The sequence below is a fragment of the Pseudomonas sp. 11/12A genome (assembly GCF_000800055.1).
Taxonomy (GTDB): domain Bacteria; phylum Pseudomonadota; class Gammaproteobacteria; order Pseudomonadales; family Pseudomonadaceae; genus Aquipseudomonas; species Aquipseudomonas mohnii.
In genome coordinates this window covers 2049584-2280269 of sequence record NZ_JUGV01000001.1, presented here as the reverse complement: position 1 = coordinate 2280269, position 230686 = coordinate 2049584, and the positions used below count along the sequence as shown (strand labels likewise).

Annotated in this window: 202 protein-coding genes and 2 pseudogenes (2 of these 204 cut by a window edge); 92 read left to right on the top strand and 112 right to left on the bottom strand. The window is 60.2% G+C overall.

Annotated features, from left to right (window positions below):
• Positions 1-1220 carry the 3' portion of an NRAMP family divalent metal transporter gene (locus tag GQ39_RS10475; protein ID WP_047529534.1) on the top strand. 82 nt of this gene lie to the left of the window's left edge, so the window shows 1220 of its 1302 coding nt (coding positions 83-1302); its start codon lies beyond the left edge, outside the window; its stop codon occupies positions 1218-1220.
• Between the two features lie 381 nt (positions 1221-1601).
• Here GQ39_RS10475 and GQ39_RS10470 read toward each other — a convergent pair whose 3' ends face one another.
• The 5 genes from GQ39_RS10470 to GQ39_RS10450 all read right to left on the bottom strand — a co-directional run bounded on the left by GQ39_RS10470 (position 1602) and on the right by GQ39_RS10450 (position 6237).
• Positions 1602-2057 (bottom strand): glycine zipper 2TM domain-containing protein, encoded by a 456-nt coding sequence (locus GQ39_RS10470; RefSeq protein WP_047529532.1) that lies wholly within the window; start codon positions 2055-2057, stop codon positions 1602-1604.
• A gap of 15 nt (positions 2058-2072) precedes the next feature.
• Positions 2073-2489, bottom strand: coding sequence for a hypothetical protein (locus GQ39_RS10465; RefSeq protein WP_047529530.1), 417 nt, complete (start codon positions 2487-2489; stop codon positions 2073-2075).
• 63 nt (positions 2490-2552) lie between these two features.
• Complete coding sequence (locus tag GQ39_RS10460) at positions 2553-3230, bottom strand: DUF3313 domain-containing protein (RefSeq protein WP_047529528.1); 678 nt, start codon at positions 3228-3230, stop codon at positions 2553-2555.
• Positions 3231-3275: 45 nt separating this feature from the next.
• Positions 3276-4544: an OmpP1/FadL family transporter gene (locus tag GQ39_RS10455; protein ID WP_047529527.1), complete on the bottom strand. Its 1269-nt coding sequence runs from the start codon at positions 4542-4544 to the stop codon at positions 3276-3278.
• A 76-nt stretch (positions 4545-4620) separates the two neighbouring features.
• Complete coding sequence (locus tag GQ39_RS10450) at positions 4621-6237, bottom strand: arylsulfatase (protein ID WP_047529525.1); 1617 nt, start codon at positions 6235-6237, stop codon at positions 4621-4623.
• Positions 6238-6571: 334 nt separating this feature from the next.
• On the opposite strand from GQ39_RS10450, the gene GQ39_RS10445 reads away from it, so the two are divergent.
• Positions 6572-7390: a DUF2092 domain-containing protein gene (locus tag GQ39_RS10445; protein WP_047529523.1), complete on the top strand. Its 819-nt coding sequence runs from the start codon at positions 6572-6574 to the stop codon at positions 7388-7390.
• Positions 7391-7406: 16 nt separating this feature from the next.
• Positions 7407-8252 carry a hypothetical protein gene (locus tag GQ39_RS31385; protein ID WP_081997885.1) on the top strand — a complete coding sequence of 282 codons (846 nt, stop codon included), beginning with the start codon at positions 7407-7409 and terminating at the stop codon, positions 8250-8252.
• A 154-nt stretch (positions 8253-8406) separates the two neighbouring features.
• Here GQ39_RS31385 and GQ39_RS10440 read toward each other — a convergent pair whose 3' ends face one another.
• The 5 genes from GQ39_RS10440 to GQ39_RS10420 all read right to left on the bottom strand — a co-directional run bounded on the left by GQ39_RS10440 (position 8407) and on the right by GQ39_RS10420 (position 14118).
• Positions 8407-9993 carry a class I adenylate-forming enzyme family protein gene (locus GQ39_RS10440; protein WP_047529521.1) on the bottom strand — a complete coding sequence of 529 codons (1587 nt, stop codon included), beginning with the start codon at positions 9991-9993 and terminating at the stop codon, positions 8407-8409.
• Between the two features lie 39 nt (positions 9994-10032).
• A complete protein-coding gene (locus GQ39_RS10435) occupies positions 10033-10809 on the bottom strand; it encodes an SDR family NAD(P)-dependent oxidoreductase (RefSeq protein ID WP_047529518.1) in 777 nt (258 codons plus the stop codon).
• Positions 10810-10882: 73 nt separating this feature from the next.
• On the bottom strand, positions 10883-12040 hold the full coding sequence (locus GQ39_RS10430; RefSeq protein ID WP_047529517.1) for an acyl-CoA dehydrogenase family protein: 1158 nt from the start codon (positions 12038-12040) through the stop codon (positions 10883-10885).
• An 11-nt stretch (positions 12041-12051) separates the two neighbouring features.
• Positions 12052-13299, bottom strand: a complete 1248-nt coding sequence (locus GQ39_RS10425; protein WP_047529515.1) for a thiolase family protein — start codon at positions 13297-13299, stop codon at positions 12052-12054.
• 33 nt (positions 13300-13332) lie between these two features.
• On the bottom strand, positions 13333-14118 hold the full coding sequence (locus GQ39_RS10420; RefSeq protein ID WP_047529514.1) for an enoyl-CoA hydratase/isomerase family protein: 786 nt from the start codon (positions 14116-14118) through the stop codon (positions 13333-13335).
• A gap of 257 nt (positions 14119-14375) precedes the next feature.
• Here GQ39_RS10420 and GQ39_RS10415 point away from each other — a divergent pair, with 257 nt between their 5' ends.
• The 4 genes from GQ39_RS10415 to GQ39_RS10400 all read left to right on the top strand — a co-directional run bounded on the left by GQ39_RS10415 (position 14376) and on the right by GQ39_RS10400 (position 20295).
• Positions 14376-16427, top strand: a complete 2052-nt coding sequence (locus tag GQ39_RS10415) for an alkyl/aryl-sulfatase (RefSeq protein ID WP_047529513.1) — start codon at positions 14376-14378, stop codon at positions 16425-16427.
• 10 nt (positions 16428-16437) lie between these two features.
• Positions 16438-17901, top strand: coding sequence for a coniferyl aldehyde dehydrogenase (locus GQ39_RS10410; RefSeq protein ID WP_052193544.1), 1464 nt, complete (start codon positions 16438-16440; stop codon positions 17899-17901).
• Between the two features lie 67 nt (positions 17902-17968).
• Positions 17969-19747, top strand: coding sequence for an arylsulfatase (locus GQ39_RS10405; RefSeq protein WP_047529509.1), 1779 nt, complete (start codon positions 17969-17971; stop codon positions 19745-19747).
• Entirely contained in the window at positions 19744-20295 is a 552-nt protein-coding gene (locus GQ39_RS10400) for a DUF2889 domain-containing protein (RefSeq protein ID WP_047529507.1), read from the top strand. The genes GQ39_RS10405 and GQ39_RS10400 overlap by 4 nt, the downstream gene beginning before the upstream one ends.
• Before the next feature lie 294 nt (positions 20296-20589).
• On the opposite strand, the gene GQ39_RS10395 is transcribed toward GQ39_RS10400, so the two are convergent.
• The 6 genes from GQ39_RS10395 to GQ39_RS10370 form a co-directional block, all read right to left on the bottom strand.
• A complete protein-coding gene (locus GQ39_RS10395) occupies positions 20590-21420 on the bottom strand; it encodes an IS3 family transposase (protein ID WP_236693133.1) in 831 nt (276 codons plus the stop codon).
• Between the two features lie 8 nt (positions 21421-21428).
• A complete protein-coding gene (locus tag GQ39_RS33275; RefSeq protein WP_047527362.1) occupies positions 21429-21737 on the bottom strand; it encodes a transposase in 309 nt (102 codons plus the stop codon).
• 21 nt (positions 21738-21758) lie between these two features.
• The gene (locus tag GQ39_RS33005; protein ID WP_047529506.1) at positions 21759-22220 is read right to left on the bottom strand and encodes a hypothetical protein; all 462 of its coding nucleotides are present in this window, start codon (positions 22218-22220) and stop codon (positions 21759-21761) included.
• Between the two features lie 35 nt (positions 22221-22255).
• On the bottom strand, positions 22256-23380 hold the full coding sequence (locus tag GQ39_RS10380) for a CaiB/BaiF CoA transferase family protein (RefSeq protein WP_047529504.1): 1125 nt from the start codon (positions 23378-23380) through the stop codon (positions 22256-22258).
• Between the two features lie 91 nt (positions 23381-23471).
• A complete protein-coding gene (locus GQ39_RS10375; protein ID WP_052193542.1) occupies positions 23472-23831 on the bottom strand; it encodes a hypothetical protein in 360 nt (119 codons plus the stop codon).
• On the bottom strand, positions 23800-25461 hold the full coding sequence (locus GQ39_RS10370) for a GMC family oxidoreductase (protein WP_052193541.1): 1662 nt from the start codon (positions 25459-25461) through the stop codon (positions 23800-23802). The genes GQ39_RS10375 and GQ39_RS10370 overlap by 32 nt, the downstream gene beginning before the upstream one ends.
• A 211-nt stretch (positions 25462-25672) precedes the next feature.
• Between GQ39_RS10370 and GQ39_RS10365 the strand changes: the two genes are divergently transcribed.
• The 8 genes from GQ39_RS10365 to GQ39_RS10330 all read left to right on the top strand — a co-directional run bounded on the left by GQ39_RS10365 (position 25673) and on the right by GQ39_RS10330 (position 37955).
• Entirely contained in the window at positions 25673-26722 is a 1050-nt protein-coding gene (locus tag GQ39_RS10365) for an AraC family transcriptional regulator (RefSeq protein ID WP_052193539.1), read from the top strand.
• Between the two features lie 332 nt (positions 26723-27054).
• The gene (locus tag GQ39_RS10360; RefSeq protein WP_047529502.1) at positions 27055-28884 is read left to right on the top strand and encodes a DUF1302 domain-containing protein; all 1830 of its coding nucleotides are present in this window, start codon (positions 27055-27057) and stop codon (positions 28882-28884) included.
• Positions 28885-28917: 33 nt separating this feature from the next.
• Positions 28918-30282, top strand: coding sequence for a DUF1329 domain-containing protein (locus GQ39_RS10355; RefSeq protein ID WP_047529501.1), 1365 nt, complete (start codon positions 28918-28920; stop codon positions 30280-30282).
• 73 nt (positions 30283-30355) lie between these two features.
• Entirely contained in the window at positions 30356-31432 is a 1077-nt protein-coding gene (locus GQ39_RS10350) for a WD40/YVTN/BNR-like repeat-containing protein (protein ID WP_047529498.1), read from the top strand.
• Between the two features lie 27 nt (positions 31433-31459).
• Positions 31460-33892, top strand: a complete 2433-nt coding sequence (locus GQ39_RS10345) for an efflux RND transporter permease subunit (protein ID WP_047538710.1) — start codon at positions 31460-31462, stop codon at positions 33890-33892.
• 435 nt (positions 33893-34327) lie between these two features.
• On the top strand, positions 34328-35986 hold the full coding sequence (locus tag GQ39_RS10340) for an arylsulfatase (RefSeq protein ID WP_047529497.1): 1659 nt from the start codon (positions 34328-34330) through the stop codon (positions 35984-35986).
• A 164-nt stretch (positions 35987-36150) separates the two neighbouring features.
• Positions 36151-37170: an HAD family hydrolase gene (locus GQ39_RS10335; RefSeq protein ID WP_047529495.1), complete on the top strand. Its 1020-nt coding sequence runs from the start codon at positions 36151-36153 to the stop codon at positions 37168-37170.
• A gap of 50 nt (positions 37171-37220) precedes the next feature.
• Positions 37221-37955 (top strand): hypothetical protein, encoded by a 735-nt coding sequence (locus GQ39_RS10330; protein WP_090462088.1) that lies wholly within the window; start codon positions 37221-37223, stop codon positions 37953-37955.
• 316 nt (positions 37956-38271) lie between these two features.
• Here GQ39_RS10330 and GQ39_RS10325 read toward each other — a convergent pair.
• The 14 genes and pseudogenes from GQ39_RS10325 to GQ39_RS10260 form a co-directional block, all read right to left on the bottom strand.
• A pseudogene (locus GQ39_RS10325) lies at positions 38272-38532 on the bottom strand (tyrosine-type recombinase/integrase); the annotation flags it as partial.
• Positions 38533-38630: 98 nt separating this feature from the next.
• The gene (locus GQ39_RS10320) at positions 38631-39065 is read right to left on the bottom strand and encodes a DUF2721 domain-containing protein (protein ID WP_047538702.1); all 435 of its coding nucleotides are present in this window, start codon (positions 39063-39065) and stop codon (positions 38631-38633) included.
• An 808-nt stretch (positions 39066-39873) separates the two neighbouring features.
• On the bottom strand, positions 39874-40629 hold the full coding sequence (locus GQ39_RS10315) for an ABC transporter ATP-binding protein (protein WP_047529493.1): 756 nt from the start codon (positions 40627-40629) through the stop codon (positions 39874-39876).
• Complete coding sequence (locus GQ39_RS10310) at positions 40623-41684, bottom strand: FecCD family ABC transporter permease (protein ID WP_047529491.1); 1062 nt, start codon at positions 41682-41684, stop codon at positions 40623-40625. The genes GQ39_RS10315 and GQ39_RS10310 overlap by 7 nt, the downstream gene beginning before the upstream one ends.
• Positions 41681-42862: an ABC transporter substrate-binding protein gene (locus GQ39_RS10305; RefSeq protein WP_047529489.1), complete on the bottom strand. Its 1182-nt coding sequence runs from the start codon at positions 42860-42862 to the stop codon at positions 41681-41683. Before GQ39_RS10305 ends, GQ39_RS10310 begins: the two co-directional genes overlap by 4 nt.
• 61 nt (positions 42863-42923) lie before the next feature.
• A complete protein-coding gene (locus tag GQ39_RS10300) occupies positions 42924-45338 on the bottom strand; it encodes a TonB-dependent receptor (RefSeq protein ID WP_047529488.1) in 2415 nt (804 codons plus the stop codon).
• 99 nt (positions 45339-45437) lie between these two features.
• Positions 45438-46415, bottom strand: a complete 978-nt coding sequence (locus GQ39_RS10295) for a FecR domain-containing protein (protein ID WP_047529486.1) — start codon at positions 46413-46415, stop codon at positions 45438-45440.
• Complete coding sequence (locus GQ39_RS10290; RefSeq protein ID WP_047529484.1) at positions 46416-46931, bottom strand: sigma-70 family RNA polymerase sigma factor; 516 nt, start codon at positions 46929-46931, stop codon at positions 46416-46418.
• An 83-nt stretch (positions 46932-47014) separates the two neighbouring features.
• Complete coding sequence (locus GQ39_RS10285) at positions 47015-48199, bottom strand: aminotransferase class V-fold PLP-dependent enzyme (RefSeq protein ID WP_047529482.1); 1185 nt, start codon at positions 48197-48199, stop codon at positions 47015-47017.
• Between the two features lie 16 nt (positions 48200-48215).
• On the bottom strand, positions 48216-49460 hold the full coding sequence (locus tag GQ39_RS10280; protein ID WP_047529480.1) for an MFS transporter: 1245 nt from the start codon (positions 49458-49460) through the stop codon (positions 48216-48218).
• Positions 49461-49473: 13 nt separating this feature from the next.
• Positions 49474-51324 carry an IucA/IucC family protein gene (locus GQ39_RS10275; RefSeq protein WP_047529479.1) on the bottom strand — a complete coding sequence of 617 codons (1851 nt, stop codon included), beginning with the start codon at positions 51322-51324 and terminating at the stop codon, positions 49474-49476.
• Between the two features lie 37 nt (positions 51325-51361).
• Positions 51362-52522 (bottom strand): NAD/NADP-dependent octopine/nopaline dehydrogenase family protein, encoded by a 1161-nt coding sequence (locus GQ39_RS10270; protein WP_047529478.1) that lies wholly within the window; start codon positions 52520-52522, stop codon positions 51362-51364.
• A gap of 28 nt (positions 52523-52550) precedes the next feature.
• Positions 52551-53594, bottom strand: coding sequence for a PLP-dependent cysteine synthase family protein (locus tag GQ39_RS10265; RefSeq protein WP_047529477.1), 1044 nt, complete (start codon positions 53592-53594; stop codon positions 52551-52553).
• Positions 53595-53608: 14 nt separating this feature from the next.
• Positions 53609-55003: a Y4yA family PLP-dependent enzyme gene (locus GQ39_RS10260; RefSeq protein WP_047529475.1), complete on the bottom strand. Its 1395-nt coding sequence runs from the start codon at positions 55001-55003 to the stop codon at positions 53609-53611.
• Between the two features lie 602 nt (positions 55004-55605).
• Here GQ39_RS10260 and GQ39_RS10255 point away from each other — a divergent pair.
• The 4 genes from GQ39_RS10255 to GQ39_RS10240 all read left to right on the top strand — a co-directional run bounded on the left by GQ39_RS10255 (position 55606) and on the right by GQ39_RS10240 (position 59716).
• Positions 55606-56496, top strand: coding sequence for an HpcH/HpaI aldolase/citrate lyase family protein (locus tag GQ39_RS10255; protein ID WP_047529473.1), 891 nt, complete (start codon positions 55606-55608; stop codon positions 56494-56496).
• 25 nt (positions 56497-56521) lie between these two features.
• Positions 56522-56923 (top strand): ParB N-terminal domain-containing protein, encoded by a 402-nt coding sequence (locus tag GQ39_RS10250; protein ID WP_047529471.1) that lies wholly within the window; start codon positions 56522-56524, stop codon positions 56921-56923.
• Between the two features lie 109 nt (positions 56924-57032).
• Positions 57033-59273, top strand: coding sequence for a TonB-dependent receptor (locus GQ39_RS10245; RefSeq protein ID WP_047529468.1), 2241 nt, complete (start codon positions 57033-57035; stop codon positions 59271-59273).
• 68 nt (positions 59274-59341) lie between these two features.
• Positions 59342-59716 (top strand): fe2+ zn2+ uptake regulation protein, encoded by a 375-nt coding sequence (locus GQ39_RS10240; protein WP_047529467.1) that lies wholly within the window; start codon positions 59342-59344, stop codon positions 59714-59716.
• A 93-nt stretch (positions 59717-59809) separates the two neighbouring features.
• On the opposite strand, the gene GQ39_RS10235 is transcribed toward GQ39_RS10240, so the two are convergent.
• From GQ39_RS10235 to GQ39_RS10195, 9 genes are all read right to left on the bottom strand, one after another.
• Entirely contained in the window at positions 59810-60016 is a 207-nt protein-coding gene (locus tag GQ39_RS10235; RefSeq protein ID WP_047529465.1) for a hypothetical protein, read from the bottom strand.
• A 174-nt stretch (positions 60017-60190) separates the two neighbouring features.
• Positions 60191-60475, bottom strand: a complete 285-nt coding sequence (locus tag GQ39_RS10230) for a hypothetical protein (RefSeq protein WP_047529463.1) — start codon at positions 60473-60475, stop codon at positions 60191-60193.
• A 204-nt stretch (positions 60476-60679) separates the two neighbouring features.
• Positions 60680-60910 carry a hypothetical protein gene (locus tag GQ39_RS10225; protein ID WP_047529461.1) on the bottom strand — a complete coding sequence of 77 codons (231 nt, stop codon included), beginning with the start codon at positions 60908-60910 and terminating at the stop codon, positions 60680-60682.
• A 131-nt stretch (positions 60911-61041) separates the two neighbouring features.
• The gene (locus GQ39_RS10220) at positions 61042-61263 is read right to left on the bottom strand and encodes a hypothetical protein (protein WP_047538699.1); all 222 of its coding nucleotides are present in this window, start codon (positions 61261-61263) and stop codon (positions 61042-61044) included.
• 71 nt (positions 61264-61334) lie between these two features.
• Positions 61335-62354 carry a DNA topoisomerase IB gene (locus tag GQ39_RS10215; RefSeq protein WP_047529459.1) on the bottom strand — a complete coding sequence of 340 codons (1020 nt, stop codon included), beginning with the start codon at positions 62352-62354 and terminating at the stop codon, positions 61335-61337.
• A gap of 76 nt (positions 62355-62430) precedes the next feature.
• Entirely contained in the window at positions 62431-63510 is a 1080-nt protein-coding gene (modC, locus tag GQ39_RS10210) for a molybdenum ABC transporter ATP-binding protein (protein ID WP_047529457.1), read from the bottom strand.
• A gap of 3 nt (positions 63511-63513) precedes the next feature.
• Entirely contained in the window at positions 63514-64194 is a 681-nt protein-coding gene (modB, locus tag GQ39_RS10205; RefSeq protein ID WP_047529455.1) for a molybdate ABC transporter permease subunit, read from the bottom strand.
• Entirely contained in the window at positions 64195-64962 is a 768-nt protein-coding gene (gene modA, locus GQ39_RS10200) for a molybdate ABC transporter substrate-binding protein (protein WP_047529453.1), read from the bottom strand. It abuts the gene before it with no gap.
• Positions 64963-65104: 142 nt separating this feature from the next.
• Positions 65105-66169, bottom strand: coding sequence for an NAD(P)H-dependent flavin oxidoreductase (locus GQ39_RS10195; protein WP_047529451.1), 1065 nt, complete (start codon positions 66167-66169; stop codon positions 65105-65107).
• Between the two features lie 314 nt (positions 66170-66483).
• On the opposite strand from GQ39_RS10195, the gene acuI reads away from it, so the two are divergent.
• Positions 66484-67467 carry an acrylyl-CoA reductase (NADPH) gene (acuI, locus tag GQ39_RS10190; protein WP_047529449.1) on the top strand — a complete coding sequence of 328 codons (984 nt, stop codon included), beginning with the start codon at positions 66484-66486 and terminating at the stop codon, positions 67465-67467.
• A 76-nt stretch (positions 67468-67543) separates the two neighbouring features.
• Here acuI and ada read toward each other — a convergent pair whose 3' ends face one another.
• The 4 genes from ada to GQ39_RS10175 form a co-directional block, all read right to left on the bottom strand.
• A complete protein-coding gene (gene ada / locus GQ39_RS10185) occupies positions 67544-68608 on the bottom strand; it encodes a bifunctional DNA-binding transcriptional regulator/O6-methylguanine-DNA methyltransferase Ada (RefSeq protein ID WP_047529447.1) in 1065 nt (354 codons plus the stop codon).
• 87 nt (positions 68609-68695) lie between these two features.
• A complete protein-coding gene (gene alkB, locus GQ39_RS10180) occupies positions 68696-69361 on the bottom strand; it encodes a DNA oxidative demethylase AlkB (RefSeq protein WP_047529445.1) in 666 nt (221 codons plus the stop codon).
• Positions 69362-69491: 130 nt separating this feature from the next.
• Positions 69492-69662, bottom strand: a complete 171-nt coding sequence (locus tag GQ39_RS33000) for a hypothetical protein (protein ID WP_090469670.1) — start codon at positions 69660-69662, stop codon at positions 69492-69494.
• Between the two features lie 35 nt (positions 69663-69697).
• Complete coding sequence (locus tag GQ39_RS10175; protein ID WP_047529442.1) at positions 69698-70000, bottom strand: DUF1883 domain-containing protein; 303 nt, start codon at positions 69998-70000, stop codon at positions 69698-69700.
• 212 nt (positions 70001-70212) lie between these two features.
• On the opposite strand from GQ39_RS10175, the gene GQ39_RS10170 reads away from it, so the two are divergent.
• Entirely contained in the window at positions 70213-70569 is a 357-nt protein-coding gene (locus GQ39_RS10170; protein ID WP_047529440.1) for a hypothetical protein, read from the top strand.
• 72 nt (positions 70570-70641) lie between these two features.
• On the top strand, positions 70642-70872 hold the full coding sequence (locus GQ39_RS10165; protein ID WP_047529438.1) for a hypothetical protein: 231 nt from the start codon (positions 70642-70644) through the stop codon (positions 70870-70872).
• 12 nt (positions 70873-70884) lie between these two features.
• Here GQ39_RS10165 and GQ39_RS10160 read toward each other — a convergent pair whose 3' ends face one another.
• The gene (locus GQ39_RS10160) at positions 70885-71166 is read right to left on the bottom strand and encodes a hypothetical protein (RefSeq protein ID WP_047529436.1); all 282 of its coding nucleotides are present in this window, start codon (positions 71164-71166) and stop codon (positions 70885-70887) included.
• A 129-nt stretch (positions 71167-71295) separates the two neighbouring features.
• Positions 71296-71484, bottom strand: coding sequence for a hypothetical protein (locus GQ39_RS10155; protein ID WP_047529434.1), 189 nt, complete (start codon positions 71482-71484; stop codon positions 71296-71298).
• Between the two features lie 293 nt (positions 71485-71777).
• On the opposite strand from GQ39_RS10155, the gene galU reads away from it, so the two are divergent.
• Both galU and gorA read left to right on the top strand, forming a co-directional pair.
• Positions 71778-72617, top strand: coding sequence for a UTP--glucose-1-phosphate uridylyltransferase GalU (gene galU, locus GQ39_RS10150; RefSeq protein WP_047529432.1), 840 nt, complete (start codon positions 71778-71780; stop codon positions 72615-72617).
• A gap of 131 nt (positions 72618-72748) precedes the next feature.
• Entirely contained in the window at positions 72749-74107 is a 1359-nt protein-coding gene (gene gorA, locus GQ39_RS10145) for a glutathione-disulfide reductase (RefSeq protein WP_047529430.1), read from the top strand.
• Here gorA and GQ39_RS10140 read toward each other — a convergent pair.
• A complete protein-coding gene (locus GQ39_RS10140) occupies positions 74104-75117 on the bottom strand; it encodes a DNA-binding protein (RefSeq protein ID WP_047529428.1) in 1014 nt (337 codons plus the stop codon). The two genes, gorA and GQ39_RS10140, sit on opposite strands and share 4 nt — an antisense overlap.
• A 178-nt stretch (positions 75118-75295) precedes the next feature.
• Here GQ39_RS10140 and GQ39_RS10135 point away from each other — a divergent pair, with 178 nt between their 5' ends.
• The 3 genes from GQ39_RS10135 (at position 75296) to ahpF (ending at position 78627) form a co-directional block, all read left to right on the top strand.
• Positions 75296-76234, top strand: a complete 939-nt coding sequence (locus GQ39_RS10135) for a site-specific integrase (protein ID WP_047529427.1) — start codon at positions 75296-75298, stop codon at positions 76232-76234.
• Between the two features lie 137 nt (positions 76235-76371).
• Complete coding sequence (gene ahpC, locus GQ39_RS10130) at positions 76372-76935, top strand: alkyl hydroperoxide reductase subunit C (protein ID WP_047529425.1); 564 nt, start codon at positions 76372-76374, stop codon at positions 76933-76935.
• A 129-nt stretch (positions 76936-77064) separates the two neighbouring features.
• Positions 77065-78627: an alkyl hydroperoxide reductase subunit F gene (gene ahpF / locus GQ39_RS10125; protein ID WP_047529422.1), complete on the top strand. Its 1563-nt coding sequence runs from the start codon at positions 77065-77067 to the stop codon at positions 78625-78627.
• Between the two features lie 141 nt (positions 78628-78768).
• On the opposite strand, the gene gloA is transcribed toward ahpF, so the two are convergent.
• Positions 78769-79290 (bottom strand): lactoylglutathione lyase, encoded by a 522-nt coding sequence (gene gloA / locus GQ39_RS10120; RefSeq protein WP_047529420.1) that lies wholly within the window; start codon positions 79288-79290, stop codon positions 78769-78771.
• 145 nt (positions 79291-79435) lie between these two features.
• Here gloA and GQ39_RS10115 point away from each other — a divergent pair, with 145 nt between their 5' ends.
• On the top strand, positions 79436-79960 hold the full coding sequence (locus GQ39_RS10115) for a DUF4946 domain-containing protein (RefSeq protein WP_047529418.1): 525 nt from the start codon (positions 79436-79438) through the stop codon (positions 79958-79960).
• A gap of 175 nt (positions 79961-80135) precedes the next feature.
• Here the strand turns inward: GQ39_RS10115 and GQ39_RS10110 are convergent, their stop codons facing one another.
• The 3 genes from GQ39_RS10110 to GQ39_RS10100 form a co-directional block, all read right to left on the bottom strand.
• On the bottom strand, positions 80136-80501 hold the full coding sequence (locus GQ39_RS10110; RefSeq protein ID WP_047529417.1) for a histone-like nucleoid-structuring protein, MvaT/MvaU family: 366 nt from the start codon (positions 80499-80501) through the stop codon (positions 80136-80138).
• A gap of 233 nt (positions 80502-80734) precedes the next feature.
• Entirely contained in the window at positions 80735-82267 is a 1533-nt protein-coding gene (locus tag GQ39_RS10105) for an EAL domain-containing protein (RefSeq protein WP_047529415.1), read from the bottom strand.
• A gap of 110 nt (positions 82268-82377) precedes the next feature.
• The gene (locus GQ39_RS10100) at positions 82378-83250 is read right to left on the bottom strand and encodes a LysR family transcriptional regulator (protein WP_047529413.1); all 873 of its coding nucleotides are present in this window, start codon (positions 83248-83250) and stop codon (positions 82378-82380) included.
• Between the two features lie 78 nt (positions 83251-83328).
• On the opposite strand from GQ39_RS10100, the gene GQ39_RS10095 reads away from it, so the two are divergent.
• On the top strand, positions 83329-84273 hold the full coding sequence (locus tag GQ39_RS10095; RefSeq protein WP_047529410.1) for a DMT family transporter: 945 nt from the start codon (positions 83329-83331) through the stop codon (positions 84271-84273).
• A gap of 249 nt (positions 84274-84522) precedes the next feature.
• Positions 84523-85599, top strand: a complete 1077-nt coding sequence (hppD, locus tag GQ39_RS10090; protein WP_047529408.1) for a 4-hydroxyphenylpyruvate dioxygenase — start codon at positions 84523-84525, stop codon at positions 85597-85599.
• A 126-nt stretch (positions 85600-85725) separates the two neighbouring features.
• On the opposite strand, the gene rarD is transcribed toward hppD, so the two are convergent.
• Positions 85726-86607 (bottom strand): EamA family transporter RarD, encoded by an 882-nt coding sequence (gene rarD / locus GQ39_RS10085; RefSeq protein WP_047529407.1) that lies wholly within the window; start codon positions 86605-86607, stop codon positions 85726-85728.
• A 158-nt stretch (positions 86608-86765) separates the two neighbouring features.
• Entirely contained in the window at positions 86766-87779 is a 1014-nt protein-coding gene (locus GQ39_RS10080; protein ID WP_047529405.1) for an aldo/keto reductase, read from the bottom strand.
• Positions 87780-88061: 282 nt separating this feature from the next.
• On the opposite strand from GQ39_RS10080, the gene GQ39_RS10075 reads away from it, so the two are divergent.
• On the top strand, positions 88062-89204 hold the full coding sequence (locus GQ39_RS10075) for a glycerate kinase (protein WP_047529403.1): 1143 nt from the start codon (positions 88062-88064) through the stop codon (positions 89202-89204).
• A 60-nt stretch (positions 89205-89264) separates the two neighbouring features.
• Here GQ39_RS10075 and GQ39_RS10070 read toward each other — a convergent pair whose 3' ends face one another.
• Positions 89265-89612, bottom strand: coding sequence for a DUF6124 family protein (locus tag GQ39_RS10070; RefSeq protein ID WP_236693094.1), 348 nt, complete (start codon positions 89610-89612; stop codon positions 89265-89267).
• Positions 89613-89956: 344 nt separating this feature from the next.
• Here GQ39_RS10070 and GQ39_RS10065 point away from each other — a divergent pair, with 344 nt between their 5' ends.
• The 3 genes from GQ39_RS10065 to GQ39_RS10055 all read left to right on the top strand — a co-directional run bounded on the left by GQ39_RS10065 (position 89957) and on the right by GQ39_RS10055 (position 96183).
• Positions 89957-91921 carry a hypothetical protein gene (locus tag GQ39_RS10065; RefSeq protein WP_047529399.1) on the top strand — a complete coding sequence of 655 codons (1965 nt, stop codon included), beginning with the start codon at positions 89957-89959 and terminating at the stop codon, positions 91919-91921.
• Between the two features lie 308 nt (positions 91922-92229).
• Positions 92230-94593 carry an RHS repeat protein gene (locus tag GQ39_RS10060; protein ID WP_052193534.1) on the top strand — a complete coding sequence of 788 codons (2364 nt, stop codon included), beginning with the start codon at positions 92230-92232 and terminating at the stop codon, positions 94591-94593.
• A gap of 402 nt (positions 94594-94995) precedes the next feature.
• Complete coding sequence (locus tag GQ39_RS10055; protein WP_047529397.1) at positions 94996-96183, top strand: pyridoxal phosphate-dependent aminotransferase; 1188 nt, start codon at positions 94996-94998, stop codon at positions 96181-96183.
• Positions 96184-96261: 78 nt separating this feature from the next.
• On the opposite strand, the gene GQ39_RS10050 is transcribed toward GQ39_RS10055, so the two are convergent.
• The 7 genes from GQ39_RS10050 to GQ39_RS10020 all read right to left on the bottom strand — a co-directional run bounded on the left by GQ39_RS10050 (position 96262) and on the right by GQ39_RS10020 (position 103268).
• Positions 96262-97239, bottom strand: a complete 978-nt coding sequence (locus tag GQ39_RS10050) for a 2-hydroxyacid dehydrogenase (RefSeq protein WP_047529395.1) — start codon at positions 97237-97239, stop codon at positions 96262-96264.
• A gap of 21 nt (positions 97240-97260) precedes the next feature.
• Positions 97261-98559 (bottom strand): MFS transporter, encoded by a 1299-nt coding sequence (locus GQ39_RS10045; protein WP_047529393.1) that lies wholly within the window; start codon positions 98557-98559, stop codon positions 97261-97263.
• A 121-nt stretch (positions 98560-98680) separates the two neighbouring features.
• Positions 98681-99667 carry a sugar kinase gene (locus GQ39_RS10040; protein WP_047529391.1) on the bottom strand — a complete coding sequence of 329 codons (987 nt, stop codon included), beginning with the start codon at positions 99665-99667 and terminating at the stop codon, positions 98681-98683.
• Complete coding sequence (locus GQ39_RS10035) at positions 99660-100442, bottom strand: sugar phosphate isomerase/epimerase family protein (protein WP_047529389.1); 783 nt, start codon at positions 100440-100442, stop codon at positions 99660-99662. The genes GQ39_RS10040 and GQ39_RS10035 overlap by 8 nt, the downstream gene beginning before the upstream one ends.
• A gap of 167 nt (positions 100443-100609) precedes the next feature.
• Entirely contained in the window at positions 100610-101635 is a 1026-nt protein-coding gene (locus GQ39_RS10030) for a LacI family DNA-binding transcriptional regulator (protein WP_047529387.1), read from the bottom strand.
• 132 nt (positions 101636-101767) lie between these two features.
• Entirely contained in the window at positions 101768-102376 is a 609-nt protein-coding gene (locus GQ39_RS10025) for a LysE family translocator (protein ID WP_047529385.1), read from the bottom strand.
• Positions 102377-102428: 52 nt separating this feature from the next.
• Positions 102429-103268 carry an AraC family transcriptional regulator gene (locus GQ39_RS10020; protein ID WP_047529383.1) on the bottom strand — a complete coding sequence of 280 codons (840 nt, stop codon included), beginning with the start codon at positions 103266-103268 and terminating at the stop codon, positions 102429-102431.
• 212 nt (positions 103269-103480) lie between these two features.
• Between GQ39_RS10020 and GQ39_RS10015 the strand changes: the two genes are divergently transcribed.
• On the top strand, positions 103481-105163 hold the full coding sequence (locus GQ39_RS10015) for a fibronectin type III domain-containing protein (protein WP_161793926.1): 1683 nt from the start codon (positions 103481-103483) through the stop codon (positions 105161-105163).
• Positions 105164-105187: 24 nt separating this feature from the next.
• On the opposite strand, the gene GQ39_RS10010 is transcribed toward GQ39_RS10015, so the two are convergent.
• The 3 genes from GQ39_RS10010 to GQ39_RS10000 form a co-directional block, all read right to left on the bottom strand.
• Positions 105188-105829 carry a DUF1345 domain-containing protein gene (locus GQ39_RS10010; RefSeq protein ID WP_047529379.1) on the bottom strand — a complete coding sequence of 214 codons (642 nt, stop codon included), beginning with the start codon at positions 105827-105829 and terminating at the stop codon, positions 105188-105190.
• A gap of 186 nt (positions 105830-106015) precedes the next feature.
• Entirely contained in the window at positions 106016-109114 is a 3099-nt protein-coding gene (locus tag GQ39_RS10005) for an efflux RND transporter permease subunit (RefSeq protein WP_047529377.1), read from the bottom strand.
• A 15-nt stretch (positions 109115-109129) separates the two neighbouring features.
• On the bottom strand, positions 109130-110287 hold the full coding sequence (locus tag GQ39_RS10000; protein ID WP_047529375.1) for an efflux RND transporter periplasmic adaptor subunit: 1158 nt from the start codon (positions 110285-110287) through the stop codon (positions 109130-109132).
• A gap of 293 nt (positions 110288-110580) precedes the next feature.
• Here GQ39_RS10000 and GQ39_RS09995 point away from each other — a divergent pair, with 293 nt between their 5' ends.
• From GQ39_RS09995 to GQ39_RS09985, 3 genes are all read left to right on the top strand, one after another.
• A complete protein-coding gene (locus GQ39_RS09995; protein ID WP_047529373.1) occupies positions 110581-111282 on the top strand; it encodes a response regulator transcription factor in 702 nt (233 codons plus the stop codon).
• A 4-nt stretch (positions 111283-111286) separates the two neighbouring features.
• Positions 111287-112585: an ATP-binding protein gene (locus GQ39_RS09990; RefSeq protein WP_047529371.1), complete on the top strand. Its 1299-nt coding sequence runs from the start codon at positions 111287-111289 to the stop codon at positions 112583-112585.
• 111 nt (positions 112586-112696) lie between these two features.
• On the top strand, positions 112697-112969 hold the full coding sequence (locus tag GQ39_RS09985) for a hypothetical protein (protein WP_047529368.1): 273 nt from the start codon (positions 112697-112699) through the stop codon (positions 112967-112969).
• Positions 112970-113021: 52 nt separating this feature from the next.
• Here the strand turns inward: GQ39_RS09985 and GQ39_RS09980 are convergent, their stop codons facing one another.
• The 3 genes from GQ39_RS09980 to GQ39_RS09970 form a co-directional block, all read right to left on the bottom strand.
• Positions 113022-113783, bottom strand: coding sequence for an anti-sigma factor family protein (locus GQ39_RS09980; protein WP_047529367.1), 762 nt, complete (start codon positions 113781-113783; stop codon positions 113022-113024).
• A complete protein-coding gene (locus tag GQ39_RS09975) occupies positions 113780-114265 on the bottom strand; it encodes an RNA polymerase sigma factor (protein WP_047529365.1) in 486 nt (161 codons plus the stop codon). The genes GQ39_RS09980 and GQ39_RS09975 overlap by 4 nt, the downstream gene beginning before the upstream one ends.
• A 66-nt stretch (positions 114266-114331) precedes the next feature.
• Entirely contained in the window at positions 114332-114865 is a 534-nt protein-coding gene (locus GQ39_RS09970) for a tetratricopeptide repeat protein (protein WP_047529363.1), read from the bottom strand.
• Positions 114866-115125: 260 nt separating this feature from the next.
• Between GQ39_RS09970 and GQ39_RS09965 the strand changes: the two genes are divergently transcribed.
• Together GQ39_RS09965 and nudC are read left to right on the top strand one after the other, a co-directional pair.
• Positions 115126-115938, top strand: coding sequence for a crotonase/enoyl-CoA hydratase family protein (locus tag GQ39_RS09965; protein WP_047529361.1), 813 nt, complete (start codon positions 115126-115128; stop codon positions 115936-115938).
• A gap of 7 nt (positions 115939-115945) precedes the next feature.
• Complete coding sequence (nudC, locus tag GQ39_RS09960) at positions 115946-116776, top strand: NAD(+) diphosphatase (protein WP_047529359.1); 831 nt, start codon at positions 115946-115948, stop codon at positions 116774-116776.
• Here nudC and GQ39_RS09955 read toward each other — a convergent pair.
• Both GQ39_RS09955 and GQ39_RS09950 read right to left on the bottom strand, forming a co-directional pair.
• Positions 116744-117523 (bottom strand): TSUP family transporter, encoded by a 780-nt coding sequence (locus GQ39_RS09955; RefSeq protein ID WP_047529357.1) that lies wholly within the window; start codon positions 117521-117523, stop codon positions 116744-116746. The genes nudC and GQ39_RS09955 overlap by 33 nt on opposite strands.
• A gap of 145 nt (positions 117524-117668) precedes the next feature.
• A complete protein-coding gene (locus tag GQ39_RS09950) occupies positions 117669-118907 on the bottom strand; it encodes an acyl-CoA dehydrogenase family protein (RefSeq protein ID WP_047529355.1) in 1239 nt (412 codons plus the stop codon).
• Between the two features lie 336 nt (positions 118908-119243).
• Between GQ39_RS09950 and sfnG the strand changes: the two genes are divergently transcribed.
• On the top strand, positions 119244-120338 hold the full coding sequence (gene sfnG, locus GQ39_RS09945) for a dimethylsulfone monooxygenase SfnG (protein ID WP_047529353.1): 1095 nt from the start codon (positions 119244-119246) through the stop codon (positions 120336-120338).
• A 52-nt stretch (positions 120339-120390) separates the two neighbouring features.
• On the opposite strand, the gene GQ39_RS09940 is transcribed toward sfnG, so the two are convergent.
• Complete coding sequence (locus tag GQ39_RS09940) at positions 120391-120867, bottom strand: nuclear transport factor 2 family protein (RefSeq protein ID WP_047529351.1); 477 nt, start codon at positions 120865-120867, stop codon at positions 120391-120393.
• Between the two features lie 56 nt (positions 120868-120923).
• Positions 120924-121487, bottom strand: a complete 564-nt coding sequence (locus tag GQ39_RS09935) for a TetR/AcrR family transcriptional regulator (protein ID WP_047529349.1) — start codon at positions 121485-121487, stop codon at positions 120924-120926.
• Between the two features lie 170 nt (positions 121488-121657).
• On the opposite strand from GQ39_RS09935, the gene pssA reads away from it, so the two are divergent.
• Complete coding sequence (gene pssA / locus GQ39_RS09930; protein ID WP_047529347.1) at positions 121658-123001, top strand: CDP-diacylglycerol--serine O-phosphatidyltransferase; 1344 nt, start codon at positions 121658-121660, stop codon at positions 122999-123001.
• A gap of 141 nt (positions 123002-123142) precedes the next feature.
• Here pssA and efeO (GQ39_RS09925) read toward each other — a convergent pair whose 3' ends face one another.
• The 4 genes from efeO (GQ39_RS09925) to efeU all read right to left on the bottom strand — a co-directional run bounded on the left by efeO (GQ39_RS09925) (position 123143) and on the right by efeU (position 127485).
• Positions 123143-123967, bottom strand: coding sequence for an iron uptake system protein EfeO (gene efeO / locus GQ39_RS09925; RefSeq protein ID WP_047529345.1), 825 nt, complete (start codon positions 123965-123967; stop codon positions 123143-123145).
• 25 nt (positions 123968-123992) lie between these two features.
• Entirely contained in the window at positions 123993-125288 is a 1296-nt protein-coding gene (efeB, locus tag GQ39_RS09920) for an iron uptake transporter deferrochelatase/peroxidase subunit (protein WP_047529343.1), read from the bottom strand.
• An 18-nt stretch (positions 125289-125306) separates the two neighbouring features.
• Positions 125307-126506: an iron uptake system protein EfeO gene (efeO, locus tag GQ39_RS09915; RefSeq protein WP_047529341.1), complete on the bottom strand. Its 1200-nt coding sequence runs from the start codon at positions 126504-126506 to the stop codon at positions 125307-125309.
• A gap of 121 nt (positions 126507-126627) precedes the next feature.
• The gene (gene efeU / locus GQ39_RS09910; RefSeq protein ID WP_047529339.1) at positions 126628-127485 is read right to left on the bottom strand and encodes an iron uptake transporter permease EfeU; all 858 of its coding nucleotides are present in this window, start codon (positions 127483-127485) and stop codon (positions 126628-126630) included.
• Between the two features lie 204 nt (positions 127486-127689).
• Between efeU and GQ39_RS33265 the strand changes: the two genes are divergently transcribed.
• The 8 genes from GQ39_RS33265 to GQ39_RS09870 all read left to right on the top strand — a co-directional run bounded on the left by GQ39_RS33265 (position 127690) and on the right by GQ39_RS09870 (position 135901).
• Complete coding sequence (locus GQ39_RS33265) at positions 127690-127998, top strand: transposase (RefSeq protein ID WP_047527362.1); 309 nt, start codon at positions 127690-127692, stop codon at positions 127996-127998.
• Entirely contained in the window at positions 127995-128837 is an 843-nt protein-coding gene (locus GQ39_RS09900; RefSeq protein ID WP_047528087.1) for an IS3 family transposase, read from the top strand. Before GQ39_RS33265 ends, GQ39_RS09900 begins: the two co-directional genes overlap by 4 nt.
• A gap of 195 nt (positions 128838-129032) precedes the next feature.
• Positions 129033-130049: an AraC family transcriptional regulator gene (locus GQ39_RS09895; RefSeq protein WP_047529336.1), complete on the top strand. Its 1017-nt coding sequence runs from the start codon at positions 129033-129035 to the stop codon at positions 130047-130049.
• A 144-nt stretch (positions 130050-130193) separates the two neighbouring features.
• Entirely contained in the window at positions 130194-131858 is a 1665-nt protein-coding gene (locus GQ39_RS09890) for an AMP-binding protein (protein WP_047529334.1), read from the top strand.
• Between the two features lie 16 nt (positions 131859-131874).
• On the top strand, positions 131875-132636 hold the full coding sequence (locus GQ39_RS09885) for an SDR family NAD(P)-dependent oxidoreductase (RefSeq protein ID WP_047529332.1): 762 nt from the start codon (positions 131875-131877) through the stop codon (positions 132634-132636).
• An 11-nt stretch (positions 132637-132647) separates the two neighbouring features.
• Positions 132648-133841 carry an acetyl-CoA C-acyltransferase gene (locus GQ39_RS09880; protein WP_047529330.1) on the top strand — a complete coding sequence of 398 codons (1194 nt, stop codon included), beginning with the start codon at positions 132648-132650 and terminating at the stop codon, positions 133839-133841.
• A gap of 144 nt (positions 133842-133985) precedes the next feature.
• Positions 133986-135113, top strand: coding sequence for an acyl-CoA dehydrogenase (locus GQ39_RS09875; RefSeq protein ID WP_047529329.1), 1128 nt, complete (start codon positions 133986-133988; stop codon positions 135111-135113).
• Between the two features lie 14 nt (positions 135114-135127).
• Entirely contained in the window at positions 135128-135901 is a 774-nt protein-coding gene (locus tag GQ39_RS09870; protein ID WP_047529327.1) for an enoyl-CoA hydratase, read from the top strand.
• Positions 135902-136059: 158 nt separating this feature from the next.
• On the opposite strand, the gene GQ39_RS09865 is transcribed toward GQ39_RS09870, so the two are convergent.
• The 13 genes from GQ39_RS09865 to arnB form a co-directional block, all read right to left on the bottom strand.
• Positions 136060-137211, bottom strand: coding sequence for an acyl-CoA dehydrogenase family protein (locus GQ39_RS09865; RefSeq protein WP_047529325.1), 1152 nt, complete (start codon positions 137209-137211; stop codon positions 136060-136062).
• Positions 137212-137214: 3 nt separating this feature from the next.
• Positions 137215-138321 (bottom strand): enoyl-CoA hydratase/isomerase family protein, encoded by a 1107-nt coding sequence (locus tag GQ39_RS09860; protein ID WP_047529323.1) that lies wholly within the window; start codon positions 138319-138321, stop codon positions 137215-137217.
• 160 nt (positions 138322-138481) lie between these two features.
• Complete coding sequence (locus GQ39_RS09855) at positions 138482-139189, bottom strand: HPP family protein (RefSeq protein ID WP_047529321.1); 708 nt, start codon at positions 139187-139189, stop codon at positions 138482-138484.
• Between the two features lie 161 nt (positions 139190-139350).
• A complete protein-coding gene (locus GQ39_RS09850) occupies positions 139351-140529 on the bottom strand; it encodes an MFS transporter (protein WP_047529319.1) in 1179 nt (392 codons plus the stop codon).
• Positions 140530-140671: 142 nt separating this feature from the next.
• Positions 140672-142255 carry an ArnT family glycosyltransferase gene (locus GQ39_RS09845; RefSeq protein WP_236693093.1) on the bottom strand — a complete coding sequence of 528 codons (1584 nt, stop codon included), beginning with the start codon at positions 142253-142255 and terminating at the stop codon, positions 140672-140674.
• Positions 142255-143640, bottom strand: coding sequence for a UDP-glucose dehydrogenase family protein (locus GQ39_RS09840; RefSeq protein WP_047529316.1), 1386 nt, complete (start codon positions 143638-143640; stop codon positions 142255-142257). The genes GQ39_RS09845 and GQ39_RS09840 overlap by 1 nt, the downstream gene beginning before the upstream one ends.
• The gene (arnF, locus tag GQ39_RS09835) at positions 143637-144038 is read right to left on the bottom strand and encodes a 4-amino-4-deoxy-L-arabinose-phosphoundecaprenol flippase subunit ArnF (protein ID WP_047529314.1); all 402 of its coding nucleotides are present in this window, start codon (positions 144036-144038) and stop codon (positions 143637-143639) included. The genes GQ39_RS09840 and arnF overlap by 4 nt, the downstream gene beginning before the upstream one ends.
• Positions 144035-144379, bottom strand: a complete 345-nt coding sequence (gene arnE / locus GQ39_RS09830) for a 4-amino-4-deoxy-L-arabinose-phosphoundecaprenol flippase subunit ArnE (RefSeq protein WP_047529312.1) — start codon at positions 144377-144379, stop codon at positions 144035-144037. Before arnE ends, arnF begins: the two co-directional genes overlap by 4 nt.
• Positions 144376-146025, bottom strand: a complete 1650-nt coding sequence (gene arnT, locus GQ39_RS09825) for a lipid IV(A) 4-amino-4-deoxy-L-arabinosyltransferase (protein ID WP_047529310.1) — start codon at positions 146023-146025, stop codon at positions 144376-144378. Before arnT (GQ39_RS09825) ends, arnE begins: the two co-directional genes overlap by 4 nt.
• Complete coding sequence (gene arnD, locus GQ39_RS09820; protein ID WP_047529308.1) at positions 146022-146906, bottom strand: 4-deoxy-4-formamido-L-arabinose-phosphoundecaprenol deformylase; 885 nt, start codon at positions 146904-146906, stop codon at positions 146022-146024. Before arnD ends, arnT (GQ39_RS09825) begins: the two co-directional genes overlap by 4 nt.
• The gene (gene arnA, locus GQ39_RS09815) at positions 146906-148897 is read right to left on the bottom strand and encodes a bifunctional UDP-4-amino-4-deoxy-L-arabinose formyltransferase/UDP-glucuronic acid oxidase ArnA (protein ID WP_047529306.1); all 1992 of its coding nucleotides are present in this window, start codon (positions 148895-148897) and stop codon (positions 146906-146908) included. Before arnA ends, arnD begins: the two co-directional genes overlap by 1 nt.
• The gene (gene arnC, locus GQ39_RS09810; RefSeq protein ID WP_047529303.1) at positions 148894-149913 is read right to left on the bottom strand and encodes an undecaprenyl-phosphate 4-deoxy-4-formamido-L-arabinose transferase; all 1020 of its coding nucleotides are present in this window, start codon (positions 149911-149913) and stop codon (positions 148894-148896) included. The genes arnA and arnC overlap by 4 nt, the downstream gene beginning before the upstream one ends.
• Positions 149910-151058: a UDP-4-amino-4-deoxy-L-arabinose aminotransferase gene (gene arnB, locus GQ39_RS09805; protein WP_047529301.1), complete on the bottom strand. Its 1149-nt coding sequence runs from the start codon at positions 151056-151058 to the stop codon at positions 149910-149912. Before arnB ends, arnC begins: the two co-directional genes overlap by 4 nt.
• Positions 151059-151437: 379 nt before the next feature.
• Here arnB and GQ39_RS09800 point away from each other — a divergent pair, with 379 nt between their 5' ends.
• The gene (locus GQ39_RS09800) at positions 151438-152376 is read left to right on the top strand and encodes a site-specific integrase (protein ID WP_047529299.1); all 939 of its coding nucleotides are present in this window, start codon (positions 151438-151440) and stop codon (positions 152374-152376) included.
• 16 nt (positions 152377-152392) lie between these two features.
• Here the strand turns inward: GQ39_RS09800 and GQ39_RS09795 are convergent, their stop codons facing one another.
• From GQ39_RS09795 to GQ39_RS09740, 12 genes are all read right to left on the bottom strand, one after another.
• Positions 152393-153457, bottom strand: a complete 1065-nt coding sequence (locus tag GQ39_RS09795) for an ABC transporter ATP-binding protein (protein ID WP_047529297.1) — start codon at positions 153455-153457, stop codon at positions 152393-152395.
• Positions 153454-155052 (bottom strand): ABC transporter permease, encoded by a 1599-nt coding sequence (locus GQ39_RS09790; protein WP_047538693.1) that lies wholly within the window; start codon positions 155050-155052, stop codon positions 153454-153456. Before GQ39_RS09790 ends, GQ39_RS09795 begins: the two co-directional genes overlap by 4 nt.
• A gap of 3 nt (positions 155053-155055) precedes the next feature.
• Positions 155056-156069 carry an iron ABC transporter substrate-binding protein gene (locus tag GQ39_RS09785; RefSeq protein WP_047529296.1) on the bottom strand — a complete coding sequence of 338 codons (1014 nt, stop codon included), beginning with the start codon at positions 156067-156069 and terminating at the stop codon, positions 155056-155058.
• A gap of 313 nt (positions 156070-156382) precedes the next feature.
• Positions 156383-158041 (bottom strand): lipid IV(A) 4-amino-4-deoxy-L-arabinosyltransferase, encoded by a 1659-nt coding sequence (gene arnT / locus GQ39_RS09780; protein WP_236693092.1) that lies wholly within the window; start codon positions 158039-158041, stop codon positions 156383-156385.
• Positions 158042-158256: 215 nt separating this feature from the next.
• Complete coding sequence (locus GQ39_RS09775) at positions 158257-158931, bottom strand: histidine phosphatase family protein (RefSeq protein WP_047529292.1); 675 nt, start codon at positions 158929-158931, stop codon at positions 158257-158259.
• A gap of 299 nt (positions 158932-159230) precedes the next feature.
• Entirely contained in the window at positions 159231-159773 is a 543-nt protein-coding gene (locus tag GQ39_RS09770; protein WP_047529290.1) for a PqiC family protein, read from the bottom strand.
• A gap of 17 nt (positions 159774-159790) precedes the next feature.
• Positions 159791-161467, bottom strand: coding sequence for a PqiB family protein (locus GQ39_RS09765; protein ID WP_047529289.1), 1677 nt, complete (start codon positions 161465-161467; stop codon positions 159791-159793).
• Entirely contained in the window at positions 161448-162104 is a 657-nt protein-coding gene (locus tag GQ39_RS09760) for a paraquat-inducible protein A (protein ID WP_047529287.1), read from the bottom strand. The genes GQ39_RS09765 and GQ39_RS09760 overlap by 20 nt, the downstream gene beginning before the upstream one ends.
• The gene (locus GQ39_RS09755; RefSeq protein WP_047529285.1) at positions 162101-162697 is read right to left on the bottom strand and encodes a paraquat-inducible protein A; all 597 of its coding nucleotides are present in this window, start codon (positions 162695-162697) and stop codon (positions 162101-162103) included. The genes GQ39_RS09760 and GQ39_RS09755 overlap by 4 nt, the downstream gene beginning before the upstream one ends.
• A gap of 171 nt (positions 162698-162868) precedes the next feature.
• A complete protein-coding gene (locus GQ39_RS09750; RefSeq protein ID WP_047529282.1) occupies positions 162869-164170 on the bottom strand; it encodes an NAD(P)/FAD-dependent oxidoreductase in 1302 nt (433 codons plus the stop codon).
• Positions 164167-165255 (bottom strand): polyamine ABC transporter substrate-binding protein, encoded by a 1089-nt coding sequence (locus GQ39_RS09745; protein WP_047529279.1) that lies wholly within the window; start codon positions 165253-165255, stop codon positions 164167-164169. Before GQ39_RS09745 ends, GQ39_RS09750 begins: the two co-directional genes overlap by 4 nt.
• A 150-nt stretch (positions 165256-165405) precedes the next feature.
• Positions 165406-166764: a glutamine synthetase family protein gene (locus GQ39_RS09740; RefSeq protein ID WP_047529278.1), complete on the bottom strand. Its 1359-nt coding sequence runs from the start codon at positions 166762-166764 to the stop codon at positions 165406-165408.
• 161 nt (positions 166765-166925) lie between these two features.
• On the opposite strand from GQ39_RS09740, the gene GQ39_RS09735 reads away from it, so the two are divergent.
• Complete coding sequence (locus GQ39_RS09735; RefSeq protein WP_047529276.1) at positions 166926-167870, top strand: helix-turn-helix domain-containing protein; 945 nt, start codon at positions 166926-166928, stop codon at positions 167868-167870.
• On the opposite strand, the gene GQ39_RS09730 is transcribed toward GQ39_RS09735, so the two are convergent.
• Positions 167867-168463, bottom strand: a complete 597-nt coding sequence (locus GQ39_RS09730; protein WP_047529274.1) for a helix-turn-helix domain-containing protein — start codon at positions 168461-168463, stop codon at positions 167867-167869. The two genes, GQ39_RS09735 and GQ39_RS09730, sit on opposite strands and share 4 nt — an antisense overlap.
• Before the next feature lie 178 nt (positions 168464-168641).
• Positions 168642-170603: an oxidoreductase gene (locus tag GQ39_RS09725; protein WP_047529272.1), complete on the bottom strand. Its 1962-nt coding sequence runs from the start codon at positions 170601-170603 to the stop codon at positions 168642-168644.
• A gap of 313 nt (positions 170604-170916) precedes the next feature.
• On the opposite strand from GQ39_RS09725, the gene GQ39_RS09720 reads away from it, so the two are divergent.
• The 19 genes from GQ39_RS09720 to GQ39_RS09630 all read left to right on the top strand — a co-directional run bounded on the left by GQ39_RS09720 (position 170917) and on the right by GQ39_RS09630 (position 194577).
• Positions 170917-171966, top strand: coding sequence for an ABC transporter substrate-binding protein (locus tag GQ39_RS09720; protein WP_047529270.1), 1050 nt, complete (start codon positions 170917-170919; stop codon positions 171964-171966).
• A gap of 74 nt (positions 171967-172040) precedes the next feature.
• Entirely contained in the window at positions 172041-172835 is a 795-nt protein-coding gene (locus tag GQ39_RS09715; protein WP_047529268.1) for a class II aldolase/adducin family protein, read from the top strand.
• Between the two features lie 165 nt (positions 172836-173000).
• Positions 173001-173648 carry a TetR family transcriptional regulator C-terminal domain-containing protein gene (locus GQ39_RS09710; RefSeq protein WP_047529266.1) on the top strand — a complete coding sequence of 216 codons (648 nt, stop codon included), beginning with the start codon at positions 173001-173003 and terminating at the stop codon, positions 173646-173648.
• Positions 173649-173755: 107 nt separating this feature from the next.
• The gene (locus GQ39_RS09705; protein WP_047529264.1) at positions 173756-174472 is read left to right on the top strand and encodes a response regulator; all 717 of its coding nucleotides are present in this window, start codon (positions 173756-173758) and stop codon (positions 174470-174472) included.
• 5 nt (positions 174473-174477) lie between these two features.
• Positions 174478-175251, top strand: a complete 774-nt coding sequence (locus tag GQ39_RS09700; protein WP_047538690.1) for a substrate-binding periplasmic protein — start codon at positions 174478-174480, stop codon at positions 175249-175251.
• Positions 175248-177509 carry a hybrid sensor histidine kinase/response regulator gene (locus GQ39_RS09695; protein ID WP_047529262.1) on the top strand — a complete coding sequence of 754 codons (2262 nt, stop codon included), beginning with the start codon at positions 175248-175250 and terminating at the stop codon, positions 177507-177509. Before GQ39_RS09700 ends, GQ39_RS09695 begins: the two co-directional genes overlap by 4 nt.
• 208 nt (positions 177510-177717) lie before the next feature.
• Positions 177718-179130 carry an amino acid permease gene (locus GQ39_RS09690; protein WP_047529260.1) on the top strand — a complete coding sequence of 471 codons (1413 nt, stop codon included), beginning with the start codon at positions 177718-177720 and terminating at the stop codon, positions 179128-179130.
• A 247-nt stretch (positions 179131-179377) separates the two neighbouring features.
• Positions 179378-179863, top strand: coding sequence for a hypothetical protein (locus GQ39_RS09685; protein ID WP_047529258.1), 486 nt, complete (start codon positions 179378-179380; stop codon positions 179861-179863).
• 314 nt (positions 179864-180177) lie between these two features.
• A complete protein-coding gene (locus GQ39_RS09680) occupies positions 180178-180969 on the top strand; it encodes an enoyl-CoA hydratase/isomerase family protein (RefSeq protein WP_047529256.1) in 792 nt (263 codons plus the stop codon).
• 51 nt (positions 180970-181020) lie between these two features.
• Entirely contained in the window at positions 181021-182181 is a 1161-nt protein-coding gene (locus GQ39_RS09675; RefSeq protein WP_047529254.1) for an acyl-CoA dehydrogenase family protein, read from the top strand.
• Between the two features lie 17 nt (positions 182182-182198).
• Positions 182199-184298, top strand: coding sequence for an acetate--CoA ligase family protein (locus GQ39_RS09670; protein WP_047529252.1), 2100 nt, complete (start codon positions 182199-182201; stop codon positions 184296-184298).
• A gap of 10 nt (positions 184299-184308) precedes the next feature.
• Entirely contained in the window at positions 184309-185916 is a 1608-nt protein-coding gene (locus GQ39_RS09665; RefSeq protein WP_047529251.1) for a 5-guanidino-2-oxopentanoate decarboxylase, read from the top strand.
• A gap of 30 nt (positions 185917-185946) precedes the next feature.
• A complete protein-coding gene (locus tag GQ39_RS09660; RefSeq protein WP_047529249.1) occupies positions 185947-187137 on the top strand; it encodes a pyridoxal phosphate-dependent aminotransferase in 1191 nt (396 codons plus the stop codon).
• Positions 187130-188545: an aldehyde dehydrogenase family protein gene (locus tag GQ39_RS09655; protein WP_047529247.1), complete on the top strand. Its 1416-nt coding sequence runs from the start codon at positions 187130-187132 to the stop codon at positions 188543-188545. The genes GQ39_RS09660 and GQ39_RS09655 overlap by 8 nt, the downstream gene beginning before the upstream one ends.
• A gap of 98 nt (positions 188546-188643) precedes the next feature.
• The gene (locus tag GQ39_RS09650; RefSeq protein ID WP_047529245.1) at positions 188644-190245 is read left to right on the top strand and encodes an ABC transporter substrate-binding protein; all 1602 of its coding nucleotides are present in this window, start codon (positions 188644-188646) and stop codon (positions 190243-190245) included.
• A gap of 160 nt (positions 190246-190405) precedes the next feature.
• Positions 190406-191365, top strand: a complete 960-nt coding sequence (locus GQ39_RS09645; protein WP_047529243.1) for an ABC transporter permease — start codon at positions 190406-190408, stop codon at positions 191363-191365.
• 3 nt (positions 191366-191368) lie between these two features.
• Positions 191369-192196, top strand: a complete 828-nt coding sequence (locus GQ39_RS09640; protein WP_047529241.1) for an ABC transporter permease — start codon at positions 191369-191371, stop codon at positions 192194-192196.
• A 2-nt stretch (positions 192197-192198) separates the two neighbouring features.
• Complete coding sequence (locus GQ39_RS09635) at positions 192199-193845, top strand: ABC transporter ATP-binding protein (RefSeq protein WP_152613984.1); 1647 nt, start codon at positions 192199-192201, stop codon at positions 193843-193845.
• A gap of 9 nt (positions 193846-193854) precedes the next feature.
• The gene (locus GQ39_RS09630) at positions 193855-194577 is read left to right on the top strand and encodes an NAD(P)H-dependent oxidoreductase (RefSeq protein WP_047529237.1); all 723 of its coding nucleotides are present in this window, start codon (positions 193855-193857) and stop codon (positions 194575-194577) included.
• A 71-nt stretch (positions 194578-194648) separates the two neighbouring features.
• On the opposite strand, the gene GQ39_RS30965 is transcribed toward GQ39_RS09630, so the two are convergent.
• The gene (locus GQ39_RS30965; RefSeq protein ID WP_052193532.1) at positions 194649-195761 is read right to left on the bottom strand and encodes an RHS repeat-associated core domain-containing protein; all 1113 of its coding nucleotides are present in this window, start codon (positions 195759-195761) and stop codon (positions 194649-194651) included.
• A gap of 473 nt (positions 195762-196234) precedes the next feature.
• Here GQ39_RS30965 and GQ39_RS09620 point away from each other — a divergent pair, with 473 nt between their 5' ends.
• Positions 196235-196687 carry a YMGG-like glycine zipper-containing protein gene (locus tag GQ39_RS09620; protein WP_047529236.1) on the top strand — a complete coding sequence of 151 codons (453 nt, stop codon included), beginning with the start codon at positions 196235-196237 and terminating at the stop codon, positions 196685-196687.
• 67 nt (positions 196688-196754) lie between these two features.
• On the opposite strand, the gene GQ39_RS09615 is transcribed toward GQ39_RS09620, so the two are convergent.
• From GQ39_RS09615 to GQ39_RS09605, 3 genes are read right to left on the bottom strand one after another with little or no spacing between them, the layout of a single operon-like run.
• The gene (locus GQ39_RS09615) at positions 196755-197786 is read right to left on the bottom strand and encodes a DUF2955 domain-containing protein (RefSeq protein WP_047529234.1); all 1032 of its coding nucleotides are present in this window, start codon (positions 197784-197786) and stop codon (positions 196755-196757) included.
• The gene (locus tag GQ39_RS09610) at positions 197776-198897 is read right to left on the bottom strand and encodes an HlyD family secretion protein (protein WP_047529231.1); all 1122 of its coding nucleotides are present in this window, start codon (positions 198895-198897) and stop codon (positions 197776-197778) included. Before GQ39_RS09610 ends, GQ39_RS09615 begins: the two co-directional genes overlap by 11 nt.
• Positions 198894-200447: an efflux transporter outer membrane subunit gene (locus GQ39_RS09605; protein ID WP_236693091.1), complete on the bottom strand. Its 1554-nt coding sequence runs from the start codon at positions 200445-200447 to the stop codon at positions 198894-198896. Before GQ39_RS09605 ends, GQ39_RS09610 begins: the two co-directional genes overlap by 4 nt.
• 238 nt (positions 200448-200685) lie before the next feature.
• Between GQ39_RS09605 and GQ39_RS33600 the strand changes: the two genes are divergently transcribed.
• The 5 genes from GQ39_RS33600 (at position 200686) to GQ39_RS33250 (ending at position 206087) form a co-directional block, all read left to right on the top strand.
• Positions 200686-202689, top strand: a complete 2004-nt coding sequence (locus tag GQ39_RS33600; protein WP_047529229.1) for an aminotransferase class I/II-fold pyridoxal phosphate-dependent enzyme — start codon at positions 200686-200688, stop codon at positions 202687-202689.
• Between the two features lie 24 nt (positions 202690-202713).
• Entirely contained in the window at positions 202714-203496 is a 783-nt protein-coding gene (locus GQ39_RS09595; RefSeq protein ID WP_047529227.1) for a transporter substrate-binding domain-containing protein, read from the top strand.
• 169 nt (positions 203497-203665) lie between these two features.
• On the top strand, positions 203666-204379 hold the full coding sequence (locus GQ39_RS09590; protein ID WP_047529225.1) for an ABC transporter permease: 714 nt from the start codon (positions 203666-203668) through the stop codon (positions 204377-204379).
• Positions 204380-204384: 5 nt separating this feature from the next.
• Positions 204385-205083: an ABC transporter permease subunit gene (locus tag GQ39_RS09585; RefSeq protein ID WP_047538681.1), complete on the top strand. Its 699-nt coding sequence runs from the start codon at positions 204385-204387 to the stop codon at positions 205081-205083.
• Positions 205083-206087 (top strand): DMT family transporter, encoded by a 1005-nt coding sequence (locus GQ39_RS33250; RefSeq protein ID WP_052193531.1) that lies wholly within the window; start codon positions 205083-205085, stop codon positions 206085-206087. Before GQ39_RS09585 ends, GQ39_RS33250 begins: the two co-directional genes overlap by 1 nt.
• Here GQ39_RS33250 and GQ39_RS31375 read toward each other — a convergent pair.
• Positions 206043-206471 (bottom strand): annotated as a pseudogene (locus tag GQ39_RS31375) (TetR family transcriptional regulator C-terminal domain-containing protein); the annotation flags it as partial. The gene GQ39_RS33250 and the pseudogene GQ39_RS31375 overlap by 45 nt on opposite strands.
• Before the next feature lie 228 nt (positions 206472-206699).
• Between GQ39_RS31375 and GQ39_RS09570 the strand changes: the two are divergent.
• The 3 genes from GQ39_RS09570 to GQ39_RS09560 all read left to right on the top strand — a co-directional run bounded on the left by GQ39_RS09570 (position 206700) and on the right by GQ39_RS09560 (position 209022).
• The gene (locus tag GQ39_RS09570) at positions 206700-207716 is read left to right on the top strand and encodes a succinylglutamate desuccinylase/aspartoacylase domain-containing protein (RefSeq protein ID WP_047529221.1); all 1017 of its coding nucleotides are present in this window, start codon (positions 206700-206702) and stop codon (positions 207714-207716) included.
• A 184-nt stretch (positions 207717-207900) separates the two neighbouring features.
• Complete coding sequence (locus tag GQ39_RS09565) at positions 207901-208458, top strand: chalcone isomerase family protein (protein WP_052193529.1); 558 nt, start codon at positions 207901-207903, stop codon at positions 208456-208458.
• 39 nt (positions 208459-208497) lie between these two features.
• On the top strand, positions 208498-209022 hold the full coding sequence (locus GQ39_RS09560; protein WP_047529219.1) for a DUF3833 domain-containing protein: 525 nt from the start codon (positions 208498-208500) through the stop codon (positions 209020-209022).
• A gap of 17 nt (positions 209023-209039) precedes the next feature.
• On the opposite strand, the gene GQ39_RS09555 is transcribed toward GQ39_RS09560, so the two are convergent.
• On the bottom strand, positions 209040-209531 hold the full coding sequence (locus tag GQ39_RS09555) for a DUF2878 domain-containing protein (RefSeq protein WP_047529217.1): 492 nt from the start codon (positions 209529-209531) through the stop codon (positions 209040-209042).
• 165 nt (positions 209532-209696) lie between these two features.
• Positions 209697-210887 carry a cation:proton antiporter gene (locus tag GQ39_RS09550; RefSeq protein ID WP_047529214.1) on the bottom strand — a complete coding sequence of 397 codons (1191 nt, stop codon included), beginning with the start codon at positions 210885-210887 and terminating at the stop codon, positions 209697-209699.
• Between the two features lie 294 nt (positions 210888-211181).
• On the opposite strand from GQ39_RS09550, the gene GQ39_RS09545 reads away from it, so the two are divergent.
• The 3 genes from GQ39_RS09545 to GQ39_RS09535 all read left to right on the top strand — a co-directional run bounded on the left by GQ39_RS09545 (position 211182) and on the right by GQ39_RS09535 (position 216419).
• On the top strand, positions 211182-211853 hold the full coding sequence (locus GQ39_RS09545; RefSeq protein ID WP_047529212.1) for a MarC family NAAT transporter: 672 nt from the start codon (positions 211182-211184) through the stop codon (positions 211851-211853).
• A 158-nt stretch (positions 211854-212011) separates the two neighbouring features.
• Positions 212012-215569, top strand: a complete 3558-nt coding sequence (mgtA, locus tag GQ39_RS09540) for a magnesium-translocating P-type ATPase (RefSeq protein ID WP_052193527.1) — start codon at positions 212012-212014, stop codon at positions 215567-215569.
• 151 nt (positions 215570-215720) lie between these two features.
• Complete coding sequence (locus tag GQ39_RS09535; RefSeq protein WP_047529210.1) at positions 215721-216419, top strand: ion channel; 699 nt, start codon at positions 215721-215723, stop codon at positions 216417-216419.
• Positions 216420-216518: 99 nt separating this feature from the next.
• Here GQ39_RS09535 and GQ39_RS09530 read toward each other — a convergent pair whose 3' ends face one another.
• On the bottom strand, positions 216519-217445 hold the full coding sequence (locus GQ39_RS09530) for a transporter (protein WP_236693090.1): 927 nt from the start codon (positions 217443-217445) through the stop codon (positions 216519-216521).
• A gap of 264 nt (positions 217446-217709) precedes the next feature.
• Between GQ39_RS09530 and GQ39_RS09525 the strand changes: the two genes are divergently transcribed.
• The 7 genes from GQ39_RS09525 (at position 217710) to GQ39_RS09495 (ending at position 225242) form a co-directional block, all read left to right on the top strand.
• Entirely contained in the window at positions 217710-218921 is a 1212-nt protein-coding gene (locus tag GQ39_RS09525; RefSeq protein ID WP_081997880.1) for an MFS transporter, read from the top strand.
• A gap of 128 nt (positions 218922-219049) precedes the next feature.
• Positions 219050-219745 carry a TetR/AcrR family transcriptional regulator gene (locus GQ39_RS09520; protein ID WP_047529203.1) on the top strand — a complete coding sequence of 232 codons (696 nt, stop codon included), beginning with the start codon at positions 219050-219052 and terminating at the stop codon, positions 219743-219745.
• Between the two features lie 286 nt (positions 219746-220031).
• A complete protein-coding gene (locus tag GQ39_RS09515) occupies positions 220032-220514 on the top strand; it encodes a VOC family protein (protein WP_047529201.1) in 483 nt (160 codons plus the stop codon).
• Positions 220511-221731 (top strand): FAD binding domain-containing protein, encoded by a 1221-nt coding sequence (locus tag GQ39_RS09510; protein WP_047529199.1) that lies wholly within the window; start codon positions 220511-220513, stop codon positions 221729-221731. The genes GQ39_RS09515 and GQ39_RS09510 overlap by 4 nt, the downstream gene beginning before the upstream one ends.
• A gap of 31 nt (positions 221732-221762) precedes the next feature.
• Positions 221763-222125 carry a DUF485 domain-containing protein gene (locus GQ39_RS09505; protein ID WP_047529197.1) on the top strand — a complete coding sequence of 121 codons (363 nt, stop codon included), beginning with the start codon at positions 221763-221765 and terminating at the stop codon, positions 222123-222125.
• Positions 222122-223777, top strand: coding sequence for a cation acetate symporter (locus tag GQ39_RS09500; protein WP_047529196.1), 1656 nt, complete (start codon positions 222122-222124; stop codon positions 223775-223777). The genes GQ39_RS09505 and GQ39_RS09500 overlap by 4 nt, the downstream gene beginning before the upstream one ends.
• 127 nt (positions 223778-223904) lie before the next feature.
• Positions 223905-225242: an OprD family porin gene (locus GQ39_RS09495; protein ID WP_047529194.1), complete on the top strand. Its 1338-nt coding sequence runs from the start codon at positions 223905-223907 to the stop codon at positions 225240-225242.
• A 231-nt stretch (positions 225243-225473) separates the two neighbouring features.
• Here GQ39_RS09495 and GQ39_RS09490 read toward each other — a convergent pair whose 3' ends face one another.
• Genes GQ39_RS09490 through GQ39_RS09480 form a run of 3 tightly spaced genes read right to left on the bottom strand, consistent with a single transcriptional unit; the run spans position 225474 to position 229461 of the window.
• On the bottom strand, positions 225474-227729 hold the full coding sequence (locus GQ39_RS09490) for a xanthine dehydrogenase family protein molybdopterin-binding subunit (RefSeq protein ID WP_047529192.1): 2256 nt from the start codon (positions 227727-227729) through the stop codon (positions 225474-225476).
• Positions 227726-228190, bottom strand: coding sequence for a (2Fe-2S)-binding protein (locus tag GQ39_RS09485; protein WP_047529190.1), 465 nt, complete (start codon positions 228188-228190; stop codon positions 227726-227728). The genes GQ39_RS09490 and GQ39_RS09485 overlap by 4 nt, the downstream gene beginning before the upstream one ends.
• A 5-nt stretch (positions 228191-228195) precedes the next feature.
• A complete protein-coding gene (locus GQ39_RS09480; RefSeq protein ID WP_047529188.1) occupies positions 228196-229461 on the bottom strand; it encodes a cytochrome c in 1266 nt (421 codons plus the stop codon).
• 285 nt (positions 229462-229746) lie between these two features.
• Between GQ39_RS09480 and GQ39_RS09475 the strand changes: the two genes are divergently transcribed.
• Positions 229747-230391, top strand: coding sequence for a DsbA family oxidoreductase (locus GQ39_RS09475; RefSeq protein WP_047529186.1), 645 nt, complete (start codon positions 229747-229749; stop codon positions 230389-230391).
• Positions 230392-230428: 37 nt separating this feature from the next.
• Positions 230429-230686, top strand: partial view of an alkene reductase gene (locus tag GQ39_RS09470; protein ID WP_047529184.1) — the start only. Its footprint extends 855 nt past the window's final position; only the first 258 of its 1113 coding nucleotides appear in the window; its start codon is at positions 230429-230431; the stop codon falls past the right edge of the window.

The window sequence follows — 230686 nt, the reverse complement described above, 5'->3', positions numbered from 1 at the left end:
GGCCGGGGCTCATCACCGGCGTAGCAGACGATGACCCCAGTGGCATCGCCACCTATTCACAGGCGGGCGCTCAATTCGGCCTGAACATGCTGTGGACGATGCCACTGGCCTTTCCGATGATGGCCGCCGTTCAATCGATGTGCGCAAATCTCGGGAGAGTCACCGGCAAGGGGCTTGCCGCTAACATCAAAGTCGCGTTTTCGCCTATCGTGCTACAGATCGTCGTGCTGCTACTGCTCATAGCCAACACACTGAACATTGCCGCTGACCTGGCCGCCATGGGGGAAGTGGTGGAACTGGTCAGCGGCGTCAACCGACACCTGATGACCGCGATCTTCGTGTTCGGGACGCTGGCGCTACAGCTGTTCGTCCCGTACCACCGATACGTCTACTTTCTCAAGTGGCTGACGCTGTCGCTGCTCGCTTACGCAGCCGTACTGTTTACGGTGCATATCCCGTGGGAGCAGGTTGCCTTACGCACGGTCTGGCCAACATTCACGCCAAACGCTACTGCCGCCGCGGTGGTCGTGGCATTGTTTGGCACAACCATCAGCCCTTATCTGTTTTTCTGGCAGACCTCCGAAGAAGTCGAGGACATGCAGGTAAAACCCCGCGATGAATCGCTCAAACAAGACCCGCGGAAAGCAAAAAAGGAACTGAGGCGCATCCGCTGGGATACCTGGAGCGGTATGCTCTATTCCAACATCACCGCTTACTTCATCATTCTTGCGACAGCTGTCACCCTGAATGTGGCTGGCGTAACCGACATCAACACCGCGGCGCAGGCAGCCAGTGCTTTGCGACCACTGGCCGGCGAGTTCGCCTACCTGCTCTTTGCCTTCGGAATACTCGGCGTCGGACTGATCGGCGTGCCGGTACTGGCGGGTTCTGGCGCCTATGCCCTTTCCGAGGCGATGGGCTGGCATGAAGGACTCGAACGCAAGGTCCGCGACGCCCGGGGTTTTTACGGCATCATCGCCATCAGCGTACTCGTCGCGCTCGCCATCCAGTACTCGCCCATCAGCCCCATGAAGGCACTGTTCTGGAGCGCGGTGATCAACGGGGTCGTTGCGGTACCGCTGGTGGTGGTCATCATCATCCTGGTATCGAAAAAGTCAGTGATGGGCGATTTTACGGTAAGCCGACCACTGGCCTTCCTGGGCTGGATTACGGCCGCCGTGATGGGGGCCGCTGCAGTGGCGATGCTTATCCCTGGGTAGGTTTTGTGGGCTAATCAGAGTCGGTTGGTACTGACCGATGCTGGCAAGGAAGAGCTGGAGGCCACCGAAGCACTATTGGCCGAATCTGCCGACCCCAGCAAAGCCGCCGTCGCCAACTGACACGAACGGCTACGCCTTCAACGGGAAGCACAAACCGCCGCCGAAGAACCTGTGCCGTCATGGCCGACCCTTGGCAAATCGAAAAGCTCCTGACGGCGGCTATCCGTCGATCACTTGAGGACGCAGAGCGCTTGTCCTCGGCGGATCTGGAACACGACCTCACGACGAGTTACACCCATGAGGTGTTGCACATCTCTGGAGGGCGCTTGTGGCAACGCTGACAGCGGCTTGCGGGGGCCAGCCGATCTGTGCGGATGCGCCTCAACCTTGCGGTACTACTCGAGCCTCATTACCTGAGCCCTGAATATATACATTCATGCCCTTGCTCAGGGATGGATTGATCGGCTGAGTCACCGACACCAGCACACCGTTTCGTACCCGCACGATCACCTGCTGCGCTTCTACCGGCTGGTCGTACTTTTTCTTCTCTGCGTAGTTACCGCCGACGGCCCCCGCAAGCGCACCGGCGACCATGGCGACATCGCGCCCGGTACCGCGACCGATCAGGCTGCCGATACCCAAGCCGCCAAGGCCGCCAAGTACGGCTCCGACGCCGCTGTCGTGATTAGTCTGCATTTGCGTCAGTGATATTTGCTCGATCTTGCCCGCGCGAATCTCGCTTTCACCGGCTCCGCCATCGTTGGCTCCCACGGCGGAGCAGGCACTGATCACTACAGCCATCGACACAAGCGTCAGCCAGGACAGGATTGTTTTCATTTCGGTACACCTCTTTTACTGATAGCGGATGGCAATGCCTTTGAGCTTGCGGCCCTGAATCGTTTCGATATTGCGACTCCACAGCGGGCCTGTCACATAGGCGGCGACGGGCTGGATATGGTCATACACCACGACCACTGCGTCGGCGCCGAGCGTGGCGGCCTGTTCGCGCAGTTTCTGTTCGACCTGCGTGATGGGAGGCGCCGGGTCGACGCTGGCATCGATCAGGATTTCACCCAGCTGCACATTGGGCCGGGTGGGTTCTACCCGTAATACCTGGACCTGGCTGGCCAACGTTGGCGCCGGGTGTTCCACCCCGACGTAAGCGGTCGTCTGGGCGTCGACCGTTGCGCACGCACTCAATGCGAGCACGCTCGCCAGGAGCGCAGCGTCCAGCAAGGGCCGGAGTAATTTCGATGAATAAACCTGCATGTCGGATGTCCTGTGCTTGAGGATTATTCAATCGCCAGCGGGTGCCGGCGAATGAAGGGCGGCTCAGCTACGGATGAACGCCCAGATATCGGCGTTGAGTTTTTCAATCGCAGCCTTGAAGTCGTTAGTGGTGATCTTCTGGCTGGCGTTGGACAACTGGCTGCCGAACAGCTTGCGCACCACCTTAACCACCGGCTGATTGGTTTTTGCGTCGATGAGCTCGGCCTCGATGAACAGGTTGGTGTCCTGATCCCGGTGACCGGTCGCGGCCTGAGTTGCCCCAACGACTGCCGCCACGGGCACGACTTCATACCACTTCATGCCTTCGTTGGAGGCGTTCACACCGGTGATGGCCGAGCGCAGGATCAGGGTTCTCGAGGCGGCTGGTGCTGCGGACGGGCTGGATACAATCCGGTATTTCTGCCCCAGCACGCCTTTGGCCTTGGTGGTCATGTAGTTTTGAAGGTCATCGAGCGTCTGTTGGTTGACCCGCTCATTGGGCTGGGGCGCTGGATACAGTTGCAGCTTGTTGAAAGCCACCGTGTCATACGCATTGGCGTTCCACGAAGGACTCACCCAGCGCATCGCCTTGCCGCCGCTTGGCGTGCTCACTTCCTGCAGGTTGTTGTAATCGGACAGGAAGCCGGAGTACTGCGTTGTCTCGGTGACTTTCGAGGTACAGCCACCGAGCAGCAGGCCGGTCAGCGCGACGCCGACCAGCATTTTTCGGGACAGGTTCATAGTGTTGTGTGCTCCTTGGATCAAGTCGTGTTTGTTCAAAGGCAATCAGAAACGCCAGGTCATGTTTCCGGTCACCGCTTGAATCCAGGCACTGTCGAATTGACCGGAAATTCGATCGCCTGAGAGGGACTTGGTCTGGTCCACCGGCATGTCGCCCAGCCAGACCATCGCCCAGCTGACGTTGATGTCGGTGTCCTTGTTCAGCGCATAGGTGGCCCCGGTCGCAAGACGCCAGGATTCGGCCATCGGCACGGTTACCGTGCGATTGCTGTCCGAAACGGCACTGCTGTCGTACGCCACGCCGACGTTCCACAACAGCTGTTGCGTGGCCTGGTATTGCGCGCCGAGGGAGAGGTGCCAAGTGTCCTTGTAGTTGGCGTCAATCGTGGTTGATTGCGCGTTGTTCGCCGTAGTGTCGACCTGTACCCCGACCTGGCCGAACTCCGACCAGTCCTGCCAGTTGACCGAGGCGAGCAAGGCCCACTGCCGGTCCAGTTGCTGGAACAGGCTCAGGGTGACGGTTTGTGGCACCGTCATGTCGAGTTGGGTATTGGCGTTGTCCAGCCGTCGCAGTAACGGACCGTCGCCCTTGACGTCCAGCTTGTCTTCGAAATTCAGATCAACCTTGCTGGTGTAGGTCAGGCCGAGGCGGGTGCCGGGTTGCGGAGCGTAGATCACCCCGACGTTGGCGCCAAAGCCCCAATCGTTGTCTCTGTACTTGAACTGGCCGTCGCTGCGGTCGGTCAGGCCGAAGGGCGAGCGGTCGATGGCGGTGTCGGCTTTGAGCATGCCGTACATGGCTTTCACGCCGATGCCGACTGACCATTGGTCGTTGAAGCGGTAGGCCACGCTCGGCACCATCGACACACCGAGCACGCTGGCGTTTTGCGCGAAGTAGCGCCCGGACCAGTTGTTGTCGTAATTTTCCGCCAGCCCGAAGTCGCCGTACTGACCGAAGCCGACGCTCCAGTGATCATCGAGTTGATGGGTGACGAAAAAGCTGCCGCCGGGGATTGGGTCGAGGGCATTGCCGCTGCCGCTGCCCGGGACATTGGTGTTGGAATCGCGATCGAAGCTCAGGTCGCCATAGAGCACCTGCAGGCCGGCGGTGATTTGCGTGCCAGGCAGGTAGCTCATGCCCGCCGGGTTGCTGGCAATCGTCGAAGGGCCCTGGGCCCTGGCGGCGGCACCGGCATTGGCCAGGCCGGTGCTATCGGTGCCGATTTCGTAGAGCATGAGGCCGCCGGCTTCGGCTTGCTGGCAGCACAACGCAAGTAAGGCAAAGGCGGGCAGGGCGGAATTTTTTATCTGCATACGAATTCCTTATTGCGTCGATAAACATCCGTCAGAGACGCGGGTGGCCAGCCTCGGCCACCCGTGAATTCACTCGTTACTTGGCCATCTCCGCCCGAGCGGCTGCGATCTTGGCCTTGACCGAATCGAGGTTGAAGCTCGCGCCTTTTTGCATCGGCGGGAACTCGATCGCGGTTTCAGCCAGTTTGGCCACCTGTTGTTGCACGAACACGAAACGCCAGAACTGGAACTTGAACCAGTCGAAGTACTGTTGCGAGCCCTGTGCCGACTGGTTTTCCGGCCAACCCATGCGCTCGAACGGGTCGAGTCGCAGGTTGGTCAGGAACGGTACATCGACTGGAACTTTAGCGCCCATCCAGCCACCTGGCTGGTCGATGAAGCGATATTTGTAGTCATCAATGCGCACCGCGCCCAGCGCACTTTCGCCGAAATAGAAGATTTCGTGACGGTTCGACGGACCCTTGCCGGTGATCATCGAGGTCTGATCGTAGCCGTCCAGGTGCACTTTGTAGGTGGTATCGCCCAGTTGTTTGCCCTTGAGCAGTTCAGCCGTGATGTTCGGGTTGCCTGCCGCCGCGACCAGGGTCGGGAACCAGTCCAGGCCGGACATGATGCCGTTGGCTATCTGATTGGCCGGCACCTTGCCAGGCCAGCGAATGATGGCCGGCACCCGGAACCCGCCTTCCATGACGGTGCCCTTGCCCATGGCAAACGGGGTCGTGCCGCCGTCTGGCCAGGTAAAGTTTTCCGCGCCGTTGTCCGTGGTGAACACCACGATGGTGTTGTCATCCATGCCGTCTTTTTTCAGCTTGGCCATGACGTCGCCGACGATGTCGTCGAGCTGGGCCATGCCGGCCTCCTGTTCCGACCAGCCATTTTGCGAGTTGCGCATGGCTTCGTATTTGTCGGACAGGTGCGTGACGATGTGCATGCGGGTCGGGTTGAGCCAGACGAAGAACGGTTTGTTGTCCTGTTTTGCCTTGTCGATGAAGGAAAAGGCCTTGTCGCGAATCTCCTCGTCGATGGTTTTCATGCGTTCCGGATAGAGCGTGCCGGCGTCTTCGATTTTCTGTTTGCCGACCTTGCCCCAGCGCGGCATGACGGTCGTATCGTCGGTGGTGGTGGCCCAGCTGTGGACCATGTTGCGTGGGCCCACTGTGGCGAGCAGTTCCTGCGGATAGTTGGGGTGCGCCGGGTCTTCCATGGCGTCGAGGTGGTAGAGGTAGCCGAAGAACTCGTCAAAACCGTGCACGGTGGGCAGGAACTCGTTCAAGTCGCCCAGGTGGTTCTTGCCAAACTGGCCAGTGGAATAACCCATGGCCTTGAGCGTGGTGGCGATGGTCACGGCTTCAGCGGGAATGCCGATGGGCGATCCGGCCTGGCCCACGGTGGTCATGCCGGTGCGGATCGGTAGTTCGCCGGTGATGAAGTTGGCGCGCCCGGCCGTACAACTGGCCTCGGCGTAGTAGTCGGTAAAACGCATGCCCTCATTGGCGAGCTGGTCGAGGTTAGGCGTGCGCCCGGCCATCATGCCCTGGTTATAGACACCGATATTGGACCAGCCAATATCGTCACCCATGATGACCACAATGTTGGGCGCCGATTTATCGGCGGCTTGTGCCATGACGGGTAGAGCCATAGCAGTCAGCAGTATCGGCAGAGCAAACAACGAGGAAAATGGTGTCCGGTTCATGTCGAGATCCTGTGCAGTGGTGTGAGCGCTGTGAGAGAAGCCTCACGGCTGCTCCTGAAAATTGGATCCCCCGCGAGGAGATTAGGTAGCAATGCCGAAATTTCCAGAAAATTTTTACGCTGGCGGGCTGTTTTGTCTGGATGTGTACAAGTTTTTTATCGATTGAATGGCGATTGACAAAAAACTGAGCTTTGCTGGAAAGACTGCGTAAGCATCAGCAGCAAACCGGCGCATTTCGGATGTTACGAAACGGCCGATTGCAGGTTGGCTGGCGTATCGCAACTGTTCGTCAACTCGAATCGTCCCAGCTCTACGTCTGCGCGGAGAACAAACGATGCGAAGTCTTCATCAGCATGTCCGGTTGTTCTCGCTCGGTTTAGTCTTGGGCCTGTTCGCCATACCACTGCACGCTGCACAACCCCCTGTCGTCGATCCCCCACCGGCGCAGTTGGAGCCCAAGGCCCTGGAGATACTCAAGGCCATGAGCGCAAGGTTGGCGTCCACCCAGGGCATGAGTTTCAAAGCGGTGACAACCTATGAGAAGCCCAGCCGGCTAGGGCCTCCCTTGGCCTATGGCACGGTGGACCTGGTCAATCTGCAACGACCGGATCGCCTTCGCGTGTTGAGTTCGGGCGACGGCCCGGTTACCGAGTTCTACTACGACGGCAAAAAAGCCTATGCCTTCGAGCCCAAAGCCAACCTCTTGGCTCAAGCGGATGCGCCACCGACCATCGATGCAACCCTGGAGGCCGCGTACCAGCGTGCCGCGATCTATTTTCCCTTTACTGACGTGATCGTCGCTGATCCGTACAAGGATTTGTCGCGGGACATGCGTGTGGCGTTTTACATCGGCCAGAGCACAGTGGTCGGTGATACCACCACTGATGTGCTCGCTTACACCAGCGAGAGTGTGTTCGTTCAGGCGTGGATCGGCGTACAGGACAAGCTTCCACGTCGGTTGCGCGCCGTGTTTCTGGATGATCCGACACGATCCCGGCATCAGGTCGATTTCAGTGACTGGAAACTTGAATCAGCGATGTCTGCGGAATTTTTCAAACCTGACCATATCGAAACGGCGCATCGGATTCAGTTTTCCCCGCCGCCCGATCTTCGTGCACCGCAAGGGGTAAAAGAGCCGGTGTCGAAACCCTGAGCAAGGAGACTGAAGCATGAACAGATCTACCTTGAAATTCGCCGGCCTGATTGTCGCAGTACTCTCCTGTAACGAAGCGGGAGCCTGGTCTCACGCGTCCGGTTTTGGGCGCACCTCGGGAGGGGGAGGCTCATGGAGCCATTCGGGTGAATACGGCTCGGCGTCGGGCGGTGGAGGCAGTTGGAGTGGCGAAAGCAATCGTGGCGGCTCGGCGTCGGGCGGCAGCGGTAGCTGGAGCGGATCAGGCTATCGCGGTGGGTCGGCGTCGGGTGGCGAAGGCAGTTGGAACGCCAGGGATGAAAATGGCGGGACTGCCTCCGGTGGCGGAGGGAGCTGGCACGGTACGGGCGCCGAGGGTGGAACAGCTTCGGGTGGTGAAGGCGCATGGCATGCCCAGGGTGAATATGGTGCGACGGCCAGCGGCTATCACGCGGACGGTTATGGCACGACCGCTTACCGTCCGCCTGTCTCCGGTGCGAGTGGGTATCACCCCGTTCCTTATGGCACTGCCTACTATCATCCGCCCACCACTGTCATTGCCAGCAGTGGTTGCTATAACTGTGGTTATAACGAGGGAGTCAACCCGGCAGCTGCGGCTGCGGCAGGCGTGGTGGCGGGAGCGGCTGTCGCGACGGCGGCAAACCAGAATGCCAACAACAATGCCTACGGAGCGGGGTATAACGCGGGCATGGTCGCTTCCGCGCCGCCGACAATGCCCATAGGCGCAACCTTTGCCAGCCTTCCTTCCGGATGTGGGTTGAGAACCGTTGCGCAAGGCACATTTTACCAGTGCGGCAATTCATGGGTGCGTCCTGCTTACGGTGCCAATGGCGTGTTCTACACCGTGGTGCCGATGCCTTGATCGACCTCAGGGCGACCAAATGACCGCAGCCGAACACCCATGGGCGACCAATGAAAATCTGCGTTAGAGGCTGGCGAAGTCTGCGATCTTTTAATCTTGAACCTATCAAAAGATCGCAGCCTCCCTGCACTCGAAAGCGCCTATAGGCGGGGCGTCAGCTGATTTGGCGTGAGGCTCCTTTCCAGTACTTTTCCCGCACCTGTCGGCGCAACACCTTTCCGACAACCGACACCGGCAATTCATCGACGAAGACCAGCGACTTCGGCGCCTTGTAGCCGCCCAACCGGGTGCGAGTCTGGTCAATCAGTTCCTCGCAGGTCACCGATTGCCCCTGACGCAGGATCACTTCTGCATGCACCGACTCGCCCCATTGCGCATGCGGAATACCGACGACCGCCGCCATCAACACCGAAGGGTGTGCGGCCAGGGCGGCTTCGACTTCCACGGCATAAACATTGAAACCGCCGCTGATGATCATGTCCTTGAGCCGGTCGACGATGTACAGGTAGCCGTCGGCGTCGATGTAACCCAGGTCGCCGGACTTCCAGGCACCGTCGTCAAACTCGGCGGCCGTTGCTTCCGGGTTTTCGTAATAGCCCTTGATGATGGCCTTGCAACGGATGCGGATTTCACCGGTTTCACCCACTGGCAAAGGCAGGCCATCGGCATCGGCGATGAACACCTCGACGCCCGGAGTAGGACGTCCAGCCGACGACAGATGGCGCAGGCTGTCGGCATTGCCGGGTTGATGTGCCGCCTTGTCCAGTGCGGCGATCATCATGGGCGACTCGGTAGCGGCATAACCCTGGACAAAAATCTGCCCGAAGCACTCCACCAGCTCGCCCAGCTTGTCCGGGCTCATGGGCGCGGCGCCATAGATCAGGGTGGTCAGCGACGAGAAGTCTTTCGGCGCGGCCCGCTGCAGTTCCAGCAAGCGATACAGCACGGTCGGCACCAGGAACGAATGGGTGACGCGTTCGCTTTCGACGACCTGCCGCCAGTTTTCCATGTCCAGCTGATTCAGGGTGATGTTGGTGCCGCCGCCGTAAACCGTGGGGAAGAACAACATGATCGTGCCGTGGGACAACGGCGAAACATGCAGCAGCCGAGTCGCGCTGGACAAACCCAGGTCGGTGTTGATGAACGCCGCATCCCGGCAGGCCATCCAGTTGTCGATGGAATACATCGCGCACTTGCCTTTGCCGGTGGTGCCACCGGTGAAGCGCAGCATGCAGATGTGCTGGTCGGTATCGAGGGTCACGTCGTTATCGAGATCCGACGCTGCCTCAACCAACGGCCAGAAGCTGTGCACGCCGGGGAGGGCGGCTTGCTCGGCGGTGGGCGGGTCCATCACCACGATCTCGCAATGACGGCTGCGCAGCATGCCGTAGTAACTGTCCAGCAGGCGGGTTTCGAGAAACACTACCCGAGGTTTGACCAGGTCGATCTGCCGCGCATGTTCCTCGAGCGGATCGCGCAGGTTGGTCATGACCACCGTGCCTTCCTGCTTGAAGGTGCTGGGAAACATCATCAGGCTGAGGTTGTCGTTTTCCAGGATCAGCATGAAGCGCTCGCCCGCACGCACCTGCAGGATGGAACGCAGGACATCGGCGATGCGGTTGGTCAGCAGATGGTACTGCTCGTAGGTGAAACGCCGATTGCGCTCGACGTTGACGATCGCCTCCTGGTCGCGATGACGCAGCGCGAGCAAGCGCATGATTCGGCTGAAGTTCATTTTCATGGTGGATTGCTCCAGTGGCTCAAGAAGACCGCAACGTGTTTAGCGGGCGCGCATGCGCGACGCAGCATCGAGACGGATGGTCTCGCCGTTGACGTAGGCGTTCTCGATCAGGAAAGCGCAGCAATGAGCGAACTCGCGCATGTCACCCAGGCGCTTGGGGGCTTCCATCTGCTCTTTGAGCGAATTGAGCACTTTCTCGTCAAGGCCGGCGACCATGGTGGTCAGGAACAGGCCTGGAGCGATGGCGTTGACCCGCACACCGATGGCGCCCAATTCGCGAGCGGCCGGCATGTTCATGCCGATCACGCCGGCCTTGGTGGCGGCGTACGCGCACTGGCCGACCTGGCCTTCATAGGCGGCGCCGGACGAGACGTTGATCACCACGCCGCGCTCTTCGCCAGCCTCGGCTTCGTTGTTGGCCATGTGCTCGGCGCACTTGGACATCACGTTGAACACACCATTGAGGTTGATGGACGTGGCCAGGGCGAATTTCGACAGCGGCGCAGCCTTGCCTTCCTTGCCCAGCACTTTGAAGCCGTTCGGTACGGCGGCGCCGTTGATGCACACATGGATGGCGCCAAACCTGGCAATCACGGCATTGACTGCGTTCTGCACCGAGGCCTCATCGCTGACATCGGTCTGCACGAACATGGCCCGGTCAGCCCCCAACTCGGCAACAGCCTTTTCGCCGGCTTCGATGTTCAGGTCGAAAATCGCCACACGAGCGGCTTTTTCCCCGGCCATGTAATGCGCGGTCGCCAGGCCCAGGCCCGAAGCGCCGCCGGTGATGACGATGACTTTGTCTTGAATACGCATGTGTGTGTCCTTGTTCGCTGCCCGGCTCGAAGGAGCCGGGTTGTTATTGTTGGAAATGGAACGGGGCGGGTGATCAGAACGCGTTGACCCCGGTCAGGGCGCGGCCAATGATCAGTTGCTGGATCTGCGAAGTGCCTTCCGGAATCGGCACGATGATGGCTTCGCGGGCGAGTTTCTCGACCAGGAAGTCGGTGGTCACCCCGGCGCCGCCGTGGATCTGCACGGCTTGACGGGCGATGGTCACGGCGGCTTCACAGGCGAAATACTTGGCCATGGCCGCTTCCATTTCGGCCGGGATGCCAGCCCCGATCATCTCGGCGGCGCGGTAAGTCAGCAGGCGGGCGGCATCGACGTTGGTGGCCATTTCCGCAAGCATCGCGGAGATCAATTGGTGGCCGGCGATCAACTTGCCGTGTTGCTTGCGCTCCTTGGCGTAGCGCACGGCTTCTTCGAGGGAGCGACGACCGATGCCCAGGCCCTGGGCCGCGACGAATACCCGCGAACGCTCGAAGAACGACAGGGTGTTTTTCAGCGCTTCGCCTTCGTTGCCGATGATGTTGCTGGCTGGAACGCGTACGTCATTGAGGAAAATCTGGGCGGTGGACTGGCTGTTCCAGGCCATCTTGTGGATGTTCTGCACTTCGTACGGATGCTCTTTGCGATCCAGCAGGAAGTGGGTCAGGCCCTTGCGCGGGTCGTCGCCGGTACGGCAGGTGCAGATCAGGAAGTCGGAGTATGAGCCGTTGCTGATCCAGGTCTTTTCACCGTTGATGATGAAGTCATCACCGTCGCGGCGGGCACGGGTCTTGATCTCCAGCACGTTGGAGCCGACGTCCGGTTCCGAGATGCCGACGCTGACGAACGAATCGCCACTGATCAGGCCTGGCAGGTAACGTTCGCGCAGGTGAGCGGGGGCGAGTTTTTCCAGCATCTGCGCGCCGAAGGAGTTGATCACCACCGGTGTCGACAGGTCGACCGAACAGGCGGCCACTTCTTCGAACAACATGGTCATGGTCGGCCAGTCCAGGCCCAGACCGCCGTTGGCCTCACTGACCGCGCCGGAGACCATGCCGAACTCGGAGAGCTGGCGCATCATCTCGGCCATTTTCTCTTTGGGCATGAATTTGTCGCGGTATTCCTTGTTGAATACCGGGTCGATCTTGTCCGCCAGGAAACGGCGGAAACTCTCGACCGCTTCCAGTTGTTCCGGGGTGCGCATGACGTGTCCCATGGGGGTTCTCCTTAAATATTGTTATTGGCGAGAATGTTGACGGCGACCACGGCTTCTTCGATGCCGAACAGCCCGCCGCCGTTCTCCTGAATGGCGATGCGTGCGCCTTCGACCTGGCGCTTGCCGGCCTCACCGCGCAACTGGGTGACCAGTTCATGGATCTGCCCCAGACCGGTGGCGCCAATCGGGTGGCCCTTGGATTCAAGGCCACCGGACGGGTTGATCGGCATCCGGCCGCCGACGGTGAAGTCACCGCGCTCGGCCGCCGGGCCACCCTGGCCGAACGGCACCAGCATCAGCGATTCGGCATTGAGGATTTCGCCGATGGCCGAGGCGTCGTGCACTTCGGCGACGCTCACGTCCGATGGATCGACGCCGGCCTGGGCGTAGGCTTTTTTCGCCGCCAGGTGGGCGACGATTTTTTCCGGTTCATCAAGGCCGCGATTGCTGCCGGTCTGCACCACGCTGGCGAGTACGCGAACAGCGCGGTCGCCGGCGTTTTTCAAGCGTTTGAGGCCATCGGCGTTACACAGCAGCACGGCAGCGGCGCCGTCGCTGATCGGCGAGCACATGAGGGTGGTCAGCGGGTAGCAGATCGGTGGCGAGGCCAATACTTCGTCAATGCTGAAGGCTTGCTGGAATTGCGAGAGCGGGTTGTGCACCGAGTGCTGGTGGTTCTTCGCCGCGACGGCTGCGATCTGCCGTTGCGTGGTGCCATAACGCAGCATGTGATTGCGGCAGATCGCGGCATACACGTCCATGAACACGCTGTACGGGCGTTCGGAAACGCTGCCCAGCGGCGGTACGATGCCTTCGCCCATGGCCAGCAGGGTGTGCTTGTTCTGCTCGACGGTTGAGACGTCCCAGCCGCCATCGAACACGGCGAACATCTTGGCCTTGTCCGGCACATTCATTTTTTCGGCGCCGACCGCCAGGGCGATGTCGCACTGACCGGCCCGCAGTGCCAGGGTGGCCAGGTTGAACGCTGAAGAGCCCGAAGCGCAGGCGTTTTCCACCGAGAAGACCGGCACGCCTTCAATGCCGACGCGACGCATGGCAATCGGCCCCGGAATACCGGTCTGGCCCTGCAGCATGCCGTTGGTCATGGTGCTGTAGTACACCGAGCCGACGTCGGCGGTGCTCGCGCCGGCATCCTGCAACGCCAGGCCCACGGCTTCGTTGACCATGTCGTAGACGCTGCGCTCCAGCAACCGTCCAAACGGCGTCATGCCGACGCCCACTACGTAGATATCGTTCATTGTCTGTTCCTGAGAGTGCGGGGGCGATGCGGCCTAGCGGCCCTTGAAGTTGGGTGCGCGTTTTTCGCCAAAGGCCTGCAGGCCTTCCTGGAAATCGGCGGTGCGCAGGTGCTGGCGCAACATCACTTGCTCGTGTTGCAAGGCGTCGTCGCGGGACTTGTCGGAGGAGGCTCGCGCCACTTCTTTCATGCGGCGCAGGGCAATCGGGCTCTTTTTCGCGATCTGATTGGCCAGGGCCAGGGCGGCTTCGGTGAGTTCTTCGTCGGCGTGGACTTCGCACACCAGGCCGTAGACTTTCATTTCCGTGGCGGAGAGGGATTTGCCGGTCATCAGCAAGTACATCGCCATGTTCAGCGGAATCAGGCGCGGCAATACCGCGGCACCACCGGCACCGGGATAGACACCAAAGTTGGCGTGGGCGTCGGCGAGGGTGGCGGTTTGCGCGGCAATCACCAGGTCGGCGCACATTGCCAGTTCCAGGCCGCCGGCCATGGTCACGCCGTTGAGCGAGGCAATCACCGGTTTGGGGAAATTGCGCAATTGACCGAAGACCTGGTTGGCGCGGTCGAGGAAATCGGCTTCGCCGGCCGGCAGGCTGGAGCCGGCCAATACCTCTTTGAGGTCTGCACCGGCGCAGAAGGCCGGGCCATTGCCGGTGAGGATGACCACACGCAGTTCATCGTTGCCGGCGATGTCGTCGAGGCAGCGTTCAAGCTCGGCGAGGGTCGCCAGGTTCAGCGCATTCATGGCCCGTGGCCGGTTGAGCGTCAGGCGCGCCACCGGGCCGACGATTTCATACAGCAAGACATCTTCACTCATGACAACTCCCCTTTATTGTTAGTCGCGCGGTTGGCGTAGTTGATGGATCGATAGTAGGAACGCGTGCGGTGCGGTCGCAGGTCATTGCAACGAAAGCGGTTGTCCGCAGGGGAGGATGACAACGGACTCTGCGGGAGGGGCATGTGTGCTTTGTCGGTCTGCGAAGACAGATGAATTGACTGAGAAGACCGGCAAGTCAGGCCGCTTGCTTGCACCATCGAACGGTATTGAAATAACAATCAGAGAGAGACCGTGCGATGAAAAAAATGCGTGTAGTGCTGACGGTGTCAGTGTTGGCCGCCAGCATTGTCGGGGCGTTGCAATGGTCGCGAGGGCAAACTGGCGTTCACCTGCAAGCGGTTGAAAACAGCGCAGGGCAGGGCGGTCAGAAAGCGGCAACCGCGGCCACCATCGCCGCCAACGCCAACACGGCGCACAACATGCCCCCGGCCGATCCGGAGGTGGAGGCCGACATCCAGCGCGGCTTTATTGCCAGCCTGCCAGACGCCGAAACCACCGCAGCCGACGGGCACGTCGTTTACAGCCTCAAGGGCTACGAGTTCCTCGACAGTCCGGACGCTCCGGCGACGGTCAACCCGAGCCTGTGGCAGCAAGCCCGCAAGAGCATGTCCAACGGCCTGTTCAAGGTCACTGACGGTTTCTATCAGGTGCGCGGCCTCGACCTGACCAACATGACCATCATCGAAGGCAACACCGGCCTGATCATTGTTGACTGCAACCTGGCCACCGAGGTGGCACACGCCTCCCTTGAACTGTATTACCAGCATCGGCCGAGAAAACCGGTGGTGGCGGTGCTCTACAACCACAGTCACGTCGATCACTTCGCCGGTGTTCGCGGCATTGTCGACGAAGCGGACGTGAAATCGGGCAAGGTGCAGATCATTGCCCCGGCAGGGTTCATGGAGACGGCGGTCGCCGAGAACGTAATGGCTGGCAACGCCATGAGTCGCCGCGCCGAGTATCAGTTCGGCACGACCCTGCCACGCAGTGCCCAGGGGCAGATCGACCTGGGCGGTGCCAAGGCATTGTCCAACGGCACCATTACCATGATCCCGCCGACCCTGGAACTCAACCAGCCGGTGCAGACGCTGACCATCGATGGCGTCGAGATCGTCAACATGCTCGCCCCCGGCACCGAGGCGCCTGCCGAGTTCATTCACTACTTCCCGCAGTTCAAGGTGCTCGACACCGGCGAACTGGCGCTTCCGACCCAGCATCAGTTGCTGACACTGCGTGGCGCGACCATCCGCGATGGCCTGGCCTGGTCCAAATACCTCAACGAGGCGCTGCATCAGTTCGCGCCCGGCGCCGATATTCTGGTGGGGCAGCATGGATGGCCAGTGTTCGGGCATGAGCGCGTGGTCAACTACTTGTCCAAGCAACGGGACATGTACAAGTGGCTGCACGACCAGTCATTGCGCCTGGTCAACAAGGGCTACAAACCGGTCGAAATTGCCGAGTACATGCGCAGTCACGTCCCGGCGAGCCTGGCCAGCGAGACCTTCACCCATGGCTTTTACGGGTCGGTGCAGCGCAACGCCAAGGCGGTGTATCAGCAATACATGGGCTGGTATGACGCCAATCCGGCCAATCTCGATGCGCTGTCCGACAGCGATTACGGCAAGAAATTCGTCGAGTATGGCGGTGGTGCCGAGGCCGTGCTGGCCCGTGCGCGCAGCGATTTTGCCAATGGTCAGTACCGTTGGGTGGCACAGGCCATGAGCCATCTGGTTTACGCCGAACCGAAAAACAGCGCGGCGCGGGAATTGGCGGCCGATGCCCTGGAGCAACTGGGTTACCAGGCTGAATCGGCGGTCGAACGCAACAGCTATCTGGCAGCGGCCATGGAGCATCGCAGCGGCGGCAAGAAAATCGCCTCGCCGCTGCGCACCGCCAGTCCTGACATGCTTCGGGCACTGACCATCGACAATATTTTCGACTACCTGGGCGTGCGGCTGAAGGCCCCGGATGTCGAGGGCAAACACATTGTGCTCAACTGGAACTTCACCGACGTCGGCACCTCGGGCAAGCGCTACATGCTCAATCTGGAGAACTCGGCGCTGACCTATGTCGCCGATTACAACGCCGACAAGGCTGACGCCACGCTGACCCTGACTCGCGAAACGCTCAACGCCATTCTCGCGGAGAAGCTGTCGCCGATCGAGGCGGTGTTCAAAGGTGACCTGAAGATTGAGGGCAGCAAGCTGGCGGTCTATGACGTGCTCGGTTCGCTGGACAAGTTCAATCCGGACTTTGAGCTGGTCGGCCCTAACGAGCCGGCGCGATAGGAGCCTGACCATGCACTCTGCGATGCACGACATCGACACTCCTGCCGGCGCCCCTGGCAACGCTGCCATCGACGGCGTCCGTGCGGTGCTGGCCCGTCAGCAAGCGGCGTCCCGAATCGAGGGGCCGCCGTCGGCCGAGGTGCGGATTGAACGGATCGATCGGGTGATCAATCTGTTGGTCGAGCATCAACAGCCACTGTGTGCGGCGCTGGCCGAGGACTTTACCTGGCGCAGTCATGATCAATCGCTGATGGCCGATGTGCTGTTGCCGATCCGCGGCCTCAAATATGCCCGCGAGCATGTCCGCCGCTGGATGCGGCCCGAGCGCCGCAAAGCGGAACTGGGGGGCGACTGGCTGGGCGCCAAAGCTGAAATTCACTATCAGCCACTGGGGACCATCGGCATCATTTCGCCGTGGAATTTCCCGATTGCCATTGCTCTGGGGCCGCTGGCCGAGGCGCTGGCGGCGGGGAACCGCGCCATCATCCTGTTTTCCGACCAGTCACCGGCAACGGCGGCGTTACTGATCGAATTGCTGGCTGAACAGTTCGATGACAGCGAAGTGGCCGCCTTTATCGGCGGTGCCGAATTGGGCGCAGCATTTTCTGCCATGCCGCTCGATCACCTGGTGTTTACCGGCAGCCCGCGGGTCGGACGCCTGGTGATGCGCGCGGCGGCGCAGAACCTGACGCCACTGACCCTGGAGCTGGGCGGCAAGTCGCCAACCATCATTGGTCGCGGCGCCGACCTGGAAAACGTTGCCCGACGCATCTGGGGTGGCAAGGGGGTCAGCAGCGGGCAAGCCTGTATCGCCCCTGACTATGTGTTTGTGCATGAGGATGACTGTGAGCGCCTGTTAAGCAGCATGCAGGTCCAGTTGCGGCGGATGTACCCGACGCTGCTGGATAATCCCGACTACACGGCCATGGCGACGCCGGGGCAATACCAGCGGATGCAAGCCTGCCTGCAGGACGCCCGCGAACATTGCATTCGGGTGATCGAGGTCAATCCTGGCAACGAGGACTTGAGCGCATCGCGCAAGATCGCCCCGACCCTGCTGGTTGATCCGCCGGACACGACACTGGCGATGCAGGAAGAGGTGTTCGGCCCGTTGCTGCCGATTCGCAGTTATCGCCACATCAACGAGGTGCTCGACTACATCAACGGGCATCCACGGCCACTGGCGCTGTATTACTTCGGCGACGATCGCGCCGAAGCGCGGCATGTGCTGGAACGTACTCACTCGGGCGGAGCCTGTATCAACGAAGTGATGCAGCACCTGTTCCAGACTGATTTGCCGTTCGGTGGCTGTGGCCATTCGGGTTTCGGTCGCTATCGCGGCGGGTATGGCTTCAAGGCGTTCAGTCTCGAGCGGTCGGTATTCACGCCGCCGCGCTGGGACGTCATGGGCGTGTTGCGGCCACCCTACGGCAAGCTGTTTCGCCGGGTCATCGGCGCTCTGTTGAAACCTTAACCCGATCTGAACACCGATCAACTGTGGGAGCGAGCCTGCTCGCTCCTACAAAAAAAAGGACCCGTGAATGATCCCGTTGAAACCTCTTGTTCTGGCGATGGGTTGTCTCGCTTTCGGCACTCACGCTTTCGCCGCCCCCAAACGCCCGAACATCGTGGTGCTGGTGGCCGATGACTGGGGCTACAGCGACGTTGGCGCCTTCGGCAGTGAAATCGCCACGCCGAACATCGATACCCTGGCCCGTGAGGGCGTGCGGTTTTCCGACTTCCATGTCACGGCCTCCTGCTCGCCCACGCGCTCGATGCTGTTGACGGGCGTCGATAACCACCGCAACGGCGTCGGCAACATGCCGGAAACCATGCCCGACGAACACCTGGGCAAACCCGGCTACAGCGGCGTGCTCAATGACAACGCCATCACCGTCGCCAGCCTGCTCAGGGACGCCGGCTACCACACCTACATCACCGGCAAATGGCATTTGGGCAAGACCCCGGACACCTTGCCCGACAATCGTGGTTTCGACCGTTCGTTCATCCAGGCCGACAGCGGTTCGGACAACTGGGAAGAGCGGCCGTATGCGCCGCTGTATGACAAGGCCGCCTGGTTCGAGAACGGCCAGCCTGCGCATCTGCCGAAGGACTATTATTCCTCGACCTTTATTGTCGACAAGGCCCTGGAGTACATCGCCGCTGATCGGCAGGGCGGCAAACCGTTTTTCGCCTATCTGGGCTTTCAGGCCAACCACGTCCCGGTCCAGGCGCCCAAAGACATGATCGACAAGTACCGTGGCCGCTATGACCAGGGCTGGACCGCCTTGCGCGAGGCTCGGCGTGACCGCGCCGTGGCATTGGGGTTGATCCCCCCGGGCGCCGGCATGCAGACCATGGCCAGCACGGCAGACTGGAACGCCCTCGACGAGCATGAAAAGCGCTACGAAGCGCGACGCATGGAGGTCTACGCCGGGATGGCGGAAACCATGGACCAGCAGATCGGTCGCTTCATCGCGCATCTGAAAGCCACTGGCGAGTACGACAACACGGTGTTTGTGTTCCTCTCCGATAACGGCAGCGAGCCGACCGACCCCTACACGATTCCGGCGGTCCGCTTGTGGCTGGAAATGAACTACACCCGCCAGCTTGAGCGCCTGGGCAGCAAGGGCGCCTTTACCAGCATCGGCCCCAGTTGGGCGAGCGCGGCCGCCTCGCCGCTTGGCGGCTACAAGTTCTTTGCCGGTGAGGGCGGTTTGCGCACGCCATTGATCGTTGCCGGCGTGCCCGGAATCCAGGCCAATCAGATTTCCAGGGCCTTCACCCACGTCACCGACATTGTGCCGACCCTGCTGGAAGTGGCCGGCGTGCCCGCGCATAAAGGTGAGTACCAGGGGCGAGCCGTGGAGCCGCTGATCGGCAGCAGCCTGGTGCCGGTGCTGCAAGGTTCGGCCGAGCGCGTGCATCCAGAGGATCAGCCCATCGGTTATGAACTCTCCGGCAGCGCGGCGCTGTTCAAGGGTGATTACAAACTGGTGAAGAGCCTGAAACCGGTGGGCAACGAACAATGGCACCTTTACAACATCGTCACTGATCCCGGTGAAGTGATCGACTTGCAACAGCAGATGCCGGAGCGCTTCCAGCGCATGCAGGTCGACTACGCCGAGTACGCCCGCGACAACGGAGTGCTGCCGATGCCGGTCGGTTATGACTACATGCACCAGGGCCAGATGTATGCCTTGAAGCACGTGGTGATCCCCAAGCTCAAGGCAGCGGCGCCGCCAATCGTGGCAATGATCGGGTTGTTGGTGGGCGTGTGGGTTTGGCGCCGTCGTCGCCAAAAGGCGGCGACACCATGAACGATGAAGTGGATGAGTGGGGGCGGCGCCTGATTCACCGGCGCAAGGTCGAGTGCCAGGGCTTCTTGCGGGCTGACGGGCTGTGGGATATCGAAGGCCGTTTGAGCGACAGCAAGACGCATCCCGTGACCCTCGCCGAGGGGCGGGTGGTGCTGGCGGGGCAGACCTATCACGGCATGGTCATGCGGCTGACGCTGGACGATGACTTTGTCGTGCGGGAGGTGCATGTGACGATGCCTGATGTTCCCACCAGCGAATGTCGCGGCGCGATGCCTGGCTATGAAAAACTCTGCGGCGAGCGCATCGGTCCGGGGTTTTCGCGACGGATCAAGGAGCTGTTTGGCGGGACTGGCGGCTGTGTACACCTGACCGAACTGCTGTTGCCGATAGCCACGACGGCGTTTCAGACCATTCCCATGGCCCGGTCGCTGGTTGCGCCGCGCACGGCGGCGGATACGCAGGTCTACAGCAACGCCACGAGCAGGCTGATCAACACCTGCCACGCCTTGCGCGAGGACAGTCCCGTCGCCGTATTCCTGAAGCAATAAATACATTCCCGACGCATTACCCTGCTCGCAAAAAACGTGCGGACAATGCGGGCATTCAGACAGCCCGCGTTATCGTTGACGTCCATCGCGAGCAGGCTCGCTCCCACAAGGATTTGCGTGGAACCTGTAGGAGCGAGCCCGCTCGCGAAAAACGCGCGGGCAACGCAGGCATTCAGACAGCCCGCGTTATCGTTGACGTCCATCGCGAGCAGGCTCGCTCCCACAAAGATTTGCGTGGAACCTGTAGGAGCGAGCCTGAACTGGTCAAGTAACCCCGGACACCGATTACGGTGTTTATGCCGCTTTTTGCTCCATGGCTATTGGCGACAGGTAGTTGTTGTAGCTGTGGAGCCTGATTCGGTTGTATCGCATAAAGAAGCTGGTCATATCCTGCCTGGCTTCTTCAACTGTCGTGTAGCCCTTGGTGGGCACCCACTCTGATTTGAGCGTCCCGAAGAAACGCTCTGTTGGCGCATTGTCCCAGCACTGCCCCCTGCGGCTCATGCTTTGCGTTATCCCATGATCCAGCAGATCGGACTGAAAACGCTGGCTGGTGTATTGGCAGCCTTGATCCGAATGAAACATCAAGCCCGCATGTTTGCCTCGAACCTCCACTGCCATTTTCAGCGCCCTGCTAACCAGGTTGGCGTCATTGATCAGAGAAAACGCCCAGCCAACGATTCGGCGGGCGAACAGATCAATGACCACCGCCAAGTGATACCAGCGTTTCCCGACCATCAGGCTGGTAACGTCGCCACACCAGACCTGATTGATTGCTGTTGGCTCGAAGTTACGTTCGAGCAGGTTCTTGGCCACAAATGCTTCGACGCCCCTGGAGCGGTATTGATGGCGGCGGCGCTGTCTGCTAACCAGATTCGCCTCCGCCATCAGTCTTCCTGCTAGATACCTTCCAACCTTGAGCCGCTGAGCCTTCAAGCACTGGGAGATCATTCTCGCACCGGCACTTTCCCTACTTTCAGCATGCAGCTGTACGACCTTTGCCCTGAGCGCATCACGCTCGGTATTTGGTACTGAGCGGCGATGGCGCCAGTCATAGAACGCGCTGCGAGAAACGCCCAGAGCACTGCAAAGCTGGCTGGTCGGATACGAGCTTGACTCTCTCAGCTCCTCAATCAGGAAAAACGATCGGGATCCGACATCAAGAGAGCGGTAGCCTTTTTTAAGATTTCGGCCTCAGTCTCCAGGCGTTTGATCTTGGCGCGTAATTGTTGGAGTTCTCGCTGCTCGTCGCTGATCGCTTTAGTACCTGCTACGGGTTGCCCTTTCTGACGTTCTTTACGCACCTGATCAACCCAGCGGCGCAGAGCCGTAGGGCCGACATCCATCGATGCGCAGACGTCGGAAACTGAACAGTTGTCGTCAAGAACCATGCTTGCAGCACGTTGCTTGAACTCGCGGGTATAGGTCTTTCGCTCTTGCATGGAACCTCCTGATTGGGCGAATCATATCGCCCTTAAGAGGTGTCCGGGATCATTAGGCCAGTTCAGCCTGCTCGCGAAAAATGCGCGGACAATGTGGGCATCCAGACAGCCCGCGTTATCGTTGACGTCCATCGCGAGCAGGCTCGCTCCCACAAAGATTTGCGTGGAACCTGTAGGAGCGAGCCCGCTCGCGAAAAACGCGAGGACAATGCGGGCATTCAGACAGCCCGCGTTATCGTTGACGTTTATCGCGAGCAGGCTCGCTCCCACAAGGATCTGTGTGGCACCTGTAGGAGCGAGCCCGCTCGCGAAAAACGTGCGGACAATGCGGGCATTCAGACAGCCCGCGTTATCGTTGACGTCCATCGCGAGCAGGCTCGCTCCCACAAGGATCTGTGTGGCACCTGTAGGAGCGAGCCCGCTCGCGAAAAAAGCGCGGACAATGCGGGTATTCAGACAGCCCGCGTTATCGTTGACGTCCATCGCGAGCAGGCTCGCTCCTACAGGGTTTGTGGTGATCAGGTGATGATCAGGTGTGCAATCTGCGCGTCGTTCAAGCCTGCTTTGCGCAGGATCAGTGCCGTGTGTTCGCCGCGCTTGGGTACTGATCCGGCACAAGACGGCGTTGTCGAGAAGCGCGGCGCCGGTGCGGCCTGCAATAGGCCGTCCTGGCGAGAGTAGACACCGCGTTCGACCATGTGCGGATGGGTCAGTGCTTCGGCGGGCGTCAGTACCGGGGCGAAGCAGGCATCGCTGCCCTCGAGCAGATCGACCCAATGCTGGCGCGGCTGGCTGGCAAACACCGTGGCCAGTCGTTGGCGCAAGGTGCCCCACAAACGCGGATCGTAGGGGTTCTTGAAGTCCGCGTCATCGCCCAGGCCAAGTTTGTTGAACAGCAAGGCGTTGAACTGCGGTTCAAGCGCCTGCACGCTGACGAACAAACCATCGGCGCAGGCGTAAGTGCGTGCCCAGTGCGCACCATCAAGCAAGCCGCAACCGCGCTCCAGTGGTTGTTGGCCGGCCGAGTGTGCCGAAAGCAACAGGTTCATCAGGTTGGCGCTGCCATCGACAATTGCCGCATCCACTACCTGGCCGACGCCATTGGTGCTGGCATTGATAATCCCGGCGAGGATGCCCATCGCCAGGTACAACGCGCCGCCACCGAGGTCGCCCACCAGGGTTGGGGGAGCCATCGGTGGTTGTCCGGCTTCACCGCTGAACCACAAGGCACCGGACAGCGCGATGTAATTGAGATCGTGGCCGGCGGCCTGGGCCAATGGACCCTGCTGGCCCCAGCCGGTCATGCGCCCGTAGACCAGTCGCGGATTGCGTGCCAGACAGGCGTCGGGGCCCAGTCCCAGGCGTTCCATGACACCTGGGCGCATGCCTTCGATCAGCGCGTCGGCGCCTTCGATCAAACGCAATACAGCGTCGACGGCATCCGGGTCTTTGAGGTCCAGGGCTATCGACTGTTTGCCACGATTGACGATGGCGTGTTTGCCGAGGTCCAGCATGTCGGCACCTTTGCCGGCACGTTCGACCAGAATCACTTCGGCGCCCATGTCAGCCAGCAACATGCCGCAAAAGGGGCCCGGGCCGATGCCGGCAATTTCGACGATACGAACGCCGTCCAATACTCCCATGCGAGTACTCCTTTGGATTGACAGACCTTGGGGGGGGAAGATCAAAAAGATCGCACCTGCAGGCGCTGCCGAAGGCTGCGATCTTTTGACATTAACGACGCATCAACAACGCGGTCATCAGGGCGTGAAAAACCACCGCCGGCCACAGCAACAACCCGCTGCTGACGAATACGCCGACGTACGCCAGGTACAACGCAATGACCCCGTTGTAGAAGCGCATCGAGCGAATCGCGGCAATGCTTTGCGGCCGGGGCCAGCAGGCAATGCCGAGGGCGATCAGGGCCACGCCAAAGAACCGGGCGAACAGGTTGGTCACGTCGGTGGCGGCAATCCCCAGCAGCAGATGGCTGAACAGACCGGGGGTGGCCAGCAGGGCCAGTCCCGTGGCGAGTTCCACCACGGTGCAAACCGTCAGCAATTTATGCGGGGTGATGGCGCGTGCTGGATTCATGGTTGTCCTCCGATGAAGCGGCGGTGCTGGCTTCGCGATCCTGGCGGATAAAATCGGCGGCTTTTTCGCCGATCATTATGGTGGCGGCAGTGGTGCTACAACCAATGATAGTCGGCATGATCGAGGCATCGACGACTCGCAAGCCTTCCAGGCCATGCACTTTCAAGCGCGCGTCGACGACGGCCATGTCGTCGCTGCCCAATTTGCAGGTGCCCACCGGGTGATACAGGGTATCGGAGCGATTGCGCAGCACTTGTTCGATCTCGGCGTCGGTGCTCATCGGCGTTTCAATCACACTTCGCGGATTGAAGGCCTTGAAGGCTTTGGTCCCCATGACCTTTTCGATCACGCGATAGCCGTCGATCAGCGTCTTGATGTCGTCTGGGTGGGTCAGGAACGCCGGGTCGATCAGCGGTGGCTCCATCGGGTCGGCGCTCGTCAGTTTCAGTTGTCCGACGCTTTTGGGGTGCAGCAGGCAGGCATGCACACTGAGGCCGTGACCGCGATACAGCGTGCGGCCGTGGTCGGCGAACATGGCGACGGTCAGGGCCAGTTCGATATCGGCCTGTGGCAACGGCGAACGGGTTTTGACGAAAGCGCAGGCCTCGGCAAAATTGGTGGTCAGCGGGCCCGTGCGATGGCGCCAGTAGCCCATGACGGCTTTGGCCATGTCCCAGATGCCCGCCAGCGACAGGCCGATCAGTTTGCGCGACTTGACGCGGTAGGAGTGCACGTAATCGATGTGATCGACCAGGTTCTGGCCCACGCCTGGCAGTTCATGTACCACCGGGATATCAAGTTTGAGCAAGTCGCCGGCAGGGCCTACACCGGACAGCAACAACAGTTGCGGAGAGTTGAAGGCGCCGGAACTCAGGATCAGTTCGTGCCGCGCCCGCAGGGAGCGCTTGACGCCTTTTTGCACGAACTCAATGCCGACGGCGCGCTTGCCCTCGAAAATGATGCGCGTGGCGTGGGCATGGGTTTCTATGCGCAGATTGGCCCGGTGACGGTTAGGCGTGAGGTAGGCTTTGGCCGCGCTGCAACGCTGTCCGTCCTTTTGCATCACTTGGACTCGACCGAAGCCTTCCATGTTTGCGCCGTTCTGGTCCGGGCAAGCCGGGTAACCGGCCTGCAGGCCGGCCTCGACGAAGGTTTCGCCGAACGGGTTGGGCGAGGAGTGGAAGCGCACGTTGAGCGGGCCGTGCTGTCCGTGCAGCTCATCCTTGAAGTGTTCGTTGTGCTCGGCGCGCTTGAAGAACGGCAGCACCTCCTGGTAGCTCCAGCCCGGGTTGCCCAGTGCCGCCCAGCGGTTGAAATCTTCAGGATGACCACGGTGGTAGGCCATGGCGTTGATCGACGAACTACCGCCCAGGGTCTTGCCCCGTGGCTGATAGCCGACACGGCCGTTCAAGCCCGGTTGCGGCACTGTCTGGTACTGCCAGTTATTGATCGATGTGGGCACCATGGCGGCGACACCGGCGGGCATGTGCACCAGCGGATGGGTATCGGGGCCACCGGCTTCCAGCAAGCACACCGAAATAGACGGGTCCTGCGACAGTCGACTGGCGACTGCACAGCCGGCAGCGCCCGCGCCGATCACGATGTAATCGAATTCTGCGTTCAGGTTCATGCTTATTCTTCTCTTTATTCGAGGCATAACTTGAGCGCATTGTGAGCATCTGGCCGGTTTGTCACTGGTCAATAGAATGAATTCGCTGGTCAGCGGGGCAGGTGACTATCACGCCAAGCATCGGAACGACGTGGACATGTTCCGGCCTGATCATTGACCGATGCATGATCGGGAGCGAGTATCGACGTTCGCATCCACTAAAGGCAGGCACATGTCAGGTTCGAACACGGAGACGCCGGGCGACGATATTTCGTTGCGTGAAGAGGCGTTACAACCCACGACCATTGGCAGCTATACCGTGGCAATTGCCCGGGCGCTGGACGCCAGCGGTGTGGACAGCAAACGGATTTTTTTGGCCATGGGCATTCCACTGGATGTCTCTACCGACCCGATGACCCGCTTGCCGGCGGCGACGATGACGCGTCTGTATCGAGCCTGCGTCGATGTGACCAACAACCCGTATTTCGGGCTGACCGTGGCCAGGCATATTCACCTGACCCACCTGCATGCCCTGGGTTATTCGCTGGCGGCCAGCGGCACGCTGATGGACTTCTGCCGACGCCTGGAGCGCTACTTCCGCCTGGTGTCCCAGGTGGCCAAGGTCAGCCTCACTCAGACTGACGAACACGTGCTGATGCGCTTCGACCATCTGCTCGAGCTCAGCAGCGAAACCGAGGACGCATTTTTCGGCTTCCTGATTCGGACCATGCGCTTGATCTACAAGCAGGAATTCAAGCCGGTACGCGTGGAGTTGCGCCGGCCGATGCCCCATGAGGGCGCCACCCCGTACGAAACCTTGTTCAGGGCACCGGTCTTGTTCGGCCAGGCCAGCAGCCTGCTGGTTTTCGACAGGGCGGACTTGATGCAGGCGCTCAGTGGTTCCTGCCCGGAACTGGCGCAGGTCAACGACAACATCATCATCAGCTATCTGGCGCGCCTGGATAAAAGCGACGTGATTACCGGCGTGACCCAGAAGATCATCGAGTTTCTCCCGGACGGTGACTGCACCCGGGACAAGGTGGCGAGTGCCTTGTTCATGAGCCCGACCACGCTGCAGTTGAAGCTGTCCCAACGCGGTACCAGTTTCCAGCAATTGCTCGATGACACCCGAAAGGAACTGGCCTGCAGCTACCTGAGCCAGGCGTCCCGCCCGGTCACGGAAATCACCTTCCTGCTGGGTTTCAGCGACACCAGCAACTTCACCCGCGCCTTCAAGCGATGGACCGGGTTGTCACCGACGGATTTTCGTCAGCAGGGTTGAAACGCAAGATCAAAGATCGCCGCCTGCGGCAGCTTCTGCATTCGATCGGTGCAGCCGCTGCCGCAGGCTGTGACCTATTGATCTTGATTGATTAAGCACAAACGATCGTCCCAACACCGGCCACCCCTTCGGCAGTTCCTGCAGGGTCGCTTTGTCGCGTCCACATTGCGCTGACCGATGAATTAGCCCAATTGACCAGCGACCCACCCACCCCTCGCGATACAACAGCCTCGACCGATTTGGCGTGCGCTCCTTAGAGCAGGGCGCACTCGCCGTATCGGCATTTTCTTGAATGACTTTTCGTGAAACCACAGAGAAGGCGAGCACGCTAGATGAATAACAACAATAAGATCTGCCATCCAAATCTGCGGCGCGGGCTGCTGGCATCGGCGGTTTTCGCCGGGTTGGGAATGACGCCTGTGCAGGCGTTCGAGTTCGATACCGGAAATGAGGACGTTTCGGTTCGCTTCGACAACACCTTGAAATTCAACTACGCCCAGCGGGTCGAAGCGCCGAACAGCAAACTGGCCAACTCGTGGAATAACAACGACGGTAATCGCAATTTCTCTTCCGGCAGCCCTGTTGCCCAGCGCCTCGATGTGCTGTCGGAACTGGACGTGGTGTACAAGAAACAGATGGGCTTTCGGGTCAGTGCCAACAGCTGGTACGACCATGCCTATGAAGATGTGGGCAGCTTCAACCCATCGACCAACCAGCTGAATAATGGCAAGCCCGACGCCAACCATCAGAGCGGCTATGCCGACCGTTACTACAATGGTCCGTCCTCGGAAATTCTCGACGCCTTTGTCTTCGGCAGTACCGAGATCGGCGACGAATCCCTGTTGAGCGGTAAGGCCGGCAAACACACGCTGTATTGGGGTGAAAGCGTGCTGGCCTTTGCCCACGGCAACAGTTATGGCCAGTCAGGCCTGGATTTGTCCAAGGCACTGGCTGTACCGGGCACCGAAGCCAAAGAGTTGTTCATTCCGCGTAACCAGCTGTCCACAAGCTTTACCGTCAACCCGGAACTGACCCTCGCCGCGCAGTACTTCCTCGACTGGGACGCCGCGCGTCTGCCGGAGTCAGGCACGTACCTGGGATTCAACGACGGCCTGCAGAGTGGCGGGCATAACCTGTCGCTGATCGCTGCGCAGAATCCACGTTTCGGTACCCCGGGACCGTTGGGCGCCAATCAGTTCCTGCGCCTGACCAACGGCCACACCTACACCCCTCATAACAGTGGCGACTTCGGTCTGATGGCCAAGTGGAGCCCGGCGTGGCTCGACGGCACCATGGGCGTTTACTACCGCAAGACTTCGGACATCCTGCCCAACCTGGTGCTGCAACCGGTCGCCGTCGGCCCGGCTCAACTGGCTTCGGGCAATGCCGGCAGTTACAACCAGTTCTACGTGGATGACATCGACGTCTATGGGTTCAGCCTGTCGAAAAACGTCGCAGGTGTGAGTGTCGGTTTCGATCTGAACTATCGCCACAACATGCCACTGTCCAGCGTGCCGGCCACCGTCAACCCGACCTTGGGTGCGGCGAATGCCCCTGGCTTCATAGCCAGCTTTGATGGCGACAACGGTGTCGCGCGGGGTAATACCGTGCACGCCGTGCTCAACGGTTTGACCACCTTTGGCGAAACGCCTCTATGGGATACGTCGACGTTGCTGGTTGAGCTCGGCTATAGCCGCTGGCTCGACGTGACCGAGAACAAGCAACTGTTCAAGGGCGAGGACTGGTATCACGGCGTCGATAAGGTGTCCAAGGACAACTACATCATCGGCATGAACTTCAACCCGACCTGGTATCAGGTATTTCCCGGCATCGATATGTTCCTGCCGGTCAGCTACAACGTCGGTCTCGCCGGTCAGTCCGCCGTGCAATTGGGCGGTAACAAAGGCACCGGCAGTTACTCGGTCGGCGTCGGCATGGACGTGCACAGCCAATACCGCTTCGATCTCAAATACGTCGATAACTTCGGCGATTTCGACACCTGCGGATCTGCCGGCGGCGCTGCGGTGCATGGCGATGGTGCCGCCCCTGGTGCCAACGGCCAGTACAACTGCGTTCCGGGCCAGACCACGGCATTTGCGGGTACCCCGGCCCAGCTCAAGGATCGCGGCATGGTCACTTTCACTTTCAAAACCACCCTCTGATCTTCGAGCCGTGAGTTAACAGGAGACACCCCCATGCATTTGACTCAATCCCTATTGGCCACCGCCCTGGCGCTGGCCGTCGCCGGTTCCGCCCATGCGGCTGTCAGTGCCGATCAAGCGACCAAGCTTGGCACCAGCCTGACCGCCGTGGGCGCTGACAAAGCGGCCAATGCCGATGGCAGCATTCCGGCATACACCGGTGGCTTGACGGCGATTCCGGCCGGGTTCAAACCCGGCGACTCCTTCCGGCCCGACCCGTTCGAGTCCGAGAAGCCGCGCCTGGTGATTACCGGCAAAAACCTCGCCGAGCAGAAAGACAAGCTCACGGTGACGGCCCAGGCATTGCTCACCCGTTACCCGAGCTATCGCCTCGACGTGTACCCGACTCACCGCAGCGTCGCGCTGCCCAAGGCCGTACTGGACAACACCGCGAAAAACGCCGTCACCGCCAAGACCACCGATGGCGGCCTGTCGCTGGAAAATGTCCTGCCCGGCGTACCGTTTCCGATCCCGGCTGACGGCAACGAGGCGATGTGGAACCACTTGCTGCGCTATCAGGGCGTGGCCATGACCAACAAGTACGACTCGTGGAACGTCGACTCCTCCGGCGCCGCCTCCTTGAGCTCCACGGGCGTGTTCAACATTGAATACCCGCTCTACGCGCCGACCCGGGCTGCGGGGCCTGTGACCCCCGATGAAACCTTCTACAAGATCAAGCTGACTTACACCGGTCCGGCCCGTCGCGCCGGGGAAGCACTGTTGCTCATGGACTCGGTCAACCCGCTGCAACAGCCACGTCGCGCCTGGCAATACCTGCCGGGACAACGCCGGGTGAAACTGGCGCCGGACCTGGCTTACGACACACCCAACCCCGGCACTGTCGGTGCTGCCACCTATGACGATGCGTTCCTGTTCAACGGTGCGATGGACCGTTACGACTTCAAACTGGTCGGCAAGAAAGAACTCTATGTGCCGTACAACACCTACAAAATGAGTTATCACAAGGACGCAACCGACGTGATGAAGGCCAACCACGTCAACCCCGACCTGTTGCGTTGGGAGCTGCATCGGGTGTGGGTCGTTGAAGCCACGCTCAAGCCAGGCAAGCGCCACATCTACAGCAAGCGCACCTTCTACCTCGACGAGGACAGCTGGATTGCCCTGGCGTCCGACGAGTATGACGCCCGTGGCCAGCTCTATCGCGGCGGCTTCTCTCATCTGACCTACAGCTACGACGTGCAGGCTCCGGACACCATCAACCACATGCTCTACGACCTGGTTTCCGGTGCTTATAACGTGAATGGTTTCTACGGACCTTACGGTGGTCTCAAGTACATCGACCCACTGTCCAAGGCCCAGTGGTCTGCCGAGTCGCTGGCGGGTACCGGTATCCGCTAACCCCCCACGACCCTGCAGGCGCGAACAAGCTCGCGCCTGCAGGGGCCTGTGGTGTGCACCCGAGATAACAATAATGACAATAATCAAGTGGTTCCTTCTCGCCGCCTTGTCGGCTGCCCTGGCCGTACCCTTCACTCGCCCGGTGATTGCCGGCGAATTTGCCGATGTGCTCGACACCCCGGCGTTGCGCAGCGAGTTGGCTGTACACGCCATGGTGACCGGGCTGGCGCGTGCCGGCGAGCGACTGGTTGCCGTGGGGCAGCGTGGACACATTCTGTATTCCGATGATGCCGGCCAGCATTGGCAACAGGCTCAAGTACCGGTCAGCTCCGATCTGGTGGCCGTGCATTTTCCGACGGCGCAACAGGGTTGGGCGGTGGGCCACGACGGCGTGGTGCTGCACAGCAGCGATGCCGCTAAGACCTGGAGCCGGCAACTGGACGGACGCCAGGTCGGCCCGATCATGCTCGCTGAGTACCAGCGTCGGCTCACCCGCCAACCGGACGATGCGAACCTTCAGGCACGGGTCGGCGAAGCGCAGCGCATGGTCGAGGAGGGCGCCGACAAACCCTTTCTCGATGTCTGGTTCGAAAACGAGCGGGTCGGCTACATCGTCGGCGCGTTCAACCTGATTTTCCGTACCGATGATGGTGGCCAGCACTGGACGCCGTTGCTGGAACTCACTGACAACCCCGGTGCCCTGAACCTGTATGCGATGCGGCCGGTCGGTGATGAGTTGTTCATTGTTGGCGAGCAGGGCCTGGTGATGAAGCTGGATCGCGCAAGCGGTCGTTTCAACGCGTTGCCGATGCCGTACAACGGCAGTTTCTTCGGCGTCACCGGCAAGCCCGGTGTCGTGCTCGTTTTTGGCCTGCGAGGCAACGTCTTTCGCAGTACCGATGACGGGATCCGCTGGAACAAAGTCGACCTTGGCCTGCCGCTGAGCATCACGGCCAGTAGCGTCACCGCCGATGGCCGGATCGTCCTGGTCAGTCAGGCCGGCCACGTGCTGATCAGCACCGACGACGGTGCCAGTTTTCAACAGCAGCCCAATACAGCGCTGGCGCCGGTCGCCGCCGCACAAGTGGCCAGCGGCGGTTCACTGGTGCTGGCAGGCACCCGAGGCCTGCGGCAATTGCCCCTCGAATAAGCCCGGCATTACTAAGAGAACACCATGATGGGTCACTACGAACTCGAAACAATGCCGGTCGTGCGCGAGCTCAAGGGCTTCGATGCCCGGTCCGGTAACGTCCTGGAGCGGCTGATTTTCAATAACCGCCTGTGGGTGGTGCTGGCCTGTCTGCTGGTGACCGTGGCGCTGGGTTATTTCGCGGCCACGCGGCTGACGCTCAATGCCAGCTTCGAAAAAATGATTCCGCAGAGCCAGCCCTTCATCAAGAACTACCTGGAAAACCGGCAGGCCTTGCGCGGTCTGGGCAACGCGGTTCGGGTGGTGGTGGAAAGCAGCAACGGTGATATTTTCGACCCGCGCTATCTGGACGCCTTGAAGGAAATCAACGACGAACTGTTCGTGACACCGGGCGTCGACCGTGCCTGGATGAAGTCCCTATGGACCCCGGCGGTGCGCTGGACCGAAGTCACCGAGGAGGGCTTCCAGGGTGGCCCGGTGATGCCTGACTCCTATGACGGCTCCGCGCAGAGCGTGCAGCAGTTGCGGCAGAACATCGCCCGGTCAGGCATCGTCGGCAGCCTGATCGGCAACAACTTCAAGTCGAGCATGATCTTCGTGCCGCTGCTGGAGAAAGACCCCGTGACCGGGCAGGGCATCGACTACCACCGGTTCTCGAAAACCCTCGAGGAAAAACTGCGCGGCAAGTATGAATTCGCCGGCAGCGTACGCGTGGCGGGCGAGGAGGGCAAAGGCCCGCTGAAGATCCGCGTGATCGGGTTCGCCAAGCTGGTGGGTGACCTGATCGATGGCCTGATGCAGGTGATGTTGTACTTCGGCGCCGCCGCCGTGATTGCCACGGCCATCATCTTCTATTTCACCCGTTGCGTGCGCAGTACCGCCCTGGTGATTCTCTGTTCGGTCATCGCGGTGGTCTGGCAGTTAGGCCTGGTTGCGCTGTTCGGCTTTGCGCTGGACCCGTTCTCGATTCTGGTGCCATTTCTGGTGTTCGCCATCGGCGTGTCCCACGGTGCGCAGAAGATGAACGGCATCATGCAGGACGTCGGGCGCGGCACCCATCAGTTGGTCGCTGCACGCTACACCTTCCGTCGCCTGTTTCTGGCCGGGCTAACGGCGTTGCTCGCCGATGCGGTGGGCTTTGCGGTGTTGATGCTGATCGACATCCCGGTGATCCAGGACCTGGCGATCACCGCCAGCCTGGGCGTCGCCGTGCTGATCTTCACCAACCTGGTGTTGCTGCCGGTGTTGCTGTCGTATTGGGGCGTCAGTCGCAAGGCGGCCGAGCGCAGCCTGCGCGCCGAGAACAAGGCATTGCGTGGCAAAGGGATGGGCGCGGTCTGGAGTTTTCTCGACAAGTTCACTGAGCGCCGCTGGGCCACCATCGCAGTGAGCGTGGCGGGTGTCCTGGCGGTGGGAGGGATTGTCATCAGTCATCACCTGAAGATTGGCGACCTCGACCCCGGTGCACCGGAACTGCGCGCCGATTCGCGCTACAACCGCGACAATGCCTACATCACCAGCAATTACTCACTGTCCAGCGACCAGTTCGCGATCATGCTCAAGACGCCGAGCGAAGGTTGCCTGAAGTACGAAAGCCTGGTGGAAGCCGATCGCCTGGGCTGGTTGTTGCAGCAGCAACCGGGCGTGCAAACCACTGTGTCATTGGTCAATGCCGTGCGGCAGATCACGGCCGGTTCCTATGAAGGCAACCCCAAGTGGCTGACCATCGCCCGTAACCAGAACGTGCTGAACTACGGTGCGCAACAGGCTTCGGTCAGCAGCCCGGACCTGTTCAACAATGACTGCTCGATGATGCCGATCGTGGCCTACCTGTCGGACCACAAGGCCGAGACTCTCGACCGCGTGGTGCAGGTGGCCGAAACCTTCGCTCGTGAGCACAGCAAGGGCGAGCGCCAGTTCATGCTCGCCGCCGGCAGTGCCGGGATCGAGGCGGCGACCAATATCGTGGTGCGTGAGGCCAACCGCACCATGCTGTTGTACGTGTATGGCGCAGTGATCCTGCTCTGTTTCATCACCTTCCGCAGCTGGCGCGCGGTGGTGGTGGCGGTGGTGCCATTGATGCTGACCTCAATCCTCTGCGAGGCGTTGATGGTCGTGCTGGGCATGGGGGTGAAGGTTGCCACGTTGCCCGTCATCGCCCTCGGTGTCGGGATAGGCGTGGACTACGCGCTGTACCTGTTGAGCGTGCAGCTGGCGCAGCAACGTGCCGGGTTGTCGTTGACCGAGGCTTACCGCAACGCTGTGGCGTTCACCGGCAAAGTGGTGGCGCTGGTGGGCATCACCCTGGCCGCCGGTGTCATCACCTGGGCCTGGTCGCCGATCAAGTTCCAGGCAGACATGGGCATCCTGCTGACGTTCATGTTTGTCTGGAACATGGTCGGGGCGTTGGTTCTGATTCCCGCGCTTTCGCACTTTCTATTAAAAAACGTGAACAAATAATTGAATGCGACCTGTTGCTCACTTTCTGTCTAAGAGGGTCAGTCTAGATTATCAATATGGTCCAGGTCGCTTAGATCGAGACACTGATCAATGCTGCGTTGAAGGTGATTGGCCGGGAGGTGATCTTCAAGGTTGCATAAGTCGCGAGAGACAGAAAGCGACCCGTTGCACTGCACTGCACTGCCTGATCGAGCTACAAATGCCCTAGAGCCGACATATTCGACGAGCGGTATGAAGGCATCAAACGACACGAAACCTTTCGTACTAGGCTTCGACATTAACCCTGAATAGTGTGTGGGAATTTCTATTTCGAAGTTAGCGAGTCTCCAGATCTGTCCAGGCTGTTGATTGGGTGGTCCCTCGCAGGATCCTTGGCTTGCACTCATCGCGTTGTTGGGTGAGCAAAGGATCAGCTTTTGAGAAAGGAAACCAGGCATGAAAAGGCTCCCATGCTTCTCCAGGTTTTACTTTGCTTGTTCATTGCTGATAGCGATGAACGGTGTTGTCCAGGCAGCACAAACCGAAAAACCCAATATTCTGTTTATCGTCTCCGACGATACTGGCTATGGAGATTTGGGCCCCTACGGAGGGGGGGTAGGTCGAGGCATGCCGACGCCGAGCATTGATGAACTCGCCGCAGAAGGCACCACCTTTTACTCGTTTTATGCTCAACCCAGTTGCACACCGGGCCGGGCTGCCATGCAAACCGGGCGCATCCCCAACCGGAGCGGCATGACCACGGTAGCCTTTCAGGGTCAGGGTGGTGGCTTGCCAGCAGCGGAATGGACACTGGCATCAGTACTCAAAACCGGTGGTTACGACACCTATTTCACCGGCAAGTGGCACTTGGGCGAAGACGATTACGCGCTACCCAATGCTCAAGGTTACGACGTAATGAAGTACGTCGGCCTGTATCACCTGAACGCTTACACCTACGCGGACCCTACCTGGTTCCCGGACATGGATGATGAAACCCGAGCGATGTTTGCCAAAGTGACGAAGGGCGCGTTGTCGGCCAAAGCCGGGGAAAAGCCGGTTGAGGAGTTCAAGATCAACGGTCAGTACGTAGACACGCCGGTCATTGATGGCAAACCCGGTGTGGTCGGCATTCCGTTCTTTGACAACTATGTGGAAAAAGCCACGCTGGAATTTCTCGACACCGCGTCAAAATCCAATAAACCGTTCTTCATCAACGTCAACTTCATGAAAGTACACCAGCCGAACTTGCCGGCACCGGAGTTTGTGCACAAGTCGATCTCCAAGACTAAATATGCCGACTCAATCGTCGAACTCGATACCCGCATTGGCCGCATCATGGACAAGCTAAAAGCGCTGGGTCTGGATAAAAACACCCTGGTGGTTTACACCACCGATAACGGCGCTTGGCAGGATGTTTATCCGGACGCTGGCTACACGCCCTTCCGTGGTACCAAAGGCACGGTGCGTGAAGGTGGCAACCGGGTTCCGGCGATCATGGCTTGGCCGGGTAAAATCAAACCGAACACCAAAAATCACGACATTATGGGCGGCCTAGACCTGATGGCGACCTTCGCCTCCGTGGCTGGGGTCAAGCTGCCGGACAAGGATCGCGAAGGCAAACCGATCATCTTCGACAGCTATGACATGACCCCGGTGCTGCTCGGTACCGGCCCTGATCCTCGCAAAGAGTGGTTCTACTTCACCGAGAACGAACTGTCCCCAGGGGCTGCCCGTGTCGGCAACTACAAGGCGGTGTTCAACCTGCGTGGCGACAATGGCGCCGTGACGGGCGGTCTGGCCGTCGACACCAACCAGGGTTGGAAGGGGCCAACCAAATACGTAGCAACCGTGCCGCAAGTATTCGACTTGCTGCAAGATCCACAGGAACGCTATGACATTTTCATGAACAACTACACCGAGCATACCTGGACGATGGTGCCTATCAGCACAGCAATTGCGAAGCTGATGAAAACCTATGTTCAGTATCCTCCTCGCAAACTGCAAAGCATGAGCTACGACGGCCCGATCGAATTGTCCAAGTACCAGAAATTCCAGTCAGTGCGCGACGACCTTGAAAAAGAAGGCATCAAGATTCAGATCCCAGCTGACAACTGAAACCGCCGTGGTGACCTTGGCCGAGGTCGCGAATTGCATCTCGTCCACCGCGTAATCAGGGGGGATTCAACATCGGTTACCAACCCCTGATTGCGTGGCACCCATGTGTTGAGTTCAGGCCATATTGGCTGAAGGACTTCCCTAAAATCTGACAGGACGTGTCCATGAAAACTGTACGTTCACTTAGATTCCTCTTCATCACGCTTGTTGGCGCGTTGGTGCTCGCTACAAACATCGCCCATGCTGCTGATCCGTTGCCCTTGTGGCACGACGGGATTGCCAAGCAATCCATCGTAGACTTCGTGGAGAAGGTGACAAAACCGGGCTCACCAGACTTTGTGCCGGCCGCTGAACGCATCGCTACTTTCGACAACGACGGCACGCTCTGGTGCGAGCAGCCGATGCCCGTTCAGCTTTACTTCGCGCTTGACCGTGTAAAAGCACTTGCGCCACAGCATCCCGAGTGGAAGACACAGGAACCCTTTAGCTCATTGCTCAAGGGGGATCTGAAAACAGCGCTCGCCGGAGGAGACCACGCCTTACTGGAACTCATCATGGCCACGCATGCCGGCATGACTACTGTGGAGTTTGAGCAGGTGGTCAAGGATTGGCTTGCCACCGCAACGCATCCAAAAACTGGCAAGCACTACACAGAAATGGTTTATCAGCCGATGCTCGAAGTGCTCGCTTATCTGCGCGAGAACGGCTTTAAGACTTACATTGTCTCTGGCGGTGGCATTGAGTTCATGCGTGTGTGGACGGAGCAGGTTTACGGAGTGCCTCCAGAACAGGTCGTCGGCAGTAGCATCAAGACGCAGTTTGAACTGCGTGACGGAAAACCGGTGATAGTGCGATTGCCTGAGTTGAACTTCATTGACGACAAGGGCGGAAAGCCCGTCGGCATCAACCAGTTTATTGGCCGGCGCCCGATTGCCGCATTTGGCAATTCGAGTGGCGATCAAGAAATGCTGGAGTACACGCAGGGCGGCAAGGGCGCGCGGCTTATGCTACTGGTCCTGCATGATGATGCGACGCGCGAATATGCCTACGGCCCGGCTCGCGGACTGCCAGATGTGAAACTTGGTGCCTTCCCTGCCGCGCTAGATGAGCAGGCGAAAAATCAGGGGTGGATCGTGGTCAGCATGAAGGACGACTGGAAACGTATTTTTGCCTTCGACAAATAATTAATGTTAGCCCCCGCCAATAATCTGCAAACGAAGAGAGGAATACAGCCATGCAACTCATGACGAAGAACCTCAAACCTTTTGTGTTGAAAGGCTTGATGGCTTGCGCCTTGGTGATTTTGGGTGCGACTGCGCATGCTCAGCAAGCAACACCTGCGGTCACGGCCATCGACATCCTGCTTGAGCCGGACAATACGATGCTCCAGCACTCGCAAGCCGTGAATGACCGCCTGCTCAAAGTTTTCCCGAAGGGCTTTGCGCTGGACGCCACACACCGCCCCCACATCACCTTGGTACAGCGTTTCGTCCTCACCGAGAATCTTGAAAAAGTGTATGCCGCCGTCGGTAAAGTCTTCGCCAGCACCAATGTGACCGGCCTGAAGTTGGAAGCTATCAAGTATTACTACATACCAGACAAAGACCTTGGCCTCTCGGGCATTGTCATCAAGCCAACTCCCGAATTGATCAAACTGGAAATGCAGGTGATCGACGCGGTGGCCCCGTTCACGGTGAAAACTGGAACCTCAGCCGCGTTCGTCACCGGCGACGTTCCTGAGGTCCTCCCTGCCTTGATCACTTACGTTTCGGACTTCGTGCCTAAGTCTTCTGGCGAGAACTACCATCCGCACGTCACCACCGGCCTTGCACCCAGAGAGTACCTGGACAAGATGATCGCCGAACCGTTTGATACGTTCACGTTCTCGCCAGCAGGTGCGGCGGTGTACCAGCTTGGGCACTTCGGCACGGCAGCGAAGAAACTCCACCAGTTCGATCTGAAACCTTGAGCTGTTTAAGCCATGGAACCAAGCTTCTATTACTTGCGATCCCTATTGGTAAAGGCCGCAGCCATTTCCTGAAATTTCGGCAACAAACGCAACGTCTGCGTCAACAAACACATAGAGATTTAACTTGGACGCAGTGTGCAAAATCAGGATGGCTGGCAGCAGGACTGAAGCATTCAGACGGATTCCCCACGGCTGATGACTGACTTCACTGCCAATTTTGTTTATCGAGAGGCGCTCAAGTTGGGGCAGTACGGGCAATGGATGTCCGCTTTGGGCCGGAAAGCGACGGTCGGGCCCAGACCGTCGCCGTGGATGATTAGACTTCTGTTTGCTCTGCCATTTCTAGAGCATCGTCTACCTCGATGCCCAAGTACCTGACAGTGCTTTCGAGCTTCGTATGACCAAGCAACAGTTGAACTGCTCTCAAATTCTTGGTCCTGCGATAGATCAAAGATGCTTTGCTTCGCCGTAGCGTGTGGGTACCGTACATCGTCGGATCAAGTCCAATGGCTGTTACCCATGCTTTGACTATTCGAGCGTATTGCCTGGTGGAGAGATGATCTGAGCCATGCAATCGCCCATAGCGGACTATCAGAGATGTCCCGAAGTCAGGGGGAATTCGTCGTGTCAGGAGGTAGTGCCTCGGGGGCTCCGGACATCAAGAATTTGAATCGGTCAAAGGTGTTCATCCGCCGCACTGACACTGATTTTAGCTTCTTGGGCGAAGCGAAACAGACCTACACCTAGGAAGAATGTGGCGACTATAAAAAGAAGGCCGGCACCATAGGCGTACTTGAAGCCCATGAACTCAGTTAAAAAGATGATAGCGAGCAGCAGGGTGGCGCAAAGACCGCCGCGCAGAGAAGACAGGATTCCAGCGTTCAATAAGTTAGCCCGCCGCCTCAATCTCTCCAGATCAGCCCTGAGATGCGCACGCCTCGGGTCGTCTTCGGGGATCGCATTGAGTACCCGTGTACGGTCGATGACAGCTGATAATCTCGAAGTCATTAACGAAACGAACGCAGCTATTGCACCGAGGAAAAACGTCGGGGCTGTTGCTTGTGAAAAGATCTGCGACAACCGCACAGCGTCAGGAATGAATTCGTTCAATTTAGGGATCACCCAATAGTAATAGTTTGAGTATTTGCAATTCTCCATTTGACATATTCGCGGTCAAAAGGTGGGGTGCACCCTGTTATCAGGTAGGGGACTCAGTACAGTCTTGGGGGTCGAGTTTTGCTGACAACAGGGCACCAACGTCAGGCTAGGCCTGCAAGTTGGTCGGAGCGCCCTGTCGTACAGCGTAGAGCAGCTCAGGAGACTTTCCACAGTGAGTATGCGGACAGTCTGGAAGAACCGACTTTTTCAACACAATCGGCCGTTTTCTGCCTGTCGTGATCGGCTCAAAACGACCCATAAGAGACATTCACCGCATGGTGTAGGGGGCTGCGGTGCTGTGTATTGGGGACGGTTAATGGCGTAAGAGTAAAATCACGCGGGAGATTGTTCCTTTTTCCAGCGTTGACTCCACCTCGATTTCCCCGCCATGACCTCCCACAATCTGAGCCGCTATGAATAGTCCCAGCGCTATTCCCTCACGCCCTGGGGAGCCGTGCCGTATCGGGCAGTGCGTACGGAAGGCGTGGCGCGAGGGCGGGTCTGGCTGTGCTGGGGCGGCGTCCGAATGGACGGCGCCAGACGCTCAGCGGGATTGAAAAAGCAAAGCCCCGGCGGTTCGCAATCGCCGGGGCTTCTATTTTCCCCCACATCCCTTAATGCATGGAGAACGTGGGCGCAATGGTATCAACGCCAGCGCAATGAATCACTCCGACTAACGACTACACAACTCATCTATCCAACCCGACGCGGGCGATTTTTTTCGCCTGAAGAAAAGTCATGACTGGCCGCACATCCGACGTTAAACGATGTCGTCGATAAGAATGTGATGCAGTCCGCGACTACATTGTTCTATTCGCGCTTCGACCTTGTAAACGTTGCGCAACATTTGCTCGGTAATCACCTCGAAGCTAGGGCCGCTGCCTTGCGCGGTGCCCTCAGCGATGACCAGCACCTGATCAGCAAACCGCAGTGCCTGATTCAAATCGTGGATGGCGATGAACACGATCACCTCGCGTTGGCGGGCCAGTGTGCGCATGAAGTTAAGCACCTGCACCTGACGATGCATGTCCAGGGCGCTGGTCGGCTCGTCCATCAGCAGGATTTCTGGCTCGCGCACCAGGGTTTGCGCGATGGACACCAACTGCTGCTGCCCGCCACTGAGTTCACCGAGGTTGCGAAAGGACAATCCGGTGATGCCCAACGCCGCGAGAATCTCATCGACCAGTTTCAACTCATCATCGTGTACGACCCAGCCCGGCGTCAGTTGCTTGCGCGCCAGCAGCACCGACTCATACACCGTCAACCGCGCACTGGCGTTCAGGCCCTGCGGCATATAGCTGATGCCTGTCGGACCTTTTTTCGAGTCCTGCAAAATCACCTGTCCGGGTCCGTCGATCAGCCCGGCGATGCGTTTGAACAGCGTCGATTTGCCAGCGGCGTTGGGACCGACCACGGCGACCACCTGACCGCCGGAAAATACGGTAGACGACACACCGCTAATGATCTCGCGCTGCCCATAGCGGGCACCGAGATTGTCCAGCTGCAGCTTCACCATGCGTTTTTCTTCCCGCCGAGAATCAGAGATATGAAGAACGGTACGCCGATCAGCGACGTGACCACGCCGATGGGGAATATCGCGCCGGGGATCAGGGTTTTGCTGACCACCGAGCTGGCCGAGAGGATCAATGATCCGGTCAGCAACGAGGCGGGCAGGAAGAAGCGCTGGTCTTCACCGATCAACAGGCGGGCGATGTGCGGGCCGACCAGTCCGATAAAACCGATGGTGCCGACGAACGCCACGGGAAACGAGGCCAGCAGGCTGACCATGATCAGTGTCTGAAAACGCAGCCTGCGCACGTTGATGCCGAAACTGGCGGCCTTGTCGTCGCCCAGGCGCAGGGCGGTCAAAGCCCAGGCGCGTTTGGCGAAGATCGGCAAGGTGATGAGGATCACCAGACAGATCACCCCGAGTTTTGGCCAGGTGGCTTTGGTCAGGCTGCCCATCGTCCAGAACACCACGGCGGCAACCGCTTGCTCGGTGGCGAAGAACTGCACCAGTGCCAACAGCGCGTTAAAGGTGAACACCAGTGCAATGCCGAGCAGCACAATGGTTTCGGCGGTGACGCCACGACGCATGCTCAGGAAATGGATCAACAGCGCCGAGAGCATGGCCATGATGAACGCATTGAGCGGCACCATGAATTGCGCCGCCAGCGGGAACAGCGCGACACCGAACGCCAGTCCCAACGCGGCGCCGAAACCGGCGGCTGCGGAAATGCCCAGGGTGAACGGGCTGGCCAGCGGGTTGTTGAGGATGGTCTGCATCTGTGCGCCGGCCAGTGACAGCGCCGCCCCGACGGCAACGGCCATCAGCGCCACCGGTAGACGAATGTCCCACATCACCACGCGAACCTGCGTCGATGCGCTGTCCGGCGAAAACAACGCGCCGATGACTTCGCTGAAGCTGTAGCTCGCCGGCCCCAGCGCCAGGTCGAGCAGCACACTGCATGACAACAGGGCCACCAGCCCCGCAAGGATCAAGCGCTTGCGCAACACCAGGCGGCGATAGGTCTCGCGCTGTACGACCACGGCGTCAGTCAACGAACTCATGGTTTGACCTCCGGTTGCGGCAAGCTGACAAAGTAGCCGGACTCATAGGGCACGGGCAGGAAGCGTTCATGCAGTTCGCGAAATGACGCCTCCGGATCGAGATCGGCAAACAGTTCGGGATGGAACCATTTCGCCAATTGCTGGATGGCCACGAACTGATAGGGGCTGTTGTAGAACTGATGCCAGATGGCGTGAAACGCCTGGTTGTCCTGAGCCTTGATGCCGGCGTAGGCCGGACGCTGTGTGTACCAGGCGAGTTTTTTCCGTGCCAGGGTCATGTCGGCGCCAGGACCGACGCCGACCCAATGGCCGCCGGGGGCAAAGGCTTCCCAGTTGGCGGTGGTGATCACCACATGGGCCGGGTTGGCGACAATGACTTGCTCGGGATTCAACTGGCCGAACGTGGTGGGAATGATGCGCCGGGCGATGTTGTTGCCACCGGCCATCTCGACGAACAGACCGAAGTTCTCGTTGCCGAAACTCAGGCAGCAATCATCGGTGTAGCCACCGATTCGCTCGATGAACACGCTGGGACGCGGTGGGTGATTTTTCTCGATGACGTCGGTGACGCGATGAATCTGCCGGTTGCGGAAATCGATGAAGGCTTCGGCGCGCTGTTCCTTTGCGAACAGTTGACCGAACAGGCGCATGGTCGGCTCGGTGTTCTGCATCGGGTTGTTACGGAAGTCGACGTACACCACCGGAATGCCCAGCGCGTCGAGCTTTTCGATGTAGCGTGCATCTTCAGTGGCGTGCTGTGCCTCGATGTTGAGGATGATCACGTCCGGGCGCTGGGAAATGGCCTGCTCGATGTCGAAGGTGCCGTCTTCAAAACCGCCGAAGGTGGGGATTTTGGCGATGCCGGGAAATGTGCGCAGGTACGCGTTGTAGGTGTCCGGATCAGACTGGATCAGGTCCTTGCGCCAGCCGACGATGCGCGCGATCGGGTTTTGCACATCGAGGGCGGCGACCAGATACAACTGTCGACCTTCGCCAAGGATGACGCGCCTGACCGGCAGGTGAACCTTGACCTTGCGCCCCAGCAGATCGGTCACCTCGGTGCGCGCCGTGTCCGCCTCGGCGGCGTGCGCAGGGCGCGGTACCCAGGAAAACAGCCCCAGCAGTCCTGCCAGTAGCAGTGCAACCCATGCGTAGCTGCGTCTATCGAAAATCACCATGGTCAAAGCCTTTGCAAAGTCAGATCGGTCGACGGTTCACACCGTCAGCCGGCTGAACGTTTCAGAAATCGACAGTTGCCGACAGTAATAAAGTGCGCGGTGAACCTTGGGAAAACGCGCCGTAGGAGGCCACGCCCGACCAGTACGCCTGGTCGAACACGTTCTGCACGGTGGCGCGAAACGTGGTCGGTCGCTCATCGATGAGCGTGGTGTAGCGCGCGCCGACGTCGAAGCGGGTCCAGTCATCCAGTTTCTGGGTGTTGGCCTGGTTGACGTACTGGCTACCGGTATGGATCGCGCCAGCGGTCAGCGTCAGTCCCTCCAGCCACGAGGTATCCCGTTCGGCCCACAGGTTGGCTTGCACTTCGGGTACGCCAACCGGTTTATTGCCACGGTTGCCAGCCACCGAGGTTTTGCTCAGTTGTGCATCGAGCAGGGTCACGCCACCGAGCAATCGCGTGCCTGGAGCGACTTCGCCGAACACATTCAGTTCCAGGCCGCGATTGCGCTGTTGGCCCTGCACCGCAAACACCCCGGAGGCCAGTTCCCCGCTGGGTTTGGTGATCTGGAACAGGGAAAGGGTGGAGGTGAAGGTGCCGTAGTCGGCCTTGACGCCGAGTTCGTGCTGACGGGAAACATAAGGGGCAAAGATCTCGCCGGCGTTCGAGGCGGTGGACGGCGCAATGTCGCCCTTGCTCAGGCCTTCGATGTAGTTGTAGTAGAACGAAACGTGATCCCAGGGCTTGATGACCGCGCCGTACAGCGGCGTGGTCCGGCCATCATCGTAGGACGTGGTGACCACCCCGGTGGCGTTGAAGTTGTCGGATTTGATGTTCTGCCGGCGTACGCCGACGGTTAGCTGCACCCGGTCATCGAGTACCGACAGTGTGTCCGCCAGCGCCACGCCGGTCAGTTCGCTTTCGGATACTTTCGGCGTGTCCGGCTTGGGGATGTACGGCTTTGGCCGATCCACCGGGTGATAGATGTTCGACAGGATCGGCGCGCCGGAAATGATCCCGCGCGACAGCACATCGCGATAACGGCTGACTTGCAGGGCGGTGCGATGACTGACCGGCCCGGTGTCGAAACGCAGGCGTGCACCGGCGTCGAGGGTGTATCGCTCGACTTCGAACTTGTAATAGCCCGGAATCGATGACGTATCGCCGGCGGCATTAATGAGGGTCGGCGTCTGGTCGGACATCCGCGCGACATCCGACTGGCCGCCGCCGGCATGGGCGAAAACAGTCAGTGCGTCGCTCACGTCGTATTCGCCACTGAGCAGGGCGGATTTGTCCCGAGTTCGCGACCAGCCCCATGCCTGGCTCACATTGATACGGCCATTGGCCGCCGAGGGAATGTCCACGCCCGAGGCGATCAGGAAGGGGCGCGAAGCAGCGTCAAAACGTTCTTCCTGATTGAGCCAGTCGAAGCTGGTACGCAGGCGATCGCCTTGATAGTCAAGGGACAGGGCACCGATATCGACATGCCGCGATTGATCGTCGATCGCGGTGTTGCCCAGTTGGGTGCTGCCATTGAGGCGCAGGCCGAAGCGACGTTCTTCACCGAAGCGTCGACTCACGTCGAGGTGCCCGCCAAGCTGCGAGTCCATGGCGTAGCTGGCGGTGAAACGGGTCAGGTCTTCATCGAGAGAGCGCTTGGGCACCACGTTGATGACACCGCCGACTGCGCTGTTGGGCGACATGCCATAGAGCAGGGCACCGGGGCCTTTGACCAGTTCGATACGCTCGGCGTACTCGGTGAATACCCGGTAGTTGGGCGCGACACCGTAGACGCCGTCGAACGCCAATTCACCGAGGTTGCCTTCACCGACGGGAAAACCACGGATGAAAAACGAGTCGACGATGCCCCCGGTCTGCCCCGTGGAACGCACCGAGGAGTCGCGCTCCAGTACATCGCCGACGGTGACGGCCTGTTGATCCTTGATCAGCGCCGAGGTGTAGGTGCTGACGCTGAACGGAGCATCCATCACGTCGGTATTGCCGAGAATGCCCAGACGGCTGCCGCTGGCCACCTGGCCACCGACATACACCTGCGGCAGAGCATCGGCGCGTTGGTCGGTACCGATGACTGCCGTCTCATCCAGCGTCACCCGGCGCTGCACCAGCGTGTAGCTGCCATCGCTGTGCAACACCATGTCCAGGCCACTGCCGTCCAGCAAGCGAGTGACGGCGTCTTGCGCGGTGAAATGGCCGATCAGTGCAGGGCTGGTCAGGCCTTCGGTCAGGGAAGGCTGAAACGACAGCGCAATACCGGCCTCGACGGCAACGCTGGAAAGGGTGGCGCCCAGCGGCCCGGAGGGAATGTCGTAGGCACGGACCGCGACAGAGTCCAGTTGGACAGGCACGACGGCCAAGGCAAACGGGCAAACGACACCGATCAGGACAAGGCTGAGCAACGCACTGCGAATCACTGGTTTGAACTGACGATCCGGGCGCAGGAGGCGTGCAGCAGGCATGAATGGATGGACCTATAAACAGGACGGTAAAGTGCTTCTCCCCCATAGCCAGTCGAGATCAAAAAAAGTATCACCGGTGCGGCAATATTTTTCGGCGACTCAAGTGGGGGAAAGCATGACCCAGAAGCCATTCAAATGGCCGCTGACATGGATCGGGTAGGTGTGCGCCAGCATGTTCAAGGTGCGCTGGGTGTCGCTGATGGGGTAGGCACCGGAAATGCGCAGATCGGCAATGGCCGGGTCGAGGCGCACAACACCACGGTGATAGCGCGTCAACTCGTCGACGAAGTCAGCCAGGCGCATCTTGTCCGCCATCAACATGCCTTGCGTCCAGTCGCCGGCGGAGCGGTCGGCGACGCTGACCTGGCCGAAGGTGCTGGAAGAAAAATCGGTGCGTTGCCCGGCACCGATGATCAGCGGTGTTCCCTTGCGATCATCTGCCAGATCCACCTTCACAGCGCCTTCCAGGACGGCAAGGCGAGTGCGTGATTGCAGTTCGCGAACGGTGAAGCGCGTGCCCAACGCTTGCAGGCGGCCCTGGCGGGTGCTGACCAGGAACGGCCGGGGTGACGGTGAATTGTCCGGCGCGGTCTGCACCAGTATTTCGCCTTCGCGCAGGTGTATATGGCGTTGGTTGGCGTCGAACAGCACGTCGATGGCAGTGTCGGTGTTCAGGGTGATTTTCGAACCGTCGGCCAGGGTCAGTTCGCGTCGCTGGCCGACAGCGGTGCGATAGTCGGCCGACCATTGTCGGGACTCTGCGAGCTTCCAGCTGGCCCAGCCAACCGGCAGGATCGCCAGGATCATGGCCAGTTTGCCCAGCGCCGCACGGCGTTCCGGGCTGTTTGGGCGGTCAAGCGCCGACATCGCCAGCGACGGTGGCAGCCCGCCGAGTTTACTCTGCAACAACTGCGCTCGCGCCCAGGCCCGGCCGCGCTCGGGGGTGCTGGCTTTCCAGCAGTCCCATTCGGCGCGTTCACTGTCACTCAGTTCGCCCTCACTCAAGCGGATCAGCCAGTCGGCCGCTTCTTCCAGGGCCTGTTGATCGGGGGGCGGCGCGTTGCGACGTGTGAGCATTCATTCCACCAGCAACAGGCATTGCACGAAGGCTTGCTTCATGTAGCGTTTGACGGTGATCAGCGAGACGCCCAGTTGCGAGGCAATGTCGTCATACTTCAGGCCGCTGATCTGCGAGAGCAGAAACGCACGTTTGACCAGTGGCGGCAGCGCGTCGAGCATCGCGTCGATTTCGTGCAGGGTCTCCAGAACCATGAAGCGCGACTCCGGCGAAGGCACTTCTGGCGCAGGCAAGTGAGAGAGGGCATCCAGGTAGGCGCGTTCCAGGGCCTTGCGTTGATACCAGTTGACCAGAATGCCCTTGGCCACGCAGCTCAGGTAGGCGCGGGGCTGTTCGATGACGGTGACCTGGGAGGCGAGGATACGGGTGAAGGTGTCCTGCGCGAGATCCGCCGCGTCCATGGCGTTACCCAGTTTTTTTCTCAGCGTCGCGTACAGCCAGCCGTGATGGCCGCTGTACAGGGCTTCGATCGCGCGCAGGTGATGGTCGTTATTCGCGGGAAGGGTTTCGCTCATGGCTGCAGCTTTATGCAATTGAGAAGTATTCCCAATTCTAGTTTGCAACCCGGCTGCGACGCAAGCGCCGATTGGTATCCCCGTCAGGCGCTCGGCAGACAGCTCAGTGCGGCGATCATCGTGTCGATTTCCGCTTCGGTGTTGTAGGCATGAAGCGAAGCGCGATTGACCTCCAGCAAGTCCCTGTCCTGCATATCGATCAAGGTCGAACGGAAGGTCGAGGTCGTCACGTTGATGCGCTTGTCCTGTGCCGCCAGCCACTGTTGAACCTGCGCGGCGCTGCTGCCCTGATGAGTGAATGTCACGATGCCTGATGTGAGGCTGCCGACGTCGCGCGGTGTGACGCCCGGGATATCCGCCAGGCGCTGACGCAGGTAGGCGGCCAATTGTTGAATTCGCAACCACATGGGGTCCACGCCCTGGGCCAGTGCGTATTGCACCGCCGCACCCAGGCCCAGTTTGGCGGCGACATTGCACTCCCAGTTCTCGAATCGGCGGGCATCGGCGCGGATTTCGAAGGTATCGGATGTCTGCAGCGATGCGGCGTGCAGGTCGAGAAAGACCGGTTCGAGGTTCTGGCACAAGGACCTTTCGACATACAGGAATCCCATGCCCCGCGGTCCGCGCAGGTACTTGCGGCTGGTGGCCGCGAGCATGTGGCAACCGATTTTCTGCACATCGATCGGCATCTGTCCGACCCCCTGGCAGGCATCCAGCAGAAACAGCACGCCGGCAGCGCGGGCCAGGGCGCCAATCTGTTCGACCGGTTGCACGGGACCGCCGTTGGTGGTGATCACGGGCAAGGCGATCAACGCGACGCGCTCGTCCTCGAGCATTGTTTTCAGTGCCGGCAATGACACTTGGCCATGCTCATCGTTGGCAATGACGCGGATTTCAATGCCGCGCTGCTGCTTCAGTTGCAGGTAAGGAATGTAGTTGCCGGCATATTCGGTGGTCGAGGTCAGCACCACATCGCCCGCTTGCAGCGGCAATGAATAAAAGGCCATGTCCCAGGCGCGGGTCGCGTTCTCGATCACGGCGATTTCGTCCGGCTGAGCGTTGATCAGCCGGGCGATGGCGCCATACACGTTTTCCAGTTCGGCCGAACATTGCGCGGCCGCTTCATACCCGCCAAGGCGTGCTTCGAGCTGGAGGTGGCGGGTCACGGTGTCGATCACCGGCGTCGGCATCAGCGCCGCGCCGGCATTGTTGAAGTGGATCAGTTGCGCGACAGCGGGCGTATCGGCGCGCAGTTGTTCAATGTTCAAAGCACGAACTCCTTGATCAATCCCCCGGCGGGGCATGGCTCGGTTGCATGACCGCCGGCCAGTGGCGCAGCGCGACAATCGGGATCAGCGCCACCCCATAGGCCAGACAAACGAACAGGTAGGTGTATTGCAGACCGTAAACCTGACTGAGCAAGCCCCCGGCTGAAATCCCCGCGATGGAGGCAAATTGCGCCGTGCCCTGGGCAATCCCCAGCACGTGACCCTGTTGCGAGCTGTCGGCGGTTTTTGAGATCAGCGCCATCAGCACCGGCGTGGTCGCACCGAGCAGCACGCCCCAGATGAAGTAAGCGACAACAAATACCAGCGGATTACGCGTGATGCCCGCCACAGCGGTCAGGGCGATGCAGCCGAGCACCACGTAAGTCAGGCGATGCAGGGTTTCCTGCTGGCCACGGTGTTCGAAATAGCGCGACCAGGCCGTGGCCGAGAGAATGAAGCCCAGCGCCAGCAAGCCGTAGCACAGGCCGACCACCGAGTGGCTGACCTCGAACACCGAGCTGACATACAGCGAGAAGGCGGTCTGCGGCAGCATCCGCGCCAGCAGCAGAATGCCCATCACACCGAGCAACGACAGCAGTGGCGAGCCCTGCCACACACTGCCTGAACGGCCGGCGGGAGTTGCCTTGTCGGCGGCCGGGGCTTTCTTCACCGGCGGCACATCGGGCAAGGTCACGGCGGCGATCACGGTGCACACCGCACACAGTGCCGAGGCGATGATGTTGATCCAGAAGAACGTCGCGTAGTCGAGGATCAATCCGCCGACCACGGCGCCGAGCAACGAACCGACATTGGTCGAGATCTGCAGGATGGCGAACAACCGCGCCCGCCGCGAAGGGGCCTCGATGCTGACGCCATAAGCCTGTGCCGGGGCGATGTAGCCGGCGAACGCGCCTTGCAAAAAACGCAGGATCAGAATGACCCAAATGTCGCTGAACAGCGCCAGCCCCAGTTGGGTCAACGACAAACCGGCGAGGGCGCGGATCATCATCAACTTGTGGCCGTAGCGATCGCCGATGCGGCCCCAGAATGCGCTGGTCAGAATAATGCCCAGCATCGGCCCGACGTACACGGCGATGCTGGCGAAGCTGAAAACCGACTCCGAAGTGGTCAGCCCACGCAGGTGGACAGGCCAGAACGGCCCGCTCATTTCCATCGCACCCATCGATACCAATTGGATCGCAAATAGAAGATAAATCAGGATTCGTACTCTTGAACCCTGGATGACACCTGCATGGGACATGAGTCAGCCTCGGTTAAACGCTAGCGAGCGGGTTGGTCAGGGTGTGTTGCAAACGATAGTTGCTGTATTGCATCAAGTGCATGCGCAGCAACGACCGGGTTGGCCATGGGTCTTCGACGAACGCTTTGTGTTCGACCTCCCACAGTGCCGGCGACACACGGTGGCGCACAGCCTCGAAGGCCAGATCGGTTTCTTCGCGCAACACTTCCCACAGCCGTGTGTTGTTCAACCCGTATTCCTTGGTCAGCCACAGCGCCATCTCGTGCAGATGCGTGAGGAACGCCGCGTCGAGCACGAACATGCGCACCGGCTCGATATCCCCGGCGAACACCGTCGGCAGAATACCCGGCTGTACGTGGGGCTGCAGGTTGTAGCCACGCTCTTCCAATAACGGAGCGTACGTGCGGCCATCGCCGAAATCGCGGATCAGGAGACTACGTGCTTTGCCGTCGGGGGAGAACAGCACCATGGTGTTTTGCTGATGCGCTTCAAGGCCGATGCCATACATCAGATAGATCGCCACCACCGGGTGGGTCACCACGGTGGCGTACTCACGGAACCATTGTTCAACCTGGATGGGGCTCGCCCGCACGCCGTCGCGCTCGATCAGATCGGTGAACAGCGGCCGACCACTGCCGGGCAAGCGGGTGAACAGTGACGCCACGGTAATCGGCAGCCAATCGTCGGCGCGCTCGAACGCTGGCTGGCTGGCGCGATAGACCACGGACAGATGACGGCCGGGATGATCGTCCTGAGTGATCGCGTTCCTGTAACGCACGCCGATTTCTTCCGGGAAGATTTCCAGACGCTGATCGAAGCCGTTTTCCGCTTCAAGAATCCTGGTGATCACCGTGCTGATGCGCGGCCCCATGTGAATCGACTTGGCTTGCAGGCTGCGCAGCTCACTGGTCATCCACACGGCGATCGGCAGCTTGATCAGCGGCGCGCAGTCGTCCAGCACCGGCATCATCGTGCGATAGGACATGGTCGGCAGGGTGGCGATATCGGGGCCGTCGGTGATCAGAATCCCTGCTTCGATTTCCGCCGCGAACGTCTTCAGTACGTAGGTCTGCAGGTGCCAGGTGTGTATCGGCAACGGCAGCCACTGGCGTTCATCCAGCCCTTTGCTGTTGAGCGAGGCTTTCCATTGTTCCCATTGCGCCGGGAAATGGCTGGCGAACCAGTCGTGGTAACTGGTCACGTGCGGCATGCTCTCGCTTTTCGCGTTGTCGGCGCGCAAAGAGGCGATACGCAACGGCACCTGGGCATTGAACTCGGGGGACAGTTGCTCGACTTCGGCATCGGTCAGGCCCGGGCGCGATTTCCAGGTCGGGTAGTACGGATGACCTTCCAGCGAACCCCACTGGTCGAGCAGGATCGCGGCGTCCTTGGTGTTGGCCTGCTGGCGCAGGTAGTCGGTGAAACTGGCGAGGCCCTGATCCCTGGCGGCCTGCTGCAACCGGGCGTTCCATTGCTGGCGATGCTGACGGGCGTGCGCGTCGTTGGTCAGGCTGTTTTCCATGTCGGCCTTCAGTCCGGCCACGCCTTCGTCGGTGGGTTCGAAGTCGAAACTGTCGCGTAGCACGTCAAGCATGTCCTGATGGCTGGTGATGACCTGGCGTACGCCTTCGTCGGTGACCAGCACCACGTCACCGTCGTTGACCACGGTGTCGGCCGGACCGTTGGCGATGTCGGAAAAGGCCAGGTGAGCACGGCCGCCCTTGAGTGGGTAAGTGGCCTGGTGGCCCTCGTCGGAAAAGCTCAGGGCCGAACGGTCGAGGATATTTTCGGCAAAAAGGCAGCGAATCAAGCGTCGCATCGCGTTTTGGCGGGAGTAGGCGATCAGTGTCTTGAAGTCATCCATATCAGCGGTCTGCTCGTCGAAAAATTGAATGAATGGGTCAGGCGGCGGCGGTTGCCGGGCGTGGCCAATGGCTGGGGAAGTAGTCGAGTGCCGAGTCGCGCAGGCCCTGCATGTAGCCAACGCTCCACTGCAAGACTTCTTCGATGTAAGGCACCTTGAGGTCGAAGCGCCTGGCCATTTCCACCAACAGCACCAGGCCGTAGGCGATGTCTTCGTTGAAGGCCCGGCTCTCGCGTTCGATCACGTAGCCGGCGCGGTTGTCGGCGGCTGGCACCATCGGCGCGAGGATGTCGTTGTAGGCCTGATTGGTGCGCAGAATCGCCAGCATGCTGCTCTGGTCGCGGATTTGCTCGCCGTAGGCGTCGACGATTTCCTGTTTCAGGGATTTGACCGAGGACAGGTCGATGCCCAGACGCTGACTGATGACCGCGCACAACGCCTGGCTTTCCTGATCCATGCGTTCGAGGAAGTAGGCGCCCAGTTCCGGGCACTCGGTCCACCAGCACATGGGTTGCGGGAAAATCTTGCGGTGCCACTGGCCGTAGGGGCCGATCAGTCCGTAGATCACCGAGCTGTGCATGATCGGGTTGCCCGGGGTCAGGGTGATCTCCAGGTAGTTTTCCAGCATCGTCACACAGGGGCCGTACAGCCGGGTCAGCATTTCCTGCAGCTGTCGGCGTGATGCCTGCGACTCCCTGGCATGGGTCGCCACATACAGCTGGCTTTTGCCGCCGCCCATTTTGATCGAGCGTCCCGGCGCCAGTTCGAACGCGGTATGCGGGACATCCTTCATGCCCCAGATCACCAGGTTCGGACGGTCGGGCAGGGTGGCTTCGGCCAGCCAGTCGAAACCGCAGAAACCGGGAATTGCACCGATGTATACCGGTTTGCTTGCACTCAGATGCGGCGCGATGGCTTGCAAGGTTTGCGGTCGGGCATGGGCAGGCACGGTGATGATGACGATGTCGGCATCCTCGACGGCTGTCCTGGCATCGGTGGTCACGCGATCCAGTCGGGCCTCCAGTGTCGAACCGTCGGGCAACAGCGCCCGCATCGGCGTCTGGCGGGCGTGCCGTTCGATGATCTCCTGATTGCCGGTGAGCATCGAAACCTGAACATTGGGCAGTTGTTTGAACAGGATGGCGTTGAGATGGCCGGTCCTGCCGCCACCACAGATGGCGACTTTCAACACATTCATCGAGCGGTGCTCCTGTGTGGTGGGTGAGTCATGCGACGCTCAATTGCAGCGGTGCGGAGAAGGATTCCAGCCATTGGGTCTTGCCCAGCCAGGCATCCAGTTGCGGCGCAATGCCTGGATCGATCAGATCGCGTTCTTGCAGCCATTTCTCGTCGAACACCGTGTGCAGGTATTTCTCGCCGCCGTCGGCGATTGGCACCACTACGTTGCCGGTCAGCACGCCTTTGTGGATCAGTTCCAGCGCCTTGAAGATCGCACCGCCGGTTGAGCCCCCCACTAACAGGGCGAGGTTGCGCGCGATATAGCGGGCGGTTTCGAAGGCCTGGGAATCGGTGACTTGCACACCCAGGTCGATGCAGCTGTAGTCGAGCACCAGGCCGACGGTGTCGCCGGCCGGCGTGCCGGTGCCTGACTGGTAGTAGGGATAACCGGGATGGCCGAACACGATGGAGCCGGCCGGTTCCACCGCCACGGTGATGGTGTCCGGGTTATGCAGTTTCAGGCCGCGAGCGATGCCGGTCATCGAGCCGCCGGTGCCGACGCAGCCGACATAGGCGCCAATCACGCCTTCAACCTGGGCGATGGTTTCGCGAACGAAATCACTGTAGCCACCCGCATTGGCCGCATTGTCGGACTGATTCATGAACACGGCACCGGGAATGTCGCTGGCCAGTTCGGCGGCGAGTCGTTGCCGCTCGACCACCGCGACTTCATCTTCGCGATAGGTGCCTTTGACGAAACGAATGTCCGCACCGAGCGCCTTCATCACGGCGATCTTGTCTTGTGCGGCGTGGTGATCGACCACGGCGATGAAGTGCAAACCAAACTCGACCGCTGCCATGGCCAGACCAATCCCGGTGTTGCCGGAGGACGATTCGACGACCACGCCGCCGGGTTTCAGTCGACCGGACTTGAGCGCCGCCAACACCATATTGCGTGCCATGCGATCTTTGATGCTGCCGCCGGGGTTGTTCTTTTCAATCTTCAACAACAAACGCGCATGGGTATCCGGAACTTCGATGCCCAACATCGGCGTGTTACCTATAAGATCCGAAGTCTTATTCAATATCATTTCAACTATTCCCTTTAGTAGTCAGGTGAAAACGCATAGTTACCTTCCGTACAACAGGTCGCCGTCAACCGCCGGGGCAGGGGATGGCGATGAAACTCGTTTTCCAGCAAGTCCATCTGATAACCAGCGGTATTGACGTAAATCAATAAGTCGCCTGGCTGTGGTGCAGTCGAGAAGTTGATCAGGCGGTGACTGATAACGTCATCGTCCAGGCAACTATGGCCGGCGATATAAGCTTGCGTCGGGGTGTGGGGTGGGGCGTGTGAACTGATCAGGATCGGATCAACCAGGTATTCAGAGGCAAACCAGGTTTCGCACGCGCTGAAACTACTGCCTTCAACGAAGATGACGGTTTTTTTGTCGGCGAGTTGCTTGGTGCGGGTGACGCGAAACAATGAAATCGCCGCTTGATCGACGAGACTCCGTCCGGGTTCCAGCGCCAGGGTTATATTCTGCAGTTTTAAATAATTGGATATGGACAGTCCGGGTGAATGCTCGGCCTCCAGCAATAATGTCAACCATTGTGGCGCCGTCAGTTCTGCGCCGTAGGGATAATAAGCGTCGGGAACTTTTTGGTTGTGATAATGGCTCGGTTGATTGTCGTGCTGTAAGAAACGGGCATAGGTCTGCGGCTCGACATAACGAATCGGCAAACCGCCACCGATGTCGATCATCTGTGGACTCAAGCCCATTTCCCGAGCCGCCTCGACGAACCCGGTGACCTCACGTAACGCTTGTGCGCGGGATTCGAATCCATAGCCGCCCAGATGAAAATGGAAACCCTCGAAGTGAAAAACATCAGTGCTTCTGGTCAGCCGTTGAAGACTGTCGAGCAAGTCTTGCGCGTTCATGCCGAAGCGGCTCTGCGGGCTGCTTTTGGGCCTGTAACGCAGTAAAACCCTGGCTTTTGTGAGGGGGCGCCGTGCTTCGACAGTGCTTTGCAGATGATCGAACTCTTCCAGCGAATCGACGCAAATCAGTGAACCTGCGCTGACCAGTGCCTGATGAAATACGGCAGTTTTGGCGGGTCCCGTGGCGCAGATTTTGGCGGCGGGTGTACCGGCCCGGAGCGCCGCTTGCAGTTCGTGGATGCTCGACACATCGACGCCGATCCCCGAATTCGCCGCTGCGCCGAGCATGCTCTGGGACTTGTTGGCCTTGGCGCCATAGAAGATGGCGTAAGGCACGTTGTAGCGTTTCAACACGGCCAGAAGAGCTTGTGTATTTAATTCAAAGGCATGGGGCCAAACCAGATTCAAGGGTGAACCATGTTGTTTGACCAAGTCATCCAGCGTACCCGGGAACTTGTTGATCAGCGTGGAAATGACTGGGTCGATCAGCGGTTTTAACATGTCTGGCTGATGAACTTTAGTTAGTTGTTCGGCAGGCAGTGAATTTGCTATAGGCATCGTTAACCCCTGGCGTCGAAAACAACGTCGCCACTGATAGGTTGATAACTGTTTGCTATCGGAATCTTTTGCTAATTAAAAGCATGGTTTAGACATTCGGAGGCGGATGCCAGGCGATATCTGAAGTTGGATGGTTAACGCCGATCGTAATAAATGGATCACAAAAAAATCGCATTGGAACCTCATTCCATAAGTTCTGTACGGACGATCCTATTGGCCACCCGCTTATGGGCAATGCCCTGTAACTGGCCTGCAACTGAGATTCAAATGACATCACTGGCCTGTACTTCCCGAGGTGCTGAAAACGTGCTTTGAAGCGAGGGTAGTTCCTCTTGGCGGAGCGAACAATATTGCGAACGAGAACTATTATCAAGTATGGTTTTCAAATATTTTTGAATAACGACCGCCGCAAGGCCACTCAATGAACGTGTATTTACACGCTCAAGGAAGCGGTCGCCCCGAAATAAAAAAGTCCTTTAATGCCTTGATCCCCAAGGCGTTAAGGGTTGTTGCAAGAGGCCCCGGGCGAGCACCCGGATCTGCCGCTACGGGGCCGGAAAATGTTCAGAAACCACGACTGGTTCACGCCAAGGAGCAACGCCATGCAATTCGATCGACTCAACAGCAAGGCCCCACTCGCGATCAGCTACCTGTTCGTGCCGGGTAATCGTCCCGAGCGCTTTTCCAAAGCGGTCGAAGCGCGGCCCGATGCGATCATTCTCGATCTTGAGGACGCCGTGCACCCGGACAGCAAACCGGCCGCCCGCGCCGCCATCTGGGCCTGGCAGGAAATAACGCCGAGCGTTGCCTGCGAGCGCTACATTCGCCTCAACAGCGTCAGCAGCACGTTGTTTCGCCAGGACCTGACCTGGCTCAACGACATGCGCTTCCCGCAGCGCTGCAACGGGATTTTCCTGCCCAAGGCCGAGTGCCCCGAGGTCTTGAGCCGAGTGGTCGAACGTCTGCGGCAGTGGCAGCCGACGCTGAAGATCGTCGCAATCATCGAGACCGCCAAAGGGCTACAGCAGGTCGAATCAATTGCGGCGATCCCCGGCCTGGCACGCCTGGCGTTCGGTTCACTGGATTTTTCCCTCGATATCAACTGCAGCCAGATACCCGAGGCGTTTCTGTTCGCCCGCAACCGCATTGTGCTGGCTTCGCGCACCGCCGATTTGCCGTCGCCGATCGATGGTGTCACGCCGGCGATCAGCGATTTGGCGGTGGTCGCCGGGGACTCGCATTACGCGCGTTCGCTGGGTTTCGGCGCCAAGCTGTGCATCCACCCCGCGCAACTGGACACGGTGCAACGCGCCTTCCTGCCGGACTCGCGCCAGCTGGCCTGGGCCGATCGGGTGATGAGCGCGGTGGCCACGGGCAGTCACGCGGTGCAAGTGGACGGTGAGATGGTCGATTTGCCGCTGATCGAGCACGCGCAGCGCCTGCTCGATGTCGCCCGCCAGCACACGCCCATTGCCCGTGTCGATGCCTGCTGAACCCTCGGCCAATCAGGAGATCATCATGGAACAGGGTTATCAGATTGCGTTGCGGCCACTGTGCCGGGTGCTGCAGTCGGAACAGGTCGATCCGGCCAATGTGACGATGTTGCGTGAATCGATCGTTCGTGCGGGACATTGGCTGGAACCGATCATCGTCGAGCGCTCGCGAGGCATCGTGATGGACGGTAATCACCGCTTCAACGCCGCGTTGCAACTGGGCTTGAAGCGGGTGCCCTGTATCCAGCTCGATTACACCGATCCGCGGGTCTGTGTGCGGCATTGGCAGACAGGGCAGGCGTTCGAAGTGGCGCAGATATTCACCACCATCGCCCGCGGTGAACTCTTTCCCTACAAGACCACCCGGCATGCGTTCGACCCCGCGTTACCCATGGTGGCGATACCGCTGGAGCGGCTGTACGCCTGACCCTCGCCGGGCCCATCCAAAAAAACTTTTCCGGGGGTGATACTTTTTCGTCAATCGACTGGCAATAGGAGTGATTACCATTTCCACTTGTTGAAAGGATCTCCACGTCATGCCTGTTGTCAGTCGTCCCAGCGGTGAGCGCGTGCTAACGCTTGCCATGCGTACCGCCATGCTGAATTTTCTTTTGGTCGCAGGAAGCGCCAGCGCCTGGGCCGCCAGCCCCGAGCAACAAGACGTTGCCGCCGACCCGCGTTCTAACGTCGCACCCGCCACGCCGGCCGATGACAGCCCGGACGCGCTGACGCTCGACACCACTCACATCAACGCTTCCTACAGCGGCCCGACTTCGTTGCCGGAAACCTTCGCCGGTGGCCAGGTTGCACGGGGAGCTCGCCTGGGCATGATGGGCAACAAGGATGTGATGGACACGCCGTTCAGTGTCACCAGTTACACCGCCAAGACCCTCGCCGACCTGCAAACCGTGACCGTCGCCGATGCGCTGGAGCGTGATCCTTCGGTGCGCTCCACCGGTCAAACCGGCGGTATCGTCGATTCGTTTTTCATTCGCGGCTTCCCGATCGGCGAAGGCAATCTCGGCGAGCTGGCGTTCGACGGGGTGTATGGCGTAGCGCCGAACTATCGCGTGTTTACCGACTACGCCGAACGGGTCGAAGTGCTCAAGGGGCCAGGGGCGTTGATGTACGGCATCTCGCCCAACAGCGGCGTCGGCGGCGTGATCAACATCGTGCCCAAGCGTCCGCTGGATGAAGACTTGACGCGGGTCACCACCACTTACGCTTCGGATTCCCAGGTGGGTGGTCATCTGGATCTCAGCCGTCGCTTCGGCACGGACAATCAATTTGGCGTGCGCTTCAACGGCAACCTGCAGGGCGGCGACACGGCCATTGACGATCAGCACCGCGACCTCGGTATCGGCGCCATCGCGCTTGATTACCGTGGCGAGCGCTTGCGCCTGAACCTCGATTACATCAGCCAGAAAGAGAGTTTCGAGGCAGCGTCGCGGCCATTCACCGTGGCGCCGGGCATCGATGTCCCGTCCGCGCCGAATGGCCGCACCAACCTGCCGCAGGACTGGGGCTGGTCGGACACCAAAGAGCAGTCGGCCTTGCTTGGTGGCGAATATGACCTGACCGACACGGTCACTGTGTTTGCCCACGCCGGTGGCGGCAAATCCGATGTCAAGCGCCTGTCCGACCAGGTGCCGAGAATTCTCAACGACGCTGGCGATACCAGCAATATTCCGGGCTACTACAAGTTCAACGTTGATCGTTCAACGGCGGACGCGGGTATCCGCGGTGTGTTCGCCACCGGGCCGATCACCCACACGACCACGCTGATGGCGACCCAATATCAGGATGAGCTGTCCCGGGGGATCACCAACGGCACCGAGATCCGTTCGAACATCTATCACCCGATCGAGGTGCCCAAGCAATACATCAACTCACCGAAGGTGCTGCGCATCTCCGAATCGGAACTGTCAGGCGTTGCGCTGACCGACACACTGTCCATGCTCGATGATCGTTTCCAGTTGACCCTTGGCTTGCGTCGGCAGGACATCGAATCTCGCAACTACAACGCAGCGGGTTCGGTCAGTTCGAAATACAACGAAAGCGCCACCACGCCTCTGGTCGGCGTAGTGGTCAAGCCTTGGGAAGACGTTTCCCTCTACTACAACTATGTAGAAGGCTTGAGCAAAGGGGATATTGCACCGGGGACGGCGGCCAATGCCGGCGAGACATTCGCGCCTTACGAATCGAAGCAGCATGAACTCGGTGTGAAATACGAACACGGCACCTTCATGACGACCCTGGCGTTGTTCCAGATCGAGAAACCGAGCGGAGAAATCGGCGCCGGTAACGTGTTTTCGGTGCAGGCCGAACAACGCAACCGCGGGATCGAGTTGAGCATGTTCGGCGAGGTGGCACCGGGTACTCGCCTGATGGGTGGCGTGACGTTGCTCGACGGCGAATTGACCGATTCGGCGACAGCCGCCAACCGTGGCAACAAACCGGTCGGCGTGCCAGACGTGCAGGCCAATCTGTGGGCCGAATGGGATACGCCATGGCTTGAAGGGTTCACCCTCACCGGCGGTGCGATTTATACCGACAGTCAGTACGTCAACCAGGCCAATACCCAGGAGCTCGACGCCTGGACCCGTTTCGATGCCGGCGCCCGTTATACGACGAAAATCGAAGGCCGGCCGACGACTTTCCGCGCCACGGTGCAGAACGTGTTCGATCGTGAGTACTGGTCGGGCGTTGCTTCGTATGGCGCGTTTTCGCCAGGTTATCCGCGGACCTTGCAACTGTCCGCGACGGTCGACTTTTGACGCACAAGGGCAGGCACAGCCGTGAGGCTGCTGCTTGCCCTGTTTCATTTGTGAACAGGAGTATTCGCATGCTGGACAACCATGGATCCACCTCAATTGACCGGTGTCGTCCGTTTCAGGCCACGACCCATCAACTTGCTCTGGTATTTGATTCCAGTGCGAATCGCCATATCCGTGAGATGTTGCGAGTTTACGGACTGCGTACCAGTCTCTTTCGTTTGAAGGTGATCAATGCACTGGTCCAGGCTACTCGGGAGGGACGCTTGCCAGGCGTGCGGGGTGTGCATGCTGACATACAAGCCTCCTCCTCGGAGCTGACGATTGTCAGTGTGCGCGAAGTACTCAAGCGCCTTGCCGGGGTGGGCGTCATCGTTTCTCAGCCGGATAGAACGTACCGCTTTACCGACGAGGCGTGGGAAATGCTCAAACCCCATCTTGGATAAGCATCCCCGCGCATGGGGCATGCGGCGCACCTTGAAGGGGGGGGGAATGAAAAAGCCCGACGTCGGGGTCGGGCTCTGCACGATCAACAGTCTTCAACGGTTCACATCATCGGGCGGCGCTGCCTTGCGCCGATCCGGGCCTGCTGGATTGCCCGTGTTTATCAGCCTTCTTTCCAGCAGAATATTGTGCAGCGCTTCGCGGTCCGACGGGTTCAACTGGTGCTCTCGCGCTTTGAGTTCCAGCAGGATGGGGCTGGACCACTGACGATAGGTGTGTTCGGCACTACGCGTGGGTGACATCGCTTCCTCCTTGATCAGGCTCCTGCCAATAAAGGCACCGCAGTTCGATACGTTTGAGACCCTAGTCGAGGAAACTGACTATCGCCACTGCAGCGTGTCGGACATCAGCCTCGCGAGTCCGCCGGATTGTGACCCATGAAATTCGGGCCGATGTGATCGGCCCGAATTTTTTGTCTAGACGTAAGCCTGACTACCAAAGCCCCGTGGCAATCTTTGCCGTCCCGCCATGGCCGACAACCGTTCGGTCCACGCCTGGCGCCAGTCATTGACGATATGCACGACTTTGGCTTTGCGGGCGGCGCGACGTGCCGCATTACGTTCGTTCCGGCGTGCTTCCTTGAAAACTTCGGTGTTGCGGCAGCTTCTGCATTTCACCCGGTTGAGTTCGCGGGTCGAGGTGAGATTGGTGCCTTTGTGACCGCAGGCCAAATGCCCGCTGACTTTGAAGTGAGTGACCATCAGAACGTCTCCTTGGTGACGTGTAAGCGTTTGACCACTCACGGTCGAGGACGTTCGGTCGTGACCCGGACACAAAAAATCCCGGCGCAAGGCTGGGCAGGGGGGATGGAAGGCAATCAGGCAGGCTCGCAACCGGTGACGATAACGTCGCCGATCATGCCTGCTGCACCGGGTCGCGCCTTGGCATCGAATGTGCGGATCGAATCATCTGAACCGTGGCAGGGGACGCTCGACAGGTTTGAGCGAAGACAGGGTGTTGCGAATCAGCGGCGTATCCTTTTCGATGTCGTTCAGGCGATCACGAATTCTGAGGGCTGTCGGATGTCCGCCTTGATGATCGACCCAGTCGGCGATTTCCTTGCACGCCGCAGCCAAACGAACCTGGCGCGAGTCGAGCAGGGTGAGCAGGGTGGTGATGGACTCTTTTTCGGACATGGGAAACACCTCCGCTTAAGAAACCTGGCAGTTGGCAGTAAAAAGCCCGCTGGAGGCGAGCTTTCTACCGGTGGGGCGCTGATCCTTCAGCTCCTTTGAGTATAGACCCGTATAGGGCACGCTAGAGCTCATCAGCCTTGACGGGCCATGACGTGTGACCTGGCATTGAGCTGCCGGCAAACGTGCCGGGCGTCTTCCTCGAGATCGTAACCGTCACCGATGAAGCCGTGGGTTCGGGTATCGGCGATGCGATACCAGACGGCGGCGTCAGGAGGCGGGTGAGCGGTTTCTCCGGCCCGGCGGCCATGAATGATGATCTTGTTGCATCGCTTCACGACGAAAATGTCTTCCATGGCGTCACCGCAGCTGATTCGTTTACACATCAACTATAGAAGTCATTTGCAATCGTGCAAAAAATAGACAGTCAATTCGTCGGCTCAGCCACCAGTTTCTCCAGCAACATGGCCAGTCCGACTTCCTCGGCACGCAGGCCTTTACGCATCCGCGGCCTGGGCAACTGCGCCAATGTACCCAGCACAAAGCCTTCGAGCACCGCCGGATGGATGTAGCACTTGCGGCACACCGCCGGTGTATTGCCCAGCTGTCGGGCGACGTTTTTCACCATCTCCACCACATGCCGTTTCGCCTCCGATTCCGGTTGCCATTGCAACTCTCGCAGCACCGCAAGGGCGAGGGCGCTGCCGGCCCAGGTGCGGTAGTCCTTGGCGGTGAAGTCGGCACCGGTCAGGGTTTGCAGGTAGGCGTTGACGTCGGACGAGGTAATGCTGTGTCGCTCGCCGTTTTCATCGAGGTACTGAAACAGGTTTTGTCCGGGGATCTCCTGGCAGCGCTTGATGATGCGTGCCAGTCGCCGGTCTTTGACGGTGATCTGATGTTCGACGCCACTCTTGCCACGAAACTGGAACAGGATCGCACTGCCGTTGATCTCGACATGCCGGTTGCGCAGCGTGGTCAGGCCGTAGGAGCGGTTGTCCCGGGCATATTGAGTGTTGCCGACGCGGATCAGCGTGGCATCGAGCAAGGTGATGACCGTGGCCATGACCTTGTCGCGGCTGAAGCCCGGCGCGGCCAACAAGGCTTCCAGCTGTTTGCGCAGTTTCGGCAAGGCCAGGCCGAAATCCCGCAGGCGCGAATACTTGTCCAGATCGCGAACTTCACGCCAGCGTGGGTGATACCGGTACTGCTTGCGCCCCCGGGCATCACGGCCGGTGGCTTGCAGGTGCCCGCGCGGGTCGGCGCAGATCCACACGTCGGTGTAGGCCGGCGGCACCGCGAGTGCGTTGATGCGCCGGATCTCGTCCGGGTCGGTGATGCGTTGCCCCGCCGGATCGAAATAGCAGAACTTGCCGCGCTGTTTCTTGCGACGGATTCCGGGTTGGGTGTCATCCACGTAGTGCAGGTCGGACGGCAGCGCATCGGGCATGGCGATTGTCCTTGGCGAGGAGTCAGGGGGCCGTTAAAGGCATTGACCCCGCGTCGCCTCAGTCGTGCCAATGCCTTTACGCGAGCACCGCCACGGCTTTGATCTGCGCCCAGAGTTCCTGGCCGGGACGGATGTTCAACTGGTCGCGGGAGAAGCGGGTGATACGCGCCAACAAAGGGGTTCCCGCCGCGTCGAGACGGATCAGTACATGGGCGGCATTGTCGGCGCCCATCTCGCTGACCACAGTGACCGGCAGAAGATTGAGGATGCTGCTGTGCTCGGCGCTGTGCAGGCTCAGGCTGACATCCCGCGCCTGAACCTTGCAGCGCAACGCCTGGCCCGTGGCCATTGGCGTGTGCGCCACGCGAATGTTCAAGGCCGTGTCGGGCAGTTGCAGGGTGAGCAATTGATAGTGGCTGTCATAGGCACAGACGCGCCCCTCAATCACCACGCCGGCGTCGTCGCCCAGCGCCAGAGGCAAGTCCAGGCGCGCCAGGGTTTGGCCGATCGGACCGCTGGCCAGCGCCTTGCCGTTGCTCAGCAGGACGAGGTGGTCGGCCAGGCGCGCCACTTCATCCTGGGAGTGGCTGACATACAACACCGGGATGTCCAGTTCGTCGTGCAGTCGTTGCAGGTACGGGAGGATTTCGCTTTTGCGCTGGGCGTCCAGCGCCGCCAGCGGTTCGTCCATCAATAACAGTTTCGGGCTGGTGAGCAGCGCGCGAGCGATGCCGACTCGCTGGCGCTCGCCGCCCGACAGGTGTTGTGGATGGCGATCCAGCAGGTGGCCGATGCCTAACAGTTCGGTTGCGTGGGCCATGTCGACCCGACGCTGCGGTTTCGGGATACGTTTGAGCCCGAACTCCAGGTTGGCCAGCACCGACAAATGCGTAAACAGACTGGCCTCCTGAAACACGTAACCCAGGGCCCGCTTGTGCGGCGCCACGAAAATCTTCCTTTCGCTGTCCTGCCAGACTTCATCGTTGACCTGGATAAAGCCTTGATCGGCCTTTTCGAGACCGGCGATGCAGCGCAGGCAGGTGGTCTTGCCGGAGCCGGAATGGCCGTACAGTGCCGTGACACCACGGCCGGGCAGTTGCAGGTCGACATCGAGGTGGAACCCCGGGTAACTCAATTTCAGGCGCGTTTGAATCATGGCTCAGCTCCAGCCGGCTTTGGTTTTACGGCTGGAGTACAGCGCCAGCAACACCGCAAAGGAGAACACCAGCATGGCCCCGGCCAGCCAATGGGCCTGGGCGTATTCCATGGCTTCGACGTGGTCGTAGATCTGCACCGAGACCACTCGGGTTTTATCGGGAATGTTGCCGCCGATCATCAGCACCACGCCGAATTCGCCGACCGTGTGGGCGAAGCCGAGGATGGCGGCGGTGATGAAGCCGGGGCGGGCCAGCGGCAGGGTTACGCTGAAAAAACTGTCCCAGGGATTGGCGCGCAGGGTCGCGGCCACCTCCAGCGGGCGGGTGCCGATGGCGGAAAAAGCGTTTTGCAGGGGCTGGACCACAAACGGCATCGAGTACAGCACCGAGCCGATGACCAACCCTGCGAAACTGAAGGTCAGGGTGCCCAGCCCCAGCGATTGGGTGAAGTGGCCGACAAAGCCGTTCGGGCCCAGCGCCAGCAACAGATAAAAACCGATCACCGTGGGCGGCAGCACCAGGGGCAGGGCGACGATCGCCCCGACCGGGCCGCGCAGCCAGGATTGGGTGCGCGAGAGCCACAACGCTATCGGAGTGCCGATCACCAGCAGGATGACGGTCGTCAGGGACGCCAGTTTCAGGGTCAGCCAGATGGCGGAAAAATCGGCACTCGATAGCGTCATTTAGAGTTGGTAACCGTAGGACTTGATGATGGCGGCGGCTTTCGGCCCTTTAAGGTAGTCAACCAGTGCCTTGGCAGCCGGATTGTCCTTGCCTTTATTGAGGATCACCGCGTCTTGTTTGATCGGGTCATGCAGGTTGGCCGGAACGATCCAGGCCGAACCACTGGTGATTTTACCGTCCTTGTAAATCTGCGACAGCGCGACAAAACCCAACTCGGCATTGCCCGTGGAGACAAACTGATAGGCCTGGGTGATGTTTTGGCCTTCAACGATCTTGTCCTTGACCTTGTCGGTCAGACCTTCCCTGGCCAGTACCTGGGTGGCCGCCAGGCCGTAGGGTGCGGCTTTTGGATTGGCAATGGACAGATGCTGGTACTGATTGTCGCTCAGGACCTTGCCCAGGGCATCGACGTAGCCTTCCTTGGCCGACCACAAAGCCAGGGTGCCGACGGCGTAGGTAAAGCGCGAGCCCTTGACCGTGTCGCCTTCGTCTTCGAGTTTTTTCGGGGTGGTGTCGTCCGCCGAGAGGAACACTTCGAACGGCGCGCCATTCTTGATCTGGGTGTAGAACTGACCCGTCGCGCCGAAGGCGGTCACCAGCGTGTGACCGGTGTCTTTTTCGAAGCCCGCCGCGATGGCCTGGATCGGCGCGGTGAAGTTGGCAGCGACCGCCACCTGGACTTCGCCCGCCTGGGCGGTGCCAAAGGCGAACACCGCGAGAAGGCTGGTCAGGCAAGCAGGGGCGAAACGTGAGGCGCTAAGGGACATGAAACGGCTCCGTGGCAGGCATTACATAGAGGGGTAACGCTATATATCAGAATATATAGCGAAATGCCTGCAAACGGAACTTGGGGGCATTGGACTGTGGCAAGCCCCCTTCACCACAGGTTTGTGTTGGCTTGAGGAATCGTCAGCGCCCAAGCAATTTCGCCAACCCTTCTTCGGCAAGTCGCCGGGTCAACGCTGCCGTGGTCATTTCCACACCCAAAGGGAATGCCTGTCCGGCCCAGAGATTGCTGAAATCCGCTTCGCCCTTCGCCCGCAAAGGCATCAACGCGCCGCCAGCGAGGGGAAAGGCCGGTGCCTTGTCGCTCATCGGCCCCAGTTCACGCATGACCCGATTGAGGATGCCGCGCGCCGGGCGTCCGGTGAAAATGTTGGTGACGGCGGTCTCGCTCTCCCGGGCCGTACGCAACGCCTGGTGATGAGACGCACTGACCTTGGCTTCCGACGTAAACAGATAGGCTGTACCCACTTGCACCGCCGAAGCGCCCAACATGAAGGCTGCCGCGACACCTCGCGCGTCGGCAATGCCGCCAGCGGCAATCACGGGTACTTGCACCGCATCGACGACTTGCGGCACCAGGGCAAAGATCCCGACCTGGCTGCTCAGGTCATCACTGAGAAACATTCCGCGATGTCCTCCTGCCTCGTAACCCATGGCGATGATCGCGTCGCAGCCATGTTGTTCAAGCCAGATGGCCTCTTCGACGGTGGTGGCCGAAGACACCACCTTTGCCCCGGTGGCTTTTACCCGATCCAGCAAGGATTTTTCCGGCAGGCCAAAGTGAAAACTGACCACTTCGGGGCGAAACGCTTCGATCACCTCACAGGCCGCGACATCGAAGGGCGCGCGGTTGGACACCGGCGTCGGCGCATCAAAGTCGACGCCCAACTCCCGGTAATAGGGTTCCAGCAGGTTTTTCCAGTCACGCGCGCGTTGCTCATCGGCAGCCGGCGGCTGGTGACAGAAGAAGTTGACGTTGAACGGGCGTGAGCTGTGTTGACGAATGGTCGTCAACTCGGCGCGCAATTGCTCGATGCTCAGCATGGCGGCGGGCATCGAGCCCAGGCCGCCGGCATTGCTTGCCGCAATCACCATGGATGACTGGGTGGCACCGGCCATGGGGGCTTGAATAACGGGCAGCTCGATCCCGAACAGATCAAGAATACGGGTGTCTGGCCATGGGCTCATTTTTGAGGTCTCCGACGTTGAAACCGGGCAGGGCGGTTCAAGCGGTTTTGTAGCAGCAATGACTGTCCCGAGGCCAGTCTTGTTTGACGCTGAATCAGCGGTGAAGCAGCCCGCCAGCGGCGCCAAATGAGCGATGGGCCCGGCAGCGGTTCGCGGCGGGCGGGGCCAGCCGACCTGACCAGCGGAAAAAGCATCGCCGCAGGTCATGGAAAGGCCCCGAGGTTTTATCGATTGGCTTAAAGTCGAATGCGGCATTTTTTTGCGATGTGGTATTTAATTCAAGCCACAACAAATAATCACACCAGGAGACAGTCATGTTCCAAGGTATTTTGATCGAGAAAGACGACAGCGGTTACCGGGCCACACTGCAGCAGATCCATGACGACCAATTGCCCGAGGGCGATGTGACTGTACGTGTCGCCTACAGCACGCTGAATTTCAAGGACGGCCTGGCGATCACCGGTAGTAGCCCGGTGGTGCGAAAATTCCCGATGGTGCCAGGGATCGATCTGGCGGGCACTGTCGAAGTCAGCGGGCATCCGGACTACAAGGTGGGTGACAACGTCCTGCTCAATGGCTGGGGGGTTGGTGAGGGGCATTGGGGCGGCCTGGCGCAGAAGGCACGCCTGAATGGCGACTGGCTGATTCCGCTGCCCAAGGCGTTTACCGCCGCCCAGGCGATGGCCATCGGCACGGCGGGCTACACGGCCATGCTGTGCATCCTCGCGCTGGAGCATAACGGCGTGACGCCCGAGCAAGGCGAAATCCTGGTGACGGGCGCTAATGGCGGCGTAGGCAGTTTCGCTATCGCGCTATTGAGCAAACTGGGTTATCGCGTGGTGGCGTCCACCGGCCGTACTTCGGAACACGACTACCTCAAGCAACTGGGGGCCAGCGAAATCATCGACCGCGCCACGCTGTCCGAGCCGGGCAAGCCCCTGGCGAAGGAGCGCTGGGCTGCGGTCATCGATTCGGTCGGCAGTCACACCCTGGCCAATGCCTGCGCGAGCACCAAGGCCAACGGTACGGTCGCTGCCTGCGGTCTGGCCCAGGGCATGGACTTCCCGGCCTCTGTCGCGCCGTTCATCTTGCGTGGCGTGACCCTGGCGGGCATCAACAGCGTGACGCAACCCAAAGCCAAGCGGGTCGAGGCGTGGAATCGTCTGGCCCGGGATCTGGATTTTGACCTGTTGCCACTGATCAGCCACGAAATCGGGTTGAGCGAAGCGATTGAAGCGGCGCCACGCTTGCTCGCCGGCCAACTGCGGGGCAGGGTTGTCGTCGACGTCAATCGCTGACAAACCAGCCATCCAGCCTGTGGTAGATCTCGTATGGGAACGCGTTGCCCTGCAGGATCTACCGCCGTGTTTGCCGTTACTGCGCTTCCCGTTCCAGCAACTGCCGTTTGCGTTCCACGCCCCAGCGATACCCCGACAGATTGCCATCGCTGCGCACCACGCGGTGGCAGGGAATCGCTACCGCCAGGCTGTTCGCGCCACAGGCTTGAGCCACCGCGCGAACGGCTTTTGGCGCGCCGATTTGCCGGGCGATATCGGCGTAGCTGGCCGTGCTGCCGACGGGAATGTCCCGCAGGGCTTGCCAGACCCGCTCCTGAAACGCCGTGCCACGCACGTCCAGAGGCAAGTCCAGGCCCAGTGCCGGGGCCTCGATGAAACCCACAACCCTGGCGATCAATTGCTCGAAGTCTTGATCGGCACCGATCAGATTGGCCCGCCGGAACTTGTCCTGCAGATCGCGCACCAGCTGCTGCGGATCGTCCCCCAGCAGAATGGCGCAAACCCCGCGTTCACTCTGCGCCACCAGAATCGCGCCCAGGGAACATTGGCCAACGGCAAACCAAATGTCGTTGTTCTGGCCGGCCGCGCGATAATCCGCAGGTTTCATGCCCAGAAGTTGATCCGCCGTTTCATAAAAACGGCTGTTGGAGTTGAAGCCGGCGTCGTACAGCGCGTCGGTTACCGAACCGCCATCCGTCAAACACTCCCGAACCCTGCGAGAACGATGGGCAGCGGCGTAACCCCTGGGCGTCAGGCCGGTGACAGCCTTGAACACACGATGAAAGTGAAAACTGCTCAGTCCCGCTGTTTCGGCCAGTTCGTTCAAGGCCGGAAGCGTTTCCGCGCTTTCGATCTGCCGGCAAGCGGCGGCCACGGTGGCGGCATGCTGCGCGGCCACGGCGCTTTGATCCTTCGCCACGCGTTTGCTCGGACGATAACCTGCTGCTTGTGCCTGTTCGGCCGTGTCGAAGAACTCGACATTCTGCGGTTTCGGCAAGCGCGCCAGGCTACTGGGATTGCAGTAGATGCCGGTGGTTTTCACGGCATAGACAAATTGCCCATCGGCGTGCGGGTCGCGAGCGACGACGGCGGCCCAGCGGGGGTCGAGTTCAGCGGTGTTTTTTGTCGTATGGCTTGTCATGGCGGGAAGTCCGTTGGCCTGTTTACGGCAGATTAACCACGTCGGCGTGCCGTCACACTCCGGTGCTTGCGGTCAAATTCGACAGGTTCATCCCGCCGTGCGGAAGGTGAAGTTGATCCGCTGTTCACCCAGCAGTGAATGCTGGCCTTCCTTGATGGGCAGGACACCGTGATAGCGCAAGCGATCGACGCCGCCCCAGACCACGATGTCGCCGTGCAGCAGCGGGACACGCTGGCTTTTATCGCCGCGTTCAAAACCACCGAACAGGAACATTGCCGGCAAGCCGAGCGATACCGAGACGATTGGCGCGGCGTAGGTGCATTCGTTTTTGTCCTGATGCAAAGACATTTTCGCCCCCGGGAGGTATCGGTTGATCAGGCAGGAGTCGGGGAGAAACTCGCTGAAACCAGCCTCTTGCGCGGCGGCCTGGGCCAACTGCAAGAAAATCTCCGGCATGTCTGGCCACGGCTGGCCTGTCTGCGGATCGTGGCGCGTATAGCGATAACCGCTGCGGTCAGTGGTCCAGCCCAAGGCGCCACAACTGCTCAGGGCGACCGACATGGTAAACCCGCCCGGCGTGATCATCTGCCGAAACGGTGCCGCAGCCAGCACAGCCTCGAGTGCCGGCAGCAAACGTTCCAGCCAGGGCAGGGCAAAGCCTCTCAATACGTATGACTGTTCGCCGATCTGCTCGCGCCGGGACTGCTGCACGGGTTCCGCGTCGGCGAACAGATCAGGGGTGGTCGGTTTCATGGTGATCCATGATGCATTGTGGAAATAATGCCTGGGGTATGCCGTTTTCTTTCGCTGTGCAGGCGAGGGATGCCATGACGCGAATGATCAACGCCGGGAGCAGACATCCATGTTGCCGCTCCACAGGGTGTTACAGCGCTTTGCTGACGCTGATCTCGCTGATGACGTCTTCGCTCTGGCCGTGAATGGCTTCCAGCGCGGCTTTGGCTTCTTCTGCCGTGCCGTTTTCAAGCTGGGCGAACTCGAAGCGACGTTCGCCGTTAAGCTTGTATTTGATGACGTATTTGGTCGTTTGGGCCACGGTCATACCTGTCTGTGTGCGGACTGGGGCGTCACTCAGCTCAATTTCGAGCTGGTGCGGCGGATGATTTTGATTGAATGAGTCAGGGTCGGTTTACGGGTCACGCTGATCGCCCGGCGGTTGACCGTGTCGATGGTGATGTTCCAGAAACCGGTGCTCGGCGCGGTGATGCGGGCCGGAAAGGTGTCGAACGCGCCACCGTGGTAGGTATGACGGCCGCCATTCTTGAAGCTGCGGAAGTTGGCGTCGTTCATCAAGCGGATGTTGCACATTTGGGAGCATTGGATGACGACGATGTCGTCTTCGTTGAGGTGCTCGCGCTGGTGTATAAATTTCATGGGCGCCTCCAGAAGGGCTTTTTCTACAAAATCAAAACGATAGCAATGGGCGATTGGCGCAGTTTATCAGCCCGCAGGCGTTATTATCGGGTCGTTGAGGTCCGATTTGGCAATAAAAAACCGATATCGGGCAATCCTTGGGCATTAAATGCAGTGTGCCTTGGAGAAAAACAGCGTCTTTGCTGTCGGAGGGTCTTTATTGGAGGTTTTATATGAAGTGGGGTGCGTGGGTCCTGCCGTTGTTTCTGGCAATCAGTGGGTGTGCAAGTGTCGCGGAGATCAGCGAGACCCTGCCCACCATGAACGTGATTTCAGGCAAGAAGCCCCATGAGTACGCGCAATGCCTGAGCGAAAAGCTCGCCAGCAGCCGTGGTGCCTTGCAGATAGAAACGCATAAAGAGGACGTTCGAGTCATCGTGCCGCAGAAGTTCTCGTCCGGGCCGGCGGCCGTGTTCGATATCGAGCATCGCTCCGGCGGCAGCAGTATCAAGCTGCATGAGCGTATTTCCAACGTGCCCCTGCGCCCACGGGATGTGCGCGACGCTGCCACCGAGTGCATTTCCGGCTGATACAATACCAACGGTCAGCACCGATGCCGTCAAAGCAAGACTTTGGCGGCATTGTCATTTCTGGAGTCGAGCATGAAGCGAGAGCAAGTACGGGAGCGCCATTCAAAGGGGCAGGTCTCTGGCACCCACGTGATTCAGAACCCGGCAGACCCGGGCGAATGGATCGTTTTTTTCAAGAAAAGCGGAGGGCGCAGTTTTTTCCTGGTGGACGACAACGATGAAGTGGAATCCTTCAGTCGCCTCGACGACCTGATCGAAACGGTACGGGGCCTGGGTATCAAGTTCGCCGAAATCCATATGTAAAGGCCGCACGCCTTACTTGCAGACCACCACCACGCTGCGATTCTTGTAGTTGCCGACGTCGACGCCCAGGGTTTTGTCGCTTTCCTTGGTGGCAGGCGTGCCATCGGTGCCTACAATCCGGTAACCGGTGCCGGCGCAGGAGGCGTCGGCCTTTTCGTAGCAGGTGGCCCAGGAGTTGGCTTCCCCGGAACAATCGATGGCCAGACCCTGTTCGCCGTTATTCAAGTACGTGGTTTGGGATGTCGCACAGCCACTCAGGGCCAATACCGCGATCAGTGGCAAAAATTTAGTCATGTCGTTGTCGTCGTCAAAGAGGTGGGCAAAAGCTGTGACAGCGCCGGCAGCAAAAGGTTATAGCGATAGGCCACTTGTTGCCGGTTTTCATGAAAAAGCCCTGCGCAATGGCAGGGCCTTGGGTGCCGCTCAGTTCTTGTCCTTGCCGCGTCGCTTGGGATCCGGGTGCTCCAGCTCCAGCACCGACGCCACTTCGATCGCCATGGCTTCGGTCGGAAAGGGCCCGGCAATATTCTCACCGGCAACACTGCCGACCCACCATTGTCCGTCCATTTCTTTGTTGATCAGGAAACCGTTGACGCTCTTTGCTGCCGACATCTATCTGCCTCGTTGGCTGGTTCAATCGCGCCATGATAACGCCAAATGCACGCATCGGGTGCGGATGGGCGTATGGTGGGCCGATTGCCCGTTCAGATGACAAACCGTGCAAGTCTGGCAGTGTCTGCTATCAATAACAGGTTGCTGAGCAATCTGCGGAGCTCCCAGCGGAACTATCCGCTGAAATATTTCTCTATGATGGCATCGGTTAGCCAGTGCGGGGCATTGTAAGGTGCTCGCTGCCTGATTAGACTGCGCCGAAACTCGTACACACAGCCCTTTCAAGGACTTTTATGATCAAGAAATGCTTGTTCCCAGCAGCCGGTTACGGTACTCGCTTCCTGCCAGCGACTAAAGCCATGCCCAAAGAAATGCTGCCGGTGGTAAACAAGCCACTGATCCAGTACGGCGTCGAAGAAGCTCTGGATGCCGGTTTGACCGAGATTTCCATCGTTACCGGTCGTGGCAAGCGCGCCCTGGAAGACCACTTCGACATCAGCTATGAGCTGGAAAACCAGATCAAGGGCACCGACAAGGAAAAATACCTGGTCGGTATCCGCCGCCTGTTGGATGAGTGCTCGTTCTCCTACACGCGCCAGACGGAAATGAAAGGTCTGGGCCATGCAATCCTGACCGGTCGCCCGCTGATCGGCGACGAACCGTTCGCCGTGGTGCTGGCGGATGACCTGTGCGTCAACCTGGAAGGTGACGGCGTACTCAAGCAGATGGTCAAGCTGTACAAGCAGTATCGCTGCACCATCGTCGCAATCATGGAAGTCGACCCGCAAGAAACCAGCAAATACGGCGTGATTGCAGGCGACCTGATTGGTGACGATCTGTACCGCGTGCGTAATATGGTCGAGAAGCCAAAACCGGAAGATGCCCCGTCGAACCTGGCGATCATCGGTCGTTACATCATGACGCCGGACATCTTCAGCCTGATCGAACAAACCGATCCGGGCAAAGGTGGCGAGATCCAGATCACTGACGCCCTGATGAAGCAGGCGCAGGACGGTTGCGTGATTGCCTACAAGTTCAAGGGCAAGCGCTTCGACTGCGGTGGCGCTGAAGGCTACATTGACGCGACCAACTTCTGCTTCGAGAACTTCTACAAGACTGGCAAGGCTTACTGATAGCGCCTGAGCTGCTTGTACTGAAAAAGCCACCTACGGGTGGCTTTTTCATTTTCTGGCCCTATATCGAGAGCAGTGCTTGCCCAACCCATGGCGGCAGGTATGCTGATGGCCTGCCGAGGAGATAGAAAATGGCCTACGATTTTGACCTTTATGTGATTGGTGCCGGTTCTGGTGGTGTGCGGGCTGCCCGATTTGCAGCCGGTTTCGGCGCGAAAGTGGCCGTGGCCGAGAGTCGCTACCTGGGTGGTACTTGTGTCAACGTCGGCTGCGTGCCGAAAAAACTGCTGGTCTACGGCGCGCACTTCGCCGAAGACTTCGAACAGGCTTCGGGTTTTGGCTGGAGCCTGGATGAAGCGCAGTTCGATTGGGCGACGCTGATCGCCAACAAGGACCGCGAGATCAATCGCCTGAACGGCATATACCACAACCTGCTGGTCAACAGTGGCGTGACCCTGCACGAAGGTCACGCCAGGATCGTCGACCCGCACACGGTCGAGATCAATGGTGAGCGCCACAGCGCCAAGCACATCCTGATCGCCACCGGCGGCTGGCCGCAGATTCCGGAGGTTCCGGGGCATGAGCACGCGATCAGCTCCAACCAGGCGTTTTTCCTCAACGAGCTGCCCAAACGTGTGCTGGTGGTCGGCGGTGGCTACATCGCCGTCGAATTCGCGGGGATTTTCCACGGTCTGGGTGCGAAAACCACGTTGCTGTATCGCGGCGAACTGTTCCTGCGCGGTTTCGACGGTTCGGTGCGCAAGCATTTGCAGGAGGAGCTGACCAAGCGCGGCATGGACCTGCAATTCAATGCCGACATCGAGCGCATCGAAAAACAGGCCGACGGCAGCCTGAAGGTGACGCTCAAGGACGGCCGGCACCTGGAGGCTGACTGTGTGTTCTACGCCACCGGCCGGCGTCCGATGCTGGATAACCTGGGGCTGGAAAACACCGGGGTGACACTCGACAAGAAAGGTTTCGTGGAGGTGGATGAGCAGTACCAGACCGCTGAGCCGTCGATTCTGGCGCTCGGTGATGTGATCGGTCGCGTCCAGCTGACACCCGTGGCACTGGCCGAGGGCATGGCGGTGGCCCGTCGCCTGTTCAAGCCTGAGCAGTACCGTCCGGTGGATTACAAAATGATCCCGACGGCGGTGTTCAGCTTGCCGAACATTGGCACCGTCGGTTTGACCGAAGAAGAAGCGCGCGACGCGGGGCACGATGTGGTGATCTTCGAAAGCCGTTTCCGGCCGATGAAGCTGACCCTGACCGAATGCCAAGAGCGCACGCTGATGAAACTGGTGGTGGATGCCAAGACCGACAAGGTGCTGGGCTGCCACATGGTCGGTCCGGAGGCGGGTGAGATCGTCCAGGGCCTGGCGATTGCCTTGAAGGCTGGCGCCACCAAGCAACACTTCGACGAGACCATCGGCGTGCACCCGACGGCCGCCGAAGAGTTCGTCACCATGCGCACGCCGGTTGCCGGCTAATCGTCCTTGGCGGTGTCTGGCGCTGTCGCAACGGCAGCCGCCAGACGCTCGCTTTCTTCCAGTTCTGCCTGTGCCTTGATCAATTCGATTTCCAGCGACTTGTTGATCTGCAGCTGTTCATCGACGTTCTGTTTCAGCGACTGACTTTCCAGCAGGGCGATGCGCAAGCGTTCCTGGAGGAGGGTGCGTTCGCCGTCAACGCGATTGGCCTGTTCCAGTAACTGATCCTGGCGACTGTTGCTCTGCTTGAGCTGCTCTTGCAGCGAACTCAGCTCGCGCAGGGTTCCCCGGTTTTCGGTCAGCAGGCGCTCGTTGTCGCGGTGCAACTGGGTGATTTCATCCTGGCGCACCAGGGCGCTCTGCTGAGCCTGGCGCAATTCCATCTGCAACTGCTGCACCTGACTTTCATGGCGGCTGTGTTCCTGCTCGCGCTGCTCTTTAACGGCGTTGCGGTAATGCTCCAGCGCGTCGCGGGCATGCAGGTGTTTCTCTTCCAGCGAGCGGATCTGCTCGTCCTTGTCTTGCAAGCGCAATTCGAAATCCGCCAGTGCCTGGTTCAGTCCGGCATTGCGGGTTTGTTCGGTCTGCAGCATGGAGCGGGTGCTGTGCAGGGCCTCGGATTCCTGGGCCAGTGCCAGGCTTTGGAGTTCGTAGTGCTGCTGCAATTGCGTATTGGCCTGCTCGGCCTCGTGCAGCCGGGTTTCCAGGTCCTTGCGTTGCTGTTCGAACTGCTCGCGGGCCTGGTCGATGGGTTCTTGTGCCTGTTCCTTCAGGCGTTGCGCCAGTCGTGACACCAGGGCCAGCAACTCATCGTCGATAGGCTCCGGCGCTTCCGTGTCATCAGGTTGAGTGCCTTCCCCCAGTTCTTTCAGATAGCGATGGATCGTGGTCTTGGAGCCCGTATTGCCCATCTCGATCCGTACTGCATCGATGCTCGGGTTTTCGCCACGGGCGAGGATCGCCAGACGCGCGGCTTGAACCACTGCTTTGTTAACGCCGCCACGGGCCATGATTACTCCTACGATTTTGATGTGTGGTACGTAATGCCGTATTACGCATTGTACCATCGAATATTAAAAGATAAATACAGGCGACAAATGACACGGGATATACTGGTATTACCCCGTGTGATCATCGGAAAACCGGTTTTTCACCCGTAAAAGCAGTACGCATTCGAGAGTTGGCCCCATGAGTGAACTGGATCGTTACCTGCAAGCGGCGACGCGCGACAACACTCGCCGTAGCTATCGCGCCGCCATCGAGCACTTCGAAGTCAGTTGGGGCGGCTTCCTGCCGGCAACGGGCGACAGCGTGGCGCGCTATCTGGTGGCGCATGCCGGCGTGTTGTCGATCAATACCCTCAAGTTGCGGTTGTCGGCGCTGGCCCAGTGGCACAACAGTCAGGGGTTCGCCGACCCGACAAAGGCGCCTGTGGTGCGCAAGGTGTTCAAGGGGATTCGTGCGCTGCATCCGGCCCAGGAGAAACAGGCCGAGCCCCTGCAACTGCAGCACCTTGAGCAAGTCATCGGCTGGCTGGAGCAAGAAGCGATAGCGGCCAGGGCTGAGGGTGATCGTCCGGGGTTGCTCCGCGCCCGGCGCGACACCGCGTTGATTTTGCTCGGCTTCTGGCGTGGCTTCCGTAGCGATGAGTTGTGTCGCCTGCAGGTCGAGCACGTGCAGGCCAGTGCCGGTTCGGGCATCAGCCTGTACCTGCCGCGCAGCAAGAGTGACCGCGAGAACCTTGGCAAGACGTACCAGACACCCGCGCTGCAGCGTTTATGTCCGGTGCAGGCCTACATCGACTGGATCGGTGAAGCGGCATTGGTCCGTGGCCCGGTGTTTCGCGGCATCGATCGCTGGGGGCATTTGAGCGAGGAGGGCCTGCACCCAAACAGTGTCATTCCTCTGCTGCGCCAGGCATTGGGGCGTGCGGGCATTGCGGCCGAGCACTACACCAGTCACTCGTTGCGCCGCGGCTTTGCCTCGTGGGCGCATCAGAGTGGTTGGGACTTGAAGTCGTTGATGAGCTATGTGGGTTGGAAGGACATGAAGTCCGCCATGCGCTACATCGAAGCCAGTCCGTTCCTGGGCATGGCCCGCCTCGCGGAAAAGTCGTTGGGCCCGTAAATACGCTTTTCTTCTATTAATAAGGTCGGCTAATAGCCAAAGCCAATCAGCGGCATGAGGTTTGCCAATGAGCCAACCGTCCGTCGAGTGGGTAAAGTTCTCCCCATCAACTTCTTAACCCCGATGGAGAGTCAACGATGCCTATCATCAACAGCCAAGTTAAACCGTTCCAAGCGACCGCCTACAAAAACGGCGACTTCGTACAAGTCTCGGACGCTGACCTGAAAGGCAAGTGGTCTGTCGTTTTCTTCTACCCGGCTGACTTCACTTTCGTTTGCCCAACCGAGCTGGAAGACCTGGCTGACAACTACGATGCCTTCCAGAAGCTGGGCGTCGAGATCTACAGCGTTTCCACCGACACTCATTTCGCCCACGCTGCCTGGCACAACACTTCGCCAGCGATCGGCAAAATCCAGTACACCATGATCGGCGACCCGACCCACGCCATCTCCCGCAACTTTGACGTGCTGATTGAGGAAGTGGGTCTGGCTGACCGTGGCACCTTCGTGATCAACCCTGAAGGCCAGATCAAAATCGTCGAACTGAACGACGGCGGTGTAGGCCGCGACGCTTCCGAACTGCTGCGCAAAATCAAGGCTGCCCAGTACGTCGCTGCTCACCCAGGCGAGGTTTGCCCTGCCAAGTGGAAAGAAGGCGAGGCCACTCTGGCGCCGTCCCTGGACCTGGTCGGCAAGATCTAAGTCTGTGACGCGCTTCATCAGGGCGGACTTCCGCACCTTCTAAGCAAGCTGCACCGCCCAATAAAAACGCCCGGGCGAGATTCGCTCGGGCGTTTTTTTATGCCAGTAAACACAAAGGAAATCGCCCGTATGTTGGACGCCAATCTTAAAGCCCAGTTGAAATCGTACCTGGAACGGGTCACCCAGCCGATCGAGATCGTTGCATCCCTCGACGACGGTGCGAAATCCCGGGAAATGCTCGAATTGCTGAAAGACGTTGCCAGTCTTTCCACCCAAATTACCTTACTCGACAACGGTGACGATGCACGCAAGCCATCGTTCTCGATCAATCGCCCGGGGGCTGATATCAGCCTGCGTTTCGCCGGTATCCCGATGGGCCACGAATTCACTTCGCTGGTGCTGGCCTTGCTGCAAGTCGGCGGCCACCCTTCGAAGGCCAGTGTCGAAGTGATCGAACAGATCCGCTCGCTCAAGGGTGAGTTCAACTTCGAGACTTACTTCTCGCTGTCCTGCCAAAACTGCCCGGACGTGGTCCAGGCGCTGAACCTGATGGCGGTGCTGAACCCGAACATCCGTCATGTTGCCATCGACGGCGCGCTGTTCCAGGCTGAAGTCGATGAGCGCCAGATCATGGCGGTGCCCAGCATCTACCTCAACGGTGTGAACTTCGGCCAGGGCCGCATGGGCCTGGAAGAAATCCTCGCCAAGATCGACACCAGCGGCATCGAGCGGCAAGCCGAGAAGATCAGCGCCAAGGAAGCCTTTGACGTGCTGGTGGTCGGCGGCGGCCCGGCGGGTGCTTCGGCGGCGATCTACGCAGCTCGCAAAGGCATTCGTACCGGTGTCGCGGCGGAGCGTTTTGGTGGGCAGGTGCTGGACACCATGGCCATCGAAAACTTCATCTCGGTGCAGGAGACCGAAGGACCGAAACTGGCGGTAGCGCTGGAAGAGCACGTCAAGCAGTACGACGTGGACATCATGAACCTGCAGCGCGCCGACAAGTTGCTACCTGGCAAGGACGGCGGGCTGCACGAAGTGCACTTCGCCAGCGGTGCGAAGCTCAAAGCCAAAACCGTGATCCTGGCGACCGGTGCGCGCTGGCGTGAAATGAACGTGCCGGGTGAGCAGCAATATCGCAACAAAGGCGTAGCGTACTGCCCGCACTGCGACGGCCCGCTGTTCAAGGGCAAGCGCGTGGCGGTGATTGGCGGCGGTAACTCCGGTGTCGAAGCGGCTATCGACCTGGCGGGGATCGTCTCCCACGTGACGCTGCTGGAGTTCGACGTGCAGCTGCGCGCCGATGCGGTCTTGCAGCGCAAGCTGAACAGCCTGCCCAACGTGACCGTGATCACCCATGCGCAAACCACTGAAGTCACCGGCGACGGGCAGAAAGTCAATGGCCTGCGCTACAAGGATCGTAAGACCGATGAGCTGCGGACCGTGGAGCTGGAGGGGATCTTCGTGCAGATCGGTCTGCTGCCTAACACCGATTGGCTCAAGGGCACCATCGAGTTGTCGCCGCGTGGCGAGATCATCGTCGATGCCCGTGGCGAGACCTCGGTACCGGGTATATTTGCCGCTGGCGACGTGACCACCGTGCCGTACAAGCAGATCGTGATTGCCGTGGGCGAGGGCGCCAAGGCATCCCTGAGTGCGTTTGATCATTTGATTCGCACGTCGGCCCCGGCGTAAACCCCGGCGCTGAAAACACAAAACCCCATGAGCGATCATGGGGTTTTTTGTGTCCGCGATCATTGTGGGAGCCGGCTTGCCGGCGATGGCGATTTCAAGGACGCCAACGCTGGACCAGCTCCCACAAGGCGGGGTTTTGCATCACAGCGGCGCAGGCTGAATGATCTCGACCCAATAGGCATCCGGGTCCTTGATGAAAGCCAGGCTTTTCATGCGACCGTCATTCAGGCGCTTCTGGAAATCGCAGCCCAGCGCCTCGAAGCGCTCGCACGCGGCAACGATGTCTGGCACCGAAATGCAGATGTGGCCAAAGCCGCGTGGGTCGGTGTTGCCATTGTGATAGGCGAAGTCCGGATCGTTCTCGGTGCCGTGGTTGTGGGTCAGTTCGAGAATGCCGGGGATCGATTTCATCCACTCGGTGCGTGCTGCGGCGTCGGCCGGGATCTGGCTTTTGTCGACCAGCGCGAGGAAATACAGGCTGAATTCCGCTTCCGGGAAGTCGCGTTTTTCCACCAGTGAGAAACCGAGGATGCGCGTGTAGAAATCCAGGGATTTGGTGATGTCCTTGACGCGCAGCATGGTGTGGTTGAACACGAAGTTCTGGGTCGCGGTATCAGGCTGCGCGGTCACGCCGGGGAAGCTGTTCAGTTCTTGCAGGCTCATGGGCCCTCCGAAAAAAAAGTGGGGCTGAAGAATGGCGACAATGATACGCAAGGGCTCTGACATCACCAAACCAAAACCGTCGGCTATTGCCTGACGGCCGGTCGAAGCTCAGACTTCCGGCCACAATTGGCGAGTGTTCATTGCAATGATTCGATTCGGTAAAACGTTGTTCCTCTTGATGGGCGTGCTGTCGACGGTCGCCATGGCTCACGCCGATGCGCCGGTCATGCCCTGGCCAACCGGCTGGCAAATCGAAGACGTGCCGCAAGGTGACGGCAAGGCGGGTGTCAGTCGCCAGCGCGCAGTGAAAAACAATCAGGCTGGCGAGCCGGTCATGGTGATGGAACTGACCATGACCCAGGTGGAAACCGGTCATCAGGTCAATCTGGAAGCCGTGCTACTGGAGATGCGCAAGTCTGTGCAAAAAGGCTTTTATCAGAGTGGCTATCAAAGTGCGTGCAGCCGGATTCATGCGACAACCTTGAGCCGATTACCGGCGTTGGAAACGACTTGCACCATCACGCAAAACGGACGTCATGTGCTTTCGCAAACATTGGTCGCTGCGGTGGACGCCGATAAAGCCTACGTTCTTTCCTATGCGGGGCAGGCCGACGCTTATAAAACCAGCCAGGATGAAATAGAGGCGGCACGTAACGGCTTGAAGCTTTAGTTGAAAACTTCAATAAACGCGGTCTTCAGCGCGCCCACAAATGTTTAGATACCCAATGGGATTAACCATAAAGTTGATCGGTAACTAGAGAGTTGATCGACCCTCGCCGCTGAATTTAGAGGGTGTTCATGAAAAAGCCCTGCATTCGCAGGGCTTTGTGTGTCGGCGCGAGAGCTTAGCCACGCAACCAGGAATCAACGGTCGAGGCACCGTATTGTTCCTTCCAGGCTTTCAAGCCGCGGTGGTTGCCACCCTTGGTTTCAATCAGTTCACCGGTGTGCGGGTTCTGATAAACCTTGACCACGCGAGCGCGACGGGTTTTAGGTGCTACGGCCTGTTGCAGACCGGATTTTGCCGGGTTCGGATCGAGAATGGCGATGATGTCGCGCAGGCTCTTGCCGTAGGTTTTCATCAGTCCTTGAAGCTTTTCTTCGAATTCGATTTCTTTCTTGAGCCCGGCATCGTTCTTCAGGGATTCAAGCTGCTTGAGCTGTTCTTGAAGGGCCTTTTCAGCGGCACGAAATTCAGCGAGTCTGGACAATATCTTTACTCCAATAGTGTGTTTGGCTGATACCAACCGCAAACAAAGCTATAAGCCAAGAGCCTTGAAGCGACCCGGTGATAATGGCTCACCCGCCAAATTACGGCAGGCGTGAAAAATTGTAGTAGTTAATTGCTCAAGAGTAAATCATGTCTTTTCTGTCATGTAACAAGAGTTGTTTTTTGATTCAAATGGGTGCACGGCAACGTTACCACATCGCTTAAAACCGCTAGTTAATGATCACTTAATGCACTAATGAACTCGACGCCAGGCATCGGCCTGCCGTACAGATAGCCTTGCAGAAAGTTAACGTTATGAGCGGTCAGGTAATCACTTTGCTGCTGGGTCTCCACACCTTCGGCAACCATTGCCAGGCCGAGTTTGATCGCCAGTTCTATGATGCTGTCCAGAATATGGCTGGAAAGGGTATCGATGCCGATCATGGCGACGAAACTCTGGTCGATCTTCAGGTAGTCCACGTTGAATTGACGCAGATAGCCGAGACTGGAGTGACCGGTGCCGAAGTCGTCGATGGCGATCTTTACGCCGAGATCACGAAGTTGGTCGAACAGTTGATGCGTGATGGCTGTCGGTTCGATCAATTCGCGTTCGGTCAATTCCAGTACCAGGTGCACGGAACCGGGCGCGAAAGCGTCGAGAAACTCGCGGCAATCCTTGACCAGGTCGAGGTCCTGGCAATGGCTGGCGGTGATGTTGATGCCGATATGAAACGGCTCCTTGAACGATGCGGACAGCGGCGCGAGCAACGTGGCGGTCTGTTGCATCAGGGATCGGGTCATTGGCACGATCAGCCCGGAGTGTTCGGCAAACGGAATAAACAGGTCGGGCCGCACCAGGCCTTCTTTCGGGTGGTTCCAGCGCATCAGTACTTCGATGCCGGACAACTTTTTACTGTCGCCATGCACGACCGCCTGGAAATACGGGACGAACTCCGCCGCATCCAGCGCACGTTGCATTTCATGAGTCGGTGATGACGTACGCTTCTGCAGAAAATGCCCGAGCGATGCGGAAATCACGCCGAAAAAGATCAACAAGCTGAACAGGGGGGGATACTGACTGCGCATGTAACGCCAGGTTTCGCCTTTGGGAAATCCGGCCGTCACACTGAAACCATACCGTGACGAGCCGAGATTGCTTTGTGCGGTTGGCATGGCGGGTGGCGCGTCTTCATGAAACTGGCCATCGGCCGACAACCAATTGGGCCCGACCTGCAGTACCAGCAATGTCTGGCGACCAATCAGGCGCAACACGTTACTCAGGTGATAACCGTCCAGCGTGCTCATCGCGCCCTGTTTGCCTTTGCCGAGGCGATACACCAACAGCGCGGTATCAGGAGTGACGGGGTTGCCCTTCATCAACAGTAACCGGCCTTGGCCGAAGTCCCCGGCAGCGAGCTTCTCGTGATAGTCGCCGAACAAAGAACTGCAATAAATGGCGTCGTCCCAGATCAGGGTGGTCGAGCGCACGAAGGGGCGTCGCGTGACTTGTTCACGCAGGGCCAATTTGACGTCGGTACAACTTTGCCCGGCCAGTGGCAATAATTCCCGGGCAGCCTGGGCGGTGTTGTCGAGCATGAGGTCGAACTGGCGAATGGCCTCTTCGGCGGTTTGTTGAGCATTTTGTTCGAGCGCTCGTCCAGCCTGGATATAGAGGATGGCGGTGCCCAATATGACCGGAAGCAATCCGCTCAGCAGAGTGACGGCTATCCTGATGCGGCGTGTGCGGGTTTTGGCTCTCAGTGGCATTCAAGAAACCTTTAGCGATGATAGGGCTCTCAAATGCTGGCAGGGCGAAACGCCTCCCATGAAGAGTTTGGGTACGAGCCATGATAGTTGGCCCTTGTCACTTATGCCGCTCACCGGTCACTCAGCCGCTCGGCGAGTTTGATGAAGGCCAGCGTCGCCGGTGACGCCTGGCGGCGGTCGAGTACCGCCAGGCCGACCTGCCGCGCCACCGGTGGCGACAGCGGTTTTTTAACATGGCGATAGTCAACATGCTCGGGCAGCGAACCCTCGGCGACCACGGTCAAACCGTCGCCGCGTCCAACCGTATCCAGCGTGCTCAGCAATTGCGAGCAACGATAGCGGATATTGGGGGTCAGGCGCGCGGCATTGAACAGGCGAGAAACCATCTCCGAAGAGCCTGCCTCGGTCAGTACAAAAGGGTCGTCGCACAGCTCGCTCAGGCTGACGCTGTTGCGGGTTGCCAAAGGATGGTCAGCCGGGAGCAGCGCAACCATTTGATCTTCGATCAGCGCAACCGTGTCGAAACGCTCTTGTGGCAGCACCACGAAACCGACATCGATTCGCCGTTCTTCCAGCCACTGGATCACCTGACGGTCCGGACCTTCGTCGATATGGATCTCAATGCCAGGGTGCTCGGCGCGGTAGTGGCGCAAGATATCGGGCAACAGTTTGATCGAAGACGTGGGCCCGAACGAGCCGATACGCAACGTGCCGCGCTTCATCCCACGGGCATCCGCCGCTTCCTGGCGCAACGTATTGGCCAGGCCCAGCATGGCACGGGCGCGCAGGAGAAGTTGCTGGCCGATGTCACTCAACTCGACCGTTGACTGATGGCGCCGCAACAATTCGACGCCCAATTCCTGTTCCAGCGACTTGATGGCATGGGAAACCGCGGATTGGGAAATCCCCAGACGATGGGCTGCCGCCGTGAAGCCGCTCAGCTCGGCGACGAGGGAGAAAATCTCCAGTTGGGTGAGGGTCATGAGTATTGACTCATTTTACGATGACTTGGCATTAGTCGAATCATACGCCATACCGTTCATCAGCCGTTCCGGAGACGTATGACTACTCATGAGAAATACCTGCCAAGCCCGACGGATGCGCCGGTTTATTTGAAACTGGCGGCGGTCACCATGATCTGGGGCGGTACCTTCGTGGCGGGGCGGTTTCTGGCTGAAAGCCTGAGCCCTTTGTTTGCCGCCAGCTTGCGCTTCCTGCTGGCGAGTACATCACTGTTACTGTTTTTGTTGATGTCCCGCATTCCATTGGCCCGACCCAACCCAGGGCAATGGCTGCAGTTGGCACTGCTGGGCTTTTCCGGGATCTTTTTCTACAACCTGTGCTTCTTTTATGGCCTGCACTACATCAATGCTTCGCGAGCATCGTTGATCGTGGCCTTGAATCCGGCCGTTATCGGATTGGCCTCGTGGCTGCTATTCAAGGAGCGCCTGGGCCGGGCGAAGATTGCCGGCATTGCGATCTGTATCGTCGGCGCGTGCCTGGTCATCGTCAGCCGCCATCCGCAACTCTTGGCCGGCAGGGCCGATGCCTGGATCGGCGATCTGCTGATTTTCGGCTGTGTACTCGGTTGGGGCGTGTATTCGCTGTTTTCCAAGTCGCTGAATCAAAGCCTGGGCCCGTTGCAAACCGTGACCTGGTCAATTCTGCTGGGCACATTGATGCTGTGGATCGCCAGCGCCATTTGCGGCGAGTTGAGTGTGGCCGCGCTTGTCCAGCTTGGCCCTCAACAGTGGTTGAGTCTGATGTACCTGGGCGTCTTTGGCTCGGCACTGGCCTACATTGGCTATTACGACGGCATTCGCAAAATCGGCGCGACCCGTTCCGGGGTGTTCATCGCTTTGAACCCGTTGACGGCCGTGATCCTCGGGGCGCTGCTGTTGGGCGAGCAACTGACACTGGCCATGTGCGTGGGAGGAGGGGTGATCCTGACCGGGATTTTCCTGTGCAATAAACCCCTTGCGCATGCAGGGAAAAAGGGGATTTGATACAGAAGGCGGACAAACTGATTTACGCTGTGTAGAATCAGGTTACGCATACAAGAATAAACGACTTCTGGCAGCAGAAGCCTCGCCCGCAAAAGCCTTGGGTCGACAATGAAGATATTCGGGTTTCAATTGATCTTTGGTGATTTCCTCGCCCGCAGTGTGCGCGGCATCTCCTGCGCGCCACCCTGCGGCCTCAGCATCGCTAGCAACTAACGTTTGTTAATTCCAAAAGCATGATGAGGCGCCAAAATGGCAGATTTATACGAAAACCCGATGGGCCTGATGGGTTTTGAATTCATCGAATTCGCATCGCCAACCCCCAACACCCTGGAGCCGATCTTCGAGATCATGGGCTTCACCAAAGTTGCGACTCACCGTTCCAAGGACGTGCACCTGTATCGCCAGGGCGCGATCAACCTGATTCTCAACAATGAGCCGCACAGCGTGGCCTCGTACTTCGCGGCCGAGCATGGTCCATCCGTGTGCGGCATGGCGTTCCGGGTCAAGGATTCGCAAAAAGCCTACAAGCGTGCGCTGGAGCTCGGCGCGCAGCCGATTCACATCGAGACCGGTCCGATGGAGCTGAACCTTCCGGCGATCAAAGGCATCGGCGGCGCGCCGCTGTACCTGATCGACCGTTTCGGCGAAGGCAGCTCAATCTATGACATCGATTTCGTGTTCCTAGAAGGCGTCGATCGCAACCCGGTCGGAGCGGGCCTTAAGATCATCGACCACCTGACGCACAACGTGTATCGCGGGCGCATGGCCTACTGGGCCAATTTCTACGAGAAGCTGTTCAACTTCCGCGAAATCCGTTATTTCGACATCAAGGGCGAATACACCGGCCTGACCTCCAAGGCCATGACCGCGCCGGACGGCATGATCCGTATCCCGTTGAACGAAGAGTCGTCCAAAGGCGCCGGGCAGATCGAAGAGTTCCTGATGCAGTTCAATGGCGAGGGCATCCAGCACGTGGCCTTCCTCAGTGATGACCTGGTCAAGACCTGGGATCACCTGAAAAGCATCGGCATGCGCTTCATGACCGCGCCGCCAGACACCTACTACGAAATGCTCGAAGGCCGTTTGCCGAACCACGGCGAGCCGGTGGGCGAACTGCAAGCGCGGGGCATTCTGTTGGATGGTTCGTCCGAATCGGGTGACAAGCGACTGCTGTTGCAGATCTTCTCGGAAACCCTGATGGGGCCGGTGTTCTTCGAATTCATCCAGCGTAAAGGCGATGATGGTTTTGGCGAGGGCAACTTCAAGGCGCTGTTCGAATCCATCGAACGCGACCAGGTCCGTCGTGGTGTGTTGGCCACCGACTAAGCCATAACGCCTGTAAACCTGTGGGAGCGAGCTTGCTCGCGATAGCGGTTGTGCATTCAACAACAATGTTGACTGACAGACCGCCTTCGCGAGCAGGCTCGCTCCCACATTGGGTTCTGGGTGAGGTTAAGGCCTGCGCTGTCGCATCAAATGCTTGAACCCTTCGAACACCAATACCAGCACCGCCAACCAGATCGGGATATAGGTCAGCCATTCGCCGGCCTTGATGCTTTCCCCCAACAGCAACGCAACGCCCAGCAACAGCACGGGCTCGACGTAACTCAACAGTCCGAACAGGCTGAACGGCAGCAAGCGACTGGCGATGATGTAGACCACCAGCGCCGACGCACTGATCACACCGAGCAACGGGATCAGCAGCGACAGCCATGGATGCTGGTCAAACACGTTCAAACCCTGTTCACCGCTCTGAACGAGCCAGAATGCCACGGGCAGGGTCAGGGTCATGTCCAGCCACAAGCCGCCGAGGTTGTCCGAGGCCAGACGCTTGCGCAGGACGAAATAGGTGGGATAACCGATGCACACCAGCAAGGTCGCCCAGGAAAAACCACCGACCTGGTACAGCTCATTGATCACGCCGAGGCAGGCGAAAAACACCGCGATTTTTTGCAGGTAGGAGAGGCGTTCACCATAGGCCAGCCGGCCGGTCAGGACCATGGTCAGCGGTAACAGGAAATAGCCCAGCGATACATCCAGGCTGTAGCCATTGAGTGGTGCCCACATGAACAGCCAGAGCTGCACGCCGAGCAAGGCCGAAGAGGCGATCAGGGCAAGCGACAGAACAGGCCGGCCCGCGACTCGCCGCACAATGTCGATGACGCGTTTCCACTCCCCGGACACCACCATGAAGACGGTCATGCACGGCACCGTGAGCAACATGCGCCAGCCAAAAATTTCCACGCCACTCAAGGGGCTGAGCAGCGACGTGTAGTAATACATGACGGCAAACAGCACCGAGGCTGAAACCGATAGAGCGATACCTTTAGACAAGCTGTCCTCGCGTGGTTGAAGGTGAAACGGGGTGCGGAGGATACGCGGTTTTTGTGCAGAATATTGGCCGTATGATCAATATTCACAACATTTTGAGCAAGACCCGAAACCCTGTGGGAGCGACCCGACAAGCCCGCTCCCAGAAGTGAAATGTACCGTCAGTGGGTACGCGGTTTACGGCCCGACACGAAATGACTCACGTCGTTGAACCCCGGCGTCGATGCATGCCCCGGCGTCACCAGCGAATCGATGAACGCTTCATCTTCAGCCGTAATCTTCACCGCCTGGGCTTTAGTGTAGGCATCCCATTGCGCTTCGGTACGCGGGCCGACGATGGCCGACGTCACGGCGCTGTTGTTCAGCACCCAGGCAATGGCGAACTCGACGATGCCGACGCCACGGCTTTGGGTGTATTGCTGGATCTGCTGGGCGATGCGCAGCGACTCGACGCGCCATTCGGTTTCCAGGATGCGTTTGTCCTGGCGCCCGGCACGGCTGTTGGCGTCCGGGGTGACATCCGGTGCGTACTTGCCGCTGAGCACGCCGCGCGCCAATGGACTGTAAGGCACCACGCCCAGGCCGTAGTTTTGTGCGGCGGTGATCTGCTCGGTTTCGGCCTGGCGGTTGACGATGTTGTACAGCGGCTGGCTGATCACCGGCCGGTCGACGCCAAGGTGGTCGGCAATGCGAATCACCTCGGCGATGCGCCAGCCACGGTAGTTCGACAGGCCCCAATAGCGGACCTTGCCCTGGCGAATCAAGTCGCCGATGGCCGACACCGTGACTTCCAGCGGCGTGTTGTGATCTTCGCGGTGCAGGTAATAGATGTCGAGATAGTCGGTGCCCAGACGCGTCAGGCTGGCTTCGATACCGTTGAAGAGGTGCTTGCGGTTCAGGCCGCTACGGTTCGGCACGCCGTCCACCGGGCCGAAACCGACCTTGGTGGCCAGCACCCATTCCTGACGGCGACTGGCGATCGCTTCTCCGACGATTTCTTCAGAGTGACCCTGGGTATAGACGTCGGCGGTGTCGATGAAATTGATGCCCTGGTCCCAAGCCTTGTCGATGATTCGCAGGGAATCTTCGGTGCTGGTCTGTTCGCCGAACATCATGGTGCCCAGGGTCAGGGTGGACACCTGCAGCCCTGATTGACCCAGCGTGCGGTAGCTCATGACAAAATCCTTTTACCGATGGGAAAGGCTCAATCAAATACCAGAACAACCCCCGTGAGCAAACGAGTATCGAACGATAGGCCAGCGGCTGCCACAAGCGCTTTGTGAACGCTGGCTTACCGGGGATGGCGATCGTGACGTTGGTATCATTGGCAAGCCGATTCCCCCAGCGGTAACGTTGGCTGGCTGGAATTGAAAAAAATCTTTTCCGCATGCGCTGCCGACCGGCGCTATCGCTAATGCGGGCTGGCAGCATTGATGTAATGAATAGGGAGAATTCGCATGAAAATCGTCATTGCCCCGGACTCGTTCAAGGACAGCCTCAGCGCCCAAGGCGCGGCCGACGCCATCGCCATGGGACTAGCCGGGGTATGGCTCGACGCGCAACTGATCACATGCCCGATGGCTGACGGTGGTGAGGGCACGATCAAAGCGGTGCTCGCAGCGCGTGATAGCGCACTTTGCTGGGCGGCGGTTTGCGGGCCATTGGGCTCACCCGTCGATGCGAGGTGGTGCTGGTTGCCCGACAGCCACACCGCGATCATCGAAATGGCTGAAGCCAGCGGTTTGCAATTGATCCCGTTGGACCACCGCGATGCTTGCACCAGCAGCACCTACGGCACCGGCGAGTTGATCCGCGCCGCCCTGGATGCGGGCGCGCAACGGGTGATTCTGGCGGTTGGCGGCAGTGCTACCAATGATGGTGGCGCCGGGGCCATGCAAGCCTTGGGGGTGAAGTTGCTTGACGCCCGGGGACAGCCTTTGCCGCCAGGAGGTCTGGCGCTGAGACGACTGGCGAAGATTGATCTGTCGGACATCGATCCGCGCCTGGCCGCCGTGCACTTCGAAATCGCTGCGGATGTGGACAATCCATTGTGCGGCGCTCAGGGTGCCTCGGCGATTTTCGGTCCGCAAAAAGGCGCCTCGCCCGAACAGGTCGAACAGCTGGACCGCGCCCTTGGGCACTTTGCCGATCACTGCGCCAAAGTCCTGGGCAAGGATGTGCGTGACGAACCCGGCAGCGGTGCGGCGGGGGGGCTGGGATTTGCCGCCAAGGCGTTTCTGGGAGCGCAGTTCAAGGCCGGGGTAGAAGTGGTCGCAGAGCTGGTGGGCCTGGCCGAACTGGTGGAGGGCGCCGATCTGGTGATCACCGGCGAAGGGCGTTTCGATGCGCAAACCCTGCGCGGCAAGACGCCCTTTGGCGTGGCGCGCATCGCCCGTGAACATGGCGTGCCGGTGATCGTTATCGCTGGCACCCTGGGTGAGGATTACCAGGATCTGTACGCCCATGGCATCGACGCCGCATTCGCGTTGCCGAGCGGGCCGATGACGCTGGAGCAGGCGTGTGCCGACGCACCGCGCCTGTTGCGCGAGCGGGCGACGGACATTGCCCGGGTCTGGCAGACGGCCAGGCGCCAAAGCTAAGGCAACAGTGACGAGGGAGCTTGCTCCCTCGCCACACATTATTCACCACTGAGTCCGCCACTATTGAGGCGGATCCATCTGATCCAGCACCCGGTTCGCCGTGACCTCCGCGAGCATCACGCTGTTGGACATGCCCGGCAGGGCATTGCGTGAACCACCGTCCAGATGATGGACCAATTGATGGACCAGCACGTCCACCGAGGCCAGCGTTTCCACCCGATACACCATCAGAGTGTCGCTGGATGCCTGCGGGTCGACGGTGAACAAGGTGCTGACGGTGCGCGGCATGGCTTTGATGTCGGCGGTCGAAAGGAAGCGGGAGTTGAGGGCACGTTCGGCGGCCTCGTTGAGCGTTGTTGAGTCGGGTTCGTGCGGGGAGTTTGGGTCGCTGGGCATATTGTTCGGCATTGCGGATTTCATGCAGAACGCCGCGCCACTGGCCCTGGATGAAAACCTGCCGGAAGTGGCACGCAGGCGCGAGGAATAGCGCCTGTGCAGCGACCTGGTGTGCGCCACGGACTTGCTTGAGGGGGGGGGCGGGCTTGATGCCGTACCGCCTCCAGCATGCAAAAAAAAGTGGCTCTACCTGTCAACTTTGACAGTTACGCATTTTCCTAAAACACGGTTTACTGCCCCAAGCGCAGAACGACGGGATGCGTTTGGTAGTGCCCGGTAACATTCGGTCTGCTTTTCCGGCCCGGTGCCCATGGCTGGCCCATGACGCCAGGTTATTCAATATGGAGAGCGGCAAAATGGCATTTTCAGATAAAAAAGACCAACAGCTTGCAGGCGAATACAGCTCCGGCGGGGCGGCGCCGCTATTCGTCCAGCCGCCGGATGTCAGTCATTTCGTGATACCCGGGGATGCAAGCGGGCTAATACTCCGGGCAAACCTGAACATGGATCAGAAAACCACGATTACCACATGGGGCGGCACGCTGCCTACTGACCCTTTGGATGTTGATAGGTTTACCCTCCAGGTTGCGCGATTCACCAGTAACGAGTGGACTGACTTGCAAGTGCAAACCTACACGGGCGGAGATTCCTGGAAGGATCTGGACTTCGTTATTCCTCGTACATTCTTTCTGGCCCAGGAAAACGAAGGTGCCTTCAAGCTCAGATATATGCATATCAGCCACCAAGGGGTTACTGATGTCTCCGACCCCGTTCCTATTTTTATCGACAAGATCCCGCCGAATGGCGCAATACCTCCAGGCAAAATGATATTTGCCATCACGCCTCCCATCACCGATGCGACGTTTGGGGCGGCCAACTTTCTCGAAGCCACGATTCCCAATTGGAGTGGTGATGCGGTAGGCACAGAGGTCGCCCACGGTTGGTTGAAAGGCGAGTTGCCCGCAGACCCAAACGATATCGAACTGATAGGGCCGCTACCAATCCTTGGCGGTGGCAAGGTACAAATTCCTAAAGACAGGTTCATTGCAGCAGGGGATGGTCTTTGTTGCGGTGGCTACGTTCTGATCGATAAGGCGGGCAATATCAGCGCGCTGTCTTTGTATGAGCTCATGTCCGTCGCGCTCGGACCGTTACCACCGGCGCCACTGCCCAAACCAACGGTTGCCGACGCTACCGGTGGTGAGTTACTTCGCGAGGACATTATCAATGGCGGGGTGTTGGTCCATGTCAATCAGGTAACCAACGGAAAGTCCAGCGACACCATCGTCATCAAATGGAAAGACCTGGAGCTGACCCCCGGAACGCCTGTGGGCCCTAACCCATCCTCGGGGTTCGATATTTTCGTGCCGTGGGAAATGATCCTGCGGGCATACGACGGCGCGACAGGCGCTGTCGATACGCCCGTGAGTTACACGGTGTTGCGCGGTATCGAGCCCTATGGTTCAGCGGTCGAAACCATCAAATGCAACCTGTCCACTCCTGGACCGGTCAATCCTGACCCGGACCCTGGCAACCCCAACCTGGGAGCCGTAACGATCGTGGGGGCATCCGGCGAAGATAACGTATTGATCGAATCGGATGAGAACCAAGATGTCTTTGCTGTCATCGAGCTGGTCGCACCGTTGGTCGAGGGCGACTCGTACCAGGTCATGTGGAACGGTACCCCCATCGGTGTCGCTTATGAAGTCAGCGCCACCGACACACCGGGGAAGACCATAAGGATCCTGCTCGACTGGGACGTGATCCGCGGCGAAGGTCCCAGCGATGCCATGCCGGTGTGGTATGTGGTGACCGGCCCGGACCATGCAAACCCCCAAGAACCGGACCCGCGTACAGCGGTCGAGATCGAGTTCCTGGTCTTGACATTGCCGGCAGCCGAACCATTGCACACGTATGACGGTGGACGAAGCTTCCACTGCTATTCCTTGCGCTGGAATGCAGGCGGCACCGATTACGGCTTCGAGTACAGGATCCCACCGAGCGCTCATCTGAAGGAGGGCGACGAAGTCGAGGTGACCTGGGAGGCTTATCAGAATAACAATGCGCCGGTGCATTTACCCACAGCCAGGAAAGTAACTACCTTCCCGAATATCACCAAAGACCAGGCTGAAAAGGGAATCATCTGGCTTGTTGAACCTTACGCCGATCACATTTTGCCGATCTTCGTTGAAGATATTCCGTTTGGCATAGGCGTAGTGAGCTACACCATCACGGGGAAACCGGCTGCATCGCAACCCTCCAGCACGCGGGTGGGGCTGGTGCAGGGTGAGGGCAGTTGCAACATTCCAGACAAGCCCTGAGTAAACCAGGCGCAGTCAGACGAACCGGATGCCCCGCGGGCACCCGGTTCTTTTGATAGTCAGCTTCATTGCGCCGCCGCTTCCTTCGGATAAGTCCTACATACCGCCGGATTAAGTCTCTATAGCCTGCGCAGCTTTCCATCACGACCCCGGGTTTCAGTCAGCCCGTAGTCGATAAGCGGTACACCTACCCCCAGGAAAAAAACTTCCTGGGTTTCGGCCTCCGACTGTCCTGGGCCGATGATGGCCTCGATAACCTCTACCAGCATATTGGCGACTATGAGTACCAGTGCACCGAAGCCCTTTGGGTGGACAATAAGGTGGTACGAATCATCGAACGCATGTTCAACCAGTTCCACTTGTTGACCCGCGAAGTGACAACCCAAAACAACAATGTCCAGAGTGTCGAGACCACGTATTACCTCACAACCGGTGTTTCCTTCGAGCAACAGCCCAATTACTGCCAATTGCCCAAGGAGACTCGCACCATCTGGTCACTGTCGGACAACCCGAACCGTCGGCGCAGCGAAACTGTCACCAGCACCTATGATAATTTCGGCAATTTGCTGGTGCAGACCCAAGCCAATGGTGTGGTCGAAACCAGCACCTGGTATCCCGCCGCGACAGACCCGGAAGGTTTTGTCCGCCATCTGAAAGACACCACCGTGACCCCGGCAGCGTCGCCCAACGGACAAGCGCCGACCTTGCGCACCAGTTACACCTACAAATCCTTGCCCGCGCTGGCTGGCAGCCTGTTGGCCAACTGGCTCACGGTCGAGACCGAGGTGCTGGCGCAGATGGCCGGCAACACGGCCACCGAGCTGGAACGCACGGTGCTTGAACATGTCAACGAGCCCGCCAACCCATTCCTCCACGGTCGCGTCAAACGGCAGACGGTGACGATGAACCAAAAGGCAACCATCACCGACTACGCCTACAGCAAGCTCGACAGCCCCGATCTCAAGGAAAGTGTGCTGCAGGTCGTAGAAACCTTGACCGGCTTCGACCATCAGCCCACCGGGCGCAATGTTCAGAAAAGCATCACCCTCCAGCATTCGATACTCAATGGCCAGCCGCTGCTCAACCGTGACGACAATCTCGTGGTGATCCGTTATGCCTACGACGCACTGCAGCGGGTGATCAGCGAAACGGCGGCGCCAGGCACGGCGTACGAAGCCACCCGTCGCTATGAGTATTTCCTTTGCGCCAAAGCAGGCGAGCAGGCCGAGCAACGGATGTTCGATGTCAAGAATGTAAAAACCACCGCCCGCTTCGACGGGCTCAACCGGGTCATTTACGAAGAGCGCGATGACGCCGATAACCCGGCGCCCAATAGCCCGCCACGCCAGATCTATGCCGGCGGCTACGACTCATTCGGCAACCTGGTGAAAGAAACCGAGTTCGACTGGATGGGCGCGACGGCACTGGCCCTGACCACTGAATATGAGTTTGACGACTGGGGCCAGCAGCGCTGTGTAACCGGGGCGGACGGTGTGAAAACCTTCGAGGAAACCGATCCCATCGGTACAGAGGTGTCCCAAGGCCCGATTCAGCGTAGCTGGCGTCAGGGCACGGGTGAGAATCCGCCAGTGAGCGGCGTGACCGAAACCTGGTTCAACCTGTTCGAGAAACCGACGCGCACCGAACGTTTCAATCTGGCCCAGCAACGTGTCAGCCTGCATCAGTATTTTTATGACGGACTAGGGCGGACTCAGAAGGAGATCGTTGGATTCGACAAGGTCCAGCGCGTCACGCAGTACAGCTATGACGCATTTGATCGGCTGATCACCAACACCTTGCCCGACGAAGCGATCGTGCGGCGCAGTTTTGCCACGCATAGCCGCAACGATTTGCCAACGAGCATCAGTGTCAACAATATCCAGCTGGGCACCCAGGCGTTCGACGGCCTTGACCGCAGGATCAAGGCCGTCACTGGCGGTCGCGAACAGGTCTTCGACTACGAGCCGGGGCAAACCCAGCCGAGTTCGGTCACCATGGCGAGTGGGGAGGTCATAGAGTATGCCTATGTGCCGCAGCTGGGCAGTGAACCTGTGTTGCGCCGATTACCGAGCATCGGCCTCAAGGGCGAGGTTGACGAGGCCACGTATGAATACGACACGAAAAACGCGCGCCTGGTGTTTTGCCAGGAGCAGGACATCGCACTGACGCGTGAGTACTACAGCACCGGTGAACCCAAGCGCGAAAAACGCACCGTCGCTCAGGGCGAATACACCATGGACTATCGCTATAGCCGGCTCGGGCGTTTGCTGGGTTACACCGATGTGCTGCGTCAGGAACAAACCTATCGCTACAATGCCGACGGACGACTGGTACACACCCAACTGGGTACTACATCTTCGACGTTTACCTACGATTTACTGGGGCGACCGGAAACCATCACAACCAGCGACACCGGCAGTGGGCAAAGCGTTGGCATCAGATTGGAGTACGACGAGTTCGATCGGGAAACTCTGCGCGAATTCGATCTCGACGGTGTGAAGCAGCAAATGACGCAGAAGTACAACGATGTCGATGGCCTGGCCCTGCGGACGCTGAAAGAAGGGACTGTCGTGCTGCGTGATGAAACGTACGGCTATGACTTGCGCGGAAGGTTGAGTCTCCCATTCATCATCAATGACGGCGTGGGCGCGGCAGAATCTTCCTACTTCTAAATGGCGTGGTTCGCGCGGCCGTCCTACAGACACCTGTACAAGGGCTGAGGTACGGGGTTCTTATATCGCGATTCTGTCCTCTTGGAACCTGTCACAAATTACAGGTGGTGCACTTTAATCAGGCGCCGGGGAAAGGCTGTCAGTGAAAGCACTCCGCGTTTGTAGTCGGTGTCTTTGAGTTCTCGCCTCCTACAGACCGAGCGCTACGTTCTTGAATAGAAAGGCTTTTTTTGATCTGGCGAGGCACCGGAGGGCGGCAAAAAACAGCACCGGACTGCATCGGTGGTCTCGCCGATTCGCAATACGTGGCGCGATGCCGGTCGTCGAATTGAATGCGCTGCTGGCGCACTGCATGATTTGAGATAGGGTTGTGGCTTGGAGCCCGCGCGACAGGAGAACCACATGCGCTATTCATCCTTGACCCATCGAATCGCCGGTGACGGAGCGGCAGCCTGGCAGATCCATTACCGAGCGCTGCAATTGCGAGAGCAGGGTGTCGATGTACTGCTGTTATCCGTCGGCGATCCGGATTTCGACACACCCAAACCCGTGGTGCAGGCGGCCATCGATAGCCTGCTGGCGGGTGATACCCACTACTCGGAAGTCCGTGGCCGTCGAGGCTTGCGCGACAGCATTGCCCGCCGTCATCGGCTTACCAGCGGCCAAATAGTGGACGCCGAGCATGTGGTGGTACTGCCCGGTGCCCAGAGCGCGGTGTATTCAGTGGTGCAATGCCTGCTCGATCCAGGGGATGAAGTGATTGTCGCCGAGCCGATGTACGTCACCTATGAAGGGGTCATGGGGGCCTGTGGCGCCAAAGTGGTACCGGTGGCCGTGCGGCCGGAGAATGGCTTTCGGGTCGATCCGGCGGATGTGGCGGCACTGATCACGGCAAGGACCCGCGCCATTTTGCTCAACAGCCCGAACAATCCTTCCGGCGCCAGCCTGCCCCTGATGGTCTGGCAGGAGCTGGCTTCGTTGTGCATCCGGCATGATTTATGGCTGATCAGCGATGAGGTCTACAGCGAATTGCTTTACGAGGGCAAACACATCAGCCCGGCAAGTCTGCCGGGTATGGCCGAGCGCACCGCGACCATCAATAGCCTGTCCAAATCCCATGCCATGAGCGGTTGGCGGGTGGGGTGGGTGGTCGGGCCCAAGCCCTTGAACGACCATCTTGAGAATCTGTCGTTGTGCATGCTCTTTGGCATTCCGGAGTTCGTGCAGAAGGCTGCGCAATTGGCGCTTGATGAAGATCTGCCGGAGGTGGCGTTGATGCGTGAGGAATATCGCCAGCGTCGTGACCTGGTGTGCGCGAGCCTGAACCATTGTCCGGGCATTCGCGCGATCAGGCCCGATGGCGGGATGTTCGTGATGGTCGATGTGCGCCAGACCGGGTTGTCGGCCCATCGCTTCGCCGAGCGGTTGCTGGAAGGTTATGGCGTATCGGTGCTGGCGGGCGAAGCGTTCGGGCCGAGTGCTGCGGGGCATATTCGCCTTGGCTTGGTGGTGGACCAGCTAAAACTGGCGGATGCGTGCCGACGCATTGCGCTGTGCGCGATGGACCTGCTGGAGGCGCGGCGGGCCTGAAAGGATCGCAGCCTTTGGAAGCGCCTGCATTGAATTGCGTTCACTCAATGAGCTGCCGACGGCTGCGATCTTTGATTTTCAGCCTTTCCAGGCCGCTCCATTCACCAGATTAACCGGCCGCTGACCCGCCAGCGCGGCCAACAGGTTGTCCACCGCACACCGGGCCATCGCTTCCCGGGTTTCATGAGTCGCTGAACCCATGTGCGGTGTGGCCACCACATTGTCCAGTTGCAGTAACGGCGAGTCATGACTCAGCGGCTCGCGCTCGAACACGTCCAGCCCCGCGGCGCGAATCTGCCGTTCGCTCAGGGCCCGGATCAGCGCCGCTTCATCCACGACTTTGCCTCGGGAAATATTGATAAAGATGGTCTGCGGACCCATCAGCGCGAACTGCCGCGCACCGATCAGCCCTTCGGTTTCCGCGGTCAGCGGCAGCGTCAGGCAGACAAAATCGGCCTGCTGCAGCAATTCGTCGAGGCTGCAGTACCGGGCGTTGAAGCGCTGTTCGACCGCCGGTTTCGGCGAGTGACTGTGGTAGATCACCGGCATGCCGAAGCCGAAATGCCCGCGCTGGGCCAGGGCTTCGCCGATGCGTCCCATGCCGATGATGCCCAGGGTCTTGCCGTGCACGTCGCTGCCGAAATGCGCAGGGCCGATGTTGCGGATCCACTGGCCGTCGCGAACCATGTTCGCCAGTTCCACTACGCGCCGCGCGGTGGCCAGAATCAGGGCGAAACCCGTGTCGGCGGTGGTTTCGGTCAACACATCCGGCGTATTGCTGAGCAGGATGCGCCGTTCGGTCAGGTAGTCGATGTCGTAGTTGTCGACACCCACCGAGACACTGGCGATGGCTTCGAGATTCGGCGCCAGGTCGAGCAGTCCGGCATCGAGTTTCAGGCTGGCACCGAGCAAACCCTGGGCACGGGGCAGGGCGTCGCGCAGCTTGGCCAGCCCCTCGGCATCGAGGCTTTCGATCAGGGTCACTTCAGTCTGCTCGTGCAAGCGAGCCATCAGCGACGGTGACAGTTTCTTGTATAGAACGACCTGCTTTTTCATCCGGATTCTCTCGACATCAATTCATGGGTGAGCGGCGGTGCGACGGGTCAGCGCGACTGTGGGACGTTCCCGGTCGCTGGCGCCGGGCTTGAGGAAAATCGTCAGCACCACCGAGAGCATCAGCGCGCCGCTCATCAGCAGGTACGACGCACCAGGCGAGCCAGTGGAGCTGTTCAGGTAGCCGACCAGATAGGAACCGCCAAACGAACCCAGCGCGCCCATGCTGTTGATCAATGCCATGGCGCCGCCGGCGACGTTGGACGGAAGGATTTCCGGGATGATTGCGAAGAAGGGGCCGTAAGGCGCGTACATGCAGGCGCCGGCAATCACTAGCAGCGTGTAGGACCACCAGAAATGTTCGGCGCCCAGGGCGTAGGAACCGTAGAAGGCGATGGACGCAATCAGCAGCGGCGGCCAGACGAAGCGTTTGCGTTTTTGCAGCTTGTCCGAACCCCAGGACACCAGCAGCATGCCGATCACCGCCGCCAGGTAGGGCAGGGCCGAGAGCCAGCCGGCTTCGATCATGTCCATTTGTGCGCCGGCCTTGAGGATCGACGGCAGCCACAGCACGAAGCCGTACACGCCGATGCTCCAGCAGAAAAACTGCAGGGCCAGGATGATCACTTTGCTGGAGCGGAACGCTTCGGCGTAGTTTTTTACGGCTTTGATGCCGACCTGTTCGGCCGCCAGGGCGCTTTCCAGATCGAGTTTTTCCTGGTCGTTGAGCCACGTGGCCTCGGAGGGGCGATCATCGGCCAGACGCCACCAGATAAAGGCCCAGAGCACCGCCGGCAAACCTTCGATGATAAACATCCAGCGCCAGCTGAAATGCTGCACCAGATAGCCCGACACCACCGACATCCACAGCATGGTCACCGGGTTGCCGAGGATCAGGAAGGTATTGGCCCGCGAGCGTTCGGCACGGGTGAACCAGTGGCACAGGTAGATCAGCATCGCCGGCATCACCGCGGCTTCAACCACGCCGAGCATGAAGCGGATGACCACCAGCCAATAAGCGTTGGAGACAATCCCGGTCAAGGTCGCCAGGCCGCCCCAGAGGATCAGGCTGACGAAAATCAGTTTTTTCACGCTGTGTTTCTGCGCATAAATCGCACCCGGTACCTGGAAGAAAAAGTAACCGAGGAAGAACAGCGCGCCGAGCATCGACGACAGGCCCGGGGTGATCATCAGGTCCGCGGCCATGCCCGAGGCGGCGGCGAACCCGTAGTTGGCGCGATCGAGGTACGCCAGGCTGTAGGTGATGAACACGATGGGCATGATGTACCACCAGCGGCGGGTGGCGAGCGTTGCGGTTTTCATGGTGATGCTCCTGAGCTTGTTGTTTTTGTCGCAGCAGGTAACGGTTTCAAATTTTCAGTGACTGGGCGGGCCTCATCGCGGGCAAGCCCGCTCCCACAGGATCGGTGGTGTTCCTTTTTATTTATGTTCGACACAAGTCCCCTGTGGGAACGGGCTTGCCCGCGAAGGCGGCCTCGAATTCGACGGACATTTCTGCCCGGGTCGGCAACCCTTCCATGTCCCCGCGGCTCTGCACCGCCCGGCTGCCAACCCAGTTGGCACGCTGCACCGCCTCGGCAAAGCTGTAGTTTTCCAGCAGCGCGCTGATCATGCCCACGGCAAAGCCATCACCGGCACCGACCGTGTCGACCACCGTTTGCACCGGTACGCCGGCGACAAAACCAGCATCCAGGTGCGTGCGGTAATAGGCGCCATGCGGCCCCAGTTTGATTGCGACCGCTTCGGCGCCCTGGTCGAGGTAGAACGCGGCAATGTCGGCCGGGTCCTCGAAACCGGTCAGCAGGCGACCTTCGCTCAGGCCCGGCAGTACCCAATGGGCAAGGGCGGCGAGGCGGTTGATCTCGCTGATCATCAGTTGCTCGCTGGCCCACAGGCCCGGACGCAGGTTCGGGTCGAACGACACGCTACGGCCGGCATCGCGCATGCGGCTCATCAATTCGAATGACATCTGCCGCGCCGTTTCCGACAGCGCCGGGGGGATGCCGGTGGCGTGCAGGTGCCGGGCAGTGAGCAATTCGGGCACGATCGAATGCGCCGACAAGTGACTGGCCGCCGAGCCACGGCGGAAGTATTCGACCATCGGGTCGCTGCCATCGTCGGTGCGCGACTTGAGTTGAAACCCGGTAGGGTGCGCGGGGTCGATGTCGACGTGGCGGCAATCCAGGCCTTCTTTCTCCAGCGTATCGATCACAAATCGGCCCAGTGAATCGGCGCCGACCCGGCTCAGCCAGGCCACCTTGAAGCCCAATCGGGACAAGCCGATGGCGACGTTGCTGTCGGCGCCGGCAATGCGTTTGTGGAAAGCGCTGACGCTGGCCAGATCGCCGGCCTGTTCGGCGACAAACATCGCCATGGTCTCGCCGAACGACAGAATATCGAACTCAGACATGAGCGTTCTCCAGCTGCGATTGGCCGAGTCGGGCGAGGGCGGTGACGTGTTCGTGGGTCAGTTGCATCAGGTCTTCACCTTGCAGTGGATATTCCACCGCCCGCATAACCCCTTGGGCCATGTGCCGCAGCAGGTGTTCCCATTGTTGCAAGTCACGGGCAGTGGGCGGGATCGCCACCTGTTTGCCGTCGGCACGACGCGCCACCGCCTTGCAGTGCACATACCCGACGTGACGTCCGAGCAGGCGTGCGGCGCAGGCGGCCGACTGGTCCTGCCAGTGCCAGTTGCCGATATCGAAGGTCATTTTGATCGGCAGGTGGTGTTGCTCGACTTCCGCGAAAAAGCGCTGGAACGGTTCGATACGACCACCGTGCAAGGTTTGGTCGTTTTCGACCAGTAACTGCACGGAGCTTTCGCCGAGCGCGCGGGCCAGGGCTTGCAGGTCGCAATTATCGGTGAAATAGCCGAGCGACACTTTCAGCCAACTGGCGCCAAACGCCTGGGTGCGCCCCAGGGCGCTGATCAGTTGCGGATTGGGTTTGGACTGCCCGGCCAGCCACAGCTCCATGGGCGAGGAATACACGCTTTGCAGACCTTGGGTCAGGGTCGCCTCGGCCAGTTGGGCAGGGTCTTCGACGGTCAGCAATTCTTCGCGCCATTCAATGTGCGTGGCGCCGGCGGCGGCCAGGACTTCGATGAAGCTGCCCTGACCGCGCTGACGGACCAGATCGGCACCGTAGCTCGACAGACTGATGGAAACGGCGGGTTTGTTCATTGTTTTTCTACCTCTGAAACCGGTTTCATTTTTGTTCAAAAAAATAGTGATCTTTAGGGCCCCATCGCGGGCAAGCCCGCTCCCACAGCGTTTTGTGTCGTCCACAAATGGTGTGTATCCCAGAGACTCCTGTGGGAGCGGGCTTGCCCGCGATGGGGCCAGAACATTCACCGCAAATTCCCAAGGGTCGACCCCCTGACAATCAATCGCGCCGCAAAATCCAGCGTCCGCACCGGCCCGTCATCCCCGCGCAAACGCTTGAGCAAACACTCGAACGCGCTCGCGCCAATTTCGGTGGTCGGTTGGGCGAGGGCGGTGATGCCGCTGCCCACCAGCGGATACCAATCCAGGTCATCAAGGGCGATCAGCCCCACGTCTTCAAACAATTTGCACTGCAATTCACGCAGGGCATGGGTGCTGGCCAGCGCCGCGATGCCGTTGGCGCAGAACAGCGCTTTGGGGCCAGGTCCGGGGCTGTCGAGAAAGGCGTTGAGTTGAGCGGTCAGATCGCTGCCGGTTTCGACCAGCGTGCCGCGAAGGGCTGGGCGTTGCGCGATGTGCGCCTTGAAGCTGGCGACCCGTTCGACGCGAGAACTGGTGCCGTCAAAAGGTTCGGTCACCAGCAACACATCGCGGTAGCCACGTTCTTCAAGGTGGGCGAGGGCCATCTCGACCGCTGCGGGATTGTCCAGGCCGACCATGTCGCTTTCCAAATGCTCGACCTTGCGGTCCACCAGCACCAGGGGCATTTCACGGTGCAATTCCAGCAACTCGTCCCGGTGATGGCCGAGGGTGTTCACGATCAGGCCCTCGATGTTGTACGAGCGCAGCAGGGCCAGGTGCTGGCGTTCCTGCTCGTCGTCGCGGTCGGTGTTGCACACCACCAGGCTGTAGCCATGCTGACGGCAGGCGGTTTCCACCCCGTGCATCACGGCGATTGAATAAGGGTTGCGGATATCGGCCACCAGCATGCCGATCAGGCGGGTACGCCCGCGTTTGAGACCACGGGCCATCTGGTTCGGGCGATAACCCAGTTCGGCAATCGCCTGTTCGATGCGCTGGGCAATGGCATCGGAAAGCAAGGCGCGGTCGTCGCCAATGAACCGCGAAACGCTGGCCTTGGAGACCTTGGCGTGTTCGGCCACGTCGAGCATGGTCACGCGGCTGCGCTGGGCGGCGGAGAAATCGTTCACGGTCTGGAACCTTCTTATTGGATTTATTAGGCTGAGCGCATGACGCTGAAACCGGTTTCAGAAGACACCAAAAGCCAATTCGCCGTCAAGCCCCGAATAGCGAATTGTCCTACAACCCACGACGAGTGGTGTTCACGCCAGCACGCTCAACCATGCCGAACCCAGCAGTAATAGCGCCATACCTCGGTTGAAGCGTTGCACTGCCGTCGCCGAACTCAACCAGTGCGAGGAGGCCGCACCGAGCAGCGCCCAGGCACTCAGGCACGGCACCGAAATCACAAAGAACGCCAGGGACAGGCAGAACACATGGACCAGCCGATTTTCGCCAACCCCGGCAAACACACTGACCACCGCCAGCGCCATCATCCAGGTCTTCGGGTTGATCCATTGCAGGCCGGCGGCGCCCCACATTCCGAGACGGGGTTCTTTGGCCTGAGCGCTGATCGCGCCGGCCGGCGCGCGGAAAATCTGCCACGCCAGATAGCTCAGCCACGCCACACCGATCCATTGCATGACGGTTTGCACGACCGGCCAGGCAGTCAACGCAGCCCCGGCCCCGGTACCCACCAACAGCACAAGGCTCGCAGCGCTTACGCAGGCGCCCAGGATGATCGGAATGGCCGCCGCCACGCCGAACCGCGCACTGTTGCTCAGCACCAGAATATTGGTCGGGCCGGGCGTGATCGAGGCGACAAAGGCAAACAGCAAGAAGGGCAGTAACGTCGGAAAAGAGGCGAACATCGCGGGCAAACTCCGGTGAAGATCAGTGAAGTTGATCTTCACAATCGCGGCGTTACCTGTCTGGAAGATTTGAGCAGCGTTTACGGTAAAGGGCCGGTGTCAGGCCGTAGGCGCGGACGAACCAGCGACCGAGATGACTCTGATCGGCGAAGCCCAGCGCCATGGCGACCGCTGCCGGTTGTTCGCCCTGGGCGAGCATTCTCCGGGCGTTGGCCAGGCGCAACTGCACAAGATAGGCATGGGGCGCGATGCCATACGCGGCCTTGAAAGCGCGGGTCAGACGGAAACGGTCGACGCCAGTGGCGGTGGCCAGTTGATCGAGGCCGATGTCGTATTGAGCGTTGGCGTGCAGGTACTCTCGCGCCTTTTGCGCAACCAAGGGCAGGCGCGGATCTTCGCCATAGCGGGTGCGCCAGTGCAGATGGCGGGTCAAGCGTTCGAGCAAACCGTCAAGGGCGGTTTGCCGGACGATTTTCAGTTCGCCGCGGTGCAAGGTTTCGAACGCCAGGCTGGTGGCCTGCGCCAGGCGCGCGTCGGTTGCCAGGGTATTGGTGAAGCCCAATTGGCCGTGGTCGGGCGCTTTCTCGAATACGGCAGCCAGTTCACGCTGCAACCACTGCGGGTCGAGGTACAGCATGCGGTAGGTAAAGCCTTCAGCCGTTGGGGCTTCGCCGTCGTGAATGTCTCCCGGTTCGAGCAAAAACACCTTCCCCGGCGTGCTTTGATGCCTGGCGCGCCGACAATTGAACTGCTGAACTCCTTGCTCGGTGACGCCCACCAGATAACTGTCATGCCAGTGCGGATCGTAGGCGTGGCCTTCGAAATGCGCGCGCAGGGTCTCGATGCCGGTGTCGGCATCCTGGGACAGATCGATCCAGTTATGAGACGTCATGCTTCACCTGTGGGACGGGTTTTCTGGCTCATTTAACGCTCGTATCGAGGGTGATGGATAGAATGTTTGTGCACTGGATATCCATTGCCTCCCCCACAAGCCGACCGCCTTAGCACAAATGCACGGTCTTGCCACTCACAGTTCTGATAGTGGTGCAGTTGACTCAGATGTTTTTTACTAACGGGACTTCATTTATGCAGGGTTCCCAAAACATGAACCAGTTTGACTCCCCTTCATCCGCCGTCGGCACTGCAACGGATGAGGTGCAAATTTGTGCTCCGGGTAATTTGAGAGGCACACGAAACGCCCCGACAACTGCCGTGTTGAGTTGGGAGGAGCCCTATTCAACCTGCAAGCGGTGCCCGAATGCCATTGGTTATGAAGTGTTCGGAGAAGGTATTCAAACAAGAAGCGTGACCCAACCGCCTGTTGAATTGACCGGGTTAAACCCAGATACCGAGTACCTGCTTTACGTCAGGGCAATGGCTGCCGGCAATAATGTTTCGCAACTCAGTCCGATGCGGTTTTTAAAATTCAAATTAGTCGCGCCCTCCAGCCCGGGCCCCCTGGATCTGAGCGATTTAACCAGCACCTCTGTAAAAGTGAGCTGGGCCGCGTCCACTGATAATGGTGGGAACATTCGCTATAGGGTTTTTTTGAACGACTTTCTCATCAAGCAGACCGCCCAACCGCATGTCTTGATTACGCACCTGCAAAATCATACTGACTATCGAGTCAAGGTACTGGCAATCAATGCCGCAGGCAGCTCCGAACCCGTTGCCACGGCCTTTAAAACCAGGCTGAGCCCACCGACCAATCTTAAGTTCAGGCACTTTAACGGGATCTGCAGGCTGGCATGGGATCCACTATTCAAAAAACGCCCGGCGCATGAAGTTTCCATTAATGGCAAAAGTTTTACGACTGCCCCTGGTCGCTGGGGCTACAACTTCAGGTTGGCGGATCTTTCTCCTGGGCCTGCTCCGCATCACTTCAAGTTTGCGGTGAGCGCCCAACTTGACGGAGACAGCTCTGAAGTGGTGACTCTGGAGGCGACAGTGGCTGACACAATCCCTCCAAGCCAGCCTGGAGCCCCCGTCGTCACTGATGTAACGGAAACCTCCGCAAAAATATCCTGGGAGCCCTCGAGCGATAATGCTGCTGTCACTGACTATCGGATTACCTTGAACGGATTTCTGGTGTTCAATAGTCCGGACACTCAAATGACCTTCAATAGTTTGAGCCCGGGTGCCTATCACTATGCTTCCGTGCGCGCCCGTGACAAGGACGGAAACCTCTCCGAACGCAGCCCGATAAGCGTATTCAAAACGGCAGGGCAGGCGCCTGTGCCTAGACCCCATGCACCGACCGTCAGTATAAGCGCACTGAGCTCCAGCTCAGCCAAGTTGGAGTGGGCATTCGCGGAAGGTGATGCGGCTTCGGGGGTAAGGATCGTGAAGGATGACGAGCACCTGAAAGACGTGCTGTTCTTACCAAGCATTCACCTCAATAACTTGATCCCGCACACGGAGTACAAGATCAGCGTCAGTGCGTTTGATATTTACGGACAGTTGTCCGAACCCACGGTCATTGTTTATGAACCCCTGGACCTCACCCCGCCCAGCGCTCCGGGAAACCTGCGCAAGATGGGTTCGACCCTTGACTCCGTCACGCTCGCCTGGGATGAATCCACCGATGACATCGGTATTTGTGATTACGTTATCTACAATAATCAGCAGTATTTTGATCGCACCCCATTGACCCATTACACTGCCGTTGACTTGCCTTCCGGCGAGTACTTATTTGAGGTGTGTGCACTGGATCTCAGCGGTAATTACTCCGTCTCCGCGTCGGTAAGGATTGAAATCGAGGGTGAATCCTGGGGCAGCGAGCTCTGAAGACGGCCACTGACCACTATCGCTTTAGCCAAACAACCCAGCGGCGATGTTGATCGAAAACCCGAGAATGGCCGTGTTGAACAGAAAACCGATCAGCGACTGCGCCAGTACGATCTTGCGCAAGTCGCGAGTCGCCACGCCCACATCGGACGTCTGCACCGCCACACCGATGGTGAAGGAGAAGTACAGGAAGTCCCAGTAATTGGGGGTGGTCAAGCCCTCGGCAAACCGCAGCGCCGGCTCTTTGCCTTCCCAGGTGTAATACAGCCGCGCGTAATGCACGCTGAAAATTACCCCGATCAGCAGCCACGAACCGAACACCGTCAACGCGGTGAAACCGTAATGCAGGAGTTTTCGGGTGGTTTCCAGCTCCTTGCTGCCCGCCAGTTCGAAGGTGATGGTCGCCAGGCTGGCAATCGCCGCAATGCACACCACGAACAGCACCAGCCCGGCGTTTTCATCTTCGATGTCGGCAATGCGTTTCACATCCGCGGCTTTGGAATTCACGACGAGCCAGGACATCAGGATCAGGTAAGTCCAGACCCCGGCATTCCAGCCGATGAGTATCTTGGTGATGACCGAATCGGCTGGAACCAGAATGCCCCCCGCGATCCCGCACGCCATGGCGGCGGAGAGGCGAGGGTGGGTGTGGGTGAGGAAGGACATGAGCACTCGATGGGTCAGGGTAGTGCCAACACCTTAGCCCAGGTGAGCACAATCTTGAAATCACCAAGATCCCTGTAGGAGCGAGCCTGCTCGCGATGCACCCAAGGGCACCGCGTTTAATCTGCAAGCACGCGCGATCGTTGGCGACCATCGGGAGCGAGCTCCCACAAGGGAGTGTGGTGTCGGTCAGTGCGGCTTGTGGCGTTTACGCACCAGCTTCATCACCACCACAAAAAACACTGGCACGAACACCACGGCAAGGGTCGCGGTGATCATCCCGCCAATCACCCCGGTCCCGATGGCCTGCTGGCTCGCCGAGCTGGCCCCGGTGGCAATCGCCAGGGGCACCACGCCGAGGATGAACGCCAGCGAAGTCATGACGATCGGCCGTAATCGCAGGCGCGCCGCTTGCAAGGTGGCGTCGATCAGCTCATGGCCTTCGTCGTACAGGCTCTTGGCGAATTCGATGATCAGGATCGCGTTCTTCGCCGACAGGCCGATGATGGTGATCAGCCCGACCTTGAAGAACACATCGTTGGGCATGCCGCGCAAGGTCACCGCCAGCACCGCGCCAAGCACGCCCAATGGCACCACCAGCAGCACCGAGGTCGGGATCGACCAGCTCTCGTAGAGCGCCGCCAGGCACAGGAAAACGATCAGCAACGACAAACCGAGCAGGATCGGCGCCTGGCTGCCGGAAAGACGTTCCTGCAACGACAACCCGGTCCATTCCTGGCCCAATCCTGCCGGGCCCAACGCGACCAGCCGTTCGATCTCCGCCATGGCTTCACCCGTGCTGTGGCCGGGTTTCGGTTCGCCGGAAATCGCGATCGCCGGGTAGCCGTTGTAGCGGGTCAACTGCGCCGGGCCCTGGGTCCATTTGGCCTGGACGAACGCCGACAGCGGCACCATATCGCCTGCGTTGTTGCGCACATGAATCTTCAGCAGATCGTCGACCTGACTGCGTTGGTCGCCTTCAGCCTGCACCACCACCCGTTGCATCCGCCCCTGATTGGGGAAGTCGTTGATGTAGGTCGAGCCGACGGCGGTGGACAGCACGCTGCCAATGTCGGCAAAGGACACGCCCAGGGCATTCGCCTGTTTGCGGTCGACGACCAGTTGCACTTGCGGTGCTTCCGCCAGGGCGCTTTCGCGCACGTTCATCAGGATCGGACTTTTTTCGGCGGCGGCCAGCAATTCAGTACGGGCGCGCATCAGCGTGGCGTGACCGAGACCACCGCGATCCTGCAGGCGGAATTCGAAACCGCTGGAGGTGCCGAGGCCGTCGACCGGCGGCGGCAGCACCGAGAAGGCCATGGCGTCCTTGATCTCGCTGAGGGCGATGTTGGCGCGGTCGGCGATCGAACTCGCCGAATCGTCGCTGCCTCGATGCGACCAGTCCGTGAGCGTGGAAAACGCCAGCGCGGCATTCTGTCCACTGCCGGAAAAGCTGAAACCGAGAATCACCACGCTGTCACCGATACCGGGTTCGCCGGCATTGTGCGCCTCGATCAGCTCGGCCACTTGCACCGTACGATTCTTGGTGGCGCCTGGCGGTAATTGAATGTCGGTGATGGTGTAGCCCTGATCTTCCACCGGCAGGAAGGAGGAGGGCAAACGACTGAAGCAAACCCCCAGGCCGATCAACAGCACACCGTAGATCAACAGGTAACGGCCGCTGCGCTTCAACGCATAGGCGACCCAACTCTGATAACGGTCCGTGAGTCGCTCGAAACGGCGGTTGAACCAGCCAAAGAACCCGCCTTTCTCGTGATGCTCACCCTTGGCAATCGGCTTCAACAGCGTCGCGCACAACGCCGGGGTCAAGGTCAGGGCGAGGAACGCCGAGAACAGGATCGAAGTGGCCATCGACAGCGAGAACTGGCGGTAAATCACCCCGACCGAGCCCTGCATGAACGCCATTGGAATGAACACTGCAACCAGCACCAGGGTGATGCCGATGATCGCGCCGGTGATCTGCTTCATCGCCTTGCGCGTCGCTTCCTTGGGCGACAGGCCTTCAGTGGCCATGATTCGCTCGACGTTTTCCACCACCACAATCGCGTCGTCCACCAGAATGCCGATGGCCAGCACCATGCCAAACATGGTCAGCACATTGATCGAGAAACCCAGCGCCAGCATGGTCGCAAAGGTGCCCATCAGCGCCACCGGCACCACCAGCGTCGGGATCAGCGTGTAGCGGATGTTCTGCAGGAACAGGAACATCACCGCAAACACCAGCAGCATCGCCTCGCCCAGGGTGTAGACCACTTTGGTGATCGAGACTTTGACAAACGGCGACGTGTCGTACGGAATCTTGTATTGCACCCCGGCCGGGAAGTAGCGCGACAGTTCATCCATCTTCGCCCTCACCAGCGTCGCGGTGCTCAGGGCGTTGGCGCCGGGCGACAATTGTACGCCGACGGCGGTCGACGGCTTGCCGTTCAGGCGCGTGGAAAACTGATAGTCCTGGCTGCCGATCTCGACCCTGGCGACATCGCCGATGCGCACCGTGGAGCCATCGGGATTGGCCTTGAGTACGATATCGGCGAATTCCTCAGGCGTAGACAATTGGCCCTTGACCAGAATGGTCGCGGTGATTTCCTGGGTGCCGCGGCTCGGCAAATCGCCGATGCTGCCTGCCGAGACCTGGGCGTTTTGCGCCACGATGGCGGCATTGACGTCGGCGGGCGTGAGGTTGAAACCGAGCAGTTTCTGCGGGTCGATCCAGATGCGCATCGCCCGTTCGGCGCCGTACAGCTGTGCCTTGCCGACGCCGTCCAGACGCTTGATCTCGTTCATCACGTTGCGCGCCAGGTAATCGCTGAGCGCCACATCGTCGAGCTTGCCGTCACTGGAGGTCAGGGTGATCAACAGCAGGAAGCCGGCAGAGACTTTCTCCACCTGCAAGCCTTGCTGGGTCACCGCTTGTGGCAGGCGCGATTCCACAACCTTCAAGCGGTTCTGCACATCCACCTGGGCCATTTCCGGATCGGTGCCGGGCTGGAACGTCGCCTTGATCGTGGCACTGCCCAGACTGCTTTGGGATTCGAAATACAGCAGGTGGTCAGCGCCATTGAGTTCTTCCTCGATCAGGCTGACCACGCTCTCGTCCACGGTCTGTGCCGAAGCGCCGGGGTACACGGCATAGATTTCGATCTGCGGCGGCGCGACGTCAGGGTACTGCGCCACCGGCAACTGAGGTATGGCCAGGGCACCGGCCAGCAGGATGAACAACGCGACCACCCAGGCAAACACCGGGCGGTCGATAAAGAACTGCGGCATAAACAAGCGTCCTGCTTACTGGCCAGAAACCTGGGCGAGTGGAAGAGGGGTGTCGTCGATCTGCACTTTTTCGCCGGGGCGGGCGTGTTGCAGGCCTTCGACGACGATGCGGTCGCCGGGTTTTAGGCCGCCGGTGACGACCCAGCGATCGTTCTGCACTGGGCCCAGTTCGACCGATTGCTGGCCCACCCGCTGTTGGTCGTCGAGCAGCAGCACCTGCGCCACCCCGGCGCTGTCACGCTGGATCGCCCGCTGCGGCACGCTGATGCCTTGCTGATTGACGGCTTGTTCCAGGCGCACGCGCACGAAACTGCCCGGCAGCAAGTCGAGGTCCGGGTTGGGGAATTCGCTGCGCAGGATGATCTGCCCGGTGCCTGGATCGACCGTGATGTCGGTGAACAGCAGCTTGCCCGGCAACGGGTACAGGCTGCCGTCGTCCTGGATCAGCGTGGCCTTGGCCTGCCCTTGACCCACTTCCTTCAACTGACCGGTACGGAACGCCCGGCGTAGGTCATTGAGTTCGCGGGTCGACTGGGTGAGGTCGGCGTGGATCGGGTTCAGTTGCTGGATCAGTGCCAGCGGCGTGGTTTCGCTCTGCCCCACCAGCGCGCCTTCGGTGACCAGGGCACGACCGATGCGCCCGGAGATCGGCGCGGTGACGGTGGCGTAACCCAGGTTGAGGCTTGCCCGGTCGACCGCCGCCTTGTTGGCCGCGACATCGGCTGCGGTTTGCCGCACGGCGGCGCGCGCGTTGTCGTAGTCCTGACCGCTGATGGCCTTGTCGTCGATCAACTGGGCGTAGCGCTGCTCTTGCAGTCTGGCTTGATACGCATTGGCCTCCGCCTTGCGCAACGCCGCTTCGGCGCTTTCCAGGTCGGCCTTGAACGGGGCCGGGTCGATGCGAAACAGCACATCGCCTTTTTTCACGTCGCTGCCTTCGCGGAAGGTCCGTTGCAACACCACGCCGGCCACCCGCGCTCGCACTTCGGCGATGCGTGGCGCCACGATCCGCCCGCTCAGTTCGCTGCTGATCGACAGCGGTCGGGCTTCAATGGTTTCGATGCGCACGGTGGCCAACGGCGCCTGTTCTTCGGCGTTGGAGGACTTCTCGCACGCGCTGAGCGTCAACGCCAGCACTACAAGACTGAGCCTGGCAAGCAGATGTTTAGACATGAATGACCCCAATAATGACCCCCAGCATCCTACTGGGCGGCGGCGAGGGTAGCGGTGAAGCTTTGTAGGCGCTGTGTGAAATTGTGTAAGGGTTTTACTCAGGTGTGGGCGGGGGCGTATATCCTGCAAGTCTTGAATTTTATTGCGACTGTGAGGCCGCCTTCTCGGGCAAGCCCGCTCCCACAGTGGTCGGTGGTGTTCACATAATCTGTGTTCACATCAGATCCCTGTGGGAGCGGGCTTGCCCGCGAAGAGGCCGGAACAGGCGCCACAGCACTTTCTGGAACACCCCCATGCCCAACATCCTCCTGGTCGAAGACGACACCGCACTCGCCGAGCTGATTGCCAGCTACCTGGAACGCAACGGCTACTCCGTCAGCGTGATCAGCCGTGGTGATCATGTGCGCGAACGGGCGCGGCTCAATCCGCCGGACCTGGTGATCCTCGACCTGATGCTGCCGGGGCTCGACGGGCTGCAAGTGTGCCGCCTGTTGCGCGCCGATTCGGCGAGCCTGCCGATCCTGATGCTCACCGCCCGCGACGACAGCCACGATCAGGTGCTGGGCCTGGAAATGGGTGCTGACGACTACGTCACCAAACCCTGCGAGCCTCGCGTATTGCTGGCCCGGGTACGTACCTTGCTGCGGCGCAGCAGCCTCAGCGAACCACAGACCGCCAACGACCGGATCCTCATGGGCAACCTGTGCATCGACCTGTCCGAGCGCACCGTGACCTGGCGCGAACAATTGGTCGAACTGTCCAGCGGCGAGTACAACCTGCTGGTGGTGCTGGCCCGGCATGCCGGCGAAGTATTGAGCCGCGACCAGATTCTGCAACGGCTGCGCGGCATCGAGTTCAACGGTACTGACCGTTCGGTGGACGTGGCGATCTCCAAGCTGCGACGCAAGTTTGACGACCACGCTGGCGAAGCGCGCAAGATCAAGACCGTGTGGGGCAAGGGCTATCTGTTCAGCCGTTCCGAGTGGGAATGCTGAGCCGATGTTCAGAATCCTATTTCGCCTTTACCTGGTGACCATTGTCTCGTTCAGCGCCGCCATTTATCTGGTGCCGGACCTGGTGATCAAGGTCTTCCAGGAGCGCTTTATCAGCTACAACCTCGATTATTCCCGAGGGCTGCAAACCCTTATGGTCAAGCAGTTCAAAGCGGTTCCGGTCGATCGGTGGCCAGCCCTGGCGGCCGAAATGGACGAGGACTTCCGACCGCTGCACATCGTACTCAGCGCGATCGACGATCCCGGTTTGTCCCTCGACGAGCAGCAACGTTTGCAGCGCGGTGAAAACGTGGTGCGTGTCGGCGACTGGGGTTGGCGCACCCTGGCGGTGGCGCCGCTGAATGAGCGCACCGTGGTGCAAATGGTGGTGCCGCCGGACCCGCTGGACGTCAACCTGCTGTACTGGAGCATCAACGTGCTGATCGGCGCGACCATGCTCGCGTGCCTGTTGCTGTGGCTGCGCCCGCACTGGCGTGACCTGGAGCGCCTGAAACGTGCGGCAGAACGCTTCGGCAAGGGCCACTTGAGCGAGCGCACGCAGATTGCGGCCAGTTCCAACATCGGCAGTCTGGCGAACGTCTTCGACACCATGGCCGGCGATATCGAAAACCTGCTGAATCAGCAGCGAGACCTGCTCAACGCGGTGTCCCACGAATTGCGCACGCCGTTGACGCGACTGGATTTCGGCCTGGCCCTGGCCCTGTCCGACGACCTGCCGGCCACCAGCCGCGAACGTCTGCAAGGGCTGGTCGACCACATCCGCGAACTCGATGAATTGGTGCTGGAACTGCTGTCCTACAGCCGCTTGCAGAATCCGGCGCGGGTGCCGGAGCAGGTCCAGGTGTCGCTGGATGAATTCATCGACAGCATTCTGGGCAGTGTCGATGAAGAGCAATCACCGGACATCGTCATCGATGTGCTGCTGCACGGCCAGCTGGAACGCTTCAGCCTTGACCCGCGCCTGACCGCTCGTGCCCTGCAGAACCTGCTGCGCAACGCGATGCGCTACTGTGAAAAACGCATTCAGATTGGCGTGCAGGTGTGTCCCCAAGGCTGTGAGATCTGGGTCGACGACGACGGCATCGGCATTCCGGATGATCAGCGTGAACGGATTTTCGAGCCGTTCTATCGGCTCGATCGCAGTCGTGATCGCGCCACGGGCGGGTTTGGCCTGGGGCTGGCGATCAGTCGTCGGGCACTGGAGGCGCAGGGCGGTACCTTGACGGTCGAAGCATCGCCGCTGAGCGGGGCGCGATTCCGCTTGTGGTTGCCGACGCCGGCGTGACACGACAGCCGAACTGTCATTCCTGACAGTAGTCACCCACGCGAATTCGGCGTTTCATTGAAAACACGCAGTCAAGCTGTCGCGCCACCCACGTATGACCGGAGGCGAGTGATGGGAACACCCACAATAAAAACAACGGGCAACGGTACGATCAACGCCATCAGGCACGTCTGGATCGATTCGACACCGACCCGGTTCGCGATGATCCTGCCGGATGACGGCCATTCCAGACTGGCCGTGCGCATAAGCCCCCATCTTACGGTCGATGGCCGCGACTGTTTTCAAGTGGGCGACAAGGTCAAATACACCGTGCTGACGGGGCCGACGGGAGAGTTCCCAAGGGTGCAGGACCTGGCGAAGTCCGCCGACACCAACACGGTCTGACAGGCCGCCGCCCTGTGGCGAGCTCGCTCCCTCGCCACAGAGATCCGTGCAGTCAGGCGCTTAATCGGCTGCGTAGCGTCGTGGCCATCGCCTCGAGTTCTGCCGCCGGGTTATGCCCGATCAGCATCCAGGCGTGGTGCATGTCCGACCAATAGACAATGTTCAACCCGTGCCGACGTTCCCGGGCGACCTGTCGGATGCCGGTGCTGGAAAGGGTGATGCACAGCGCAAGCGGGCCATGGACCGGGTCCAGGTAGGTGATCTGGGCGATCGGCACGTCATCGTATTCAAGGATTTGTGCGCGCTTGAGTTCAATCCTGGGCAAGCTCAACTGCGCGGGTGCGAGTTTCAGGCCCAGATGTTCATCAAGGGTCTGCAACTGCGCGCGCTGAGTGGTTTCATCGCTGGGTAGATGGTCCAGGGTCTGCGGCACGTAGAGCGCCATATAGTCGGCCACCAGCCCGCGCCAGTTGCTGGTTTGCTGACTTTCCTGCCAGCCCAGGAACAGGCGATCCGCCAGCACGCCACCGGCCAACAGCCCGGCCGCTGCCGCCAGGAACCAGCGACGGCTGAGCGGTGGACGGGCCGGCGAGGGCAAGGTGTCGAGCATCGCTTGCAGGCGATCCACGGGGGCCTGCCGATTCAATTGATTGAACGCTTCCTTGAATGGCAGGCTGCTGCGATCCAGCCATTGCAGGCGCAGGCCGATCATCGGGTCTTCGGCAATGGCCGCGTCGATGCGTGCCCGCTGTTCGGTATCGAGCTGGTCATCCAGGTACGCCACCAGTTGCTCATCCGAGAGTTTCGCGTTCATCGACGTTCTCCGCTGGAAGGGTTCGGCACGGATTGCAACGGCGGGTATTCGGCGAGTTTCACCCGGGCCGCTGCCAGGCGACTCATGACCGTGCCGATGGGGACTTGCAACACTTCGGCGACCTCGCGATAGGACAGACCCTCGACATAGGCCAGAAACACCGTTTCCCGTTGCGCCTCGGGCAGCGCATCGACACGGCGAATGACCTGCGACGCCAGCACATGGGTCTGCGCCACGTGCTCTCCGTCAAACGACAAGGCAGTGTCGGTATCGACTGTCCCTTGCCCCTGACGCACCCGCCGCGCGCGTACTTCGTTGATCCAGATCGAATGCAGGATGCTCATCAGCCAGCGGTCCATCCGCGTCCCCGGTTCGTATTGCCCGGCCCGTTCCAGTGCGCGCACGCAAGTGGCCTGCACCAGGTCTTCGGCGACATGCCGTTGTCGGGACAGCAGCAGGCCGTAGCGCCACAAACGCGCCAGGTGCTGGCTCAGCTCTGCCCGTATTGCCTGATTGCTGGCGATGGCGACCTCCGTCCGTTCAGGGAGTCAGGTTTTCGATGAATCGTTGATGACTTCGGCCAGGTCCCGGTATTCCTCGCAGGCGCTGTTGCCGCAAATCGATTTGATCTGTTGCAACTGTTCTTGGGCCAGGTCCAGCCGGCCTTTGACCACATAGGCTTCGCCGAGGTACTCGCGGACCTTCGCGTACTGCGGGTCGAGTTTGACCGATTGCAAGTAGTAACCGATACCTTCGTCGGTGCGCCCCAGTTTACGCGTGGCGTAGCCGCGATAGTTTAACGCCTTGGCGGTGTTGGGGTCTTTGAGCGTATCCAGCAATGCCAGCGCTTCTTCGTAGCGATTGTCCTTGGCCAATTGGTAAGCGTAATCGGTGCGGTCGGCGTCAGACAGCGCTTTACTGGTTTGCAGGACGCATTTTTGCGTTTTTTTATCTAAAACCTGGCCTCGAGGGCATTCGGGCTTGGCGGGGGAGTCGTCATCGCCGTGGGCCAGCGCCAGGGAACTGGTGAGCGCGGTGGCAATCAACAGCGGTGCGATGAACACTGAAAAACGGCTATTCATGGACAATGCTCCACAGGAATCAGGGTCGGGACATCGAACAGGCCGAATATGTCGAATTGCTCTGCCAGTGCCCGTCACAAGGTAAACACTGCAGGGTGAACAATTATTCATTCCGTTGCGGGGTTCTTTGCAAGAAAGGCTCACATCGAGGGGTTATGTCCCCATGCGGTCCCGCTTTTGGCCGAACCGCTGCCTTACTGCCCACCGCACTGCCTTGTTATAGTTCGAGCCTCTTTTTGGCCCGTTAAAGGATCACTGGCATGTCCCAATACACCGCATTCAACGTCGAACTGGTCGATAAAATCGCCCATGTGCAGATCAACCGCCCGGAAAAGATCAACTCGATGAATGCTGCGTTCTGGAGCGAAATCGTCGAGATCTTCCAGTGGATCGACGACACCGACGAGGTGCGAGTGGTGGTCCTCAGTGGCGCCGGCAAGCATTTTTCCTCGGGCATCGACCTGATGATGCTGGCGGGCGTAGCCAATGAACTGGGCAAGGATGTCGGCCGCAACGCGCGCCTGTTGCGGCGCAAGATTCTCAATCTGCAAGCGTCGTTCAATGCCGTCGACAACTGCCGCAAACCGGTACTGGCCGCCATTCAAGGCTACTGCCTGGGCGGTGCCATTGACCTGATCGCTGCTTGCGACATGCGCTACGCCGCCGAAGATGCCCAGTTCTCGATCAAGGAAATCGACATCGGCATGGCCGCTGACGTCGGCACGCTGCAACGCTTGCCGCGAATCATCGGTGACGGCATGCTGCGCGAACTGGCTTACACTGGTCGCACCTTTGGTGCCGAAGAGGCGCGGGGCATGGGCCTGGTCAATCGCGTTTACAGCGACAACGCCAGCCTGCTTGATGGCGTCATGGGCATTGCCCGCGAGATTGCCAGCAAGTCGCCGATTGCCGTCACCGGCACCAAGGAAATGATCAGCTACATGCGCGATCACCGCATCGATGATGGCCTGGAATACGTCGCCACCTGGAACGCCGCCATGTTGCAATCCACTGACTTGCGCGTGGCCATGGCCGCCCATATGAGCAAACAGAAACCCGAATTTCTGGATTGATTGAAAAATGACTTCACGCTGGACCACTGCAGTACTGGACACCGATCAACCCGGCGGCTGGGCCGTGGCGCGCAGCCCCGAAGGCTTTCTGTTCGATGACAATGGCGCGCTGTTCCCCCGTGAATGGCTCAAGCGCCAGGACCTGGCGATTCTTGCCGAGCATGGCATCGGTCATCTCGATGGCGAGCCGGTGTATCTGCTGGAATTGCGCAGCCACAGCGAAGTCCCGGGCTGTCAGTGGAAAGGCTTGCGGGCGTTCATGCTCGAAGGCGATCACACGGTGTACAAGGTGCTCGCGTACGCCGCGCAGATCGGCACCTGGGCCCGTGAGCACCGCTATTGCGGTAACTGCGGGCAAGCCATGAGCCAGGTGCCGCGCGAGCGGGCGATGTATTGCCAGCCGTGCGACCTGCGCAGCTATCCCCGGATCTCGCCGAGCATGATCGTGCTGGTGACCCGTGGCGACGAAATCCTGCTGGCGCGTTCACCACGGTTTGTTAGCGGGGTCTACAGCACGCTGGCGGGCTTTGCCGAACCGGGTGAGTCAGCCGAGGATTGCCTCATTCGCGAGGTTCGCGAAGAGGTGCGGATCGAGGTCAGGAACATCCAGTACATGGGCAGCCAGTGCTGGCCGTTCCCGCACTCGATGATGCTCGGCTTCCATGCTGAATACGCGGGCGGCGAGATCGTCTGCCAGGAAGACGAGATTGAAGACGCCCAGTGGTTCAACGTGCACGAGCTGCCGCCGTTGCCGGCGTCACGCTCGATTGCCCGTTACCTGATCGACGTCTATGTGGCGCGGCGGTTAGGCCACGCTGAACCAGTGTTGCCAGGCTAGGCGCACGGTCAGGCCCAACACCACGGTGATGAACACCGGACGAATGAACTTCGCGCCGCCACTGATGGCGGTGCGAGCGCCGAAGAAGGCGCCGACCATCAATGACGAGCCCATGCTCAAGCCGATGACCCAGTCCACCTGACCGGAAAAAATGAAGATCGACAGCGCCGCCGCGTTGCTGACGAAGTTCATGCTGCGCGCCACGCCGCTGGCTTTCACCAGGTCGATGGGGTAGAGCAGCAGGCTGCTGACGGTCCAGAACGCCCCGGTGCCGGGACCGGCCACACCATCATAGAAGCCGAGGCTGAAGCCTTGGGTCGATTGCCAGGTTTTCTTGATCGGCGCGTCGCTGTCCAGCGGGGCTTTCGGCGTTCCGCCAAACAACAGATAGACACCGCAGGCAAAGACGATCACCGGAAGCATCTTGTTCAGCCATTCGGCCGGCAGGTAGTGGGCGACCACGGCACCGCTCAGGGCGCCGACCAGCGTGCCGACGATGGCGTGAGTCCACTGCCTGGGATGGAACAGCTTGCGGCGGTAGAAGGTAAAGCTGGCGGTGGCGGAGCCGAAGGTCGAGCTGAGCTTGTTGGTGCCCAGGACCAGGTGCGGTGGCAGGCCTGCGGTCAGCAAGGCCGGGGTGGTCAACAGGCCACCACCGCCGGCAATGGCGTCGATGAAGCCGGCGACAAAGGCGACAAGGGCGAGAATGGCCAGGGTGGTGAGGTCAACGCTGAGTTCGAAAGGCATGGAATCGGCTTATTCGGCGAGGTGCCAAAGGTGGAATGCGGGGAGGGCTCACATCTTACCCACATCCACCTTTGGCGGCGACCCGCCTGGCCTTACCCTGTGGGAGCGAGCTCGCTCCGGGCGGCGTTCCGACGATGGCGACAGATCATTTAAGCTGCGGCCCATTACCGATCTGCCACACAAACGGTGGCTCGGTTCCGTTGATCGTCCAGTCCCCGACAATCCGTGCCTTGTAGATCAGCGGATTATGCGACGACACGGTCCGCGCATTGCGCCAATGCCGGTCGAGCGATTTGCCCTGGCGAATATCCGAAGCCCCCAACGCATTGAAAAGCTCGGTGGTCGCCCGTTGGATCAGCTCCGTGACCACCACTTGCGTCTTCGCCGATTCGATTTCCGCGGCCACATTCGCCGCCGTTTCCCGTTCGTCGTCACCGGCGAAACGCGCCAGGTAGGCCTCTTGCGCGGGTTGCGCGGCTCTCAAGGCGCTGGCTTCGGCGGCATACACCCACGCGGCAATATTGCCGACCACTTGCTGGACCTGCGGGTCATCGCTGACACGCTGTGCGTTGCCATGGCTGTAGATGCGCTGGCGTTCGCGCACATGACGCGAAACATCACGCAATGCCGCACGGCCGATGCCTGCCAGGGTGGCCAGGAGTACGAGCTGATAAAACGCAGTCTGGTATTTGAAGCGGGTCGCGAAATCGATGATGTTCTCGGCGTCCACCTCGGCATCGACAAAGCGCGATGTTCCGCTGCCGGTGGTGCGTTGGCCGAAGCCGTCCCAGTCGTCGCTCTGCACGATGCCCGGCTGGCGCGTGCGCACGGCGGCAATGACGTCGCCACCGGTGTCGCTGCGCTGGGCGTAGACGTCAATCCAGTCGGAGAACAGGCTGCCGGTGCTGTAGAACTTCTCACCGTTGAGCCGCCATTGATCGCCATGGGGCGTGACTTTGGTCACGACATCGCCAACCTCGACGGCACCGATTTCAGTCCAGGCGCAACCGACGATGTCTCCCTCGACGAAGCGTTTGAACCAGATATCCCGCGACGGGCCGTAGGGGGCGTTGAGACGATCCTCGACAAAGGCGAAGTGGCCGCGCAGTGCCTGGGGAACGTTGGAGTCGGCTTCGGCCAGTTCGATCAGCAACTCAAACAACTGCGGCACCGAAGCGCCACCGCCGCCGTATTCAATCGGCACCCGCACTGCGCCGAATCCGGCGTCCTTTAGCCATTGAATCGGCTCATAGGGCAGGGTGCGCGACTGTTCGCGTTCGAGGGCGCCGTCGGCAATACGCTGGAAAATCGGTCGGTACTTCGCGGCGAGGGTTTGATAGTCGGCGCCGGTGGACAGCGGGTTGATTACCTGGTGTTCGGTCATGGGACAACTCCTTGGCTGGGCAGAAAAAGCATTGCGTCTGCCAGGGGCGGTTGCAGGGTCCATGCCGGATCCGTCCTGTGCGGTTTTACTGGGCGCCCTTGAGTGGGCGGTGGTTTCAACTGTTGCCGGGCCAACAGTGCATCAGCAAATTGTCCGGGTGAGGCGGTTTTTGTGGCGAGGGCGCCTGCTCCCGCTTGAGTGCGCAGCGCTCACCGAAATCCGGGGCCGCTGCGCAGCCCGGCGGGAGCAAGCTCCCTCGCCACAGTGCTCACTTCAGGTCTGGCACGCTTGCTGCTCATGCCCCAGGACATACCCTAATGTCCCGAGGAAACGCCAATGAGTCAGCAAGCCGTGAAATTTGCCTACTGGGTGCCGAACGTCAGCGGTGGGCTGGTGGTCAGCAAGATCGAGCAACGTACCCACTGGGGTATCGACTACAACCGCAAGCTGGCACAACTGGCAGAAGAGGCGGGGTTCGAATATGCCCTGACACAGATTCGTTTCACCGCCGGTTACGGCGCCGAGTACCAGCATGAATCAGTCGCCTTCAGCCATGCGCTGCTGGCGGCAACGACCAAGCTCAAAGTCATCGCGGCGATCCTGCCGGGCCCTTGGCAACCGGCGCTGGCGGCCAAGCAACTGGCTACCATCGATCAACTCACCAACGGCCGGGTGGCGATCAATGTCGTCAGCGGTTGGTTCAAGGGCGAGTTCCAAGCCATCGGCGAACACTGGCTGGAACACGATGAGCGCTATCGCCGCTCCGAAGAGTTCATCCGATCACTCAAAGGCATCTGGACCCAGGACAACTTCACCTTTCGCGGCGACTTCTACCGCTTCGATAACTACAGCCTCAAACCCAAACCCCTGGGGCGTCCGGAAATCTTCCAGGGTGGCAGTTCCCGTGCCGCGCGGGACATGGCCGCGCGGGTGTCGGACTGGTATTTCACCAACGGCAACACCCCGGAAGGCATCAAGGCCCAGGTCGATGACATTCGCGCCAAGGCCGCGGCGAACAATCATTCAGTCAAGATCGGGGTGAACGCATTCGTGATCGCCCGCGACACCGAAGAGGAGGCGCGGGAAGTGCTGGCACAGATCATCGATCAGGCCGACCCGGAGGCGGTGAATGCCTTCGGCGACGCGGCGAAGCAAGCCGGCCGGGCATCGCCGGAGGGCGAGGGCAACTGGGCGAAATCGACGTTTGAGGATCTGGTGCAATACAACGATGGTTTCAAGACCAATCTGATCGGCACGCCACAACAGATCGCCGAGCGAATCGTGGCGCTCAAAGCGGTGGGCGTGGATCTGGTACTGGCGGGGTTTCTGCACTTTCAGGAAGAAGTGGAGTATTTCGGCCAGCGGGTATTACCACTGGTAAGGGCGTTGGAGGCCGAAGCATTGTCCCGGCAGACCGCAGCGGTCGCCTGAGCACCTCAACCCCGGCAGGTACTGGCTTGCCAGCGCCTGCCAGGGGCCAGTGTTACAAGCCCAGGTCGGACAAGCCCGGGTGATCATCCGGGCGGCGGCCCAGCGGCCAGCGGAACTTGCGCTCGCTTTCCTTGATCGGCAGGTCGTTGATGCAGGCGAAGCGCCGGGCCATCAGGCCGTCTTCATTGAACTCCCAGTTTTCGTTGCCGTAGGAACGGAACCAGTTGCCCGAATCGTCGTGCCATTCATAGGCATAACGCACGGCGATGCGGTTGTCAGTGAACGCCCAGAGTTCCTTGATCAGGCGATAGTCCAGTTCCTTGGCCCATTTACGGGTCAGGAAGGCTTTGGCCTCTTCGCGGTTGTGGGCGAACTCGGCGCGGTTTCGCCATTGGGTGTCCAGGGTGTAGGCCAGCGACACACGCTGCGGATCGCGGGAGTTCCAGCCGTCTTCGGCCAGGCGGACTTTTTCGATGGCGGATTCACGGGTAAAGGGCGGCAATGGCGGACGAACTTCAGCGTTAGACATTGGATATCTCCGTATCAAATGAACGTTCAACAACGTTGTCGGTCTTGATCACGCAGTTACAGCACCAATAACTTGCGCGCCACACATTGCGCATGATCAGCGGCACTGTAGTCACCCATGACAAGTGCGACGGTAATGGCCCCGTCAATCAGGATCAGCAACTGCATGGCCAGCGTCTGCGGATCTTCGGCGCCATATTCGGTACACAGCTCGCACACGTAGTCGAGCAACTTCTGTTTGTGGTCTTTGGCGACCAGGCGAACCGGGTCTTGCGGATCACCGGTCTCACCGCTGGTATTGATGAACGCACAACCGCGAAAGCCTTCGGAACAGAACCAGGACTTGAGCACGGTAAACAGATTGAGCAGCCGGTCCGCTGGAGTATCGGCCTGGTCGACCGCACTCCTGTACCAGTGCATCCAGCGCTGATCCCGGCGTTGCAGGGCGGCGACGGTCAGCGCCTCCTTGTTGGCGAAGTAGCGGTAGACGCTCTTTCTGGAGACGCCGGCGGTCTTCACCAGAAGATCCATGCCAGTGGCGGCGATGCCACTTTTGTAGATCAGCTTTTCGGTGACGTCCAGAATGATGTCGCGTGTGTCGTTGCTTGTGATTTCGTTCATGGATCGAACAGTAGAACGATCGTTCTTCATGGTCAATTATTATTTCCGCCAGTGAAGAAATCGTCATCGCTGGCTGGCCTTCGATGACGTCAGGCCAGACAGCCACAAGACCCGAACCGATCCATGGTGTAAGCTCTCAACCTCTTTGGATTCGACCCACTGCGAGCCCTATGCCGTCGCTTTTCAAACGCTCTCTGCTGCCCAAACTGCGCAGTTTTCCGCTGACCGCCGATGCCGTCACCTTCCTCTCTGGCGCTGCCGAATTCCGCCGTTGCCTGCTGGAAAAAATCGCCAGTGCAACCCGGCGTATTTACATCGTCGCGCTGTACCTGCAACAGGATGAGGCCGGTCAGGAAATTCTCGATGCCTTGCACGCCGCCAAACAGGCGCGTCCGGAACTGGACGTGGTGGTTGTCGTCGACTGGTTGCGCGCCCAGCGCGGCCTGATCGGCGCGGGCAAGCAACCGGGCAACTCGGCCTGGTATCAGGAAATGACCCGCACCCACGCCAGTGAAGTACCGGTGTATGGCGTGCCTGTGCAGACCCGCGAACTGTTCGGCGTGCTGCATCTGAAGGGTTTCGTGATCGATGACTGCGTGATCTACAGCGGTGCGAGCCTGAACAACGTCTACCTGCACAAATTCGACAAGTACCGCTACGACCGTTATCACCTGTTGCAGAACCGTGACCTGGCGGATTCGATGCAGCATCTGGTTCAACACGGCCTGGTGGCTTCCAAGGCCGTGCATCGCCTGGATCTGCCGAACCTGCCGACCACCCGCAGCCTGCGCAATGACATCGGCGACCTGCGCAGCCGACTCAAGCATGCGGTGTACGACACGACCCAGGGCACCACGGACAGGACCGGCCTGTCGGTCAGCCCCTTGCTCGGCGTCGGCAAGAACAACCCGTTGAACCGGGTGATTTGTGAACTGATCGCCAGCGCCCAGCAGCACCTGACCATCTGCACACCGTATTTCAATCTGCCATTGGCGGTGATTCGGGAGGTCAACCGGGCATTGGCGCGTGGGGTGAAGATCGACATTGTGGTCGGCGACAAGACCGCCAACGACTTCTATATTCCGCCGAGCGAGCCGTTCAAAGTGATTTCGGCGCTGCCGTACCTTTACGAAATCAGCCTGCGCCGGTTCGCCAAGCGCCATCAACGCAACATCGACAGTGGCCAGTTGAACCTGCACCTATGGCTGGACGGCGATAACACCTATCACCTCAAGGGCATGTGGATCGATCAGCGCTACACCTTGCTGACCGGCAACAACCTCAACCCTCGGGCGTTTCGTCTCGATCTGGAAAACGGCTTGCTGATCGATGATCCGAAAGGCGAGTTGCAGGCACCGCGGCGCACGGAACTGGCGCAGATTTTCCAGCACACCCGGCGTATCGAGCGCTTCCAGGACCTGCAAACCTTGCCGGATTACCCGGCAGGGGTGGCGAAGTTTCTCAAGCGTGTGAGCCGGGTGCGTATTGAGCGCTTACTCTACCGTATCCTGTAAAAACGGTAGCGCGGCGGCTGACGCCATCGCGGGCAAGCCCGGTCCCACAGGGTTGAATGTCGATCACGTGATTGGGGTTCGACTCAAAACTCCGTGGGAGCGAGCTTGCTCGCGATGAGGCGCTTCCAGTCGCTACGACACTCAGTTCAGACCCAGTTTTCCACGCAAGGTCGATAGATCCTCTGCCAGGGTATTCACCGGCCCGACCAGCGCCTTGCGGTCGTTTTCCTTCACCTTGTCGTAAGTCTCGAAACAGCCGTCCGTGGTTTTGTACTTGGCCAGAATCCTGTTCACCGTGGCAAAGTTCTTGTCGACTTTGGCGATGAATGCCGCGTCCTGTTTTTCGATTTGCGGGCGGAACAGGTCGACGATTTTCTTCGCGCCGTCGATGTTGCCCTGGAAGTCATAGAGGTCGGTGTGGCTGTAGCGATCTTCTTCGCCGGAGATCTTGGTGGCGGCCACTTCTTCCAGCAGCGCAGCGGCACCCCCGACGACTTTTTCTGGCGGGAACGTCAGGCCGGCGACACGGGTTTGCAGGTCTTCGACGTCTTTGTTCAGACCGTCCGCCAGTTCGCCCAGGCCCTGGGTGCTGTTTTCCGAAAACAGCGCGAATTCGATGCGGTGGAACCCGGTGAAGTCTTCAGCTTTCACGCCTTTTTCGTGGTCATCGACGCGGGAGTCGATGGACGCGTCGAGGTCACTGAACAGTTCGGCAATCGGTTCGATCGACTCGTAGTAAACCCGGGTCGGCGCATAGAGTTTTTTCGCGGTGGCCAGATCACCTTTTTTCACCGCCTCGGTGAACTGCCGGGTGTGGCTGGCCAGTTCATCCAGTTGTTCGGTGACGTAGATCTTGTAGTCCGAAATCGGCTGCACCAACGCCAGTGGCGCAGTCGCCGCGGAAGCCGCAAGCGGGGTGGTCAGCAAGCCTAGGGTCAGGAGTAACGCGAGTGGCGACTGTTTCATGGGACGGTTCCGTGTTGGGGGATGGTTACGCGGTTGTTGGATGTGTGGCGGCAAGCAGTGAGCGACCGATGAAATCCTGGTCGCCGGTGACACCGGGCAGGGTGAAGAAGTAGCCGCCACCGACCGGCTTCAGGTACTCCTCCAGCGGCTCGCCGTTGAGTCGGGTTTGCACGGTGATAAAGCCTTTCTCCAGGTCGGCCTGATAGCAGATGAACAGCAAGCCCATGTCCAACTGGCCGTTCTTGTTCACGCCATTGGAGTAGTTGAACGGCCGACGCAGGATCAGGTTGGCCTGGGTCGCGGCGGTGCGCGGGTTGGCCAGGCGGATATGCGAGTCGAGTCTGGTCAACTTGCCGTGCGGGTCCTTGCTGTAGTCCGGCACCTGCGACTCATGGGTACCGCCCATGGGCGCGCCGCTGCTCTTGACCCGGCCGAGAATGCTTTCCTGCTCCTGCAACGGTGTGCGGTCCCAGCGCTCGACGAAGTTGCGGATGATCCGCACCGCCTGATAGCTGCCGTTGGCGGCCCAGGCCGGCTCGTCGCTGCCGGGTTGAACCCAGACGATGCTGTCCATGGTGTTGGCATTGTTGGAATCGGGGTTGGCCGAGCCGTCACGAAAGCCCAGGAAGTTGCGCGCGCTTTGCGCCGGCACGCCGGGTTTTGCGGGGGCCTGGGGCGGCACGCTGCCTTCCTGTTTCCAACGCACCAGCAGCAGGTCCGGAAGGTTTTTGACGATGTCGCGCAAGGCGTGGATGTTGGTGTCGGTGGTGTTGGAGCAGAACTGCAGGCTCAGGTCGCCATGGCAGCAGTCGGCCTCCAAGGCATCGTTGGGAAAACCGACCATGCGGATCAGGCGCTTGGGTTTGGCGTGGGCCAGACCAAAGCGTTCATCGAACAATGAGGCACCGACCGACACGGTGATGGTCAGGTTATCCGGGGTCACAATCGGGCCGAGAATGCCTGAATCTACCGGCGGCAACTTCGGATCGACCTGGGTGACCGGACCGCCTTTCATCAAAAACGCGATGCGATCATTGAGGGTGCGAAACAGTCGCTCCAGGTCTTCGCGATCGCTGGCCAGCACATCGAACGACACCAGCATGCCGGACGCCGGGCGCGGAGTGACGATGCCAGTCTGGTGCTTGCCGTGGAATTCGTGGTGGTCTTGCGTGTGGTCGCTGCTCGGCGCCTCGGTGACCTGAGCCGGACTGGCGGCCATGGCCGGGCAGCTCAGCGCGGAGCCGGCCAGGGCGACACCGGCTGCGCCCATGCCCATCAATACCCGGCGCCGCTGGAGGTTGAATTGCTTTGAGTCGTTCATTGATCAGTCGTCTTCTGCTTACAGGCCGGAAAGGCCAAGGGCGGGGTCGATTCCATCGAGTGCAGCGGCCAGTGCCTTGGCCTTGTCGGCGATCTTTTGGCGTTGCGCTGTGCCGACACTGTCGTAACTGGCGTAGCCGTCCTTGACCTTCAATCCGTTGAGTTCGGTGTCGAACGCGCTGAGCGCACTGTCGATCTGCGGCAGCAGGTCGGCGGCGGATTTGGCCAGCAACGGACGCAACAGGTCGACGACCTTGCGTGCGGCGTCGCGATTGGCGGCGAAGCCATTCAGGTCGGTGTGGCTGTAACGTTCTTCTTCACCGCTGCGGGCGCGCACCTCGGCGATGCCGTTGAGGCTGCGCACGACAAGGCTCACCAGTTGCTCCGGTGGCAGGGACTGGGCCAGCAGCTGTTGCTTGAGGGTGGTCACGTCCGTCAACAGGCGCTGGGCGACCGGTGCCAGGCCGTCGAGGTCGTGTTGCTGGAACAGCGCGTATTCGAGGTGATGGAAACCGACAAACCCGGGGTCTTGCTCGCGTTGTTCGAAGTAATCGGCACGGGCGTTGATCCCGTTGTCCAGCTCGGCCAGGCGCTGGGCGGCCGGGGCCAGGCGTTGATAAGCGGCTCGGGCCGGCACGTACAAGGCTTGGGCCTGGCTGAGATCACCGGCGGAGATGGCTTGCTCAAGGGCGGTGACGGCTTTGATCAGCGCCGTGCCCTGGCTGCTCAGGTACACACGGAACTCCGACAGCGGCCCGACGAACGCCACCATCGACGGTCTCGCCTTGGCCGCCGCTTCCGACGCCGCCGTCGGCGTGACGTGCAAGGTGCCGCGCGGGTTGCTCAGCAGACCGCAGGTGATGGCGTAGTCGCCGGGCAACAGGTTGGCGTTGATCACCTGGCTCAGGCCGGGCGCGATGTTTTCGCGCTCTTCGATCACCAGCACGCCATCGAGGATTTCCCATTCGACGGCGCGATCGGATCGATTGACGATGCGGAAGCTGGCATGGCCGGCCGGAACCGTCAGGGCATTCGGCTCGCAGCTGTGCGGGTCGATGGTCACCCGCACTTCGTCGTGGTTGGCCTGGCGCTTGTCGGCGGCCATTTTCGAGGCGTAATAGAACAGGCCGCCGGCAGCGATCATCACGATCACCGAGCCGGCCACCGCCCAGCGCAAGGCGCGGGGAGGGGAAGCCTGGGTGGGGGCTTGATTTGGCATGGTTGCCCTTACTGGCTGGAAATGGAGGAAGACTGTCTGGCTGTTCATTCGAACGAATCGTGTAGGAGCGAGCCTGCTCGCGAAATACGTGCGGGCGCCGCAGGACATCCGGTTTTACGCGTTATCGTTCACGCCCCTCGCGAGCAGGCTCGCGCCTGGGGGTGTGCGCAACAGGCGCGGGGGCTGGCGTAAAGAACATCACCAGCGCCACGATCAGATAAATCAGATAGGCACCCAGGGTGCTGACGGTCGGGGCATCCTGGTAACCGAACATGCCGGCCAGCACCGAACCCAGCGGACCGTCCATTGGCAGTGTCGTGCTGATGTCGAAAAGCACGGTTTGCAGGTGATTCCACACCCCGGCCTCGTGCAGCGCCTGCACCGAGTTGGCGAGAATGCCGGCAGCCACCACGAGGATGAACAGACCGGTCCAGCGGAAAAACGCGCCGAGGTTCAGGCGCATGCTGCCGGTGTAGATCAGCCAACCAACGATGATCGCCAGGACCAGCCCGAGCAGGGCTCCGATCGGGGCCGTCGGACCTTCGCTTTGCTGGAACACCGCGAGCAGGAAAAACACCGTTTCCAGGCCTTCACGCGCCACGGCGAAAAACACCATGGCGATCAGCGCGGTGACCTGATGCCTGGACCCGGTCAGCGCGAGATCGAGGGAGGCGTGCAACGAGTGCTTGATCGAACGCGCCACTTTGCGCATCCAGAACACCATCGAACTGAGAATGCCGACCGCCACCAGGCCGACCACGCCTTCAAACAGTTCCTGCTGTTTCTGCGGAAACTCGGCGCTCACCAGTTCCAGGCCACCGCCCACCAGCAGGGCGAGGGCGGCGGCGAGGAACACGCCGATCCACACGGCAGGCATCCACTGGCCACGACCGGTCTGTTTGAGGTAGCTGGCGATGATGCCAACGATCAGCGCGGCTTCGATGCCTTCGCGCAGCATGATCAGAAAAGGAACGAGCATTCAGCACCGTGTGAGAATTAGATAGGGTGCTAATTTGTAACATAATGAAACTCATTACCAAATGGCATTGATTGCCAATTACCTGAACATATGCTGAACAACCCGCAAAATCACTCCGCTCCCCCTGTAGGAGCGAGCCTGAACTGGCCTAATGATCCCGGACACCTCTTAAGGGCGATATGATTCGCCCAATCAGGAGGTTCCATGCAAGAGCGAAAGACCTATACCCGCGAGTTCAAGCAACGTGCTGCAAGCATGGTTCTTGACGACAACTGTTCAGTTTCCGACGTCTGCGCATCGATGGATGTCGGCCCTACGGCTCTGCGCCGCTGGGTTGATCAGGTGCGTAAAGAACGTCAGAAAGGGCAACCCGTAGCAGGTACTAAAGCGATCAGCGACGAGCAGCGAGAACTCCAACAATTACGCGCCAAGATCAAACGCCTGGAGACTGAGGCCGAAATCTTAAAAAAGGCTACCGCTCTCTTGATGTCGGATCCCGATCGTTTTTCCTGATTGAGGAGCTGAGAGAGTCAAGCTCGTATCCGACCAGCCAGCTTTGCAGTGCTCTGGGCGTTTCTCGCAGCGCGTTCTATGACTGGCGCCATCGCCGCTCAGTACCAAATACCGAGCGTGATGCGCTCAGGGCAAAGGTCGTACAGCTGCATGCTGAAAGTAGGGAAAGTGCCGGTGCGAGAATTATCTCCCAGTGCTTGAAGGCTCAGCGGCTCAAGGTTGGAAGGTATCTAGCAGGAAGACTGATGGCGGAGGCGAATCTGGTTAGCAGACAGCGCCGCCGCCATCAATACCGCTCCAGGGGCGTCGAAGCATTTGTGGCCAAGAACCTGCTCGAACGTAACTTCGAGCCAACAGCAATCAATCAGGTCTGGTGTGGCGACGTTACCAGCCTGATGGTCGGGAAACGCTGGTATCACTTGGCGGTGGTCATTGATCTGTTCGCCCGCCGAATCGTTGGCTGGGCGTTTTCTCTGATCAATGACGCCAACCTGGTTAGCAGGGCGCTGAAAATGGCAGTGGAGGTTCGAGGCAAACATGCGGGCTTGATGTTTCATTCGGATCAAGGCTGCCAATACACCAGCCAGCGTTTTCAGTCCGATCTGCTGGATCATGGGATAACGCAAAGCATGAGCCGCAGGGGGCAGTGCTGGGACAATGCGCCAACAGAGCGTTTCTTCGGGACGCTCAAATCAGAGTGGGTGCCCACCAAGGGCTACACGACAGTTGAAGAAGCCAGGCAGGATATGACCAGCTTCTTTATGCGATACAACCGAATCAGGCTCCACAGCTACAACAACTACCTGTCGCCAATAGCCATGGAGCAAAAAGCGGCATAAACACCGTAATCGGTGTCCGGGGTTACTTGACCAGTTCAGCCCGCTCGCGATGGAGGTCAACGATGACGTGGGCTGCCTGGATGAACGCGGTGCCCTGCCTTCCATCGCGAGCAAGCTCGCTCCTACAGGGGCGCGGCGTTGGCGGCTGCGCTAATATGCCCACCACTCAAACAAGAACAGGGTTTGCCTCGCTCCATGGCGGAAAAAGACACCATCTCCATTCAACTGGTGCGAGAAGCGCTGTTGCAAAGTTGCGCCCCGGGCGTTGCCACCGAAGAGGTGTTGATCAAGGTCGGTATCGACCCGCTCCTGCTGCACACCAGTGATGCGCGGGTACCGGCCACCGCTTACGCCCGGTTGTGGCGTCTGTTGGCGCGGCGCGGCGATGACGAGTTTTTCGGCATGGACCCGCGCAAGCTCAAATCCGGCAGCCTGGAGTTTCTTTGTCGTTGCGCCATGGTCCAGCCGAGTCTGGCGGCGGGCCTCACCAGTGGCCTGGGCTTCCTGTCACTGATGCTCGAACACCTGCCCGCGGAGTTGGTCCGCCAACAGAGCCTGGCGGAAATCGTGCTGCTGGAAGATGAACAAGAGCCGCGCCGGGCCTTCTCCTATTTCACCTACTGGATGATCGTGCATGGCGTGGCCTGCTGGCTGGCGGGGCGGCGGATTCCGATCCTGGCCATCGAGTTGCGCTGCTCGCAACCGGACTTCTGCGATGACTATCAAGTGATGTTCTCCGAAAACCTGCGATTCGACCGTCCTCGCACGCGGATGATTTTCTCGGCCGATTGCCTGGATGCGCCGATCAAGCGCAGCGCGGAAGAGCTCAAGCGTTTCCTGGCCCATGCGCCGGCGAACATTCTGGTCAAGTACCGCGACCCGCAGAGCCTGGCCAGCCGCATCAAGCACGATCTGCGGCAACTGCCCGCCGAACGCTGGCCGGAAACCGAAGCCCTGGCGCAACGCCTGTGCATGTCGGCCTCGACCCTGCGTCGGCGGTTGGCCGAGGAAGGGCAAACCTATCAAGGGCTCAAGGACAGCGTGCGCAAGGAACTGGCCATCGTCTGGCTGGCGGAACCGGCCATCAGCTTCGCGGAAATCGCCACGCGCCTGGGGTTTGCCGATGCGAGTTCGTTCTACAAGGCGTTTCGCAAGTGGTCGGGGTCCAATCCGGGGCATTACCGCAGTTTGATTCTCAACGAAGCTTCCTGACAGAGGCGCCACCTACCGGATCTTGGCCAAACCAGTCACGCAACTTGATAACTTTGACCATTGTCCCGATCCCCCCGCAGAGCGAGTATTTCCCCGTTAGTTACGGTTCCCCCAACCTAATAAAAATACAGAGGGATTCTGGCAATGCGCGATTACTTGTCTGCTACTTCACAGTTCAATTATCAGCACACCGTCGACGCCGTACTCGCTGGCGATCTGACTGCCCTCAACGCCTGCATCGAGTGCTGCGACCGGCATGCCTTGCCGGGTCGGATCGCGCTGTTCTGGGAAGGCCGCGACGGCACCAGTGCGACCTACACCTTCAGCGACTTGCAGGACAAGGCCGCGCGTTTCGCCAACTTCCTGTTGGCCCAGGGCGTGCAGAAGGGCGACAAGGTCGCCGGCCTGTTGCCACGTAACATCGAACTGCTGATTACCGTGTTCGCCACCTGGCGCATTGGCGCGGTCTATCAGCCGCTGTTCACGGCCTTCGGGCCGAAAGCCATCGAACATCGATTGGGCAGCTCCGGCGCCAAAGTGGTGGTCACCGATGCGGTCAACCGCTCGAAACTCGCGGAAGTCGCCGACTGCCCGACCATCGTCACCGTCGGCGGCCCCAAGGGGCAGGGCATTGTCCATGGCGATTACAGCTTCTGGGCCGAACTGGCCAACTTCTCCAATGTCTGCGAACCGGTGCTGCTGACCGGTGAAGACCCCTTTCTGCTGATGTTCACCTCGGGCACCACCGGCCCGTCGAAAGCGCTGTCGGTGCCACTCAAGGCCATCGTCGCATTCCAGAGTTACACCCGGGATGCCGTGGATTTGCGCCCCGAAGACGCGTTCTGGAACGTCGCCGACCCGGGTTGGGCCTACGGCATCTACTTTGGTGTCACCGGGCCGATGTCGATGGGTCATCCGATCACCTTCTACGATGGCCCGTTCACCCTGGAAAGCACCTGCCGGGTGATCAACAAGTACGGGATCACCAACCTCACCGGATCGCCGACGGCTTATCGCTTGCTGATCGCCGGGGGCGACGAGTTCGCCAAGTCGATCAAGGGCAAGCTGCGTATCGTCAGCAGCGCCGGCGAGCCGCTGAACCCGGAAGTGATCCGTTGGTTCGCCGATAACCTTGGCGTGGTCATTCACGACCATTACGGCCAGACCGAACTGGGCATGGTGTTGTGCAATCACCATGGCCTGGAGCACCCGATTCATATGGGGGCCGCCGGTTACGCCTCGCCGGGCCATCGTATTGTGGTGCTGGATGAACAGTACAAGGAACTGGGCGTCGGCCAGCCGGGCATCCTGGCCATCGACCGCAGCCAATCGCCGATGTGCTGGTTCGCCGGTTACGAAGGCGCGCCGACCAAGGCTTTCGTCGGCGACTATTACTTGAGCGGCGACACCGTCGAGTGGAACCCAGACGGCAGTATCAGCTTTGTGGGGCGCAGTGACGATGTGATCACCACCTCCGGCTACCGTGTCGGCCCGTTCGACGTGGAAAGTGCGTTGATCGAACACCCGGCGGTGATCGAAGCGGCGGTCGTCGGTAAACCCGATCCGGAACGCACCGAGCTGGTCAAGGCCTTCGTCGTGATCGCAGAGCAATACCGCGCCACGCCGGAGCTGGCCGAAGAGCTGCGCCAACATGTGCGCAAGCGCCTGGCCGCGCACTCATACCCCCGTGAAATCGAGTTTGTCAGCGAGTTGCCGAAAACCCCAAGCGGCAAATTGCAGCGCTTTATCTTGCGCAACCAGGAAATCGCGAAGGCTCAAGAGGCTGCCGCGAAGAACGTTTCAGCTTGAATCCAAGGAAACAATGATGCAGATCGAAAACAAGGTTTTTCTCGTCACCGGCGGCGCCTCCGGCCTGGGTGCGGCCACTGCTGAAATGCTGGTTGCGGCCGGCGCCAAGGTGATGCTGGTGGACATGAACGCCGAAGCCGTCGCCGCCCAGGCCCAACGCCTCGGCGCGCAAAGCGTGGTGGCGGACATCAGCAACGAAGCCGCGGCTGACGCGGCGGTGCAGGCGACGGTCAAGGCCTTTGGCGGCCTCAATGGCCTGGTCAACTGCGCCGGCATCGTGCGTGGCGAGAAGATCCTCGGCAAGAACGGTCCGCACGCGCTGTCCAGCTTCAGCCAGGTGATCAACGTCAACCTGATCGGCAGCTTCAACATGCTGCGCCTGGCCTCGGCGGCGATTGCCGAAACCGAGGCGGACGCCGATGGCGAGCGCGGCGTGATCATCAATACCGCATCCGCTGCCGCTTACGATGGCCAGATCGGCCAGGCGGCCTATGCCGCGTCCAAAGGTGCCATCGTCAGCCTGACCTTGCCCGCCGCCCGTGAGCTGGCGCGTTTCGGCATCCGTGTGATGACCATCGCCCCGGGCATTTTCGAAACCCCGATGATGGCGGGCATGACCCAGGAAGTGCGCGATTCCCTGGCCGCCGGCGTACCGTTCCCGCCGCGTCTGGGCAAACCGGCCGAGTACGCTGAGCTGGTCAGGCATATCATTGAAAACAGCATGCTCAATGGTGAGGTGATCCGTCTCGACGGTGCCTTGCGCATGGCCGCCAAATAAGAGGAATTGTCATGAGCCTTTCCAACGATCCAATCGTCATCGTCAGCGCCGTTCGCACCCCGATGGGTGGTTTTCAGGGCGAACTGAAAAGCCTGACCGCGCCGCAACTCGGTGCGGCCGCCATCAAGGCCGCCGTGGAGCGCGCCGGTATCGCCCCGCAAGCGGTCGAAGAAGTGTTGTTCGGCTGCGTCCTGTCCGCCGGCCTCGGCCAGGCCCCGGCGCGCCAGGCTGCGCTGGGCGCCGGGCTGGATAAATCGACCCGCTGCACCACCCTGAACAAGATGTGCGGTTCGGGGATGGAAGCGGCGATTCTGGCCCACGACATGCTGGTCGCCGGCAGCGCCGAGGTGGTCGTCGCCGGCGGCATGGAAAGCATGTCCAACGCGCCGTACCTGCTGGACCGCGCTCGCAGCGGTTACCGCATGGGCCACGGCCGCGTGCTCGATCACATGTTCCTCGACGGCCTGGAAGACGCTTACGACAAGGGCCGCCTGATGGGCACCTTTGCCGAAGACTGCGCCGAAACCAACGGTTTCAGCCGCGAGGCTCAGGATGCCTTTGCCATCGCCTCGACCACCCGCGCCCAGCAGGCGATCAACGATGGCTGCTTCAAGGACGAGATCGTGCCGCTGACCGTGACCGTCGGCAAAACGCAGGTGACGATCAGCAACGACGAACAGCCGCCAAAAGCCAAGCTGGACAAAATCGCCTCGTTGAAACCGGCGTTCCGCGAGGGCGGTACGGTGACGGCGGCGAACTCCAGCTCGATCTCCGACGGCGCGGCGGCGCTGGTGCTGATGCGCCGTTCCGAGGCCGACAAGCGCGGCCTCACGCCGCTGGCGGTGATTCACGGTCATGCGGCGTTTGCCGATACGCCGGGCCTGTTCCCGGTGGCACCGGTCGGCGCGATCAAAAAACTGATGCACAAAACCGGTTGGTCGCTGGACCAGGTCGATCTGGTCGAAGTCAACGAAGCCTTCGCCGTGGTCAGCCTGGTGACCATGACCCAACTGGAAATCCCCCATGAGAAGGTCAATGTGCACGGCGGCGCCTGCGCCCTGGGCCACCCGATCGGCGCCTCCGGTGCGCGGATTCTCGTGACCCTGCTGTCGGCGCTGCGCCAGAAAGGCTTGAAACGTGGCGTGGCGGCCATCTGCATCGGCGGCGGTGAAGCCACGGCCATGGCCGTGGAATGCCTGTACTGACACCGCCCCCCTGTAGGAGCGAGCCTGCTCGCGATGGACTTCAACGATTACGCGGGCTGCCTGGATAAATGTGGCGCCCTTGCATCCAACGCGAGCAGGCTCGCTCCTACAGGTTTTGTGATTCAACCTAAATAAGGACTGGTCATGATCCCCAATGACGACCAACAACAAATCCGCGACATGGCCCGGCAATTCGCCCAGGAACGGCTGAAGCCGTTCGCCGCCGAATGGGACCGCGAGCACCGTTTTCCCAAGGAAGCCATCGGCGAGATGGCCGAATTGGGCTTCTTCGGCATGCTGGTGCCGGAACAGTGGGGCGGATGCGACACCGGCTACCTGGCCTACGCCATGGCGCTGGAAGAAATTGCCGCCGGCGACGGGGCCTGTTCGACCATCATGAGCGTGCATAACTCGGTGGGTTGCGTGCCGATCCTCAACTACGGCAACGACGAGCAAAAAGAACGCTTCCTCAAGCCCCTCGCCAGTGGTGCGATGTTGGGCGCCTTCGCGCTGACCGAGCCCCAGGCAGGCTCCGATGCCAGCGGTTTGAAAACCCGTGCGCGCCTGGAAGGCGATCACTATGTGCTCAATGGCTGCAAACAATTCATCACCTCCGGGCAAAACGCCGGGGTGGTGATTGTGTTTGCGGTGACTGATCCGAGTGCCGGCAAACGCGGGATCACCGCGCTGATCGTGCCGACCGATTCGCCGGGCTACACCGTCGCGCGGGTCGAAGACAAACTCGGCCAGCACGCCTCCGACACCTGCCAGATCCTCTTCGAAGACGTGAAGGTCCCGGTGGCCAACCGCTTGGGCGAGGAGGGCGAAGGCTACAAGATCGCCCTGGCCAACCTCGAAGGCGGCCGTGTCGGCATCGCCTCGCAATCGGTGGGCATGGCCCGCGCGGCCTTCGAAGCAGCCCGTGACTACGCCCGCGAACGCGAGAGCTTCGGCAAGCCGATCATCGAGCATCAAGCGGTGGCTTTTCGGTTGGCCGACATGGCGACCCAAATTGCGGTTGCCCGGCAAATGGTGTATTACGCTGCCGCCCTGCGTGACAGCGGCAAACCGGCATTGGTCGAAGCGTCGATGGCCAAGCTGTTCGCCTCGGAAATGGCCGAGAAGGTCTGCTCCTCGGCGTTGCAGACCCTTGGCGGTTACGGTTACCTGAACGACTTTCCGCTGGAGCGGATCTACCGCGACGTGCGGGTGTGCCAGATCTACGAAGGCACCAGCGACATTCAGCGCATGGTTATTTCGCGCAATCTTTGAGAAGGAGTCCATCTGTGAGCTACGAAACGATTCTGCTGGAAACCCATGGCCGTGTAGGCCTCATCACCTTGAACCGCCCGCAAGCGTTGAACGCCCTGAATTCGCAAATCATCGGCGAGCTGAACCACGCCCTCGATGGTCTGGAAGCCGATTCGAACATCGGTTGCATCGTGCTGACCGGCTCGAAAAAAGCCTTTGCCGCCGGTGCCGACATCAAGGAAATGTCCGAGCTGACCTACCCGCAGATCTACCTCGATGACCTGTTCAGCGACAGCGATCGCGTGGCCAACCGTCGCAAGCCGATCATCGCGGCGGTCAACGGTTTTGCCCTGGGCGGCGGCTGTGAACTGGCGCTGATGTGCGATTTCATCCTGGCCGGCGACAACGCGAAGTTCGGTCAGCCGGAAATCAACCTCGGCGTACTGCCGGGGATGGGCGGTACCCAGCGCCTGACCCGCGCCGTGGGCAAGGCCAAGGCCATGGAGATGTGCCTGAGCGGGCGTTTGATCGATGCCGTGGAAGCGGAGCGTTGCGGGATCGTGGCGCGAATCGTGCCAAGCGATGTATTGCTGGAGGAAGCCCTGAAAGTCGCGACGCTGATCGCCAAGAAGTCGCTGCCGATCGCCATGATGGTCAAGGAGAGCGTCAACCGTGCCTTTGAGGTGACGCTGTCGGAAGGCGTGCGTTTCGAGCGTCGGGTGTTCCACGCAGCGTTTGCGACGCAGGACCAGAAAGAAGGCATGGCCGCGTTCATTGCCAAGCGTGAGGCGCAGTTCGTCGGCAAGTAATACGGCGTTTTTGCTGACGCCATCGCGGGCAAGCCCGCTCCCACAGTAGGTTTTGGGTGTGCTGCGGATTTTTTTCACACCGAAAAACCTGTGGGAGCGGGCTTGCCCGCGATGCTTTTGAGGCGCCCTCAGCTCAGCTACCTCGCTCCTACAGGGCCTCACACCAGGTAGTTCTTCAGTTCCCGTGCAATCACCATCCGCTGAATCTCGCTCGATCCTTCATAGATCTGTGTAATTCGCGCGTCCCGGTAGTACTTCTCCACCGGATAGTCTTCCAGGTAGCCATAGCCGCCGTGAATCTGAATCGCTGAGGAGCAAACCTTTTCGGCCATTTCCGAGGCGAACAGTTTGGCTTGCGAGGCCTCCGACAGGCAGGGTTTGCCGGCTGTACGCAGGCGCGCCGCGTGCAGGATCAACAACCGTGCGGCGTTCAATTGCATGTGCATGTCGGCCAGCAGGTTGGCGATGCTCTGGTGCTCGATGATCGGCTTGTCGAACTGTACGCGTTCGCGGGCGTAGGTCAGCGCCGCTTCAAAGGCCGCTCGGGCAATGCCCAGCGCTTGGGCGGCGATGCCGATGCGTCCGCCTTCAAGGTTGGACAGGGCGATGGCCAGGCCCTTGCCGCGTTCGCCCAGCAGGTTGGCCTCTGGAATGCGGCAGTCGTTGAGGGTGACCGCGCAGGTGTCGGAGGCGCGGATGCCCATCTTGTGTTCCGTGCGGTCGACGATGAAGCCCTCGGTATCGGTGGGCACCAGAAACGCCGAAATACCGCGTTTGCCCAGGTCTGGATCGGTCACGGCAAACACGATCGCCAGTTTTGCCCGTTTGCCGTTGCTGACAAACTGCTTGGCGCCATTGATCACCCATTGGCCGTCGCGCAATTCGGCGCGGGTGCGCAAATTGTGCGCTTCGGAACCGGCCTGGGGTTCGGTCAGGCAGAAACAGCCGATGGCCTGGCCGCTGGCCAGATCCGCGAGCCAGGTCTGCTTTTGTTCATCAGTGCCGTAGTTGAGCACCGGCCCGCAACCTACCGAGTTGTGAATGCTCATGAAGGCACCGGTCGCGCCGTCGCCGGCCGAGATTTCCTCCACGGCCAGGGCATAGGCCACGTAGTCGACGTAGGTGCCGCCCCATTCCTCGGGCACCACCATGCCCAGCAAACCCAGTTCGCCCATCTTCGCCACCAGGCCATCGTCGATCCAGCCGGCCTTCTCCCAGGCCTGGGCGTAGGGGGCGATTTCGCCACGGGCGAAGTCCCGGGCCATGTCGCGGATCATCACTTGCTCTTCACTCAATTCGATATCGTGCATGACTCAGCTCCCGCTCTCATCGAAACCCTGGAAGAAACTCGCGACATGCCCGGCGTCCAGCGACTGCAAGGTAGGCGGGTTCCAGCGTGGTTGTTTGTCTTTGTCGATCAGCAAGGCGCGCACGCCTTCGATCAGGTCACCGCGCTCGAACCACTGGCGGTCCAGGTGCAGCTCCAGGGCGAAGCATTGTTCCAGGCTCAGGCGCCGACCGCGCCGCAGCATCTCCAGGGTCACGCCCATGGCCAGTGGAGAGCGGGTTTCCAGCAGGTCGGCGGTGGTCGTGGCCCATTCATGGCTGTCGGCGACCGTCACGGCGCGCAGTTGCTCAACAATACTCGGCACATCCGGCAAGGCGAAGAAGTGATCGATGGCCGGACGCAACGCCGCCAGCGGCGCGTCGGGCAGCTGTTGCACCGCGAGTTTCGCCAGCAGGCCCTGAAGGTCCTTCAGTGGCGTGTCGCGCCATTGCAGTTGATCGAGTTTTTCGTCCAGCGTGGCCAGCTTGCTGCTGTCCAGATACCAGTCGGCGAGGCCGCAATAGAGCGCGTCGGCGGCGCGGATCTGCACGCCGCTGACGCCCAGGTAAATCCCCAGTTCTCCAGGAATGCGTGGCAGGAAGTAACTGCCGCCAACGTCCGGGAAGTAACCGATCCCGACCTCCGGCATGGCCAGACGGCTTTTTTCGGTGATCACGCGCAAGTCGGCGCCTTGCACCAGTCCCATGCCGCCGCCGAGGACGAAACCGTCCATCAGGGCCAGTACCGGTTTGCGGTAATGGTGGATCGCCAGATCGAGGGTGTATTCCTCGACGAAGAAGTCCTGGTGCAGGGTGTCGCCGTTTTTGAAACTGTCGTGCAGCGATCGAATGTCGCCGCCGGCACAGAAGGCTTTCTCGCCGGCGCCGCGCAGGACAACCGCGTGCACCTGCGGATCCTGCGCCCAGGCATCGAGTTGGCGTTGCAGGGTGCGGACCATGTCCAGCGTGAGGGCGTTGAGGCCAGTGGGGCGGTTGAGGGTCAGGTGACCGATGTGGTTGCGAACCTCGGCCAGCACGTCGTTTTGCGTGGCATCCATGGACTGTGTCCCCGGAGAAGAAACCTGAGCAGTCATCACTAACTCCCTGCTTTTATTGTTCTTTATTGAGAAGCTCGCGCGCGAGCGATGCAGGATCGTAACAGTGCAAATTTGTGATGTACAACCGGGAAATGTGCAGGTGCTTACTGCATTTTTGCATGGCGACTATCGGCGCCTGCGGCTGACACCGACGGGTTCAGGCGCTGCGGCTCAGTACTTCACCAATACTGCGACGTTTGGCGTGTAACTCACTGGTATGAATCAATTGTTCAAGGTCTTCGGGCGTGACGTCGAAGAAAGCCTCCATATCGGCGAGGGCCTTTTTCAGGTCCTCGGCGGTGATCGCCTGGCGATCAGTTGGCGGATGATCGGCAGGCACAACGGCCACCGGTTCGTTGGCACGCTTGGGGTAACGCATGCGCGTCAGGTTGTTGTAGGCCAGGGCGCAGAACAACATGATCGAGGCGCCGAGCATCACCGGGCCGAGGGCTTTCCAGTCCAGGGCAATGGTCGCCGGGTCTGCCAGCACCAGCGTCAAGGCGAGGGCGCCGGCCGGTGGATGCAGGCAGCGCAGCCAGCACATCAGGACCAGGGCCATGCCGGCCGCCAGGCATGCGCTGGTCAAGGTGCGACCGAGTACGTGCGCCACCAACAGCGCCACCACCGCCGCGCTGAAGTAGCCGCCGAGAATCGACCACGGTTGCGCCAGCGCCCCTGAGGATACGGCGAAGAGCAACACCGCCGACGCCCCTAACGGTCCGATCAGATGTTGTGCCACCTCGATACCGAATACCTGCCCACACAGCCAGACACTGAGCAGGGTGCCGAAGGCCATGCCGATGGCGGCGCGGCTCCATTCAGAGGGGCGGGTGTTGATGGCGGCAGGTAACCAGCGAGCGAGCATGGCGGAGTGCGTTCCCTTGAGCAAAATCGAGGAAAAAAAAGGGCTTACCGGGGGAAGCCCGGAAAGCCCTTGAAGTTGTTCCAACTGTTGGGGGAGGAACGAGCACAGTGTGCCGGTGATTCCTGATGCTGACAAATTCATATTAATGAAGCTTCAGTTCATTATTTCTGATGTATTACCACGCGACGGCCGCTCATGAAGCACAGCACCCCGCCCAAGGCTGCGAGGACACTCAGGGCATAAAACATGGTGGGCGCCGGGGTGTGCATCAGCAGGAAGCCGCAAATCACCGGGCTGAGTGCACCGCCCAGGGCGGCCAGGTTTTGTGCGCCGTAATAGCTGCCACGCAGTTCAGCCGGGGCCAGGGTGTCGACGAAGAGAAATTCGGCCGGGTAAATGATGATTTCGCCGAGGGTGAAGATAAACATCGCCACGCACCAGCCCACCAGGCTGTCGGCCAGGCTGAAGCCGATCAGCCCAAGGATGAACAGGGCCGTTCCGCCGACGATCCAGTGGCGCAAGTGCTCGCGCTTGAGGAAACGGCCGATCTGATACTGCAACAGGATCACGCTGATGGCGTTGCAGGCGAGCAGGGCCGCCATGACTTTAAGGGTGTTCTGGTCGTCGCTGGTGACCAGCAGGTACTGAGACAGATAAAAGGTAAAGCGCCCGTGCACCACCGTACTGAGCAGGCAACCGCAGGTGAACATGATCAGGGTGCGGTCGGTTTTCAGGGTGATCAGGGTGTTGAGGAAGCTCTGCGCCGGTCCGATTGCAGGGGGCAGCGCCGGGTCCCTGGCAACGCCGGTCAGTAGAAAAATGCTGAAAAAGGCGATGGCGCCGGCGATCAGGAACGGCGCGATCGGATAAATCCCGGCAATCACCACGCCGAGCATCGGGCCGATGGCGTAGCCAATGTTGGTCAGGGTGTAGCTCAGGGAAAACGCCTTGGTCCGTTGGCCCACCGGCAGGTTTTCGCTGAGGATTGCCTTTGAACCGATGAGGAACAGCGCCGAAGCGGTTTCGGTGACCACCAGGATGACGGTGGTCAGGTAAAGGTTTTCGGCCAGGGTCAGCAGCACCAGGCCGATGGCACTGGATAGCATCGTCAGGATCAGCAGACGGCGTTTTTCCAGGCGATCGATGATGTAACCGCCGTAGAGCGTGAGCAAGGTTGCGATGAACACCGCGATGCCCAGCAGCAAGCCAACGTCCTGTTGGTTGAGGCCGAGTTTGTTGCTCAGGAACAGCGTGAGCATGGGGCTGGTGATCGCGCGGCTGATGACGATGGTCAGCGAGCAGATCAGCAACCGGCGGATAACGAGCGAGTAAGCGGCCACGGGGTGAATGTCCTTATTCGAAAACAGCTGCGGTAAGCCTCCTGTTTAACACGCCACCGCAAGCTGTTGAAGAACAAGCTCGATCTTCAACAGCTTGCGGTGAAAGGCCATCCGATCGCGCCCCGTGACTTCGGTCCCTCTATCAGGGGCGATGCAGCAGAACAAAGTCGTTCTTGTCGAAACGCCCGGTCAGTACGGGTGGCAAATCTCCCAAGGGGGTGCCGTGCAGGGCGTTGTAGTCCTTGGCGTCCATCATCAACCACAAGGGCCCCTGAAGGCTGTCCAGCTCCTGAGCCGACTCGGTGAACACCGGTAGCACGTCCTGCTCGATATTGACCATGAACTTGATCGCCTTGGCGTCCTTGCCCAGGGCATGCAGCACCAGTGGCGCCGGGTCTTTTTGCACCTGTGCAAAGGCCGCACGACTGAAGGTCTGGGTGTCGTACATCTGCCGTTCGAGCGGTTCAAACACCAGGATGTACACCGACCACACCGCCAGGACTGAACAAACGGCCAGGGTTTGCGGGCGCCAGTGCGGTTTGGCAAGGATCGCCACTGCAAGCACTTGTAACGCCCCCAGGATCACCAACACCGTAGCAAGGTTGGGCACGTGTTGATCAAACCGTCGCTGGGCCACCAGCAGTCCGCCGATAAACAACGCCGGCATCAGCAGCCACAAGCCTTGCATCAAGCCGCGTAGCCAACCGAACACCCGACCCTGGGCCACGGCAAAGGGATACGCTGCAATGATCGCCACAAAGGGCAGTATCGGCAGCAGGTAGCGGGCTTTTTTCGCCTGGGGAATCGAAAGCCCGAGCATCACGATCAACCCGGCTGCAGCGCAATACTGGAGCAATCGCACTGCCGGCCCGGTGTCGCGCGGTTTGTTCAGGGCCAGTCCCAGCAATGCCAGCAGCGCCAGAGGATAGGCCAGCGCATAGTTGCCCATCGAACTGGTGAAGTAGTAGAGCGAGCCGCTGACACCTTCGCTACCGTCCATGCGTCCCATGAACTGCATGCGAATCACGTCCTGCATGAAGACCGGCCCGCCACTGGCTTTGGCCATCCACAGTAGCGCGCCGACACACAGGCCCAGCAACACGGCGGCCGTCAGGCCGAAGCCGAAAAACCGCTGCCATTGACGATTGAGCAGGAAGTAGCTGCACAGCATGCCGGTGGGAATCACCAGCCCGATCGGCCCGCGCAGGCCGAAACCCAACAGCAACAAGGCGAAGATCAGTAACCATCGACGGGGTGCCGAGAAGTGATCGGCGGCGTAGCCCAGGTAAAACACGGCAAATGCCACCGCCGCGAGCATCAAGTCCTGGGAAACCGCGCGCGCTTCGGTGATGAAGGTGTTGGTCAGCAGCATCAGGGCGATGCTCAGCAACGCCCATCGGCGGGAAACAGGTGCGACCAGACGGTACATCAGCGTGACGACGACCGCCCCGGCGATGGCGCTTGGCAACCAGGCACTGAAGCTGGTGACCTGGCCGAACGGCAGGGCCGTCAGCCAGATGAACAGCGTCGAAAGCCCCAGGTAGTCAGCGTAGGGCTGACCGTAGGTGGTAGGGAAAAACGACGGCCCGTGTCGCAGCATCTCCTGGGCAAACAGCACGAAGCGCGAATCGAAACCGATTGGCGCTTGCTGGTATGCCCCGGCGATGAATAACAGCAGGGCCAACAGTCCCACGACGCAGGACTGTTGGCGGATGGACAGCGACATTACGCTGAGGCGTCGAGTGGGGCGGACGGCCATTGTTGATGCGGGATTGGCAACTTGCGCGATTCGCCACGGCCCATCGGGAAGTACAGGAAGCCGGCACGGGAGAGGCGTTCGGCGTCGTACAGGTTGCGTCCGTCGAAGATCACCGGGGCAATGAGGCGCTGGCGGATCAGGTCGAAATCCGGTGCCTTGAATTGCTGCCACTCGGTGCAGATGATCAGCGCATCGGCACCGGTCAGCACCGATTCCGGCGTGCCCATCAGCATAAGCTTCGCTTCATCGGGATACAGTTTCTGGGTTTCCTGCATCGCTTCGGGGTCGAACGCGCGCACGTTGGCGCCCGCGGCCCACAGCGATTCCAGCAGGACCCGGCTCGGCGCATCACGCATGTCGTCGGTGTTGGGTTTGAATGCCAGGCCCCAGAGAGCAAAAGTCTTGCCCTTCAGATCGCCCTTGTAGAACGCGTTGATGCGTTCGAACAGCTTGTGTTTCTGCCGCTCGTTGATGGCTTCCACCGCTTGCAACAGATCGTTGGAGCAGTGGGCCTCTTCGGCACTGTGAATCAGGGCGCGCATGTCTTTGGGGAAGCATGAACCGCCGTAGCCGCAACCAGGGTAGATGAAGTGGTAGCCAATACGGGAGTCGGCGCCGATACCCAGACGAACCGATTCGATGTCGGCGCCCAGGTGTTCGGCCAGCTCGGCGATCTGGTTGATGAAGCTGATCTTGGTCGCCAGCATGCAGTTGGCGGCGTACTTGGTCAGCTCGGCGCTGCGCAGGTCCATGAACATGACCCGGTCATGGTTGCGGTTGAAAGGGGCATACAGGTCGCGCATCACATCGCGCACTTCATCGCGCTCGCAGCCGATGATGATGCGGTCCGGACGCCGGCAATCGGACACGGCCGAGCCTTCTTTCAGGAACTCCGGGTTGGAGACGATATCGAACTGCAGCGAACGCCCGTCCTTGGCCAGGCATTGTTCGATGTGTGCACGCAGGGTATCGCCTGTGCCGACCGGTACAGTGGATTTCTCCACCAGAATCAGCGGTTGTTCGCGGTGCCGCGCGACGGCGTCGCCCACGGACAAGACGTAACGCAGATCCGCCGAGCCATCCTCGCGGGACGGTGTGCCGACCGCGATGAACAACACCTGGCCGTGCTGTACCGCGAATTTTTCATCGCTGGTGAACTGCAACCGTTTGCCGTCCAGGCCTTCGCGCACCAGGCTGGCAAGCCCCGGTTCAAAAATGCTCACATGACCTTGTTGCAGCAACTTGACTTTTTTCTCGTCAATATCCATGCAGACCACGTCGTGGCCAACTTCCGCCAGGACGGCGGCTTGCACCAAGCCAACATAACCGCTACCAAACACACTGATTTTCATGAGGCACTCCTAAGTTCGGGCGCACTTGCAGGTCGAGAATTAATGGTGATGACACCCAGGATGACCAGGGCGACGCCAAGGCTTTTTGAAAGACTGAAATCTTCGTGAAACAGCGGCAGGCTGGCGGCCAACAGGTACACCAGTGCATAGCTGATGCTCAGCAGCGAGTAGGCCCGGCCCAGGGGCAGGTCACGCAGGGCGAGGAGCCAACTGAGCATTGATAGGGCATAGGCAAGGACGGCGGCCAGCACCACGGCGACCGCTGCCAGGTCGATCGGGGCGCTGAGCCATTGTTCAGGCGACGGCAGGTGGCTCATGCTCCAGCGCATGCCCAACTGCGCCGAACTGACCAGCAGCACGCTGCCCAGGGCGAAGGTGATTCCGCGACGCGGGTTCATGCGTGTTGTCCCAGCAGTGCCACGCCACCGATCACCAGGGCTACACCCAGCCAGTGACGGCGGTCGATGGTTTCATGGAAAACGAAGCGTGCGACCAGGGTGATCAGCACGAAATTGAGGCTCAACATCGGGTAGGCGATGCCCACTTCGAGGCGCTGCAGCACCAGCAACCAGACCAGCAAGCCCAGTCCGAGCGAGACGAGCGCCAGCCACAGCCACGGCGAGCGCAGTTTATGCGCCCAGCTCGAGGGTTGTCCGCGCCAGCTTTCCACGGCGTACTTCTGGGCAACCTGGCCCAGGCACGTCAGCAGGCAAGCGAGCAGCAGCAGAATCAGGCTCATGGCGCGGCCTGAGGAATAATCAAAATGACCAGATTGCCTTGCTCATAACGCTTGCCTTCCTTGGGCAATTGTTCGAGCTCGTGCAGTTCGTCGTCACCCTTGACCCGCATCACCACGCCGACCGGGCCTTGTTGACGGGCTTCGAGCATCCATTGCTGGATCTGATCGGGGTTGACGCGCTGCTTCAATGAATCAGGGTAGGCAAGGCCATACTTCAATTCGCCGACCGTGTTGTAGAAAGACACGTCCGGGCGCTTCGTTCGCCAGGCCAGGGCCGAAGCCGCTCCCAGGTCATTGCTCAGCAACCTGGCGCTCTGGCCGAGTTCCTGCGCGTGATCGAGGATGAACTGATCAGGCGTCTTGTTGGCAACCACCGAGTTGGGCAGGCCGGCCGGCAGCAGGCCGATCAGCAGCAGGCTGCCAAAGGCCGGAGCCCCCCAGCATTGCAGTGGCCTGAAGGCTTGCAGCAGGTTGGCCATGATCCAGCCGATCAGACCGATAAACACCAGCACCAGGTTGTGCAGTTCATGGTCGTACAACGGCTTTTTAAGCTGCAGGTAGACCAGGGCGAGCAGGGTGATCACACCCAGCGCAAGGTTGAGAACCCCGTTGATACCGAGGATCCGGCCTTGCTCCAGTTTCAGGCGATCGGCCAGGGTGTGACCCAGCAGCAGGGCCAACGGCAGCAGGCACGGCAGGATGTAAGCCGGCAGCTTGCCTTTACTGAGGCTGAAGAAAATCAGCGGCATCCACAGCCACAGCAACAGAAACGCAATGTTGGTCTGGCGACGGGTCTGCCACGCCTGTTTCAACGCCGGCGGCAGCAACGCCACCCACGGCAGGCTGAACCCCACCAGCAGCGGCAGGTAGTACCACCACGGCGCATCATGCTGGGCATCTTCCCCGGCGAAGCGGCGGATATGCTCGTGCCAGAAGAAGAACCGCCAGTAGTCGGGCTCCTGGGCATGCACCGCCAGGACCCACGGCAGGCTGACCACCACGGCCACGAGAATCGCCACCGGCCCGTAGACCAGCAACTCGCGCCAGCGCTTTTGCCAGAGCATCCAGGGCAGGGCGATCAGCACCGGCAACAGCCAGGCGAGAAAACCCTTGGTCATGAAACCCATGCCACACGCCAGCCCCAGCACTGCCCAGGCGATCAAACGTTGACCGCGGCTCGCGCTATCGACAGCAAACCACAAGGCAACCAGGCTCAGGTTGACCCAGAAGGTGAATTGCGGGTCGAGGTTGGCGTATCCGGCCTGGCCGGCGATCACCGTGAGGCTCATGTACAGCAGCGCACAGGCGAAACTCTTGCGCGGCTCGTTCCACATCCGCCGTGCGATCAGGTAGCACAGCAGTACGCTCAAGGCCGTGCTCAGCGCCGAGGCGAAACGCACACCGAACAGGTTTTGACCGAACAGCGCCTGGCCAATGGCAATCATCCAGTAGCCGGCGACCGGTTTTTCGAAATAGCGCACGTCCATGAAATGCGGCGACACCCAGTTGCCGCTCAGCAGCATGTTCTGGCTGATCTGGGCGTAGCGGGTTTCATCGGGAATCCACAGGCCGTGGGTTCCCAGAGGCAGCAGGTAAGCCAGCGCCACAAGGGCCAGCAATAGCGGGAATGCCCAGCGTTTGCTCATGCGCCTTGCACTCCCAGCCAGCCTTCGCGACCTTCGAGTGTGCCGCGTACCACGCGACCGGTCGGCAAACTGTCAAGGGTGTCGGGCAGCAGATCGCCCAAGGGTTGAAAGTGAATGCCTCGCTGCTGCGCATCGCTCAGCAGTTGGCGGAAATCATTGGCCATCAGAATCCCTTCTACTTCGGCATGGATCGTGTAGACGTTGAGTTTTTCCGGTGTGAACCGGTCAAGGATAAAGCTGTTGAAGTCTTTGGCGGCGACGTTCGGACCGACCACTTCGTCGAAAGTCGGCAGATCTACGGGGATTTGTGGCGCACCCAGGCGTCCATCGGCCAGTTTCGGCTGGAACAGGCTCTGACCGCGACAATCGCTGTTATAGCGAAAGCCGAAGCGCTGCTTGGCCTCGATCACGCGCTCATCCGCGCGCCAGCCGGCGGCGGCCGAACACTCGATCTTTGCCCCGAGGATGTCGCTGAGGGTGTCCACGCCACGACGAATCTGCTCGATCAATTGCGCGTCGCTCCAGCGTCCGGCATTGGCCTGCCAGCCATGGTGATCCCAGGCATGCAGACCGACTTCATGGCCGGCGTCACGGGCTTGACGCATCAGGTGCCCGAGATCGCGACCAATCGGTTTGCCCGGCCATGCGGTGCCGGCCAGCAGGATGTCCCAGCCATAGAGGCCGGCCGCGTTTGAGCGGAGCATTTTCCAGAGGAATTGTGGACGGATGAGGCGCCACAAGTGGCGCCCCATGTTGTCCGGGCCGACGCTGAAGAAAAACGTCGCCTTGACCTGTGCCTCGTCCAGCATTTCCAGCAGCCGGGGCACCCCCTCACGGGTGCCTCGGTAAGTGTCGACATCGATGCGTAGGCCTGCCTGCATCAGCGCTTGTCCGCGATTTCGAGCATGGCTTCGCGCAGGAAGAAGTCCAGGGTGTTGCCGATGGTTTCGCGCATTTCCACGGTCGGCTCCCAGTTCAACAGGCGCTTGGCGTTGGCGATGCTTGGCTTGCGGTGTTCCACGTCCTGGTAACCGGCACCGTAGAACGCCTTGCTTTCCACGTCGCGGAAACCGGCGAAAGGCGGGAAGTTGTCGCGCAGCGGGTGAGCTTCGAACTGACGCAGCAGCTCTTCGCCCAGTTGACGGATGCTCGCTTCGTTGTCCGGGTTGCCAATGTTGATGATCTGACCGTTGCAGACATCGTTGTCGTTGTCGATGATCCGCGCCAGCGCTTCGACGCCGTCGGCGATGTCGGTGAAGCAGCGTTTCTGCTCGCCGCCGTCGAACAGGCGGATCGGCGTACCTTCCACCAGGTTGAGGATCAGCTGGGTGATGGCGCGGGAGCTGCCGATACGTGCCGAATCCAGACGGTCCAGACGCGGGCCCATCCAGTTGAATGGACGGAACAGGGTGAAATTCAGGCCTTTGGCGCCGTAAGCCCAGATGACGCGGTCCAGCAACTGCTTGGAGACCGAGTAGATCCAGCGCTGCTTGTTGATCGGGCCAACGATCAGGTTCGAGGCGTCTTCGTCGAAGTTCTTGTCCTGGCACATGCCATAGACTTCTGACGTCGACGGGAAGATCACGCGCTTGTTGTACTTGACGCAGTAGCGCACCAGCTTCAGGTTTTCCTCGAAGTCCAGTTCGAACACGCGCAGCGGGTTGCGGGTGTATTCGATCGGGGTGGCAATGGCCACCAGCGGCAGGACCACGTCGCACTTCTTGATGTGGTATTCGATCCACTCGGAGTGAATGCTGATGTCGCCTTCGACGAAGTGGAAGTTCGGATGGCTGCGCAGACGGTCGATGGCGTCGGAACCGATGTCCAGGCCATAAACCTCGTAGCGATCATCACGCAGCAGACGCTCGGACAGGTGGTTGCCGATGAAACCGTTGACACCAAGGATCAGCACGCGAGTGCGACGCGGGGCGCGGCCGGATTCGGCACCGCGCAGCACGGAACCGTCCACCAGACCCAGTTCGTTGGCCAGTTGCGGGCCGCTCAGGTACAGGCCGTTGTCGTTGCGTTGGCCGGCGGTGATCACCAGCGAGTCTTCGCCACAGGCAATGCGCAGCGGATCGACACTGATCACTCGGCCCGGGGCCTGGCCTTCATTGCCCTTGGCCACTTCGGCACTCCAGACAATCAGCTTGTGCTCGCCCACCGCGCAGAACGCGCCCGGGTAAGGCTGGGTCACGGCCCGAACTAGGTTGAACAGTTCTTCCGCCGGTTTTTGCCATACCAGCTTACCGTCGGCTGGTGTGCGGCGACCGAATACGCTGGCCTTGGATTCATCCTGCGGGGTTTCAGTGACTTTGCCTTGCAGCAGCAACGGCAGGGTGTCGCGCAACAGGTCGGTGGCGGCCTGACGCAATTTGCCGTGCAGGCTCAGCGCGGTGTCGCTGCGTTCGATCGAAACGGCGCGCTGGGCGAGAATCGCGCCCGCGTCGGCGCGCTTGACCATGCGATGCAGGGTCACGCCGGTTTCGGTTTCGCCATTGACCAGCACCCAGTTGGCCGGCGCGCGGCCACGGTAGCTTGGCAGCAACGAGCCATGCAGGTTGAACGCACCTTTGCGTGCGGTGGCCAACAATGGCTCGCTCAACAGGTTGCGGTAGTAGAACGAGAACAGGTAGTCGGGGTCGAGCTTGCTGATGCGTTCGATCCACAGCGGATGGTTGGCGTCTTCCGGTGCATGCACGGTAATGCCCTTGCTCGCACACAGTTGCGCAACGGAACCGTAGAAGGCGTTTTCCTTGGGGTCATCGGCGTGGGTGAAGACGGCGGCGATTTCGATACCGCTGGCGAGCAGGGCTTCAATACCGGCACAACCGATATCGTGATAGGCGAAGACAACAGCTTTTGCGCTCATGGGTGAACCCGATCAGAAGAAGTGGAGGTGAGGCCATCGATGGTGGCAACGGAAACAGGAGAGGCAGGCTGACTACGCAGCACCTTTTCGATAAAGAAACGCGGGCGGGCACGGACATCGCTGTACATGCGGCCCAGGTATTCGCCCAACAGGCCCATGCCGATGAATTGCCCGCCAGTGAACACGAACAGCACGGCAAACAGGACAAAGGTGCCACCGCCGGCCCAGCCGGCACCGAATGCCAGACGCAACACGATCAGGGCGACGGCGAAGAGTACGCCGAGGCCCGCCATGGCGAAGCCGACGATGCTCAGCAGGCGCAGCGGCGTGGTGGTCATGCAGGTCACTAGATCGAACATCAGGTTGATCAGGCGCATGGGGCTGTATTTGGATTCGCCGTGTTCGCGCTCGGCGTGGTTCACCAGGATTTCCGTGGTGTGGCGGGCGAAGCTGTTGGCCAGGATCGGGATAAAGGTGCTGCGCTCGCGGCAGGCCAGCATGGCGTCGACAATGGTGCGTCGGTAGGCGCGCAACATGCAGCCGTAGTCGCTCATGGCCACGCCGGTGGAGCGTTGTACGGCGAGGTTAATCAGTTTCGACGGCCAACGGCGCAAGGCCGAGTCCTGACGGTTGTTGCGCACGGTGGCGACGACGTCGTAGCCCAGTTCAGCCTGGGCCACCAGACGCGGGATTTCTTCGGGCGGGTTTTGCAGGTCGGCGTCGAGGGTAATCACCACGTCGCCCTTGCACTGCTCGAAACCGGCCATGATCGCCGCGTGCTGGCCGTAGTTGCGGTTGAGAATGACCGCCACTACCGGGCTGTCGGGGCGGGAGGCGGCTTGTTCCAGAATATGCGCGGAGTCATCGCGACTGCCATCGTCGATCAGTACGATCTCGTAGGGGTGGTGCAATTGCTCGCACGCCGCTTCGGTGCGGCGCAGCAATTCCGGCAGGCTGTCTTCTTCGTTGTAGACCGGAATCACGATCGAAACGAAGTTGATTGGGTAAGGTCTCACAGGCGTGTGTCCAGGCAGTTTTCTATGGCGCCGACAACGCGCTCGACGTCATCGGTGGTCATGTCGGGGAACAGCGGGATCGAACACAGTCGGGCCGAGTTCCATTCGGTATTGGGCAGGTACAGGTCAGGGTAACGCTGGCGATACCAAGTATGCAGGTGTGTCGCGATGAAGTGAATGCCGGTGCCGATGTTCTGCTCCTGCAGGGCTTTCATGAACGCTTCGCGGTCGAGGCCGCAGCGCTCGGCATCGATACGCAGGATGAACAGGTGCCAGGCGTGTTGCTGGGCATGGGCAGGAATGGCCAGCGGTTGCACCGGTAGACCTTCCAGGCGTTTCAGGTAGGTGTTGGCCAGCAGCGTGCGTTTGGCGTTGATCTCGTCCAGCCGCTCCAGTTGCACCAGCGCGATGGCGGCATTGATGTCGGCCAGGTTGTACTTGAATCCCGGTTCCATGACTTGCGCCTGGGGCTTGCGGCCATGGGTCAGGCGGTCGTAAGCGTCGACACCGAGGCCATGGAACTTGAGCATGCGTACCCGCGTGGCCAGGGCTTCATCGTCGGTCACGAACATCGCGCCTTCGGCACAGGTCATGTTCTTGATGGCGTGGAACGAAAAAATCGCGGTACCCCGGGCACCGACATGGCGGCCTTTGTACAGGGTGCCCGCTGCGTGGGCGGCGTCTTCGATCACAGTGATGCCGTGCTTGTCAGCCAGTGCATACAACGGATCGAGATCGAACGCAGCGCCGGCGTAGTGCACGGGAATAATGGCTTTGGTGCGCGGGGTGATCGCCGCCTCGATGCTCGCCACGTCACTCATCAGTGTGTCACGGTCGACGTCGACGAAAACGGGAGTCGCACCCAGCAGGCTGATCATGTTGGCGGTGGACACCCAGGTCTGCGAGGGTGTAATGACTTCATCGCCCGGGCCGATGCCCAGTGCCAATAGAGTGATATGCATTCCGCCCGTGGCCGAGGACAGCGCCACGGCATGACGGCAACCGACATAATTGGCGAAGTGTTCTTCCAGCGCCTGGTTCTTTGGTCCCGTGGTAATCCAGCCCGAGCGCAGGACTTGTTCTACCGCGGCAATTTCCTCTTCGCCGATACTGGGACGGGAGAAGGGAAGAAAAGCCTGACTCATGCGCACCTCTTGGCTGAAAAAGAGTGTAGCCGTTGAGGCTAAAAAAATGGATCCGATCGCAGTCTAGACGCAAAACAAGTCAACGAGTTACTTAAGGTCGGTGAGAAATACCGCCCGTTGACTTTTCCTGTAACGATCGGCAAGTTGGGAAAATGCCGAGGGTCGCCGGAGCCGCATGAGGGTATGCCCGATTTTGTGAAAGGAACATGAAAAAACGGTCGGCGAATCGTTTATCTAAAAGCTATTAAGCGACTGTTCAGACTTTTACGGTTTCTCGCTGCTTTTAACAGAAAAGTCTGACAGAAGTCTCGCGCTGTATAGGGTCTGTTTTCCATCCTTAGTTGTTTCGTTGAATTGTTTTCATTCAAGGCCGTTTCGTTTGATTGACTTACCTGTTGTTGACTCGAATATTCCCAAGACCAATCCACTGACGCTGTATCTGGCGCGACTGGCGCCGTCCAGCCAATTGACCATGCGTTACGTCCTGCAGGACGCAGCCGATCGTCTGGACTTCGAAGACATGAATATCGAAGAGATCCCTTGGCATCAACTGCAACCTGAAGATGTGATTGCGCTGGTCGCCACCCTGCGCGCCGATGGATACGCACCCAATACCTCGTCGCTGTACGTCAATGCGGTACGCGGTGTGATGAACGAGGCGTGGCGCATGAGCCTGATCAGCCAGGAACACTTGCTGAAAATGCGTTCGGTCAAGGGCATCGCGGGCACGCGCCTGTCCCAGGGACGCAATCTTCGCCGGACGCTGATCCAGGAACTGATGGAAGTGTGTGCCGCAGATCCACGACCGCAGGGCCTGCGTGACGCGGCGATCATCGGGATTCTGTATGGCTCGGGCATGCGCAAATCGGAATCGGTGAACCTGGACTTGAATCAGGTCGACTTCACTGAGCGCAGCCTTCGGGTCACCGCCAAGGGCAACAAACAGTTAATCAAATATGCCCCGGCCTGGGCCTTCGCCAAGCTCGACGCCTGGCTGGAGTTGCGCCGATCACAGTTGAAGGAAGGCGAGGCCGACGACACCTTCCTGTTCAACCGCATACGGCGCGGCAGCCACATCACCCGTGAGCGCATTACCAAGCATGCGATCTATTACATCGCCCGCCAGCGGGGCGCGCAGGTGGGGGTGAAGATCATGCCCCATGATTTCCGCCGCTCGTTCATCACCCGGGTCATCGAGGAGCACGACTTGTCGATCGCCCAGAAGCTCGCCCACCACAGCAACATCCAGACCACGGCCAATTACGATGTGCGTGACGACAATGAGCGGCGCCGGGCGGTCGATCGCTTCGACCTTTGAAGGCAGGGGTGAACGGTCAGCTCAGTACATGGGCGTGACCGATGGTCGAGACTTGAACGGTACTGCCAGTCGGTGGCGCGTACATGCCGGAGCTGCGCACCAGCAGTGATCGACCTGGCGCGTCGTCGGCGTTCAAGGATTGCAGCTCCACGGTCAGCGTGCAGGTGTTGCCGCTGAAATCACGCTCGGTCACCACCGCGTTGCAACCGGCAACCTCTGTCGTGTTGGGCACGACGCTGGCCAGCTGCAATTGCTCGGGCCGCAGCATGATTTGCGCCGAGCTGTTGTTGCGGTGGTTGTTGACCGGAATCCGACCCAGATCGCAATGGGCCCAACCGGCCTCGATTCGGGCGGGCATGACCACGGCGTCACCGAGAAACAGCGCGGTCTCTTCATCCTCGGGATAGCGGTAAAGGTCCAGGGGATGCCCGGACTGCACCAACCGCCCATTACGCATGACCGCCAATTGATCGGCGAAGGACAACGCTTCGCTCTGGTCATGGGTGACCAGAATGGTGGTCACGCCGGCGTCCGCCAGCAATCGCGCGACCAGTTTGCGCATGGCGGCGCGCAAGCCGGTATCGAGCGCCGAAAACGGTTCATCCAGCAGCATCAGCCGCGGTTGCTGGGCGAGGGCACGCGCCAGCGCCACCCGTTGTTGCTGTCCACCGGACAGCTCATGGGGCCAGCGGTCGGCCATGCGCGCGTCAAGGGCAACGCTGTCCATCAATTCAGCGATGCGTTCTTGCCGTTCGCGGCCCTTGCTGGCCAGCCCGAAGCCGATATTGGCGGCCACGGTCATGTGCGGAAACAGGGCGCCGTCCTGTGGGACATAGCCAATCAGGCGTTGGTGCGCCGGCACCTCGTGGGTGCTATCGACCAGCGTCTGGCCGTTGAGCGAAAGGCGGCCGGTATCGGGAAATTCGAAGCCGGCGATCATCCGCAGCAATGTGGTTTTACCCGATCCCGACGGGCCGACAATCACCGTGCGGCTGCCCGTCGGCACCGACAGGCTGACGTTATCCAGGGCCCGGTGGGACCCGTAGGATTTAGAGATCGAATGCAGTTCTAGAGCGTTCATCGGCCAGCCGTTTTCTTGGATTGGTGATAAAGGAGCCCGGTCAGCGGCAGCGACAGGACAATCATCAGCAGCGCGTAGGGCGCTGCGGCGGCGTAATCGATTTCGCTGGTCATGGCCCAGAACCCGGTCGCCAGCGTGCGCGTACCGTTGGGGGCGAGCAGCAGGGTGGCGGTCAGTTCATTGGTGATTGCCAGGAACACCAGCGCGGCGCCCGCTGCAGCACCCGGAGCGGCCAGGCGCAGGGTGATCAGCCACAGGGCCCGGGCGGGCGAGCGGCCCAGACTGCGGGCCATGTTTTCCAGTTCAACCGGCGCCTGGGCGATACCGGCACGCAGGCTCACCAGGGCGCGAGGCAGGAACATCAGCAGGTAAGCCAGCAACACCGTAATGGTGGTCTGGTAAATCGGCCGGGCAAAGTGGATGGTCGCCGTCACCAATGCCAGCGCCACGACGATCCCTGGCAGCGAACTGGTGATGTAGTTGCAGCCTTCCAGCAGTCGTTGCAGGCGGCCCGGTGAGCGAATCGACAGCCAGGCAATCGGAATCGCTGCGCAGGTGGTCAGCGCCGCCCCCGCTACGCCCAACATCAGCGTCTGCTCCAGGGCCGGCAGTAGCTCGGGCAAGTCCCAGACCTGGGTACCGCCGGCCATCAACCATTTACCCAGGGTGAACAACGGCACGCCCAAGGCCAGGACACAAGTGATGATCTGCAGGAACAGCGCAAGTGCCTTCAAAGGCGCGCTCAGTTGCACCACCCGTTGCTCCCGGGCACTGCCTGAACCGACACGGGCGTAACGCGCATTGCCGCGCGCCGCCGATTCTGCGGTCAGCATCGCCAGGCAACACAGGGCCAGTACCCCGGCCAGCAGGTTGGCGGCAGGCCCGTTGAAGGTGGACTTGAACTGATCGAAGATCGCAGTTGTGAAGGTGTCGAAGCGGATCATCGCGTACAGGCCGTACTCGGCCAGCAGGTGCAAGCCGACCAGCAAGGCACCGCCGCAAATGGCCAGGCGCAATTGCGGCAGCACCACGCGGAAAAATACTGCCCAGGGCTTGAGCCCGAGGGACTCGGAAACATCTTCGATGGCCGGGTCGAGTCGACGCAGCGTCGCGGCCACCGGCAGGTAAAGAAACGGGAAGTAGGCGATGACCGACACCAGCACCCCGGCGAACAGCCCGTGAATCGGTGGCACCAGGCTGACCCAGGCATAACTGTGAACGAAGGCCGGCACCGCCAGCGGCGCGGTGGCCAGCAACGACCACCAGCGTCGTCCCGGCAAATTCGTGCGTTCTGTCAGCCATGCCAGCGCCACCCCCAGGGCAATGCATAAAGGAATGGTGATAACCACCAGTAGCACGGTATTGACCAGCAATTCGCCGACGCGCGGCCGGAACACCAGTGGCACCAGGGTGGACCAGCCGGTCTGCAGATAAACGCCGACGACGAATGCGATGGGAAGCAGTGCCAGCAAGGAAACCAGCACGGACAGGCCAACGACCCACGCGCCGCCACGGCTCGCGAATCGGCCGCGTGATCGACGACGCAGGTGGGTGGGTAGCGCTTCGGCGATACCCACCGGCAGGGTTTCAGGCAACAATTAAAGTAGTCCGGCCTGAGTCATGAGCTCCACGGCTTTCTTGCTGTCGAGTTTGGAAGCATCGACAGTTGGCGCGTCAAGCTGCTGCAAAGGCACCAGTTTTGGGTTGGATTGAGCGTTCTTGCCCACGGCGTATTCAAACGAAGTGCCGTTCTTGAGCGTGTCCTGGCCTTCCTTGCCTGTCACGTACTTGAGGAATGCCTGGGCTTGTTCCTTGTGTTGGCTGGAGGCGAGGACGCCGCCGCCCGAGATGCTGACAAAGGCACCCGGATCCTTGTGTTTGAAGTAGTGCAGGGCGGTGTTCTTGCTGTTCTCACCGGTCTTGGATTGATCGACCAGACTGTAATAGTGGTAGATCACGCCGCTGTCGATCTGCCCGGCATTGACCGCCTTGAGCACCGAGCTGTTGCCCCGGTAGGCGGTGAAGTTGGTTTTCATTGCCTTGAGCCATTCGAGGGTCGCGGCTTCACCTTTCTGCTCCAGGATGGCGGCGACGATGGCCTGGAAGTCGGCACCGCCCGGCGATGCGGCCCAGCGGCCTTTCCAGGCTGGCGCAGCGAGGTCCATGATCGATTTCGGCAGTTGTGTTTCCGGCAGCTTGCTCGGGTTGTAGACGAATACGGTGGAGCGTGCGGCGATGCCAACCCATTTGCCGTGGGCCGGGCGGTAAGCGGAGTCGACTTGCTCCAGGGTGGTTTTGTCGACAGGGGCGAACAGACCCGCGTTATCGACCAGGACCATGGCTGGAGAGTTTTCAGTCAAGAACACATCGGCTGGCGACGCGGCGCCTTCCTGCACGATCTGATTGCCCATCTCGGTGTCATCACCGTTACGCAAGGTGACGGGAATACCGGTTTCCTGGGTAAAGCCTTCGACCCACGCCTTGGTCAGGCCTTCATGCTGCGCGTTATAAACCACAATACCGACGCTGTCGGCTGCATACACGTGGCCGGCACTCACCAGGGCGGTGGCCAGCAGGGCTTTTTTCAGGAATGACGGCAAACGGGAAATCATGCGGTGGCAGCTCCGGCTTTTAAGAATCGAACACGTACAGTTGACGAGGATAGGGCGTCGCTCAGTGTAGTTCAATAGGAATCATTTGCATGTTTGGCGGGCGAATGTAGTGCGGAGAATGAGAAAAAAACGTCAAAAAAATCGTTAATTCCTGTCATTTAACGCTTCTGCGAAGGCCGGTAACGGCTCAAGTACGGGCTTTTGCGCAAAGGGCTCGCGCAGCGTTGCCCTGGCCCCGAAAAACCAATGCAGCCCTGACGCAAAAAAAAACCGAGAACCCGTCGAGGGTCTCGGTTTTTTACATCAATCGCCGTCAGGGCCGGCTTTGCGGGAAGATCAGCACTTCCAGGTTGCCGCGTTGAAAACGCTGGCCGTCGATGGGCAGTAATTCGACTTCCTGAATTTCATCGACACTGTTGACCCGCATCACCACGCCGACCGAACCCTTTTTGCGCGCCTCGGTCATCCACTGCCCGACGTCTTCCTTGGTCACCTTGCGCGAAGCCATGGCCGGGTCTGCGAGGCCGTATTTCAACTCGCCGATGACATTGTAGAGATCGACCTGCGGTCGTTTGACCAGCCAGGACAGCGCCGAGGCCGCACCCAGGTCATTGCTGAGCAATGATGTGGTCTGCTTCAGGCTGTCCAGGTGCTCGGCGATAAACCGGTCGGGCATTTTGCTGTCGACAATCTGGCTCGGCATGGCGGCAGGCAGCAGCGCGACCAGCAGCCAGATGCCAAGTGCCGGCATCGCCCAAAGCTCCAGGGGGCGCAAGATCTGCAAGGCGTTGGCGATGATCCAGCCAACCAGCACGATGTACACCATGGACAGGCTGAACATCTCGGTATTCGCGTAGATTTCCCTGGTCGCCTGCAGGTAGAGCAACGCCAGCAAGGCGCCAGTGGCAATGACGACATTGAGCCAGCCGTTGATGCGAATCGTCCGGCCTCGCGCATGGGCCAGCAACTCGGTCACGGCATGTCCCATCAACACTGCCAGCGGCAACAGGCACGGCATGATGTAGGTCGGCAGCTTGCCGCTGCTCATGCTGAACACGGCCAATGGCAACAATAGCCAGAGCAGGAGAAAAGCAAAGACCGGTTGGCGTTTGTTCTTCCAGGCCTGGATGAAGGTCGTTGGCAACAACGCAGCCCACGGCAGACTCGAAACCACCATCATTGGCAGGTAGAACCACCAGGGACGAGCGTGTTGTGCGTTATCGGCGGCGAACCGGCGCACGTGTTCGTTCCAGAAGAAGAAGTTCCAGAAATCCGGTTCTTGGTGGTGGATGGCAAGCACCCATGGCAGGCACACGATGATCGCAACGAGCACCGCCAGTGAGCCGTAGCCCAACATTTCCTTGAAACGGCGCTGCCAGAGCATATAGGGCAGGGCGATCAGCGCCGGCAACAACCAGGCGAGAAACCCCTTGGTCATGAAGCCCATGCCGCAGGCAAAGCCCAGCAATGCCCAGGCCCCCAGCCGACCACGGCTCGTGCGACTGTCGATGGCGAACCACAGCATAACCAGGCTCAAGTTGACCCAGAGCGTAAACTGCGGATCCAGGTTGGCGTAGCCGGCCTGGCCGGCGATCAGCCCGAAACTCATGTAAAACAGCGCGCACGCAAAACTTTTGCGCGGATCGTTCCAGAAACGGCGGCTGATAAGGTAAACCAGCCAGACGCTCAGGCCGGTACTCAACGCCGACGCGATCCGCACCCCGAACAGGTTGTCGCCAAACACCGCCTGCCCGATGGCGATCATCCAGTAACCGGCAATGGGTTTTTCGAAGTAACGGATACCCATGAAGTGCGGTGAGACCCAATTACCGCTCAGCAACATTTCCTGGCTGATCTGGGCATAGCGGGTTTCGTCGGGAATCCACAAGCCATGGGACATCAGTGGCAGCAGGTAGAACGCCACGAACGCCACAGCCAGGGCACACAGGATCCAGCGCTCACTGAAAAGCATTGGCCGGGAGGCATTACGGGGCAAGCCGTCAACAGATCGGGGTAAGGAAGGGTGGTGCGTCATTGCTCGTCCTTGGTACTCGGAAGTTGCCTGCAAGTATGGGCAGTTTCAGGTTGTTGGCCGACGGTGCAGAATTTATTGCGTGTCATTTAGTTTCAGCGAACACTCAATAAAGGGGAGTGCACTCACCCGTGCAACTAAGCCTGATTGTTATTTCAGTGTTTTTGATTAGACAGCAAGTGCCAATCTTCTGCCTTGACAATGCCGACTATCTGAAGCTCTCCATCGTTCGCGATGTGCACGAACAATGAACTGCCATATTCACTGGTTGCGGCATGTTTAAAACCGGTCTGGGCTTCAAAATCGCTGATGCATCCGCTGTGTGTTACCAGTACCAGATTGTGTCCGGCACGCTTGTGCGCCACGACGTCATTGCGCAGGGTACTGCCACAAGTGGCTAGCCAATCCTGGGCCTGCGCGTCTTTGCCAAACATGTAATAGGCGGTTTGCATCGTGCGGGTCAGCGGGCTGGAAAGGACATCGGCCTGCGTCATCCCCAGGCCCAGAAAGCCTTGCCCGACGGCCTTGGCCGCTTCACTGCCCAGGCGGGTGATGCCGTCAGTTGGCCCCAGGCAAGGGTTGGTTGAGCGGTCACAGCGTTCAGCATGGCGCACCAGGACCACCACCTCGCCAGCTGACCATTCCTGCAACAGTTGAGCCCTGACTTGCGTTCCGGCGTCCACCAGATTGACCGGGGATTTTTGCCACCAGACAAAGCCGGTCACCAGCGCGGCAACCAACAGCACACCACTGAGCGTCAGCAACGATTTGAGCAGGCGCTTTGCCTGAACGGGGGGCTGCGATCCTTTGTGCGAAAAGCTGTTGATCAAGTTCTTTCTACCTGCGGAGGCGCATTTGAATGTGCTGTTAATAACAGGATTCAAACTGCGCAGAATGAGTGCCTCATAACCAAGAGGGCGTTTTAGTCGCGGTGAAAACTAAATCCGTGCAGGTGTCGGGGGGGTGAAATGAATGTGAAAAAAACGCAACGATGCTCAAGCGGATAACTTAGTGGGTTATTGGTAACACTTATCTTTTACTGGGGCATAACGCGCAGTAGAACTGAACGGAGATCAACCGGCTCAACGGCGATCCCGTCACCGTTGAGCGCCGAGCCTGTGCAAGGTGATCAGGTTGACGGACAACTCGAGCGCGTGCCCGAGGCGGCCTGGCTGATCAGCGCAGCGAGGCGTTTAACGTTGTTCTGTTGTGCCGCCACCAGTTCATCGATGGATGGCCCGGAAGGGGTCTGCAACGTACTGCGACAGGTCATCAGAATCTCCTCGCCGTTGCGCAGACGCCATTTCACATCAAGGAGTCCGTATTGGCCGGGGATCGAATCAAAACGCTGTACTTCCAGGCGCACCGAGAGTTTGCGTTGCGGATTACTGTTGACCATCTGATCGAGCAGGGCACTGCGCAACTCATCCACCAGGCTCGCCCCCCACCACTGGGTTTCGAGGATCGCCATGCCCGTATTGCCCTCGCGCACGACGATCTGTGGACGATCGACCTGGGGCGGGACGATCAGGCTTTCAATCCGGATATCTGTCGTTGATCCTGGACTGCTCAGTTGGGCCGGGGTCAGGGTGTGGAACTGTATCGGATCGCTGCGGCAGGCGGCGAGCACTGCCAACGCTGCGATCAACGTCATCTTCAGCGGAAAAACCATGGGTGAGGCTCCTCTGGTCATTTGCTCGGTGGTCCTTGCAGATCCATCGGCGCGGCGTTGTCGGGGCGACCGCGAATCAGGGATTCCGGATGCCGTCCCAGGTAGTCCGCCAGATCACGCAATGAACGGGATGTGCGCCCGAGTTCGTTCAGGGTCTGGTCCAGTTTTTCCCGTTGTGGCGAATCATCGGCCAGGGTGGAATGGGCCGATTGAAGCGTCGAGTTGGCTGTTTGCAGGGTCTTGCTCACGTCCGTAAGCGTGTTATGCACCCCAGGCAAGGTCTTGGCGTTGAACTGCCCCAGGCTTTTGCGCAATTCGACCAGGTTGCTGTCGAGATTGCTGGCAATGCGCTCGATCGGCAGTTGATTGATCTTGGCGACCATGGCTTCGAGTTTTTCCTGCAGTTGTTCGAGGTTGCCAGGAATCGTAGGAATCATGACCGGGCGCACATTGGCATCGAAGGTGACTTTTTCCGCTTTCGGGTAGAAGTCCAAGGCGATGTACAACTGGCCGGTCAACAGATTGCCGGTGCGAGCCTGGGCGCGCAGGCCGTTTTCGATGAAGGAACCTATCAGCCGCACACCGCCGGCTTCATCGTTGGGGTCATGATTCAGGGCCTTGAGCATTTTCTGATGAGCCTGACCCAGGCGTTGTGGATAGATCACGATCCCGACATTGACCGGGAAACTGCGTTTTTGCACGTCGAAATCGAGATTGACCGAGACCACCTTGCCAATCTCCACGCCCTGGAATTCGACCGGAGCATCAACCTTGAGCCCGCGCAATGCCTGATCGAAGCGCAAGGCCAGGTACTGCGGCTTGCCGTTGGGTGGGGCCAGGGCGGTTTGCTGGTCCTCGAACAGTTCGTAGGTATATTCCTCAGCCGCAGGCTTATCGTCGGGATTGTATTCAGGCGCACGGAAGGCAATGCCGCCGACCAGCAAGGCGGACAGTGATTCGGTCTTGACCGCGAAGCCGTTGGCGCCGACGTTCACATCGACACCGCTGGCATTCCAGAAGCGGGTGTTCTCGGTGACGTACTGATCATTGGGGGCGTGGATGAACAGGTCGATGTTCACCCCCTTGCCGTCAGGGTCCAGCGCATAGGCCACGACCTGGCCGACCGGGATCTTGCGGTAGTACACCGGAGAGCCGATATCCAGCGACCCCAGGTCCTGCGTATGCAGGGTGAAGCGTTTGCCCGGTTCGCCGTAGGTGATGGGGGGCGGGTTTTCCAGGCCCTTGAAATTTTTCGCCCTGGCATTGGCCAGGCCGATATCGGCGCCAATGTAATCCCCGGACAACAGGGTATCGATGCCCGACACCCCGCCGGCGCCGATACGCGGGCGCACTACCCAGAATTTCGAGTCTTCGCGGGTAAAACTCTCCGCCTGCTTGGCCAGTTTGACGGTCGCGTTGACGCTTTTCTGGTCGTTGCTCAGTTCCACGTCCGAGACTTGACCGATCACCACGTTGCGGTATTTGACCTCGGTCTTGTTCGCCGTCAGGCCGTCACCGGTCTTGAAGGTGATGGTGATGGTCGGCCCTTCCTGCAGGATGCTGTGCACCACCAGGGAAATGCCCACCAACACCGCGACAATCGGCACGATCCAGACCAGCGATACGTTGAAACGGCGGGTCTTGATCGGCGCCGGCCCAGGCACCTGTGCCCCTTCAGTGGCTAGTTGCTTCATCCGTGACCTCCTCATTGTGTGGGGCTTGCGGTTTTTCATCCCAGATCAGACGCGGATCGAAACTCATCGCCGACAGCATGGTGAACACCACCACCAGGCCAAAGAACAGAATGCCGGGCCGTGGCTCGATATCGGCCAGGGCTTGAAACTTCACCAGCGAGGCCACCAGGGCCACCACTATCACGTCGAGCATGGACCAGTAACCGATGACCTCGACGAAGCGGTACAGCTGTGATCGTTCCTTGCGTGCCCATTGGCTGTCGCGTTGCACCGTCACCAGCAATAACGTAATGGCCACGAACTTGACGCCAGGCACCGCGATGCTGGCGATAAAAATGATCAGTGCAATGTCCCAGGCACCGGCCTCCCAGAACTCCAGCACGCCACTCATGATGGTGCTGTCGGCGCCATGGCCGACCATTTTGGTGTTCATCACCGGTAGCAAATTGGCCGGGATGTAAAACACCAGGGCGGTGACCAGGTAGGCCCAGGTGCGGGTCAGCGAATTGGTTTTGCGCCGGTGCAGCGGGGCGCCGCAGCGCTCGCATTCGTGGGGCTCGTGGGTCATGTCGCAGGCCAGCCCGCAGCTGTGACACAGGCACAAGCCGAGTTCACGGGCCACCGGAGGCGTTGTCATAGGATGTCCCAGAGTTCGCGAATGTCGCGCCCGGCAATACGGATCATCAGCAGGCTGAGAATGGCCAAGGCAAACAGGCCGATCCCCGGCAACACATCGAGAAAACCGGCGAGTTTGATCACCGCGACCATTGCCCCCAACAGGCAGACTTCCAGCATGCTCCAGGGCCGCAGGGTTTCCAGCCAGCGCATGCAAAGCTTGAAAGCGGGCGAGCGTCGGCCGGCGAGGGCGAAACCGAGGACCCAAATCAGCAGAAACAGCTGAAAGATCGGCGCGATGATCATGGCGATGGCCGCCACCATGGCGATGAACGTGATGGGCCCCAGACTCAGGGCCAATACCGAATCCCAGAGCGTCGCGCTGTTTTTCAGGCCCTTGAGACTGATGCTCATGACCGGGTAGAAATTGGCGAAAATCCACAGCATCAGCGCGGTCAGGGTCAATGCCAGACGCTGCTGGAGCGTCAAGCCGTCATAGCGCTGCAGCACCCCGCCGCAGCGTGTGCACAGGGTTTTCTGGTGTTTGGCGAGCGTGACTTTCTCGTACACACAGTCGCAGTGCTCGCAAATGATCAGTGGGGCAGTCGTCGCCATTGGCCAAGCTCGACAGGAGGCAGGAATGAATGAGCACCTCCTCAATATAGAAGTGACTGGCCATTGAGCAAATCGAAAGGCTATTTGACGACTGAATGAAGCTGATTGCTCAGCCAGATACCGGTGGCGAGTGGGCTCGCCACAGGATGGGTCTATCTCTTGAGGCCAACCTCAGCCCAGCACTTCACGCAGGCGATACCACAACATGCCGAGCGCCAGCAGTGGCGAACGCAGAACGCGGCCGCCGGGGAAGGTCATGTGCGGCACGGCGCTGAACACGTCAAAGCCGTGGCTGTGACCCGCGTGAATCGCTTCACCCAGCAACCTGGCGCACCAGTGGGTCACGTTCAGGCCATGTCCGGAATAACCCTGGGCGTAGAACACATTGGGATGCTGGCTCAAGCGCCCGACTTGCGGGAAGCGATTGGCGGTGATGCCGATCATGCCGCCCCATTGATAGTCGATGCGCACATTCGCCAATTGCGGGAAGACCTTGAGCATCTGTGGACGCATATAGGCCGAGATGTCTCGGGGATCGCGCCCCGAATAATGACAGGCACCGCCGAACAGCAGGCGCCGGTCGGCGGATAACCGATAATAATCCAGGCCCACTTTCTGGTCGCACAGGGCCAGGTTTTGCGGAATCAGTTGTGAGGCGAGTGCTGCCGACAACGGTTCGGTGGCGACGATATAGCTGCCCGCCGGCAGCACTTTGCCGCTGAGTTTCGGCTCAAGCTCTTCCAGGTGAGCGTTGCAGGCCAGTACCAGACTGCCGGCGCGCACCGTGCCCCCGGCACAGCGCACCTGCACGGTACTGCCATGGATCAGCTCCAGCACCGGGCTCTGCTCGAAGATCTGTACACCCAGAGACTCGGCGACTTTCGCCTCGCCCAACACCAGGTTCAGCGGGTGCAAATGGCCCGACCCCATGTCGACCAAACCACCGGCATACACACCGGAGTTCACCACCTGATCACGGATCTGCCCCGGTTCGATCAGGCGGGTTTCATGGGCGTAACCCGATTCCTTCAGCCCAGCGTACTCGGCTTTCAGGCCGGCGAACTGCGCCGGGGTGTTGGCCAGTTCGCAAAAGCCCCAGCGCAAGTCGCAGTCGATGCCATGCTCGCGGATACGCTGGCCCACGAGCGCCACCGATTCGACACCGGCCTGCTCCAGATAGCGCACGCCGTCGGCACCGATGTGCCGGGCGAAACCGCTGACGTCATGACCGATCCCGCGAATCAACTGGCCACCGTTGCGCCCGCTGGCGCCCCAGCCGATCCGCCGGGCTTCCAGCAGGATCACCGAGAGCCCGCGCTGGGCCAGTTCGATGGCGGTGTTGACGCCGGTGAAGCCGCCGCCAATCACACAGACATCAGCGACCAGGTCCCCGGCCAGCTCGGGCCGGGGCGCCATGCCCCTGGCCGAGGCGGCATAGTAGGAGAGCGTGTGTTCCAGGGTGTACTGGTTCATTGGTTGGACTTCACTTTGCTCCAGGAACGGGTCATCAGACGCATGATCGATTGTGGAGGGGTGGTGGAAATGTACAGTTTGTCGAGCACTGCCTGGGAGGGATAAACCTCGGGATTGTTCACCAGCTCCGCATCCATGTACTGCTTGGCGGGCGGGTTCGGGTTTGCGTAGCCGACCGAGGCGCTGACCTTGGCAATCACCTGTGGATCGAGCAGGTAATTGATGAAGGCATGGGCTTGTTTCGGGTTACTGGCGTCGGCCGGGATCGCCAGCAGGTCGAACCACAGGTTGGCGCCTTCCTTGGGAATGGCGTAGGCGATGTTCACGTTGTTCTTGGCTTCCTTGGCCCGGTTGGCGGCCTGGAACACATCCCCCGAGTAACCGAACGCGACGCAAATGTCGCCATTGGCCAGGTCCGACACGTACTTGGAGGAGTGGAAGTAGGTGACGTACGGACGGATGCTCAACAGCTTGGCTTCGGCTTTCTTGAAGTCCTCGGGGTTTTCGCTGCGCGGGTCCATGCCCATGTAGTTGAGCACCGCCGGGAACACTTCATCCGCCGAGTCCATGATCGACACGCCGCACTGGCTGAGCTTCTTGATGTTTTCCGGTTCGAACAGCACGGCCCAGGAGTCGATGTGATCGATGCCCAGCACCTGCTTGACCTTGTCGACGTTGTAACCGATGCCGTTGGTGCCCCACAGGTACGGCACCGAGTGGGCGTTAGCCGGATCGTTTTTCTCGAGCAGCGCCAGCAGTTTCGGGTCGAGGTTCTTGAAGTTCGGCAGTTGCTCGCGGTCCAGCTTGAGGAACGCGCCAGCCTTCACCTGGCGGGCGAGGAAGTGGTTGGACGGCACCACCACGTCATACCCGGTCCGCCCGGCGAGCAGTTTGCCCTCCAGGGTTTCGTTAGAGTCAAAAACGTCGTAGACCACCTTGATCCCGGTTTTGGCCTGGAAGTCGGCGAGGGTGGTCTCGCCGATGTAGTCGGTCCAGTTGTAGACGCTGACCTGTGGCTGAGCCTGGGCTACGGCGCTGAACAAAACAGTTAGCGCGACCGGAACCACGGACTTCAATAGACGCATAGCGACACCTCTTCGAATTATTGGATTTTCAGGCGTTTCTTCATTGTTCTGGCGGCCGTCATCGCGAGCAGGCTCGCTCCCACAGGGGAATGCGTTTCAAATGTGGGAGCGAGCCTGCTCGCGATGAGGTCTGTGTGGGCGAAGCAGGTCTCAGACGCTGAGCATCAGGAATTCACGTTCCCAGGAGCTGATGACTCGCTTGAAGTTCTCGTGCTCGGCGCGTTTGACCGCGACATAGCCCCGCACGAACTTGCTGCCCAGATAACGGCCGACGGTTTCGCACTCTTCCATCTGCGACAGCGCTTCCTCGATGGTGATCGGCAGGCGCAGGTTGCGGCGTTCATAGGCGCGGCCCTGGACCCCGGCGCTTGGTTCGACGCCCTCGACCATGCCGAGGAAACCGCACAGCAAACTGGCGGCGATGGCCAGGTAGGGGTTGGCGTCGGCGCCCGGCAAGCGGTTTTCCACGCGCATCGCCTCCGGGCTGGAGGTCGGCACGCGCAGGCCGACGGTGCGGTTTTCTTCGCCCCATTCCACGTTCACCGGTGCCGAGGTGTCCGGCAGGAAGCGGCGGAACGAGTTGACGTTCGGGGCGAACATCGGCAGCACTTTCGGGATGTATTTCTGCAAGCCACCGATGTGGTGCAGGAACAGCTCGCTCATGTTGCCGTTTTCATCGGCGAAGATCGGCTTGCCGGTGGCAATTTCCACCACGCTCTGGTGAATGTGCATGGCGCTGCCCGGCTCATCGCCAATCGGCTTGGCCATGAAGGTTGCTGCCACGTTGTGCTTGAGCGCGGCTTCACGCAGGGTGCGTTTGAACACCGTGATCTGGTCGGCCAGGTCCAGGGCGTCACCGTGACGGAAGTTGATTTCCATCTGCGCCGGGCCGTCCTCGTGGATCAGCGTATCGAGGTCCAGTCCTTGCAATTCGCACCAGTCGTAGACGTCTTCGAACAACGGGTCGAATTCGTTGGCGGCATCGATGGAGAACGACTGGCGACCACTTTCGGCACGCCCCGAGCGGCCCATCGGTGCCTTGAGTGGCAAGTCCGGGTCTTCGCAGCGCTGGGTCAGGTAGAACTCCATTTCCGGCGCGACGATCGGCTTCCAGCCCTTGTCGGTGTAGAGCTGCAGGACTTTCTTCAGCACGTTGCGTGGCGACAGTTCGATCGGGTTGCCGAACTTGTCGAAGGTGTCGTGAATCACGATGGCGGTCGGTTCGATGGCCCATGGCACGACGTACACCGCGTCGGACACCGGCTTGCAGACCATGTCGATATCGGCCGGGTCGAGCAGGTCGTAGTAGATGTCGTCGTCGACAAAGTCCCCGGTTACCGTTTGCAACAGCACACTTTCCGGCAGGCGCATGCCTCGCTCATGCAGGAACTTGTTGGTGGGTGCGATTTTGCCGCGTGCAATGCCGGTCAGGTCGCTGACGACGCACTCGACTTCGGTAATCTTGTGATCTTTCAGCCAAGTGAACAGCTGATCGAAAGGGACATTCATAAAGACCTCGTTATTGGTTTTATTAACGCCAGGAGAAGCCGATTTCATCTTTCGGACACTTCCCCTGTAGCGCGTTGACGACTATCTTGGGCGAGCCTCGCCGTTCCATCTATCCACTTTAAGCAGCACAAAGCGCACCAAAAGAGTGCGCCAGGTCAATCATGACAGCCCCTACGACAGTGTTTAATCCGTTACAGGTTCAAGCGTTCAATACCGCCGATGTGGCCGAGCAAATCCGCGCCACACCCGGTTGGGTCCAGCATTACCAACAGATGTCGCCGGGGCATTTCGCCGGTCTGGTGCGCTATCTCGACCTGCAAGGCGTGGAGATTTACGAGGAACACATGAACACCCGGGTCGAGCAGAATTTCAGTGCGCCGCAAGGCTCGCTGGCGTTCTGCTTCGATCGCAGCGACAACGCGCTGTACGTGCTCAATGGTGAAAGCCGCAACATCTGGATCACCCCCGAGAACTACCAGGAAATCGCCGTGGTGTTCGGGCCGGAGTTTGTGCAGCGTCACGCGCTGGATGTGGCCAGGCTCGAAGGGCTGTTCATGGCCCCGCTCAATTCGCAGCAGAATGCGCTGTTCAGTCGCTGGCTCAGCGGCACCCTGACGCGCTTGTCGCAGACCTTCGATCCGCCGAGCCGCGAGGCACTGACCCAGCAGTTGCTTGACGATTGCCTGTTCATCCTCGACAACGCTTGCGTGTGCCTGGACCAGGGCGCCTTGCAGCGCCGGGCGGGGGAGCGGGCGATCATGAAGCGGGTAGGGGAATGGGCGGCGGATACCCCGGAAGAACACCTCAATCTGCTTGAGCTGTCCCAGGTTGCCGGGGTTTCACTGCGCCAGTTGCAGCACGCGTTCAAGACGTTCACCGGCATGGCGCCGACCCAATGGCTGCGCCTGCGTCGCCTCAACAGCGCCCGCCGGGAGTTGTTGATCAGCACGCCGTCGCAAACCACCGTCGCCGAAGTGGCGATGCACTGGTCGTTCTGGCATCTGGGGCGGTTTTCCAGCAGCTATCGTGCGCTGTTCAAGGAGTTGCCGAGCGACACCCTCAAGCGTGTGAGTGTCGCGCAGCCGGGTGGCCGCGGGCGTCGTTAGAAGGTCGGCGGGGTAATCACCCAGATCACCACCGCATCGACGTCCCCGGGGTTGCCGTAGCGATGCGGCTCCTGGCTGGAGAAGCTGAAACTGTCGCCTTCGTTGAGCTGGAAGTAGCGCTCGCCGACCCATAACTCGAAACGCCCAGAGAGCAGGTAACCCGCTTCTTCGCCATCGTGGCTGTAGCTTTGCTGGCTGTAGGTGCCGGGAGGGAAGCGCGAATGCAGCATTTCCAGGTGCTGACTGGGCTGTGGCGTCAGTAACTGGTCAATGATGCCGTCCTCGTAGTGCACGCTCAGGCGACTGTTCTTGCGCACGACAATGCCGTCATCTTCGGGCGCGGTGACCGCTTCGCTGGCGAAGAACCACTGGATGGTCACCCCCAGGCTGCGGGCGATATTGAACAACGCCGGAATCGACGGGTAGGCGAGGTTGCGCTCCAGCTGGCTGATGTAGCCGGCGGTCAGCTCGCTTTGTTGCGCCAGCTCCGCCAGGGTCATGCCCCGGCGTTTGCGCAGGCCACGAATCCGCGTGCCGAGAAAATGCGGTTCGGCGCTGCCGGTGGCGGGTTGTGGGGTGGTGCTGTTGCTCATGGTCGATTCCGAGCCGGTGGCTACGCTCCGCCCCCTGTAGGAGCGAGCCTGCTCGCGATGAACGTCAAGACACCGCGTTTATCCAGAAAACGCGCGTCATCGTCAGCGTCCATCGCGAGCGTGCTCGCGCCTGCAAAGAGCAGTCATTTAGAGTCAAAGCCCCGGAGTATAAACAGCCTCAAAGCTCCCACGCGACTTTCAGGCCCTCATAAATCGCTTCTTCGGCCGTTCGTGGCGCCAAGCAGTCACCAATGCGCCGGAACTCAACCAGCCCCTGCAGTTCGGCCCCCAGGGTGTCCACCGGCTGATGGCCCTGGCACAGCACCAGGGTGTCGATGTTTTCCATCAGCATCGGTTCGCCGCTGGCGGTGTGTTGCAGGTAGACGGTGTTGTCATCGCAGCCGTACAAACGCGCGTAAGGGGTGATGGCAATCCCCAGTTTGTGCAGCTCGCCGGCCATTTGATCACGTACGTACAGCGGCAGGTTTTCCCCGCAATGGGTGCCGTTGACCGCCAGTTGCACCTGATGCCCGGCACGGGTCAGACGCTCGGCAATGCCGGGGCCGATCCAGTCGCAGCGCCAGTCGATGACCACCACCGACCGGCCGATCTGCACCTCATCGCGCAGTACCTGCCAGGCGTCCACCACCTGCAACTCACCACCGCGTTCGAAATGCGGCCAGTAAGGTTCGGCGCCAGTGGCGACGATCACCATGTCCGGTTTTTCCCGTTCGACCAGGGCGCGATCGACCCGGGTATTGCGCACCACGCGTACCCCGGCCAGTTCCATTTCCCGTTGCAGATTGGTGCTGGCGCCGCCGAACTCGCTGCGCCGTGGCAGCAATTGCGCCAGCAACACCTGGCCACCCAGTTGCGCGCTGGCTTCATACAGCGTCACCTCATGCCCGCGTTGGGCAGCGACAGCCGCGGCTTTCATCCCGGCCGGGCCTCCGCCGGCAATCATGATGCGTTTGCGTGTGCTGGCTGGTCGGCGCTCGCCGAAGATCAGTTCGCGTCCGGTTTCCGGGTGCTGGATACAGGAAATCGGCAAGCCCTTGTGGAAGTGGCCGATACACGCCTGATTGCAGGCGATGCAGGCGCGTACGTCTTCAGCGCGGCCGGCGTCGGTCTTGTTGGGCATTTGCGGGTCGCAGATCAGGGCGCGGGTCATGCCGCAGACATCGGCCTGGCCACGGGCAATGATCAGTTCGGCCTCCTGGGGCTGGTTAATGCGCCCGGTGACGAACAACGGGATGTTCAACCCCGCCTTGAAGGTGCCAGCTTCCCTGGCCAGGTAGGCGGCTTCAATCGCCATCGGCGGCACGATATGCACCGCGCCACCGAGCGAGGCCGAGGTGCCGGCGACGATGTGTACGTAATCGAGCTGCGCTTGCAGCGATTGCACGGCGGCCAGGGATTCGTCTTCGGTCAGCCCTTCGGGGTCACGCTCGTCGGCGGAAATGCGCAGGCCGACGATGAACTGTTCGTCGGTGCTGGCGCGAATGGCGGCAATCACTTCACGCAGGAAACGCAGGCGTTGTTCCAGGTCACCGTTGTAGCCATCGGTGCGGCGGTTGACCCGTGGATTGATGAATTGCGCCGGCAGGTAGCCGTGGCTGGCGACCACTTCCACGCCATCGATACCGGCCTGATGCAGGCGCCGGGCTGCGGCGGCATAACCGGCGACGATCTCGTCGATCATCCCCTGATCGAGCGCACGCGGCATGACCCGGAAACGCTCGTTGGGCACCGCCGAGGCGGAGTAGGCCACGGCTAGCAAGCCATCGCTGGACTCCATGATTTCCCGCCCCGGATGGAACACTTGGGACAACACCACGGTGCCGTGGGCATGGCAGGTTTGCGCGATTTTCCGGTAGCCGTCGATGCAGGCGTCATCGGTGGCCATCAGCACATGGGAGGTATAACGCGCGCTGTCATGCACGCCGGCGACCTGCAACACAATCAGCCCGACACCGCCCTCGGCCCGCGCCCGGTGATAGGCGATCAACTGTTCGTTGACCAGGTTGTCGGTGGGCATCGAGGTGTCGTGACCGCTGGACATGATGCGGTTTTTCAGGCGCTTGCCACGGATCTGCAAGGGTTCGAACAGGTGCGCGAAGGCAGGGGTCGGGCTCGGCATGGGGCGGGTACTCCGGGCAGGCTGACCTGTAGGAGCGAGCCTGCTCGCGATGGACTTGAGGACGACGCGTTCATCCAGACAACACGCGTTAGCGTTAACGTCCATCGCGAGCAGGCTCGCTCCTACAGAGGCATTTGGTTTCTGGTTGTTATTTTTCTCTATAGAAATTTACCCGCAGTAAAAAATCAACTTGTTTTTTTACTGGACGTTGCAGTAGTTTGAAATGGCACCCGCATCTTGGGGCGAACCTCACAACAATAAAAAAGGGCCGCACCGACTTGAGTTCGGCGGGCACCTGCACGAGGAACCACTGATGAAATCGCAAACGCTCAAGCACGGTTTTTATCCCTTGGTGTTGTCCATGGCCATGGGCCTGGGCAGCGCTCAGGCGGCATCGGAGATGGTGGTGGTCGGTTACGGCGGCGCCGGACAAAAAGCCCAGGATGTGGCGTTCTTCCAACCGTTCAGCGTGGTGGATCAAAGCAAGGTGATCCAGAGCGAATACAACGGTGAGATGGCCAAAATCAAAGTCATGGTCGACACCGGCAACGTCGATTGGGACGTGGTGCAGATCGAAGGTCCGGACCTGATGCGAGGCTGCGAAGAGGGCATGTATGAGCGCCTCGACTGGACCCGCCTGGGCCATGCCGATCAATTGATCCCCGAAGCTGCGCAGGAGTGCGGTTCGGCCGCTCTGGTGTGGAGCGTGGCGATTGCCTACGACACCGACAAACTGGCCCAGGCCCCCACCTCATGGGCGGACTTCTGGGACGTGCAGAAAATCCCCGGCAAACGCGGCTTGCGCAAACGCGCGGTGTACAACCTGGAGTTCGCCTTGCTGGCCGACGGGGTGAAAGTCGAGGACGTCTACAAGGTGCTCAATACCTCGCAAGGCGTGGACCGGGCATTCGCCAAACTGAACCAGCTCAAACCCTACATCCAATGGTGGGAGGCCGGCGCCCAACCGCCGCAATGGCTGACGGCCGGCGATGTGGTGATGACCTCGACCTACAGCGGACGCATCGCTGCCGCCGCGCAAACTGGTAGTCATTTGGGGCTGGTGTGGCCTGGCAGTCTGTACGGCATGGACTACTGGGCAATCATCAAGGGTTCGAAACACGTCGATCAGGCCAAGCGCTTTATCGCCTTCGCCAACCAGCCGGATGCCCAGGTCAATTACGTGAAACAGATTCCCTATGGCCCGACCAATACCGAGGCCGCCGCTCGCCTGGACGACAAACTGGCGCAATGGGTACCGACCGCGCCGCAGAACCTCAAGGGCGCGTTGTCGATGGACGTCGGTTTCTGGGTTGACCATGGCGAAGAGCTGGAAGAACGTTTCAACGCCTGGGCCAGTAAATAACCGCCTGTGGCTGGACGTCCTTGCACGTCCAGCCTTACTGTCTGCCCGGCCGACCCGTCTGGAGAATTAAAACAATGAACGAAATCGCGACTCACCTGACTGCCGCGCCTGCGCGCAGCACTACCGAACAGCGCCTGCGTGAAGAGTTGGCCGCCTGTTATCGCCTGATTGCGCATTACCGCATGACCGATCTGATTTTCACCCACATTTCGGTGCGTATTCCCGGCCCGGAACATCATTTTCTGATCAATCCCTATGGGTTGATGTTCGATGAGATCACCGCATCGAATCTGGTGAAAGTCGACCTCGATGGCCATGCCGTCGAGCCGTCGCCATTCTCGGTGAACCCGGCCGGTTTCGTGATTCACAGCGCGATTCATGGCGCCCGTGAAGATGCCCAATGCGTGCTGCATACCCACACCAAGTCCGGCTGCGCGGTGGCCGCGTTGAAGTGCGGCTTGTTGCCGGTGAATCAGATATCCATGGAGTTCTACGGTCGGGTCGCTTACCACGACTACGAAGGCGTGGCACTGGACATGAGCGAGCAGCAACGGCTGGTGCAGGACCTGGGCGACAAGCCGGTGCTGATGCTGCGCAACCATGGCTTGTTGACCGTCGGCGAAACCGTGGGGCAAGCGTTTTTGCGCATGTACTACCTGGAAAAAGCCTGCGAAATCCAACTGGCCGCGCAGGCGGCGGGTGAGTTGGTGCTGCCACCGGCTGAAGTCTGTGAGCACACCGAGCGCCAGTTCAACGACCCTGGCCGACCGCTGGATGAAGGTGAATTGAGCGACCCGGATGCCATGCAATTGGCCTGGGCGGCGTTGTTGCGCTTGCTGGAGCGAGTGGCACCGGGGTATCGGGATTGATCCAGACGTTCTGTTGATGGGGATGACGCCATCACCGGCAAACCACGCTCCCTCAGGGTCACAGACGCACACCAGACTGGAGACATGACCGGCTCGTGCTGTACAGTCGTTCAGCTTGCAGGCGTAGTGCGAGCCCCCATGATTGAATCCAGGAGCATGTCACCCATGAATCAGGAAGCCCGTTTTTCCCGCATGGAACCGGAGTTACGCAAGGCCAATCTGATCGAGGCGACGCTGGTGTGCCTCAAGCGCCACGGTTTCCAGGGGGCCTCGATCCGCAAGATTTCCGCCGAGGCCGGCGTCTCGGTGGGGCTGATCAGCCATCATTACTCCGGCAAGGACGAACTGGTGGCCGAGGCCTACATGGCGATCACAGGGCGCGTCATGACCCTGCTGCGCGATGCCATGGAACAGGCTGCTCCGAACGCCCGCGAACGCTTGTCGGCGTTTTTTCGCGGCTCGTTTTCCGCCGAATTGCTTGACCCGCAACTCATTGATGCCTGGCTGGCATTCTGGGGTGCGGTGAAAACCGCCGAGGCGATCAACCAGGCCCACGACCATTCCTACGGCGAGTATCGCGCCATCCTGCGCAAGGTACTGATGGAGCTGGCACAGGAGGAGGGTTGGGAAAACTTCGATGGCGATCTCGCCGCGATCAGCCTCAGCGCCTTGCTCGACGGGCTGTGGCTGGAGTCCGGACTCAACCCCGGCACTTTTACCCCGGAGCAGGGCATCCAGATTTGCGAGGCCTGGGTCGATGGTTTGCAGGCCGGCGGTCGCCAACGGTTCTGTATCAAGACAAGTTGCGTGTAGACGATCAGCTGTTGATCGATTGTTCAGCAATGGCTACTCTCTGGCGCTGATGCAGAAAAACACTCTAATAAGAAATACGCCTTCGGGCACAGGCAGGACACCCAGTCATGACGCCACGGGTACTGATCGTCGATGACGATCCGCTGATTCGCGAACTGTTGCACGCCTACCTGTCCCAGGAGGGTTACGAGGTTCATTGCGCCGCCACGGCGGAACTGGCTGAAACCTTTCTGGCCAGCCAGGCCGTGGACCTGGTCATGCTCGATATCCGCTTGCCCGGCAAGGACGGCCTGACCCTGACCCGTGAGCTGCGGGTGCGTTCGGAGGTCGGGATCATCCTGATCACCGGGCGCAATGACGAAATCGACCGCATCGTCGGCCTGGAATGCGGTGCCGATGACTACGTGATCAAACCTCTCAACCCACGGGAACTGGTGTCCCGGGCGAAAAACCTGATCCGCCGGGTTCGTCATGCGCAAACGCCTCAGCCTGTGGCGGCGGTCGCCAAACCGGTCAAACAGTTTGCCGACTGGTCGCTGGACACCGACCGCCGGCGCCTGATCGATCCCTCCGGTAGCGAAACCCTGCTGACCCACGGCGAGTACCAACTGCTCAGCGTGTTCCTGCGCAACAGCGGCCACACCCTGAGCCGCGACCAATTGATGGACCAGATCCGCAACCGCGAATGGGTGCCCAACGACCGCTCCATCGATGTGCTGGTCGGCCGATTGCGCCGCAAACTGCACGACGACCCGGCCGAGCCGCAGTTGATCATCACCATCCACGGCGCCGGTTACCTGTTCACTGCCAGCCTGGCGGCGTGACGGCCGTGAGGCGACCGCTCTGGTTGCTGTTGGCGCTGATGGCGGCCAATGCCCTGGCCGGGGAAAAAGTCCGCTACTGCGATTATCCGGTGTACCCGCCGATTTCCTGGAGCGACGGCAAGCAGGTCCGTGGCCTGGCGCCGAGTGTGGTGAAAAAGCTGTTCGGTGAGTTGGGCTACGACGTCGAAACCGTGGTGCTGGGCAACTGGAAACGCTGCCTGCTCGATGCCGCCGAAGGCCGGGTCGACGTGGTGCTGGCCTACAGCACCGCGCAACGGGAACAAAGCATGCTGTTTTCCTCGGTGCCGGTGCTGCGAGAAGAGGTCGCGTTGTTCATCAATCGCCAACACCCGGTGCAATTCGAACGCCTGGAAGACCTGGCCCATTACCGTGGCGGCTTGCTGTTCGGTGAAAGTTACGGCGTGGAATTCGATCGCATGGTCGCGCAAAACAACAACATTGAATGGGTGTCCGACAGCCGCCAGAACTTCGGCAAGCTGATTCGCGGGCGCATCGATTTCATCACCCAGGAACGCCGTACCGGCCAGCTTTATATCGAAAGCCTGGCGGGCGCCCAGGACATCGTCGCATTGCCCAAGGCTTTGAGCGTCGACTACCTGCGGGTCGCGGTTTCCCGTCGCTCGCCGCTGGCCAGTCAGATGCCGCAGATCAATGCGCAACTGCAGCGCATGGTCGATGCCGGTGACATCGAGCGCTTGCTCAATGAAAGCGAAGTCACCTACCGCGACATGATCAACCTGCCGGTGAACGAACAATGATGCGCCCGGGTCCCGGTGGCCTGTTGCGGCGTCTGCTGCTGTTCATTCTGTTGTTCAGCCTGTGTTTCACCGTGCTCGCCAGTACCGTGCAGCTGTACATCGAATACCGTCGGGAAATGCGCGACATCGACTCGCGCATGGAGCTGATCCGCGCCGGCTATCTGGCGAGCCTGGAGCGCAGCCTGTGGGATTTGAACCAGGAGCAATTGAACGTGCAGTTGCGCGGCCTGGTGGACTTCTCCGATGTCGCGCGGGTGCATTTGAAAAGCACGGATTTCGACCTGCTGCATGGCAATCCGGATCCGCTCGGACCGTTGCGCGTCGAACGTTTCGCCCTGGACTACCAACCGCCGTCCGGCCCATTGCGGCATTTAGGCGAACTGGAAGTCAGCACCGATCTGGGGGCGGTGTATCAGCGCCTGTATGCCACCGGGTTGACCAGCCTGTTGTGGATGGGGGCGTTCCTCTGTGGTCTTGCGATTGCGCTGTCCTGGCTGTTTTACCGTTTGGTCACCCGGCACCTGCAAGTCATGGCCGATTTCGCCCGGCGTATTGCAGCCGGCGAATGGCATGAGCCGCTGCGCCTGCACAAGCGGCGCAGTGTCCACAAAGACGAAATCGACACCGTGGCCCACGCCCTCGACGACATGCGCCGGGCCATCCTCAGCGATATCGACCGCCGGGAAAGCGATCGGCTGGCCTTGCAGGACAACCGCGACGAGTTGCTGAAAATGGTCGAGCGACGCACCGCCAGCCTGATGCGCGCCAAGGACGAAGCCGAAGCGGCCAACCTGGCAAAGTCACGGTTCCTGGCGACCATGAGTCATGAGTTGCGCACGCCCCTTAACGGTATCCTCGGCATGGCCGAGCTGTTGCGCGGCGCCAGCCTCGATCCGCAGGACAGCAAACGCCTGGATGCCTTGCACAAGGCGGGCGAGGGATTGCTGACCATCCTCAATGAAGTGCTGTTTTTCGCCAAACTGGAGGAGGGCGCGAGCCTGCCCGAACCGGTGGATTTCTCGATTCGCCAATTGATCGATGAAGTGCTGACGCTGCTCGAGCCCAAGGCGCTGGATAACGACACCATCCTGCAATGTCGGGTCGATCAGCGCATCGCCGAGTATCATCACGGTGCCGAGCAATTCTTGCGACAAGTCTTGAGCAACCTGTTGGCCAACGCCATCAAGTTCACCGAGTGCGGTGAGGTCAGTGTCGAAGTGGCGTTGCTCGCGCAGCCCGGAGGGCCTGGCGGCGATCGTCTGCGGGTGAGTGTCACCGACAACGGCATCGGCATCGCCCCGCCAATGCAGGCGAGGATTTTCGAGCGCTTCACCCAGGCCAGCGAAGAAGTGGCACAGCGCTTCGGCGGCACCGGGTTGGGGCTGGCGATCTGCAAACACCTGGTCGAGCAAATGGGTGGCAGCATCGGTGTCACCAGTGAAGTCGGGCGGGGCAGTTGCTTCTGGTTCGAGTTGACGTTGCAACCCGCTGCAGGCGTCACGGCGCAACCACCGATCACGGTGGCAGGGCCGGCATTGAAGGTGCTGGTGGTTGAGGACGTGGCACTCAATCGCGAAGTGGTCCAAGGGTTGCTGCAACGGGACGGCCACCAGGTGTGGCTGGCCGAAGAGGCTGAACAGGCATTGGCGCAATGCGCCGTGCAGAGGTTCGATCTGATACTGCTGGATGTGCATCTGCCGGGCATGACCGGTGTGGAATTATGCAAACGGATCCGCAGCGTCGATGGGCCGAATCGTACCGCGCGCATTTTCGCCCTGACTGCCAGTGTGCAGCCGGCGCTGGTTCGTGGGTATCTGGACGCCGGTATGGATGGCGTGCTGGCCAAGCCGCTGAATCTGGACACGCTGCGCAAGGTCATGGGCGGGCAGTTGATGACACCCAAACCGCTGCTGGAAGAGGGCGCCATAGACTGGCCACTGCTGCAAACACACCGCCACTTGCTCGGCGAGCAGAAAGTGCAGGGGCTGCTGGCGGTGTTGCGCGACTCGATCCTGCAACACCATGAGGCGCTGCGCGAAGCGATTGACGCCGACGACTTCACTGAAATCGCACATCTGGCCCACCGTTTGGCGGGAAGCGCCGACTCTTTGGGTTTTCGTGCCTTGGCTGGCGTTCTGAGATCTCTGGAACAAGCGGCCCTGAAAAATGATCAGTCGGCTATCGGTCAGTTGGCGCCAACCCTTCATGAGTACTGCAAACACGCGCTGGAGACGCTGAAAGGCTTGTTGCAGAGCTGACGTACATTATTGTTACGACTTTCTACAACTTCGATCCATACGTTCAACGCGACCTTACATGGCTTTCCAATAATCGACGCAACCGCCGCAGCGCGGTCTTCGAAGCTTATTGGAGATAATAATAATGAATTGCCGTAAAGCTGATCCTTCCCCGCGCCACGACATCCTGTCCTGCGCTGCGCACCTCACTGACTGCTGAGGTGCCGACATGAGTGAACACATCGACCGTAAAGGCATCCAACTGACCCGTGCCCTGAAAAGCCGGCACATTTTCATGCTGTCCCTGGGGGGCGTGATCGGCACCGGCCTGTTCATGGGCTCCGGCGTCACCATCAACCAGGGCGGACCGGTGGGGGCGATTCTGGCCTACCTGGTCGCCGGTTTCCTGATGTACCTGGTGATGGTCTGCCTGGGCGAGCTGTCGGTGCAGATGCCGGTGTCCGGCTCGTTCCAGACCCACGCCACCAAATTCATCGGTCCGGCCACCGGTTTCATGATCGGCTGGGTGTACTGGATGAGCTGGGCCACCACCGTGGGCCTGGAGTTCACCGCTGCCGGCATGCTGATGACGCGCTGGTTCCCGGCGGTGCCGATCTGGTACTGGTCGGCGCTGTTCGTGGTGGTGCTGTTCGGCATCAACGCCATGGCGACCCGCGCCTTCGGTGAGGCCGAGTACTGGTTCTCGGGGATCAAGGTCGCGGCGATTCTCGGTTTCATCGTGGTCGGTGTGCTGGTGATCTTCGGCGTGATGCCGCTGAGCAGCGGTGCGCCTGCGCCGATGATGAACAACCTGATCGGTGACTCACTGTTCCCCAACGGTCTGTCCGCCGTGTTCGCGGTGATGATGACCGTGGTCTACGCCTTCCAGGGCTGCGAGATCATGGGCGTGGCCGCCGGCGAAACCGATCAGCCGGAAAAAAGCATCCCGCGCGCCGTGCGCAACGTGGTGTTCCGCGTGCTGATTTTCTATGTGCTGGCGATTATCGTGCTGTCGGCCATCGTGCCGTGGCAGCAAGCGGGCCTGATGGAAAGTCCGTTTGTGCAGGTGTTCGACATGGTCGGCATCCCCTATGCCGCTGACCTGATGAACTTCGTGATCCTCACGGCGATTCTGTCGGTGGGCAACTCTGGCCTCTACGCCTCGACCCGCATCCTCTGGGCGATGTCGAAAACCGGCATGGCGCCGAAAAGTCTTTCGCCTTTGAGCAAGCGTGGCGTGCCGTTGCGCGCCTTGAGCATCACCCTGTGCTTTGCGCTGGTGTCGCTGCTGACCAGCTTCATCGCGGCCGACACCTTGTTCATGGTGCTGATGGCAGTGAGTGGCATGTCCGGCACCGTGACCTGGATGGTCATCGCATTGGCTCAATACAAGTTCCGTAAGGCCTACCTGCGTGAGGGCGGCAAACTCAGCGACCTGAAATACCGCGCCCCGTGGTTCCCGGTATTGCCGCTGATGTGCATCACCCTGTGCTGCTCGCTGTTCGTGTTCCTGGCCCTGGACGAAACCCAGCGTCCATCCCTGTACTGGGGCTTCGGCTTTATCGCCCTGTGCTATGGCGCGTACTTCCTGTTCCATCGCAAACGCGAGGCGGTGCTGGCACCGAGTTTGCCGAGCGTTTAATTCACTTTTTCAAGCACATCCCCTGTGGGAGCGAGCCTGCTCGCGATAGCGGTGCGGCAGTCAGCAGCGATGTTGAATGTCCTGCCGTCATCGCGAGCAGGCTCGCTCCCACAGTTGTTCCAAGCGATTAGCCGTTGGTCGCGACTGTCAGAACTGACAGTAGATTGCATCGAATCTCCACAGCCTAATGATGCGGTATTCGTCGGTATGCCGTACGAAAGTTAAATCAATCAGGAAGGAGCGCCCAATGGACAGCAACCGCATCAGGAACGGTGACTTCACAGCCGGAAACTTCGAGCATTGGACAGTGAGCGAATTTGACGGTACAGCGAAAGTCTTGAGGGATGGAGATGGCTACAGGGCCAGAATCACTTTAGGTAAAAATGAGTCGGTACTACTCGTCACTGAAAGGTTCTCGATCAGACGACCAGCATTCAAACTGTCCCTTGAAGCTTCCATGCCAGAACCCGTTGATGAAGACGCTGGGACCACGTTGTATTGCACACTCGCCGGTTACGGGCCTTCGCTACCATTCCCAATCATATTAACCATTCCTTTCACTTTGTCTGGAGTCAGCGAAGGATTTGAATACATGGGCGAAATGCGGTCAGCGGTCACTGAGGTGCAATTAACCATTGCGCTGGCGCCTGTATCGAATCCGAAAGCGGTCGGACCGATTTACATCGACAATGTGAAGTACACCGTGGATCTTTCGGATAAATCGGTTAGTTAAATCAGTTCCATAGTCAGTTCCGCCAACATCACCCTCAAACGCGATGACCCCCTGTGGGAGCGAGCAAGCTCCCACAGGGGGGAGAGCGCTCGGTTAATCCGCTACAGACCTCCTGTCACCAGTTGTTCGAAGTTGTAACAACGCCAGCGACCCGTGCTCGCGCATCTGAAAATAACCCAATAAAAACAATGTGTTAGTTAGTTATGAGCTAGTTACAGCCCATTTCCTCACCGATTGCCGGCTTACTGAACACTCGTTTAGTATGGCCTCAAGTCGCAACACCTCAAGACAAACAAAATAATTCGAGGACCCGCATGACTACTCACGATTCTCTGCTCAGTCAGGTCGAAGCAGGCGTTGCCTGGATCACCCTCAATCGCACGGCTCAGCGCAATGCGCTGGACATCCCGACGCTGAAAAACCTTCACGCCTTGCTCGACACGTACAACGCAGATCCAGCGGTACGCGTGGTGGTATTGACCGGTAGCGGTCGCAGTTTCTGTGCCGGTGCCGACCTCGATGAGTGGGCCGAGGCCGAAGCGCGTGGCGCGCTGGAAACCTACGGCTGGACCGAAACCGCCCATGCCCTGATGACCCGCTTGCACAGCCTGGAAAAGCCGACGATTGCCGCCATCAATGGCACCGCCGTCGGTGCCGGGATGGACCTGACCCTGTGCTGCGACCTGCGCATTGCCGGGCAGTCGGCACGCTTCAAGGCCGGCTACACCAGCATGGCCTACTCGCCGGACGCCGGTGCCAGTTGGCACCTGCCACGCCTGATCGGCGCCGAACAAGCCAAGCGCCTGTTGTTCCTCGACGAACTGTGGGGGGCTGATCGCGCCCTGGCCGCCGGGCTTGTCGGTGAAGTCTGCGCCGACGATCAATTGCAGGCCGTGGCCAGCGAACTCGCCACACGCCTGGCCGCCGGGCCGACCTTGGCTTTTGCCCAGACCAAAAAACTCATGCGCGAAGGCGCCGACCGCAGCCTGCCCGAGCAGCTGCAAGCGGAACTGGCCGCCGGCCTGCTCTGCGGGCGCAGCGAAGACGGCAGCGAAGCGCTGCGCGCCGCCATGGAAAAACGCCCGGCACGCTTTATCGGTCGCTAAGCCCGACCCGCCTCGCCAACCACACTTTGCAAACGAACACAGGTAGCACCCATGAATTTCCAACTGACCCAAGAACAAGAAATGTTGGTGGACTCGGTACGCAGCTTCGTCGAGAAGGAACTGCTGCCCTATGAAACCGAAGTCGATCGCGCCGACGAAGTCTCCCCGGAGCTCGCCGCGCAGATTCGCGGCAAGGCCATTGCCGCAGGCTTCTACGCCTTCAACATGCCTGAAGAGGTCGGTGGTGGCGGTCTGGACTACCTGTCCCAGGCGCTGATCGAGCGTGAGCTGTCGAAAGTCTCCTGGGCACTGCACGTGTTCGTCGCACGGCCGTCGAAGATCCTCATGGCCTGCACCGGCGACCAGATCAACGATTACCTGTTGCCGTGCATCCAGGGCGAGAAGATCGACTGCTTTGCCCTGACCGAACCGGGTGCCGGTTCCGATGCCAACGCGATCAAGACCCGCGCCGTGCGTGACGGTGACGACTTCGTCCTCAATGGCAGCAAGCACTTCATCAGCCACGCCGGCCACGCCGATTTCGCCATCGTCTTCGCCGTCACCGACACCTACGAGCACAACGGCAAGAAGCGCAACGCCGTGACCTCGTTTCTGGTCGATCGCAACACCCCGGGCATGACCATCCGCCGTGGTCCAAAGTGCGTGAGCAACCGGGGTTACCACACCTTCGAAATGTTTTTCGACGACTGCCGCGTACCGGCCTCCAAGGTGCTCGGTGAAGTCGGCAAGGGCTGGGACGTGGCCAACGCCTGGCTGACCGCCGGACGGGTGATGGTGGCGGCCAACTGCGTCGGCCAGGCGCAACGGGCGCTGGACGTCTCGCTGCAATGGGCGGCGGACCGCAAGCAATTCGGCCAGCCCATCGGAACCTACCAAGGCGTGTCGTTCAAGTTGGCGGACATGGCCACGCAAATTCGCGCGGCGGAACTGCTGACCCTGCACACCGCGTGGAAGATGGACCAGGGCACCATGACCGATGGCGAGGCCGGCATGGCCAAGCTGTTTGCCAGCGAAGTACTGGGTCGCGCAGCGGATGAGGCGGTGCAGATTTTTGGCGGCATGGGCCTGATGGACGAAGGTCCGGTGGAGCGCATCTGGCGTAACGCGCGGATCGAACGGATCTGGGAAGGCACGTCGGAAATCCAGCGCCACATCATTTCCCGCGAGCTGCTGCGGCCGCTGCTGCGCTGATCGCCCGGAGAATTTCCATGTCCCAGACTATTCGTGACAACCTCAAACGCATGCTCGCGCCACGCCACGTGGCGTTCGTTGGCGGCCGCAGCATGGCCCGCGCCCTCAAGCGTTGCGCCGAGGGCGGCTACCCAGGGCAAATGTGGCTGGTCAACCCGCAACACGAGAGCCTCGAAGGCGTGCCTTGTGTGCGCAGTGTGGCCGACCTGCCGTGCGGCCCGGACGCGGTGTTCATCGCGACCAACCGCGACCTGACCCTGACCTGCGTGGCCGAACTGGCCGCCATCAGTACCGGAGGCGCGATTTGCTATGCCTCGGGTTTTGCCGAAACCGGCGCCGAAGGCCTGGCCCTGCAACAGCAACTGCTCGAAGCTGCCGGCGACATGGCTTTGCTCGGCCCCAACTGCTACGGCCTGCTCGACTACCTGCACAGCTGTGCGCTGTGGCCGGTGGCCCATGGCGGCAAAGCGGTGGAGAAGGGCGTGGCGGTGCTGACCCAGAGCGGCAACTTTGCCTACAACCTGTCCATGAGCGACCGCTCGCTGCCCGTGGCCTACATGGCTTCGGTCGGCAACCAGGCGCAACTGGGCGTGGCCGAATTGATGGACGTGCTGCTCGATGAGCCACGGGTCACCGCCATCGGCCTGCACCTGGAAGGTTTGAAGAACGTACCGGGGTTCGCCCGCGCCGCGCACAAGGCGCTGGAAAAGGGCGTGCCGATCATCGCCTTGAAAACGGGCGTGTCGCAGATCGGCGCCGAGCTGGCCCTGAGTCACACCAGTTCGCTTTCCGGCTCCGACGCGCTGTACGACGCGCTGTTTGCACGCCTGGGCGTGATCCGCGTCAGTGGCCCGGTAAGCTTCGTCGAAACCTTGAAAGCTGCCGCCTGCGGCAACCTGCCAGCGGGCAACAGCCTGATCGCGCTGGCCTGTTCTGGGGGCGACGCCGGGCTGATCGCCGACTACGCCGAACGCAATGATCTGGCGCTGCCCAAGCTCGACGCGGGTCAAACCGGCGAGCTGGCGCAAGTGCTGCCCAGCTACGCCAACCTGGTCAACCCGCTGGATTTCACCACGGCGATCTGGGGCGATGGCGAGGCACTGAACCGCATGCTCGACAGCGCCCTGCGCACCGAAGCCGATGCCGCGATGCTGGTGCTCGACTACCCGGCCGAGTTCACCGGCGAACGCAAGGAATGCGACCTGCTACTGGACCTGTACTGCAAGGCGCTGGTGCGCCACGGCAAGACCGGTTTCGTCACCTCGGCCTTCCCCGAGTTGCTGCCGGCCAATGCTCGCGAGCGTTTGCATGAGCAGGGCGTTGCGGCATTGCAGGGCGTTGAAGACGGCCTGGCAGCCTGGGGGCGCATTGCCAATTACCAGCGTAACCGTCAGGCCTTGTTGGCCCTGGGTGAGTCGGCGCTGGTGCCGCTGTGCCCGCAAGCGCTGCAAGGCGAGGGTCGTTTGCTCAACGAATGGGATTCCAAGCAAGCCTTGCGCGAATTCGGCCTGCCCACCCCCAACGGCGTGCTGAGTTCCCCGGACCGGGCACTGCAGGACGCCAAAGCTCTGGGTTATCCGCTGGTGCTCAAAGCGGTCAGCGCCCAACTGCCACACAAAACCGAGGCTGGCGCCGTGGCGCTGAACCTCAAGGACGACTCGGCACTGAGCGCGGCACTGGAAAAAATGCGCGCGAGTATTGCCGCGTACGCACCCGGCGTGGCGTTCGATCAGTTGCTGCTGGAACCAATGGCCAAGCCGCCACTGGCCGAACTGATCGTCGGCATCAAACGTGAAAACGACTTCGGCCTGGCACTGGTGATTGGCGCTGGCGGCATTCTGGTGGAGTTGCTCAAGGACAGTCGCAGCCTGTTGCTGCCGACCACTGACGGGGCCATTCGCCAGGCCTTGCTGAGCCTGCGCAGCGCGGCATTGCTGCAAGGCTTCCGTGGTCGCGAAGCGGCGGATCTCGACGCGCTGGTGACGGCGATCCGTGCCGTGGCCGACTACGCCTGCGAAAACGCCGCGCAACTGCTCGAACTCGATGTGAACCCATTGTTGGTCGGTGCCCAGGGCACGACCGCGGTCGATGCGTTGATTCGCCTCGGCCATGAATGAGGAACTGAACATGCAAAGCAAAACCTTAACCGGTGGCCAGGCGCTGGTGCGCTTGCTGGCCAATTATGGCGTCGACACCGTGTTCGGCATTCCCGGCGTGCACACCCTTGAGCTGTATCGTGGTTTGCCCGGCAGCGGCATTCGGCATGTGCTGACCCGTCATGAACAGGGCGCCAGCTTCATGGCCGACGGTTATGCGCGGGTCAGCGGCAAACCCGGCGTGTGCTTCGTCATCACCGGTCCCGGCGTGACTAACGCCGCCACCGGCATCGGTCAGGCCTACGCCGATTCGATTCCGATGCTGGTGATTTCCAGCGTCAACCACACGGCCAGCCTCGGCAAGGGCTGGGGCATCCTGCACGAGTGCCAGGACCAGCGCGCCATGACCGCGCCTATCACCGCGTTCTCGGCCGTGGCCCTGACTGCCGAAGACCTGCCGGAATTGATCGCCCGTGCCTATGCGGTGTTCGACAGCGAGCGTCCGCGCCCGGTGCACATCTCGGTGCCGCTGGACGTGCTGTCGGCACCGGTCGCTCGCGACTGGAGCAATGACGTGGTGCGGCGCCCCGGTCGCGGCACCCCCGCAGCCACCGCACTGGACGAGGCGGTCGCCCGGCTGCACGGCGCCAAACGTCCAATGATCATCGCGGGCGGCGGCGCGCTGAATGCTGCACAAGAACTGGCCGAGCTGAGCACCCGACTCGCCGCGCCGCTGTTCACCAGCGTCGCCGGTAAAGGCTTGCTGCCACCGGATGCACCGCTCAATGCCGGTTCGTCGCTGTGCGTGGAGCCGGGCTGGAACCTGATCGCCGAAGCCGACGTGATACTGGCGGTCGGTACGGAAATGGCCGACACCGACTTCTGGCGCGAACGCCTGCCACTCAACGCCGAGCTGCTGCGGGTGGACATCGATCCGCGCAAGTTCAACGACTTCTATCCATGCGCCGTGGCGTTGCACGGTGACGCCCAGCAAACCATGGCCGCCGTACTCGAACGCCTGTCGCCGGATGTCCGCGACGCCGGTGCCGCGATTGCCAAAGTGGCAGCACTGCGTGAAGCCATCCACGCCGGTCATGGCCCGTTGCAGCAGATCCATCAGGCGATCCTGCAGCGCATCGCCGCCGAACTGCCGGCCAACGCCTTCATCAGCACCGACATGACCCAACTGGCCTACACCGGCAACTACGCCTTCGCCAGCGAGGCCACCCGCAGCTGGTTGCACCCGACCGGCTACGGCACCCTGGGCTACGGCTTGCCGGCCGGTATCGGCGCCAAGTTCGGTGCACCGCAACGACCGGGCCTGGTGCTGGTGGGCGACGGCGGTTTCCTCTACACCGCGCAGGAACTGGCAACGGCGGTCGAGGAGCTGGACAGTCCGCTAGTGGTGTTGCTGTGGAACAACGACGCCTTGGGGCAGATTCGTGACGACATGATCGGGCTGGATATCGAGCCCATCGGCGTGCTGCCGCGCAACCCGGATTTCGCCGCGCTGGGCCGTGCCTTCGGCTGCACCGTGACGCAGCCGCAAAACCTTGCGGAACTGCAAACCGACTTGCGCCACGGCTTCAATCGCAACGGCGTCACCCTGATCGAACTCAAGCATGCCTGCGTTCGCTGATATTCAACCTTTACTGGAGGGAATAGGGCCATGCGCTTTTCCGATCTGACTCAACGCATCGCCGGTGACGGCGCCGCCGCCTGGGACATTCACTACCGTGCACTGGCCATGCTGGAGCAGGGCAAGGACATTTTGCTGCTGTCGGTCGGCGACCCCGATTTCGATACGCCGCAACCCATCGTCCAGGGCGCCATCGACAGCCTGTTGTCTGGCAACACCCACTACGCGGAGGTGCGCGGCAAGCGTGCCCTGCGTGAAGCCATCGCCAAACGCCAGCAGCAACGCAGCGGTCAGCGGGTGTCGGCGGATCAGGTCACGGTACTGGCCGGGGCGCAGTGCGCGTTGTTCAGCGTGGCCCAGTGCGTGCTCAATCCCGGCGATGAAGTGATCGTCGCCGAGCCGATGTACGTCACCTACGAAGCCGTGTTCGGTGCTTGCGGGGCCAAGGTCGTGCCGGTACCGGTGCGCTCGGAAAACGGCTTTCGCGTCCTGCCAGAAGACGTCGCCGCCCGCATCACGCCACGTACCCGCGCATTGGCGCTGAACAGCCCGCACAACCCGTCGGGCGCGAGCTTGCCACGCAGCACTTGGGAGGCCTTGGCCGAACTGTGCATCGCCCACGATCTGTGGCTGATTTCCGATGAGGTCTACAGCGAGCTGCTGTTTGAGGGCGAACACGTCAGCCCGGCGAGTCTGCCGGGCATGGCCGAGCGCACCGCGACCCTCAACAGCCTGTCGAAATCCCACGCCATGACCGGTTGGCGCGTGGGTTGGGTGGTGGCGCCGCTGTCTTTGTCCGCGCACCTGGAAAACCTGGCGCTGTGCATGCTCTACGGCTCGCCGGACTTTATCCAGGACGCCGCAGTGGTCGCACTGGAAAGCCCGTTGCCGGAACTGGAGGCCATGCGCGAAGCCTATCGGCAACGCCGTGATCTGGTGTGCGAAAGCCTGGCCGATTGCCCCGGCGTGCGTGCGCTGAAGCCCGATGGCGGCATGTTCGTGATGGTCGATATCCGCGAAACCGGCCTCAGCGCCCAGGCATTTGCCGACCGTCTGCTCGATCGCCACGGCGTATCGGTGCTGGCCGGCGAAGCCTTTGGCCCGAGTGCTGCCGGACACATTCGCCTCGGGTTGGTGGTGGGGGCGGCGCCGTTGCGCGATGCCTGCCAGCGCATCGCCCGTTGCGCCCAGGAGTTGATGGAGGCTCAGGTTCATGCTTGATCACAAGGCACTGTTTATTGATGGACGCTGGCAAACCCCGTCGGGGCAGGGCGTCGCCGAGGTCATCAACCCGGCCACCGAAGAAGTCGCCGGCCGCGTGCCCCTGGGTGATGAGCGGGATGTCGACAACGCCGTCGCCGCTGCCCGTCGGGCCTTCGGGCCCTGGTCGCAGAGGCCGTCCAGCGTGCGCGCCGGTTATATCCGGGCGCTGGCCGAGCAATTGCGCGCCCGTGCCGATGAAATGGCCGCAGTGATTACCACTGAACTGGGTATGCCGGTGCAATGGTGCCGTTCGGTGCAGGTCGACGGGCCGATCATTGGCCTGGAGCAGTACATCGGACTCGCCGGTTTGATGGATCAAGTGCGCGAAGTCGGCAACTCACTGGTGATCCGCGAAGCGGTTGGCGTCTGTGCGTTCATCAATCCGTGGAATTACCCCCTGCACCAGTTGATCGGCAAGCTCGCCCCGGCCTTGGCCGCCGGTTGCACGGTGGTGGTCAAGCCGAGCCAGGAAACGCCGCTGCACGCGTTTCTGCTGGCGCAGATGATCGAGGATATCGGCCTGCCGGCCGGGGTGTTCAACCTGGTCAGCGGGCCGGGCTCTAAGGTGGGTGAGGCTCTGGCCAGGCACCCGGACGTCGACATGGTGTCGTTCACCGGTTCCACCGGCGCGGGCGTGCGCGTTGCACAAGCGGCGGCGCCATCGGTGAAGCGGGTGTGCCTGGAGCTGGGCGGCAAGTCGCCGCTGCTGATCGCCGAGGACGCGGATCTGGCCGCAGCGGTGCGTTACGGCGTACAGGACGTGATGATCAACTCCGGGCAGACCTGCACCGCGCTGACGCGCATGTTGCTGCCGGCCAGCCGTTATGCCGAAGCGCTGCAGATCGCGCTGGAGGAAACCCTGAGCCTGCGCATGGGCGACCCGCTCGATCCGCAGAGTTTTCTCGGCCCGATGTGTTCCGCGGGGCAGCGCCGCACCGTTGAGGATTACATCCGCCTCGGTCAGTCCGAAGGCGCGCGGTTGCTGTGCGGTGGCGATTCGGCGCCGGACTTCGAGCGCGGCCATTACGTTCGCCCGACGCTGTTTGCCGATGTCGACAACCGCATGCGCATTGCCCAGGAAGAAATCTTTGGCCCGGTGCTGTGCCTGATTCCTTATACGGATGAAGCGCAGGCGATCCAGATCGCCAATGACTCGCCGTTCGGCCTGTCCAGCGGCGTCTGGGCCGGCAGCAGCGAGCGCGCCTTGCAACTGGGTCGGCAACTGCGGGCTGGCCAATGTTTCCTCAATGGCGCGGCCTTCAACTATCAGGCGCCTTTCGGCGGCTACAAACAATCCGGCAACGGACGGGAGTGGGGGGAGGAGGGGCTCAACGAATTCGCCGAAGTGAAGGCGATCCAGGTGTGACGGTCAACGATTCAAAGGATGTTCGCACCGGGCCATGGCCCGGTGCTTCGCGTGGTTTTGAACGGGTATTTCCTTAGCTTTCAATCAGGGGCAATGCAATGAGCGATAACAAAAACAAGATTACTCAAGCGAACCATGAATTCAGCTTTGCGCGTCGTGACTTTTTAAAGTACAGCGCGGCCGCCGCAGCGATGGCCGGCGCGTACTCCATGGGCCTGCCATTGGGCGCCATGGCGGCAGACGCAACGCCGAAGCCCGGTGGCGTGCTGCGTCTGGGACTGGCCGGCGCCAGTACCACCGACTCGAAAGACCCCGGTTCCTGGGTCGATACCTTTACCTTTGTCGGTTTCTCGGCGATCTATAACACCCTGACCGAAATTGCCGTCGACGGCTCGGCGATCCCTGAGCTGGCTGAAAGCTGGACCTCGACCCCGGATGCCCGGGTCTGGACCTTCAAACTGCGCCAGGGCGTGACCTTCCACAACGGCAAGCCCCTGACCGCCGACGATGTGGTCGCCTCGATCCAGCATCACCTCGGGGAGAAATCCAGCTCGGCGGCCAAGACCGTGTTGGGCGACGTGGCGAAGGTCAGTGCCAACGGCAGCGACAGCGTGGTGTTCGAGCTGCACTCGGGCAACGCCGACTTCACCTACGTGGTCGCCGATTACCATCTGGTGATCATGCCGAGCAAGGACGGCGTGCCGGACTGGCAGGCCGGTATTGGCACCGGCGGTTATCGCCTGAAGAACTTCGAACCGGGGGTGCGCATGACCCTGGAGCGCAGCCCGGACTACTGGAAAGCGGGCCGGGCGCACTTCGCCAGCGCCGAACTGATCGCCATCGGCGATGGCGCCGCGCGAATCAACGCGTTGGTCACCGGGCAAGTGGACGTGATCAACAAGGTCGACCTGAAAACCGTGGCCCTGCTCAAGCGCAACCCGAACCTGGTCATCGAAGAAACCAAGGGCGCGCAGCACTACACCTTCCCGATGCTCACCGACAGTCCGGTGTTCCAGAGCAATGACGTGCGCATGGCGATGAAGCACGCGATCAACCGTGAAACCCTGCTGTCCTCGGTGCTGTACGGCTATGGCCTGGTGGGCAACGATCACCCGATCCAGCCCGGCAGCCGCTTCATCAACACCGCGCTGGAACAACGCAGCTACGATCCGGACAAGTCGCGTTTCTACTTGAAAAAGGCCGGCATGGACTCGCTCAAAGTGCGTCTGCAAGCCTCGGACGCGGCGTACACCGGCGCCGTCGATGCCTCGGTGCTGTTCAAGGAACAGGCCCGTGCGGCCGGGATCGATATCGATGTGGTACGCGAGCCGGCCGATGGTTTCTTCTCCAACGTGTGGATGAAGCAACCGTTCACCACCTCGTTCTGGTACAGCAGCCTGACCGCCGACCGTATGTTCAGCATCGGTTACGCCAAGGGTGCGGCATGGAACGAAACCCACTGGGATAACCCGCGCTTCAATCAACTGCTCAACGCTGCCCGTGGCGAAATGAACGACCCGCTGCGCCGCGAGATGTACAACGAAATGCAGTCGCTGTGCCGGGATGACGGCGGGGCAATCGTGCCGCTGTTCGCCAGCTCCGTGGCGGCGCGCTCCAACCGGGTGGCGCATGGCGGGCAGACCGCGCCCTACGGCGAGCTGGATGGGCTGCGGGTGATCGAGCGCTGGTGGCAGGCGTAAGCGTTCGGCAAAGATGAAGAACCCCTGTAGGAGCGAGCCCTGCTCGCGAGAAAGGTCAAGGCAACGCGGATACTCAGACTGTCCGCGTCATCGTTGACGTCCATCGCGAGCAGGCTCGCTCCTACAGTTGGAAATGGTGGTCTTCGTAAGGAACTGCGCGGTGAATAGTCTTTTCAGGTTGCTACTTCAGCGTTTGGCATTGGGGCTGTTATCGCTGTTTGCGGTGTCAGTGATCATTTTTCTCGCGGTCGGCATGCTCCCGGGTGATATCGCCCAGGCCATGCTCGGCCAATCCGCCACCCCGGAAACCGTGGCGGCGTTCCGTGCGCAACTGGGCCTGGACCTGCCGCCACTGACCCGTTTCGGGCACTGGATCTGGAGCCTGTTGCAAGGCGACCTCGGTGTATCCCTGGCCAACCAGCGTCCGATCGCCGAACTGGTGGGCTCACGGCTGGGCAACACCTTCAGCCTGGCGCTGCTGGCGGCCCTGGTGTCGGTGCCGTTGGCGCTGTTGTTGGGGATGCTCGCGGCGTTGTACCGCAACAGCTGGTTCGACCGTTTGCTCAACACCTCGGCCCTGAGTGCGGTGTCGTTTCCCGAGTTCTTCGTCGCCTACATCCTGATCCTGGTGTTTGCGGTGAAGCTCAACTGGTTCCCGAGCATTTCCAACCTGGCGCCGGATGCGTCCCTTGGCATGATACTGGAGCGTTCGGTACTGCCCGTGGCGACCCTGAGCCTGGTGGTGATCGCGCAGATGATGCGCATGACCCGCGCCTCGCTGATCAACCTGCTGGCCAGTCCCTACATCGAAATGGCGCGGCTCAAGGGTATCAGCCAGTCGCGGATCATCTTCCGCCATGCCTTGCCCAACGCCCTGGCACCGATTGTCAATGTGGTGGCGCTGAACCTGGCGTACCTGGTGGTGGGCGTGGTGGTGGTCGAAGTGGTGTTTGTCTATCCCGGCCTCGGCCAGTTGCTGGTGGACTCGGTGGCCAAGCGCGATATCCCGGTGGTGCAGGCCTGTAGCCTGATCTTCGCGGCGACCTACATCCTGCTCAATACCAGCGCGGATGTGCTGTCGATTGCCAGCAACCCACGCTTGATGCATCCAAAGGGGTAGACCATGAGCTTGCTTAAACAATTGGTCCGGGCGCCGCTGAGTGCCAAATTCGGATTGCTGGTCATCGTTGTGTACATCCTGGTGGCGCTGTTCGCCCCGGTGCTGGCGCCCTTCGGCGAAACCCAGGTGGTGGGCGAGGGCTTCGCGCCGTGGGGCGGGCAGTTCCTGTTGGGCACCGATAACCTGGGGCGCGACATGTTCAGCCGCCTGGTCTACGGCGCGCGCAACACCCTGGGCATTGCCTTCCTGACCACGGTACTGGCGTTCCTGCTCGGTGGCTTGAGCGGCCTGGTCGCGGCGATCAAGGGCGGTGCGATCGATCAGGGGCTGTCGCGGGTGGTGGACATCCTGATGGCCATTCCACAATTGATCTTTGCCCTGCTGATTCTCAGTGTGGTCGGCACCACCGCGACCTCGTTGGTGCTGGTGATCGCGCTGCTGGATGCGACCCGGGTGTTTCGGCTGTCCCGGGCGGTGGCGATGAACGTCGTGGTCCAGGACTTCGTCGAAGCGGCGCGCCTGCGGGGTGAAGGCCTGTGGTGGCTGGTGACCCGCGAAGTGTTGCCGAACGCGGCGGCGCCGTTGATTGCCGAGTTCGGCCTGCGCTTCTGCTTTGTGTTCCTGTTCATCAGTGCGCTGTCATTCCTCGGCCTGGGCATTCAACCGCCCACCGCCGACTGGGGCAGCATGGTGCGCGACAACGCCGTACTGATCACCTTTGGCGACATCAGCCCGTTGCTGCCCGCCCTGGCCGTGGCGTTGATCACGGTCAGCGTCAACTTCGTCGTCGACTGGATGCTGCATAAATCCAGCGGCCTCAAGGAATGCTGAACATGACGACCTCCAAACCTTTGCTGGAAATCCGCAACCTGTACATCGAAGGTCACTACGAAGACGCCTGGCATCCACTGATCAAGGGCATCGACCTGACCCTGCAACGCGGCGAAGTGCTGGGGCTGATCGGCGAGTCGGGGGCGGGCAAATCGACCCTCGGTCTGTCGGCGATGGGCTATACCCGCGACGGCTGCAAAATCACCGGCGGGTCGGTGCATTTCGACGGTATCGACCTGCTCAAGGCCAAGCCCGAAGCCCTGCGCAAGTTGCGGGGCTTGCGTATCGCCTACGTCGCGCAAAGCGCGGCCGCTTCGTTCAACCCGGCCCATCGGCTGATCGATCAGCATGTCGAAACCGCCGTGATAAATGGCGGCATGAGCCGTGCCCAGGCCATGACCGAAGCCGTGGAACTGTACCGCGTGCTACGCCTGCCCAATCCCGAGCAGATCGGCCAGCGTTATCCACACCAGGTTTCCGGCGGTCAATTGCAGCGGGTGATGACAGCGATGGCCATGGCTTGCCATCCCGACCTGATCATCTTCGACGAACCGACCACTGCGCTGGACGTCACCACCCAGATCGAAGTGCTGGCGGCCATTCGCGATGCAGTGAAAACCTACGGCAGCGCCGCGATCTACATCAGCCACGACCTGGCGGTGGTGGCGCAGATGGCCGACCGCATCATGGTGCTGCGCCACGGCAAACTTGTGGAAGAAGCCGAAACCCGCAAGATGCTCGGCGATCCGCAGGAGGACTACACCAAGTCGTTGTGGGCGGTACGCAGTTTCCGCACCGAACCCAAGGCCTGTCCGCAGCAGGAACAACCGCTGCTGGAACTGCGCAACAGCTGCGCCAGTTACGGTCGTCAGCCGGTGCTGCACGACGTTTCGCTGAAGCTGTACCGTGGCCAGACCCTGGCGGTCATCGGCGAGTCCGGCAGCGGCAAAAGCTCCACGGCACGACTGATCACCGGTTTGCTGCCGCCAACCTCGGGCCAGGTGCTGTATGACGGCCAGCCACTGCCGGCGGACTTTCGCCAGCGCAGGAAGGAGCAGCTGCGGCGCGTCCAGATGATTTATCAGATTCCCGACACAGCGCTGAACCCACGCCAGCGCATCGTCGATATCATCGGTCGGCCGCTGACCTTTTACCTGGGGCTCAAGGGCAAGGCCATGCGTGCGCGGGTGGCCGAATTACTGGAAATGATCGAACTCGACCCGGCCACCTTCATGGAACGTCAGCCCCGGGAACTGTCCGGAGGGCAAAAACAACGGGTGTGTATCGCCCGGGCACTGGCGGCCGATCCGCAGTTGATCATCTGCGATGAAGTCACCTCGGCTCTGGATCAACTGGTGGCCGAAGGCGTGCTCAAACTGCTCAATCGTATTCAGCAACAGCTGGGCGTGGCCTACCTGTTCATCACCCACGACGTCGCCACCGTGCGCGCGATTGCCGATGAGGTGCTGGTGATGCAACGGGGCAGGGTGGTCGACCACGGTTCACGCAGCCAGATCTTCACCCCGCCGCACCAGGATTACACCGGACTGCTGTTTTCGTCCGAACCGCAAATGGACCCCGACTGGCTCGACCGCTTGCTGGCCAGCCGCGCGCTCCCGAATTCAAACCCTACGCTGGAAAAAGTCTAAGGAATCACCATGAAAGTACTGATCGTCCACGCTCATCCAGAGCCACAATCCTTCACCGCGGCCTTGCGCGATCAAGCGGTCGCGACCCTGCAAGCCCAGGGCCACGAAGTGCAGGTCAGCGACCTGTACAAAATGAACTGGAACCCGGTGGCCAGCGCCGATGACTTTTCCTCGCGGGAAAACCCCGAGTATCTGGTGTATGCGCTGGAGCAACGCCTCGGGGTTAAAAGCCAGTCGCTGGCGGCGGACATCCAGGCCGAACTGGACAAACTGCTGTGGGCCGACCTGCTGATCCTCAACTTCCCGATCTTCTGGTTCTCCACCCCGGCCATCCTCAAGGGCTGGATCGACCGGGTGCTGGTGTCCGGCATCTGCTACGGCGGCAAACGTTTCTACGATCAGGGTGGTTTAAGCGGCAAGAAGGCGCTGGTGACGGTGACCTTGGGCGGGCGCGAACACATGTTCGGTGAGGACGCGATCCATGGCCCGTTGCAGGACATGCTGCGGCCGATCCTGCGCGGGACCTTGGCTTACGTTGGTTTTGATGTGCTGGAGCCGTTTGTGGCCTGGCATGTGCCGTACATCAGCGATGAAGCGCGTCAGCAGTTCCTGGTTGATTACAGCCAGCGGTTGCAACACCTGAGTGATGATCAGCCGTTGGTGTTTCCGAAGCTTTCGCAGTTTGATGACAAGCTCTATCCGCTTGCCGACAACGTTGCTGTACGCGATTAAACTTTTAGTTATTCCCACGCTTTATGCGTGGGAATAACCAAGTGTGCATTGATCCTGCCGTCATTTGTGACTTATCGGTGCTTGAAATACTTGCTGGATAATCTGTCTATTTCGGATCTGATTTGCACAGCCTTGTCGGGGATGATTGAGTTCATTCGCTGTATGTAATTCTGAAGTTGAATGTCGTCCGGGAAGCGTTCCCTGGCATTGAACTGCAACCATTTCAAGGTGTTATCAAAGGTCTCAGAATTCCCTGAGAAGTTGCCAAGCTTTTCAAATGTGGAGTGATATTCTCTTCGCTCTGCTTCGGCTATTTGTTGCATGACTGGTGCATAAGGTCTTTTATATGCGCGCTGTATATCACTGCTGCTCTGAAAACTATTTTCGCCAGAAAAAATTTCTTTATAGGCAATTTGCTGAAGGTTTATCCTCGCGTCTTTGATAGGCTTGCCTGCTGACAATACATCTGCTTTGTCCTGCTTGAATGTTTCGTGTTGTGCTTTGGCTACAGTTTCTTTTATTTCGTCTTCGAGGCTTTGTATTTTTTTGTATACTTTGCCACTTTTATATTTGCTTACTCCCCATTTGGAGGTATGGGTGTTGTTATAAGTAGTCGATTTCAAACCTAAATGTTTTGCGAGTCGACCAAAAGTAAAGTGGCCTGTAGGGTCTGTGTAGTTAATTGGATCACCCTTGCAGTACGCATATCCATTCAACCCTCCCTTGCCAAACGGACTCAAACTGTCCGGACTGTTAAACCGCATCAATAGGGGATTAAACGCCCGATAATTGCCCAATAAATAGTGCCCGGTCACAGGGTCCGGTCGTTCGCCATTGATGCCCAGCAAACTGAGCAACCCATTCACAACGGAGCGGTGTCCATAAGGGGAGTAGGCGATGGGCTGTGGTTGGGTGTTTTTCTTAAGGGTATGCAGCGCCGAGCGTTGCAGGTCAGTGGCCAGTAATGTGGTGTCGAGCACATCTTGTTGGTGCTGTTGCTGAGCCAGCAGCAAGTCGTCGTGCTGCACGATTGAGTACCCGACTGCACCCTGAATTTCGGTGGTTAGCCGGTTCTTGCGATAAAAGCGATGAAGTGCCGGGGTATCTGACACTGTGTGGCTGATCATTTGATCCAGTGGATCATAGTGATAACGGATGAGCCAGGCTTGTTTAGATGGGGACATTTGGCACTCCGGGCTTTCAAAGACTGGGAGGGTCTGAGTATCAAGGGTTTGAAAAGGAACGGGTACTAGCAGAACTGATAGGGTGAAACGGATCCCAGGGTGGCCTGCCGCTGGTGTTTCCGAGGCTGTCCAGTTCGATGACAAGCTCTATCTACTGCCCAAATACCACCACCAAACCTGAAGGAGCTGGCTTGCCAGCGAATGGGCCGGCACATTCGACATCGATGTTGCCTGGCCTGACGCCATCGTGGGCAAGCCGCGCTCCCACAGGGGGATTGGGTGCCTACCCAAAATTGGGACCCGGCAGCAAAGTTGAGGCTGGTGCCTTGGGCCTGCCGTAACACCAGCAACGGCAACGGCCGGCCTGGAGCCGGTCGCGGTGCAATGGGTCGGAAATCGCCTGCTCATGGAGGTTGGCGAGGAGGGCTGATCTACACTCTCTGAGGGCCAGTCGCGCCCATCCGGAGGACATCATGAACAGATTGTCGCCCATCGGCCTGTGCGTCGTATTGTCGGTTTTAAGTACCCAGGGTTGGGCACAAACGGTAGTACCGATGAAGGGCCAGAATTCGCAACAGACCCAACTCGACATCAATGAATGCAACAGCATCGCCGCCAGTAGTACATCGACGACCTCGACGCCTTCCGGTGGAAGGGTCAAGGGCGCGGCGGCGGGGGCGGCCGCCGGGGCCACGGCGGCGCAGGTGCGGGGAAACCAGCATGACGAGATATATGATCGCGTCGATGATAATACCAAGCAGGATTACCGGCAGAACCGCGCCAAACAGACCGCCGCCGCCGGTGCCGTGGTGGGTGGTTCGCGCCAGCGTCAGGAGCGGCGCGCCCAGGAGAAAACCAACGCCTCGACCACTTCCACCGCTTATACAAGCTGTTTGCAGGGGAAGGGGTATCAGGTTAACCCTTGAGGTGTGACACAAATCCTGTGGCGCGGGCGCTTGCTCCCTCGCCACAGGGTCTGTAGAGGCCACAAGGTCAGCGCAGGCTAGCACTGATTTTTGTGGCCGGTCGCTGATCGAGCCAATGCACCATCACGCACGCATACAGCGTCACCGCAATGAACAGCCCCATGCGAATCGCGAACGCGGTGTACACATCCTTGCCCGCGAGGCTGTCCTGAACCGACTGCCCCAACAGGATGATCAGCGTGATCAGGGTATTGAGCCAGAAGCCCGGACTCAAGCGGCCCGGATTCAGGCCATAGAGCTTGCGCGCCAGGATCAGGGCGAACAGCAGCATCCACAAAAAGAACATCCACAGGTGCACGAAAACGCTCAGTGCGCTCCAGAACAGGATCGCCAGCAGCCCGCCGAGCAAGGTCGAGCCAATCAGCTCGCGCGCGGCGTCGCGGGTGTTGGTGCTGGAACTCTGCTGGCCGAGGCTGACGGCTTTGAGGACGATGGGCAGGTAGCTGGCGGGATCGATCAGCGCCAGCAGAAAGGTCGGCATCACGATCAGGGTGGCTCGTAGCGCGACCCGGTCGACGTCGGCCTCCGGTAGTGTGGCGGCGGGCGGCGGCGCCGGGGCATTGTCCGGTTCGGGGAACAGCCAGTGGCTGAATGCGCCGATCATCACCGCCAGCAGCAAGCCACTGATCAGCGCCTTGATGACCATCGCTGCCAGGCCGAAGTCGGCGACCCCCGCCGAGGGGATCATGGTCAGGCCGATCACCAGAAAGGTCACCACCAGGTTGTTGCCGCCGCGCAGGCCATATCGAAAGACCATGAGCAGGCCAAGACCGATCAACAGCACACCGCTGAAGGCGTAATAGCGCAGGACCGGGATCAACAGCAGGCCGATGCCGGTGGTTAGCATCGCGGTCACCGCCAGCACCAGCGTGGCCTTGAATGGCAACGGACGATTGAGGCTGACCAGCAGCAAGGCACCCAGCACCGGTGCGAGGAATGGGATCGGTAACGCCAGGCCGAAACTCGCGGCCAGGCACAGCGCCGTGCCACTGGCCAGGCGCAACGCACGCTGAACCCGTGGCGGGCGCTTAGTAGGCATAGGACAGCCAGCTCATCAGCCAGAGAAACATCCGGCCCAGGGGATTGAGGACATTGCCCTCGGACGGGAAGGCCATGACCTCGGCCTGACCGCCGGCGCGAATGGCACGGTTGTCCTTGAGCATGGCCAAGGCGTCCGGCGAGAACTCGATGATCACCGGAAAGCGCTGGGCCGGACGCAGCCAGTCGCGGCTGTTCTGCACCGTGGGCAGGCTGCCGGGGGCGGGCGGCTGACCGACGCTGACCCCATAACCGACACTGCGCACGCGCCCGGCGAACACTTCGCCGGGCAACGCATCCAGTGCGATCAACACCGGGCTGTCGGGCCGGACCAAGCCGAGGTTGTTCTCGGTCATGTCGGCGCTGATCCACACATCGTGGATCGCGATCAGGGTCATCACCGGGTTCCCGGCCGCGGCGAACTGGCCGACGTCGGTGCGCAGGTCGGTGATCAATCCGGCCGAGCGGGCATGGACCTGGGTGTTGGCCAGGTCCAGTTCGGCTTTCGACAAGGCGGTGGCGGCGCTGCGCAGCAGGGCGTTGGACTCCTCGTTGCCGCCTTCCTGCTCGCGGGCGCGCTGGACTTCGGCGCGGGCGGCGGCGACCTGGCTGACGGCCTGTTCGCGGTTGGCGCGGGACACTTCCAGCAGGCGCACGGAAATGGTTCCGGGGTCCTGGCGATACAAGCCTTCCAGCCGTTGGTTGTCCTGCCTGGCCTTGAGTTCGTTGGCCTGTGCCGCACGCAGGTTGGCTTGCGCCGAGGCGATGCCGGCGGTGCTGGCGCCAACCTGGCGACGGGTGGATTCAAGGTCTGCCCGGGCCCGGTCGACCGCGATCTGGTAGGGCTGCGGATCGATCTCGAAAATCACGTCGCCCGCCTTGACGTCCTGGTTGTTGCGCACGTTGACGCGGATCACCCGGCCGGAGACTTCCGCCGCCACCGGAATCACAAAGGCGCCGACCCGTGCCTGCTGGGTATAGGGCGTGAATCGGTCAGCCAACAGATACCAGGCCAGGCTCACGACGATCAGCAGCAAGACCCATTTCACGCCTTTTTTCGTCGGGTCGGCGGCAGGTTCCGCTGGCGGCGGGGGGGAGGCGGCTTCACTCATGGTTGATTACCTGGTTGGGCAAGGGGGGAGGCGGGCTGCGCGGCCGGGGGCTCGTTCAGCAGGTCGCCCCAGTCGGTGCGTTGTTCCATCTGTTGGCGCGTGGCCGCGTCGACCCTGGGCTGGGCGCTGTACCAGCCGCCGCCCAGGGCCTTGTACAGGGCAATCACATTACTCACCGCGTCGCCTCGACTGAGCAGGTAGCTGTCCTGGAGTTCGAGCAGCGCACGCTGGGCATCCAGCACCCGCTGGAAATCCGAATAGCCTTCGCGGTACAGGATGACGGCCAGGTCCAGCGAGCGTTTGGCCGCGCCTTCGGCCTCGCGCAGGATGCGTTCGCGCTGCAAGGCATGGGTCAAGCCGTTGGCGGCATCATCCGCTTCGCGAGCCGCCTGGCGCACCTTGTCACGGTAGGCCTCGATCAATTGCTGCAAGCGCGCATCCTGGACCCGCACGTTGTTGCTGATACGGCCATGGTCGAACACGTTCCAGCGCAGGCTGGGCCCGCCCACCAGATCAAAACTGCGCGACGTACCGCTCAAGGTATCGGTCGACCAGACGATGCTGCCCAGCAACGTCAGCGACGGGTAGAAGTCGGTTTCGGCCACGCCAATCAGCGCGGACTGCGCGGCGACATTCAGTTCGGCGGCGCGCACATCGGGGCGGCGCAACAGCAGATTGGCCGGTACGTCCTGCAAGACGGCGCGGTCCACCAACGGAATCAACCCGTTGCTCTCGACCACCTGCGGCAGTGCACCGGGTGGTTGCCCGATCAATACGGTCAAGGCATTGCGGGTGCGCGATAGCTGGTCTTCCAGGCCAGGAATGGTGCTCAAGGTGCCGAGGTATTGGGTCTTGGCCTGTTGCAGGTCGAGTTCGGCGGTCTGGCCGCTTTTGAACAGTCTTTCGGTGATCTCGTAGTTGCGTTGCTGTTGTTTCGCGTTTTCCCTGGCCACGCGCAGGCGCCCTTCGGTGGTGCGCAGGACAAAGTAGGTGTCCGCCACTTGTGCCCGCAGCAGCACCAGGCCGTCTTCATAGTTGGCCTCGGCGGCAAAGTAGCTGGCGTCGGAAGACTCGATGGCCCGGCTGAAACGACCCCAGAAATCCAGTTCCCAACCGATATCGAACCCGGCGCTGTGCTGCCAGAACTGGCTGTCGACCGGGTTGCTGCCCCCGGACTGATGACGGTCGACGTACACACTGTCGGCGGCGTCCTGTTGCAATTGCGGGTAGCGCCCGCTCTGGGCGATACCTAGCTGCGCGCGAGCTTCCATGACCCGCAGGCCGGCGATCTTCAGGCTGGAATTGTGCGCATCCGCTGCAGCGATCAACTGGTCGAGCACCGGGTCGGCAAAGACTTGCCACCACTGGCGGATGTCCGGGTACAGGGCGCGTTGGCTGGCGTGCTCGATCGCCGGCGTGTTCCAGTGATCGACCCAGGCCTCGCCAGGCGGCTGAAAGTCCGGCCCCAGCCGTACGCAACCGCCGAGGGCAAGCATGCCACAGAGCAATAGCCAGGCCGGTCGCGTCAGCAGGGAAGCACCTGATTGCATGGGCTGTTTTCCGACCGGGGAACTTCACAGGAGCATAGTCGCCCGGCCGCCTTCTGCCTCTTCAGGTTGGCCTGTACGCAAAAACGCCGCGACTGTCGCAAAAACGACCTGTTTACGCTGAACGCGAACCTTGATCAGTATTCTATTGAACGAGTGTTCAGCTTGGGCTATGTTCGTTCGACCTTCTCTCCCGGCTGGTTGCGGGCTTGCGTTTCTTCATTTTGAACGAGGCACTGGCATGCGGTTTTCACCCTTTGTTGAGCGGATCTCAGGTCAAGGTGTTGCAGCCTGGGATATTCACAATGCGGCGTTTGAAGCACGGCGTTGCGGCGAGGATGTGATCATCCTCAGTGTCGGCGACCCGGATTTCCCCACCCCTGATTTCATCACTGACGCCGCCATCCAGGCGCTGCGCGAAGGTGATACCCACTACACCGAAATTGCCGGTCGCCAGGCGTTGCGCGAAGCCGTCGCCGCACGCTATGGCAAGCTGTTCGACCGTGAGCTGCAAGCGTCAAACGTGATTACCGTGGCCGGTGCGCAAAATGCGCTGTTCGTTGCGTCGATGTGCCTGCTCAGTGCCGGCGACGAGGTGATTGCCCTCGATCCGATGTACGTGACTTACGAAGCCACCCTCAAGGCCTCCGGCGCCACGCTGGTGCGGGTCCCCTGTGCGGCGAGCGACGACTTCCGCCTCGACGCGGCGGTGCTGGCCAAGGCCATTACCCCGCGCACCCGGGCGATTTTCTTTTCCAATCCGAACAATCCCACCGGCGTGGTGCTCAACCGCGAAGAGTTGCAAGCCATCGCCGACCTCGCCATCGCCCATGACCTGTGGGTCGTGGTGGATGAGGTCTATGAGAGCCTGACGTTCGAACACGAACACCTGAGCCTGGCCGCCTTGCCGGGCATGGCCGAGCGTTGCGTGGTGATCGGCAGTCTGTCGAAGTCCCATGCCATGACTGGCTGGCGCATCGGCTGGATCGTCGCCGCCCCCACGCTGGTGGCGCATGCCGAAACCCTGGTGTTGAGCATGCTCTACGGCTTGCCGGGGTTCGTCATGGAAGCTGCGCTCAAGGCCGTGCAGGCCCACGACGAAGTGACCCACGGCATGCGCGACATTTATCGCCGTCGTCGCGATCTGGTGGTGGCGGGGTTATCGGATTGCCCGGGGATCGACGTGCTCAAACCCGACGCCGGCATGTTCGTGTTGCTGGATGTGCGCGCCACCGGCCTGACGTCGCTGGAGTTCGCCTGGCGCCTGTTGCGCGAGGCGCGGGTGTCGGTACTGGATGCCGCGGCCTTCGGTGAACCGGCCCAAGGTTTTGTGCGACTGTCGTTCACCCTCGGCGAAGAACGCCTGGCGCAAGCCTGCCAACGGATTCGCGACTTTGTCCTGGTGCTCAACGGTGAAGCGCCCCGGCCGATCATCAGCTGCGAGCCCCCTTCGGCGGTAGTCGAACCGGTCGCGGGCCGGACCATGATCCAGGTCGAACAGCTGCACAAACGCTTCGGCACTATCGAGGTGCTCAAGGGCGTATCCCTGACGGCCCGCGAGGGCGAGGTGATCTCCCTGATCGGGGCCAGCGGCTCGGGCAAAAGCACCTTGCTGCGCTGCATCAACATGCTCGAAGTGCCGGATCAGGGGCGGATTCTGGTGGACGGCGAAAGCATTCACCTGAACCACACGCGGCCTGGCGCGCCCTTGGTGTCCGATGCCAAGCAGCTTGTGCGCATCAGGTCCAGCCTGGGCATGGTGTTCCAGAACTTCAACCTCTGGCCCCATCGCACGGTGCTGGAAAACCTGATCGAAGCGCCGACCCAGGTCCTGCGCGAGAGCAAAGCCGAGGCCACTGAACGGGCCGAAGCCTTGCTCGAACGCGTGGGGCTGGCGGCCAAGCGCAACGAGTACCCGGCGTTTCTTTCCGGGGGACAGCAACAACGGGTGGCCATCGCCCGGGCCCTGGCCATGCGGCCCAAGGTCATGCTGTTCGATGAACCCACCTCGGCACTCGACCCGGAACTGGTCGGGGAAGTGCTGCGGGTGATCCGCTCTCTCGCCGAAGAAGGCCGGACCATGATCCTGGTGACTCATGAAATGGCCTTTGCACGCGATGTCTCTTCCAAAGTCGCCTTCCTGCATCAAGGGCTGATCGAGGAAACCGGTTCGCCGGACGAAGTGTTCGTACACCCACGCAGCGAGCGCTGCCGACAATTCGTCAACGCTCATCAAACTCGCTAACACATAAAAAGACGGGAATACATCATGGGAAATCGACGTTTTGCACACTGGTTGACCGGCGCGGCCTGCGTATTGCTCGCGGGCATGAGTGCGGCCCAAGCGCAGCCCATCAGGTTCGCGGTCGCCGCCGAACCCTATCCGCCGTACACCGAGAAACAGGCCAACGGCGAGTGGAAGGGCTTCGAGGTCGATCTGATCCACAAGCTGTGCAGCGAAATGAAAGCGCAATGCGAGATCAAGGAAGTGGCGTGGGACGGGATCATTCCGTCGCTGCTGGCGAAGAAGATCGACGTGATTTTCTCTTCGATGTCGGTGACCGAGGAGCGGGAAAAACAGATCGCCTTCAGCAAGGCCTATTACGACTCGGTTGTCGCACTGGTCGGGCCGAAGGGCACTTCCGTGACCCAATACCCGGATGACCTCAAGGGCAAGACCATCGGCGTACAGAACTCGACCGTCAGCGCCAGCTACCTGAAGACCTACTACGAAAAAATCGCCGATGTGAAGTATTACGACACCCAGGACTCGGCCAACGCCGACATGATCGCCGGGCGTATCGACCTGATGATGGCCGACGGCACGGCGATGGCGTCCTTCGTCAAGACCCCGGACGCCAGCAACCTGGCCTACCTCGGCGCGGTGCCTTACGACCCGATCTTCGGCAAGGGCGTCGGCGCAGGCCTGCGCAAGGACGACACCGAACTGAAGGCCAAACTCGACACGGCAATCAAGACCCTGCTGGCGAGCAAGGACTATGACGACCTCTCCCAAAGCTACTTCGGTACCAGTGTGAAACCGACGTTCTGACGCAAAGCCAAACGCAGTACCTGTGGCAAATGCAATCCCTGTGGGAGCGAGCTTGCTCGCGATAGCGGTGGTTCAGTCACCCATGATGTTGACTGTTATGCCCTCATCGCGAGCAAGCTCGCTCCCACAGGGGCCGGCGGTGCTGTCACGGTCATGATTGGAGAGTGAAATGCCAGCAATGTTCGATTTGATCAATTTCACCGAACAAGGATGGGGCGGGGCGCTGCTCAAGGGACTCTGGATGACCCTGCAGATTTCGGCGGGGGCTTTTGTGGTCGGACTGGCGATCGGCCTGGTCGTGGCCTGCCTCAAGCTGGGCGCGCCCAAGCCGATTGCGGCCGTGGCGCGGGTCTATACCACGCTGTTCCGGGCGGTGCCGGAGTTGTTGCTGATTTTACTCCTGTACTACGTCGGGTCCATGCTGCTCAATTCGCTGATGGCCCGGCTCGGTTATGACGCGGTGAACCTGAGCGGTCCACTGGCGGCGATCCTGGTGCTGGGGCTCGTGCAGGGGGCTTACGCCTCGGAGATTTTCCGGGCGGCAATCCAGGCGATCCCCTACGGTCAGATCGAATCGGCGAAGGCTTTCGGTCTGCACGGCTTCGGACTGTTCCGTCGCGTGACGCTGCCGATCATGGCGCCGTATGCGATGGCGGGGATGGCCAACCTGTGGATCAACCTGATCAAGGACAGTGCGCTGATCAGCGTGGTCGGCACCAACGAATTGCTCTACACCGCCAAACAAGGCGCGGGTTCGACGCGTCACTACCTGTTGTTCTACCTCACGGCCGCCGCCTTGTATTACGCGGTGACGCTGGTGTCCAACTACCTGTCGGGACGGCTCGAGCGACGCATTCGTCGCTGGATGCCATTGGCTGAGTGAATGACATGATTCCAGCGTGGACAGTTGAATACGCGGCGCTGTTGGGCCGAGGGCTGCAAACAACCATTACCATCCTGCTGGTTTCCAGCGTGTTCGGTTACGCGCTGGCGGTGTTGGTGGCGCTGGCCCGGATCTCGAAAAACAGGGTGATCGCCAAGGTCAGCCTGTTCTATACCAGCGTCACGCGCGGCACACCGCTGTTGATCCAGATCTACATCTTCTATTACGGCCTCGGCAGTCTGTTTGCGCAGTTCCCGCTGATCCGTGGCAGTTTTCTCTGGCCCTACCTGCGCGATGGTTACTGGTACATCGTGTTTGCCCTGGTGGTGTCGGTGGGCGCCTACGTCGGTGAAGTCATTCGTGGTGGCTTGCTGGCAGTGCCCAAGGGTGAGATGGAAGCGGCTTCGGCGTTTGGCATGACCCCGCGTCAGTCCTTGTTGCGGGTGCGCTTGCCACGGGCGTTGCGCCTGCTGTTGCCGACCCTGGCCGGGGAAACCGTGATGCTGCTCAAGTCCACGGCGCTGGCTTCGACCATTGCCGTGATCGACTTGCTGGGCGCAGCCAACGTGGTTAGGGCGCAGACCCTGCAAGTCTATGAGCCGCTGTTGCTGGTGGCCGGCGTGTATGTCTGCCTGACGTTCCTGATCGAGGCGCTGTTTGCCTTTGCCGAGCGGCGCGGCACACCCGTGCGCAGGTCAGCCTGATGAGTTCGCCACGGGTTGACCGTTCGCTGCAGGGCATTGGCCTGTGCACCTTGGGCTACGCGTTCCTGACGTTGCAGGATGCGGCCATCAAGTGGCTGGTGGCTGACTACTCGGTGGTGACCATTCTGTTCTGGCGCGCCCTGGTGGTGGTCGCCGTGGTGTTGGCCGCGGGACGCATGCGCCTGGTCTTGCGGGCCTGGCACTCGCCGAGCCGGCGCTTGCTGGTGGTGCGCGGCCTGTTGTCGATCGTGGCGTGGCTGCTGTACTACACGGCAGCCCGTGACCTGACCCTGGCGGAGATGACCACCCTGTATTTTTCCGCGCCGATCATGGTCACGGTGCTGGCAACGGTGATTCTCAAGGAGCGCGCCAGTGCCTGGCAGTGGTTCAGTCTGATCATCGGTTTTGCCGGCGTGATCATAGCTTGCCGCCCGGACAACATGAGCGAACCGGTGCCGGTTGTGCTGACGCTGCTGGCAGCGATGTGCTGGGCCTTCACCTATATCCAGCTGCGCCAGGTGGACGACCAGACCTCGGTGCTGGAACAAATGCTGATCACCAACGTGGTGTTTGTGCTGTGCATGGTCGTGGCGCTGCCGTGGACCTATACCCCGGCGCCGACACCGGCCTGGCTGGGGATGGTCGGGGCAGGGCTGGTGGGTGGTATCGGTCAGTTCCTGCTGTTCGCCAGTTTCCGCCGCGCCACGGCGACCTTGCTGGCGCCGTTCGAGTACACCGGGCTGATCTGGGCGTTTGCCCTGTCGAGCCTGATCTGGGGCACGCTGATGGATGTGTCGTTGATGATCGGTGCCGGGTTGATCGCCGTGAGCGGCACCCTGGCGATGATCTTCGGCCGGCATCCGTCACAGGACGTCGTCGGTGCTGAATGCTCCGTGACGCAGCCCCTTTATCCAGCAACGACAGATATGGAGGCCGTTGGCGGCGCTGAAGGTCTCGGGGTTGAGGCACCACTCGAGCCAGAGTCCGTCGAGCATCGCCGATAGGCCGATGGCGGCCAGGCGCGTGTCGTGAATCCTGAAGCCTTCGCTGTCGGCCATGCCGTCGAGCAATTGGCAAAGCAGATCAAGGTAGGCGCCGTAGGTTTTGACGTGGGACTGGCTGACGTGTTCGGAGTGGCGGATCAGGCTCCAGAACACCACCCAGACGCCCAACAGTTTCGGGTCCATGACCCTGGGTGAAAACGAGCCAACGAGAAACGCATCCATTTTTTGCGCGGGTGTGCCGGCCTGCTCGATTTCCTGGAGCAGTGCGGTGGTGAGTTCGCTCGCCAGTTTCTGATAGGTGTCGGCAATCAGCGCATCGATGCTGCCGAAATGATGATTGAGCAAACCGACGGAAACCCCGGCCTCGGTGGCGATGCGCCGCACGGAAATCCCGGCATGACCGTCGCGGCCCAGGCAGCGCAGGGTGGCGGCGACCAGCAATTCGCGACGCTCGTCAGGCTCGGCGCGGCGGTTTTTCGGGACGGTGGTGGTCACAGGGGATTCCTTGGCAGTGGTTCCACGCTGGCGAGCTTAGTTGAACGTGTGTTCAATCTCCAGCTTCGACAGCGGCAATACCTCGATTGTTAACGCTCATCAGGGGAGGGCAAGCGCATGGTTCAGGATATTTCGTTCAACGTTCGCAATAACAACGGCGAACCGGTGCAGGTCGGTGCCTGGCGTTTCGAGGGCGATGGCCACGGGCCGAAGGTGCATTTGCAGGCGGGTGTGCATGCCGACGAAATCGCCGGGATGCTGGTCCTGCATCTGTTGATGCAGCGCCTGCGGGTCGCCGAGGCCGGGGGGCGGCTCAAGGGCAGCGTGACCGTGGTGCCGCAGGCCAATCCGCTGGGCATCGGGCAGTTTCGCCAGGGGCGGATTCTGGGGCGTTACCACGACGCCACCGGGCATAACTTCAACCGGGGATTCGACCAGTCGGCGGCGATGGAGCGGTCGATGACCAACGTCCAGCAATGGCAGAAAAAACTGGTGCAACTGGCGGCGCCGGCCGATGTGATGCTCGACCTGCACACCGATGACGAAGCGCTGCCCTACGTCTACGTTCATCGCCGTTTCTGGCCCCGTGGTCGCGCGTTGGCGGCGGCAATGAAAATGGACGTCGCGATCATCTGGGATGAGGGCGGCGACGGTTCGTTCGAAGAAACCATCATTGCCCCGTGGCTGCGCGAAGGCAGGACCGCCCAGCGCATGGCCGCGACCTTGGAGCTGCGAGGGCAGGGCGATGTCAACGATCGATTCGCCGAGCAGGATGCCGAGGGCCTGTATACGTGGCTGTGCGGTTACGGGGTGATCGATGAGGCACGAACACCCCCTGACTGGCCTGTCGAAGCGGTGGAAATGGGCCACATGGAAACCATCATTGCGCCGCAGCCGGGGGTGTTGATCTTTGAAAAGGAGCTGGGCGATAGCGTCGAAGAGGGACAGCGCTTTGCACGGATTCTGCGCCGGCCGGGTGATCCATCATCGGAAGTGGTGCTGTATGCCGAGCAAACCGGGCGGCTGGTCACCCGCTTTCGCGATCGTTTGATTGCCCAGGGCATGGGCGTGGCCAAGTTCACCGGGAGCCGGGTATCGCGTAACTGGAGCGGCGGCTTGCTGGACCCGAACTGAGCCAGACGAAACTGCCTGGCGCGCGTCGCCATGGAAAACCTCCAGGTCTATCGCGGAAAGTCAAAACTCACCTGCATTGGAGAGGCGTTCACCGCAAACGTTGTACAAGTTTTGCCGCTGCTCGGCATAAAGCTATACAAACAGCTATTCTTGTACAATATTGAGCTACAAGCAGGAGGCTCTGATGAACGTGGCTGACGCAAGACGCATTTTCAAACATCGCCTGTCGAAGGCTTGTCTGCTGTTGCTGATTCTCTCGGTGCCGGCCTCGGCGGACTGGCGCCCATCCGTCCCCGAGGCACGTCTGGTCGGCCGGGGCGATTTCACCTGGTTTGGCATGAGCCTGTACACCGCGCGCTTGTGGAGCTCCGAGGCGCCGCCGGCGTGGGGTCAGCCCTTTGCGCTCGAATTGACGTATCGCCGTGCACTGTCAAGGGACACGCTGGTCGAGGCCAGCCTGGATGAAATGCGTCGCCTGGGCGGGGCGAACCTGGACGATGCCACCCTGCAACGATGGTCCGCTGAAATGCGTGAAGCCTTCGTTGATGTCCAGCCCGGCATGCGCATTACCGGGGTCTACCTGCCCGGCAAAGGCTGCACGTTTTACGTCGACGACCAGCTTCACCGGCAAGTGCCTGATGCCCGATTCGCCCGTGCGTTTTTCGACATCTGGCTCGACCCGCGGGCGCGAGATCCACAGTTGCGCCAACGCCTGCTGGGGCAGGGCGGTCCTGCTGAATAGGAGCGTTCTGAATACCAACCTGCTGAACAGGAGATAGACATGCGGCGAATACTGTTACTGATGGGCAGCCTGTTGCTGGCCAGCTGCGGCAATGTCGGCGTGGAGCACTACGCCCGGGAACGTCCGAGCCTGGATCTGGCGGCGTTCTTTTCCCGGCCGGTGCAAGCCTGGGGCCTGTACCAGAATCGCTCAGGCGAAGTGCTCAAGCGCTTCCACGTCCAGATTGAGAGCCATAGAGAGGGGCAGCGCCTGATCCTCGACGAGCGGTTTGTCTACAGCGACGGTACGCGCCAGCAGCGGGTCTGGACCCTGGAACCGGATGGGCCCATGCGCTGGCGTGGCCGGGCGAGCGATGTGATTGGCGAAGCCCGGGGCGAGGTCGCCGGCAACGCGCTGCGCTGGCGCTATCGCCTTGACCTGCCGGTGGATGGCAAGCATTGGGAAGTGGATTTCGACGACTGGATGTACCTGATGGACGACGACACCCTGATCAATCGTTCGAGCATGAGCAAGTTGGGCGTCGAATTGGGGCAGGTGAGTCTGTTCTTCCGCCGCCAGCCTTAGCGGCTGGCTTGATTTTGTCAACGCGGCGCGGCCAGTCGCAGGGCCAGGGGCAAAGCTGCTGCCCACAGCGGCGCCAGCAGCAGGGCGGTGCCAAGGGTGCCCCAGGGCAAACCGACCCCGGCCAGTGGCGCCCCGGCGATGTACGCCAGCGGTCCACCGATCAGGCCGAGCAGCACGCCGTACCAAATCGGCTTCCGGGCCCACGCCAGGCTGTGGCGAAGCCCGCTCGCCAGCACCAGCCAGAGCAGTGCCAGCCATAGGGGCAGGGGCGGCTGGTCAAATTCGAAAACCCCCAGCGCGCCCAGGCCGGCATCCATCAGCCAACCTGCCACGCCCACGCGCAGGAGCGCAGTGGCTTCCTTGCCCGGCCGTGGACAGATCGCGACATGGATCACCAGGCCGACCGCGACCAGCAGTAGCAGCCAAGGGTGCCTGGCGCCCAGCACACAGCCCCACCAGCCGGCCTGCATCCATAGTGCGTTACCGATCAGCCATGCCCGGCTCGACATCAGGCGCACGACGACGATGGGCGGCGCGCATGTGGGGTCAGGGGTGCGAACGTCGTGGCGAAAGCGGGCAGGCAGGCGGACATGGCAGGTTCCAGGCAATGTTGTACAAGTCGGAAATTCTGTACAGATAAGCCTGAAGCCTAGGGGCAAAGTCGTACAAGTCAATCAACGCTCGCGACGGGCCAGCCGCGAAACCCATGGATTGGCGCTCAAGCCATGCAGTACCACGCTGAGTAGAACCGTGCAGACCGCGATGGCGCCTACCATGCGACCGGCCTCCAGCGGGTAATCCAGGATCATGATGGCAAAGACGATGGTGGCCAGTCCGCGTGGGCCGAACCAACCGATGAACAGTCGCGTTTCGTAATCGAAGGCCGTGCCTGCCAGGCTGATCAGTACCGGCAGCACGCGGATCACCGTCAGGCTTAGCACCGCATAGAACCAGATGGCCGGTGTGAGATTGCCCCAGACCCGAGGGATGACCAGCGCGCCGAACACGATCCAGGTAATGACCGATAGCGGGGTGGCGAATTCTTCACTGGCCTCGAGCAAGCGATGCTTTTGCTCGGAAAACAGACTGCTCGCCAGTAACCCGCCGACGAACGCGGCGATAAACCCGCTGCCACCGAGTGTTTGCGCTGTGGCAAAGCACAGGAGGGCCAGTCCGGGCAGCGTCAGTTGTGACCATATGGGGGATTGCCAACTCTGTTTTGAGGCGTAGCGAAACATCAGCCAGGCGATCAAAGTCAGGGCCAGCCCGACGACGGCACCGATCCCCAGTTCCTCGATGAACAACTCCCCGGCCAGTGACAGGGGGGACCGGGTCTGCTCTTCGATCAGCAATGCCAGGAACATCAACAGCACCGGAACGCAGATACCGTCATTCAACCCGCTCTCGACGTTCAACCCTTCACGCACGGCACCGGGAACCTTGGGATTGCTCATCACAGCCTTGCCCAGCGCCGCGTCGGTGGGGGCCAAGAGGGTCGCCATGATTGCCAGTTCCACCGGCGGTATCTGCGGGAACAGCCAGCGACCGATCAGCCAACCACTGAGCATGGTCAGGGGCAGCCCGATCATCAGCAGGCGCAAGGGCAAACCTTCGTGGGCCTTGAGAATCTTCAGGTCGGCATTGGCGGCATCACTGAACAAAATGATCGCCAATGTCAGCTCTGCGAGCATCCTCAGGCCGTCCTTGTCGATCCGGGGCTGCAAAACGCCCAGGAACGCCGGACCGAGTATCAGGCCGACGAGCATGAACATCAGGGGACCATTGAGCAGGCGTGTCTCGATACCCCCGGCAAATAGGCTGTAGAACAGGAGGAAAGCGGCGAAGAGGGCGAGGTTCTGATACATCGACGGCATGCCTGTGCAGTGGCCGGCTTCGGATGTAAGCCGCGCAAAACGTGCTCGGTGAGTATGAGCCACGTTGGATTCGCGCGTAGTCGGGTCATCTGATTTAAATCAATGTATGGCCAGATTCTCGCCGTCAGTGGTGAAAAACCACATCGCACCTAGACTTGTCTGGCGTTACTTGCCTGGCATTCGAATGCAGCCCCGAAATGGAAGTTGTGTAGCACACGTCGACACTCAGTCGGCTCCGTAATCACGTACCACGAAGTGTTTTAGTGACTTGCAGGGTGGATAGGGATGAACCATTTATTCGACGCCGTCACGCTCGGGTTGTTGGCATTGCTGCCATTGATCAATCCACCCACGACCGTGGCGCTATTTCTGGCTTTATCCCAGGGGTTTAGTCGTGAAGAAAAAAATCAGCAGGCCTTCCTGACGGCATTTTACGTTTTCGTCATTATGCTGGTGACCTATTACATCGGTGAGTTCGTGATGGGTGTATTCAGTATTTCGATCCCGGGCTTGCGGATTGCCGGTGGTGGGATACTTGTCGTGATCGGCTCGAACATGTTGTTTCCCAAGCCTCGCGAAACCGCTTGCGGCGATAGCGCGGCGAAAAAAACCAGCTTCGCGTTCATCCCCCTGGCCATGCCCAGCACAGCCGGCCCAGGCACGATCGCAATGATCATCAGTGCCTCTGCCACCATTAAAAACAACACCACCTTTCCGCAATGGGTGCTGCTGACGGCTCCACCTTTAATTTTCCTTGTCACCGCGTTGACACTTTGGGGCTGCTTGCGCGCGTCGGACCTAATCATGAAGGTCACGGGGGAGTCGGGTATCGATGCCATTTCCCGTTTGATGGGTTTTATATTGGTGTGCATGGGCGTTCAATTTGCCATCAACGGATCGGTCGAGATCATACAAACCCTCATCGACAATAACGCGCCAATAATACATTCCCCCTAGGCCCGGTCGGCTTGCTCAGCGCTGCGGGTACCCGGAGACCGGCAGCAGTGTCCCACCGGACTGAACCCGCTCGAGCACGCGGAATTGACATTAATCAATCCCGTCCGCCCACACGGGCCCAGAATCCAGCGATCTGCCAAATTGCTCAGGGCCCCGGCATGTCTGTCAAATCACCCACTCCAGACTTTCCCCCTTCAACTGCGCTGGAAGACGGCCAGCATTTCAGTCGTCCCGCACTCTGGCTGACATGGCTGCTGGGAGCCGCCATGTTTGCGACGGTCGTGGGCGTCGCACTGCAATTCACGGACGTCGAATCCTTCACACGCCTGCTGACGGAGGCAGAGCCACTGTGGCTCATCGCCGCCTTTGGCTTGCAAGCCCTGACCTATATGGCGCAAGGGCAGGTTTTTCGTGTGGTGCTCAAGGCCGGGGCTCAGCATCTTTCACTCTGGGAAGCGGGCAAGCTCAGCTTGATGAAGCTGTTTGTCGATCAAGCCTTGCCGTCTTCCGGCATCAGCGGGGCCTTTGCGGTTGTCGCCTCGTTCGTGCGCCTGGGGTTCGCCAGACCCGTCGTGCTGGCGTGCCTTGTCCTGGATCTGTCCGGGTACTTCCTGGCCTATGTGCTGTCCGTTGGCGTGGCACTGCCGGTGGTGATTTTCCAGGGGCATGCAACGGCGGCTTTATTGGTGACCTGTGTGGTGTTCGTGGCGGTCAGCCTGATGCTGGCGGTTGCCACGCCAAGGCTGGCCGGCAACACACGCCTGGCGACCCATGTGCCGGGGCAGCGTTTTTCGATTATCGCCAAAGGCCTTGCGTTGCTCACCGGAGCGGATCGACAGCTGGTACGCAGCCACGCCTTGCTCTGGCGCATCACGTTGCTGGAACTGGCGATCATCCTGCTGGACAGTGCAACGCTGTGGGTCCTGGTGCGAGCGTTGGGTGTCTCGGCACCGCCCTTGGGGTTGTTTGCCGGCTTCATGCTGGCCAGCGTTCTGCGCAGTATCGGCATTGTGCCGGGTGGTCTTGGGGCCTTCGAAGCCGCGGCCGTGGTGACGTTGCATTGGGTCGGGGTGAACGTTGCCGTGGCGTTGTCTGCCACGCTGCTGTTTCGCGGCCTGACGTTCTGGTTACCGATGTTGCCCGGTCTCTGGCTGGCGCATCGCGAATGGCATTCCACCACGACAAAATCGACGCATGATGTCTGCGCCGATTATTGGAGCCCCTCGCTCAGCCAGTTGTTCAGCACCTTGCACAGCAATCCGACGGGGTTGAGCGACGCCCAGGCCAAGGCTCGACTGCGCAGCGCGCCACCCCAGGCCAAGGACCGGCCACAGGGATTGGCCAGGCTGGTGCTGGAACAAATGCGCACGCCGTTGGTGCTTATTCTGATTGCCGGCGCGGTGGTGGCCGTGGTGGTGGGCGACTGGCTCGACGCGGCGATTGTCGGGTGTATTGTGCTGATCAGCGCGGTCCTCAGCGCCTGGTATGAAAATCGTGCCAGCCACGCGGTGGAGCAGCTACGCAACAAGATCGCCTTGCGCGCAACGGTCCGTCGGGAGGGCAAGACCCTGGAGGTTGCCGCCAGTGACGTGGTGCCAGGTGACGTCCTGTTACTCAGCGCCGGCAGCCTGATCGCCGCCGATGGCCGCATCCTGCAGGCCCTCGATTGCTTCATCGCCGAGAGCCTGCTGACCGGCGAAACCTTTCCGGTCGAAAAGCTGCCAGGTGATTGCGCCCCTGAGGCCACCGTGGGGCAGCGCCACAATTGTGTGTTCATGGGCACCTCGGTCCGTAGCGGTACAGCCGAGGTGCTCGTGACGCGCTATGCCCAGGACAGCGAGATCGGCCACATCGCCAAGACCTTGTCGCTCAGGCCTCCCGAAACGGAATTCGAGCGTGGCTTGCGTCGTTTCGGTGCCTTGTTGCTGCGGGTGATGCTGGTGATCACGATCGTCGTGTTCGGCATCAACATCTTGCTGCATCGCCCGACCCTCGACACGCTGCTATTCGCCATCGCCTTGTCCATTGGTTTGTCGCCGGAACTGTTGCCGGCGATTCTCAGCATTACGCTGGCCAAAGGCGCGCAGCGCATGGCGGCGAAAGGGGTGATCGTGCGTCACCTCAACGCCATCGAAAACCTGGGGGCCATGGACATCCTGTGTACCGACAAGACCGGTACGCTGACCCGGGGTGTCGTGGTGCTGGACGCTGCGATGGATGTGGAGGGCGTCGCCGCCACTGATGTCCTGCAGCTGGCGGTGTTCAATTCCAGTTTGCAGACAGGCATGCGTAACGCGATGGACGATGCCATCACCCTGGCCGGCAAAGACCTGGCCCCGAGCGCCGACATCGTCAAATTCGATGAAGTGCCCTATGACTTTGTCCGTAAGCGCCTCAGCGTGGTGGTGGCCAATGCCCCTGAGGCCAGCAGGCTGATGGTGACCAAGGGCGCCCTGGACAATGTGCTTGAGGTTTGCACGCACCTGCGCCGAGGTGAACAGGATGTCACGTTGAACGACGCGGAGCGGGCGACGATCGCGCAACGTTTCGCGGACTGGAGCGAGCAGGGCTTTCGCGTCCTGGGCATTGCCACCCGTGCATTGCCCGATCAGCCGCACTATGGTCGCGACGAAGAAAAGGACATGACCTTTCGCGGTTTTCTGTTGTTTTTTGACCCGCCGGAACCCGGGGTCAAGGACACGCTCGCCACCCTGGACGGGCTGGGTGTGCAAGTGAAGATCATCAGCGGCGACAACCATCTGGTCGTCCGCCATGTCGGCCAGGCGGTGGGCCTGCCGGTGGATCGAATCATCACCGGCGGTGAACTCTCAGCGATGAAAGATGAAGCCTTGATGCACTTGGCCCCCCGGACAACCCTGTTCGCCGAGGTCGATCCCAATCAGAAGGAGCGCATCATCCGGGCCCTGCAAAAGACCGGGCATGTGGTCGGGTACATGGGCGATGGCATCAATGATGCCCCGGCGCTGCAAGTGGCCGACATCGGGATTTCCGTGGACAACGCGGCCGACGTGGCCAAGCAGGCCGCCGACTTTGTGCTGCTGGAGCACGATCTGAATGTCCTGCGCGAAGGTATCGAAGAGGGGCGTCATACCTTCGCCAATACCCTCAAATACATATCGATTGTCTCCAGTGCCAACTTCGGCAACATGATCAGCATGGCCCTTGCTTCTCTGGCGCTACCCTTCCTGCCGCTGCTGGCCAAGCAGATATTGCTCAATAACTTCCTGGCCGACATCCCTTCGATGGGGATTGCCAGCGACAACGTTGACCGGGAATGGGAAAGCACGCCTCACCGATGGAACATCAAGCAGATACGTAATTTCATGGTGGTGTTCGGGCTGGTGAGCTCGCTGTTCGACATCCTGACGTTCGTGGCCCTGTACCTGCTGGCAGAGATGGTTCCTGCAGTATTCCGCAGCGGTTGGTTCGTTGAGTCGCTGCTGACTCAACTGCTGACGATCTTCATCGTGCGCACCTACAAACCGTTTTACCAAAGCCGCCCGGCGAAACTGCTGATCGTCAGTGCACTGGGCATCGGCCTGCTAGCCATAGGTCTGCCGTACAGCCCGGTAGCCCCCTGGTTCGGCCTGGTGCCTTTGCCATTCCATATCCTGTTGCTGATGCTGGCAATCAGTCTGGTGTACATGGTGTCGGCCGAGTTTGTGAAACGGGCTTTTTATCGGCGTCAACACTAGTAGTTTCAACGCGCTTGAGACAGGTGCAGCGCGTTAACGGGGGAGGGCGTCTCGGGCCGTTGAAAAAACGGGTACAGACAGGGAAGGGGTTCAGAATGTAATTCGAACATAGACGCCATATAAAGCAACTATTCGGCCTCAGGGAGGCGATATGACCAATCCACAAGATAAAACCGAATCCGATGCGGATTTAGGTCAGCTTGTCATAGGGCTGGGGCCTTGCACCTATCTGTTGCTGCTCTTAGTGGGATTGATCCTCCTGTTTCCCTTTCTTGAAGAGGGCATATTTGACCGCATCTTGCTCGGCATTCTGTTTTCAACCGTGCTGCTCGTGGGCGCTTTCTCCACCAGGCAGACTCGGCAGGGAGTCATTCTCAAACTGTGTCTGGCGTTGCTGGGGGTCGGCCTTCTATGGGGGGCATTGTGGGCTGAGAGTGTCGCCGTTCTTAAACTTGCCGGGATGGCTTATACAGCGTCTCTTGCCATCTCGTTCAGCGGAGTGCTTCGCTATGTTCTCAAGCGCGGGCCCATTACGGCGGACAAACTGCATGGCGCGCTTGCAGGTTACATCCTGCTCGCGTTCGTCTGGTCATTCGTATATGCCTTGGTGGAGATGTCCAGCGCCGGTTCATTCGGCCCTGGCCACCTTGACTTCGTCCAACCCGGAAACTTCTTCAAGCTGATCTATTTTAGTCTTACGACCCTCACAACAACCGGTTACGGTGATTTTATTCCGTTAACCAATCACGCTCGTTCACTTGTGATGGTTGAAGAGTTTTCAGGGGTCTTTTACGTGGGTGTGGTGATAGCGCGGCTTGCCGGTCTTTATCCATCGAATCAGATTAAGTGACGCTCGATTTTCCTGAACCACTTCCGGGTATTGGTCAATAATCAGACTCAGTCGAATATTCCACCGATGCATGAATGGAATACAGCGCAAGCCCCGGTTTCAAAGCCCTCCGCCGAAGCGATATTGCCAGACGATGCCAATGGCATCGTATTCGCTGCCCGTACGAGTATGTCCGCCATTGCTCGCATTGAGCTTCACCGAATGGTTGCGGTTCAACGGTAGCGTGAGGGTGCATCCGTAGCGCGTATTTTCCTGGAAGTCATGGTTGCCGACGCCATCGATTGAAGTACTCCCCCCCTCAAAGTAGGTCGAATCCAGCGAGACCCAGACACCGCTCTCAAAGGCATAGATAAGATGCGCCTGCACCTGGTAAATCGGGTTCTGGGAAAGTGTGCGGTTGCCAAGGTACTCGTTGTTGTCGGTGTAATAAGTTGCCGCTCCGGACAATTCCAGGGTCACGGGCCCCAGACGCTTGGAAATCCCGAGTTCGGGCTTGAACGACCAGCGGTTGTTGCCGAGATTAACCAGCTTGTTCGCGTCGTACTGGCCGAGTGGCGCCGTGATCGCCAGGCTGGTGCCGATAATCACATCCTGTTTATAGCTGGGGAATTCAGCCAGGGACATCGCCGGGGCGCCATACACGTTGACCGAGAAGCGAAATCTTGGATCGATCAAACCCGTCACATTTCGCTCCTTGGGCTCACCGGCGAACAGGGCAGACCCCGTCAATTTTGCCTCAGGCACGACGATATCGAACTTCCCGGAGCGGCCCCAGATGTCCAGGGATCTGGCATAGGCAAACACTACAGTCTTGATATCGAGCTTGGCATCCTGGAGCGGGACCGAGGGGTTGGCCGTCACGTTGCCATGGAGATCGCTATAGCCCATGAGCAGGAAGTTGATACCGACCGGCGTATTGGCGTAGGACCTGGGCTCGAGGTCCTCTGCGCCGGCAATGGAGGTGACGAGGATGAGCGAGGCGGTTGCGAAACGAATCGGCCGAACGACGCAGAGTTGGTGTTTCATCCACATTCGCTCGCTGCCTGTCAGGCCCCGGAAGTTCTACTCATTGTAGTAGCGCATCCGTATTCGTCTGGCATTCATAGCGACCACGTTCCGACGGTGGTTCCAGCAGACTGCCCAGGCATCTTTTGCGCACGACGCAACATGACGTTGCGCCATGTCCATATTCTCCCGGCGAGGCGTGCCGCCTATTTTGTGGCCTGACAAACATCCAGCGGGTGACCTTCATTGGAACGTCACCGTTGTCGAACTTCAGGAGTCCACAGCATGAGTGTTTCAACAAGCGGTACGGCAGCGACGATAGCAAAAGCTTCAATGACGAGAGGGATGGTGCTTCTCTTTGCGTTTTGTTGTGGCGCCATCGTGGCCAACATCTACTACGCACAGCCGATTATCAGCCTGATCGCCCCGGATATCGGCATGTCCAATGGCAGCGCCAGTTTTATCGTATCGCTGACTCAAATCGGTTACGCACTCGGATTGTTCTTCCTGGTTCCCCTGGCGGACCTCATGGAAAATCGCCGGCTGATGATCGCAACGATCGTGGTTACGATCTTCAGCCTGATCGCAGCCGGCCTGGCCAGGCAGCCGAGTGTGTTCCTTGTCGTCTCGGCACTCATCGGTTTCAGCTCGGTCTCTGTGCAAATGCTGATTCCATTGGCCGCGCATCTGGCGCCGGAAGAGTCTCGCGGCCGAGTGGTGGGCGGGATCATGGGCGGCTTGCTGTTGGGGATCCTGCTGGCGCGGCCGCTGTCGAGCCTGGTTGCTGATCATTTTGGCTGGCGGGTCGTGTTTATCAGCGCGGCTGCGTTGATGCTCGTCATTTCCATGGTGATCGGCATGACCATGCCCAAATGGCAACCAGCCCATCGCGCGTCGTATGGCCAGTTGCTGAAATCCCTTGGCCAACTGTTTTGCCGCGAACCCGTATTACGTCAGCGAGCGCTCTATCAAGGGTTGATGTTTGCCGCGTTCAGTTTGTTCTGGACCGCTGTCCCGATGGTATTGAGCCGTGAGTTCGGCCTCTCGCAAAGTCAGATCGCGATTTTCTCCCTGGTCGGCGCCATTGGTGCAATCGCCGCACCTATCAGTGGTCGACTCGCGGATGCCGGGCACACTCGACGCGCCTCACAGTTGGCCATGATATTGGCCGCGGTGAGTTTCCTGCCCGCGTTCATCAATCCCTTTTACGGTGTGATTGGCTTGGCGGTTACCGGCATCGCGCTGGATTTCGCCGTGCAGATGAACATGGTGCTTGGGCAACGCGCCGTCTACGCCTTGGGCACTGCCAACCGAGGCCGTCTGAATGCGTTGTACATGATCAGCATCTTCATTGGCGGGGCGTTTGGCTCCTCGGTGGCCAGCTCGCTTTATGAACACTTCAGCTGGTTGGCGATTGCGGCCGTCGGCAGTGCACTGTCACTGGTGACCTTGATCGTCTTCCTGGTGGTGTCCCGTAGAGACGCGCAGAACCACTGAGTTATCGCGCTGCCTGAACGCCTGCCCGGTGACGGAACGGTTCACGTCCTCGGACGCCGGGTCGGGGTTCATAGCCAGCGCATTCTTTTGTTTTGTATGATGCCTCGATGAAGCTCGAGCGAGGCGTTATGCAAGACTCAAAAAAAACAACGGACTCACAGGGCACCGTCAAAGCGGCAACCCGGCGCCTTTCCCCAGAGGTCCGGGAAAAGCAGATCGTGCAGAAAGCCATCGAGCACTTCGCGACCTGCGGATTCTCGGGAAGCACCCGTGAGCTGGCCCGGCAACTGGACATCACCCAGCCTTTGCTTTATCGCTATTTCCCCAGTAAGGAGGCACTGATCGACCGCGTTTACGACGAGGTCTATCAGTGGGATGCTTCTTGGGAGACGGTGATCAAGGATCGTTCGCAACCCCTTCAGGAACGCCTGGTGCGTTTCTATACCTCATACGCCAACGTGATTTTGCGACGAGAATGGATTCGCATCTTCGTGTTCGCCGGGTTGACCCGTGAAGGCATCAACGATCGGTATCTGGCCAAATTACGTGAGCGCGTCTTCATTCCCGTTATTGCGGAAATACGCCACGCCCATGGCCTGGCGCCTTCCTCCGGTGAAACGATCAATGAAAAAGAGCTCGAACTGATCTGGAGTTTGCATGCCAGCATTTTCTATATCGGCGTGCGCAAATGGATCTACGATCTTCCGGTGACCGAGGACATTGACGCGCTGATAGAGCAGATGGTCGATGCGTTCCTCAATGGCGGTCCCCATGTATTGGCTCAGGTCGACAACGACATCGGCGGGACGCCTCGCTTGAGTTGATTTCCCGCCTGGCCACCTCCTGACATCCTGCTTTCACCCTTCTTTTTTCGACCACTCATCACCTGTTTCAGCCTTTGGCTGGATAGGTGGCGGGAGGGCGCGCACCTCGCTATTTCGCTCTGAAAAGCCCGTTCCAAATGCCTCAAGCGCGTTCTGCCAAGACGCCATCGCGACGCGGTTCAGGGGCAGTCGTTACAAAATCGCGTCCGCCGGCTATTTACATCAATTTCGTCAGGCCTTACTGTTTATCAACCGATAAATAACAACAAAAACTGTTGGAGGCATCATGCAAGTCCGAAAACTCGCTCATTACTCGATCCGGTCGTTCGACCTGGAAAAGTCCAGCCATTTTTATGAAAAGGTGCTCGGTTTCACCCCTGGCTACCGGCCGCCGTTCGAATTCCCTGGCGTGTGGTTGTACATGGGAGGGGACGAGCAGGATTTTGGTACGGTCCACATCATCGGGATCGATCCCGCCAACCCCGAGGGCCTGAAGAAGTATCTCGGCGATAAGGACATCCCGCTGAAGGGCACCGGGACCGTTGATCACATTGCGTTTCTGGTAACAGGCCTAGTTGAGTTCTGGGGCGCCCTGAAAGCCGAAGGCATTGCCTGGCGTGATCGCACCGTTCCGAGCCTGGGCCTGCATCAGGTATTCATCGAAGACCCTTCCGGCGTCACCATCGAACTGAACTTCCCGGCCTCCGAGATTGAAGCCGTCGGTTCCTACGCCGCCCAGGCCGCTGCGACGGTGGAGGTGCAACCATGATTAATATGCCGAACAAACGCCGCGCCATTGTCGTCGGTGGCTCGCTGGGTGGTCTGTTTGCAGCGAACATGCTGCTTCGCAAAGGTTGGGATGTCGAAGTCTTCGAACGGGTACCCGATGAACTCGCTGGACGAGGCGCAGGGATCGTTACACACCCTGAGTTGTTCGAAGCGATGGCCGCAGCGGGCATCCCACTCGATGCGTCGGTAGGTATCGATGTGCTGTCGCGCGTCACGCTGGACCAGGACGGCGATGTCGTACTGGAGAACGCACTCCCGCAAACGCTGACCGCGTGGGGAAAGATGTACCAGGTGCTTCGCGCCGCTTTTCCAGACGCGCTCTATCGTTGCGGCGGCAACGTCGTCTCGGTCGAAAGCACGGAGTCCCATGCCAGCATCACACTGGCCGATGGCTCCACGCATCAAGCAGACATCATCATTGCCGCCGATGGATTTCGCTCGACGATCCGCCAGCAGCTTTTGCCTGACTTGCATCTGCAATACGCCGGCTACATCGCCTGGCGCGGGTTGGTCGATGAAGGTGTTCTTTCCGACTCCGCCCACGCCGCGCTCTTCGATAAATTTGCGTTCTGCTTACCCCCGCGCGAACAGATTTTGGGGTATCCGGTTGCCGGCCAGTCGAACAGCACCCAGGCAGGCGAGCGTCGTTATAACTTCGTGTGGTATCGCACCAGCGGCGACGATGAGTTGAAGGACCTGCTCCGGGATGAGAGCGGTAAGCAGTTTGAAGGTGGAATTCCTCCGACGCTGATACGTCGTGACGTGCTCGCCGATATGTATGAGTCTGCCGATACGCTGCTGGCCCCACAGTTTGCCGAAGTCGTGAAGAAAGCTGCGCAGCCGCTGTTCCAGCCTATTTACGACCTTGAAGTACCGAAGATGAATTTCGGACGAATCGCCTTGCTCGGCGACGCTGCATTCGTGGTCCGTCCCCATTGCGGGATGGGTGTCACCAAGGCGGCCGGTGATGCCTTGGCCATCGTCGAAGCGCTCGAGCGACAGGCATCCGTTGAAGATGCCTTGGCGGACTACAGCGAGCAACGTTGCCGTTTCGGCGCCTCGATCGTTCAGCACGCCAGGCATCTTGGCGCCTATATGCAGGCGCAATTGAAAAGCGAGGAAGAGCGCGAAATGGCTGAGTTGTACCGGACTCCGGAAGCCGTGATGCGCGAAACGGCAGTGCCCGTGAAGTTTTAATTCAGTCACACGCCCTTCGCAGGAGAGAACCATGGAACATGCATATCCGCAAGACGGTGGCTCGGCCGTGTCCGCTGAACAGCTTGAAGACACTATTCAAAATCCGATTCTGGAAAACCCGCAGTTTCGTGCATTGGTCAAACAGCGACGAATATTTTCGTGGAGCATGACGGCGCTCATGCTGACAGTGTATTTCGGCTTCATTCTTACGCTGGCCTTTATTCCTGCCCGCCTGGGTACACCCATCACCGAAGGTCATCCCATGACGTGGGGCGTGCCGATTGGTTTCGGGATGCTCGCCTTCACGATTCTTCTCGTTGCCGTCTACGTCTGGCGCACCAACACCTGCTACGACCCCAAAATAAAAACAATCATCGGGAGCTTCAAAAAATGAAGCGTCTTCTTATTACATTCTCGGCCATCCTTGCTTCGGCAACTGTATACGCGAGCGATGTCCCGGCCGCCGTGCCCAAACACAACCCCATTGCCATCGGCATGTTCCTGGCGTTCGTCGTGTTTACTCTGTTTGTCACACGATGGGCGGCGCGCAAGAACAATAGTGTTGCCGATCACTATGCCGCAGGCGGGAAAATCACCGGTTTCCAGAATGGTTGGGCCATTGCCGGCGACTACATGTCCGCAGCGTCTTTACTGGGCATCTCCGCGTTGGTGTTTACCAGTGGTTTCGATGGACTGATCTACTCGATCGGCTTTCTCGCCAGCTGGCCGATCATTCTGTTCCTGATCGCGGAGCCGTTGCGCAACCTTGGGCGCTACACCCTGGCGGACGTACTGTCGTACAGGTTGAAGCAAAGACCCATACGAGCGTTCGCGGCGTCCAGCTCGATCGTGATCGTGCTGCTTTACCTGGTGTCTCAACTGGTCGGCGCCGGGAAACTGGTGGAATTGCTATTCGGTTTCGACTACACCGCGGCTGTACTGCTGGTGGGTACGCTGATGGTGATCTACGTGTTCTTTGGCGGGATGCTGGCCACCACCTGGATTCAGATTATCAAGGCAGTCTTGCTGCTGACCGGCTGCGTTTTCATGGCGTTCATGGTGTTATCCGAGTTCGGATTCAGCCTGAACCAACTGTTCACTCAAGCGATTCAGGTTCATCCGTCCCATGGGGCAATCATGAGCCCCGGCGGTTTGATTTCCGATCCGGTATCCGCCATTTCCCTGGGGTTGGCACTGGTCTTCGGTACGGCAGGTCTTCCACACATTCTTATGCGGTTTTTCACCGTCGGTGACGTTAAAGCCGCGCGCCAGAGCATTCTTTATGCCTCCGGTCTCGTCGGCATCGGCTATGCGCTGATAGTCATCATTGGCTTTGGCACCATCGCCCTGGTGGCAAGCAATCCGGCCTATCACGATGCATCCGGTGGAATATTGGGTGGCGTTAACATGGTTGCCATTCACCTTGCCCATAACGTCGGCGGCAATGTCTTCCTCGGATTCATGTGTGCGGTGTCGTTCTCGACCATATTGGCGGTCGTGGCAGGGTTGACCCTGGCGGGCTCGTCAGCGGTTTCTCATGATCTCTATGCCCATGCGTTGCGCCGCGGTACCGCCAGCGACCGTGACGAAATGCGTGTCTCTCGCGTGACGACCATCGTGCTGGGGGTGTTGTCGATTCTCCTGGCGATTGCATTTGAAAAGCAGAACATCGCCTTCATTGTCAGCTTAACGTTCTCCATCGCCGCCAGTTCCAACTTTCCGGTCCTGCTGTTATCGATCTACTGGAAAGGCCTGACAACCCGTGGTGCCGTGATGGGTGGATCGCTGGGGCTGGTATCGGCCATTACCTTGTGCATTCTCAGCCCAACCGTTTGGGTCAAGATCCTTCATCATCAGCAAGCCTGGTTCCCTTATGAATATCCGGCCCTGTTTTCAATGGCCGTCGCATTCATCGGTATTGTCTGGTTTTCCAAGACCGATCGCTCCGCCAGTGCCATCAACGAACGCAATCAATTCGAAAACCAGTTGGTCGATTCTGAACTGGGTACGCCGGCAACATGGAAGGCTCAGCTCAAAGCTGATTGATCCATGTCGTTGATGTCTGCATTAAATAATTTCTGAATAACGGCGCTTATGTTCCCTGTGCGGTCGGGACATTTGCGCCTGAAAAACGCTTAAACAACAATAATAATCTCAACTTGGGTGCAGAGAAATGAAATGTGCTTTTACCCTCGCGGCCGCCCTGTGTGTCTTGGCGCAGCAAACCCATGCGGCTGGTTTCATTGATGATAGTAAGGCGGCACTTAAACTGCGTAACTACTATATCAACAGCGATTATCGTGACTCCGCAACACCCGCGCAGGAAGCCGCCAATCAAAGTTATCAAGCGGAATGGGGACAGGCTTTCCAGTTGGAATATATCTCCGGATATACCCAAGGGCCTGTAGGCTTCGGTGTCGATGCGCTAGGCATGTTGGGTGTAAAGCTCGATTCAAGTGCCGGCAAGCATGGCAATCCAACGGGCAACAACTTTGGCGGTGTGGTGTTTCCAAGCGACGGCGATCATGCGGTTGACGATTTTTCCAGTCTGGGACTGACCGGGAAAGTGAAGATCTCCAAGACCGAGTTGAAGCTTGGCACTCTGGTACCGAAGCTGCCGGTTATCTATAGCAATGACGGGCGTTTGCTGCCGCAAACCTGGCAGGGAGCCCAGGTGACCTCTGCGGACATCAAGGATCTGACCCTGACAGGAGGGCAAATTGACGGGGTCAAGGGCCGGAACTCCAGCAATACCGAAAACATGTCCATTGCCGGCGCCAACAATCCGGTCACCGGTCGTTTCAGTAATAAATTCATTTATGCGGGCGGCGACTACAAACTGAGCAAAGACCTGACCTTGCAATATTATTACGGCAACCTTGAGGATTTTTATAAGCAACACTTTCTGGGGTTGATTCATAACTGGGCAATCGGTTCAGGCGTGCTGACCAGTGATCTCCGATATTTCAATAGCCAGGACGCTGGTGCGAACGGCCATGACCCCGCTTACTTTACGACAGGCTACTACGGCGGTAATACGCTAAAAGGCAAAGTCGACAATAACCTGTTCAGTGGTTTATTGACCTACGCCGTTGCCGGTCACACCTTCGGAGCCGGCTATGAGGTTAGCAACGGGAAAAGCGATTTCCCTTATTTAAACCAGGGTGACGGCCCGACCACTTACACCATCACGGAAATGCAGGTTCAGAAATTCGTGCACGCCGGCGAGAAGTCCTGGCAAGCACGCTACGCCTTTGACTTTGCAAAACTGGGCTTGCCCGGCGCGACCGCGGGGGTTGTCTACGTTAAAGGTGATGACATCAACACCATCGCGTCCAGCCATTCCAGTGAGTGGGAGCGCGATATAACGCTGGCCTATGTCGTGCAATCGGGACCGTTGAAAGGCGTTAGCCTCATGTGGAAAAACGCGATGGTACGAAACAACATCCCGAACACCCGCCAACAGGACGAAAACCGGATCATCATTAATTACCAACTGGCATTGTTTTAGGCGTTATCCGGTAGAGCGCGGGTGAAAACTTATTCAGCGGGCTGGCTGCCCGCTTGACTGACAGGCAGCGCTTAAAGGCGTGTTGCGTGTACATGCCGTTCTCTTCCAACGGCATGTTTTATAGAAGAGAAACATTTCCCTTGAATGGGGTAGGGCGGTGCGAGTGATCCTCCACCGCCCTTTTTTATCCCAGGTGTGCGATAGCCGACCGATTCAGCCCGTCAGGATCGCTCATGATCCCAACGCTTCCTGCCAGCCACGTCGAGCCAGTGGCAGATCGAGCAAACGCTTGCCGGTGGCATCCCGAATGGCGTTACCCAGCGCTGCGGCCATGGGGCCCTGGACGATTTCCGCGGCACCGAGAAATGGCTGGTCCGGCTGATCGATCATGTGGACCTCGATCTGTTTAGGCACCTCGGAAAAACGCATGATCGGATAGCCGCTCCAATCGAAGCTATGCAGGCCACTGGCGTCGTAGAGAATTCGTTCATAGAGCGTCCAGCTGGCGGACTGCACGATGCCACCCTGAACCTGATTGAGCAGCCCGTCAGGGCTGACAATTTGCCCCACATCGACGGCGGTCACCACCCGATCAATCGTCACTTGCCCGGTCTGGCGCTGCACATGCAACTGCACGGCAATGGCGCAGTAACCCATGATGTTTTTATAGCGGGCGAAGGCGAAGCCGATTCCGCTGCCGGGGCCTGTGGCTTTTTGCGGCCAGTTGAACGCACTGGCCACCCGATCCACCACCGCAAGTGCTCGCGGATCGCTCAAGTGATTCCGGCGAAATTGCACCGGATCCACAGCAGCCCGCGCCGCCAGTTCATCCACCGTGCTTTCGATGGCGAACACATTGATATGGGCACCCAGCGAACGCATGGCCGAGGTCCTGAAGGGCATGGTCAGCACAAAATTCAGATCAACCTGCAGATTGGGTATCTCATACAACGGAACCGCGTTACGGTCGCCGTCGCCCTCGGGTTGGGCGATAGGGACCGAAGGCGCAGGGGTGAAGGGTTTGGCCAATAGCCACGCCGGCAGCAGGCGCCCGGCATTGACGATGCGTTCATTGTGCGGGGTACTCCAGAGTTCGTATTTCCAGTCACGAAGACGCCCGCTGTCGTCCAGTCCCGCTTCCACTTCAGCCAGCATTGCCGAGCTGTAGGGCTCCCAGAGATTTTCCTGTTCGCGCATCCATTGCACCCGTACGGGTTTGCCAGGCAGGGCCATGGCGATCAACGCGGCATCGGCGGCGGCGTCATCGGCGCCGTTGTGGCCATAGCAACCTGAGCCTTCAGCATGGATGCAGCGTACCTGCTGCACGGGCAGACCCAGCATCTCGGCGATGCCCATGCGCAGAGGATAAACACCCTGGGTGTGGGTCCAGACGGTCAGCATCCCCTCCTTGAACCAAGCCACCGCGCAAGACGGCCCGATGGAACCGTGCATCAGGTATTGCCTGGTCACCCGTGCCTTGTACCCAGGGGATTCGGGTTGCGTGAGGTGACCCTTGGCGCTCACCGGGTAGCGTCGCGCCGGCAACTCGGTGAGCAGTTGATGGATATGTGTCGAGTCAGGTAGTGGATTTCCTTCGGTCCAGCGGGCAGTTGCGTAGCCCTCGCGCATCGCTTTGACCGCCAGCCATTCATCGGTGGCGACCACCGCGAGGTAACTGCCGTTACGGACCAGCTTCACCACACCGGGGAGTTTGTTGAGGGCCGCCTCGTCAATGTCCAGTAGCTGACTGCCGCGCCGGGGTGGGCGTATCACGCGAGCATGCAGCATGTCCGGCAGGCGCATGTCCTGCACATAGGCCGCACCGCCGCTGACCTTGGCCGGGATGTCCAGCCTGGGCAATGATGTGCCGATCAGGGTGAAACTGCTGGCTGGCTTGAAGGGGGAACTCGCGGAGGCGAAGCGATGCAATTGAACCCCGTTCACCGCTTGTACGTAGGTCATGCTGCGGCCTTGCCCATCGTGGATCACCGCGTCCCGCGTGCTCAGGCTGTCGGTATTGCATTGCCATTGGCGAGCCGCGGATTCGAGTAACAACTGGCGCACCTGGGCCGCCGCGTTGAACAGCGCAGTGCCGCTGTCGACGATCGTATGGCTGCCGGCGGTGTAGCCCTCATTGGGTGTCAGCGCAGTGTCGGCGGTGAGAAAACGGATGAGACCCGGTGACACTTCCAGGCGTTCAGCGGCGATCTGCAGGAGCGCGGTCTTGACGCCAGTGCCCAGCTCCACTTTGCCGGTGTAGACGGTAATGCCGTCTTTCGCGTCAATGCGGATCCAGGCGTCCAGATAGGGCGTGGCCCGCAAACTGCCTGGCAGATCAGGCGCCAGGATTTCCGTACCCAGGGTGTCCACTTCGGTGTCGGCGAAGGCACGCGGGATACTCGGGAGCATGGCGAACCCCATCACCAATGCACCGTTTATCACGAAGGCGCGGCGGCTCAGATCGACGTTTTGCCTTGAGGACTTCATACCTTGTCTCCCTGCGCGATGACCGACTTGATAGCGGCGAGGATCCGTACATGAGTGCCGCAGCGGCACAGGTTGGGCGCCATGTGGCGACGAATCGTGTCATCGTCCGGATGAGGGTTTGCCTCCAACAGCGCCTGCGCCCGTACGATCATCCCCGCGATGCAATAACCACACTGGGCTGCCTGCTCGTCGATAAAGGCTTTCTGCAACGGCCCCGGTTTGTCGGCACTGCCCAGGCTCTCCACGGTGCGCACGGACTTGCCCGCCAGCGCGCCGCAGGGCGTCAGGCATGAAAACACCGGCTTGTCGTTCACTAAAACCGTGCAAGCGCCGCACTGACCCAGACCGCAGCCGTATTTCGCGCCATTGAGCCCTACCTGGTTGCGCAGGGCATACAGCAGCGGCATGTCTTGCGGGATGTCCAGTTCATGCGTCTTGCCGTTGATGTCGAGTGTGATCACGGTGGCTACTCCTGAGTCCGAATGCTCTTGATTGTCTTGTCGAGATCCGTCCAGGGCCTGGTCGGGCAGCGCTCGTTGCGCAAGTACTCGGCGATGGCGGCGAGGTGGGTGTCATCCAGACTGTCTGCGAAGGCCGGCATGTAGTGGCTGGCAGCGGCAGTGGACATCGGGATGCCCTGCAAAATGGTCTGGATCAGATTACGTGGCGAGTCCGCCCTGACGGCGCTGGTGTTGACCAGCGCGGGTCTCGAATCAAGGGTGCGCATGGGGGCGGCGGAGCTGTGGCAACTTGCGCAGGCACCCTCGAACAGCGCCGCACCGGGCAGCGTCTTGGCAGTGGGATTGGCCGCTGGCGGGCAGGGCGGTGACGTGGCGTCCGACGAGGTTTTTTTGAGGTCAAGGATATAGCGGGCGATGGCCTGGGCATCTTCCACCGGCAATTGCGCGATGCTCAGGCTGACCGGCAACATCGGGCCCGCCGCCGCGCCGTGATCTTCGGCGACCTTGCCCGTCAGATAGGCGACCAACTGGGCTTCATTCCAGGGGTGTTGCGCGTCGGCCATCCCGCGCAGGGAGGGGGCCGTCCAGCCGTCGACGATACCGCCGTTGAATAGCTCGCCGCTCTTTTCGCCGCCAATCAGATTCAGCGGCGAATGACAGGACGAACAGTGTCCCGCGCCTTCGACCAGATAGCGTCCGCGGTTCCATTGCGCAGACCGGTCGGGAAGCGGTTCCAGCGGGTCGCCATGCAGGAACAGCAAGTTCCAGAACGACACCAGCGCACGGAAGTTCATGGGGAAAACCATATGGTTTTCAGGTGCGGTGTATTTGACCGGGTCCACGCTCATCAGGAAGGCGTAGGCATCCGCGATATCGGCACCACTCAACTTTCGGTAATGCACGTAGGGGAAGGCCGGGTAGAGGAAGTGACCGTCGCGGGCGATGCCTTCACGCATGGCTCGTTCAAAGGCCGGCAGCGACCACTTGCCGATACCGGTTTCCGGGTCCGGGGTGATGTTGGTGGTGAAGAGTGTTCCGAAGGGCGTGATCAATGGCAAGCCGCCCGCCATGTAATCGCCCCCGGGCCGCGTGTGGCAGACCGCGCAGTCGCCCGCTTCGACAATGCGCCGGCCTCTGTCCAGGGTTTCCTTTCCGGCACTCTGCGGCGGGCTGACAGCAGCGATTTCCGGCCTCCACATCATCCAGAACGCGAACCCTATTCCCACCACGCCGAGCGCCACAACGGCACCGATGATCGTCTTGCGCTTCATCGCCTTACCTCTCGAACTGAGTAAACGACAGATTTTTCAATCCGCCGCGTGCGATTGGCGTACGGCGATTTCTGCTCGGTGAGCTTAGACAGGGCGCTGGTGATCGTGTAGTCCATCAAGACGCAACGCTACGTTGCGCCGTGCGCAACGGCAGCCATGGGCCGACGCGCCGATCACCTCAGCGTTGCGTTTTGCGAAAAGCAACGTTGCGCGGCAGGTGGATATTCCGGAGGGCGCTGGAGGCTTACCTTGGGGGTGTGAAAACATTCAACCACGGAGACCATCATGAGTTTGCATTCATCAACCATTCAGGTGACTTACGACTTCATCTGCCCATGGTGCTGGATCGGTGAGGAAAACCTCGAGCGCGCACTGGCCGCGTCGGGTTTTCCAACTGACCACCCCATTCATTTCCTGCCTTACCAATTGAACCCGGACATGCCTGTTCGAGGCATGGATCGCAAGGCCTATCGCTCTGGCAAATTCGGCAGTTGGGCGCGCAGCCAGGCCATGGACGCGCAGGTCACCCACGCCGGTAAAGCCGTCGGCCTCGGGTTCCATTATGAGCGCGTCGAAACAACCCCCAACACCCTGGCCGCGCATCGCTTGGTATGGCGCGAGCAACAGGCGGGTAAAGACGCTGCATGCCTGGTCAAGGCCATTTTCAAGGCGTACTTCGGCGAGGGGCGGGATATCGGCGACCTCAATGTGTTAGCCGATATCGCTGGCGAAACAGGACTGGACCGCAAAGTCATTGTCGACTTTCTCAACACCGATGAAGGCACGACTGAAGTCTTGAAGCTCGAAGCGCAAAGCAAGGCGTCCGGTGTGCGTTCGGTGCCGACCATTGAGATCGCGGATGACGTGATCAGTGGCGCACAACCCAGCGAAATCATGATCCAGATACTGAAACAAAACCAGGCCGCTTGAGCCGCTTGTTCAATCCCGATCCCTACAGGAAATTATCATGTCCCAGCACTTGTTCAGCCCCATCAAACTCGGTCAACTCAACCTTGATCACCGTGTCGCCATGGCCCCTTTGACTCGCTCGCGGGCGGGGCAGCCCGGCAACGTGCCGACATCGATGAACGTCGAGTACTACCGTCAACGCGCCAGTGCCGCGTTGATCATCACCGAGGCCACTCAGATTTCGCAGCAGGGTCAGGGTTACGCCTGGACGCCGGGCATCCATAGCGACGAGCAGATTCACGGCTGGAAAGCGGTC

Bases quoted from the DNA above. Each gene is read 5' to 3' on its own strand.
- GQ39_RS09895 (WP_047529336.1), top strand. From the start codon at position 129,033: ATGGCGGAAAAAGACACCATCTCCATTCAACTGGTGCGAGAAGCGCTG.
- GQ39_RS10365 (WP_052193539.1), top strand. From the start codon at position 25,673: ATGTCAGGTTCGAACACGGAGACGCCGGGCGACGATATTTCGTTGCGT.
- GQ39_RS09735 (WP_047529276.1), top strand. From the start codon at position 166,926: ATGACAGCCCCTACGACAGTGTTTAATCCGTTACAGGTTCAAGCGTTC.
- GQ39_RS09660 (WP_047529249.1), top strand. From the start codon at position 185,947: ATGCGCTTTTCCGATCTGACTCAACGCATCGCCGGTGACGGCGCCGCC.
- GQ39_RS10350 (WP_047529498.1), top strand. From the start codon at position 30,356: ATGACAATAATCAAGTGGTTCCTTCTCGCCGCCTTGTCGGCTGCCCTG.
- GQ39_RS09985 (WP_047529368.1), top strand. From the start codon at position 112,697: ATGGGAACACCCACAATAAAAACAACGGGCAACGGTACGATCAACGCC.
- modA (WP_047529453.1), bottom strand. From the start codon at position 64,962: ATGTCCCTTAGCGCCTCACGTTTCGCCCCTGCTTGCCTGACCAGCCTT.
- GQ39_RS10300 (WP_047529488.1), bottom strand. From the start codon at position 45,338: ATGCCTGCTGCACGCCTCCTGCGCCCGGATCGTCAGTTCAAACCAGTG.
- GQ39_RS10240 (WP_047529467.1), top strand. From the start codon at position 59,342: ATGCTGGACAACCATGGATCCACCTCAATTGACCGGTGTCGTCCGTTT.
- GQ39_RS09695 (WP_047529262.1), top strand. From the start codon at position 175,248: ATGATGCGCCCGGGTCCCGGTGGCCTGTTGCGGCGTCTGCTGCTGTTC.
- GQ39_RS30965 (WP_052193532.1), bottom strand. From the start codon at position 195,761: ATGTCCCCATCTAAACAAGCCTGGCTCATCCGTTATCACTATGATCCA.
- GQ39_RS10075 (WP_047529403.1), top strand. From the start codon at position 88,062: ATGAAAATCGTCATTGCCCCGGACTCGTTCAAGGACAGCCTCAGCGCC.
- GQ39_RS09685 (WP_047529258.1), top strand. From the start codon at position 179,378: ATGGACAGCAACCGCATCAGGAACGGTGACTTCACAGCCGGAAACTTC.
- arnB (WP_047529301.1), bottom strand. From the start codon at position 151,058: ATGAGTCAGGCTTTTCTTCCCTTCTCCCGTCCCAGTATCGGCGAAGAG.
- GQ39_RS09865 (WP_047529325.1), bottom strand. From the start codon at position 137,211: ATGCACGATATCGAATTGAGTGAAGAGCAAGTGATGATCCGCGACATG.
- GQ39_RS10165 (WP_047529438.1), top strand. From the start codon at position 70,642: ATGAAGCGAGAGCAAGTACGGGAGCGCCATTCAAAGGGGCAGGTCTCT.
- modB (WP_047529455.1), bottom strand. From the start codon at position 64,194: ATGACGCTATCGAGTGCCGATTTTTCCGCCATCTGGCTGACCCTGAAA.
- GQ39_RS10355 (WP_047529501.1), top strand. From the start codon at position 28,918: ATGCATTTGACTCAATCCCTATTGGCCACCGCCCTGGCGCTGGCCGTC.
- arnF (WP_047529314.1), bottom strand. From the start codon at position 144,038: ATGAACCCGCGTCGCGGAATCACCTTCGCCCTGGGCAGCGTGCTGCTG.
- mgtA (WP_052193527.1), top strand. From the start codon at position 212,012: ATGTCTGTCAAATCACCCACTCCAGACTTTCCCCCTTCAACTGCGCTG.
- GQ39_RS10400 (WP_047529507.1), top strand. From the start codon at position 19,744: ATGAACGATGAAGTGGATGAGTGGGGGCGGCGCCTGATTCACCGGCGC.
- GQ39_RS10450 (WP_047529525.1), bottom strand. From the start codon at position 6,237: ATGAACCGGACACCATTTTCCTCGTTGTTTGCTCTGCCGATACTGCTG.
- gloA (WP_047529420.1), bottom strand. From the start codon at position 79,290: ATGAGCCTGCAAGAACTGAACAGCTTCCCCGGCGTGACCGCGCAGCCT.
- GQ39_RS09655 (WP_047529247.1), top strand. From the start codon at position 187,130: ATGCTTGATCACAAGGCACTGTTTATTGATGGACGCTGGCAAACCCCG.
- GQ39_RS33005 (WP_047529506.1), bottom strand. From the start codon at position 22,220: ATGGACGTCAACGATAACGCGGGCTGTCTGAATACCCGCATTGTCCGC.
- GQ39_RS10380 (WP_047529504.1), bottom strand. From the start codon at position 23,380: ATGGGAGTATTGGACGGCGTTCGTATCGTCGAAATTGCCGGCATCGGC.
- GQ39_RS10230 (WP_047529463.1), bottom strand. From the start codon at position 60,475: ATGGTCACTCACTTCAAAGTCAGCGGGCATTTGGCCTGCGGTCACAAA.
- GQ39_RS09705 (WP_047529264.1), top strand. From the start codon at position 173,756: ATGACGCCACGGGTACTGATCGTCGATGACGATCCGCTGATTCGCGAA.
- GQ39_RS09995 (WP_047529373.1), top strand. From the start codon at position 110,581: ATGCCCAACATCCTCCTGGTCGAAGACGACACCGCACTCGCCGAGCTG.
- hppD (WP_047529408.1), top strand. From the start codon at position 84,523: ATGGCAGATTTATACGAAAACCCGATGGGCCTGATGGGTTTTGAATTC.
- GQ39_RS10245 (WP_047529468.1), top strand. From the start codon at position 57,033: ATGCCTGTTGTCAGTCGTCCCAGCGGTGAGCGCGTGCTAACGCTTGCC.
- GQ39_RS10335 (WP_047529495.1), top strand. From the start codon at position 36,151: ATGAAAACTGTACGTTCACTTAGATTCCTCTTCATCACGCTTGTTGGC.
- GQ39_RS09675 (WP_047529254.1), top strand. From the start codon at position 181,021: ATGAATTTCCAACTGACCCAAGAACAAGAAATGTTGGTGGACTCGGTA.
- GQ39_RS09490 (WP_047529192.1), bottom strand. From the start codon at position 227,729: ATGAAGTCCTCAAGGCAAAACGTCGATCTGAGCCGCCGCGCCTTCGTG.
- arnA (WP_047529306.1), bottom strand. From the start codon at position 148,897: ATGAGCGCAAAAGCTGTTGTCTTCGCCTATCACGATATCGGTTGTGCC.
- alkB (WP_047529445.1), bottom strand. From the start codon at position 69,361: ATGAAACCGACCACCCCTGATCTGTTCGCCGACGCGGAACCCGTGCAG.
- GQ39_RS10155 (WP_047529434.1), bottom strand. From the start codon at position 71,484: ATGTCGGCAGCAAAGAGCGTCAACGGTTTCCTGATCAACAAAGAAATG.
- GQ39_RS10315 (WP_047529493.1), bottom strand. From the start codon at position 40,629: ATGGTGAAGCTGCAGCTGGACAATCTCGGTGCCCGCTATGGGCAGCGC.
- GQ39_RS10020 (WP_047529383.1), bottom strand. From the start codon at position 103,268: ATGACGTCTCATAACTGGATCGATCTGTCCCAGGATGCCGACACCGGC.
- GQ39_RS10015 (WP_161793926.1), top strand. From the start codon at position 103,481: ATGAACCAGTTTGACTCCCCTTCATCCGCCGTCGGCACTGCAACGGAT.
- acuI (WP_047529449.1), top strand. From the start codon at position 66,484: ATGTTCCAAGGTATTTTGATCGAGAAAGACGACAGCGGTTACCGGGCC.
- GQ39_RS09530 (WP_236693090.1), bottom strand. From the start codon at position 217,445: ATGAAACACCAACTCTGCGTCGTTCGGCCGATTCGTTTCGCAACCGCC.
- arnE (WP_047529312.1), bottom strand. From the start codon at position 144,379: ATGAGCCTGATTCTGCTGCTGCTCGCTTGCCTGCTGACGTGCCTGGGC.
- GQ39_RS09950 (WP_047529355.1), bottom strand. From the start codon at position 118,907: ATGACCGAACACCAGGTAATCAACCCGCTGTCCACCGGCGCCGACTAT.
- GQ39_RS09750 (WP_047529282.1), bottom strand. From the start codon at position 164,170: ATGAACCAGTACACCCTGGAACACACGCTCTCCTACTATGCCGCCTCG.
- GQ39_RS10435 (WP_047529518.1), bottom strand. From the start codon at position 10,809: ATGCGTATTCAAGACAAAGTCATCGTCATCACCGGCGGCGCTTCGGGC.
- GQ39_RS10340 (WP_047529497.1), top strand. From the start codon at position 34,328: ATGAAAAGGCTCCCATGCTTCTCCAGGTTTTACTTTGCTTGTTCATTG.
- GQ39_RS10235 (WP_047529465.1), bottom strand. From the start codon at position 60,016: ATGTCACCCACGCGTAGTGCCGAACACACCTATCGTCAGTGGTCCAGC.
- GQ39_RS10265 (WP_047529477.1), bottom strand. From the start codon at position 53,594: ATGATATTGAATAAGACTTCGGATCTTATAGGTAACACGCCGATGTTG.
- efeO (WP_047529341.1), bottom strand. From the start codon at position 126,506: ATGCCAAATCAAGCCCCCACCCAGGCTTCCCCTCCCCGCGCCTTGCGC.
- GQ39_RS10255 (WP_047529473.1), top strand. From the start codon at position 55,606: ATGCAATTCGATCGACTCAACAGCAAGGCCCCACTCGCGATCAGCTAC.
- GQ39_RS09495 (WP_047529194.1), top strand. From the start codon at position 223,905: ATGAAATGTGCTTTTACCCTCGCGGCCGCCCTGTGTGTCTTGGCGCAG.
- GQ39_RS09480 (WP_047529188.1), bottom strand. From the start codon at position 229,461: ATGAAGCGCAAGACGATCATCGGTGCCGTTGTGGCGCTCGGCGTGGTG.
- GQ39_RS09765 (WP_047529289.1), bottom strand. From the start codon at position 161,467: ATGAAGCAACTAGCCACTGAAGGGGCACAGGTGCCTGGGCCGGCGCCG.
- GQ39_RS33265 (WP_047527362.1), top strand. From the start codon at position 127,690: ATGCAAGAGCGAAAGACCTATACCCGCGAGTTCAAGCAACGTGCTGCA.
- GQ39_RS09970 (WP_047529363.1), bottom strand. From the start codon at position 114,865: ATGAATAGCCGTTTTTCAGTGTTCATCGCACCGCTGTTGATTGCCACC.
- GQ39_RS10035 (WP_047529389.1), bottom strand. From the start codon at position 100,442: ATGAACAAACCCGCCGTTTCCATCAGTCTGTCGAGCTACGGTGCCGAT.
- GQ39_RS09795 (WP_047529297.1), bottom strand. From the start codon at position 153,457: ATGAACGCTCTAGAACTGCATTCGATCTCTAAATCCTACGGGTCCCAC.
- GQ39_RS09665 (WP_047529251.1), top strand. From the start codon at position 184,309: ATGCAAAGCAAAACCTTAACCGGTGGCCAGGCGCTGGTGCGCTTGCTG.
- GQ39_RS10065 (WP_047529399.1), top strand. From the start codon at position 89,957: ATGGCATTTTCAGATAAAAAAGACCAACAGCTTGCAGGCGAATACAGC.
- GQ39_RS09585 (WP_047538681.1), top strand. From the start codon at position 204,385: ATGATTCCAGCGTGGACAGTTGAATACGCGGCGCTGTTGGGCCGAGGG.
- GQ39_RS10440 (WP_047529521.1), bottom strand. From the start codon at position 9,993: ATGAAAATGAACTTCAGCCGAATCATGCGCTTGCTCGCGCTGCGTCAT.
- GQ39_RS09670 (WP_047529252.1), top strand. From the start codon at position 182,199: ATGTCCCAGACTATTCGTGACAACCTCAAACGCATGCTCGCGCCACGC.
- GQ39_RS09955 (WP_047529357.1), bottom strand. From the start codon at position 117,523: ATGCCTTTCGAACTCAGCGTTGACCTCACCACCCTGGCCATTCTCGCC.
- GQ39_RS09855 (WP_047529321.1), bottom strand. From the start codon at position 139,189: ATGCTCGCTCGCTGGTTACCTGCCGCCATCAACACCCGCCCCTCTGAA.
- GQ39_RS09980 (WP_047529367.1), bottom strand. From the start codon at position 113,783: ATGAACGCGAAACTCTCGGATGAGCAACTGGTGGCGTACCTGGATGAC.
- GQ39_RS09740 (WP_047529278.1), bottom strand. From the start codon at position 166,764: ATGAATGTCCCTTTCGATCAGCTGTTCACTTGGCTGAAAGATCACAAG.
- GQ39_RS09715 (WP_047529268.1), top strand. From the start codon at position 172,041: ATGAACGAAATCGCGACTCACCTGACTGCCGCGCCTGCGCGCAGCACT.
- GQ39_RS09605 (WP_236693091.1), bottom strand. From the start codon at position 200,447: ATGCAATCAGGTGCTTCCCTGCTGACGCGACCGGCCTGGCTATTGCTC.
- ada (WP_047529447.1), bottom strand. From the start codon at position 68,608: ATGACAAGCCATACGACAAAAAACACCGCTGAACTCGACCCCCGCTGG.
- GQ39_RS33600 (WP_047529229.1), top strand. From the start codon at position 200,686: ATGCGGTTTTCACCCTTTGTTGAGCGGATCTCAGGTCAAGGTGTTGCA.
- GQ39_RS09510 (WP_047529199.1), top strand. From the start codon at position 220,511: ATGATTAATATGCCGAACAAACGCCGCGCCATTGTCGTCGGTGGCTCG.
- GQ39_RS09880 (WP_047529330.1), top strand. From the start codon at position 132,648: ATGAGCCTTTCCAACGATCCAATCGTCATCGTCAGCGCCGTTCGCACC.
- GQ39_RS10270 (WP_047529478.1), bottom strand. From the start codon at position 52,522: ATGAATGTGTTGAAAGTCGCCATCTGTGGTGGCGGCAGGACCGGCCAT.
- GQ39_RS10425 (WP_047529515.1), bottom strand. From the start codon at position 13,299: ATGAACGATATCTACGTAGTGGGCGTCGGCATGACGCCGTTTGGACGG.
- GQ39_RS10455 (WP_047529527.1), bottom strand. From the start codon at position 4,544: ATGCAGATAAAAAATTCCGCCCTGCCCGCCTTTGCCTTACTTGCGTTG.
- GQ39_RS10095 (WP_047529410.1), top strand. From the start codon at position 83,329: ATGACTACTCATGAGAAATACCTGCCAAGCCCGACGGATGCGCCGGTT.
- GQ39_RS09610 (WP_047529231.1), bottom strand. From the start codon at position 198,897: ATGAGTGAAGCCGCCTCCCCCCCGCCGCCAGCGGAACCTGCCGCCGAC.
- GQ39_RS10220 (WP_047538699.1), bottom strand. From the start codon at position 61,263: ATGGAAGACATTTTCGTCGTGAAGCGATGCAACAAGATCATCATTCAT.
- GQ39_RS10135 (WP_047529427.1), top strand. From the start codon at position 75,296: ATGAGTGAACTGGATCGTTACCTGCAAGCGGCGACGCGCGACAACACT.
- GQ39_RS09550 (WP_047529214.1), bottom strand. From the start codon at position 210,887: ATGTATCAGAACCTCGCCCTCTTCGCCGCTTTCCTCCTGTTCTACAGC.
- arnT (WP_236693092.1), bottom strand. From the start codon at position 158,041: ATGCTTTTCAGTGAGCGCTGGATCCTGTGTGCCCTGGCTGTGGCGTTC.
- GQ39_RS09555 (WP_047529217.1), bottom strand. From the start codon at position 209,531: ATGTCGAGCCGGGCATGGCTGATCGGTAACGCACTATGGATGCAGGCC.
- GQ39_RS10025 (WP_047529385.1), bottom strand. From the start codon at position 102,376: ATGTTCGCCTCTTTTCCGACGTTACTGCCCTTCTTGCTGTTTGCCTTT.
- ahpF (WP_047529422.1), top strand. From the start codon at position 77,065: ATGTTGGACGCCAATCTTAAAGCCCAGTTGAAATCGTACCTGGAACGG.
- GQ39_RS10415 (WP_047529513.1), top strand. From the start codon at position 14,376: ATGAAAAAAATGCGTGTAGTGCTGACGGTGTCAGTGTTGGCCGCCAGC.
- GQ39_RS09475 (WP_047529186.1), top strand. From the start codon at position 229,747: ATGAGTTTGCATTCATCAACCATTCAGGTGACTTACGACTTCATCTGC.
- galU (WP_047529432.1), top strand. From the start codon at position 71,778: ATGATCAAGAAATGCTTGTTCCCAGCAGCCGGTTACGGTACTCGCTTC.
- GQ39_RS09635 (WP_152613984.1), top strand. From the start codon at position 192,199: ATGACGACCTCCAAACCTTTGCTGGAAATCCGCAACCTGTACATCGAA.
- GQ39_RS10405 (WP_047529509.1), top strand. From the start codon at position 17,969: ATGATCCCGTTGAAACCTCTTGTTCTGGCGATGGGTTGTCTCGCTTTC.
- GQ39_RS09560 (WP_047529219.1), top strand. From the start codon at position 208,498: ATGCGGCGAATACTGTTACTGATGGGCAGCCTGTTGCTGGCCAGCTGC.
- GQ39_RS09690 (WP_047529260.1), top strand. From the start codon at position 177,718: ATGAGTGAACACATCGACCGTAAAGGCATCCAACTGACCCGTGCCCTG.
- efeO (WP_047529345.1), bottom strand. From the start codon at position 123,967: ATGAAACAGTCGCCACTCGCGTTACTCCTGACCCTAGGCTTGCTGACC.
- GQ39_RS09730 (WP_047529274.1), bottom strand. From the start codon at position 168,463: ATGAGCAACAGCACCACCCCACAACCCGCCACCGGCAGCGCCGAACCG.
- GQ39_RS31385 (WP_081997885.1), top strand. From the start codon at position 7,407: ATGAACAGATCTACCTTGAAATTCGCCGGCCTGATTGTCGCAGTACTC.
- GQ39_RS10280 (WP_047529480.1), bottom strand. From the start codon at position 49,460: ATGTCCCATGCAGGTGTCATCCAGGGTTCAAGAGTACGAATCCTGATT.
- GQ39_RS10000 (WP_047529375.1), bottom strand. From the start codon at position 110,287: ATGTCTAAACATCTGCTTGCCAGGCTCAGTCTTGTAGTGCTGGCGTTG.
- GQ39_RS09860 (WP_047529323.1), bottom strand. From the start codon at position 138,321: ATGACTGCTCAGGTTTCTTCTCCGGGGACACAGTCCATGGATGCCACG.
- GQ39_RS10465 (WP_047529530.1), bottom strand. From the start codon at position 2,489: ATGCAGGTTTATTCATCGAAATTACTCCGGCCCTTGCTGGACGCTGCG.
- GQ39_RS10375 (WP_052193542.1), bottom strand. From the start codon at position 23,831: ATGAATCCAGCACGCGCCATCACCCCGCATAAATTGCTGACGGTTTGC.
- GQ39_RS10410 (WP_052193544.1), top strand. From the start codon at position 16,438: ATGCACTCTGCGATGCACGACATCGACACTCCTGCCGGCGCCCCTGGC.
- GQ39_RS10305 (WP_047529489.1), bottom strand. From the start codon at position 42,862: ATGGTGATTTTCGATAGACGCAGCTACGCATGGGTTGCACTGCTACTG.
- GQ39_RS09745 (WP_047529279.1), bottom strand. From the start codon at position 165,255: ATGCGTCTATTGAAGTCCGTGGTTCCGGTCGCGCTAACTGTTTTGTTC.
- GQ39_RS10160 (WP_047529436.1), bottom strand. From the start codon at position 71,166: ATGACTAAATTTTTGCCACTGATCGCGGTATTGGCCCTGAGTGGCTGT.
- GQ39_RS09520 (WP_047529203.1), top strand. From the start codon at position 219,050: ATGCAAGACTCAAAAAAAACAACGGACTCACAGGGCACCGTCAAAGCG.
- GQ39_RS10010 (WP_047529379.1), bottom strand. From the start codon at position 105,829: ATGTCCTTCCTCACCCACACCCACCCTCGCCTCTCCGCCGCCATGGCG.
- GQ39_RS33275 (WP_047527362.1), bottom strand. From the start codon at position 21,737: ATGCAAGAGCGAAAGACCTATACCCGCGAGTTCAAGCAACGTGCTGCA.
- GQ39_RS10115 (WP_047529418.1), top strand. From the start codon at position 79,436: ATGATTCGATTCGGTAAAACGTTGTTCCTCTTGATGGGCGTGCTGTCG.
- GQ39_RS10100 (WP_047529413.1), bottom strand. From the start codon at position 83,250: ATGACCCTCACCCAACTGGAGATTTTCTCCCTCGTCGCCGAGCTGAGC.
- GQ39_RS10460 (WP_047529528.1), bottom strand. From the start codon at position 3,230: ATGAACCTGTCCCGAAAAATGCTGGTCGGCGTCGCGCTGACCGGCCTG.
- GQ39_RS10310 (WP_047529491.1), bottom strand. From the start codon at position 41,684: ATGAGTTCGTTGACTGACGCCGTGGTCGTACAGCGCGAGACCTATCGC.
- GQ39_RS10055 (WP_047529397.1), top strand. From the start codon at position 94,996: ATGCGCTATTCATCCTTGACCCATCGAATCGCCGGTGACGGAGCGGCA.
- GQ39_RS09965 (WP_047529361.1), top strand. From the start codon at position 115,126: ATGTCCCAATACACCGCATTCAACGTCGAACTGGTCGATAAAATCGCC.
- sfnG (WP_047529353.1), top strand. From the start codon at position 119,244: ATGAGTCAGCAAGCCGTGAAATTTGCCTACTGGGTGCCGAACGTCAGC.
- GQ39_RS10275 (WP_047529479.1), bottom strand. From the start codon at position 51,324: ATGGATGACTTCAAGACACTGATCGCCTACTCCCGCCAAAACGCGATG.
- GQ39_RS10345 (WP_047538710.1), top strand. From the start codon at position 31,460: ATGGGTCACTACGAACTCGAAACAATGCCGGTCGTGCGCGAGCTCAAG.
- GQ39_RS10050 (WP_047529395.1), bottom strand. From the start codon at position 97,239: ATGAAAAAGCAGGTCGTTCTATACAAGAAACTGTCACCGTCGCTGATG.
- GQ39_RS09680 (WP_047529256.1), top strand. From the start codon at position 180,178: ATGACTACTCACGATTCTCTGCTCAGTCAGGTCGAAGCAGGCGTTGCC.
- GQ39_RS09760 (WP_047529287.1), bottom strand. From the start codon at position 162,104: ATGACAACGCCTCCGGTGGCCCGTGAACTCGGCTTGTGCCTGTGTCAC.
- GQ39_RS10250 (WP_047529471.1), top strand. From the start codon at position 56,522: ATGGAACAGGGTTATCAGATTGCGTTGCGGCCACTGTGCCGGGTGCTG.
- GQ39_RS10105 (WP_047529415.1), bottom strand. From the start codon at position 82,267: ATGCCACTGAGAGCCAAAACCCGCACACGCCGCATCAGGATAGCCGTC.
- GQ39_RS10445 (WP_047529523.1), top strand. From the start codon at position 6,572: ATGCGAAGTCTTCATCAGCATGTCCGGTTGTTCTCGCTCGGTTTAGTC.
- GQ39_RS09650 (WP_047529245.1), top strand. From the start codon at position 188,644: ATGAGCGATAACAAAAACAAGATTACTCAAGCGAACCATGAATTCAGC.
- GQ39_RS09620 (WP_047529236.1), top strand. From the start codon at position 196,235: ATGAACAGATTGTCGCCCATCGGCCTGTGCGTCGTATTGTCGGTTTTA.
- arnT (WP_047529310.1), bottom strand. From the start codon at position 146,025: ATGAGCAAACGCTGGGCATTCCCGCTATTGCTGGCCCTTGTGGCGCTG.
- nudC (WP_047529359.1), top strand. From the start codon at position 115,946: ATGACTTCACGCTGGACCACTGCAGTACTGGACACCGATCAACCCGGC.
- GQ39_RS09500 (WP_047529196.1), top strand. From the start codon at position 222,122: ATGAAGCGTCTTCTTATTACATTCTCGGCCATCCTTGCTTCGGCAACT.
- GQ39_RS10430 (WP_047529517.1), bottom strand. From the start codon at position 12,040: ATGGGACACGTCATGCGCACCCCGGAACAACTGGAAGCGGTCGAGAGT.
- arnD (WP_047529308.1), bottom strand. From the start codon at position 146,906: ATGCAGGCAGGCCTACGCATCGATGTCGACACTTACCGAGGCACCCGT.
- GQ39_RS09505 (WP_047529197.1), top strand. From the start codon at position 221,763: ATGGAACATGCATATCCGCAAGACGGTGGCTCGGCCGTGTCCGCTGAA.
- GQ39_RS09840 (WP_047529316.1), bottom strand. From the start codon at position 143,640: ATGAAAATCAGTGTGTTTGGTAGCGGTTATGTTGGCTTGGTGCAAGCC.
- efeU (WP_047529339.1), bottom strand. From the start codon at position 127,485: ATGCTCGTTCCTTTTCTGATCATGCTGCGCGAAGGCATCGAAGCCGCG.
- GQ39_RS09845 (WP_236693093.1), bottom strand. From the start codon at position 142,255: ATGTCGCTGTCCATCCGCCAACAGTCCTGCGTCGTGGGACTGTTGGCC.
- GQ39_RS10330 (WP_090462088.1), top strand. From the start codon at position 37,221: ATGCAACTCATGACGAAGAACCTCAAACCTTTTGTGTTGAAAGGCTTG.
- GQ39_RS09890 (WP_047529334.1), top strand. From the start codon at position 130,194: ATGCGCGATTACTTGTCTGCTACTTCACAGTTCAATTATCAGCACACC.
- GQ39_RS10370 (WP_052193541.1), bottom strand. From the start codon at position 25,461: ATGAACCTGAACGCAGAATTCGATTACATCGTGATCGGCGCGGGCGCT.
- pssA (WP_047529347.1), top strand. From the start codon at position 121,658: ATGCCGTCGCTTTTCAAACGCTCTCTGCTGCCCAAACTGCGCAGTTTT.
- GQ39_RS10420 (WP_047529514.1), bottom strand. From the start codon at position 14,118: ATGAGTGAAGATGTCTTGCTGTATGAAATCGTCGGCCCGGTGGCGCGC.
- GQ39_RS10045 (WP_047529393.1), bottom strand. From the start codon at position 98,559: ATGAAAACCGCAACGCTCGCCACCCGCCGCTGGTGGTACATCATGCCC.
- GQ39_RS10040 (WP_047529391.1), bottom strand. From the start codon at position 99,667: ATGTCTGAGTTCGATATTCTGTCGTTCGGCGAGACCATGGCGATGTTT.
- GQ39_RS09545 (WP_047529212.1), top strand. From the start codon at position 211,182: ATGAACCATTTATTCGACGCCGTCACGCTCGGGTTGTTGGCATTGCTG.
- GQ39_RS10225 (WP_047529461.1), bottom strand. From the start codon at position 60,910: ATGTCCGAAAAAGAGTCCATCACCACCCTGCTCACCCTGCTCGACTCG.
- GQ39_RS10290 (WP_047529484.1), bottom strand. From the start codon at position 46,931: ATGAGCGAAACCCTTCCCGCGAATAACGACCATCACCTGCGCGCGATC.
- gorA (WP_047529430.1), top strand. From the start codon at position 72,749: ATGGCCTACGATTTTGACCTTTATGTGATTGGTGCCGGTTCTGGTGGT.
- efeB (WP_047529343.1), bottom strand. From the start codon at position 125,288: ATGAACGACTCAAAGCAATTCAACCTCCAGCGGCGCCGGGTATTGATG.
- GQ39_RS09525 (WP_081997880.1), top strand. From the start codon at position 217,710: ATGAGTGTTTCAACAAGCGGTACGGCAGCGACGATAGCAAAAGCTTCA.
- GQ39_RS09755 (WP_047529285.1), bottom strand. From the start codon at position 162,697: ATGGCGACGACTGCCCCACTGATCATTTGCGAGCACTGCGACTGTGTG.
- GQ39_RS09875 (WP_047529329.1), top strand. From the start codon at position 133,986: ATGATCCCCAATGACGACCAACAACAAATCCGCGACATGGCCCGGCAA.
- GQ39_RS09885 (WP_047529332.1), top strand. From the start codon at position 131,875: ATGCAGATCGAAAACAAGGTTTTTCTCGTCACCGGCGGCGCCTCCGGC.
- GQ39_RS10140 (WP_047529428.1), bottom strand. From the start codon at position 75,117: ATGGCCCGTGGCGGCGTTAACAAAGCAGTGGTTCAAGCCGCGCGTCTG.
- GQ39_RS09615 (WP_047529234.1), bottom strand. From the start codon at position 197,786: ATGCCTACTAAGCGCCCGCCACGGGTTCAGCGTGCGTTGCGCCTGGCC.
- GQ39_RS10360 (WP_047529502.1), top strand. From the start codon at position 27,055: ATGAATAACAACAATAAGATCTGCCATCCAAATCTGCGGCGCGGGCTG.
- GQ39_RS09590 (WP_047529225.1), top strand. From the start codon at position 203,666: ATGCCAGCAATGTTCGATTTGATCAATTTCACCGAACAAGGATGGGGC.
- GQ39_RS10005 (WP_047529377.1), bottom strand. From the start codon at position 109,114: ATGCCGCAGTTCTTTATCGACCGCCCGGTGTTTGCCTGGGTGGTCGCG.
- GQ39_RS09595 (WP_047529227.1), top strand. From the start codon at position 202,714: ATGGGAAATCGACGTTTTGCACACTGGTTGACCGGCGCGGCCTGCGTA.
- GQ39_RS09630 (WP_047529237.1), top strand. From the start codon at position 193,855: ATGAAAGTACTGATCGTCCACGCTCATCCAGAGCCACAATCCTTCACC.
- GQ39_RS10175 (WP_047529442.1), bottom strand. From the start codon at position 70,000: ATGAAATTTATACACCAGCGCGAGCACCTCAACGAAGACGACATCGTC.
- GQ39_RS09785 (WP_047529296.1), bottom strand. From the start codon at position 156,069: ATGATTTCCCGTTTGCCGTCATTCCTGAAAAAAGCCCTGCTGGCCACC.
- GQ39_RS10215 (WP_047529459.1), bottom strand. From the start codon at position 62,354: ATGCCCGATGCGCTGCCGTCCGACCTGCACTACGTGGATGACACCCAA.
- GQ39_RS09570 (WP_047529221.1), top strand. From the start codon at position 206,700: ATGGTTCAGGATATTTCGTTCAACGTTCGCAATAACAACGGCGAACCG.
- GQ39_RS09565 (WP_052193529.1), top strand. From the start codon at position 207,901: ATGAACGTGGCTGACGCAAGACGCATTTTCAAACATCGCCTGTCGAAG.
- GQ39_RS10195 (WP_047529451.1), bottom strand. From the start codon at position 66,169: ATGAGCCCATGGCCAGACACCCGTATTCTTGATCTGTTCGGGATCGAG.
- GQ39_RS09935 (WP_047529349.1), bottom strand. From the start codon at position 121,487: ATGAACGAAATCACAAGCAACGACACACGCGACATCATTCTGGACGTC.
- ahpC (WP_047529425.1), top strand. From the start codon at position 76,372: ATGCCTATCATCAACAGCCAAGTTAAACCGTTCCAAGCGACCGCCTAC.
- GQ39_RS09710 (WP_047529266.1), top strand. From the start codon at position 173,001: ATGAATCAGGAAGCCCGTTTTTCCCGCATGGAACCGGAGTTACGCAAG.
- GQ39_RS10260 (WP_047529475.1), bottom strand. From the start codon at position 55,003: ATGCCTATAGCAAATTCACTGCCTGCCGAACAACTAACTAAAGTTCAT.
- GQ39_RS33250 (WP_052193531.1), top strand. From the start codon at position 205,083: ATGAGTTCGCCACGGGTTGACCGTTCGCTGCAGGGCATTGGCCTGTGC.
- GQ39_RS09720 (WP_047529270.1), top strand. From the start codon at position 170,917: ATGAAATCGCAAACGCTCAAGCACGGTTTTTATCCCTTGGTGTTGTCC.
- GQ39_RS09515 (WP_047529201.1), top strand. From the start codon at position 220,032: ATGCAAGTCCGAAAACTCGCTCATTACTCGATCCGGTCGTTCGACCTG.
- GQ39_RS09725 (WP_047529272.1), bottom strand. From the start codon at position 170,603: ATGCCGAGCCCGACCCCTGCCTTCGCGCACCTGTTCGAACCCTTGCAG.
- GQ39_RS09990 (WP_047529371.1), top strand. From the start codon at position 111,287: ATGTTCAGAATCCTATTTCGCCTTTACCTGGTGACCATTGTCTCGTTC.
- GQ39_RS10080 (WP_047529405.1), bottom strand. From the start codon at position 87,779: ATGAGCTACCGCACGCTGGGTCAATCAGGGCTGCAGGTGTCCACCCTG.
- GQ39_RS10470 (WP_047529532.1), bottom strand. From the start codon at position 2,057: ATGAAAACAATCCTGTCCTGGCTGACGCTTGTGTCGATGGCTGTAGTG.
- GQ39_RS09535 (WP_047529210.1), top strand. From the start codon at position 215,721: ATGACCAATCCACAAGATAAAACCGAATCCGATGCGGATTTAGGTCAG.
- modC (WP_047529457.1), bottom strand. From the start codon at position 63,510: ATGATTCAAACGCGCCTGAAATTGAGTTACCCGGGGTTCCACCTCGAT.
- GQ39_RS09640 (WP_047529241.1), top strand. From the start codon at position 191,369: ATGAGCTTGCTTAAACAATTGGTCCGGGCGCCGCTGAGTGCCAAATTC.
- GQ39_RS10295 (WP_047529486.1), bottom strand. From the start codon at position 46,415: ATGCTCACACGTCGCAACGCGCCGCCCCCCGATCAACAGGCCCTGGAA.
- GQ39_RS10170 (WP_047529440.1), top strand. From the start codon at position 70,213: ATGAAGTGGGGTGCGTGGGTCCTGCCGTTGTTTCTGGCAATCAGTGGG.
- GQ39_RS09770 (WP_047529290.1), bottom strand. From the start codon at position 159,773: ATGGTTTTTCCGCTGAAGATGACGTTGATCGCAGCGTTGGCAGTGCTC.
- GQ39_RS10070 (WP_236693094.1), bottom strand. From the start codon at position 89,612: ATGCCGAACAATATGCCCAGCGACCCAAACTCCCCGCACGAACCCGAC.
- GQ39_RS09940 (WP_047529351.1), bottom strand. From the start codon at position 120,867: ATGTCTAACGCTGAAGTTCGTCCGCCATTGCCGCCCTTTACCCGTGAA.